Source organism: Enterobacter sp. C3_dUdeg (genome assembly GCF_057536195.1).
Genome location: NZ_BAAKFX010000005.1, coordinates 1 through 229011 on the forward strand (window position 1 = coordinate 1; position 229011 = coordinate 229011).

A 229011-nucleotide genomic window follows, 5' to 3' on the forward strand; every position below is an offset into this window, starting at 1 on the left:
TCAATTTAAGTTTGATGCTCGTGAATTAAACTTCGTAATGAATTACGTATGTTCACTCAGAGACTTGGTATTCATTTATTGTCCGAAGACATTAAGAATCCATGTCACTTTGAGTGCCCACACAGATTGTCTGATAAATTGTTAAAGAGCAGTTGCAACGCGGCGTTAAGCTCACCGTTGCGAGGTGGCGTATATTACGCTTTCCTCTTTCAGAGTCAACCCGTTATTTCAGAATTTTTCTCTTCAACCGACCGCGTTGTCTGTGAAGTGATTCACATCCGCCGTGTCGATGGAGGCGCATTATAGGGATCCCATTTTTTAGCACAAGTATTTTTTAGATCTTTTTTTCCGACTGCTGATTTTCCGCGCTTTTCGCTGAAATCCCGCCCGATCTGCTTAAATATTGACGTATTTTGCCTTGCCGCGATCCATTAATATGATCAAAGTCTTCTGTATAGCGCTCATTGTTAGAGGTAGATATGCCCGCAGTATTACGTCCTTATAAAGATCTGTTCCCCCAAAAAGGCGATCGCGTGATGATCGATGCCAGCAGCGTGGTGATCGGCGATGTCCGAATGGCCGATGATGTCAGCATCTGGCCCCTCGTCGCCATCAGGGGAGATGTTAACTATGTGTCGATTGGCGCCCGTACCAATATTCAGGACGGCAGCGTTCTGCATGTCACGCACAAATCCTCCTATAACCCGGACGGTAATCCCCTCATCATTGGAGAAGAGGTTACCGTCGGCCATAAAGTGATGCTTCACGGCTGCACTATCGGGAATCGCGTACTTGTTGGCATGGGGTCGATTTTGCTGGATGGCGTCATAGTAGAAGATGACGTAATGATTGGTGCCGGCAGCCTGGTCCCGCAGAACAAACGGCTGGAGAGTGGCTATCTCTATCTGGGAAGCCCGGTAAAACAGATCCGCCCCCTGAAGGAGGCGGAGATCGAAGGATTAAAATACTCGGCGAACAACTACGTTAACTGGAAGAATGACTATTTGGATCAGGACAACCAAACCCAGCCCTGATCGTCTTCCTGCTGTTCGCGGATTAAATCGCTGGCTTCCTCTTCCAGATCCCAGCGATTTTCACAAAATATCGCTATCGGGTCTGAACCGCCAAAACGGCGCAACAGCGTCTCCCCATGAATGGCACAGGTAAGTTGCATCCCCTGCACCAGCACCGGAAAACAGACCGCTTGTTTAGTCTCATCCCAGTTCTCTCTGTCCGGGAAATGGATAGCCTGGTTCACGCCGAAAGCCCCTGCTTTAACTTTTCAATGACAGGTTCGACCGCAGGCAACACGCCATGCCAGAGCAGCACCGCATGCGCGGCCTGACCCACCAGCATTCCCAGTCCATCGGCTAACTGCTTCGCGCCGTGTTGTTCACACCAGTTAAGGAAAGGCGTTTTCCCTTTCTGATAAAACATGTCATAGAAGTACATATGCGCGCTGACCAGAGAAGCAGGAATTAACGGGATCTCGCCATTGATGCCGCTGGACGTGGCATTGATGACAAGATCGAACTCACGATCGGCAAGATCGTCAAGCGCTACCGCGCTCACGCTGCCGGTATGCTCAAACAACGCCGCCAGCGCTTCCGCGCGGGAAAAGGTTCTGTTGGTAATGGTCACCGCACAGTCCAGTGAAAGCAGAGGCAACAGTACTCCCCGCGATGCGCCACCCGCACCAATCAGCAGGACCCGAAACCCGGGCTTAATAAACGACAGTCGTTCCAGATCGCTAAGTAAACCAATTCCGTCGGTGTTGTCACCCAAAAGGCGCCCATCCTCAAGCCGTTTTAGGGTATTGACTGCACCAGCCAGTGAAGCGCGCTCGGTCAGTTCATCCGCACGTTCAAAGGCTTCCTCTTTAAAAGGAACCGTCACATTCGCGCCTTTACCGCCCGCGGCGAAAAAAGCCTCCAGCGTTGGAATAAATGCATCCACCGGGGCCAGTACGCGACCATAGGGATGATTTATCTGCAGCTGCTTCGCAAATTGCTGATGGATCAACGGTGACTTGCTGTGTGCAATCGGATTACCAAAAACAGCATAGGTTTCCATGAGATTACCCCTGGCGAAAACGTTCGCCGGTCAAGGCGTCGCGAATTTCAGACGGATTCAGGCGCCCTCCCGTTTCACCGACAGCGACTGGGAAGTCATTCCCGAACTGCGCCAATACTTCTTCGGTTGTCCGACAAGGTGGCAATCCGGTCAGGTTGGCGCTGGTTGAGACCAGCGGTTTACCAAATGCCAGGCAAAGTTCAACCACCAGCGGATGGTCAGTTACGCGAACGGCGAGGGAATCAAAACGTCCGGTTAACCAGCGAGGCGTAGTCGGCTGCGCCGGGAAAACGAAGGTCACCGGGCCAGGCCACGCGGAGAAGATCGTCTCGCGCTGCGCCGGCGTCAGCATGGAGTCATCGATATAGGGTTTAAGCTGCTCATAATTCGCAGCGATCAAAATCAGCCCTTTCTCGACGGGTCTTTGTTTTAAGGCAAGCAGTCGGCTTACGGCCGTCTCGCTGTCAGGATCGCAACCGACTCCAAAAACAGCTTCAGTTGGATAGGCGATGACTTCTTCTTTTTTCAGTACGTCCACAGCATGCGCAATGGAGCCTGATGGCAGGTTATTATTCACTATTTTGATCCGCCGTAACCGGCTTTCCACATTGTTTACTGGCGCAGAAGCGTTTCATGCCTTGCGCGGTTTTCTTCTCTATAAGTAGCGGATAATTGCAATGAGGGCAGGTTCCCGCTACCGGTTTAAAATTGATAACGAACTGGCATTCAGGGTAGCGATCGCACGAATGGAAAGTCTTACCATAACGGGAACGGCGCTGTACCAACTGACCGCGCTGACACTGAGGGCACGCAATTGCCGTTTCATCAGGCTTATCAATTTGTTCCGTATGCTCACATTCCGGGTAGCGGCTACATCCAATAAACATGCCGAATCGCCCCTGCCGCAGGGCTAATTCACCACCGCAGAGTGGGCAATACTGACCCTCCAGAATTTTAACGATATGTCCATCCGCCTGGCTTTTCAGGGGACGGACATAATCACATTCCGGATAGTGTGAACAACCGAGAAACGGGCCGTGTTTCCCGGACCGAATAACAAGTTCAGCCCCGCACTGCGGGCAGGGCTCGTTTTTATGCACCGTGAATAGTGCTGATTTGGCCATAACAACTCTTGGTGCTGCACATTGAATTAGTGCAGCATACCTTCATTCACTTCAAAGAGTAATTCTTCCATTTGCTGATAGGCGTTTTCACAGCCCGGGATATTAAACAGAACCATCAGGATCACCCATTTGAGGTCTTCCAGTTCAAATTCTGCTGTATCCAGCGCCATGACGCGCTCTATCACCATTTCTCTCGTTTCGAGGTTCAGCACCTGAATCTGCTCAAGGAATAAGATGAACCCCCGGCAGCTGGCGTCCAGCCTTTCACACTCTTCCGCTGTATAAATGCGTACTGACAATGGGTCAGAAGCAAGCTGCATCGGTTCGGCGAGGCCTTCCTGATAATCAGCCAGTTTTTCCAGCCACATCAACGCATTATAGATATCTTCCCGCTCAAACCCCGCATCGGTAAGATCCTGTGTCAATTTGTCCTGATCCACTCGCATTTCTGCTTCGTTATGGATGTAAGTCTCAAACAAATACATCAGTACGTCGAACATGGCATGCCCTCCTTAATCGGACATAGCCGCCGGGTACAGCTGCGATCCACCCTGCTAACTCCAGTTCGAGTAGCTGTGCTACCGTTACTGGCACAGGTTGGCCGGCACGTTCAGCGACAACGTCAACAGGTGTTACCTCATCTCCTACGTTAGCCAGGAGCTTGGGAAATGGCAATGCCACCTTTCCCTGATCTGATGAATATTGTCGCTTTTCGGGATCTTCCTGCAGCCATTGCAACCCATATTGCAAATTTTCAAGAATATCTCCTACTTCCGTTACCGGCGTTGCCCCTTGCTTAATCAGCCAGTGGGGCCCCTCGCATCCGGGATTACCTATCGGTCCAGGCAAGGCGAAGACTTCTCTCCCCTGTTCGAGCGCGCATCGCGCCGTGACCAGCGAACCGCTTCGGCGCGCCGCTTCAACCACCAGCACGCCTTTGCTAAGCCCGCTGATAATCCGATTCCGACGCGGAAAGTTTGCCGGCCTGGGCTGTGCGGAAAGCGGAAACTCAGACACTATCGCGCCGTCAGATTCAATAAGCCGCATCGCCAGTGCCTGATGCCGGCGCGGATAAATGCTAAAAAGACCGTTCCCCAGCACCGCTACACTTCGTCCCTTAACTGACAGCGCCGCGCTGTGGGCTACGCCGTCAATACCGCAGGCCAGCCCGCTGGTGATCGTGAAACCGCTTTGAGAAAGTTGTTCGCACAGGATTTTCCCCCATCGCTCGCCGTACCATGACGGCGCACGACTACCTACCACCGCCAGCTGAATGGTATTAAGCGCCTCAGGATTACCTTTTATGAATAACGCCCCGGGATAATCAGGGATCGTGCGGAGCAAAGGGGGATATAGGGGATGGTTGGGCGTTAATAAATGATGTCCCGGCTGCTCAAGCCACACAAGGCTACGTTCCAGCTCGCTCTCATCGAGTGCAAAGAACCGTTCAGCCTGCTTTGCTGTCAGCCCGGCCTCTCTGGCGACGAGCACGTTGAGGTGTTCCAGCTTCTGCAGTCGCGCAGCCGCTTCCAGCATTACATCACCACACAGAGACCCAGTGTGTACTAGCCGTAGCCATATCTCGGTAGACGTCATCCTTTCCCCTGCCATAAGCGGCCTCCGCAATCATTGCGATTGGTCACTGATGCTGTCAATCGATGGGGGATTTGTCTAGAATAGAGAGAGTATTCTTATCAACTCCTGAACACGACTCTGGAAATTTATGGCAGTTTTGCAAGTGTTACATATTCCGGACGAGCGCCTTCGCATCGTCGCTGAACCGGTCAAAGAAGTGAATGCAGAAATCCAGCGTATCGTTGATGATATGTTCGATACCATGTACGCCGAAGAAGGCATTGGCCTGGCGGCGACGCAGGTGGACATTCATAAGCGTATTATCGTGATTGATGTTTCCGAAAATCGCGATGAGCGTCTGGTGCTGATCAACCCTGAGCTGCTCGAAAAAAGTGGCGAAACCGGTATTGAGGAAGGCTGTCTGTCCATTCCTGAACAGCGCGCTTTAGTACCGCGTGCCGAAAAGGTGAAAATTCGCGCGCTGGATCGTGACGGTAATCCGTTCGAACTGGAAGCAGACGACCTGCTGGCAATTTGTATTCAGCATGAGATGGATCACCTGGTCGGTAAACTGTTTATCGATTATCTCTCGCCGCTCAAGCAGCAGCGTATTCGTCAAAAAGTAGAGAAACTGGATCGTTTGCGTTCTCGCGCATAACGTCCCCCCGGATACAAGGATCATCGTGTCTAAAACACTACGTATTATCTTCGCGGGAACCCCTGATTTTGCAGCGCGTCATCTTGACGCGCTGTTATCGTCTGGTCACCAGGTTGTTGGCGTCTTTACCCAGCCGGACCGTCCGGCAGGTCGCGGCAAAAAACTGATGCCGAGCCCGGTAAAGGTGCTGGCAGAAGAACATGGGCTACCCGTATTCCAGCCCGCATCGTTGCGCCCACAGGAAAATCAGCAGCTGGTTGCTGACCTGAATGCCGACGTAATGGTAGTGGTGGCTTATGGTTTAATTCTGCCAAAAGCCGTGCTTGATATGCCCCACCTGGGTTGCATCAACGTGCATGGGTCTCTGCTCCCGCGCTGGCGTGGTGCTGCACCAATCCAGCGCTCGCTGTGGGCTGGTGATGCCGAAACGGGCGTTACTATCATGAAGATGGACGTAGGTTTAGACACAGGCGATATGCTGTATAAACTGGCGTGCCCCATAACGTCAGACGATACCAGCGCTACGCTGTATGACAAACTGGCAGACCTTGGCCCACAAGGGCTTATCGAGACGCTCCAGCAGCTTGCAGACAATACGGCGAAACCGGAAGTTCAGGATGACGCGCTGGTGACTTATGCCGAAAAACTGAGCAAAGAAGAAGCGCGTATCGACTGGTCCCTGTCAGCCGCGCAGCTTGAACGCTGCATTCGCGCTTTTAATCCGTGGCCGATGAGCTGGATGGAGATTGATGAGCAGCCGGTGAAAGTCTGGAAAGCCTCCGTCATTAGCGGTACTACCACGGCTGAACCCGGTACGATTATTGACGCCAACAAGAACGGAATTCAGGTGGCGACTGGGCAAGGGATCCTCAATCTTGAATCGCTACAACCGGCCGGTAAGAAGGCCATGAGCGCTCAGGATCTGTTAAATTCCCGTCGCGAATGGTTTATTCCGGGCAATCGTCTTGCCTGAGCAAATCTATCCTTAAGGCCCGGTGTTTCCGGGCATTTTTATTTTTACGGTTATGAAAAAACAAAATCTACGCAGTATGGCGGCTCAGGCCGTTGAGCAGGTTATCGAGCAGGGCCAGTCACTAAGTAACGTCCTGCCTCCTCTGCAACAAAAAGTCTCTGATAAAGACAAAGCCCTGCTTCAGGAGCTCTGCTTTGGCGTTCTGCGCACGCTTTCTCAGCTTGAGTGGCTGATTAACAAGCTGATGTCACGCCCAATGACAGGCAAGCAGCGCACCGTACACTATTTGATTATGGTGGGTTTTTATCAGCTTCTTCATACCCGCATCCCACCTCATGCTGCGCTGGCTGAGACGGTGGAAGGCGCCGTTGCGATTAAACGCCCTCAGCTGAAAGGGCTGATCAACGGCGTACTGCGTCAGTTCCAGAGACAGCAGGAAGAGCTTCTGGCTGAATTTGCCCAAAGCGAAGCACGTTTCCTGCACCCGGACTGGCTGTTGAAGCGCCTGAAAAAAGCTTATCCACAGCAGTGGCAGGAGATTGCCGATGCCAACAATCAGCGTCCGCCAATGTGGTTACGCGTAAATCGTAATCACCACAGCCGTGACGCATGGCTGAGCTTGCTCGAACAAGCTGGAATGAGTGGATTCCCGCATGAAGCCTATCCGGATGCCGTACGCTTAGCCTCACCTGCACCGGTACATGCATTACCCGGTTTTGATGAAGGTTGGGTAACCGTACAGGATGCCTCGGCGCAGGGTTGCATGACCTGGCTTGAACCCCAAAATGGTGAGCAGATCCTCGATCTTTGCGCCGCACCTGGGGGCAAAACGACGCATATTCTGGAAGTAGCTCCGCAGGCCAGCGTGATGGCAGTGGACGTCGATGAACAGCGTCTCTCACGCGTCTACGACAACCTCAAGCGTCTCGGCATGAAGGCTCAGGTTAAGCAGGGCGATGGACGCAAACCCGCAGAATGGTGTGGTGAAACCCAGTTCGATCGCATTTTGCTGGATGCTCCCTGCTCTGCAACCGGTGTTATTCGTCGTCATCCTGACATCAAGTGGCTACGCCGCGATCGTGATATTAAGGAACTTGCCCAACTGCAATCCGACATTCTCGACGCCATTTGGCCGCATCTTAAGCCTGGTGGAACGCTGGTCTATGCAACCTGCTCCGTGCTGCTGGAAGAAAACAGCCAGCAAATCACGGCCTTCCTTAAACGTACGCCGGACGCCGCGCTGCGCGATACGGGAACGCCTGAATCCCCGGGTCTGCAGAACCTGCCGGGTGCTGAAGAGGGTGATGGCTTCTTTTACGCTAAGCTAATCAAAGAGTGATGTTGAGAACAGGTCACGAGATATGAAGATTATCATTCTGGGTGCAGGACAGGTGGGCGGAACGCTGGCGGAAAACCTGGTTGGCGAAAACAACGACATCACAATTGTTGATACCAACGGCGATCGTCTGCGTGTCTTACAGGACAAGTTTGACCTGCGCGTGGTGCAGGGTCATGGTTCGCACCCACGCGTTCTTCGTGAGGCGGGCGCCGACGATGCCGACATGCTGGTTGCGGTAACCAGTTCTGACGAAACCAATATGGTGGCCTGTCAGGTGGCCTACTCGCTTTTCAACACGCCAAACCGAATTGCGCGTATTCGCTCTCCGGACTATGTTCGCGATGCTGAAAAACTGTTTAATTCCGAAGCGGTCCCTATTGACCACCTCATCGCGCCAGAACAGCTGGTTATCGACAATATCTATCGCCTGATCGAATATCCGGGCGCCCTGCAGGTGGTGAACTTTGCCGAGGGCAAAGTGAGCCTGGCAGTGGTTAAGGCCTATTACGGCGGACCATTGATCGGCAATGCGCTTTCCACCATGCGCGAGCACATGCCGCATATCGATACGCGCGTCGCAGCCATTTTCCGTCACGACAGGCCAATTCGCCCGCAAGGCTCCACGATTGTCGAAGCCGGTGATGAGGTCTTCTTTATTGCGGCCTCACAGCATATTCGTGCGGTGATGAGTGAACTTCAGCGTCTCGAAAAACCCTATAAGCGCATTATGCTGGTCGGCGGTGGCAATATCGGTGCCGGCCTGGCACATCGGCTGGAAAAAGATTACAGCGTGAAGTTGATCGAGCGCGATCAACAGCGTGCTGCTGAACTAGCGGAAAAACTGCAAAATACGATCGTATTTTATGGTGATGCGTCGGATCAGGAGCTACTGGCTGAAGAGCATATTGATCAGGTTGATCTCTTTATTGCCGTCACCAACGACGACGAGGCGAATATAATGTCCGCCATGCTCGCGAAGCGCATGGGGGCTAAAAAAGTCATGGTGCTTATCCAGCGTAAGGCGTATGTCGATCTGGTTCAAGGCAGCGTTATTGATATTGCCATTTCCCCTCAGCAGGCGACAATTTCCGCGCTCCTGAGCCATGTTCGTAAAGCGGATATTGTCGGTGTGTCATCGCTTCGCCGTGGCGTAGCGGAAGCTATTGAAGCCGTTGCTCATGGAGATGAAACGACGTCGCGGGTCGTCGGCCGTTCGATCGACGAAATTAAACTGCCGCCAGGCACGATAATCGGCGCCGTTGTGCGCGGGAATGATGTCATGATTGCCAATGATAATTTACGAATTGAGCAAGGCGATCACGTTATTATGTTCCTTACCGATAAAAAGTTTATTACCGACGTCGAACGTTTATTCCAGCCAAGTCCATTCTTCCTTTAAAGAATTGGGTGCTCGAGTAAGAGCACCCTTACTTTATCCTTTTCATTTCTGTGCCTTTTATTTTTCATAATGTTTAATTATCCCGAATGGCAATTGGCTAATCATTTGTTAAACTTAAACTCGTCAGCTGGCACAAGGAGAGAAAAATGAGTTTTATTAAAGAATTTCGCGAATTTGCGATGCGCGGGAATGTGGTAGATTTGGCAGTGGGTGTCATTATTGGTGCGGCATTCGGCAAGATTGTTTCATCATTAGTGGCCGACATTATCATGCCACCTTTAGGGTTGTTAATCGGCGGCATTGATTTCAAACAGTTCGCTTTCACGCTGCGTGAAGCGCAGGGTGATGTTCCGGCAGTAGTGATGCACTACGGCGTATTTATTCAGAACGTATTTGATTTTGTGATTGTCGCGTTTGCCATATTTATGGCCATCAAGCTGATCAACAGGCTCAACCGTAAAAAAGAAGAGCCGGCTGCAGCACCTGCGCCAACGAAAGAAGAAGTGCTGTTGAGTGAGATCCGCGATCTGTTAAAAGAGCAAAATAACCGCGTCTAATCAACAGATAAAAGCAGGAAGGCCAGTGGTAAATAAGCGATTCGCTTGCTTGCCACTGGCCTCCCAGTTACCCCGTTTTTCATGTTTGTCTTTACGCAGATAACTTCCTTTCCCTTTTTTATTCTTCTCAACGCGCTGCCTGAATAACGGGTCGTGAAGTAACGCCTCAATGGCATTGTCCTTAATTTGTCCTTTCGTGTGCTGATAGCGGCTCATAATGTCTCCAGAGCAGGGTTTATGACGACGGGAGTCTAGACCCGGTTGAACTAAAAATCAACAGCCCTGCGTTTCTCCACTCGCTCCCTGTTCAAGGGCTTCGAGAATTGAACAGTAAATGCTGCTGTGGGCCGTACCGCAGCAGGCATCATTCAGCCTTTGCAGAGAGCGCTGCATGGTTTGCAGTTCCTGTATACGCGCTTCAACTTCATCCAGCCGGGCCTGCACGATGCTTTTAGATTCCTGGCAGGTGTGATGTTCCGGATCGATACGGATCGATAATAACTCGCGGATCGAATCCAGTGTAAAACCGAGCTGCCGCGCATAACGAATAAACCGCAGGCGCTGCAGATCGTTATCGGTATAAAGGCGAAAGCCTCCTTCAGTACGTACTTCATGATCGATCATCTGCTGCTTTTCGTAATATCGGATGGTATCCGGCGTAACGTTCGCAAGCTTCGCAAGTTCACCGATGCGGTACATAACTACTCCTCGCTTATTTTCTGCATCAATCTTTCACCGTATTCACCGTGCAGAAAATCAGTGTTCATCCCAGACTGGCGTAGCTTGAGTTCAAGCAGGGCGAGGCGGCGGCTAAGTTCAGAATGTCGTGGATCGTCATGGCGGATCCCTTTGAGAAGATCGGCCAGTTCAACAGCCTCTCTGCGCTGTTCGAGCTCCGGGGGGAGACAGCCCGCATTTTTCAGCAAACGGTATCCAGCCCGTAATTCCGGTGCGATGTGCGAGTCATCGTCAAGCGCAAGGCGTTCGCCGCTCCCGGGGAGATCGTCGAATTCACCTTTTTTTTGGGCATCGCGAATATGGCGTTCTGCCCACTGGTCGAGCAACCACATTACCAGCTCCAGGAGATGAACAGAATTGATACAGACATTGTAGAGAAGTGGGGATATCGCGGATATAAAAAAACCCGCCGGAGCGGGTTTTTTTACGTTACTGCAGATTACTCTGCAGCAGCTTCTGCTTTCTCTGAACGATCAACCAGCTCGATGTAAGCCATCGGCGCGTTGTCGCCTGCACGGAAACCACACTTCAGAATGCGAGTGTAACCACCGGCACGGCTCGCGAAACGCGGGCCCAGTTCGTTAAACAGTTTTGCCACGATCTCGTTATCACGAGTACGGGCGAATGCCAGACGACGATTAGCAACGCTGTCAGTCTTGGCAAGAGTAATCAGCGGCTCAACTACGCGACGCAGCTCTTTCGCTTTAGGCAGGGTCGTCTTGATGATCTCATGACGAACCAGTGAACCTGCCATGTTGCGGAACATAGCCTGGCGATGGCTGCTGTTGCGGTTCAGTTGACGACCACTCTTACGATGGCGCATGACCTTATCCTTCTCAGTAAAACCTTAACCTGTGATCCGGTTACTCGTCAGCAATGCTTGCTGGTGGCCAGTTTTCCAGGCGCATGCCCAGAGACAGACCACGTGAAGCCAGCACGTCTTTAATCTCGGTAAGAGATTTTTTACCCAGGTTCGGCGTTTTCAGCAACTCAACCTCGGTACGCTGTACCAGATCACCGATATAGTGGATAGCTTCTGCCTTGAGGCAGTTAGCAGAGCGGACAGTCAATTCGAGATCGTCAACAGGGCGCAGCAGGATCGGATCGAATTCTGGTTTCTCTTCTTTCACTTCCGGCTGACGTACATCACGTAAGTCAACGAAAGCTTCCAGTTGTTCTGCCAGGATGGTCGCCGCACGACGAATCGCCTCTTCAGGATCGATTGTGCCATTGGTTTCCATTTCGATGACCAGCTTGTCCAGGTCGGTACGCTGTTCTACACGCGCTGCTTCAACATTGTAGGCAATACGCTCTACAGGGCTGTAGCATGCGTCGACCAGCAGACGGCCGATTGGGCGCTCATCTTCTTCCGAATGAATTCGGGCAGAAGCCGGCACATAACCACGACCGCGCTGAACTTTGATACGCATGCTAATAGCTGCGTTCTCATCGGTCAGGTGGCAGATCACGTGCTGCGGCTTGACGATTTCAACATCACCGTCGTGGGTGATGTCGGCTGCAGTCACAGGGCCAATGCCAGATTTATTCAGAGTAAGAATAACTTCATCTTTACCCTGAACTCTCACCGCCAGCCCTTTCAGGTTGAGCAGGATTTCAAGGATATCTTCCTGAACGCCTTCTTTGGTGCTGTACTCATGAAGTACACCATCAATCTCAACCTCGGTCACCGCGCAACCCGGCATCGATGAGAGCAGAATACGGCGCAGTGCGTTACCCAGAGTATGGCCAAAGCCACGCTCTAAAGGCTCAAGGGTCACCTTGGCGTGCGTCGAACTCACTTGCTCGATATCTACCAGGCGCGGTTTTAGAAACTCTGTCACAGAACCCTGCATTGTGTCCTCTCTTTGGTACTAAGCTTTACTTGGAGTAAAGCTCGACGATCAGGTGTTCGTTAATGTCCGCAGACAGATCAGAACGTTCTGGCTGACGCTTGAACGTACCTTCCATCTTGCCAGCATCAACTTCCAGCCAGGTTGGCTTTTCACGCTGCTCAGCCAGCTCCAGAGCGGCCTTCACGCGAGATTGCTTTTTCGCTTTCTCACGAATGCTAACAACGTCATTCGCTTTAACCTGATAAGAAGCGATGTTAACAACACGACCGTTTACCATGATTGCTTTGTGGCTAACCAGCTGACGTGATTCAGCACGAGTAGCGCCGAAGCCCATACGGTATACAACGTTGTCCAGACGACCTTCCAGCAGAGCCAGCAGGTTTTCACCTGTGTTGCCTTTCAGACGTGCTGCTTCTTTATAGTAGTTACGGAACTGACGCTCCAGCACACCGTACATACGGCGAACTTTTTGCTTTTCACGCAACTGCACACCATAGTCAGACAGACGCGGTTTACGCGCACCGTGCTGGCCAGGAGCTTGTTCAATTTTACACTTGGTATCGATCGCGCGAACGCCAGACTTAAGGAATAAGTCGGTGCCCTCACGACGGCTCAGCTTGAGCTTAGGACCCAAATATCTTGCCATTTTCTATCTCCAACTAACCTAAAAAACGGAGCGTTATACGCGACGTTTTTTCGGCGGACGACAACCGTTATGAGGGATCGGAGTCACATCAGTAATATTCGTGATGCGGAAACCAGCGGCGTTCAGAGCGCGAACAGTAGATTCACGACCCGGACCCGGACCTTTAACCATAACTTCCAGATTCTTGATGCCGTATTCTTTTACGGCTTCTGCGCAACGCTCTGCTGCAACCTGAGCTGCAAACGGAGTGGATTTGCGAGAACCACGGAAACCGGAACCACCGGCTGTTGCCCAACCCAATGCGTTACCCTGACGATCAGTAATAGTAACGATGGTGTTGTTGAAAGAAGCATGGATATGAGCCACGCCGTCAGAGACTTGTTTTCTTACACGTTTACGTGCACGAACTGGTGCCTTTGCCATTATTCAATCACCCCGATTATTTCTTGATCGGTTTGCGCGGACCCTTACGGGTACGTGCGTTGGTCTTAGTACGCTGACCGCGCACTGGCAGACCACGACGATGACGCAAACCGCGATAGCAACCAAGATCCATCAGGCGCTTGATGCTCATGCTGATTTCACGGCGCAGATCACCTTCAACGACAAATTTGGCAACTTCGTCACGCAGCGTGTCGATTTGTTCTTCAGACAGCTCACTGATCTTAACATCTTCAGCGATACCCGCTGCAGCCAGAATGGCTTTAGAACGGGTCTTGCCGACGCCGTAGATCGAAGTTAATGCGATCACAGCATGTTTCTGATCAGGAATGTTAATGCCTGCTATACGGGCCACTATGCACTCCTACTATTTAATATGTACGCACCATGCTGAAAAGCCCGTTTTCAGGATACTCAAATGGAAACGTACAGACATACAAAAGATTGGCTGGCTAATCTAGCCAGCTCAACCCAACTTTGCAAGAAAAATATGCGAAATAATCAGCCTTGGCGCTGTTTATGCTTCGGCTCGGCACTGCAAATCACACGGATGACACCATCACGCTTAACGATTTTGCAGTTACGGCATAATTTCTTGACGGAAGCACGAACTTTCATTTTTACTCTCCGTAACTTCTCAGGCGACCATTTAGCGGCCGTAGCCTTTCAGGTTCGCCTTCTTCAATGCAGACTCGTACTGACTGGACATCATCAGAGTTTGCACTTGAGCCATAAAGTCCATAATCACGACAACAACGATAAGCAGTGAGGTCCCACCGAAGTAGAACGGTACTTTCATTGCATCACGCATGAACTCCGGGATCAGGCAGATAAAAGTAATATAAAGCGCACCAACCAAAGTCAGGCGAGTCATTACTTTATCGATATACTTCGCCGTTTGCTCTCCCGGACGAATTCCTGGTACAAATGCACCGGACTTCTTCAGGTTATCTGCTGTTTCACGCGGGTTGAAGACCAACGCCGTGTAGAAGAAACAGAAGAAGATGATCGCAGACGCATAGAGTAACACATAAAGTGGTTGCCCAGGCTGCAAATACAGCGAAATTGTTGTCAGCCAGTTCCAACCAGTACCGCCCCCGAACCATGACGCGATGGTCGCCGGGAACAGAATAATACTGGAAGCGAAGATAGCCGGGATAACCCCCGCCATGTTCACTTTCAGCGGTAAATGTGTGCTCTGTGCAGCATAGACACGACGACCCTGCTGACGTTTAGCGTAGTTCACCACAATGCGGCGTTGACCACGTTCAACGAAGACAACAAAGAACGTCACTGCAAATACTAATACTGCAACCAACAGCAACAGGAGGAAGTGCAGGTCGCCTTGACGCGCTTGCTCGATAGTATGGGCGATGGCTGGCGGGAGGCCCGCAACAATACCGGCGAAGATAATGATAGAGATACCGTTACCGATACCACGCTCAGTAATCTGTTCGCCGAGCCACATCAGGAACATAGTCCCTGTGACCAGACTTACAACAGCGGTGAAATAGAATGCAAAGCCCGGGTTTAACACCAGGCCCTGCATACCAGGCATATTCGGCAGACCGGTAGCAATACCGATCGACTGGAATATTGCCAGCACCAGAGTACCGTAACGGGTGTACTGACTAATCTTACGACGTCCAGACTCCCCTTCTTTCTTCAACTCTGCCAGGGCCGGATGAACGACCGTCAGCAGCTGGATAATAATAGATGCCGAAATGTACGGCATAATACCCAATGCAAAGATAGAAGCACGGCTGAGAGCACCACCAGAGAACATGTTGAACATTTCAATGATGGTGCCTCGCTGTTGCTCAAGCAGTTTGGCAAGTACAGCGGCATCGATACCAGGGATCGGAATAAAAGAGCCAATACGGAACACAATCAGCGCGCCGATAACAAACAGCAGTCTGCGTTTCAGCTCGCCAAATCCACCTTTGGCACTTTGAAAATCTAATCCCGGTTGCTTAGCCATCTGCTACTTATTCCTCAATTTTACCGCCAGCAGCTTCGATAGCAGCACGAGCACCTTTAGTAACACGCAGGCCACGAACAGTTACCGGAGTAGAAACTTCACCAGCCAGGATCACTTTCGCGAACTCGATCTGGATACCGATAATGTTTGCTGCTTTCAGCGTGTTCAGGTCTACAACGCCGCCTTCAACTTTCGCCAGGTCAGACAGACGGATTTCCGCTGTGATCGCTGCTTTGCGAGAGGTGAAGCCGAACTTCGGCAGACGACGGTACAGTGGCATCTGGCCACCCTCGAAACCGCGACGTACGCCACCGCCAGAACGAGAGTTCTGACCTTTGTGACCACGACCACCGGTTTTGCCGAGGCCAGAACCGATACCACGACCCAGGCGTTTACCCGCCTTTTTAGAGCCTTCGGCCGGAGACAGAGTATTTAAACGCATCTCTTACTCCTCAACTTTAACCATGAAGTAAACCGCGTTGACCATACCACGAACAGCGGGAGTATCCTCGCGCTCAACGGTATGACCAATACGACGCAGACCCAGGCCAAGCAGCGTTGCCTTGTGTTTCGGCAGACGACCGATTGCACTGCGGGTTTGAGTGATTTTAATAGTCTTTGCCATGGTCAATTACCCCAGAATTTCTTCAACGGATTTACCACGCTTGGCAGCGACCATTTCTGGAGAATTCATATTTTCCAGGCCATCAATAGTTGCACGAACCACGTTGATCGGGTTGGTGGAACCATATGCTTTGGCCAGAACGTTATGAACCCCAGCAACTTCCAGAACGGCGCGCATTGCACCACCGGCGATGATACCGGTACCTTCTGAAGCTGGCTGCATGAATACACGAGAACCCGTGTGAACACCTTTAACTGGGTGTTGCAGGGTACCGTTGTTCAGCGCGACGTTAATCATATTGCGACGGGCTTTTTCCATCGCTTTCTGGATCGCTGCTGGAACTTCACGCGCTTTACCGTAACCAAAACCAACGCGACCGTTACCATCGCCTACTACAGTCAGAGCTGTGAAGGAGAAAATACGACCACCTTTAACGGTTTTAGATACGCGGTTTACCGCGATCAGCTTTTCCTGCAGTTCGCCAGCCTGTTTTTCGATGTGAGCCATCTTACACCTCTACCTTAGAACTGAAGGCCAGCTTCACGGGCAGCATCTGCCAGTGCCTGGACACGACCATGATATTGGAACCCGGAACGGTCAAAGGAAACATTACTGATGCCTTTTTCCAGAGCGCGTTCAGCAACAGCTTTACCTACAGCTGCAGCGGCGTCTTTGTTACCGGTGTACTTCAATTGTTCTGAGATAGCTTTTTCTACAGTAGAAGCAGCTACCAGAACTTCAGAACCGTTCGGTGCAATTACCTGTGCGTAAATATGACGCGGGGTACGATGTACCACCAGGCGAGTTGCACCCAGCTCTTTGAGCTTGCGGCGTGCGCGGGTCGCACGACGGATACGAGCAGATTTCTTATCCATAGTGTTACCTTACTTCTTCTTAGCCTCTTTGGTACGCACGACTTCGTCGGCGTAACGAACACCCTTGCCTTTGTAAGGCTCAGGACGACGGTAGGCGCGCAGATCTGCTGCAACCTGACCGATCAGCTGTTTATCAGCGCCTTTCAGCACGATTTCAGTTTGAGTCGGACATTCTGCAGTGATACCGGCCGGCAGCGGATGCTCAACAGGGTGTGAGAAGCCCAGAGACAGGCCTACTGCATTCCCTTTGATAGCTGCACGATAACCTACACCAACCAGCTGAAGCTTTTTAGTGAAGCCTTCGGTAACACCAACAACCATTGAGTTCAGCAGGGCACGCGCGGTACCAGCCTGAGCCCATCCATCCACGAAACCATCACGTGGACCGAAGGTCAGAGCGTTATCTGCATGTTTAACTTCAACAGCTTTGTTGAGGGTACGAGTCAGCTCGCCGTTTTTACCTTTGATCGTAATAACCTGACCGTCGATTTTTACATCAACGCCGGCAGGAATAACGACCGGTGCTTTAGCAACACGAGACATTCTTTCCTCCGATTAGGCTACGTAGCAGATAATTTCGCCACCAAGACCAGCCTGGCGCGCTGCACGATCAGTCATAACACCTTTAGAGGTAGAAACAACTGCGATACCAAGACCAGCCATAACTTTTGGCAGCTCATCTTTTTTCTTATAGATGCGCAGGCCTGGGCGGCTGACACGCTGAATGCTTTCTACAACAGCTTTACCCTGGAAATACTTAAGAGTAAGTTCCAGTTCCGGCTTGGTGTCGCCTTCAACTTTAAAATCTTCGATAAAACCTTCTTCCTTCAGCACGTTGGCAATTGCCACTTTCAGCTTGGCGGAAGGCATGGTGACCGCAACTTTGTTCGCGGCCTGACCGTTACGGATACGGGTCAGCATATCCGCGATCGGATCTTGCATGCTCATCTGTCTTTACTCCCGTGATTCAATTGGTAATTACCAGCTAGCCTTTTTCAAGCCTGGCACTTCACCGCGCATGGCGGCTTCACGCAGTTTGATACGGCTCAACCCAAACTTGCCCACATAACCATGTGGACGACCTGTTTGACGACAGCGGTTACGCTGACGAGACGGGCTGGAATCACGCGGCAGAGACTGCAGCTTGAGAACCGCATTCCAACGATCTTCGTCGGAAGCGTTCACATCAGAAATGATCGCTTTCAGTTCAGCGCGTTTAGCGAAGAATTTATCAGCTAAAGCTACGCGCTTTACTTCGCGTGCTTTCATTGATTGCTTAGCCATTCAGTAACCCTACCTTACTTGCGGAACGGGAAGTCAAAGGCAGCCAGCAGAGCACGGCCTTCTTCGTCAGATTTCGCAGTAGTGGTAATGGTAATATCCAAACCACGCACGCGGTCGACTTTATCGTAGTCGATTTCTGGGAAGATGATCTGCTCACGGACACCCATGCTGTAGTTACCACGACCGTCGAAAGACTTAGCGGACAAGCCACGGAAGTCACGGATACGTGGAACAGCAATAGTGATCAGGCGCTCAAAGAACTCCCACATGCGTTCGCCACGCAGAGTTACTTTACAGCCGATCGGATAGCCCTGACGGATTTTGAAGCCTGCAACAGATTTGCGTGCTTTGGTGATCAGCGGTTTTTGACCGGAGATTGCTGTCAGGTCAGCTGCTGCGTTATCCAGCAGTTTCTTGTCAGCGATCGCTTCACCAACACCCATGTTCAGGGTGATCTTCTCGACCCGAGGGACTTGCATGACAGAATTGTAGTTAAACTCAGTCATGAGTTTGTTAACTACTTCGTCTTTGTAGTAATCATGCAGTTTCGCCATCGTACTACTCCAAATTACTTGATAGTTTCGCTGTTAGACTTGAAGAAACGGACTTTTTTGCCGTCTTCGAATCTAAAGCCTACACGGTCAGCCTTGCCGGTAGCCGCATTGAAGATTGCAACGTTAGAAACCTGAATAGCAGCTTCTTTTTCAACGATGCCACCTGGTTGGTTCAGGGCCGGAACCGGCTTCTGATGTTTCTTAACCAGGTTGATACCTTCAACGACAAGTTTGCCGGAAGACAGAACATTTTTTACTTTACCGCGTTTACCTTTATCTTTACCGGTTAACACGATAACTTCGTCATCACGACGGATTTTCGCTGCCATGATTCGCTCCTTAGAGTACTTCTGGTGCCAGAGAGATAATTTTCATGAACTTCTCAGTACGAAGTTCACGAGTTACCGGCCCAAAGATACGCGTGCCGATAGGCTGCTCGCTGTTATTGTTTAAAATAACGCATGCATTACCATCGAAGCGAATGACAGAACCGTCAGGGCGACGAACACCCTTCTTGGTGCGCACCACTACCGCCTTCAGCACATCACCTTTTTTGACCTTACCACGTGGAATTGCTTCCTTGATGGTGATCTTGATGATGTCGCCTACGCCTGCGTAGCGACGGTGCGAGCCACCCAGAACCTTGATACACATTACGCGACGTGCACCGGAGTTGTCGGCGACGTTCAGCATAGTCTGTTCTTGGATCATTTTAGTGCTCCGCTAATGTCAACTACTACCTGAGACTCTAAAATCAGAGCCGTTAAAAAGCCCCATATCGAGGGCGCGGCATTATAACACCGCTTCTGCAATATGGGTAGAAAAAATAAACGGCTCATCGCTGAGCCGTTTATTCGTATTGAGAAGGCGTACTGTATTACAGAACCGCTTTCTCTACAACGCGAACCAGCGTCCAGGACTTAGTCTTGGACAGTGGACGGCATTCACGGATTTCAACCTTGTCGCCGATACCACATTCGTTGTTCTCGTCATGTACGTGCAGTTTGGTCGTACGCTTGATGAATTTACCGTAGATCGGGTGTTTCACAATACGTTCGATAGCTACAACAATGGATTTCTCCATTTTGTCGCTAACAACACGACCTTGCAGAGTACGGATTTTATCGGTCATTACGCACCCGCCTTCTGAGTCAGTAAAGTCTTAACGCGTGCAACATTGCGACGCACTTGCTTCAGCAGGTGAGTCTGTTGCAGCTGGCCACTTGCAGCCTGCATACGCAGGTTGAACTGCTCACGCAGCAGGTTCAGCAGCTCAGCGTTCAGCTCTTCAACGCTTTTTTCACGCAGCTCTTTTGCTTTCATTACATCACCGTCTTAGTTACAAAGGTGGTTTTGATAGGCAGTTTCGCTGCTGCCAGGCCGAAGGCTTCACGGGCCAGCTCTTCCGGAACACCGTCCATTTCATAAAGGACTTTGCCCGGTTGGATCAAGGCAACCCAGTACTCCACGTTACCTTTACCTTTACCCATACGAACTTCCAGTGGCTTCTCGGTGATCGGTTTGTCCGGGAATACACGGATCCAGATCTTACCTTGACGCTTAACTGCACGGGTCATTGCACGACGTGCTGCTTCGATCTGACGTGCAGTCAGACGACCACGGCCAACAGCTTTCAGACCGAAAGTGCCGAAGCTAACATCCGTACCCTGCGCCAGACCACGGTTGCGGCCTTTGTGCACTTTACGGAATTTTGTACGCTTTGGTTGTAACATCAGCGACGCTCCTTATTTACGGCCTTTACGCTGCTGCTTTTTAGGTTGAGCAGCCGGTTTTTCCGGTTGTTCAACAGCAGCCATACCACCCAGGATCTCACCTTTGAAGATCCATACCTTAACGCCGATTACACCGTAAGTGGTGTGCGCTTCAGAGGTGTTGTAGTCGATGTCAGCACGCAGAGTGTGCAGCGGTACGCGACCTTCGCGGTACCATTCGGTACGTGCGATTTCCGCGCCGCCCAGACGGCCGCTAACTTCAACTTTGATACCTTTAGCGCCCAGACGCATTGCGTTCTGTACAGCACGCTTCATAGCACGACGGAACATAACGCGACGTTCCAGCTGTGAAGTGATGCTGTCAGCAACCAATTTAGCGTCCAGTTCAGGCTTACGAACTTCAGCGATATTGATCTGTGCAGGAACGCCAGCGATATCCGCTACGACCTTGCGCAGTTTTTCTACGTCTTCGCCTTTCTTACCGATAACGATGCCAGGACGAGCAGTGTGAATAGTCACACGGATGCTCTTCGCTGGACGCTCGATAACGATACGAGATACAGACGCTTTAGCCAGTTCCTTAGTCAGGTACTGACGTACTTTAAAATCGCTGTCCAGGTTGTCAGCGAATTCTTTGGTGTTCGCAAACCAGGTAGAGTTCCATGGTTTTACAATACCCAGGCGAATACCATTAGGATGTACTTTCTGACCCATTGCTAGTCTCCAGAGTCTCAGCGATCGGACACAACCACAGTAATGTGGCTGGTGCGCTTCAGGATGCGATCTGCACGACCTTTCGCACGCGGCATAATGCGCTTCATGCTTGGGCCTTCATCTACGAAAATTTTCGCGACTTTCAGATCGTCGATGTCAGCGCCATCGTTGTGTTCAGCGTTAGCAATGGCAGATTCCAGTACTTTCTTGACCAATACCGCAGCTTTCTTGTTGGTATAGGTCAGGATGTCCAGGGCCTGCGACACTTTCTTACCGCGAATCAGGTCAGCAACAAGGCGAACCTTCTGAGCAGAAGAACGAGCATGGCGATGTTGAGCTAAAGTTTCCATCTCTTCCTCCTACCTTATTTCTTCTTCGCTTTTTTATCAGCAGCGTGGCCGCGATAAGTACGAGTCGGTGCGAATTCACCCAGTTTGTGACCAACCATTTCGTCGGTAACAAAGACTGGAACGTGCTGACGACCATTATGGACAGCGATGGTCAAACCGATCATGTTAGGAAAGATCGTTGAACGACGGGACCAAGTGCGCAGGGGCTTCTTGTCTCCGCTTTCCACCGCTTTCTCTACCTTCTTCAGCAAGTGCAGGTCAATAAAAGGACCTTTCTTGAGAGAACGTGGCATGGCTTATCCTCTAAAATTATTTGCTACGGCGACGTACGATAAATTTATCAGTACGCTTGTTGCTGCGGGTCTTCTTACCTTTGGTCTGAACGCCCCACGGAGTTACCGGGTGCTTACCAAAGTTACGACCTTCACCACCACCATGTGGGTGGTCGACTGGGTTCATCGCAGTACCGCGAACGGTAGGACGAACACCACGCCAGCGTGCAGCACCTGCTTTACCCAGAACGCGCAGCATATGCTCAGCATTGCCAACTTCGCCCAGAGTAGCGCGGCAGTCTGCTTCGACTTTACGCATTTCACCAGAACGCAGACGCAGGGTGACATACGCACCATCACGAGCAACGATCTGAACGTAAGTACCAGCGGAACGTGCCAGCTGACCGCCTTTACCTGGTTTCATTTCTACGTTATGAACGGTAGAACCAACCGGGATATTGCGCATCGGCAGGGTGTTGCCTGCTTTGATTGCAGCATCAACGCCAGACTGAATCTGGTCGCCAGCTTTCAGGCCTTTAGGGGCCAGGATGTAACGGCGTTCGCCGTCTTTGTACAGAACCAGCGCGATATTCGCGGAACGGTTCGGATCGTACTCAAGACGTTCAACAACTGCTGGGATACCGTCTTTGTTGCGTTTGAAGTCAACAATACGATAAGCCTGCTTGTGGCCACCACCGATGTGACGAGTGGTGATACGGCCATTGTTGTTACGACCACCGGATTTGCTGTTTTTTTCCAGCAACGGAGCAAAAGGTTTGCCCTTGTGCAGCTCAGGGTTAACCACTTTAACTACGTGGCGACGACCCGGAGATGTCGGTTTACATTTAACAACTGCCATTGTATTACTCCTCCGACTTACTCAGCGCCGCCAACGAAGTCCAGATTCTGGCCTTCTTTCAGGGTGACGTAAGCTTTTTTCCAGTCGCTACGACGACCGATACGCTGTCCGTGACGTTTAACTTTCCCTTTAACTACCAGGGTGTTAACGACTTCGACTTCGACTTCAAACAGTTTCTGCACAGCAGCTTTGATCTCTGCTTTGGTCGCGTCTTTAGCAACTTTGAGAACGATGGTGTTTGTTTTTTCCATCGCAGTAGACGCTTTTTCAGAAACGTGCGGTGCGCGAAGCACCTTCAGCAGACGTTCTTCACGAATCATGCCAGCATCTCCTCAACTTGCTTAACAGCATCAGCAGTCATTACGACTTTGTCGAAGGCGATCAGGCTAACCGGGTCGATACCAGTCGCATCGCGTACGTCAACCTTGTGCAGGTTACGTGCGGCCAGGAACAGGTTCTCGTCCAGCTCACCGGTGATGATCAGCACATCTTCCAGAGCCATGTCTTTCAGTTTCTGTGCCAGCAGCTTAGTTTTAGGCGCTTCAACAGAGAACTTCTCGACAACGATCAGACGATCCTGACGTACCAGTTCGGACAGGATGCTTTTCAGCGCGCCGCGGTACATCTTTTTGTTAACTTTTTGACTGTGGTCCTGTGGACGCGCAGCGAAGGTCACGCCACCTGAACGCCAGATCGGGCTCTTGATAGAACCTGAACGCGCACGGCCGGTACCTTTCTGGCGCCATGGCTTTTTGCCAGAACCAGTTACTTCAGCACGAGTCTTCTGAGCACGAGTACCCTGACGAGCACCAGCTGCATAAGCAACAACAACCTGGTGAACCAGCGCTTCGTTGAAATCACGACCGAAGGTAGTTTCGGAAACAGTCAGCGCGCTCTGCGCGTCTTTCAATACTAATTCCATTGCTATCCCCTTACGCCTTCACAGCTGGTTTAACGATCAGGTCGCTACCGGTTGCACCCGGAACTGCACCTTTAACCAGCAGCAGGTTGCGCTCAGCGTCAACACGTACTACGTCCAGGCTCTGAACGGTCACACGTTCGTTACCCAGCTGACCTGCCATTTTCTTGCCTTTGAACACTTTTCCCGGAGTCTGGTTCTGACCGATAGAACCCGGAACGCGGTGAGACAAGGAGTTACCGTGGGTAGCGTCCTGGGTACGGAAGTTCCAGCGCTTAACGGTACCAGCAAAACCTTTACCTTTAGAGGTACCGGTTACGTCAACTTTTTTAACGTCAGCAAACAGCTCAACGCTAATGTCCTGACCTACGGTGAACTCTTCGCCTTCAGCAAGACGGAATTCCCACAGACCACGGCCAGCTTCTACGCCAGCTTTAGCGAAGTGACCCGCTTCTGGTTTGGTTACACGGTTAGCTTTTTTAGCACCAGTGGTCACCTGAACAGCGCGGTAGCCATCGTTAGCCAGATCTTTAACCTGGGTAACGCGGTTTGCTTCAACTTCGATTACGGTTACTGGGATTGAAACGCCATCTTCAGTGAAGATGCGGGTCATGCCCACTTTTTTACCGACTAAACCAATCATTGTATCAACCTCTCAATCGCTCGATGACCTGATTAACCCAGGCTGATCTGCACGTCTACACCGGCAGCCAGATCCAGACGCATCAGAGCATCAACGGTTTTCTCAGTTGGCTCAACGATGTCAACCAGACGCTTGTGAGTGCGGATTTCGTACTGATCACGCGCGTCTTTGTTGACGTGCGGAGAGATCAGAACGGTGAAGCGCTCTTTGCGGGTCGGCAGCGGTATCGGACCACGGACTTGCGCACCAGTGCGCTTAGCAGTCTCGACGATTTCCGCGGTTGATTGATCGATCAGACGATGATCAAACGCTTTAAGGCGGATACGGATTCTTTGGTTCTGCATGAGACCAGAGCTCCAATTATTTTATAAACGAAAATGATTACTCCTCAAACCCATTACGATTGATGGGAGAGTGTAACCGTTCTTACGTAGCTCCCCAATTGGGAGCATTGTTGAGTAACAAAATGAGCTACTCTGGTTCTGATTGAACCCGCCGTCAATTACGACAAGCCCGCGCATTATACGTAAATCTGGACAAGACGCAAGTGCCGTTTAGAAATTAAGCGCCAGAGGCGCAGTATGCGTAAGGGCGCGCAACTTTTTACGCAATGTATCCCTTCTCAAGGCTTTGTCTCGAGCCCCTACGCAAGTGTCGTTTTTATAGATTGCCGCCCAGGCCGATTATAGCGAGGATGCGCTCAAACCCCTTTGAGGCCTTTTCCATGTTAACCACCCTCCCCTTTTTGCTGGTCTATTTTTCGCTGACTGCCTTTCTCGTCCGTGCAGATATTCGCTACGGACTGCTTCCGGATAAGTTTCTCTGCCCGCTGCTCTGGGCGGGCCTGCTCTTTCAGCTCTGCGTCCAACCTGATTTTCTGCCAAGTGCAGTGGTGGGAGCGATGGCTGGATATGTCGGCTTTGCCGTTATTTACTGGGGATATCGGTTTATCTGCCGGCGTGAAGGGATGGGATACGGCGATGTAAAATACCTGGCGGCGCTTGGTGCGTGGCATGGCTGGTGCATGCTGCCTACGCTGGCGTTACTCGCTGCGCTTATGGCGCTACTTAGCATTCTTGTGTTTTCGTTACTCACCGGCGATAAGGGAGCATTAAAAAACCCACTGCCTTTTGGGCCATTTCTGGCAGCAGCGGGTTTATGCGTAGGCTGGAAGACGGTGGTTACTCTTCCACTTTAATCTGCGACTGAAGGTAGTTCTGCAGACCGATTTTAGCAATCAGATCCAGCTCCGTTTCCAGCCAGTCAATATGGCCTTCTTCATCGGCCAGGATCTGGATCATCATATCGCGACTGACGTAGTCATGTACGCTGTCAGCATAGGCAATGGCTTCACGGAGATCTTTGGCACCTTCAAGTTCCAGCCTGAGGTCGGAACGCAGCATCTCTTCGACATCTTCTCCGATGCCCAGCTTTCCGAGGTCCTGCAGGTTTGGAATGCCTTCAAGGAATAAAATACGCTCGATATATTTATCGGCGTGCTTCATTTCATCGATCGATTCATGGTACTCAACGTCGTTCAGACGCTTAAGCCCCCAGTTTTTGAACATTCTCGCGTGAAGAAAGTACTGGTTAATTGCGACAAGCTCATTTCCCAATAATTTATTGAGATAACTTATGATTTTAACATCACCTTTCATTATATAGTCCCTCCGCTTCCACTCATTGAAGCGTAGATCGGGCTACAGGGATGTCAAAAAAAAGATGGGCGCTTACGCGATCTCTTTGTATTCCGGGATCTGCATCAATTCGTCCTGCATGATCTCTCGCGCAGCACGTACACATTTACCGCATTGATTTCCCACCGGAACAAATTTGCGTAGCTGCTGAAATGACTGAGGCTGAAACTGGCGAACGGCCTGACGTATTTTTTTGTCGCTTACACCATTACATAAACAAACGTACATAGAGACTCCCGTTCAAATTATGCGCAAAGTGTAAGTGAGAATGGTTATGATTACAATAGCACAAACGCCACAATACGGGGCGGGAGCAGGCAAAAAATGCGTAATTTTGTGACAGTAACTGAGCGGCAGAAAACAAAAAAGGACGCCGAAGCGTCCTTTTTTTATTCGGGGATAATTAATTAGCCCAGAACTTTAGCAACAACGCCCGCGCCAACGGTACGGCCGCCTTCACGGATTGCGAAACGCAGACCGTCGTCCATCGCGATTGGGTGGATCAGAGTCACAACCATCTTGATGTTGTCGCCTGGCATTACCATCTCAACGCCTTCTGGCAGTTCGATGGTACCGGTCACGTCAGTTGTACGGAAGTAGAACTGTGGACGGTAGCCTTTGAAGAACGGAGTATGACGGCCGCCTTCGTCTTTAGACAGGATGTACACTTCAGATTCGAACTTGGTGTGTGGCTTGATTGAGCCTGGCTTCGCCAGAACCTGACCACGTTCGATTTCTTCACGTTTGATACCACGCAGCAGAACACCAACGTTCTCACCAGCACGGCCTTCGTCCAGCAGTTTGCGGAACATTTCAACGCCAGTACAGGTAGACTTCGCAGTCTCTTTGATACCAACGATTTCAACTTCTTCACCAACTTTGATGATACCGCGCTCTACACGACCGGTAACAACGGTACCACGACCGGAGATGGAGAATACGTCTTCGATTGGCAGCAGGAATGGCTTGTCAATCGCACGCTCTGGTTCTGGGATGTAAGAATCCAGGAAGCCAGCCAGTTCGATGATTTTAGCTTCCCACTCAGCTTCGCCTTCCAGCGCTTTCAGAGCAGAACCACGAACGATTGGAGTGTCGTCGCCCGGGAAATCGTACTGAGACAGCAGTTCACGAACTTCCATCTCTACCAGTTCCAGCAGCTCTTCGTCATCAACCATGTCGCATTTGTTCAGGAACACGATGATGAAAGGAACGCCTACCTGACGACCCAGCAGGATGTGCTCACGAGTCTGAGGCATTGGGCCGTCAGTCGCAGCAACAACCAGGATCGCGCCGTCCATCTGCGCAGCACCGGTGATCATGTTTTTAACATAGTCGGCGTGGCCTGGGCAGTCTACGTGTGCGTAGTGGCGAGTCGGGGTGTCATATTCAACGTGGGAAGTGTTGATGGTGATACCACGTGCTTTTTCTTCTGGTGCGTTATCGATCTGGTCGAATGCACGAGCAGAACCACCGTAGGTTTTAGCCAGAACGGTAGTGATTGCAGCAGTCAGGGTAGTTTTACCATGGTCAACGTGGCCGATAGTACCAACGTTGACGTGCGGTTTTGTACGTTCAAATTTTTCTTTAGACACGGCTATATTCCTTACTATAGTGCTCTCCCCTGTGGAGAGAGCACGGGACTTAGGTTTTAATCCTGTGGATTACTTACCACGGGCTTCAATAACGGCCTGAGCAACGTTGTTAGGCGCATCATCATACTTCAGGAATTCCATGGTGTATGATGCACGACCTTTGGTCAGAGAACGCAGCTGAGTTGCATATCCGAACATTTCAGACAGCGGAACTTCAGCGTGGATCTTAACGCCAGTTACTTCGGATTCCTGACCACGCAGCATACCGCGACGACGGCTCAAGTCACCGATAACGTCACCGGTGTTCTCTTCAGGAGTTTCTACTTCAACCTTCATGATTGGCTCAAGCAGAACTGGTTTTGCTTTCTTAAAGCCTTCTTTAAAGGCAATAGACGCAGCCAGTTTAAACGCCAGTTCAGAGGAGTCAACGTCGTGGTAAGAACCGAAGTGCAGACGAACACCCATGTCAACAACCGGATAGCCAGCCAGAGGGCCCGCTTTCAGCTGTTCCTGGATGCCTTTATCAACGGCTGGGATGTATTCGCCAGGAATTACACCACCTTTGATGTCGTTGATGAACTCGTAACCTTTCGGGTTAGAGCCCGGCTCCAGTGGGTACATGTCGATCACAACGTGACCGTACTGACCGCGACCACCAGACTGCTTAGCGTGTTTACCTTCAACATCGGTAACTTTCGCGCGAATCGCTTCGCGGTAAGCAACCTGAGGTTTACCCACGTTCGCTTCAACGTTGAATTCACGCTTCATACGGTCAACGATGATGTCCAGGTGCAGTTCACCCATACCAGCGATGATGGTCTGGTTAGATTCTTCATCAGTCCATACGCGGAATGATGGGTCTTCTTTCGCCAGACGGCCCAGAGCCAGACCCATTTTTTCCTGGTCAGCTTTGGTTTTTGGTTCAACTGCGATGGAGATTACCGGCTCAGGGAATTCCATACGCTCCAGAATGATCGGGTGATCCGGGTCACACAGGGTGTCACCAGTGGTCACGTCTTTCAGACCGATAGCTGCAGCGATGTCGCCCGCACGAACTTCTTTGATCTCTTCACGTTTGTTAGCGTGCATCTGTACGATACGGCCAAAACGTTCACGCGCCGCTTTCACGGAGTTCAGGATGGTGTCACCGGAGTTAACCACACCAGAGTAAACGCGGAAGAAGGTCAGGTTACCCACGAATGGGTCGGTAGCAATTTTGAACGCCAGTGCAGAGAATGGCTCTTCGTCGCTTGCGTGACGCTCAGCCGGAGTATCTTTACCGTCGTCCAGGATGCCGTTGATCGCAGGAACGTCAACTGGGGATGGCAGGTAGTCAACTACCGCATCCAGCATCGCCTGAACACCTTTGTTCTTGAACGCAGAACCACAGGTTACCAGGATGATTTCGTTGTTCAGAACGCGCTGACGCAGAGCTTTTTTGATCTCTTCTTCAGTCAGTTCTTCACCACCCAGGTATTTCTCCATCAGCTCTTCAGAAGCTTCAGCAGCGGATTCGATCAGGTTCTGGTGCCATTCGTCAGCCAGGTCCTGCATTGCAGCTGGGATATCTTCGTATTCGAAGGTAACGCCCTGGTCTGCATCGTTCCAGTTGATGGCTTTCATTTTCACCAGGTCGATAACGCCGGTGAAGCCTTCTTCAGCACCAATTGCCAGCTGCAGCGGAACAGGGTTCGCGCCCAGACGGGTTTTGATCTGGCCAACAACTTTCAGGAAGTTAGCACCCATACGGTCCATTTTGTTAACGAACGCGATGCGTGGAACTTTATATTTGTTCGCCTGACGCCATACGGTTTCAGACTGTGGCTGAACACCACCAACTGCGCAATAAACCATTACCGCGCCGTCAAGAACACGCATGGAACGTTCTACTTCGATGGTGAAGTCAACGTGCCCTGGGGTGTCGATGATGTTTACGCGATGCGGTTCGTACTGCTTAGCCATACCTGACCAGAATGCAGTAGTCGCTGCGGAGGTGATAGTGATACCACGCTCCTGCTCCTGTTCCATCCAGTCCATGGTGGCTGCGCCGTCATGAACTTCACCGATTTTATGGTTTACACCGGTGTAGAACAGAATACGTTCGGTAGTAGTGGTTTTACCGGCGTCGATGTGCGCACTGATACCGATGTTACGGTAGCGTGCGATGGGTGTTGTACGAGCCATTTGATTCCTCGTTTATATCTTTAGGCGTTCAGTTAAGTTACCCAGAGCGGGCGGCTTCTCTGAAGCGCCCGCCTGGTGACTAATACTCCGAAGGGATTACCAACGGTAGTGTGCGAACGCCTTGTTGGCTTCTGCCATACGGTGAACGTCTTCACGTTTCTTAACTGCAGTACCTTTGTTGTCTGCAGCATCAGAAAGTTCGTTCGCCAGACGCAGAGCCATGGATTTATCACCGCGTTTACGAGCAGCTTCAACGATCCAACGCATTGCCAGAGCATTACGACGAACCGGACGAACTTCAACTGGAACCTGATAAGTAGAACCACCAACGCGGCGGGACTTAACTTCTACGGTTGGGCGAACGTTGTCGAGAGCGACTTCGAAAGCTTCCAGTTCATTTTTACCAGAACGCTGAGCCAGGGTCTCAAGCGCGCTGTATACGATTGCTTCTGCAGTAGATTTTTTACCATCTACCATCAGGATATTTACAAATTTTGCCAGCAGTTCTGATCCGAATTTCGGATCTGGAAGAATTTTACGCTGACCAATGACGCGACGACGTGGCATGGGAATACTCCGTTGTTAATTCAGGATTGTCCAAAACTCAAAGAGTTTAGTTTGACATTAAGATAAATCAGTTTGGCCTTACTTAACGGAGAACCATTAAGCCTTAGGACGCTTCACGCCGTACTTGGAGCGAGCCTGCTTACGGTCTTTAACACCTGAGCAGTCGAGCGCACCACGAACGGTGTGGTAACGAACACCCGGAAGGTCTTTAACACGACCGCCACGGATCAGGATCACGGAGTGTTCCTGCAGGTTGTGACCTTCACCACCGATGTAGGAAGTCACTTCGAAACCGTTAGTCAAACGCACACGGCATACTTTACGCAGTGCGGAGTTTGGTTTTTTAGGAGTGGTGGTATATACACGAGTACATACGCCACGTTTCTGCGGGCAGGCTTCCAGCGCAGGCACGTTGCTCTTTGCAACTTTGCGTGCGCGTGGTTTGCGTACCAGCTGGTTAACTGTTGCCATTAAATAGCTCCTGGTTTTAGCTTTTGCTTCGTAAACACGTAATAAAACGACCTCATACAATATGAGGACGCGAAATTTTAGGGCTACGTCGAAAAGGTGTCAAGAAATATACAGCGATCTCAAATCACCAGTTCATTTGACTGGCGTGCGTCACAGTAAGATTGACGAAATCAGTATAGCCAACCACGTCAATTTTGGCTGAAATTTGACCAGAAAGACCCCGCGCATCCAGATCGTCCTTCAGCGCAGAGACTGTTATGGGGGCATTCGTGAGAATTTCAACGAAACGACTGCCGTCCAGTGCGGCAAGCACACCATCCTGAATCAGCAGCAGGTCATCACCTTCGCGCAGCATGCTCAGTAACGCATCGATATCACATTGCCACGGTGAATGGCTCAGAGTATGGAGCATGTCAGCCTCAGAAAGTCAGAACGGTGTCGTAGTGGGAAAGGTGTTCGCGCAGTGCAGCAGAAGACAGGACTGTCACATCCAGCACGAAAGGCGTTGCCTCGTTTAAACCGCGCGCGGCCAGGGAGTCGGCACAGACATAGAAGGTTTCGATATCGTAAAGCGGTAACACTTTGAACGTCGTGATGTAATCACGCGCCAGAATGGCCTGAGGCTGCTGCCCCGCCAGAAGCTGAAATACGCCGTCGCCCAAAAAGAAGACACCGATATCTTCGGTCAATGCTGAGGTCGCGAGCAGCGCATCCAGCCCTTCTCTGCCGGACGCATTGCCGTGCGGTGCGGAGGAAAAAACAAACGCGACACGCTTCATCAGAATTGCACCACTCTGTCGCAGGTTAATGCCGCCTGTGCCAGTGCACCCAGGCCACTCAACGAAAAGCCGGGCTGCAGGTTAGAACCCGATAAACCAAGACGTGCGGCTTCGGTTGCATCGGTCACCCCGCGGCGCAGTGCCGCCGCCACGCAGATGTGCAGTTCTACGCCCTGCTTTTCGTTTAATGCCTGCCAGGCGCGCACCAGATCGAATTCGTCGCTCGCCGGTGACGTAAACTGATTCGCGTTATACACCCCTTCCCGATAGAAGAAAACGCTCGCCAGCTCATGTCCGGCCGCCAGTAGCGCATGCGCAAACTGCAGCGCGCTGCTGGCCTGCTGAGTGCCGTACGCCGGGCCTGTCACCATTAACGCAAAACGCATTACTTGTCTTGTCCCTGGAAATCGCCGCTTTTGAACTGGCGAATATAGAGGTAGACCGTGTGCTTGGAGATGTTCAGACGATCGGCCACCTGATTAATGGCGTCTTTAATATCAAAAATCCCTTTTTCGTAGAGATTGAGCACGATCTGGCGATTCTTGGCGTTGTTCGAGACGTTGCGATCGGCATTCACCTCTTCAATCGTAAACTCAAGCGTCTGCGTCACCAGATCTTCAACGGAGGAGGCAAAGTTAACAGAAGAGCCAACGTCCGGCGTTTCTGGTGGAATAAAGGTGCTCATGATTTGCGAGAATGGCACATCAAGGTTCATGTTGATGCACAGCAGCCCAATAACACGATGCTCGCGGTTTCGAATCGCGATGGTTTCTGATTTCATCAGCACGCCGCTTTTGGCGCGGGTGAAATAGCATTTGGAGACGCTGCTGTCCGCGCCGGTCATGTCATGCAGCATACGCAATGCAAGGTCGGTAATTGGCGAACCAATTTTACGGCCAGTATGTTCACCATTCGCAATGCGGATGGCGGAACACTTCAGATCTTGCAGGGAGTGCAATACGATTTCGCAGTGGGAGCCAATGAGCATCGCTAACCCGTCCACTACCGCTTCGTAGGATTTCAGAATATCGAAGTCGGTCTGATCGAAAGGACGTTGATCCAGCAAATCAAGTTCACTGGTTTCGTTGGTTAAAAGCGACCTGGACATGAAAAAAACACTCCTTTTCAGGAGCCTGTCGTTAGGTTTTCAGGGCAGGCTCATTATCTACACGGACAACTAAATTAATACAGCGTGCGTAGCGCTTTCCAGTGTTAATTATATCTGCCCCACAATAAAAAAACCGCCGCCTGAAAGGCGGCGGTTTTTTTTCAACATTACTTCTTAGCAGCAGCGGCTTTATCGTCAGCCGGTGCGTCTGCTTTCGCATCCGCTTTCGGTGCCGGTTTGATATCCAGCAGCTCTACGTCAAAGACCAGCGTAGAGTTAGCAGGGATACCCGGAACGCCGGTTTTGCCATAGGCCAGATCCGGTGGGATAACCATCTTGATCTTGCCGCCTTTCTTGATGTTTTTCAGGCCTTCAGTCCAGCCAGGGATCACACCATCCAGACGGAAGGAGAGCGGCTCACCGCGGGTGTAAGAGTTATCGAACTCTTTACCGTCGATCAGCGTACCTTTGTAGTTCACAACAACGGTGTCGCTGTCTTTAGGCGCATCGCCGGTGCCTTCTTTCTCAACTTTGTACACCAGGCCGGTAGAAGAGGTTTTCACACCTTTCTCTTTGGCAAAGGTATCGCGGTAGGCTTTGCCTTTCGCTTCGTTGTCTTTAGCGTCCGCGTCCATCTTGGTCTGAGCGGCACCCTTCACGCGCGCTTCGAACGCCTGCAGAGTCTGTTCAATTTCCTGGTCAGACAGCTTGCTCTTATCTGCAAATGCGTCCTGAACGCCCGCGATCAGCTGAGCTTTATCCAGTTTGATGCCCAGTTTCTCTTGTTCTTTCAGAGAGTTTTCCATGTAGCGACCCAGAGATGCGCCCAGTGCGTAGGCGGATTTCTGGTCGTCATTTTTGAACGCCGCTTTGCTGTCTGCAGTGGCAGCAGGCTTCGCAGCAGTATCAGCAGCGAATGACAGCGGCGCGTTCAGCGCAACAGCCATCGTCGTCGCCAGCAGCGTTACTTTAAACAGTGATTTCATCCATATCTCCAGGGCCTGGGGACTCTCACCCCAGCGTTAAACGTAAATGAGTTACGTACTATAAAACGTTGCGGAAGAAATCTACAGACAGACACTTCCAATTCTCGCCACTTTTCAGACTATTTTTGTTTAAATAAGTTTCCTGCCAAAGGGATGCAGACTGTACTTAAGGATAAACTCAGTTAAACTGCGCCGCCGCAGGGCCATTATGGCGAATCTGAAATAAACGAGGTGAATGATGAAGGATACAGCAATAGAAGCGAGAATGGCTGAGCTGGAAAGCCGCCTGGCTTTTCAGGACATCACCATCGAAGAGCTAAACCAGACCGTGACCGCACATGAGCTCGAAATGGCAAAACTGCGGGATCATATGCGCCTGCTGACGGAAAAGCTGAAGGCTACACAGCCGTCAAACATTGCCTCTCAGTCAGAAGAGACGCCACCTCCTCATTATTGAGGCGTAAAAAAAGCGGGATTATCCCGCTTTTTTTGTGCCCGGTGGCGCGAAGCTTACCGGGCCAACATACCAAATACCCTATGGATTTCGAGTCGCAGGAAGGCGGCAAGCTTGAAAATCCCCGGGAGCATAGATAACTATGTGACCGGGGTTTGAAAGCGCAGCCAACGCACCTGCGGCTTGAAAGACGACGGGTATTAGTGGCAACCGCAGCCGCCGTTACCGCAACCACCTTTACCGTGGTCGTGACCATGGTCGTGATCGTGGCCGTGACCACCGCAGCAGCCGTCGTGGCCGTGATCGTGGTCATGGTCGTGACCATGCGCACCGTGAACGTGGCCATGAGCCAGCTCTTCTTCGGTCGCTTCACGGATCGCAACAACTTCTACGTTGAACTTCAGGTTCTGGCCAGCCAGCATGTGGTTACCGTCAACCACGACGTGGTCATCTTCCACTTCGGTGATTTCAACAGGAACCGGGCCCTGGTCAGTTTCAGCCAGGAAGCGCATGCCAACCTGCAGTTCGTCAACGCCCATGAACACGTCTTTAGGAACGCGCTGAACCAGGTTGTCGTCATACTGACCGTAAGCGTCGTTCGCGCCTACAGCAACGTCAAATTTGTCGCCAACTTCATGACCTTCCAGCGCGTTTTCCAGGCCGGAAATCAGGGAACCGTGACCATGCAGGTAGTCAAGCGGCGCACTCACCGGAGACTCATCAACCAACACACCGTCTTCTGTACGTACCTGATAGGCCAGGCTGACCACCAGGTCTTTTGCTACTTTCATGATATCTCCTGAGCGTGGGAAAATTGCTGGCGCAGATTGTAGCGGAAATCTGCACCCGTGTACCCTTTAGCTTAAAAAAACTCAGGGCATATCGCTAGTCCGGATGAAAAATCCCGATAACTTGCTCTTCTTTGCGAACGTGATCGCGGGCCTCTTTATCGGCCTCACGCATCTGGTGACCGCACTTAACACACTCAACAACATCAACATTATTTTCCCGCCACATCGCCAGGGTATCTTGCGCCTGACAGGTCGGGCATTTTGCACCCGCGATAAAGCGTTTACGTACAGCCATCTTTCGTTACCCTTTATTCAAATTCATCCCAGCCATCAAGCTGGCGTCGTTCCTGTTGCATCTCTCGCTGGAAGATCTCCTCCAGCTCGCGACGCGCTTCCCGCACGCGGGAGATCTGCGCCGTATCGGTATGTACCGGCATCAGCTCGCGCAGCATCCGCATATCCAGCCGGCGGAAGTGCATCTGGGCGCGCTGCGCCTGATGCGGATGCATGCCGAGCGAGATCAGCGCCTTACGACCCAGCTCCAGCGCACTGGAGAACGTCTCACGGGAGAAGTGTTTCACACCCGCCTGCAACAATTCGTGAGCTTCAACACGTCCCCGCGCACGCGCCAGAATATGCAGATGCGGGAAATGCTGCTGGCACAGATCCACCAGCTTCATTGTGTCTTCCGGATCGTTACAGGTAATTACGATGGACTCTGCCGCTTCCGCCCCCGCCGAGCGCAGCAGCTCAAGCTGGGTCGCGTCGCCGTAGTAAACCTTATAGCCATATTTACGCATCAGGTTGACCGCGCTGATATCACGCTCCAGTACCGTAATGCGCATTTTGTTCGCCATCAGCAAACGCCCGATAACCTGTCCGAAACGGCCAAAACCCACCACAATCACCTGCGGCTTATCGTCTTCTACCCACGGGGCTTCGTCTTCATCGTCCGTCGGGTTCAGGCGGCGCGACAGCAGTTTATCCACCAGCTTCATCAGCAGCGGCGTGGTCATCATAGACAGCGTGACCGTCACCAGCAAAAGCGCCATCTGATCGTCTTTAAACAGCTTCTGGGAGGATGCGGTCGAGAAAAGCACAAACGCGAACTCGCCTCCCTGGCTTAACACGCTGGCAAACTGCATGCGTTCCGAACTGCGCAGCCCGTAGATACGCGCTATGACGTACAGTACCAGCATCTTCACCGCCACCAGAATGGCGACGCTCACTATCACCCACAGCAGATGGGTATAGAGCACACCGAGGTTAAGCGCCATCCCCACAGAAATAAAGAACAGGCCTAACAGCAGCCCTTTGAAGGGATCGATGGCAATTTCCAGCTCGTGCCGATACTCGCTCTCCGCCAGCAGCACCCCGGCGATAAAGGTCCCGAGCGCCATCGACAGCCCCAGCGCGTCCATAAACAACGCCGATCCCAGCACCAGCAGCAGCGTCGCGGCGGTAAACACCTCGCGAACGCCCGACGCGGCAATAAAGCGGAACACGGGACGTAACAGGAAACGACCGCCAATCAGCATGCCCGCGAAGGCCAGCACCTTCATGGCGATTTTAGCCCAGTCGAAGTGATCGTCCCCGGACCCCGCCAGCAGCGGCACCAGCGCCAGCGCCGGGATCACCGCCAAATCCTGGAACAGCAGCACCGAAAAGCCCAGCTGACCGGCTTCGTTACGGTTCATCCCTTTGTCGCGCATCAGCTGTAGCGCCATCGCCGTCGACGACATCGCAAGGCCTATCCCTCCAATCACCGCCGCCTGCCATGAAAAGTGGGTCAGCATTAACAGGCCGCCCAGGATCGCGGCGCTGAATAACACCTGCGCGGCGCCCACGCCAAAGATAGAGCGTCGGAGCTGCCACAATTTCGAAGGATTCAGCTCCAGGCCGATGATGAACATCAGGAACACCACGCCCAGCTCGGAGAAATGGAGGATCTCATCGACATCGCTGATGAATCCCAGCCCCCAGGGACCAATCGCGATCCCCGCCAGCAGATACCCCAGCACCGCACCGATACCAATACGGGCTGCAAGCGGCACCGCGACGACGGCCGCAAATAAAAACAGCACCCCGGCGAGGAGTAAATTCGATCCTTCCATTAACGACCTCCTGCCGGAATAGGTGACGCCAGCCATTCACCGTAGGCTCTGGCGTGGCTTGCCAGCTCTTTCGGATCCTGACGCCGCGCCCAGTAGACAATAATCGGGCTCATCCAGTGCATACGGCACATCGCCGCCGTCAGCTCGAATGGCCTGAGGATATCGCTCATCGGATAGCGGTTCAGCCCGTCGTGGCGGTAAGCGCTTTCGGGTTCACCGGTCGTAATCACACTACGCCAGTACTTTCCCGCCAGCTGGTTGCCCCCCACCCCGCTGGAGAAGCCCCGGCTCAGCACGCGGTCCAGCCACTCTTTCAGCAGCGCCGGACAGCTGTAGGTATAAAGCGGATGCTGGAACACAATCACGTCATGCTGACGCAGCAGCTCCTGCTCGTAAGGGATATCAATAAAGAAATCAGGATAGTGCGCGTAGAGATCGTGCACCGTTACGTTACTAAGCTGTGTGGCCGGCTTAAGCAGCACCCGGTTTGCCACCGAGTCCTGAGATTCCGGATGGGCATACAGCAGCAGCACTTTTGCTGTCTGAGACATCATTCCCCTCCCGGTCTTGTTTCTGTTTTTGTGTATCGTCGCTGTTTTGGGCTACCATGGCGGCCCGGTGCGGAAAATGGCCCACACCTTACATTATCATAATGACAAATTAACATAGTCGGAACATACGGCGCTTCTATGATTGTTTTCTCCTCGTTACAAATTCGTCGCGGCGTGCGCGTCCTGCTGGATAACGCCACTGCTACCATCAACCCGGGCCAAAAAGTGGGTCTGGTCGGCAAAAACGGCTGCGGTAAATCCACCCTGCTGGCGCTGCTGAAAAACGAGATTAGCGCGGATGGCGGTAACTTTACCTTCCCGGGAAACTGGCAGCTCGCCTGGGTAAACCAGGAGACGCCTGCGCTGAGCGAACCGGCACTCGACTATGTTATCGACGGCGACCGTGAATACCGTAAGCTCGAAGCGGAACTTCATTCTGCTAACGAGCGCAACGACGGTCACGCCATCGCCACCGTTCATGGCAAGCTGGACGCCATCGACGCGTGGACCATTCGCTCCCGCGCCTCCAGCCTGCTGCACGGCCTGGGCTTCAGCAACGAACAGCTGGAACGCCCGGTCAGCGACTTCTCCGGCGGCTGGCGTATGCGCCTCAACCTGGCGCAGGCGCTGATCTGCCGCTCTGACCTGCTGTTGCTCGACGAACCGACCAACCACCTCGATCTCGATGCGGTTATTTGGCTGGAGAAGTGGCTCAAGAGCTATCAGGGCACTCTGATTCTGATCTCCCACGACCGCGACTTCCTTGACCCGGTGGTGGATAAAATTATTCATATCGAACAGCAAACGATGTTCGAGTACACCGGCAACTACAGCTCCTTCGAGCGCCAGCGCGCGACGCGTCTCGCCCAGCAGCAGTCCATGTATGAAAGCCAGCAGCAGCGCGTGGCGCACCTGCAGAGCTTTGTGGATCGCTTTAAGGCCAAAGCCTCAAAAGCCAAGCAGGCCCAGAGCCGCATCAAGATGCTGGAACGCATGGAGATGATTGCCCCGGCGCACGTGGATAACCCGTTCCACTTCAGCTTCCGCGAGCCGGAAAGCCTGCCGAACCCGCTGCTGAAGATGGAGAAGGTCAGCGCGGGCTATGCCGACCGCATTATTCTCGACTCCATCAAGCTCAACCTGGTGCCGGGTTCCCGCATTGGCCTGCTGGGGCGTAACGGCGCCGGTAAATCGACGCTGATCAAACTGCTGGCGGGCGAGCTTAACCCGGTCAGCGGCGAAATCGGCCTGGCGAAGGGCATCAAACTGGGTTACTTCGCCCAGCATCAGCTGGAATTTTTACGCGCGGATGAATCGCCGATTCAGCACCTCGCGCGTCTTGCGCCGCAGGAGATGGAGCAGAAGCTGCGCGACTATCTCGGCGGCTTCGGCTTCCAGGGCGATAAGGTGACTGAAAACACCGAGCGTTTCTCCGGCGGCGAAAAGGCCCGTCTGGTGCTGGCGCTGATCGTCTGGCAGCGTCCGAACCTGCTGCTGCTCGATGAACCGACCAACCACCTGGATCTCGACATGCGTCAGGCGCTGACCGAAGCGCTGATTGAGTTCGAAGGCGCGCTGGTGGTGGTTTCGCACGACCGTCACCTGATCCGCTCCACCACGGACGATCTCTATTTAGTGCACGGCGGCAAAGTCGAACCGTTCGACGGCGATCTGGAAGACTATCAGCAGTGGCTGACGGACGTGCAGAAGCAGGAAAACCAGCCGGAAGAGTCAGCGAAAGACAACGCCAACAGCGCGCAGGCGCGTAAAGATCAGAAGCGCCGTGAAGCGGAGCTGCGCACCCAGACGCAGCCCCTGCGTAAAGAGATTACCCGTCTCGAAAAAGAGATGGAAAAACTCAACGCCACGCTGGCTATCGTTGAAGAGAAGCTCGGCGATAGCGGCCTGTATGACCAGAGCCGCAAGGCTGAGCTGACCGACTGCCTGCAAACCCAGGCGAAGACCAAATCCAGTCTCGAAGAGTGCGAGATGGCGTGGCTCGACGCGCAGGAACAGCTGGAAGCGATGCTGCAGGCTGACTGACTTATTTACCCCGTTTGAAGAGCAGAATCCGTACCGGGTTCGGAAATCCAGCTTAAACGGGGTACAATTCGGAAAGTATCGTAAATTTCCGACAAGAATCAGCATCGCGCTTATGACCCAAATCATTCCATCAGACTTCGACATTGCGGCCGAAGACAGCACTGAGTTCGTGCCTATGCGCGGCGTGGCCAATCCGCATTTGCAGACCATGCTGCCGCGACTGATCCGCCGCAAGGTTCAGTTCACCCCGCACTGGCAACGGCTTGACCTGCCAGACGGTGACTTTCTGGATCTCGCCTGGAGCGAAGCGCCTGAACAGGCTCGCCATAAGCCGCGTCTGGTGGTTTTCCACGGTCTGGAAGGCAGCCTGCACAGCCCGTATGCGCATGGGCTAATTGAGGCGGCAAAAGCGCGCGGCTGGCTCGGCGTGGTGATGCATTTTCGCGGCTGCAGCGGTGAACCGAATCGTCAGAAACGCATTTATCACTCGGGTGAAACCGAAGACGGAACGTGTTTTTTACACTGGCTGCGGGAAAATTATGGCACCGTGCCAACGGCCGCCGTGGGCTACTCGCTGGGCGGCAATATGCTGGCCTGTCTGCTGGCCAAAGAGGGTGAAAGCGTACCGCTGGATGCCGCCGTCATTGTCTCCGCGCCGTTTATGCTTGAGCAGTGTAGCTACCACATGGATAAAGGCTTTTCCCGCGTCTATCAGCGCTACCTGCTCAACCTGCTGAAGGCCAACGCGGCGCGTAAGCTGAAGGCCTACCCGGATACCCTGCCGGTAAGCCTGCGCCAGCTGAAAAAGGTGCGTCGTATCCGCGAGTTCGACGACCTGATCACCGCGAAAATCCACGGCTTCGCCGATGCGATTGACTATTATCGTCAGTGCAGCGCCATGCCGCTGCTCAGCAAGATCACGCAGCCAACGCTGATTATTCATGCCAAAGATGACCCATTTATGGATCATCACTCGATCCCCGCTCAGGAATTCCTGCCCGACAACGTTCACTATCAGTTGACCGAGCATGGCGGCCACGTCGGGTTTATCGGCGGCACGCTGCGCCGCCCGAAAATGTGGCTTGAGGCGCGAATTCCTGACTGGCTGACCCCTTATCTGGACGGTGCAAAATGATTATTCCCTGGCAGGATCTGGCTCCCGAAACGCTCGATAATCTGATTGAAAGCTTTGTATTACGCGAAGGCACCGATTATGGTGAACAGGAACGCTCGCTTGAGCAAAAGGTCAACGATGTTAAGCGCCAGCTGAAAAGCGGCGACGTGGTGCTGGTGTGGTCAGAACTGCATGAGACGGTCAATATCATGCCCCGCAACGCGTTTCACGGCTGATCTTCCACCCTTTTCAGTCAGGGAGTTGCTATGTCTGCCAGACACCCGGTTATTGCCGTTACGGGGTCGAGTGGTGCGGGAACCACCACCACCAGCCTCGCATTTCGCAAGATTTTCGCCCAGCTGAATCTCCGTGCGGCGGAGGTCGAAGGCGACAGCTTTCACCGCTACACGCGTCCGGAGATGGACATGGCCATTCGTAAGGCGCGCGATTCGGGTAAACACATCAGCTACTTCGGCCCGGAGGCCAATGACTTCGGCCTGCTGGAACAAACCTTTATAGAGTACGGTAAGAGCGGCAAAGGGCAGTCCCGCAAGTATCTGCACACCTATGATGAAGCCGTACCCTGGAATCAGGTGCCGGGAACCTTTACCCCGTGGCAGCCGCTGCCGGAACCCACCGACGTCCTCTTTTACGAAGGATTGCACGGCGGCGTGGTCACGCCTCAACACGACGTGGCGCGCCACGTGGATCTGCTGGTCGGCGTGGTCCCTATCGTTAACCTGGAGTGGATCCAGAAGCTGACGCGCGACATGAGCGAGCGCGGCCATTCGCGAGAGGCGGTGATGGACTCCGTGGTGCGCTCCATGGAGGATTACATTAACTTCCTGACGCCGCAGTTCTCCCGCACCCATATCAACTTCCAGCGCGTGCCGACGGTGGATACCTCGAATCCGTTTGCCGCTAAAAGCATCCCGTCGCTGGACGAGAGCTTTGTGGTGATCCATTTCCGCAATCTCGAAGGCATTGATTACCCCTGGCTGCTGGCAATGCTGCAGGGCTCGTTTATTTCACACATGAATACGTTAGTCGTGCCGGGCGGAAAAATGGGGCTGGCGATGGAGCTCATCATGACGCCGCTGGTGGAGCGACTGATGGAAGGGAAGCAGATCGCGTGAGCATGTTCCCTCTCCCTGTGGGAGAGGGTTAGGGTGAGGGCATCAACACGCACGATGCCCCATCAATCACGCCTCGATCACTTCATACGAATGCGTGATTTTTACCGCTTTCTCCAGCATTAACGCCACCGAGCAGTACTTCTCCGCAGACAGGTCCACCGCACGCGAGACCGCCGCGTCTTTCAGCTCTTTACCGGTGACCACAAAGTGCAGGTTAATATGGGTGAACAGGCGTGGCGCCTCTTCGCGACGCTCTGACGTGAGTTTAACCTCACAATCCGTCACGTCATGACGTCCTTTTTGCAGAATCGACACCACATCAATTGCGCTGCATCCGCCTGCCGCCATCAGCACCATTTCCATTGGGCTGGGTGCTTTATCGCCGGAGTTACCGTCCATCAAAATCTGGTGTCCTGACGCGGACTCGCCCAGGAACGTTAAACCTTCAACCCATTTCACGCGCGCTTGCATATTCATTAACTCCAACGTTGCATTTTTGGTGACAGATTACGCGTGCGTTACATTTATCGCAATGGAAGGCGACCTGCATCATGCTGAAGCGAGACACCAGGAGACACGCGGCGAAAGCTATGCTAAAACACTCAGGATGCTACAGTAATACATTGACGTTACACGTGTATGCAGAGGACATCAAACTTTACTGGCTGCGAAACGTTACGGTAGCCGACTTCCCAGGGTATGGGTAAGAATTCGATTGCAACCCCAGAGTCCGGATGCATCTGATGACTCTGGTGACAGCTTATAACAGAGGATAACAGCGCATGGTGCTTGGCAAACCGCAAACAGACCCGACTCTCGAATGGTTCTTGTCTCATTGCCACATTCATAAGTACCCATCGAAGAGCACGCTGATTCACCAGGGTGAAAAAGCGGAAACGTTGTATTACATCGTTAAAGGCTCGGTGGCAGTGCTGATCAAAGATGAAGAAGGGAAAGAGATGATCCTTTCTTATCTGAACCAGGGCGATTTCATCGGTGAACTGGGCCTGTTTGAAGAGGGCCAGGAACGTAGCGCCTGGGTTCGAGCAAAGACAGCATGTGAAGTGGCTGAAATTTCTTACAAGAAGTTCCGTCAGCTGATTCAGGTTAACCCTGACATCCTGATGCGTCTTTCTTCCCAGATGGCGCGCCGTCTGCAGGTCACGTCAGAGAAAGTGGGTAACCTCGCCTTCCTGGACGTTACCGGCCGTATCGCACAAACCCTGTTGAACCTGGCGAAACAGCCAGACGCCATGACCCACCCGGACGGCATGCAAATTAAAATTACCCGTCAGGAAATTGGTCAGATCGTCGGCTGCTCCCGTGAAACAGTGGGCCGTATCCTGAAAATGCTGGAAGATCAAAACCTGATCTCCGCCCACGGTAAAACCATCGTGGTCTACGGAACGCGTTAATTCCGCTTAAACGGCGTGCCATCGCAAGGTGTCACGCCGTTTTTGTCTCTACTCCCCATGTGGCGCAGGCTGATCTATCACCCGGAAGTTAACTACGCACTGCGACAAACGCTGGTGTTGTGTCTTCCTGTGGCCATAGGCCTGATCCTCGGACATCTTCAACAAGGCCTGCTGTTTTCCCTCGTGCCCGCCTGCTGCAACATCGCCGGTCTGGACACGCCGCATAAGCGTTTTTTCAAACGCCTGATCGTTGGTGGCTGCCTGTTTGCGGGCTGTAGCCTCGCCGTACAACTCCTGCTTGCCCGGGATATCCCGCTGCCGCTGATCCTGACCGTACTTGCGATGACCCTTGGCGTCACGGCGGAAATCAGTTCGCTGCACGCTCGCCTGCTTCCCGCCTCGCTGATTGCGGCCATTTTCACGCTGAGCCTCGCCGGGAACATGCCGGTGTGGGAGCCGCTGCTGATCTACGCCTTGGGGACATTATGGTACTGGCTGTTTAACTGGTTTTGGTTCTGGCTGTGGCGTGAGCAGCCGCTGCGTGAATCCCTGAGCCTGCTCTATGTGCAGCTTGCGGATTACTGCGAAGCCAAATACACCCTGCTCACCCAGCATACCGACCCGGAAAAATCCTTACCGCCGCTGCTGACGCGCCAGCAGAAGGTGGTGGATCTCATAAGCCAGTGCTATCAGCAGCTGCATATGCTCGCCGCCAACAAGAACCACGAGTACAAGCGGCTGCTGCGCACCTTCCAGGTCGGGCTGGATCTACAGGAGCATATCTCCGTAAGCCTTCACCACCCGCAGGAGGTGCAAAAGCTGGTCGAGCGCAGCCACGCCGAAGCGGTGATCCGCTGGAACGCGCAGACCGTCTCGGCACGCCTGCGCGTGCTGGCCGATGATATTCTCTATCACCGTTACCCGACGCGCTTTAACATGGACAAGCAGCTGGGCGCGCTGGAGAAAATCGCCCGCCAGCATCCCGATAACCCGGTCGGCCAGTTTGCCGCCTGGCACTTCAGCCGCATCGCCCGCGTGTTGCGCACGCAGCGCCCGCTTTATCCCCGCGACCTGATGGCGGATAAGCAAAAACGGCTTCCGCTATTGCCCGCGCTCAAAAGCTATCTTTCTCTTAAATCGTCCGCTCTGCGCAACGCCGCAAGGATCAGCGTGATGCTCAGTACCGCCAGCCTGATGGGTATGGCGCTGCACCTGCCGAAACCCTACTGGATCTTAATGACCGTGCTGTTTGTCACCCAGAACGGCTACGGCGCCACGCGGGTGCGTATTCTGCATCGGGCTGGCGGAACGCTGGCCGGGCTGATCATTGCAGGCGTGACGCTGCACTTCCACGTGCCGGAAGGCTATACCCTGGCAGGGATGCTGGCGATTACGCTGGTGAGCTACCTGATTATCCGCAAAAACTACGGCTGGGCGATGGTGGGCTTTACGGTGACGGCGGTATATACGCTGCAGTTGCTCACGCTCAATGGCGAACAGTTTATTGTCGCCAGACTGATTGATACCCTGATCGGCTGCCTGATTGCCTTTGGCGGCATGGTCTGGCTGTGGCCGCAGTGGCAGAGCGGGCTGCTGAGGCAGAACGCCCACGACGCGCTGGAAGCCGACCAGCAGGCTATTCGCCTGATCCTGAGCGACGATCCGCAGCCCTCCCCGCTGGCCTATCAGCGGATGAAGGTCAACCAGGCGCACAACGCCCTGTTTAACTCGCTCAACCAGGCGATGCAGGAGCCGGGCTTTAACTCGCACTATCTGGCAGACATGAAGCTCTGGGTGACGCACAGCCAGTTTATCGTCGAGCACATTAACGCCATGACCACGCTGGCGCGCGAGCACACGATGCTGACGCCGGATCTGGCGCAGCGCTATTTGCAGTCGTGTGAAATTGCGTTGCAGAGGTGCCAGCAGCGTCTGGAGTATGACGCGCCGGGCGAGTCGGGCGACTCAAACATTCTGGAAGCGCCGGAGACGTTGACCCACGGGCCAATGAGCACCCTGGAGCAGCATTTACAGCGCGTTCTGGGGCATCTGAACACCATGCACACCATTTCGTCGGTGGCATGGCGTCAGCGTCCGCATCACGGCATTTGGTTAACGCGCCGGCTAAAGCGAACCGAGTATTAGCCTTTTACGATCTTCTCGACCGCTGCGGCAAAGCGGGTTAAACCGTCTTCGATGTCTTTGTCTTCTACCACCAGCGACGGCGCAAAGCGCATCACGTCAGGCCCGGCATTAAGCACCATCACCCCTTCGTGGGCGGCGGCGTGCAGGAAGTCGCGCGCCCGGCCTTTGTACTGCGGCTTCAGCTCGGCGCCAATCAACAGCCCCATCCCGCGAATTTCGCTGAACACATCGTACTGTTCATCAATCTTTTGCAGGTGTTTTACGAACAGCTCGCGCTTCGCGCTCACGGCGTTCAACACCTCCGGCGTGTTGATAATGTCGAATGCGGCACCCGCCACGGCACTCGCCAGCGGGTTACCGCCGTAGGTGGAACCGTGAGAACCGACGTGGAACGCGGAGGCGATCTCCTGCGTCGTCAGTACCGCACTCACCGGGAAACCGCCGCCGAGCGCTTTGGCGCTGGTCAGGATGTCCGGCGTCACGCCGTAATGCATATAAGCGAACAGATCGCCGGTACGCCCCATCCCGCACTGCACTTCATCAAAGACCAGCAGCGCCTGATGCTCGTCGCACAGCGCGCGCAGCCCTTTCAGGAATTCCGGAGTTGCCGCCGTCACGCCGCCTTCCCCCTGGATCGGCTCGACAACAACGGCGCAGGTATGGTCGTCCATGACCGCTTTCACCGCGTGCAGATCGTTAAACGGCACGTGGACAATGTCGGCCGGTTTCGGGCCAAACCCGTCGGAATACTTCGGCTGGCCGCCAACGGAGACGGTAAAGAAGGAGCGTCCGTGGAAGGCATTGTGGAAGGCGATGATTTTGGTTTTGTACGGGCTGTGGCGCGTTGTCGCGTAGTAGCGCGCCAGCTTAAACGCAGTTTCGTTGGCTTCAGTGCCGGAGTTCATAAACAGCACGCGCTCGGCAAAGGTCGCATCGATGATCTTGCGGCCCAGGCGCAGCGCCGGTTCGTTGGTGAACACGTTGCTGGTATGCCACAGGGTTTCGCCCTGGGTTTTCAGCGCCTCAACCAGCGCGGGATGGCAATGACCCAGCGCAGTGACCGCAATACCGCCCGCGAAATCCACATACTCTTTACCCTGCTGATCCCAGACGCGGCTGCCTTTTCCCTTCACCGGGATAAACTCAGCCGGTGCATAAATCGGCAGGATCACTTCATCAAATGTCGCGCGGGTAATTGCTGGTTGTTCAGTTGCCATGTCATGACCATCCATTTTTATGTCACAGTGATTGTGAAAATATAATCACAAAATATGCATAAAAAATCACAGCAAGGCAACAGATATTCAGCGATTGAGGAAATTTGCCAGCAGCGCGTGCCCCTGCTCGCTGAGGATGCTTTCCGGGTGGAACTGCACGCCTTCGAGGTCCCATTCGCGGTGGCGAATCCCCATGATCTCCTGCGTATCGCTCCAGGCGGTCACCTCAAAGCAGTCGGGCAGTGTAGACGGGTCAATCACCAGGGAATGGTAGCGCGTCACGGTTAACGGGTTATTGAGCCCCGTGAATACCCCGGTGCCGGCGTGGGTGACCGGAGAGGTTTTACCGTGCATCACTTTCGCGGCGCGCACGATGGTGGCACCAAACGCCTGAGCAATCGCCTGATGGCCCAGGCAGACACCCAGTATCGGCAGCTTGCCGGCAAAGTGCTGGATCACATCCAGAGAAATACCCGATTCCGACGGCGTACACGGCCCCGGAGAAATCACGATTTTCTGCGGAGCCAGCGTCCCGATATCGGCCAGTCCGATCTCGTCGTTGCGGCGGACAACCACCTCTGCACCCAGTTCACAAAAATACTGGTAAAGGTTCCAGGTGAAGGAATCGTAGTTATCAATCAGCAGAATCATGGCGGCCCCCGAAAAAAATGCCGCCCTATTCTACTCAGATTCCCGCGCTTCGCTCACTACTTTGGCAAAGATAGCGTTCAGCGCGGTTAAATCCCCCGTTGCGCCGCTTCGGTTAGCCGCCACCCACTGGTCGGGATCGATATCGCGCCAGTCCAATGCGTAGCCCGCGTGGAGCGCCAGCTGCTCGAAGAAAACGCGTTGGGCAATACCGTTGCCGCGCATAAACGGATGCAGCATGTTGATTTCGCAGTAATAGTGGCTAACCCGATCAACAAACGCCGCTTTCTCAAGACCCACGAGATACTTTTCGCTTTCCAGCGCCGCCATCAGCTCATTACCCATCTTCTCGATGTATTCGAAATGGCAGAAAGGAATGTCACCCTTAAAAATATCGTCAGTGCGTAACTCGCCTGCCCGCTTCATCTCGCTGCGGTACAAATGACGATGAATAAGGCACAGATGGGGCAACCCGGGCGCGGAAGGCCCAAGCTCCAGCGTCTCAATATGGGGCTCTGAGGGACCATTACCTTTTTCAAGGAGACAACTGGCCTGTAAATTGACGTTACGCTGCTGTTCCCAGAGACGGGATTTTTGCTTGTCGGTGAGCTTTTTCACTTAACGCCTCCCTGAATAGTCCGTTTGCCACAAGTATAAGCAGCAAAACGCGCTTTCGCAGGGAGGGTCATATAACGCGGGCAGAAGAAGCCCGCGTTCAGAAGAATTACGGCAGAACTTTTGCGGAGAGGATAACCACCGGTTTTGACGGCACATTCTGGTACGGACCGACGTCGTGAGTAGGCACCTGAGAAATCTTATCGGCCACGTCCATGCCTTTCACAATCTTACCGAAAACGGCATAGCCAAAGTCGCGCTGACCGTGGTCGAGGAAGGCGTTATCCGCCACGTTCAGGAAGAACTGGCTGGTCGCGCTATCTTTGTCTGCGGTACGCGCCATGGAGATGGTGCCGCGCTTGTTCAGCAGGCCGTTGTCCGCTTCGTTTTTGATTGGCGGGTTAGGCTGCTTCTGCTGCATCTGCTCGTTGAAGCCGCCGCCCTGCACCATGAAGCCTGGGATCACGCGGTGGAAAGTGGTGTTGTTATAGAAACCACTGTTCACATAGTCGAGGAAGTTTTTCACGGAAACAGGGGCTTTCTGGCTATTCAGTTCCAGCTCAATATTCCCGGCGGAGGTGGTCAGCAGAACGTGAGGGTCCCCTTTGGCTGCCAGCGCAGCAGGGGAAACGGCAGAAAGAGCAAACACAGCTGCGACAGCCGCCAGTGTTGATTTGAGCATGAGAATTCCTTAACAAAGCGCAGTATAAAAAGCGAATGGCTTGATTCTAAAGAGCAGTATGAACGGAGACCAGCCTTTTACCTAATTTTACGAAATTGAAACAATTATTACCGCGCAAACGATTGGTTACGCCGTCAATTAATGTGATTTAGATCACACTAAAACCTGCAATGACGTAATCATTACCCTTAAAAGATAGGAATAGATCACTTTAGCGACTAAAATCTGCCCGCTCTCAGCGCCCCCCGGGCGCTTTTCTTTTTCTGAACAGGCCAGACATGACTAACAGCAATCGCATCAAGCTCACATGGATCAGCTTCTTCTCCTACGCCCTGACCGGCGCGTTGGTGATCGTCACCGGGATGGTGATGGGGAATATCGCAGACTACTTCCAGCTGCCCGTTTCCAGCATGAGTAACACCTTTACCTTCCTCAACGCGGGGATCCTGATCTCTATCTTCCTGAATGCCTGGCTGATGGAAATCGTCCCGCTGAAAACCCAGCTGCGCTTTGGCTTTGTGCTGATGGTTGCCGCCGTGGCGGGCCTGATGCTGAGCCACAGCATCGCCCTGTTCTCCGCCGCCATGTTCGTGCTCGGTCTGGTGAGCGGGATCACCATGTCGATCGGTACGTTCCTGATTACCCACATGTATGAAGGCCGCCAGCGCGGCGCGCGTCTGCTGTTTACCGACTCCTTCTTCAGCATGGCCGGAATGATTTTTCCGATGCTCGCGGCGGTTCTGCTGGCGCGCAGCATTGAGTGGTACTGGGTCTATGCCTGCATCGGCCTGGTCTACGTGGCGATCTTTATTCTGACCTTCGGCTGCAAGTTCCCGGTGCTGGGCAAGAAAGCGCAAACCACCGCAGAGCCTGTTGCGAAAGAAAAGTGGGGCATCGGCGTGCTGTTCCTCTCCATCGCCGCGCTGTGCTACATCCTGGGCCAGCTGGGCTTTATCTCCTGGGTACCGGAGTATGCCAAAGGTCTGGGCATGAGCCTGAACGACGCGGGTAAACTGGTGAGCGATTTCTGGATGTCTTACATGTTCGGCATGTGGGCGTTTAGCTTCATCCTGCGCTTCTTCGACCTGCAGCGCATTCTGACCGTGCTGGCGGGGCTGGCGACCGTGCTGATGTACCTGTTCATCAACGGTTCACCGGAGCATATGCCGTGGTTCATTCTGACCCTGGGCTTCTTCTCCAGCGCCATTTATACCTCTATCATCACCCTGGGCTCCCTGCAGACCAAAGTGGCCTCGCCGAAGCTGGTTAACTTCGTCCTGACCTGCGGCACCATCGGCACCATGCTGACCTTCGTGGTCACTGGCCCGATCGTCGCCCACAGCGGTCCGCTGGCGGCGCTGCACACCGCAAACGGCCTGTATGCCGTGGTGTTTATCATGTGCTTCGTTCTGGGCTTCGTGACCCGCCACCGCCAGCACAACGCGGCGGCAGCGTCTCACTAACCCCTACGCCCCTTTGCGCTCGGCAGAGGGGCTGTTTCTGGCAAAACTTACCTCTTCTCCTCCGATATCCATCTGGATCCACGTCTGCGCCAGCTGCGTCGTGGCGATCACCCGTCCCTGACGAATCGACCAGCGCACAGGCACCTGACAGCGCACCGCTTCAAACCCGCTCTCGGCAGGCAGAATAATCAGGTTCGCCGGGTTCCCCGTGGCAATACCGTAATCGCTCAGGCCGAAGGTACGGGCGCTGTTATGGGTGATGAGATTCAGGCCGCTGTCGATTTGCGGATAGCCCATCATCTGACAGACGTGCAGCCCCATGTGCAGCACCTGCAGCATGTTGCCGGTGCCGAGCGGGTACCACGGGTCGAAGACGTCGTCATGACCGAAGCAGACGTTAATGCCCGCTTCCTGTAGCTCTCTCACCCGGGTGATGCCGCGGCGCTTCGGATAGTCATCAAAGCGCCCCTGAAGATGAATATTGACCAGCGGGTTAGCGACGAAGTTAATTCCCGACATTTTCAGCAGACGGAAGAGCCGCGAGGTGTAAGCGCCGTTGTAGGAATGCATGGCGGTGGTGTGGCTGGCCGTCACGCGCGGGCCGATGCCTGCCTCATACGCCAGCGTTGCCACCGTCTCGACAAACCGCGACTGCTCGTCGTCGATTTCATCGCAGTGGATATCCAGCGGACGGTCATACTTCTTCGCCAGTTCAAAAGCGATATGCAGCGACTGCACGCCATACTCGCGGGTGAACTCGAAGTGCGGGATCGCCCCCACCACGTCGGCCCCCAGCCTTAACGCCTCTTCCAGCAGCGCCGCGCCGTTCGGGTAAGAGAGAATACCTTCCTGCGGGAACGCGACGATTTGCAGCGTCACCCACGGGGCAACCTCCTGCTTCACCTCCAGCATCGCCTTCAGGGCGGTGAGCGTCGGGTCGGAGACATCCACATGGGTACGGACAAACTGGATGCCGTTGGCAATTTGCCACTTCAGCGTTTTCCAGGCGCGCGCTTTAACATCCTGATGGCTGAGCAACGCCTTGCGTTCCGCCCAGCGCTCAATGCCTTCGAATAGCGTGCCGGACTGGTTCCAGTTCGGCTCACCCGCGGTCTGGGTCGTATCAAGATGAATATGCGGCTCAATGAACGGCGGGATCGCAAGCCCGCCGCGCGCGTTCAATACTTCATAACTTTCGGCGTGGGTGTCGTCCATCGGGGTGATGTCACCAAATCGCCCGTTCTCAATGGCGAGCTGCCACAGCCCTTCCCGACCCGGTAAACGAACATTCTGAACAAGCCATAACGGTGCTGTAGACATACCCTTCCCCTAAAAAACGCCGCTGATATTCAGGCGTATCGATTTTGGCAAAACCGCCCCTGATTTGTACACAAATTCAACGAGCACGAAAAGCCTGCGATTTCCGCCACTTATAAAAATCCTGACAAATCAGTTATATACCACCTAAGGAGTAGGCGAAGACGTATTTGATTTGCATCAATAAGCGCCCCTGCTGAATCGTTAAGGTAGGCAATAATAGAAAAGAAATCGAGGCAATAATGAGCAAAGTCAGACTCGCTATCATCGGTAACGGCATGGTCGGCCACCGCTTTATTGAGGATCTTCTCGATAAGGCCGATGCTGAGCAGTTCGATATTACCGTGTTCTGTGAAGAACCCCGCAAGGCGTACGACCGTGTGCACCTGTCTTCCTACTTCTCCCATCATACCGCCGAAGAGCTCTCTCTGGTGCGCGAAGGTTTCTACGAGAAGCATGGCGTAAAAGTGCTGGTGGGCGAACGCGCTATCACCATCAACCGTCAGGAAAAAGTGATCCACTCCAGCGCCGGGCGTACGGTTTTTTACGACAAGCTGATCATGGCGACGGGCTCCTATCCGTGGATCCCGCCGATCAAAGGCTCGGAAACTCAGGATTGCTTCGTCTACCGTACCATTGAAGACCTCAACGCCATCGAATCCTGCGCCCGTCGCAGCCGTCGCGGCGCGGTCGTCGGCGGCGGCCTGCTGGGTCTGGAAGCGGCAGGCGCGCTGAAAAACCTCGGCGTTGAAACCCACGTCATCGAATTTGCCCCGATGCTGATGGCCGAACAGCTCGACCACATGGGCGGTGACCAGCTGCGTCGTAAAATCGAAAGCATGGGCGTGAAGGTTCACACCAGCAAAAACACCAAAGAGATCGTTCAGGAAGGGACTGAAGCGCGCAAAACCATGCGCTTTGCCGACGGCAGCGAGCTGGAAGTGGACTTCATCGTCTTCTCCACCGGTATTCGTCCGCGCGACAAGCTGGCGACCCAGTGCGGGCTGGCCGTGGCGCAGCGCGGCGGGATCATGATCAACGACGCCTGCCAGACCTCCGATCCGGATATCTACGCCATCGGCGAATGCGCCAGCTGGAATAACCGCGTATACGGTCTGGTGGCGCCGGGCTACAAAATGGCGCAGGTTGCCGTGGACCATATCCTCGGCAGCGAAAACGCGTTTACCGGTGCAGACATGAGCGCCAAGCTGAAGCTACTGGGCGTGGACGTGGGCGGTATTGGCGATGCGCATGGCCGCACCCCGAATTCCCGCAGCTATGTCTATCTCGACGAAAGCAAAGAAGTCTACAAACGCCTCATCGTCAGCCAGGACAACAAAACCCTGCTCGGCGCGGTGCTGGTGGGCGACACCAGCGACTTCGGCAACCTGCTCCAGCTGGTGCTGAACGCCATCGAGCTGCCGGAAAACCCGGACGCGCTGATCCTCCCGGCGCACGCGTCCAGCGGCAAGCCGTCTATCGGCGTGGATAAACTGCCGGACAGCGCGCAGATTTGCTCCTGCTTCGACGTCACCAAAGGCATGCTAATCTCCGCCATCAACAAAGGCTGCCACACAGTTGCGGCGCTGAAAGCGGAAACCAAAGCCGGTGCCGGCTGCGGCGGCTGTATTCCGCTGGTCACTCAGGTGCTGAACGCCGAACTGGCGAAACAGGGCATCGAAGTGAACAACAACCTGTGCGAGCACTTCGCGTATTCTCGCCAGGAGCTGTATCATCTGATCCGCGTGGAAGGCATCAAGTCCTTCGACGAACTGCTGGCGAAACACGGCCAGGGCTACGGCTGCGAAGTGTGTAAACCGACCGTCGGCTCCCTGCTGGCCTCCTGCTGGAACGAGTACGTACTCAAGCCGGAACACACGCCGCTGCAGGACACCAACGACAACTTTCTGGCGAACATCCAGAAAGACGGCACCTACTCCGTTATTCCACGCTCAGCCGGGGGTGAAATCACGCCGGAAGGGCTGGTCGCCGTGGGCCGTATTGCTCGTGAATTTAACCTCTACACCAAAATCACCGGCTCCCAGCGTATCGGCCTGTTTGGCGCGCAGAAAGACGATCTGCCGGAAATCTGGCGTCAGCTGATTGAAGCGGGCTTCGAAACCGGTCACGCGTACGCCAAAGCGCTGCGCATGGCGAAAACCTGCGTGGGAAGCACCTGGTGCCGCTACGGCGTCGGCGACAGCGTGGGCTTCGGCGTGGAGCTGGAAAACCGCTACAAAGGCATCCGCACCCCGCACAAGATGAAGTTTGGCGTCTCCGGCTGTACCCGCGAATGTGCGGAAGCGCAGGGTAAAGACGTAGGTATTATCGCCACCGAAAAAGGCTGGAACCTGTACGTCTGCGGCAACGGCGGGATGAAGCCACGCCACGCGGACCTGCTGGCGGCGGATCTCGATCGCGACACGCTGATTCAGTATCTCGACCGCTTCATGATGTTCTATATCCGCACCGCCGATAAGCTGACCCGTACCGCCTCCTGGCTCGATAACCTGGAAGGCGGCATCGACTACCTGAAAGCGGTGATCATCGACGACAAGCTGGGGCTGAACGAGCATCTGGAAGCCGAGATGGCGCGCCTGCGCGAGGCGGTGATCTGCGAGTGGACGGAAACCGTCAACACCCCGGCGGCGCAGACGCGCTTCAAACACTTTATCAACAGCACCCAGCGCGACCCGAACGTACAGGTTGTACCGGAGCGTGAACAGCATCGTCCGGCGACACCGTATGAACGTATTCCGGTCACGCTGGTGGAGGAAAACGCATGAGCCAGTGGATAAACATTTGCGATATTAACGACATCATCCCGGCCACCGGCGTATGCGCGCTGCTGGGCAGCGAGCAGGTTGCGATTTTCCGCCCTCGCCACGATGAACAGGTTTTTGCCATCAGCAATATCGACCCGTTCTTCGAGGCCAGCGTGCTCTCCCGCGGACTGATTGCCGAGCATCAGGGCGAACTGTGGGTCGCCAGCCCGCTGAAAAAGCAGCGTTTCCGCTTAAGCGACGGCTACTGCATGGAAGATGAGAGTCATTCAGTGAAGCACTATGACGTTCGCGTGAAGGACGGCAAGGTGCAGCTGAAAGGCTGATCCCCCGCCTTTTCAATACGAAAAGCTTATGACCCCTTATGGGTAACGGCAGGAAAAACCGTATGTTTTGTACGATTCCTGCTGTTATCCTGACGTCAATTCTTACCCCCTCCATGAAAGCTGCGAGGTAACGTCGTGGATCACCTGCCGATTTTTTGTCAATTACGCAACCGCGACTGCCTGCTCGTGGGCGGCGGCGACGTGGCTGAACGCAAAGCGCGCCTGCTGTTAGAGGCTGGCGCCCGGCTCACCGTCAACGCCCTCGCCTTCGCCCCACAGTTTGAGGTCTGGGCCCAGGAAGGGATGCTCACGCTGGAACAGGGTGAGTTTAATGAATCCCTGCTCGATACCTGCTGGCTGACGATTGCCGCAACGGACGACGATGAAGTGAACCAGCGCGTCAGCGACGCCTGCGAAGCGCGCCGAATCTTCTGCAACGTGGTGGATGCGCCGAAAGAGGCCAGCTTTATTATGCCGTCGATTATCGACCGCTCGCCGCTGATGATTGCGGTGTCGTCCGGCGGACGCTCGCCGGTTCTCGCCCGCCTGCTGCGGGAAAAGCTGGAAGCCGTGCTGCCGCAGCACCTTGGTCAGATTGCGCATTACGCCGGGCAGCTCCGCTCCCGCGTGAAGCAAACCTTCTCGACCGTGGGCGAGCGCCGTCGCTTCTGGGAAAAATTCTTTGTGAACGACAGGCTGGCGCAGTCGCTGGCGAATCAGGACACCAAAGCCGTTGAAGAGACGACCGAACAGCTGCTCAGCGAGCCGCTGGACCATCGCGGCGAAGTGGTGCTGGTGGGCGCAGGCCCCGGCGATGCGGGCTTGCTGACGCTGAAAGGGCTACAGCAGATCCAGCAGGCCGATACCGTGGTTTACGATCGCCTGGTCTCCGATGACATCATGAACCTGGTACGCCGCGATGCCGACCGCGTATTCGTTGGAAAACGGGCGGGCTATCACTGCGTGCCGCAGGAGGAGATTAACCAGATCCTGCTGCGCGAGGCGCAGAAAGGTAAGCGCGTGGTGCGCCTTAAGGGTGGCGATCCGTTTATCTTTGGGCGTGGCGGCGAGGAGCTGGAAACCCTGTGTGACGCGGGCATTCCGTTCTCCGTGGTGCCGGGCATTACGGCGGCATCCGGCTGCTCAGCTTACTCTGGCATTCCGCTGACCCACCGCGACTATGCCCAGAGCGTGCGTCTGGTGACGGGCCATCTGAAAACCGGCAGCGAGCTGGACTGGCATAACCTGGCCGCTGAAAAGCAAACGCTGGTCTTCTACATGGGGCTGAACCAGGCCGCGACGATTCAGGCGAAGCTGCTGGAGCACGGCATGGAGGCTGATATGCCGGTTGCGTTGGTGGAAAACGGTACGTCCATCAAGCAACGCGTAGTGGATGGCGTACTGACGCAGCTCGGTGAACTGGCGCAGCAGGTCGAAAGCCCGGCGCTGATTGTGGTGGGTCGCGTGGTTGAACTGCGCGATAAGCTGAACTGGTTCTCAAATCACTAACGCATATTCTTCCTTTGCGGAGTAGTCCTTATGCGGACTACTCCCCTCTTACCGCTGTCGATAACATACCGCCCCGAAGTGGAATTTCTCCCTTTATTCCCCTGAGTTACATCCAACTTTCGTTTTTAAGACAAGGAATGCGTATGTTCAAACTGGCAAAAGCCGCCGTTCTGGTTGGCCTGTTATCGACTCTGACTGCCTGTACCGGTCATGTACAGAACACCAAAAATAACTGCAGCTACGATTACCTGCTGCACCCGGCGATCTCCATTTCTAAGATCATCGGCGGTTGCGGCCCGGCGGCGGATCAGTAAGCGTTTTTCAGGCGTAAAAAAACCGGGATATCCCGGTTTTTGGTTGGCGTAGAGCATTTTTTTTATCGGGTGGCGGCTCCGCCTTACCCGACCTACACCTGATATTGTTTTAACTTGGATTTATATAAGGCGTCTTCTTGTTTCTTGTTACTTGATCTTGGCGGCTTTTCAACAAAGCCAATAGCTTTATATACTGCTTTCAGTGTCTTAGACGCACGTTTACTAGCTTTTTTCGCGCCGTCTTTCATCACTCTCTGCAGGAAATCTTCGTCGTTACGGTAGCGGTGATAACGCTCCTGCAGCTCGGTCAGCATGCCGGAAACGGCGTCTGCCACTTCACCTTTCAGGTGGCCGTACATCTTGCCTTCGAAGTGTTTTTCCAGTTCAGGAATGCTCTGGCCGGTCACGCCGGAGAGAATATCCAGCAGGTTGGAGACGCCCGCTTTGTTCTGCACGTCGTAGCGCACTACAGGCGGCTCGTCGGAGTCGGTGACCGCGCGCTTGAGCTTTTTGACGACGGATTTCGGATCTTCCAGCAGGCCGATAACGTTGTTGCGGTTATCGTCAGACTTGGACATCTTCTTGGTCGGCTCCAGCAGCGACATCACGCGCGCGCCGGACTTCGGAATAAACGGCTCTGGCACTTTAAACACATCGCCGTAAATCGCGTTAAAGCGCTGGGCGATATCGCGGCTCAGCTCCAGGTGCTGCTTCTGGTCTTCACCTACCGGTACCTGGTTGGTTTGATACAGCAGGATGTCCGCCGCCATCAGCACCGGATAGTCGAACAGACCGGCGTTGATGTTTTCAGAGTAGCGCGCGGATTTATCCTTGAACTGGGTCATACGGCTCAGCTCGCCGAAATAGGTGTAGCAGTTCAGCGCCCAGCCCAGCTGCGCGTGCTCCGGCACGTGCGACTGAACGAAAATGGTGCTCTTCTCAGGATCGATGCCGCAGGCCAGGTACAGCGCCAGGGTGTCCAGGGTGGCTTTACGCAGCTTCTCAGGATCCTGACGCGCGGTAATCGCATGGAGATCGACGATGCAGTAAATGCAATGGTACTCATCCTGCATGCTGACCCACTGACGTAACGCACCCATGTAGTTACCAATGGTCAATTCACCTGAAGGCTGTGCGCCACTAAAAACGATGGGCTTAGTCATTATTCAATTCCTGATGTTCACTGTGCGAAAGCCCGAGTGCGGGCAACAAATCTTTGAAGTGGTCGAAGACCACATCCGGCTCACTTAATGTGATGGCTTCACCGTAGTTGTAGCCATAGGTTAATCCGACGGAAGGACACCCAGCCGCTCGGGCAGCCAGAATATCATTGCGCGAATCCCCGACAAAGAGCAGCTCCGCAGGCGTTAAGGATAATTTTCCTGCCACCAGCAACAGCGGTTCCGGATGCGGCTTTTTGTTCTGTACGTCGTCGCCGCCCACAATCACGGAGAAATACTTCGCGATATCGAGCGCTTCCAGCAGCGGTGCAACAAACGGCGTCGGTTTGTTGGTCACCAGCCCCAGCGGAATGCCCTTCGCGTGCAGCGCGCTCAGCGTTTCCTGAACGTCCGGGAACAGGAAACTGCCCTCCTCGACGGTCTCTTCATAGAAACGATCGAACAGTTTGCGCAGAATCCGCAGCTGTTCATCCTTAGGGATGTCAGCGTGGTCAACGCTCGGTTTACCCTGCGCGGAACGCTGCGACGCGCGCTCCTGACGCGCCCACGTCAACGCGCGCTCCATCAGGACATCGGCGCCGTTGCCAATCCACGTTACCACGCGCTCTTCCCCCGCAACGGGGAGTTCAAGGGCGTACAGCGCCTGGTCTACGGCGCTCGTTAAGCCCGGCGCGCTGTCGACCAGCGTGCCGTCGAGGTCAAATGCGATACCCCGAATTGCCTGCAATTTATCCATGACTTACCTTCGCCAGCTCACGGCGCATTTCATCAATGACTTTTTTGTAATCCGGTTGGTCGAAAATTGCCGAACCTGCAACGAACATATCCGCGCCGGCTGCCGCAATTTCACCAATGTTATTCACTTTCACACCGCCGTCCACTTCCAGGCGAATATCGTAACCTGACTCATCAATACGACGGCGCACTTCACGCAGCTTATCCAGCGTGTGGGGAATGAACGACTGACCGCCAAAGCCCGGGTTAACGGACATCAGCAGAATCACGTCCAGCTTGTCCATGACATAGTCGAGATAGCTCAGCGGCGTGGCCGGGTTAAACACCAGGCCCGCCTTACAGCCGTTCTCTTTGATCAGCTGCAGCGTGCGGTCCACGTGTTCAGAGGCTTCCGGATGGAAAGTGATGATGCTGGCACCCGCTGCGGCGAAGTCAGGCACGATGCGATCAACAGGCTTAACCATCAGGTGAACGTCGATCGGCGCGGTAATGCCATAGTTACGTAATGCCTTGAGCACCATTGGGCCAATGGTCAGGTTAGGGACGTAGTGGTTGTCCATAACGTCGAAATGGACGACATCTGCGCCAGCCGCGAGAGCTTTGGCGGTGTCTTCACCCAGGCGGGCAAAATCGGCCGACAGAATTGAGGGAGCAATCAAAAACTGTTTCATCCGCTTCTCCTTGAAATGTGTTTACCGGCGGGCAAAACGGCTCAGGGGCGATAAAGAGCCAGAAGTTCGTCCACCTTTTTACGTGTGCCGCCGTTGCTGCTAATGCTACGCCGCACTTTGACCTGAAAATGCTTCGCGGCTTTATACCATTCGCGCGTATCAGGCGTGTCGTGATTCGAAATTAACACCGGAATTCTTTTGCTGACCAGCTTTTCTGCCATCTCCGCCAGACGGGCCTGTTCGGCCGGGCTGAAGCTGTTGGTGTGATAAGCGGTGAAATTCGCCGTTGCAGACAGTGGTGCGTAAGGCGGGTCACAGTAAACCACCGAGTTTACGCCTGCCAGCTCCATACACTCTTCATAGGAGAGGCAATGAAACTCTGCGTTCTGCGCTTTTTCGGCAAAGTGGTACAGCTCGTCCTGCGGGAAATACGGGCGCTTATAGCGACCAAACGGCACGTTAAACTCCCCGCGCAGGTTATAGCGGCACAGGCCGTTGTAACCATGACGGTTGAGATAGAGGAACAGCAGCGCCCGACGGAACGGATCCTGACTCTGATTAAACTCAGTGCGGAACTGGTAGTAAACGTCCGGCTGATTATTCTCCGGCGTAAACAGTTTGCGCGCCTCTGCGACATACTCTTCGGTACGCAGCTTAACAATGTTATAGAGGCTGATGAGGTCGTTGTTGATATCCGCCAGGATATAACGAGAAAAATCAGTGTTCAGGAACACCGATCCTGCGCCCACGAAAGGCTCGATTAGACACTCGCCTTTTGGCAGGTGCTTTTTAATATCATCGAGCAGGGGGTATTTCCCCCCTGCCCATTTCAGAAAAGCGCGATTTTTTTTCATGCTGACTAACTGATTACACCTTCTCCGGCTGTGGAGAAAGCTCCGACAGCATCCTGCGCTTTAAACATTACTTCAGATCGGCCTGAACCTGATGAATCGGCTTCGCCCAGGGATTTTTTGCCTGAACATCCGCTGGCAGTGCCGCTACGGCACGTTTCGCTTCATCTTTGGACGAATAAACGCCGCTGACCAGCACATACCACGGCTGACCGTTACGGGTCGTCTGATAAACAACATAGTCTTTCAGATTTGATTTCTTCGCCCAGCTGTTGAGGTTGTCATAGTTAGACGAACTGCTCAGCTGCAGCGTGTAGTTGCTGGATGGCGCAGACTTCATCGAGCCAACGTTACCTGCAGTTTTGCCTGCGGCGCTGCTGGAGGCTGTTGCCGTGGCTGCCGGAGCCGTTGCTGCAGGTGCAGCTGTGGTTGCCGTTGCTTTCGGCGCAGTCTGCGTGACTGGCGCTTTAGCAGGCTCGCTCACCGCAGCCGTTTCGGTGCGTTTCGGCTGTGCCGGTACCGCTTTCACTTCAGGCGCTTTTACGACTGCCTGAGGTTTGGTTTCACGCTTAGGCTCAATCACCGCCTGCTTACGTTCAGGACGCGTCGCAGTTTGCGTCTGGCGCGGTTTGGTTTCCGTCGCAGCCGTTTGTGGCTGAGCGTTACCACCGCGAATCGGGGCAACGGTTGCCGGCTCAGTTGGCAGCGTAGAGTTAACCACGACGTTATCAACCTGCTGCTGGTTCTGCGGCTGCGTCAGCGCATTGTTCAGATCTCCCTGAACTTCTACGCGCTGCTGGCCTTCAGGCGTAGCAGGTGCCTGACCCTGAGCAGGGGTTGAAGAAACGGGCGGCAGAGAAACATCCTGCGGCGCTGTGGTGTTACCTGCGGTCTGCTCTGCGGAAGTCGCACCCGGTGCAGGCTGTGCGCCATTCGCCTGATTGGTCGCATCGTTACCGGACAGGTTGATGCTCTTCTCAGCGGAAGCAGTTTGCTCGGTTGAGTTCGTTGACGGTGCTTTAAGCGCGGAGCCAATGCCGACAATCAGCAGCACAAGCACCAGAACGCCCAGGCCCATCATGATGTACTGGCGGGAAGCCGGTTTCGGCGCAGCGGCTTTTTTACGTTTACGCGGGCGACGCTCTACAGGCTGTTCGTCCATTGAATCTTCTTCGGACTCATAATCCTCTTCTGCTCGCTCTTCGTGCGCGTTGCGGCTGCGCGAAGGGCGACGATCGTCTGCATCCAGATCAACATCGTCAAAGTTGATCTGCGGCTCGTTATCACGTTCTGAAGATTGACGAGAACGACCAGTACGACGATCGCTGGGATCGGGTTTCAGCTCGTCTTCTGGTTTGAATTCATCCATTTAACACCCCACTCAAAGGCTTATGCTAACGACTTTGCATTTCACCTGAAGCTAAACGACCACCTGCGACAGTGGCCTGACCTTTCTAGTTGTTACGCCTGCTGACAATCAGCGATAGCGCCAAGAACGACATCGTGCGGCACTCCGCCGCGCACTTCACTCTTCCCTATTGCAAGCGGGAGTACAAGACGCATCTCACCTGCCAATACTTTTTTATCGCGCATCATGTGGGGTAAATACGCTTGCGCCGACATCTCCTGCGGCCCGGTTACCGGCAAACCTGCACGCTCAAGCAGCGCAATGATGCGTGCCGTCTCTTCAGGTTTAAACTGCCCCAGACGTTCAGAGGTGCGCGCTGCCATGACCATACCGGCCGCGACGGCTTCACCGTGCAGCCAGTTGCCGTAACCCATCTCGGCTTCAATGGCGTGGCCAAACGTATGCCCAAGATTCAGTAAAGCACGTAAGCCCGTTTCACGCTCGTCTGCAGCGACAACTTCTGCTTTCAGTTCACAACAACGACGAATGCAGTATGCCAGTGTAGCCTCATCCAGGCACAGCAGCGCATCCATATTCTCTTCAAGCCAGCTAAAGAACTCGCCATCGAGAATAATGCCGTATTTGATCACTTCTGCCAGACCCGAAGCCAGTTCGCGCTTCGGCAGGGTTTTCAGACAGTCGAGATCCACCACCACCGATGCGGGCTGGTAGAACGCGCCAATCATGTTTTTGCCGAGCGGATGGTTAACTGCCGTTTTGCCACCCACAGAGGAGTCGACCTGGGACAGCAACGTGGTCGGGATTTGAATAAAACGGACACCACGTTGATAGCTTGCGGCCGCAAATCCGGTCAGATCGCCCACAACACCGCCGCCCAGGGCAAGCAGTGTTGTATCGCGACCGTGCGGTTTTTGCAGCAATGCGGTAAAGACGGTATCCAGTACCGTCAGGCTTTTATACTGCTCGCCATCGGGGAGAACCACACTGTCGACTTTTACGCCCGCCTGCTCAAGCAGGTGGCGTACGCGGTCGAGATAAAGCGGAGCCAGCGTCTCATTGGTGACCAGCATCGCCTGATCACCCGCTTTCAGTGGTAAAAAGGAAGCTGGGTCGTTAAACAAACCAGCCGCGATGGTGATAGGGTAACTACGTTCCCCGAGAGTAACTGTAATCCTCTCCATGACGCGACATCCACCTTTAATGCTTTTACCCGCAGGCGAGTGTATATAAAGCCAGAATCAGTTGCTTTCCAGCATATGAATAATCTGGTTTGCAACCACTTTAGCGCTCTGGTCGTCAGTACGAATGGTCACGTCGGCAATCTCTTCATACAGCGGATTGCGTTCATCGGCCAACGCTTCCAGAACTTCGCGTGGTGGCGTTTCAACCTGCAGCAGCGGGCGCTTTTTATCGCGCTGCGTACGTGCCAGCTGTTTCTCAATGGTCGTCTCAAGATAGACCACTACGCCACGGGCGGAGAGACGGTTACGGGTTTCGCGAGATTTCACAGAACCGCCGCCTGTTGCCAGAACGATGCCCTGTTTTTCCGTGAGTTCGTTGATCACTTTTTCTTCTCGGTCACGGAAACCTTCTTCGCCTTCTACATCGAAAACCCAGCCCACATCAGCTCCGGTTCGTTTCTCAATCTCTTGATCAGAATCGTAAAATTCCATATTGAGTTGTTGAGCTAACTGACGCCCAATAGTGCTTTTGCCGGCACCCATAGGCCCAACCAGAAAGATATTGCGTTTCTCTGCCATTTTATCGGTACTACTAAGACTATTCGTTAATGGTAATTCCCGCTTCGCAGACACCCAGCGTAGCAGGACATGAACTGAAACCTCATATGCAATAGAGCGAGAGTCAGACTAAAAATTATCTCAATACTCCGGCTTGTTTGGCAACTGATTAAATCACCGCGCCGGGCGCATAAGGTAATAAGACGTAAGTCCAACTCAAATCGGTACTCCTTGTATGCTAATTCATGCCCCACGTCAAACATCTGCAACAAACTGAATGCAAAATCATTGCGGGGATCGTTACCCGTCAGCGAATACCGACCAGACGTGGTGTAATAAACACCACTAGCTCGCGCCGTTCATTATCCTTCCCATCGTGGCGAAAAAGCTGCCCAAGCCAGGGGATTTTCCCCAGCCCCGGCACGCTGTCGCTGCCAGTTTTGTTCTTCTGCGAAAAAATTCCCCCCAACGCCAGCGTTTCTCCACTTTTTACCTCCACCTGGGTTTCTATCTCCTGTTTGTCGATCGCCAGCGTTTCGCCGTCAGCCTGCTGCAGGACTTGTCCCGGCATATTTTCACTGATGTGCAATTTCAGGCGCACGCGCCCTCCCGGTAAGACCACCGGCGTGACCTCCATCCCTAATACCGCCTCTTTAAACTCAACGGAGGTTGCGCCACTTTCGCCGCTTGAGACCTGATACGGAATTTCACTCCCCTGCTTGATGCTGGCCGGTTGCATATGCGAGGCCAGCAGCCGCGGGCTGGCGATGATATCGACCTGCTGTTTTTGCTCCAGCGCAGAAAGCTCCAGATCCAGCAGCCGACCATTGATCCGTCCGATGTTAAAACCCACGTGGCTGGTGGCGCTGGCGACGGAAAGATCGCTGCCAAGCGTGGTGAGCTGGCCAACCTTTCCCGCGTCGGCGGCGTCGGCGAGATTCCATTTCACTCCCAGCTCACGCAGGCTTTTTTCATTAATGGTCACAATATGCGCCGCCAGCTCGACCTGTTCGACAGGAATATCCATCTGAGCGGCCCAGCGCTGCAGCGTCTCCACCACCGTCTGGTTATCGCGAATCAGCAGCCGGTTGGTGCGTTTGTCGAGAGACAAACTTCCCTTTGGGCTCAGGAGTTTTTCAGCGTCTTTTTGCAGCTCTCCGGCATCGGCATAGGAGAAAGCGAGGCTGTGAGAAACCAGCGGTGCCTCAAGCTGTCGACGCGTTCGCTCCTGTTCTGAGCGCTCCTGCTGTTCACGCTGCCAGGCCGCGGTATGCACATAAAAAATACCGCCCTCCTCTCGCAAAACGAGGCCAGCGCTGGTGACAACCGTCTGTAACGCTTGCCGCCAGGGGACGCGCGTCAGGTTGAGCGAAAGCGTGCCGCCGACGTCAGGCGATATCACCAGATTTCGGTTCTCCTGTGCGACCAGGCTCTGCAGCACCTGGACTACAGGCACGTCATCCACCACCAGCGTGACCGGTTTTGGCGCGGCGGCCCACAGCGGATGGCTGAACGCCAGCAGCCACAGCATTATCCGTAAATTCATTCTTATCCGTTCCTTCTCGTTGCCACGTCCATGTTCCTGGTTCACATGTGTCACCCACATCAACAACCAGTTCCGTTTCATTGATGGCTGTTATCGTCCAGCCCGCCGGGAAGCGTTCATGCGTTTTCAGCCGGTACCAGCGCTTTTGCCCATCCTGTAAAATGCCGATAGCCTGCTGTCCTACCACCATGCCGCGATAGCGCCACTGCGCCAGCTCGCCAATGGCACAGGGATCGTCCGGCGGGCGAAACGGATCGCGCATGCCGGTCAATAGCAGCGCTGAGCAAACCAGCAAATATCGCGCGCTATTTCGCATGTTCCAGCTCCAGCCGCAGGCGCAACGCTGTACCTTGTGGTGCAATCGCGAAAGCGGCGATCTGCACATCCCGCTGCGCCAGCCGGGAAAAAAGCGCCGGGAGAGCCTGCCACTCCACCTCCAGCATCAGTTCCCCTCCGTTTTGCAGCGGCTTCCAGTGAACCAGCGTCGCGTTATCACCCTGAAAATCGAGCGGGGAAAACGGCGTCAGCTCGCGTACTTCCGTTGTTTCCGTACGAAACGGCACCTTTCTGACGGCAGGCCATAACGCCGCGTTCGTCCTCGCGTCCTGAATCAGCTGTCGCTGTCGTTCAGCACACTGCCTGTCCAGCGGTCTGAGCAAGGTGCCCCATGCGGCCAGTCCTGCCAGGAGACTCCCCAGACACCAAAAAAGCACCCGATACCAGGGACGGCTTTCGCACCAGCGTTCTAACAGGGTATCCATGCGTTACCCCTCGCTTTTAAGATGGAGGGTGAACATCCAGCGCCCCTGGCTGTCCTGCCGAAGCTCACCCGCCGTTCCGGGCGTAAAACCCGCTATTTGGCCCAGCGCATCGCGCAGAGCAGACAGGGCTGGCAGGGTTATGGCATACCCGGTCAACATCAGAGCAGGAGGCTGATAGCGAAGCTCTGTCAGCCAGACCTGTGAAGGAGTGGCGCGGGAAAGGGATTCCAGCACCGGTTGCCATGCGCGTTGCTGACGTGTCTGCGCTGGCTTCTGCGCCTGTGAGGCGAGTTTCTGCCGGGAGGCAAGCGCGTGCTGCACGGTCTGCATTCCCGTCAGCTCCGTTTGCAGCGCGTGCAGCCTCATAACAGGGTTTATCCGCAGGCAGAAAATGACCGCGAACATCAACAGCACGGTGCCGACACACATTGCCCCCCAGAAACGCAGGCATCGTGCGCGCCGCTGCTGTCGCCAGGGCAGAAAGTTCATGAGGCTCATCCGGGCACCTCGCTCATGGCCAGCGCCAGCGCAACGGTATAATCAGCGCCGCAGTCCGGTAGCGGGGCATGGCAGCGTTCCAGGATTTCCCACGGGTCACGTCGGTTATCAAACAGCGCGATGTCATCCGGACCAAGCGCCAGCAGCGCCGCCAGCTCGGCCACGCTTTCGGCTTCTGTGGTAAAGCGGCGTCCCCACTGGTGGCGCATCGCCCACAGCCACTGCCGGTCGTCGCGCCAGGCGACGCACGTCGCTGGCGCCACCGCAGGAAGAAGATTCGCCAGCGCGCTGGCATCCGGCGTAATGGCCACCAGCCGCAAACGCAGCGTTTTCGCCAGCGCCAGTAGGGTGTCGATCTCGTTGTTTTGCGCGGCGGTCACGTGAAAGGTATTGCTGAAAGTATCCTGCGCGTAATCGAAACAGAGCGTATCGGCAGACATCTCCAGTTCACGCGCGAGCGCCGCGCCAAGCCATGAGAGCTGCTCGCTGTCACGCAGCGCAACGGTCGGGCGGGGGAGCGACCGTTGCAGGGTGCGTGCTGCCGGGAAAGAGAGGAACACCCGATGGTAGTGCGGCAGCGTTTTGCGCCAGTCGCGTAACGCATCAACCAGCTGTTCTGGCTGACAAATTTTGCCGTCACGAATGATGCCCTCGTCCAGAGGAATCGCCCACCAGCGGCGCAAGCACCAGCCCGACTTCTCCCGGGCCAAGGCGACGATCTGCACCCTATCCTGTTGAATATGAACGCCCGTTTGCCATGTTTTGAAAGCCATGCTTCACGATCTCCTTATCGCCCGTCGTCTTGACGGCTATATCAATGAATCAGGCTTGCCTTTATACTACCGCGCGATTGTTTAGAAACTGCCCAAGTGAAACCAAATGGGAAATCTCCGGTGAAGTTCGTAAAGTATTTATTCATCCTTGCAGTCTGTTGCATTCTGCTGGGAGCAGGCTCGATTTACGGTTTGTACAAATATATTGAGCCACAGCTACCTGATGTCGCCACGCTTCGCGATGTGCGCCTCCAGATCCCGATGCAAGTCTATAGCGCCGATGGCGAGCTGATGGCGCAGTATGGCGAGAAGCGTCGTATTCCGCTGACCTTAAACCAAATCCCCCCCGTGATGGTGAAAGCCTTTATCGCCACGGAGGACAGCCGTTTTTACGAGCACCACGGTGTCGATCCGGTGGGGATTTTCCGTGCCGCGAGCATTGCGTTGTTCTCTGGTCACGCCTCTCAGGGGGCGAGTACCATTACGCAGCAGCTGGCGCGTAACTTCTTCCTCAGCCCTGAAAAGACGCTGATACGCAAGATCAAAGAGGTGTTCCTCGCGATCCGTATTGAGCAGCTGCTGAGCAAAGACGAAATCCTTGAGCTGTACCTCAACAAAATCTACCTGGGTTACCGCGCCTATGGCGTGGGGGCTGCCGCACAGGTGTACTTCGGTAAGCCCGTTGAGCAGCTCACCTTAAGCGAAATGGCAACCATCGCCGGTCTGCCGAAAGCGCCGTCCACGTTTAACCCGCTCTACTCGCTCGATCGCGCCACCGCGCGCCGTAACGTCGTTTTGTCACGTATGCTGAGCGAAGGCTACATCAGCCAGAGCGAGTACGACCAGGCGCGTAACGATGTCATTGACGCTAACTACCACGCCCCTGAGATCGCCTTCGCGTCCCCTTACCTGACCGAAATGGTTCGCCAGGAGATGGTGAATCGCTATGGTGACAAGGCCTACGAAGATGGCTATCGCGTGTACACCACCGTCACCCGTAAAGTCCAGCAGGCGGCTCAGGAAGCGGTGCGGAACAACGTGATGGACTACGATATGCGTCACGGCTATCGCGGCCCGTCAAACGTGCTCTGGAAAGTGGGCGAAAGCGCGTGGGACAGTAAAAAAATCACCAGTACGCTGAAGGCGCTGCCAACCTATGGTCCGCTCCTTCCTGCCGTGGTGACGCAGGCCGATCCTCAGGAAGCCGTTGCGACGCTCGCGGACGGTACGTCCGTCTCCCTGCGTATGGACGGTATCCGCTGGGCGCGTCCTTACCGCTCGGATACGCTGCAGGGCGCAACGCCGCGTAAAGTGACCGATGCCGTCCAGACCGGGCAGCAAATCTGGGTGCGGAAAGTAGGCGAATCCTGGTGGCTGGCACAGGTGCCGGACGTCAACTCGGCCCTGGTCTCTATCAATCCACAGAACGGTGCCATCCTGGCCCTGGTCGGCGGGTTTGATTTCAACCAGAGCAAATTTAACCGCGCCACTCAGGCGCTGCGTCAGGTCGGTTCCAATATCAAACCGTTCCTCTACACGGCAGCGATGGATAAGGGCTTGACCCTCGCCAGCATCCTTAACGACGTCCCAATCTCCCGCTGGGATGCCGGTGCCGGTTCCGACTGGCAGCCGAAGAACTCCCCTGCGGAGTATGCCGGTCCTATTCGTCTCCGTCAGGGCCTGGGACAGTCGAAAAACGTGGTGATGGTGCGCGCCATGCGCGCAATGGGCGTCGACTATGCCGCAGAGTATCTGCAGCGCTTCGGTTTCCCGGCGCAGAACATTGTTCGCACCGAGTCGCTGGCGTTAGGCTCCGCCTCGTTTACGCCGCTTCAGGTCGCACGCGGGTACTCGGTGATGGCCAACGGCGGCTTCCTGATTGACCCGTACTTCATCAGCAAGATCGAGAACGATCAGGGCGGCGTGCTCTTCGAAGCGAAGCCGAAAATTGCCTGCCCTGACTGCGATATTCCGGTGATTTATGGCAATACGCCGAAATCCGAGGTGCTTGAAAACAAGGACATGGAAGACCCTGCCGTGTCTCAGGAGCAGCAGAGCGGCGTCGTGCCGCAGCCGCAGCTTGAGCAGGCTAACCAGTCGCTGGTGGCACAGACCGGCGCGCCGGAGTATGCCCCGCACGTGATCAACACGCCGCTGTCGTTCCTGATCAAAAGCGCGCTGAACACCAACATCTTCGGTGAACCGGGCTGGCAGGGCACAGGCTGGCGCGCAGGGCGCGATTTGCAGCGCCATGATATCGGCGGTAAAACGGGGACAACCAACAGCTCGAAAGACGCGTGGTTCTCCGGCTACGGTCCGGGCGTGGTGACGTCGGTCTGGATCGGTTTCGACGATCACCGCCGTGACTTAGGCCGTACAACGGCCTCCGGCGCGATTAAGGATCAGATTTCCGGCTACGAAGGCGGTGCGAAGAGCGCGCAGCCGGCCTGGGACGCCTACATGAAGTCCGTTCTTGAAGGCGTGCCGGAGCAGCCGTTAACGCCACCGCCAGGCGTGGTGACGGTTAATATCGACCGCAGCACCGGTCAACTCGCCAACGGCGGTAATAGTCGCGAAGAGTATTTCATCGAGGGCACGCAGCCAACCACGCAGGCGGTGCACGAGGTGGGGACAGAGATTATTGATAACGGCGAGACGCACGAGCTGTTCTGACAACAAAGCAAAACGGCAACCTCTGGTTGCCGTTTTTGTGTTTGCTCTCTCTCCCGTGGGAGAGGGTTGGGGTGAGGGCATCAGGCCACTACAGTCGCCCCTGCCCCTTCAACCACTCCCGTACCAGGAACAGCGCGCTCACGTTGCGAGCCTCATTAAAGTCAGGGTCTTCAAGCAGATCCATCAGGTGCGCTAGCGGCCAGCGAACCTGCGGCAGCGGCTCCGGCTCATCCCCTTCCAGCGATTCAGGATAGAGATCTTCAGCCACCACGATATTCATTTTGCTGGAAAAATAGGACGGCGCCATGCTTAGCTTTTTCAGGAATGAAAGCTCATTCGCACCGAAGCCGACCTCTTCTTTCAGCTCGCGGTTTGCCGCTTCAAAGACGGTTTCACCCGGGTCGATAAGCCCTTTCGAGAACCCAAGCTCGTAAGATTCCGTTCCCACAGCGTATTCGCGGATCAAAATCAGATGATCGTCGACAATGGGAACAATCATCACCGCTTCGCGCGAAGAGGGGCGCATACGTTCATAAACGCGACGCACACCGTTGCTGAACTCCAGGTCCACACTTTCGACATTAAACAGGCGCGATTTGGCGACAGTTTCAACATTCAGAATGGTGGGTTTTTGTAATGGTTTGCTCATCTTGATGGGTCTTAGCAGTGAGAACTGGCGTTATTGTGCGATATGCCGCACGGTTTCGGCAATGTCAATCGTTCTTTATTTACATTTGTGCAACGTATCAGGGATCAATCCTCAATTCAAAACAAATGTCAAGAGGTTGAAATGTTTCCAGGAATTTGCTGATATCGCGCCATAACAGGCTTTGCTATCATCACCGGTCACTGGGATGCGCTTCAGAATGCTCAAGTTCGACTCCATACTTGCCGATAGCCAGCCACAGACTCTCATTCAATGTAAAGGTGCTACTGACTACACCTGTAAGAAGATAAGTAAGATGGGGAAAGCATGAGCACCATTTTGATTGTTCTCGCTGCTATGCTGGCCGGCGCGTTGGTTGCAGGGTGGTTGTACAGGCGCCGCGTACAGCGCCGTTATCGTCTGCCTTTTTTAAACGCATTTGCGGGTGCGAGCACGCGTAAACTCACGCAGGACGAGCGCGATGCGGTTGAAAACTATCTCGAAATCCTGAACCGTACTCAGTTAACGCCTGGGCCAACGGGAGCCACCGCTGCGCCCGTCGCGCTAAAGCTGAATGCGCAAAGTGATACCGTGCTGTGCGTGACGCGCTCCATCACGCGCTATGGCATCACCACTGATGACCCCAACAAATGGCGCTATTACCTTGATTCCGTCGAAGTGCATCTGCCCCCGTCCTGGGAGCAATACATTAATGACGAAAACAGCGTTGAGCTGATTCACACCGATTCGTTGCCTCTGGTAATCACGCTTAACGGCCATACGCTGAATGAATACCTTCAGGAAGCCCCGCGTTTTGCGCTGGAGCGCGCGAGTTCAACGCAGGCGTCCATTCGTGGCGAAGAGACAGAGCAGATCGAACTGCTGAACATTCGCCAGGAAACGCATGAAGAGTACGCCCTGAGCCGCCCGGACGGCATCCGTGAAGCCATTCTGATCGTTGCTGCTTTCCTGCTCTTTTTTATCTGCCTGCTGACGCCGGATGTGTTTGTCCCCTGGCTGGCAGGCGGCGCGGTGCTGCTGCTGGCCGGCGGGCTTTGGGGTCTCTTTGCTCCACCGGCTAAAACCTCGTTGCGCGAGATCCACTGCCTGCGCGGGACGCCAAAGCGCTGGGGCCTGTTCGGTGAAAACGATCAGGAGCATCTCAACAATATTTCGCTCGGTATTATCGACCTGATCTACCCGCGCCACTGGCAGCCGTGGATCGCGCAGGACCTAGGGCAGAAAACCGATATTGATATCTACCTTGACCGCCACGTTGTGCGTCAGGGGCGCTTCTTATCCCTGCATGATGAAGTGAAAAATTTCCCGCTTCAGCACTGGCTGCGCAGTACGGTCATTGCCGGCGGCGCCGCGCTGGTCTTAGCCATGCTGCTGCTTTTCGTGCCGCTGGATATGCCCATTAAATTCACCCTGTCGTGGATCAAAGGGGCGCAAACCATTGAAGCGACAAGCGTCAACAAACTGGATGAAGCCGGTGTACGCGTGGGGGACACGCTGCGCCTGAAGGGAACCGGGATGTGTAATATTCACACCCCGGGGGCGTGGAACACGCGTCAGAGCTCGCCGTTCATGCCGTTCGACTGTTCGCAAATTATCTGGAACGACGCGCCGCCGCTGCCGCTGCCGGAATCCGAAGTGGTGAACAAGGCCACGGCTCTTACCCAGACGGTTAACCGCCAGCTGCATCCGAAACCGGACGATGATTCGCGCGTCAGCCCCGCGCTGCGCTCGGCCATTCAGAAATCAGGCATGGTTCTGCTGGATGATTTTGGTGACATCGTCCTGAAAACGCAGGATTTATGCTCCTCTCAGGATGAGTGCATACGCCTTAAAAACGCCCTGGTAAACCTGGGGAACAGCAAAGACTGGGACTCGCTGGTAAAACGCGCCGAAGCGGGACGACTGGATGGCGTTAACGTGCTGCTGCGTCCGGTGAGCGCGGAATCGCTGGATAACCTGGTCGCCACCTCGACGTCGCCGTTCATGATGCGCGAGACCACCCGTGCGGCTCAGGCGCTGAACAGCCCGGCGCCGGGTGGCTTTGTGATAGCAAGCGATGAAGGCAGCGATCTGGTCGATCAGCCCTACCCGCAGGTTGCGCTTTATGACTACCCGGCACAGGAGCAGTGGAGCCAGTTCCAGCGCCTGGCGCAGATGCTGATGCAAACGCCGTTCAGCGCCGAAGGGATTGTCACGAGTATTTATACCGACGCCAACGGCACTCGCCATATCGGCCTGCACCGGATGCCGGATAGCGCAGGCTTGTGGCGTTACATCGGCACCTCTTTGCTGATGACCGCGATGCTGATCGCCATTTTCTGGAACGGCTTTATGGCCCTGCGCCGCTACCAGCGCTCGCGCACCCGGCTTGCCGACATTCAGCAGTATTATGAAAACTGCCTCAATCCAAAGCTGATCCCCTCGTCTGAGAGCCTGATCTGATAACGTCGTTGCGCGACAAGATGTGCTACCCTGTCGCGCACGTTTCTTCTGGCTGGAGTTCCCCCTAATGCATCTTGATATCGCCTGGCAGGAGGTAGATACCGTTCTGCTGGATATGGACGGCACGCTGCTCGATCTCGCCTTTGATAACTATTTCTGGCAAACGCTGGTTCCAGAAACCTATGGCGAGCAGCAGGGGATCTCCCCGGCAGAAGCGCAGGCATTCATTCGTTCGCAATATAGTGCGGTGCAACATACGCTAAACTGGTACTGTCTTGACTACTGGAGCGAGCGCCTCGGTCTGGGTATTTGTGCCATGACCACCGCCCAGGGCCCGCGCGCCGTTCTGCGCGAGGATACCGTGCCCTTTCTGGATGCGCTGAAAGCGAGCGGCAAGCGCCGTATTTTGTTGACCAACGCGCATCCACATAATCTGGCGGTGAAGCTGGAGCATACCGGTCTGGCGTCGCACCTTGATTTATTACTTTCCACCCACACATTTGGTTATCCGAAAGAGGATCAGCGGTTGTGGCATGCGGTGAGGGAAGAGACGGGTTTGCAGCCAGAACGTACGTTGTTCATTGATGACAGCGAGCCCATTCTGGATTCCGCGGCAAGGTTTGGCATTCGCTACTGTCTGGGCGTGACCAATCCTGACTCTGGCCTGGCTGAAAAAAGCTATCTGCGCCACCCTGGGCTGAACGACTATCGCCAGATGATCCCCTCACTGACCGTGAAGGAGACGCCATGAAAGAAAAACCCTCTGACGGGGTAAGACTGGATAAATGGCTGTGGGCAGCGCGTTTTTATAAAACACGCGCCCTCGCCCGCGAGATGGTTGACGGCGGAAAAGTGCATTACAACGGCCAGCGCAGCAAACCGAGCAAGCTGGTTGAGCTGAATGCGACCTTAACGCTGCGTCAGGGCAACGATGAACGTACGGTGGTGATTAAAGCCATTACCGAACAGCGTCGACCTGCAGCGGAAGCCGTACTGCTTTATGAAGAGACAGCGGAGAGCATTGAAAAGCGCGAGAAGACCGCGCTGGCGCGCAAAATGAATGCGCTGACGATGCCCCACCCGGACCGGCGACCGGATAAAAAAGAGCGTCGCGATCTGATGAAATTTAAACACGGTGAGACTGATTAACCTCACCCGCACGAGAGATGAAAATGGCCCAACACGACCAATTACACCGCTATCTGTTTGAACAATTCGCCGTGCGCGGCGAGCTGGTCACCGTATCCGAAACCTGGAAACAGATTCTGGAAAACCACAACTACCCGCTGCCGGTGAAGACCCTGTTGGGCGAACTGCTGGTTGCCACCAGCCTGCTGACGGCGACGCTGAAGTTTGCCGGTGATATCACCGTGCAGCTGCAGGGCGACGGCCCGATGACGCTGGCGGTGATCAACGGCAATAACCAGCAGCAGATGCGCGGCGTGGCGCGCGTTCAGGGCGACGTGCCTGAAAATGCAGACCTCAAAACGCTGGTGGGTAATGGCTACCTGGTGATCACCATCTCCCCTGAGGAAGGTGAGCGCTATCAGGGCGTGGTGGGTCTGGAAGGCGATACCCTGGCAGCCTGCCTGGAAGATTACTTCATGCGTTCTGAACAGCTGCCGACGCGTCTCTTCATCCGCACCGGTGAAGTGGACGGTCAGCCTGCTGCGGGCGGTATGCTGCTGCAGGTTCTGCCTGCGCAGGACGCACAGACCAATGACTTTGAGCACCTGGCGACGCTGACCGAAACCATCAAAGCGGAAGAGCTGTTCAACCTGTCGGCGACCGACGTGCTGTGGCGTCTGTACCACGAAGAAGAAGTGACGGTTTACGATCCGCAGTCCGTGGAATTTAAGTGCACCTGCTCACGCGAGCGCTGTGCTGGCGCGCTGAAAACCCTGCCGGATGAAGAGATCGACAGCATCATGGCGGAAGACGGCGAAATTGATATGCACTGTGACTACTGCGGTACGCACTACGTGTTCAATTCGATGGATATCGCTGAGATCCGCAATAACGCCTCCCCGGCGGATCCGCAGGTTCACTAAACCTCTTTCCCCTCACCCTAACCCTCTCCCCAAAGGGGAGAGGGCTGGGGTGAGGGGTAAAAAACTCCCCCCAAGCTGAATCGTTTTCCTTATGTAACTCTTACGTAATTTTCTTACGTGTATGCGATTACATTCACATTCTTTCCGATAAAATCACCACTCTTTAACCTTTTCGGAACATTTTCCCCAACCAAAAAGCGATTCCTGCGATAATCCGCCTGCGCTGTGACTGGAGTCGCAGCGTTTTCCGTTAGTAAGGGTTTTGTCCAGATGCGTAAATCTATGAGCCCCGTCGCGGTTAACAACCTCAGAAAAACCCTACAATTTCAGGCAGTACATATTGGCTAAGGAGCAGTGATATGCGTGTTACTGGTTTAACCCCGCAAGATCTCAAGGCTTATGGTATTCACGACGTCCAGGAAATCGTCTACAACCCCGACTACGATATGCTGTATCAGGAAGAGCTCAATCCAGCACTGGAAGGATACGAGCGTGGTGTGTTGACGAATCTTGGTGCTATCGCCGTCGATACCGGTATTTTTACCGGTCGTTCGCCGAAAGATAAGTATATCGTCCGAGACGAAACCACCCGCGATACGCTGTGGTGGGCTGACAAGGGCAAAGGGAAGAACGACAACAAACCGCTCTCCCCGGAAACCTGGCAGCACCTGAAAGGGCTCGTCACCCATCAACTTTCCGGCAAGCGTCTGTTCATTGTCGACGCTTTCTGCGGCGCTAACGCCGATACCCGTCTCTCCGTGCGTTTTATCACTGAAGTGGCCTGGCAGGCGCATTTCGTGAAAAACATGTTTATTCGTCCAACCGACGAAGAGCTGCAGGATTTCACCCCGGATTTCATCGTGATGAACGGAGCGAAATGCACTAACCCACAGTGGAAAGAGCAGGGTCTGAACTCCGAAAACTTTGTGGCCTTCAACCTGACCGAACGTATCCAGCTGATCGGCGGTACCTGGTACGGCGGCGAAATGAAGAAAGGGATGTTCTCGGTCATGAACTACCTGCTGCCGCTGCGGGGCATCGCCTCCATGCACTGCTCGGCTAACGTCGGTGAAAAAGGCGACGTGGCGGTATTCTTCGGCCTGTCCGGCACCGGGAAAACCACCCTGTCCACCGATCCAAAACGTCGCCTGATTGGCGATGACGAACACGGCTGGGATGACGACGGCGTATTCAACTTTGAAGGCGGCTGCTACGCGAAGACCATTCGCCTGTCTGAAGAGGCCGAGCCGGATATTTTCCACGCGATCCGTCGCGATGCGCTGCTGGAAAACGTCACCGTGCGTGCCGACGGCTCCATCGACTTCGACGATGCGTCGAAAACGGAAAACACCCGCGTCTCTTACCCGATCTACCACATCGACAATATCGTGAAGCCGGTGTCAAAAGCGGGTCATGCCACGAAGGTCATTTTCCTGACCGCGGATGCGTTCGGCGTGCTGCCTCCGGTGTCTCGCCTGACGGCCAGCCAGACGCAGTATCACTTCCTCTCCGGTTTTACCGCCAAGCTGGCGGGTACCGAGCGTGGCGTGACGGAGCCAACCCCAACCTTCTCCGCCTGCTTCGGCGCGGCCTTCCTGTCGCTGCACCCGACGCAGTACGCTGAAGTGCTGGTGAAACGCATGCAGGCATCCGGCGCGCAGGCATACCTGGTGAACACCGGCTGGAACGGTACCGGCAAACGTATCTCCATCAAAGATACCCGCGCGATTATAGACGCCATTCTGGATGGTTCTCTGGACGACGCCGAAACCTTTACGCTGCCGATGTTTGACCTGGCGATCCCAACGTCGCTGCCGGGTGTGGATACGCATATCCTCGACCCGCGCAACACGTACGGTTCTCCGGAGCAGTGGCGCGAGAAAGCGGAATCGCTGGCGAAGCTGTTTATCGAGAACTTCGAGAAGTACACCGATACCCCGGCGGGTGCTGCGCTGGTGAGCGCGGGTCCGAAGCTGTAGGTAAAAGCAAAAAGGCAACGAAAGTTGCCTTTTTTAATGTTTTCTCCCTCTCCCCGTGGGAGAGGGTCGGGGTGAGGGCATCAGGCCGCACCTTTTTTTAACCCTCTTTCACCTGCCCCCGCGTCACCGGTACCGGCAGCCAGGCGCGAATGCTCAACCCACCCCGCTCGCTGGTGCCAATCTCCAGCAGTCCGTTGTGGTTATCGATAATACGCTGAACAATCGCCAGGCCTAAGCCCGTGCCGCTGGTGCTGCGAGCGCTGTCGCCGCGCACAAACGGCTGGAACAGATGCTTACGCTGCTCGGGCTTGATGCCCGGACCGTCGTCTTCCACCTGGAACCAGGCGCGGTTGAGTTCAGACCCGCTGCTGACTTTAATCCAGCCATTGCCGTAGCGCGCCGCGTTGACCACCATATTCGCCACTGCACGTTTGATGGAGAGCGGGTGCATGCGTACCTGAATTTCACCCGCCTGCAGGTCGGTATCAATCTCGCGCTCGTAGCCGCTTTCCGCCGCCACCACTTCGCCCAGCACCGCGTTCAGATCCGCCATCTCCATCGGCATCTCCTGCCCGGTGCGCAGGTAGTCGATGAACTGCTCGATGATGGCGTTACACTCTTCGATGTCTTTGTTGATGGACTCGGCGAGATAACCGTCCTCTTCCCCCATCATCTCCGTCGCCAGACGAATACGCGTCAGCGGCGTGCGCAGGTCATGGCTGACGCCCGCCATCAGCAGCGTACGGTCATCCGCCAGCTGCTTCACGCCTGCCGCCATATGGTTAAACGCGCGCGTCACCGAACGGACTTCCGAGGCGCCATACTCGCGCAGCGGAGGTGGAATAATCCCTTTACCGACCTGCAGCGCAGCGTGCTCCAGGTCGACCAGCGGTCGGTTCTGTATACGGATAAATAGCCACGCGCCGCCTATCGCCAGCAGCATAATCGCCAGGGTGTAGCGGAACAGCGGCGAGAAGTCGCCCTGATGGATTTCGGTCAGCGGAACGCGCACCCAGATATTGGGTGACAGCCAGGTTTTCAGCCAGACGACGGGCGAACTTTTGTTGACCTCAACGCGCACTTCCGTTGGGCCGCCCAGCTGCTGCGCCATCTGCTGGCTGAGGAATTCGTAGTGCTGCGCCCAGCGCAGGCCAGCGTCTTCCGCCGCTTCGTTGGAGTAGAGCGAAATGCCCAGCTCACGGTAGATTTCACGGCGAAACGCCGGGGGAACGACGAGCTGCGTGCCGTCCTCCAGCTGCAGTTTGTCGGTCATCAGCATACGGACTTCGTAGGCCAGGACCTTATTAAACTGCTGGAGGCTCGGCAGGATCGCAAAGTTCAGCACCACCAGATAGGTCGTCACCAGGCTGACGAACAGCAGGGTGACGATCAGCAACAGGGTGCGGGCAAACGAGCTACGCGGCGAGAAGCGCATTCGCCTCATGCTTTAGAGCCGTCCGGGACGAACACGTAGCCCAGACCCCATACGGTCTGAATATAACGAGGATGCGCAGGATCTTCTTCCACCATGCGGCGCAGGCGGGAGATCTGCACGTCAATGGAGCGTTCCATTGCGGAGTATTCGCGACCGCGCGCCAGGTTCATCAGCTTGTCACGGGAAAGCGGTTCACGCGGGTGGCTGACCAGCGCTTTCAGAACCGCAAACTCGCCGCTGGTGAGCGGCATTGGCTCGTCTTCACGGAACATCTCGCGCGTGCCGAGGTTCAGCTTGAACTTGCCGAAGGCGATGACGGCTTCTTCCTGCGACGGTGCGCCAGGCAGTTCGTTCGCCTGACGGCGGAGAACAGCGCGAATACGCGCCAGCAGTTCACGCGGGTTAAACGGTTTTGGAATGTAGTCATCCGCGCCAATTTCGAGGCCGACGATACGGTCAACTTCCTCACCCTTCGCCGTCACCATGATGATCGGCATCGGGTTGCTCTGGCTGCGCAGACGGCGGCAAATAGAAAGCCCGTCTTCGCCAGGCAGCATCAGGTCGAGAACCATCAGGTGGAAAGATTCACGGGTCAGCAGACGGTCCATCTGCTCAGCGTTCGCGACGCTACGAACCTGGAAGCCCTGCTCGGTCAGATAACGTTCCAGCAGCGCGCGCAGGCGCATGTCGTCATCCACGACCAGAATTTTGTAGTTCTCTTGCATTGTGTGTACTCCCAAAGGTTCGGATAGTCTTTGTAACAGCGTATTCTAAAAAAGTGCACGTATTCGACCAGTTAATTCTGGTATAAATTCTAGTCGAAATTGTTACAAAGCATATTTAACAGCAGCTTATCTGCTCATTTCATCACATAAATCATTTTTAATCCTGTCTGTTACACTGTGCGGTACGTATTGTGCGCAAGACAGTTAACCGGCAGGCAGCAAAGGCTTTACCATGAAAACGCCCCTGATCACCCGCGAAGGGTACGAAAAGCTCAAAAAAGAGATGGATTACCTCTGGCGCGAAGAGCGTCCTGAAGTAACCAAAAAGGTGACCTGGGCGGCAAGCCTGGGCGATCGCAGCGAAAACGCTGACTACCAGTACAACAAAAAGCGGCTGCGCGAAATTGACCGCCGGGTTCGCTACCTGACGAAGTGTCTCGAGAATCTCAAAATTGTCGATTACTCCCCGCAGCAGGAGGGCAAAGTGTTCTTCGGCGCGTGGGTGGAAATTGAAAACGACGATGGCGACACTCTGCGTTTTCGCATTGTCGGCTACGATGAAATTTTTGGTCGTAAGGACTACATCTCCATCGACTCCCCGATGGCTCGCGCGCTGCTGAAAAAGGAAGTGGGCGATCTGGCCGTCGTTCAGACTCCAGCCGGTGAAGCCAGCTGGTACGTCAATGAGATCGTCTACGTAAAATAGTCCGAGAGCGCCCTCCCCGGCTGGCATTTTGCCGTGTCAGCCCGTATAACTATCCCCTGATTTTTCGACTCAACAGATGATAAAGCCATGATGAAAGATTCGCTCTGCCGCATTATTGCGGGTGATATTCAGGCCAGAGCCGAACAGGTAGAAGCTGCCGTTCGCCTGCTTGATGAAGGGAACACCGTGCCGTTTATTGCACGCTATCGTAAGGAAGTCACCGGCGGTCTGGATGACACGCAGCTGCGTAACCTGGAGACCCGTCTGGGCTATCTGCGCGAGCTGGAAGAACGTCGTCAGGCGATCCTCAAATCCATCGGCGAACAGGGCAAGCTGAGCAGCGAGCTTGAAAGCGCCATCAACGGCACCCTGAGCAAAACCGAACTCGAAGATCTCTATCTGCCGTACAAACCGAAGCGCCGCACGCGCGGGCAGATTGCGATTGAAGCGGGTCTTGAGCCGCTGGCCGACCTGCTGTGGAACGAGCCGTCCCACGATCCGGAAACCGAAGCCGCCAAATTCATCGACGCCGACAAAGGCGTAGCGGACACCAAGGCCGCCCTTGACGGCGCGCGCTACATTCTGATGGAGCGCTTCGCCGAAGACGCCGCCCTGCTCGCTAAAGTGCGTGATTACCTGTGGAAGAATGCCCACATCGTCTCTACCGTCGTCGCGGGTAAAGAGGAAGAAGGCGCGAAATTCCGCGACTACTTCGATCACCACGAACCGATCTCTACCGCCCCTTCACACCGCGCGCTGGCAATGTTCCGCGGCCGCAACGAAGGCGTGCTCCAGCTCTCCCTGAACGCCGACCCGCAGTTCGACGAGCCGCCGAAAGAGAGCCACTGCGAGCAGATCATTATCGACCATCTCGGCCTGCGCCTGAACAACGCCCCGGCGGACAGCTGGCGCAAAGGCGTGGTGAGCTGGACCTGGCGCATCAAGGTGCTGATGCACCTCGAAACCGAGCTGATGGGCACCGTGCGCGAGCGCGCCGAAGACGAAGCGATTAACGTCTTCGCCCGTAACCTGCACGACCTGCTGATGGCCGCCCCTGCCGGCCTGCGCGCGACCATGGGTCTCGATCCGGGCCTGCGTACCGGCGTGAAGGTCGCTGTGGTTGACGGCACCGGCAAGCTGGTGGCGACCGATACCATCTATCCGCACACCGGCCAGGCAGCGAAAGCGGCCGTCGTGGTAGCGGCGCTGTGCGAAAAATACAACGTGGAGCTGGTTGCTATCGGCAACGGTACGGCCTCACGCGAAACCGAGCGTTTCTACCTCGACGTGCAGAAGCAGTTCCCGAAAGTGACGGCGCAGAAAGTGATCGTCAGCGAAGCGGGAGCATCCGTCTATTCCGCGTCCGAGCTGGCGGCCCAGGAGTTCCCGGACCTGGACGTTTCCCTGCGCGGTGCGGTCTCTATCGCACGCCGCCTGCAGGATCCGCTGGCGGAGCTGGTGAAGATCGACCCGAAATCCATCGGCGTGGGCCAGTATCAGCACGACGTGAGCCAGACTCAGCTGGCGCGCAAGCTGGATGCGGTGGTGGAAGACTGCGTAAACGCCGTCGGCGTTGACCTGAACACCGCTTCCGTTCCCCTGCTGACCCGCGTGGCGGGCTTAACCTGCATGATGGCGCAGAACATCGTCGCCTGGCGTGATGAGAACGGCCAGTTCCAGAACCGTCAGCAGCTGCTGAAGGTGAGCCGTCTGGGGCCAAAAGCTTTTGAGCAGTGTGCGGGCTTCCTGCGCATCAACCATGGCGATAACCCGCTGGATGCCTCCACCGTGCACCCGGAGGCGTACCCGGTTGTGGAGCGCATTCTGGCCGCCACCCAGCAGGCGCTGAAAGATCTTATGGGTGACAGCAGCGCCCTGCGCAACCTGAAAGCCGTTGATTTCACCGACGACAAATTTGGTGTTCCCACCGTTACCGACATCATCAAAGAGCTGGAAAAGCCGGGCCGCGATCCGCGCCCTGAGTTCAAAACGGCGACCTTTGCTGACGGCGTGGAAACCATGAACGACCTGCTGCCCGGCATGGTGCTGGAAGGCGCGGTGACCAACGTCACCAACTTTGGCGCGTTTGTGGATATCGGCGTGCATCAGGACGGTCTGGTGCATATCTCTTCCCTTGCCGACAAGTTCGTTGAAGACCCGCACACCGTGGTCAAAGCGGGCGACATCGTGAAGGTGAAAGTGCTGGAAGTCGATCTGCAGCGCAAGCGTATCGCGCTGACCATGCGTCTGGACGAGCAGCCGGGCGACACCAGCGCGCGCCGCGGCGGCAATGGCGGTGGCCGCGAGCAGCAGCGCCCGGCCGCAAAAGCGGCAAAACCGCGCGGACGTGATGCTCAGCCTGCAGGCAACAGCGCGATGATGGATGCGCTGGCGGCAGCGATGGGTAAGAAACGCTAAGGTTACAATGCCCCTCACCCTAACCCTCTCCTCAAAGGGGAGAGGGGATCGCACGGTGCGGTCTTTCCCCCTCGTCCTCATGGGTGGGGGAATAAAATCATATCGAAATATATGAAACCGATTGCATAGCCATATTTAAACCACGAATTATCACCCCGTTAACAAATACTCCCCTTTTCGTTTTCCTGGCAATTCAGCAAATATTGAGCCAGGTCAAACAGGCCGTAAATTAATACCGTAAACAACATTCCGTCACAGTTTTAATATTGCTGATAAAAACTATTCTCATTATCATCCCATAGTAGATAATTTAACCTTTCGTGGAATCAGGCGTTATGCAATTCACTCCAGACAGTGCATGGAAGATTACCGGTTTTACCCGCGAAATTAGCCCGGCCTATCGGCAAAAGCTGCTGTCGCTGGGCATGCTGCCCGGCTCGTCATTCCAGGTCGTGCGCGTGGCGCCGCTGGGCGATCCGGTTCATATCGAAACCCGCCGCGTGAATCTGGTGCTGCGTAAGAAAGACCTCGCGTTAATAGAAGTCGAAGCCTTATCCCGATAACAAGCCAGCGGTTTCAGTGAGTCTAAAAAAATGAAAAAGTTAACTATTGGCTTAATTGGCAATCCTAATTCCGGCAAGACGACGCTTTTTAACCAGCTAACCGGAGCCCGCCAGCGCGTGGGCAACTGGGCGGGCGTGACGGTTGAGCGTAAAGAGGGCCAGTTCACGACAACGGACAACCAGGTGACGCTGGTTGACCTTCCCGGCACCTACTCCTTAACCACCATTTCGTCGCAAACCTCGCTCGATGAGCAGATTGCCTGCCACTATATTCTTGGCGGCGACGCGGACCTGCTGATCAACGTGGTCGACGCTTCCAATCTCGAACGTAACCTTTATCTGACGCTGCAGCTGCTGGAGCTGGGCATCCCCTGCATCGTGGCGCTCAACATGCTCGACATTGCGGAGAAACAAAAGCTTCGTATCGACGTCGATGCCCTCTCCGCGCGCCTGGGTTGCCCGGTCGTTCCGCTGGTCTCGACGCGCGCTCGCGGTATTGATGCGCTGAAGCTGGCCATTGACCGTCACCAGGGAAATCATGACATTGAGCTGGTGCATTACGCGCAGCCTCTCCTGCGCGAAGCCAATGTGCTGGCGCAGGAGATGGACAAAAGCATGCCTGCGAAACAGCGCCTGTGGCTCGGCCTGCAGATGCTGGAAGGGGATATCTACAGCCGCGCTTACGCCGGGCATGCGGCTGATAAGCTGGACGCGACGGTGGCCCGTCTTAGCGACGAGCTGGACGACCCGGCGCTGCACATCGCCGATGCGCGTTACCAGGCCATCGCCTCGATTTGCGACGTTGTCAGTAACGCGCTGACGGCAGAGCCCAGCCGCTTTACGGCAGCGGTGGATAAGGTCGTGCTTAACCGCTTCCTCGGTTTGCCCATCTTCCTGCTGGTGATGTACGTGATGTTCCTGCTCGCCATTAACATCGGCGGCGCACTCCAGCCTATTTTCGACGCCGGTTCCGTCGCGGTCTTCGTCCACGGAATTCAGTGGGTGGGTTACACTCTGCACTTCCCGGAATGGTTAACCATCTTCCTTGCACAGGGGATCGGCGGCGGTATCAACACCGTTCTGCCTCTGGTGCCGCAGATCGGCATGATGTATCTGTTCCTCTCGTTCCTGGAAGATTCCGGCTACATGGCGCGCGCCGCGTTCGTGATGGATCGTCTGATGCAGGCGCTGGGTCTGCCGGGTAAATCCTTCGTCCCGCTGATTGTCGGCTTCGGCTGTAACGTACCGTCGGTGATGGGCGCACGCACCCTGGATGCGCCACGTGAACGTCTGATGACCATCATGATGGCGCCGTTTATGTCCTGCGGTGCCCGTCTGGCCATCTTTGCGGTCTTTGCCGCAGCCTTCTTTGGTCAGCAGGGCGCGCTGGCGGTCTTCTCGCTGTATGTGCTGGGCATCGTGATGGCTATTCTTACCGGTTTAATGCTGAAGCACACCATCATGCGCGGTGAAGCGTCGCCGTTTGTGATGGAGCTGCCGGTGTATCACGTGCCGCATCTGAAAAGCCTGGCGATCCAGACCTGGCAGCGCCTGAAGGGCTTTGTGCTGCGCGCCGGTAAGGTGATTGTCATCGTCAGCATTTTCCTGAGCGCGCTGAACAGCTTCACCCTCAGCGGGCAGGCGGCAGATAACATCAACGACTCTGCCCTCGCCTCCGTCAGCCGCGTCATCACGCCGGTCTTCAAACCGATTGGCGTGCATGAGGATAACTGGCAGGCAACCGTCGGGCTATTCACCGGCGCGATGGCGAAAGAGGTGGTTGTCGGCACCCTGAACACGCTTTACACCGCCGAGAACATTCAGGAACAGGAATTTAATCCGGCAGAGTTTCATCTCGGTCATGAACTGCTGGGTGCCGTAGAGGAAACCTGGCAGAGCCTGAAAGACACCTTCAGCCTGAGCGTGCTGGCGAACCCTATTGAGGCCAGCAAAGGCGACGGCGAAATGGCAACAGGTGCCATGGGCGTGATGGGCGAGAAATTTGGCAGCGCGTCCGCGGCCTACAGCTACCTCATCTTTGTTCTGCTCTACATTCCGTGCATCTCCGTGATGGGGGCGATTGCCCGCGAGTCCAGCCGCGGCTGGATGGGCTTCTCCATCCTGTGGGGGTTAAACATTGCGTACTCGCTGTCGACGCTCTTTTATCAAACCGTTAATTTCAGCCAGCATCCGCGCTACAGCCTGGTCTGCATTCTCGCGGTTGTGCTGTTTAACGTGATAGTGCTCGGTTTACTGCGGCGTGCGCGCAGCCGCGTCGACATCGACCTGCTGGCAAACCGTAAAACCGCCGCGACCTGCTGCAGCAGCCCGGCGGGCGACTGTCACTAAGGAGTAAACCATGGCATCGTTGATTCAGGTTCGTGACCTGCTGGCACTGCAAGGGCGAATGGAGGCGAAACAGCTGAGCCTCAGCCTGCATACGCCGCAGCCGATGATCGATGCCATGCTGGAAAGACTGGAAGCCATGGGGAAAGCCGTGCGGATTCAGGAAGAAGCGGACGGTTGTCTCTCCGGCAGTTGTAAAAGCTGTCCGGAAGGAAAGGCCTGCCTCAGGGAGTGGTGGACGCTGCGTTAACAAAGCCGGGCATCGCTGCCCGGCTTTATCGTATTACTTGTAGACGTCCGCCGTTGCGCGTACGTTTTTGGTCTGTTTTTCTGCACTGGTGACGACGTAGTACGTTCCGCCCAGCTCATCCGCTTTCTTCGACAGCTCTCTGCGAGCATCCATCGGCGCGGTGGTGTCAGACGTAGAAATCTCACCAATTTTCGTCAGATTCATGCCGGCAACTTTATCTTTTTCCAGCTCTTTTGCCGCAAAGACGCCAAATGACAGTGACCCAATAACCAGAGAAGTGACAATACCTGTAACAAGTTTCATAGCCTGACTCTCCATAGGATTGTTGTTTTGATTATCGTAGGCAGAACAACCGCAACGACATCTGGAGTATGGTTGCGGTGTGTTACTTTTTCCAGGCAGGATAGAAAATAATCAGTCGAAACGTTGACTTAACGCAATCAGCGCTGAACAAAATTCCGTCGGATGAGAGATAAACGGGGCATGTGCGGCTTTGGCAATAATCTGCGATTCACTCTCCGGCCAGAGTGAATCCAGCAGCGGAACCACTTTGCGCGGCACAATCCCGTCGAGGTAACCATAGATACGCAGGTGCGGTACCGTCAGCGCGGCCAGCGGCTCGCGCAGGTCAACCGTTTTCAGGAGCTCAAGTCCGCCGTTTAGCACCTCAACCTCCGGCATCGGCAGCGAAAGCACGGTCTGCTTCAGCGTTCGGGCATCCTTACGCGCGGTGTCAGTGCCCATTGTCTGCAATGCCAGGAACCGCTCTACGGTCCGCTGGAAATCTTCGCTCAGCTGCTGCTGGAAGCCCGCCAGCACGTCAGGCTTGATCCCCGGCCACTCTTCCTGCGCGCTAAAACAGGGCGATGACGCCACCGTCACCAGCGCTTTTACGCGTTCAGGCCGCGACAGCGCAATCTGGCTCGCCACCAGCCCGCCCAGGCTCCAGCCCAGCCAGACCGCGTTTTGCGGCGCAGCGTCCAGAACCTGCTGCGCCATTTCATCAAGCGACAACGCGCCATACCCGCGGCTGCGGCCAAAGCCGGGTAAATCCACCAGATGCAGCGTGAAATGCGAGGCAAGTTCCTCACGTATGCAATGCCATATCTCCGCATTCAGGCCCCATCCGTGCAGCAGCACAAGATGGCAATTTCCTGTCCCTACGGTCTGCCACCACAGCGTCTTCATCAGTTACTGTTCTCTTTTTTCACATGGAGGTTGCACATGCTAACAGTACCCGGCTTGTGCTGGCTATGCCAAATGCCGCTGTCGCTCAGCGGGTGGGGCGTCTGCTCCGTCTGCACGCGATCGCTGCAATGGCGTATCGGGATCTGTCCACAATGTGGTTTACCGGCCACGAACCCCTCGTTGCCCTGTGGCCGCTGCCTGAAAAAATCCCCGCCGTGGAGCGCGCTGGTGGCAGTGGATGATTATGTTCCGCCGCTGAACAGGCTGATCCACGCGCTGAAGTTTTCCGGGCAGAGCTCGCTGGCACAGCCCCTTGCCCGCCTGCTGTTGCTGGCGGTTTTGCAGGCGAGACGTCACCGGGCACTGCCGAAAATTGACATGGTGGTGAATGTCCCTTTATACCGACATCGGCACTGGCGGCGCGGCTATAACCAGAGTGATCTGCTCTGCCGTCCCCTCGCACGGTGGCTCGGCTGCCGGTATGAGGCCCGCGCGCTGACACGCGTTCATGCCACCGCCATCCAGCATCAGCTCAGCGCACGGCTTCGCAAAAGAAACCTCAAAAATGCCTTTCGCCTTGAATTGCCGGTTGACGGTCTCCATATCGCGATTGTGGATGATGTCGTCACCACGGGCAGTACCGTTGCTGAACTTTCCCGACTGCTTTTGCGAAGCGGCGCCGCGTCGGTTCAGGTATGGTGTCTGTGCCGTACCTTGTAGCCCTTCTTCAATGGGCGTATGATTATACCCAGGTAATTTAGTCAACTATTAGGCCAAAGCTATGATCCGTATTTCCGATTCTGCACAAGCGCACTTTGCCAAACTGCTGGCAAATCAGGAAGAAGGGACGCAGATCCGCGTGTTTGTGATTAATCCAGGCACTCCGAATGCAGAATGTGGTGTTTCTTATTGTCCTCCGGATGCTGTGGAAGCGACTGACACTGCCCTTAAATTTGAACAGCTCACCGCCTACGTTGATGAGCTGAGCGCACCGTATCTTGAAGATGCGGAGATCGACTTCGTCACCGATCAGCTGGGTTCTCAGCTGACCCTGAAAGCGCCGAACGCGAAAATGCGTAAAGTGTCTGACGATGCCCCGTTGATGGAGCGCGTTGAGTATCTGCTGCAATCCCAGATCAACCCACAGCTGGCGGGCCACGGCGGTCGTGTTTCCCTGATGGAAATCACCGACGAAGGTTTTGCCATTCTGCAGTTTGGCGGCGGCTGTAACGGCTGCTCAATGGTCGATGTAACGCTGAAAGAAGGGATCGAGAAGCAGCTGCTGAACGAGTTCCCGGAACTGAAAGGCGTGCGTGACCTGACCGAGCACCAGCGCGGCGAGCACTCTTACTACTAATTCAGTATCCGTCTGTATCGCCCGGTGGCGCTGCGCTTACCGGGCCTACAGAAATAGTGAGGTCTGATGCCCTCACCCCCGGCCCTCTCCCACGGGAGAGGGTGAAAACATTAAAAACGGTAACCTCATGGTTACCGTTTTGCGTTTACCTCCCATATGTTGACCTGCGTCTCATAATTCAAATTTAGCCTCCCAGGGTGATTCTCAATCGAGCCATGTTACCCGTATCATTCTCGTGGGCACTCAGCATCCTTATAACAGCCGACTAAACTTAATGGTTTCGAAGGCATCAGTATGAGTGCCGTTAACACTCTGTTCCCAGTTGGGACAATCGGAATTTGTCGTTGAAACAATGACGTTACCCATAACAATTCAAAGGCCAGGTAAATCATGCCATTAGTCATCGTTGCTATCGGTGTTGTGTTATTACTGCTCTTGATGATCCGTTTCAAAATGAACGGATTTATCGCTCTGGTTCTGGTGGCACTTGCAGTCGGTCTGATGCAGGGTATGCCGCTGGTTAAAGTTATCAGTTCCATCAAAGCCGGCGTCGGCGGCACGCTCGGCAGCCTGGCGCTGATCATGGGCTTCGGCGCCATGCTCGGCAAAATGCTGGCAGACTGCGGGGGCGCGCAGCGTATCGCCACCACGCTGATTGCCAAATTTGGCAAGAAGAACATCCAGTGGGCGGTGGTATTAACCGGTTTTACCGTCGGCTTCGCGCTGTTCTATGAAGTGGGCTTCGTGCTGATGCTGCCGCTGGTGTTCACCATCGCGGCTGCGGCAAACATCCCGCTGCTGTATGTCGGTGTGCCAATGGCTGCGGCGCTGTCCGTGACTCACGGCTTCCTGCCGCCGCACCCGGGTCCAACCGCTATCGCAACCATCTTCCACGCGGATATGGGTAAAACCCTGCTGTTCGGTACGATTCTGGCGATCCCAACCGTGATTCTGGCGGGCCCGGTTTATGCCCGCTTCCTGAAAGGCATTGATAAGCCGATTCCGGAAGGTCTGTACAGCGCCAAAACCTTCACCGAAGAAGAGATGCCGGGCTTTGGCGTCAGCGTCTGGACCTCTCTGGTACCGGTGATCCTGATGGCGATGCGTGCCGTGGCGGAGATGATTCTGCCGAAAGGTCATCCGTTCCTGTCCGTTGCAGAATTCCTCGGTGACCCGGTCATGGCAACGCTGATTGCGGTGCTGATCGCGATGTTCACCTTCGGCCTGAACCGCGGCCGTTCTATGGATCAGATCAACGACACGCTGACCTCTTCCATCAAAATCATTGCCATGATGCTTCTGATCATCGGCGGTGGCGGTGCATTCAAGCAGGTTCTGGTCGACAGCGGCGTGGATAAATACATCGCTGCCATGATGCATGAAACCAACGTATCGCCGCTCCTGATGGCCTGGTCTATTGCCGCGGTTCTGCGTATTGCGCTGGGTTCTGCGACCGTTGCAGCGATCACCGCGGGCGGTATCGTTGCCCCGCTGATTGCGACCACGGGTGTTAGCCCTGAGCTGATGGTTATCGCCGTCGGTTCCGGTAGCGTGATTTTCTCTCACGTTAACGACCCTGGCTTCTGGCTGTTCAAGGAGTACTTCAACCTGACGATCGGTGAAACCATCAAGTCCTGGTCCGCGCTGGAAACCATTATTTCGGTGTGCGGTCTGGTCGGGGTACTGCTGTTGAATATGGTGGTTTGATGTAAAAAAGCCGGGTGGCGCTGACGCTTACCCGGCCTACATTCTATTCCCTCTCCCAGAGGGAGAGGGTTAGGGTGAAACTACCGCTTCTTGCCCACCGCTCTTCTGCGCTTGTCTAAATCCTTAATCAGCTTGTTCACCCCGTCATCAGCAAACATCTTCTCAAGCGTTGTGGACAGCTTGCGACGCCAGTTCTTGTACTGATAGCTGGTGCCCGGAATGTTCACCGGCTCCGCCATATCAATCCAGTCTTCCGGCTGCAGGCCCAGCAGGGCGCTGTTGCTGTCGGCAATATAGCGCTGCAAGCCGCGATTGAGGGTAGCGGTCATCGACATCAATGACGCCTTATGTCCGGCACGTTTCGGCAGACAGCCCTGCTTGTGCAGCGCATCCAGCAGCCCCTGTTTGGAGAGCTCGCGATCCTGATACAGGCCGCGCAAAACCTCTTCATCTGGATACAGTCCCAGCGTTTTGCCGAGCGTCAGATCGCCGCTTTCCCAATAGCCACGAAGCGTAGGAAGGTCATGCGTCGTCGCGACTGCCATTGACTGTTCAGGGTACGCTTTCGGCGCGCGGAAGGTTTTCTCATGGTCGTTTTCAAAATAGAGCACTTTATAGGAGTAGACGCCGCTGTCGCGGAGCTTGCTGACAATTTCCACCGGCACGGTACCGAGATCTTCACCGATCACCATGCACTGGTGACGTTTACTTTCCAGGGCCAGGATCGACAGCAGATCGTCAACCGGATACTGCACGTACGCCCCGTGATCGGCCGTTTCACCGTACGGGATCCACCACAGACGCAGCACGGACATCACGTGGTCGATACGCAGCGCGCCGCAGTTCTGCATGTTCGCGCGCAGCAGGTCGATGAACGGCTCGTAGGCGCGCGACGCCATGACGTGCGGATCCATCGGCGGCAACCCCCAGTTCTGACCGAGCGGCCCAAGAATATCCGGCGGCGCGCCGACGGAAGCTTTCAGACAGTAAAGCTCACGGTCGCACCAGGTTTCCGCGCCGCCCTCTGCCACGCCGACGGCCAGATCGCGATACAGGCCGATCGGCATCTTATAGCCCTGGCTCACCTGCCAGCAGGCGGCAAACTGGCTGTACGCCAGCCACTGCAGCCACAGGTAGAAGTCCACTTCATCGGCATATTTTTTACAGAACGCTTTTACTTCAGGCGTGTCGACGGACTGATACGCTTCCGGCCAGACCGGCCAGCCCCAGCGCATTTCGTCCTCCTTCACCTGATACGCGTGCAGCGCATCAAACGCCGCCTGCCAGTACAGGCTCTCGCCCTCCTGCGTTACAAACTGGCGGAACGCGGCCATCTGCTCGTCATCGCGCTGCGAAAAGCCTTTCCACGCCAGACGCAGCGCGGCCATTTTCAGCGCCGTGACGGTGGAATAGTCCACCCAGTCCGCGTCGCGCGCCTGCTTCAGGGCCTGCTGCGTGGTGCTGAGTTTCCACCACGCCTGCGCCTCTTTGCTGTTTTTGAAATCATCTAACGCGTTAACGTCGATATAAATCACGTTCAGCCAGCGACGGGACGACGGGCTGTACGGGCTGGCGCTCTCCGGGTTGGCCGGATAGAGCGCGTGGATCGGGTTGAGCCCGATAAACGCGCCGCCGCGCTCGCCCACATCCACCAGCATCTTTTTCAGATCGCCAAAATCACCGATGCCCCAGTTGCTGTCGGAGCGCAGCGTATAGAGCTGCACGCAGGCGCCCCACAGCTTTTTACCCTCGAGCAACGCCTGCGGCTCGTAGCAGCGTTTTGGCGCGACGATCACCCGGCAGTGGAAACGACGATCGTCCTGGGTGAGCGTTAAGGTGTGATACCCCTCCGGCAGCTTCGCCGGAAGGTTTAACGTTTTGCCGCCGGTGGCGTGGCCTTTGTGCTGATGCCCCTCTTCGGTGGTAAGCAGCCAGCTAAACTCGCCGCGCCCCTCCACCGCCAGCGGCATCTTTTTGCCTGCGGTGAACACCTTCACGTTCGGCACCGGCGCAACCGACGCTTTCGCGTCGGCTTTGTGCATGGCATCCAGCAAACGTCTTTTGGTGTCGGCGCCAATAGACTGCGGTTTGCCGTGCGCATTAATGTAACTGAGGCTGATCCCCGCCGCCTGCGCGGCGCTGTCCAGACGTTTACTCTCCATCGCGCTTCCTTAGCGTTTTGCCTGCCAGATACGGGCCTGATAATCACGGATTGAACGGTCAGAGCTGAACATACCGCAGCGGGCGGTGTTCAGAATGCACGCGCGGGTCCATGCTTCCTGGTCGCGATACAGCACGTCGACCTGCTTTTGCGCTTCAACGTAGGCCGTGAAGTCCGCCATCACCAGATACGGGTCACCGCCGTGTTTGTCCATGCTGTGCAGCATCTGGTCAAACGCGTGCTTGTCGCCGTCGCTGTATTTACCGCTTTCCAGCTCCTTCAGCACCGCATCAAGCACTTTGTCTTTCTTACGCCATTTCACCGGGTCATAGCCTTTGGCCTTGATGGCCTTCACCTCTTCCACGGTATGGCCGAAGATAAAGATATTCTCTTCACCGACCTTCTCGGCGATTTCGACGTTTGCCCCGTCGAGCGTACCGACGGTCAGCGCGCCGTTCAGCGCCAGCTTCATGTTGCCGGTACCGGACGCTTCTTTACCTGCCGTCGAGATCTGCTCGGAAATATCCGCCGCCGGGATCAGCATTTCAGCCGCCGAGACGCAGTAGTCCGGCAGGAACACCACCTTCAGCTTGTCGCCCACTTTCGGATCGCTGTTGATCGCCGCCGCCACTTTATTGATGGCGAGGATAATGTTTTTCGCCAGGTAGTAGCCCGGCGCCGCTTTCGCACCGAACAGGAACACGCGCGGCACGCGGTCGGCCTGCGGGTTCTCGCGGATCTCTTTGTACAGCGCCAGAATGTGCAGCAGGTTCAGGTGCTGGCGTTTGTACTCGTGCAGGCGTTTGATCTGGATATCGAAAATGGCATTCGGGTTGATCTCAATCCCGGTACGCACTTTCACAAACTCCGCCAGGCGAACCTTGTTCTCCAGCTTGATCGCGCGGTACTGCTCGCGGAACTTCGCGTCGTCAGCCTGTTTTTCCAGGTTGATGAGCTGGTCCAGATCGTTGGCCCACTCTTTCTTCAGGGTCTTGTCCAGCAGACCGGCCAGCAGCGGGTTGCACTGCTTGATCCAGCGACGCGGCGTGATGCCGTTGGTCACGTTGTGGAATTTGGTCGGCCAAAGCTGGTGGTATTCCGGGAAGAGATCTTTGACCACCAGATCCGAGTGCAGCGCCGCCACGCCGTTCACCGCAAAGCCGCTGACCACGCACATGTTCGCCATGCGCACCTGCTTGTCATGCACAACCGCCAGCTTCGCCCAGACCGCTTTGTTGCCTGGCCAGGTTTTATCCACCAGGGTTTTAAACTGGTCGTTAATCTTGTTGATGATCTGCATGTGGCGCGGCAGCAGCGTTTTCACCAGCTTCTCATCCCAGCACTCGAGCGCTTCTGGCATCAGGGTGTGGTTGGTGTAGGCAAAGGTACGGCTGGTGATGGCCCAGGCGTCATCCCAGCTCAGCTGGTGCTCGTCGATCAGCACGCGCAGCAGTTCCGGGATCGCAATCGTCGGGTGCGTGTCGTTGAGCTGAATCACTTCGAAGTCCGGCAGCTGCGCCAGCTTGCGGCCCGCCAGATGATGGCGACGCAGAATGTCCGCCACGGAGCAGGCGCACTGGAAGTACTGCTGCATCAGGCGCAGCTTTTTACCGGCCAGGTGGTTGTCGTTCGGGTAGAGGACTTTGGTCAGCTTCTCGGCGTCGATGCCCTGCTGCTCGGCGCGCAGGAAATCGCCGTCGTTGAATTTGGTCAGGTTAAACGGATGCGCGTGCTTCGCCTGCCACAGACGCAGCGGCTGCGCCACGCCGTTACGGTAGCCGAGCACCGGCAGATCCCAGGCTTCACCGGTAATGGTGAACGCCGGTTCCCAGAGCCCCTGCTTTGTCACTTTCCCGCCAATGCCGACCTGCACATCCAGCTGCGCGTTGTGGCGGAACCACGGATAGGTATTGCGATGCCAGTCGTCCGGCGCTTCCATCTGATGGCCATCGGCAAACGACTGACGGAACAAGCCATACTGATAGTTCAGGCCATAGCCAATCGCCGACTGGCCGACGGTCGCCATGGAGTCGAGGAAACAGGCCGCCAGACGTCCCAGACCGCCGTTGCCCAGCGCCGGGTCAATCTCTTCTTCCAGCAGGTCGGTCAGGTTAATGTCGTGTTCTTTAAGGACGTCACCAACGTCCTGATACCAGCCGAGGTTCAACAGGTTGTTGCCCGTCAGGCGGCCAATCAGGAATTCCATTGAAATGTAGTTTACATGGCGCTGGTTCTTCACCGGCTTTGCCAAAGGTTGAGCATCCAGCTGTTCTGCGAGCGCACCGCTCACGGCCTGCCACCACTGGTGAGGCGTCATCTCGTTTGCAGCATGAAGGCCAAAACGCTGCCACTGACGCGTCAGGGCAGCCTGGAATTGAGCTTTGTTGAAGGTAGGCTGTGACATAGGGGATCGGCATCCTTTAGAAAGAAAACACAAGTTGGCGCTAGTGTGCCTGGCTCATTTCCCCTCTTCCTCCTCCTGTGGGGGATTAGACAGGGAGGAGTAGCGGGGATGAGCATAAAAGTGTGATCGAGGCCACTCTCAGAGCATAGTTCGAGTGTGCCCGGAAGATAAAAAAGTAACCGGGGAGAATGTCAAAGAAATGAAATGCAGTTTCGGGTGAAATTAATCCGTTCTGAAATGATTACTTACGTAGAATAATAATTTAGCCATCGGGACAGATCTCAAAAGACTATTACTCTCACTCAACTTTACCCGCACTTTATTAAATTTGACGTCATTATACCTTTCTGAAACCAGTTTCAGCGCAGCGGCAATGTATACAGACAAACCAGCAGTGACGCGGCGTTACGGCCCTTTCGAGAAAGTTCCAACATTTGCCTGAATGTTTTGTGACAGAGTGCAAATTCAGAACCACAAAACCCAGACATAACTTGCAATAGTTCTCTTTCTGTTCGACCTTATATCGTATTAATTACGAAGCGCAAAAAAAATAAAATCTCTCGTTCCCCACAGTGAAGTGAAACCTATGTTGATTCCGTCTAAATTAAGTCGCCCGGTTCGTCTTGACCATACAGTGGTCCGCGAGCGTCTGTTGGCTAAACTTTCCGGCGCGCATAATTTCCGACTGGCGCTGGTTACGAGCCCTGCAGGCTATGGAAAAACAACGCTCATTTCGCAATGGGCCGCGGGTAAAAGCGATCTTGGCTGGTACTCCCTCGACGAGGGCGATAACCAGCAGGAGCGTTTTGCCAGCTATCTGATTGCCGCCATACAGCAAGCCACCCATGGACACTGCGTCGCCAGTGAGGTGATGGTGCAAAAGCGCCAGTACGCCAGCCTGTCCTCCCTTTTCTCTCAGCTGTTTATCGAACTGGCCGAATGGCATCGCCCGCTCTACGTGGTGATTGATGATTACCATCTCATCACGAATCCGGTGATTCATGAATCGATGCGTTTCTTCCTGCGCCATCAGCCGGAAAACCTGACTTTAGTGGTGCTGTCACGCAACCTGCCGCAGTTGGGTATTGCCAACCTGCGCGTGCGCGATCAGCTTCTGGAAGTGGGCAGCCAGCAGCTGGCCTTTACCCACCAGGAAGCGAAACAGTTCTTTGACTGCCGCCTGACATCACCGATTGAGGCCGCCGAGAGCAGCCGTCTGTGTGATGACGTTGCCGGCTGGGCCACGGCGCTGCAGCTCATCGCGCTCTCTGCCCGACAAAACAACAGTCCGGCGCATCAGTCTGCGCGGCGTCTGGCGGGCATCAATGCCAGTCACCTTTCCGACTATCTGGTGGATGAGGTACTGGACAGCGTCGATCCCTCGACGCGTAATTTCCTGCTGAAAAGCTCGCTGCTGCGTTCCATGAACGATGCGCTCATCGTACGCGTAACGGGCTGTGAAAACGGTCAGCTGCAGCTCGAAGAGATTGAACGTCAGGGCCTTTTCCTGACGCGCATGGACGATCCCGGCGAGTGGTTTAGCTATCACCCGCTGTTTGGCAGCTTCCTGCGCCAGCGCTGTCAGTGGGAACTGGCGGTTGAACTGCCGGAGATCCACCGCGCCGCTGCCGAAAGCTGGATGGCGCAAGGCTTCCCGAGCGAGGCCATCCACCACGCGCTGGCCGCCGGTGATGCCAGCATGCTGCGCGATATCCTCCTCAACCATGCGTGGGGCCTGTTTAACCACAGCGAACTGACCCTGCTGGAAGAGTCCCTCAAAGCCCTGCCGTGGGAAAGCCTGCTGGAGAACCCGCGTCTGGTGCTGCTACAGGCCTGGCTGATGCAGAGCCAGCACCGCTACAGCGAAGTGAACACCCTGCTGGCGCGCGCCGAGCAGGAGATGGAAAGCGAAATGGATACCACCCTGCACGGCGAGTTCAACGCGCTGCGCGCTCAGGTGGCCATTAACGACGGCGACCCGGACGAAGCTGAACGGCTGGCGATGGTCGCGCTGGATGAACTGCCGCTGGCTAACTTCTACAGCCGCATCGTGGCGACCTCTGTGCACGGTGAAGTGCTGCACTGCAAAGGCGACCTCACCCGTTCCCTTTCACTGATGCAGCAAACCGAACAGATGGCGCGTCGACATGATGTCTGGCATTACGCGCTGTGGAGCCTGATCCAACAGAGCGAGATTTTATTCGCGCAGGGGTTCCTGCAGGCCGCCTGGGAAAACCAGGAAAAAGCGTTCCAGCTGATTCGTGAACAGCACCTGGAACAGCTGCCGATGCACGAGTTCCTGTTGCGTATTCGCGCTCAGCTGCTGTGGGCATGGTCGCGTCTGGATGAAGCAGAAAGCTGCGCCCGCCAGGGTGTGGATGTCCTTTCCAGCTTCCAGCCTCAGCAGCAGCTGCAGTGTCTGGCGCTGCTGGTACAGTGCTCGCTGGCGCGCGGCGATCTCGATAACGCCCGCAACCATCTGAACCGCCTGGAGAACCTGCTCGGCAACGGTCAGTATCACAGCGACTGGGTCTCAAACGCCGATAAGGTCCGGGTGATTTACTGGCAGATGACCGGCGATAAAAAATCCGCCGCCAACTGGCTGCGTCAGACGCCAAAACCCGAATTTGCGAACAACCACTTCCTGCAGAGCCAGTGGCGCAACATTGCCCGCGCGCAGATCCTGCTCGGTGAATTAGAGCCCGCAGAGATTGTGCTGGAAGAGCTGAACGAGAACGCGCGCAGCCTGCGTCTGATGAGCGACCTGAACCGCAACCTGCTGCTGCTGAACCAGCTTTACTGGCAGGCGGGTCGTAAAAACGATGCCCAGCGCGTGCTGCTGGAAGCGCTGCAGCTGGCTAACCGCACCGGCTTTATCAGCCACTTTGTGATTGAAGGTGAAGTGATGGCGCAGCAGCTGCGTCAGCTTATTCAGCTCAACACGCTGCCGGAGCTGGACCAGCATCGCGCCCAGCGCATTCTGCGCGAGATTAACCAGCATCATCGACACAAGTTCGCGCATTTTGATGAGAACTTCGTTGAACGTCTGCTGAACCACCCGGAAGTGCCGGAGCTTATCCGCACCAGTCCGCTCACCCAGCGCGAATGGCAGGTTCTGGGTCTGATCTATTCAGGCTACAGCAACGAGCAGATTGCCGGTGAGCTTGCGGTGGCGGCGACCACCATCAAAACGCATATCCGCAATCTGTATCAGAAGTTGGGCGTGGCGCATCGTCAGGATGCGGTGCAGCATGCGCAGCAGCTGTTGAAGATGATGGGGTATGGCGTGTAGGACCTCTGCGGTCTGATGCCCTCACCCCGGCCCTCTCCCACAGGGAGAGGGAGAACGGCTTTTCAACACAACTCTAACTGCAAATTATTATCTTTAATCACCTGCATCACGCCCGCCGGCGGCATCACGTCGGTATAAACAGCATCCACCATGCTGATGCTGCCCATGTTTACCATCGCATTTCGGCCAAACTTCGAATGGTCTACCACCAGCATCACGTGACGTGAGTTCTCAATAATCGCGCGCTTGGTGCGCACCTCGTGATAATCAAACTCCAGCAGCGAGCCGTCGCTGTCGATGCCGCTGATCCCGAGAATGCCGAAGTCGAGGCGGAACTGAGAGATAAAATCGAGGGTCGCTTCGCCGATAATCCCGCCGTCGCGGCTGCGCAGTTCGCCGCCCGCGAGGATGATGCGGAAGTCATCTTTCTGCATCAGGGTATTGGCCACGTTCAGGTTGTTCGTGACCACGCGCAGGTTCTCGTGATCCAGCAGCGCATGGGCGACCGCTTCCGGCGTGGTGCCGATATCAATAAACAGCGTCGCCCCGTTCGGGATCTGGCTGGCGACCTTGCGGGCAATGCGCTCTTTCTCTGCCGTCTGCGTGGCTTTACGGTCATGCCAGGAGGTATTGACCGAACTGGACGGTAGCGCCGCCCCGCCGTGGTGGCGAAGAATGCGGTTCTGATCGGCCAGGTCGTTCAGGTCACGACGGATGGTTTGCGGGCTGACGGCAAACTGCTCCACCAGCTCTTCGGTGCTGACGTATCCCTGTTTTTTTACCAGTTCGATAATAGCGTCATGACGTTGTGTTTGTTTCATCAATTATCCCTGAGAATTATGTTCGTTTTCGCGCATGGAGCGTGTCGGCAAAGGCCATCGCCAGCCCCACGGCCAGCCCGGCGACGTGTGCACCGTTGGCGATAGACATACCAAACAGATCAAACCATCCGGCAATTAGCCATATTAACGCAAAGGTTATTAATCCGCGCTGCAGATAGATGCCGCTTTCCGGATCGCGCTCCCCGCGAAGCCAGACATAGCCCATCAGGGCATACACGACGCCCGACAGCCCGCCGAACCAAGGCCCGCTGAACTTGTGCTGCACATAGCCGCTCAGCAGGGCGCTGATAAGGGTGATAACGATCAGCTTGCCGCTGCCCAGACGCTTTTCAACAGCGCCGCCGAGATACCACCACCAGAGCAGGTTGAAGAGGATATGCATCACCGAGAAGTGCATCAGCGCGTGGCTAAAGTAGCGCCAGACGTCAAACTCAAGAGACGGGTCATAGGGCCAGGCCAGGGCAATCATCACGCTCTGGTCGCCCACCACGTTCATGATAATGAAGACGATAATGCAGGCCGCCATCAGCAGCAGCGTAAACGGGCCCGCGCGTTCGCGGATGGTGGTAAGGAAGGGAAAACGGCTGTAGTGCAGTCCGCTGTCGGTCTGCCCGGACTGCCAGCTGGCCGCCAGATAGCGCGGGTCGCCGGGGTTCTCAAGAAAACGCGCCAGCTCTTCGTTTACGCGCGCGGCCTGGCTCTCGTCGGCCAGCCAGACGTCGGTCTGCGTATGTTGCTGAATGGTCAGAATAACGCCCTGCGTCGCCATATAGTCGACAAACGCCTGGGCGACGCGCGGGTTGGTAAAAGAAGTGATCATCAACATGGGCAGCGGTCGCTTATTTCCACACAAAAGGGGACAGTATAGCGGGATCAGCGCTCAAAAGCGTATTCCACTTCTGCCGGGAAATGACGATGCCAGGCATCGAAACCGCCGTCGACGCTGTATACCGCGTCGTAGCCCTGCTGAAGCAGATACTGCGCCGCGCCTTTGCTGCTGTTGCCGTGGTAGCACATGACCATCACCGGCGTCTCGAAGTCGTTATCGCGCATAAACGCGCCCAGCGTGTCGTTAGTGAGATGAAACGCGCCCGGCGTGTGGCCCATCGCAAAACTCTGCGGATCGCGGATGTCCACCAGCACCGCTTTTCCCTGGTGCATCTTCTGGTGGGCTTCTTCTACGTTAATACATTCAAACTGATCCATGGTGTTCTCATCTTATATTCAGGTGTGGTGCGTTTTTCCCCTCACCCTACCCTCTCCCGGAGGGAGAGGAAAACGGATCCCCTTCTCCCCGTGGGAGAGGGCTGGGGTGAGGGCATCAGACCGCACTATTTTACCCCGTAGTGTACGTCCTGGCGGCGGGTAAACGCCATTATGTTATCCATATCACTCTAAATTGTTTTTTTGATGTTACCAAAAGCGCGTTCCTTTGCTATTATGAGCGATATCGAACATTTCTGAGCTTTAACGAAAGTGCATGAGGGTGTTATGGAAACCAAAGATCTGATTGTGATAGGCGGTGGCATCAACGGTGCCGGTATTGCGGTCGATGCCGCAGGACGCGGTTTATCCGTACTGATGCTGGAAGCTAACGACCTCGCCTGCGCGACGTCGTCCGCCAGCTCCAAACTGATTCACGGTGGCCTGCGCTACCTGGAACACTACGAATTCCGCCTGGTCAGTGAAGCACTGGCCGAACGTGAAGTGCTGTTGAAAATGGCCCCGCATCTGGCGATTCCGATGCGCTTCCGCCTGCCCCATCGCCCGCATCTGCGTCCGGCGTGGATGATCCGAATCGGTCTGTTTATGTACGATCATCTGGGTAAACGCACCAGCCTCCCGGGTTCGACAGGTTTGCGTTTTGGCTCAGAATCGGTCCTTAAGCCTGAAATCGTGCGCGGTTTCGAATATTCCGACTGCTGGGTGGACGATGCGCGTCTGGTGCTGGCGAATGCCCAGATGGTCGAGAAGAAAGGTGGCGAGGTGAAAACCCGTACCCGCGCGACCGCTGCCCGTCGTGAAAACGGCCTGTGGATTGTGGAAGCGGAAGATATCGATACCGGCGAGAAATTCAGCTGGAAAGCGCGCGGCCTGGTGAACGCTACCGGCCCGTGGGTGAAGCAGTTCTTCGACGACGGCATGCATCTGCCTTCGCCGTACGGCATTCGCCTGATCAAGGGCAGCCACATTGTGGTACCGCGCGTGCATACCCAGAAGCAGGCCTACATTCTGCAGAACGAAGACAAGCGCATCGTGTTTGTGATCCCGTGGATGGACGAATTCTCGATCATCGGTACCACCGACGTGGAGTACAAAGGCGATCCGAAGAACGTCGAGATCGACGAGAGCGAAGTGAACTACCTGCTCAAAGTGTATAACGCGCACTTCAGGAAGCAGCTGTCACGCGACGACGTGGTCTGGACCTACTCCGGCGTGCGTCCGCTATGTGATGATGAGTCTGACTCACCGCAGGCGATTACCCGCGACTACACGCTCGATATTCACGACGTTGACGGTCAGGCGCCGCTGCTTTCCGTGTTTGGCGGCAAGCTGACCACCTACCGCAAGCTGGCCGAGCACGCGCTGGAAAAACTGGCGCCGTACTATAAAGGCATTGGCCCGGCATGGACCAAAGGCGCGGTACTGCCCGGCGGTGATATCGGCGACAATCGCGATGATTACGCCGCGAAGCTGCGCCGTCGCTTCCCGTTCATCACTGAAGGGATGGCGCGCCACTATGCCCGCACCTACGGCAGCAATACCGAGCTGTTCCTGGCCGACGCGAAGGACATTGCGGATCTGGGCGAACATTTCGGCCACGAGCTGTACGAAGCCGAGCTGCGCTACCTGGTTGAGCACGAGTGGGTTCGTCGTCTGGATGATGCTATCTGGCGTCGTACCAAAGAAGGGATGTGGCTCAACGCCGAGCAACAGTCTCGCGTGGCGCAGTGGTTACAGCAAAATGCGGGGAAGCGTGAGCTGTCGCTGGCGTCGTAATACGATCGGTGCGGGCTGATGCCCTCACCCTGACCCTCTCCCACAGGGAGAGGGAACAAACACTAAAAACGGCAACCGAGGTTGCCGTTTTGCTTTTACAACCTCACCGGATCAATATGCCAGATCGTCTCGGCATACTCCTTGATGGTCCTGTCGGACGAGAAATAGCCCATATTGGCGATGTTATACATCGCGGCGCTGGTCCACTTCTCCTGCTGACGGTACAGCTCGTCAACCTTATCCTGACAGTCCACGTAGCTGCGATAGTCCGCCAGCACCTGGTAGTGATCGCCAAAGTTAATCAGCGAATCGACCAGATCGCGATAGCGGCTCGGTTCATCCGGGCTAAACACGCCGGTCGCGATCTGCGTCAGCACCTGACGTAACTCTTCATCCTCTTCGTAATATTGACGCGGCGAGTAGCCTTTCCTGCGCAGCGCCTCCACCTCTTCCGTCGTATTACCGAAGATAAAGATATTTTCTTCGCCCACGTGCTCCAGCATCTCGACGTTCGCCCCGTCAAGCGTACCAATGGTCAGCGCGCCGTTGAGGGCAAACTTCATGTTACTGGTGCCGGATGCTTCCGTACCCGCCGTGGAAATCTGCTCAGAGAGATCCGCCGCCGGGATGATCATCTGCGCCAGGCTCACGCTGTAGTTTGGAATGAATACCACCTTCAGCTTGTCGCCAATATCCGGATCCTGGTTAACCACCTTCGCCACATCGTTGATGAGATGAATGATGTGCTTGGCCATGTAGTAGGCGGAGGCCGCCTTACCGGCGAAGATCTTCACGCGCGGCACCCATTCGGCCGTTGGATCGGCCTTGATGCGGTTGTAATGGGTGATCACGTGCAGCACGTTCATCAGCTGACGCTTGTATTCGTGGATGCGTTTGATCTGAACGTCAAACAGCGCTTTCGGGTTTGCCACCACGTTGAGGTGCATCGCCAGCCAGACCGCCAGACGCTTTTTGTTCAGCAGCTTGGCTTCGCGCACGGCTTTGTTCACCGTCGGGAAATCAATATGCTGTTCCAGCTCGCTCAGCTGGCTCAAATCGGTACGCCAGGTACGGCCGATATTCTCGTCCAGCACCTCAGAGAGCGGCTGGTTGGCCAGCGCCAGCCAGCGGCGCGGCGTGACGCCGTTGGTCACGTTGCAGAACCGCGTCGGGAAGATTTTCGCGAAGTCCGCAAAAAGCGACTGCACCATCAGGTTCGAGTGGAGCTCGGACACGCCGTTGACCTTGTGGCTGATGACGACCGCCAGCCAGGCCATGCGCACGCGGCGCCCGTTCGATTCATCAATGATGGATGCGCGGCTCAGCAGCCCGGTATCGTTCGGGTATTGCTCCTGCAGGGTCTTGAGGAAGTAGTCGTTAATCTCAAAGATAATCTGCAGATGGCGCGGCAGGATTTTGCCGAGCATGTCTACCGGCCACGTTTCCAGCGCTTCGCTCATCAGCGTGTGGTTGGTGTAGGAGAATACCTGACAGGTCACTTCAAACGCGTCATCCCAGCTGAACTTATGCTCGTCGATCAGCAGACGCATCAGCTCCGGAATGGAGAGCACCGGGTGGGTGTCGTTAAGGTGGATCGCGGTTTTCTCCGCCAGGTTGGCGTAGGTTTTGTGCAGCTGATGGTGGCGGCTGAGGATGTCCTGAATCGTCGAGGAGACGAGGAAATACTCCTGACGCAGGCGCAGCTCGCGGCCGGAGTAGGTCGAGTCATCCGGGTACAGCACGCGGGACACGTTCTCGGAGTGGTTTTTGTCTTCTACCGCCGCAAAGTAGTCCCCCTGGTTGAATTTACCGAGGTTGATTTCGCTACTGGCCTGGGCGCTCCACAGGCGCAGCGTGTTGGTGGCATCGGTGTCATAGCCGGGGATAATCTGGTCGTAGGCCACGGCCAGGATCTCTTCCGTTTCTACCCAGCGGGATTTTTTGCCTTCCTGCTGAATACGTCCGCCAAAGCGCACCTTGTAGCGCGTATTGTGGCGCTTAAACTCCCACGGGTTGCCGTACTCCAGCCAGTAGTCCGGCGACTCTTTCTGGCGTCCGTCGACGATGTTCTGTTTGAACATACCGTAGTCGTAGCGAATACCGTAGCCGCGGCCCGGCAGCGCCAGCGTCGCCAGCGAGTCGAGGAAGCAGGCGGCGAGACGCCCCAGGCCGCCGTTGCCGAGGCCCGGGTCGTTCTCTTCGTCGATCAGTTCTTCTAAATCTAACCCCATCTCTTCCAGTGCGGTTTTGACGTCGTCATAAATACCGAGCGACAACAGCGCGTTGGACAGCGTGCGGCCAATCAAAAATTCCATCGACAGGTAGTAAACCTGACGCGTTTCCTGCGAGAGCTGGGCGCGGTTTGAGCGCAGCCAGCGTTCAACTAAGCGGTCACGCACCGCAAACAGGGTGGCGTTCAGCCACTCGTGCTTGTTGGCGATAACCGGATCTTTCCCGATGGTGAACATCAGCTTGTAGGCGATGGAGTGCTTTAACGCCTCAACGCTGAGCGTGGGTGAAGAGTAGCTAAATGGAGCGTTCATATCAGTAACTTCGCCTCGTTACATCAAGCGTTGATAGAGATCGCGGTATGACTGCGCCGCAACATGCCAGCTAAAGTCCATGGACATCGCCTGACGCTGAACGTAACGCCAGAGCGATGGACGGGACCACAAGACGAAAGCACGCCGAATCGCCCGAAGCAGCGACCAGGCATTACTGTCCTCAAAGACAAACCCGCTGGCGATACCGTCCGCCAGGTTTTCCAGAGAGCTATCGGATACGGTATCCGCCAGTCCGCCCGTGCGGCGCACCAGCGGCAGCGTGCCGTATTTCAGGCCGTAAAGCTGCGTCAGGCCGCAGGGTTCGAAACGGCTCGGCACCAGGATGACGTCCGCGCCTCCCATGATGCGGTGCGAGAACGCTTCGTGATAGCCAATCTGCACGCCCACCTGCCCCGGATGTTCCGCCGCAGCGGCAAGGAAGCCTTCCTGCAGCACCGGGTCGCCCGCGCCGAGCAGCGCCAGCTGTCCGCCCTGCTCCAGTAAACCGGGCAACGCCTCCAGCACCAGATCCAGCCCTTTCTGGCTGGTCAGGCGGCTGACCACCGCGAACAGCGGCACTTTATCGTTAACCTTCAGGCCCATTGCAATCTGCAGCTGGCGTTTGTTCTCCGCTTTGTCTTCCACGGAATCACGGCCATAGCGCGCCGCCAGCAGGAGATCGGTTTCCGGGCTCCAGATCTGTTCATCCACGCCGTTCAGAATGCCCGACAGGCGGCCTTCGCGGTGGCGCTGTTGCAGCAACCCTTCCATGCCGTAGCCAAACTCCGGCTGGGTGATCTCACGCGCGTAGGTTGGGCTCACGGCGGTAATATGATCGGCGTAATACAGCCCGGCTTTCAGGAACGAGATCTGCCCGTTAAATTCCAGCCCGTGCATGTTATAGAACGATAATGGCAGATCGATTTCACTCATGTGATGGGCATAGTACATCCCCTGATACGCCAGGTTATGCACGGTAAAGACCGATTTCGCCGGGTGGCCGCGCGCCGCGAGATACGCCGGGGCAAGCCCGGCGTGCCAGTCGTGCGCGTGCACCACATCCGGGCGCCAGAACGGATCCAGCCCCGTCGCCATTTCTGCCCCGACCCAGCCGAGTAGCGCAAAGCGCAGCACGTTATCGGTGTAGGCGAACAGGTTCGTATCGTGATACGGGCTGCCCGGTCGATCGTATAAGTGCGGCGCGTCGATCAGGTAAATCCCTACGCCATTGTAATGTCCAAACAGCAGGGTGATGCGTCCGGCGAAGGTCTCACGGCGGGTCACCACTTTTGCATCGGGAATTCCACGCCGGATATCCGGAAAGGCGGGCAGCAGGACTCGGGTATCCACGCCTCCGGCGATTTGCGCCGCCGGTAATGCACCCAGAACATCTGCCAGACCGCCCGTTTTTAACAACGGGAACATCTCAGAACATACATGTAAAACCTGCATCATCGCTCCTGTTTGATCTGCAGCTTCCGCAACATTTCCCGTGTGACTAACACGATCCCCTCTTCCGAACGATAGAAACGACGCGCGTCTTCTTCCGCGTTCTCACCAATCACCATCCCTTCTGGAATGACGCAGGCACGATCGATAACACAGCGACGCAGACGGCACGAGCGCCCTACCCAGACATCAGGCAGTAAGACTGCCGAATCGATATTACAGAATGAATTTATCCGCACGCGGGGGAACAGCACCGACTGCACCACCACCGAGCCTGAAATAATGCACCCGCCGGACACCAGCGAGTTCAGCGTCATACCGTGGCTGCCGGAGCGGTCCTGCACGAATTTGGCCGGCGGCAGCGATTCCATATGGGTACGAATCGGCCAGTTCTGGTCGTACATATCCAGCTCAGGCGTGACCGACGCCAGGTCGAGGTTCGCTTTCCAGTACGCTTCCAGAGTTCCCACATCGCGCCAGTAAGGTTCCGCATTGGGGTCGGACTGCACGCAGGACAGCGGGAAAGGATGTGCATAGGCCATGCCAGCTTTCGTGATTTTCGGAATGATGTCTTTACCGAAGTCGTGGCTGGAGTTTTCGTCTTTGTCGTCTTCTTCCAGCAGCTCATAAAGATAATCTGCATCAAAGACATAAATCCCCATGCTGGCGAGCGATTTGGTGTCATCGCCCGGCATGGTTGGCGGGTTCGCCGGCTTTTCAACAAAGTCGATAATTTTGTCGTCGGCATCCACGTGCATCACGCCAAACGCCGTCGCTTCAGCAACGGGCACAGGCAGACACGCTACGGTGCAGCGCGCCCCTTTTTCGACGTGGTCGATGAGCATGTGGGAGTAATCTTGCTTGTAGATATGGTCCCCGGCGAGGATCACGATGTATTCCGCGTTATAGCGGCGAATGATGTCGAGGTTCTGCGTCACTGCATCCGCCGTTCCGCGGTACCAGTTCTCACCGTGGACGCGTTGCTGAGCGGGAAGGAGATCGACAAACTCGTTCATCTCTTCGCTGAAGAATGACCAGCCGCGCTGGATATGCTGAACCAGCGTGTGCGACTGATACTGCGTAATGACGCCAATACGGCGAATGCCCGAGTTAAGGCAGTTGGAGAGCGCAAAGTCGATGATACGGAACTTACCACCAAAGTGAACGGCCGGTTTCGCGCGCTTGATGGTCAAATCTTTCAGACGGGTACCACGTCCACCCGCAAGTATCAGGGCAACCGTTTTTAATGGTAGCTGGCGCGCCAACATTAAGGGATCGTTCTTCTCTAATCTAACCATGACTAACTCCTTTTTTATCATCTTTGGAATACGCACACTCCGTGCGCAGGCCCGTGCCAGACAGCCATTACTACCGGATTATCCGCTCCGGCAAAGGGGGGAACAGCTCGCCATTCCCCTTCAGGTAAAACAATCTCTGCGACGTCATCCGTCGCGTTCAGCGTGACCAGCCATTTATCCGACAGCAGGATTTGCAGGCGTGGTACGCCGTGTTGCCACTCTTGCGCGCTTAACGGTTGCGCGTCTTGATTCAACCAGCGAACGTTGCCGTCACCCTCTTCCCACCAGCGGTCGGCGGTCAGCGCGGGGATCTGCTGGCGAAGATGGATCAGCGCAGCGGTAAAATGAATCAGCCCGCTGTTGGCTTCACCCCAGTCGAGCCAGGTTAACGTGTTGTCCTGGCAATACGCATTGTTGTTACCGTGCTGGCTATGGCCGTGTTCATCGCCTGCCAGCAGCATCGGCGTGCCCTGCGACAATAAAAGCGTTGTCAGCAAAGCGTGAACGCTGGCGCGTCGCCGCTCGATGACGTCCAGGCTACCGCCTAACCCTTCTATACCATGATTAAAGCTATGGTTATTGTTAGTACCATCGCGATTCTCTTCGCCGTTTGCCTCATTGTGTTTCTGATTGAAACAAACGCAGTCCCTGAGCGTAAAACCGTCGTGTGCCGTCAACAGATTGACGGTGGCCGACGGGCGTTTGCCGTCGCGCTTAAAGAGATCGCTTGAAGCGGCAAAGCGTCCGGCGAACTCCCCCAGCGACAGATTCCGTTCCAGCCAGAAGCGGCGTGCGGCATCGCGGTAGTGATCGTTCCACTCGGCAAACAGCGGCGGGAAATTCCCGACCTGATAACCGCCTTCCCCGATGTCCCACGGCTCGGCAATGAGCTTCACCTGCGAGAGCACCGGACAGTTTTTTATCGCCTCAAACAGCGGCGCCTGCTGGCTGAACGCTGGCGTGCGCCCCATCACTGGCGCCAGATCGAAACGAAAACCGTCGACGTGGAACGTCTCCACCCAGTATTTCAGGCATTCATAAGCAAAATGCGTGACCGCCGGATGGCTGAGGTTGAGCGTGTTACCGCAGCCGGTCCAGTTCTCATAATCGCCATCCTGCCTGATCCAATAATAGCTACGGTTATCAATTCCGCGCATGGAGAGCGTCGGACCGTCGAGATCGCTTTCGGCACTGTGGTTCAGCACGACGTCCAGAATGACCTCAATGCCCGCCGTATGAAGCGCCCTCACCGCATCGCGAAACTCGTCACGCGCCTTTTCCGGATGGGCGGCATAGCGTGGCTCAAGCGCGAACATCGCCAGCGGGTTGTAGCCCCAGTAGTTGCTTAGCCCCAGCCGCTGCAGGCGCGGCTCGCTGGCAAAGTGGGCGACGGGCAACAGTTCCAGCGCGGTGATGCCGAGGTGTTTCAGGTAGGCAATCATGGTGGGATGCCCGAGCGCCTTATAGGTGCCGCGCATCTCTTTGGGGATCGACGGGTGCAGGTACGTCAGCCCTTTGACGTGGGCTTCATAAATGACGGTATTGCCCCACGGCGTCTGCGGCGGGGCATCGTCTTCCCAGTCATAAAGATCGTTCACCACCACGCTTTTTGGCGCGACGGGCGCACTGTCGCGGTGGTCGGGCTCGCCGTAGCCCACGTGGAAGAGCGGGTCGTCTTTAAATTCGCCGTCCACACGGTGCGCGCACGGGTCGATCAGCAGCTTCGCCGGGTTAAACCAGTGGCCCTGCGCCGGATCCCACGGACCGTGTACGCGAAAGCCATAGTGCATGCCTGGCCGTCCTCCGGCCAGGTAGCCGTGCCAGGTATCCCCCGTGCGCGCGGGTAAATCGTAACGGTGCTCGTTACCTTCCCCATCAAACACGCACAGTTCTACCCGCTCAGCGTGAGCGGAAAAGAGGGTGAAATTGACACCCTTTCCGTCAAAACGCGCGCCGAGCGGTTCGGGTTTACCTGCCGTAAGCTGCGTCATTCGCCCTCCCGCATCAGCCAGATGGTGCCAAGCGGCGGCAGCGTCAGGCTCAGGGAGTTGGGTCGCCCGTGGCTTTCGATGGCGTCGCTCTGGACCAGCCCGCCGTTACCGGCGTTGCTGCCGTGATAGTGCATCGAGTCGGTATTCAAGATCTCGCGCCATTTGCCCGGTTGGTTAATGCCGAAGCGGTAATGTTCGCGCGGCACCGGCGTGAAGTTGCTGGCGACGACGATCTCGTTACCCGCTTTGTCACGACGCACAAAGACAAACACCGAGCGCTCGTGGTCGTCCACCACCAGCCACTCAAAGCCGTACGGATCGAAGTCGAGCTCGTGCAGCGCTTTGTGGTGGCGGTAGGTCAGGTTCAGGTCGCGCACCAGACGCTGCACCCCGTGGTGCCAGTTGTCGCCGCCTTCCAGCAGGTGCCAGTCGAGACTGGCGTCGTGGTTCCACTCGCGTCCCTGGGCGAACTCATTGCCCATAAACAGCAGTTTCTTGCCCGGGAAGGCAAACATCCAGCCGTAGTAGGCGCGCAGGTTGGCAAACTTCTGCCACGCGTCGCCCGGCATGCGGTCGAGAATGGATTTTTTGCCGTGCACCACTTCATCGTGCGACAGCGGCAGCATGAAGTTTTCGGTGTAGTTGTAGAGCATCCCGAACGTCAGCTTATCGTGATGATACTTACGGTGAACCGGATCCAGCTTCATGTAGTCGAGCGTGTCGTGCATCCAGCCCAGGTTCCACTTGTACCAGAACCCCAGGCCGCCTAATGACGGCGGACGGGAGACGCCCGCAAAGTCGGTCGACTCTTCCGCCATGGTCACGGCACCGTCCACCTGTTCGCCGATAATGCGGTTGGTATTGCGCAGGAATTCAATCGCTTCCAGGTTTTCACGGCCGCCAAACTCGTTCGGGATCCACTCACCCTCTTTGCGGCTGTAGTCGCGGTAGATCATCGACGCCACCGCATCGACGCGCAGGGCATCAATGCCAAACCGCTCGATCCAGTACAGGGCATTCCCGACCAGGTAGTTTGCGACCTCACGGCGACCATAGTTGTAGATCAGCGTGTTCCAGTCCTGGTGATAGCCTTCGCGCGGGTCGCTGTGCTCGTACAGCTTCGTGCCGTCAAACTCTGCCAGCGCGAAATCATCCGCAGGGAAATGGCCCGGCACCCAGTCGAGGATGACGTTCAGCCCGGCGGCGTGCGCGGCATCAATGAAATAGCGGAAGTCATCGCGGGTGCCAAAGCGGCGCGTTGGCGCATACAGCCCGGTAGGCTGATAGCCCCAGCTGCCGTCGAACGGGTGCTCGTTGACCGGCAGCAGCTCAAGGTGGGTAAAGCCCATCCATTTGGCATAGGGCACCAGCTGGTCGGCAAGCTCACGATAGCTGAGCCAGAAGTTGTTATCGGTGTGGCGACGCCAGGAGCCAAGGTGTACCTCATAGACGGAGATGGGCGCGTCAAAACGGTTGGCCTGTTTACGCTCCTCCGTCTGGACGACCTTCTCCGGCAGGCCGCAAATCAGCGACGCGGTATCCGGGCGCATCTGCGCTTCGAAGGCATACGGGTCAGCTTTAATGCGCAGCTTGCCGTTGGCGTCGATCATCTCGAATTTATAAAGCTGCCCGGGGTGCGCTCCGGGGATAAACAGCTCCCAGATGCCGGTTTCCCGGCGCAGGCGCATCGGGTGGCGGCGACCGTCCCAGTAGTTGAACTGGCCGACAACGGAGACGCGCTGGGCGTTAGGCGCCCACACGGAGAATCGCGTGCCGGTAATGCCGTCCATGGTATCGGCATGGGCACCCAGGGTTTCATAAGGGCGAAGATGCGTTCCTTCGGAGAGCAACCAGGCATCCATCTCTTTAAGCAGAGGGCCAAAGCTGTAAGGATCGTCAATCAGGTTTTGCTGACCGTGCCAGAGAACGGCGAGCTGATAGCGAAAAGGGTTTTTACGGCGGGGCATCACGCCGGAGAAGAAGCCACGGGAATCGAGGCATTCAAGATTACCGACCTTGCGGCCGGTTTTGGGTTCAATCACCCAGACTTCTGTGGCATCCGGTAACAGTGCCCGAACTTCAAGGCCATCCTCAGTTTGATGCATCCCAAGCACAGAAAAGGGGTCAGCAAAATGACCCGCAATAAGCGCATTAATCACGTCTCTATCCACACGATCGGACATGGTATTCATCCTGTTTTTTATGTCGTCCTTTTTAAGCGCTCCGGGACGACTTTTAATGTGACCTGAACGGGACAGCACAAAAATGTGCATCCATTCTGCTCCGTTCGAACCTCAGGTAAGAAATGACTCTTCCTTAAAGCATAGCCAACGCTCTAGATCACTCCTGATAAAAAATAAGACATACGCGTGTTACTCCATGTAGTACGCAAAAAAAGGGGGTGAAAATCACCCCCGGTAGTAAACAAATTATTACGCCAGCTGGCGCAGCATGCGGCGCAGCGGCTCGGCGGCGCCCCACAGGAGCTGGTCGCCGACGGTGAACGCGGAGAGATACTCCGGCCCCATGTTCAGCTTGCGCAGACGGCCAACCGGCGTGGTCAGCGTGCCGGTAACGGCAGCCGGGGTCAGCTCGCGCATGGTGATATCGCGATCGTTTGGCACCACTTTCGCCCACGGGTTGTGCGCGGCCAGCAGCTCTTCCACGGTCGGAATAGACACATCTTTTTTCAGTTTAATGGTGAAGGCCTGGCTGTGGCAGCGCAGCGCGCCGATACGCACGCACAGACCGTCAACCGGAATGGTGTTCGCGGTCGCGAGGATTTTATTGGTCTCAGCCTGGCCCTTCCACTCTTCGCGGGTCTGGCCGTTATCCAGCTGTTTGTCGATCCATGGGATCAGACCACCGGCCAGCGGTACGCCGAAGTTATCCACCGGCAGCTCGCCGCTGCGGGTCAGCTGAGTGACCTTACGTTCGATATCGAGGATCGCGGACGCCGGGTTTGCCAGCTCGGTTGCGACGCTTTGGTGCAGCTGGCCCATCTGGGTCAGCAGCTCGCGCATGTGGCGCGCGCCGCCGCCGGACGCCGCCTGGTAGGTCGCCACGGAGACCCACTCCACCAGATCCTGCGCGAACAGGCCGCCGAGGGACATCAGCATCAGGCTGACGGTGCAGTTACCGCCGACAAAGGTTTTCACGCCGTTGTTCAGGCCGTCGGTGATGACGCCCTGGTTCACCGGGTCGAGAATGATGATGGCATCGTCTTTCATGCGCAGCGAAGAAGCCGCGTCAATCCAGTAGCCCTGCCAGCCGCTTTCACGCAGCTTTGGATAGATTTCGTTGGTATAATCGCCGCCCTGGCACGTCACAATAATGTCGAGTGCCTTCAGCGCTTCCAGATCGTAAGCATCCTGCAACGTGCCTGTGGTACCACCAAAGGACGGAGCAGCCTGGCCGAGCTGGGAAGTGGAGAAGAAGACCGGGCGGATAGCGTCGAAATCGCGCTCTTCAACCATGCGTTGCATGAGTACAGAGCCGACCATACCGCGCCAGCCGATAAAACCAACGTTTTTCATAGCATTTTTTTCCTGCTGAGGGTGTGTGCTGATTGTGCAAGCCAGTATTGAACTGGGATATGCTTCACATTACAAAATGCTGCCAAAGTCGCAAGCGAAATTAATCGATGATTGCCCAGCAATCAGAAAAAGCGCTAATCATCGGAATAACACTACTAAGTATCAGGGATAATTTAAAGATGAGTGAAATCATTTCCGCGGCGGTTTTATTGATCCTGATTATGGATCCACTGGGAAACCTGCCTATCTTCATGTCGGTGCTGAAGCACACCGAGCCGAAGCGCCGCCGGGCGATCATGATCCGCGAGCTGCTTATCGCCCTGCTGGTGATGTTTATCTTCCTGTTTGCCGGTGAAAAAATTCTCGCGTTCCTGAACCTGCGCGCCGAAACCGTGTCGATTTCCGGCGGGATTATTCTGTTCCTGATTGCCATTAAGATGATTTTCCCAAGCGCGGAAGGCAGCAGCAGCGGCCTGCCCGCGGGTGAAGAGCCGTTTATCGTGCCGCTGGCGATTCCACTCGTCGCCGGGCCGACCATTCTGGCCACGCTGATGCTGCTGTCGCATCAGTATCCGAACCAGATGAGCCATCTGGTGATTGCCCTGCTGATCGCCTGGGGCGGGACGTTTATCATCCTGCTGCAGTCGTCGCTGTTCCTGCGCCTGCTGGGTGAGAAAGGAGTGAACGCACTGGAGCGCCTGATGGGGCTGATTCTGGTGATGATGGCAACGCAGATGTTCCTGGACGGGATCCGCGCGTGGATGAAAGGCTAGGTAAACGCAAAACGGCAATCAAAGATTGCCGTTTTTAGTGTTTGCCCCCTCTCCCCGTGGGAGAGGGGCGGGGTGAGGGCATCAGGCCGCAGAGGACAGCCCATCTAACCCTTACGAATCAAATACCGGTACGGCAGCGCCTCGGTCTGCTGTGCCACCAGCTCATGCTCCATAAAGGTACAAAAGCCGGGAATATCGCGGGTCGTGGCCGGGTCGTCGGCAATAATCAACAGCGTTTCACCGGTCTGCATGTTGCGCACGGTTTTGCGTACCATCATTACCGGTTCCGGGCAGCGAAGGCCCTGGGCATCAAGAGTGTGGTCTGGGCTGGAAAACAGGTCGGTCATGGTCTTCTCGGTCTGGTAAAAACGGCTGTAGTTTACGCCCGGTTGCGATCAATGCAAACCAGGTTAACGATTGCGTAAAAACTAACCATTGCAATGTCCTGCCAAAGCAGTATCATGCTGCGGTTTTTATTGGGTTCCCTCACCCCAACGTATAAAAAGGTCACAATATGACGTCGTTTTCTGAATCACAGCGCGTAAAAGCGTTGTTCTGGCTTTCGCTTTTCCATTTGCTGGTGATCACCTCCAGCAACTATCTGGTGCAGCTCCCGATCTCCATCTTTGGTTTTCATACCACCTGGGGCGCATTCAGCTTCCCGTTTATTTTCCTCGCGACGGATTTGACCGTGCGTATCTTTGGCGCACCGCTGGCTCGCCGTATTATTTTTTCGGTCATGCTCCCGGCGCTGTTCATCTCGTACGTGGTTTCGTCACTGTTTTATATGGGAAGCTGGCAGGGCTTTGAGGCATTAACCCACTTCAACCTGTTTGTTGCCCGTATCGCCGCGGCAAGCTTTATGGCCTACGCGCTGGGGCAGATCCTCGACGTGCATGTATTCAACCGCCTGCGTCAGAATCATCGCTGGTGGATGGCGCCAACCGCCTCCACGCTGTTTGGTAACGTGAGCGATACGCTGGCCTTCTTCTTCATCGCCTTCTGGCGCAGCCCGGATGCGTTCATGGCCGAACACTGGATGGAAATCGCGCTGGTGGACTACTGCTTCAAGGTCCTTATCAGCATTGTGTTCTTCCTGCCGATGTACGGCGTGCTGCTCAATATGCTGCTGAAAAGGCTGGCAGATAAATCTGAAATCACGGCATTGCAGGCTGGTTAAGGGTTCGCTTTATCAGTTGTGATAAGATGAGCGAATGAGCCGTTATGGCCGTTTATCGAAAGGAAGAAGTCAATGCGCAATCTGGTTAAATATGTCGGGATTGGCCTGCTGGTTGTGGGTCTTGCAGCCTGTGATAACAGCGACACGAAAACGCCTGCTCAGGGCGCATCCGCAGAGAGCAACGCGACCGGCCAGCCGGTGAATCTGATGGATGGCAAACTCAGCTTCTCTCTGCCAGCCGATATGACCGATCAGAGCGGCAAGCTGGGCACCCAGGCGAATAACATGCACGTTTACTCCGACGCAACCGGGCAGAAAGCGGTCATTGTGATTGTGGGCGACGACACCAGCGAAGACCTGGCCGTCCTGTCCAAACGTCTGGAAGATCAGCAGCGCGGCCGCGATCCGCAGCTGCAGGTCGTGACCAATAAATCCATCGAGCTGAAAGGCCACACGCTGCAACAGCTCGACAGCATCATCTCTGCAAAAGGCCAGACCGCTTACTCTTCTGTGGTGCTGGGCAAGGTTGATAACAAACTGCTGACCCTGCAGATCACCCTGCCAGCCGAAGATCAGCAGAAAGCGCAGACGGCTGCTGAAAACATCATTAACACCATCGTGATCCAGTAACGCTTCACGACGATGACGTGGCCTCCGGTGCCTGCACCGGGGGCCATTTTTTTAGCCGCCACGTCAGCAGCAGCGCAATCACCACCAGGCCCGCCGCCGCAAGATAGATCACCGGAACCCCTGCCCAGGCCATCACCAGCCCCGCCAGCGGGCCGGTAATGCCTAAAGACATATCCATAAACACCGTATAGGTCGCCAGCGCCGCCCCCTGATTCTGCTGCGGCACGGCTTTTACCGCCACCACGCCCAGCGCCGGGAAGACCAGGGAAAAGCCTGCCCCCGCGAGGAACACGCCCACTTTCGCGACCCAGGGCACCATCGCAATTCCGGTCAGCAGCAGCCCGACAATCTCTATCGCAAAGCAGATCATCGCCACATTCAGCCCGCCAAGACGGTTGATGCCGTTAGGGAAAAGCAGGCGGGCGCCAACAAACGCACAGCTAAACAGGGTTAACGCAAAGGCTGCGCCGTCCCAGCCTTTGGCGTCGTAGAACAGGGTAATGAAGGTCGCAATCACGCCGAAGCCGGTGGTCGCCAGCGCCAGGGCCATGCCGTACGGCCAGACGCGCCCCAGCACCGCCCGAAACGGCAGCGGCTTGCCTTTGCTGGCCTTCACTTTCGGACGTGGCAGCGCAAAGAGGATTGCCAGCAGCGCGACCGCCATAATGGTGATGGAAAGCCCATACAGCCCGCCAAGCGCATAGCAGGCCACGCCGAGCGGCGCTCCGAGCGCCATCGCACCGTAGGTGACAATCCCGTTCCAGGAGATCACCCGGCCAATGTGCGGCGCGCCTACCACCCCCACGCCCCACAGCGTCGAGCCGGTTCCCGCCAGACTTTGCCCGATGCCAAGAATAACGCGGCCCAGGCAGAGCAGCGCCAGGCTGACCAGCGGCCAGTGGCCGGTGGTGGCAGCCAGCAGGTAGCTCAGGCCACTGAGGAAACAGCCGCACAATCCCACCACCACGATGCTTTTTGGACCGAACGCGTCCGCGTAGCGCCCGGCATGCGGGCGGCTGAGGAGCGTGGCGAAATATTGCAGGCTAATCACCAGCCCCGCCCAGAAGGCGCTGAAGCCCATCACGTCATGGACATAGCCCGGCAGGACCGCCAGCGGCAGGCCGATGGTCAGATAGCTGGCAAAGTTGAAAATCACAACGGAAACGATGCGCAGATTGAGGCGCAGTCCGCTCAGTGCCGGTTCAGCGGCAGGTTCGGGCATGGGGTTCTACCTGGATTTTTTACAACAGTGTTTCACTATTACCACGGCGCAATAAGAAAATCAGCCCCGACTTTCAGATTAACGGTGCCAGACGAAGCGAAGCCCGGGCACTACACTTATCGGGTCATCATATTAAGGAACACGCATGATCGCTAACCCGTCCGACAAAGCAGGACTCCACATCTTATTAAAACTCGCCTGTCTGGTGGTTATCCTTGCGGGTATCCATGCTGCCGCTGACATTATTGTTCAGCTCCTGCTGGCGCTCTTTTTTGCCATCGTGCTTAATCCTCTGGTCACCTGGTTTTTACGCCGGGGCGTCAGCCGTCCGGTAGCCATCACCATCGTGGTTATTGTCATGCTGATTGGCCTGACGGCGCTCTTCGGCGTGCTGGCGGCATCGCTGAGCGAATTCTCCACCATGCTGCCGCAGTACAACAAAGAGCTGACGCGTAAAATTGTCGCGCTGCAGGAGATGGTGCCCTTCCTTAATCTGCATATCTCACCCGAACGGATGCTGCGCAGGATGGACTCCGAGAAGGTCATGACCTACGCCACCACCTTGATGACGGGGCTTTCCGGCGCGATGGCCAGCATTCTGCTGCTGGTCATGACCGTTGTGTTTATGCTGTTCGAAGTCCGCCACGTCCCCTATAAGCTGCGCTTTGCGCTGAACAATCCGCAAATTCACATTGCCGGGTTACACCGGGCCCTGAAGGGCGTCTCCAAATATCTGGCGCTGAAAACGCTCCTGAGCGTCTGGACCGGGGTGATTGTCTGGCTGGGGCTGATGCTGATGGACGTGCAGTTCGCGCTGATGTGGGGCGTGCTGGCCTTTCTGCTGAACTACGTGCCCAATATTGGCGCGGTGCTTTCCGCCGTGCCGCCGATGATTCAGGCGTTTCTGTTTAACGGCTTCTACGAATGCATGCTGGTCGGCGCGCTGTTCCTCGTCGTGCATATGGTGCTGGGCAATATTCTTGAACCGCGCATGATGGGACACCGTCTGGGCATGTCGACGCTGGTGGTGTTTTTATCCTTACTGGTTTGGGGATGGCTGCTGGGCCCGGTCGGTATGCTGCTGTCGGTCCCCCTGACCAGCGTATGTAAAATCTGGATGGAAACCACCAAAGGCGGCAGCAAGCTGGCGATCCTGCTCGGGCCGGGGAGGCCGAAAAGCCGATTACCCGGGTAACCGACCTACCTGTACAGGTAGGTTTAAACCGTCAGTAATACACCGTAAATTACCGCGTCCCTAATCCGTCGCGGTATTTTTATTTGCGTTAAGGCGATACTCATTCTGTTTTTAATTACGCCGCGCGCATTACGTTCAAACGCAATTCATGATTTAACGCAAATTATAAAAAATGAAATTCTTATTTATTTTCCATGTTATTATGCCCGTCTTCGCGTCAACGTAATGTAAACATTAATATTGATTAAAAAATACACCCAGCGATAACAAAAAGCCGGATGAATATTATTTGTAAAAAACACTACCTTTAATTGTTATTATTGATATGGAGTTGTTGATGAAAAAGATCGTTAAATGGTGTGCTGCTGCCGTATTCGTTGGCGCACTGGCAGGCTGTGCGCGCACCGCCCCAATTGCTCAGGTTCACTCTATTGTAAGCGCGGGCCATACTGCCGATCAGGTAAAAACGGCAATTTTGAAAGCAGGCCAAAAACGCGACTGGATCATGACGGAAACCGGCCCGGGAATGATTAAGGGGCGTCTGCAGTCACGCGATCACTCCGTCCAGGTAAGTATTCCGTACACGGCCACAAGCTATTCAATCAACTATGAAAACAGCCTTAACCTGAAAGCGGCAGACGGTAAAATTCACAAAAATTATAACCGTTGGGTAAATAACCTCGACCACGATATTCAGCTGAACCTCTCCGCTGGCGCCGCGCTGTAATATTTTTCTAAAGTCGGGCCGCGTATGGCCCGATAACCTCTCTTTATTAGCTTCAAAGGTTACGCAGGAATGTACGAAAAGGACACACTCAGCGCACTGGATGCCATTACCGAAGCGCAACGCATCGCCTTTGCCCCGATGTTATTCCAGACTGCGCTTTGTCTGCGTAACTCAGGCGTTCTCGCCTGGCTCGATAAACAAGGTAAAAAAGGGGCAAGCCTCGAGGAAATAACCGAACACAGCACGCTCGGCAGCTATGGCGTCAGCGTACTGCTGGATATGGGATTAAGCGGTCGAATCGTTACCCAACAGAATGGACGTTATTTCCTGGCGAAAGTGGGCCATTTTTTACTGCACGACGAAATGACCCGCGTAAATATGGATTTCACCCAGGACGTTTGTTATCAGGGGCTATTTCACCTGGCGGACGCCCTGCAGGAGGAAAAACCTGCCGGATTAGCCGTGTTTGGCAACTGGCCAACCATCTACCCGGCGTTATCCCAATTACCTGCTCCGGCGAAAGAGAGCTGGTTCGCCTTCGATCATTACTATTCTGACGCCGCTTTTGACGCTGCGTTGCCATATATATTCGCAAGCTCGCCGACAAAATTGTACGATGTGGGCGGAAATACGGGTAAATGGTCGTTACGCTGCTGCCGCTATGACGAAAATGTTGCCGTGACGATCCTCGATCTGCCGCAGCAGATAGCGCTGGCGCAGGAAAACATCGCAAAAGCAGGTTTTTCTCATCGTATTGCATTCCATGCTGTCGATATGCTTAGCCCAGCAACATTGCCGGGTGACGCCGACGTCTGGTGGATGAGCCAGTTCCTGGATTGTTTCTCTCCGGATCAGATTGTCGCCATGCTGACGCGCGTCGCACAGGCCATGAAGCCAGGCGCACGTTTGTGCATCATGGAGCTTTTCTGGGATGCTCAGAAATTTGAAGCTGCCTCTTTCAGCCTGAATGCCACCTCGCTCTATTTCACCTGTATGGCGAATGGCAATAGCCGGTTTTACAGCGTAGAGAAGTTCTATCGCTACCTGGAGAGCGCAGGTTTCAGCGTTGAACAGCGGCTGGACAACCTTGGGGTCGGTCATACCCTGCTGATATGCACCAAACGTGAACAATAGAGCAGCTTAGCTGCCGGGTGGCCCAGTCTGCCCTTTGAATACGGTTTTTTTCGCGGACGCGCGTAGATGAAATTTTCACTGAACATTATCGACTGGCAGGCGAGAGCGCCAGGACTCAGCGATGCCACAGAGTGGCAGGCATGGTCGCGCCTGCAGTTGGCCGTTGACCCAGCGGCCCCGCTTCCCCGCCTGACCGCTTTACCCATGATGACCGCGCGCCGCCTCAATTCAGGCAGTAAGCTGGCGGTGGATATTGGTCTTGCCATGCTGCAAAACCACGCCATTGATGCCGTCGTCTATTCCAGCCGCCACGGCGAGCTGGAGCGCAACTACCGTATTCTGCATGCTCTGGCGACCGGGCAGTCCGTTTCACCCACCGACTTCGCGATGTCCGTGCACAATTCCGCGGTGGGCAATCTCACGATCACCGCACGACAGGCCATCGTCTCGTCATCCATTTCTGCCGGGCTGGACACCTTCCAGCAGGCTTTATGCGAAGTGCTGAGCCTGCTGCATGCGGGCTATTCCCGCGTCCTGCTGGTCGATTTTGACGGCGTGCTGCCGGAATTTTACCATCCGGCGCTACCGCCGCAGATGCCCACCTGGCCCTACGCGCTGGCGCTGGTGATTGAATCCGGCAACGGATTGCAGTGTGAAACCCGCAGCGGCAGCACGGGTGAAGAACCCGCCCTGCCGCAAAGCCTGATGTTCCTGCAGCGCTATCTCAGCGAGGAACGTCAGTTTGTGGTGCCCGGCGAACGTTTGCTGTGGCAATGGACGCGCGCATGAACCGCCTGGCTGCACGTATCAACTGGTTATGGCGTCTGGTGATGACCGGCTTCTGCTTCGCGCTGTTTGGCGTGGGCGGGCTGCTGCTGTCGCTGGTCTGGTTCAACCTGCTGCTGATCGTCCAGCGCGACTGCGCCAGCCGTCGCCGCCTGGCGCGTCGCAGCATTGCGGCCAGCTTCCGCTTCTTCCTGACCGTGGCGCGCGGCCTCGGCGTACTGGACTATCGCATTCACAATCTTGACGCGCTGCGCAGCGATCGGGGTTGTCTGGTGGTGGCTAACCACCCCACGTTAATAGACTACGTGATTCTGGCGTCGGTGATGCCCGAAACCGACTGCCTGGTGAAAAGCGCGCTGCTGCGCAACCCCTTTGTCAGCGGCGTTATCCGCGCGGCGGATTATCTGATTAACAGCGAAGCCGAGCCCCTGCTCGCGGCCAGCCAGCAGCGTCTGGCTCAGGGCGACACGCTGTTAATCTTCCCGGAAGGCACGCGTACCCGGTTTGGCGAGGCTATCTCCCTCCAGCGCGGCGCGGCAAATATCGCCGTGCGCTGTAACAGCGATCTGCGGGTGGTGCTGATCCACTGTAGCGAACACCTGCTGGATAAAAAAAGCCACTGGTATGATGTACCGCCAGAAAAACCTGTTTTCACCGTGGATGTCCGCGACCGCGTGAACATCGACGAATTTTACGATGCAAATGAACAAGAACCGGCGCTGGCGGCAAGGCAGTTAAACCGGCATCTGCAGCATCGATTAACATCAGGCCTTCAATCTTTGTCAGGAATTAATGATGCAAGCGCTTTATCTTGAAATTAAGAATCTCATAATCACCACGCTGAATCTGGACGAGCTTACCGCAGAGGATATTGATACCGATGCCGCGCTGTTTGGCGATGGGCTGGGTCTGGACTCCATTGACGCGCTGGAACTGGGTCTGGCGGTAAAAAACCAGTATGGCGTGGTGCTTTCTGCCGAAAGCGAAGAGATGCGCCAGCACTTCTTTTCCGTCGCCACGCTGGCGTCCTTTATCAACGCTCAACGCGCCTGAGATGTGAACGATGACTGAACAAGAAACCATTTATCAGGAAGTCTGCGGCCTTCTGACCAAGCTCTTTGAAATCGACCCGCAGGACATTACGCCCGAAGCCCGTCTTTACGAAGACCTGGAGCTGGACAGCATTGACGCGGTGGACATGATTGTTCATCTGCAGAAGAAAACGGGCAAGAAAATCAAGCCGGAAACCTTCAAGTCGGTTCGTACCGTTCAGGATGTGGTAGACGCCGTCGAACAGCTTCTGCGCGAAGAGTAAGACGTCGTGCGTGGTGGACGGACGTTCCCGGTCATCCCACTGCTGACGGGGCTGATGCTGCTGGCGTGGCCTTTCCTGATTGGATTTGGGCTGACGCACAACAGCCTGCAGTGGCTGTTGCCGGTGATGGCGCTGGTATTGCTGCTGCGGCTGCGCCAGGCGCGGCGGAACGCTGGCCCGATGCGGTATGTGGTGCAGTGCGTGGCGCTCGCGGGCATTGCGCTCTGCGCGGCAAGCTACCTGCTGAAAACCCACCAGTGGCTGCTGTTCTACCCGGTGGTCGTCAACCTTGTGATGCTGGCCGTGTTCGGCGGTTCACTGTGGACCGCGATGCCGCTGGTCGAACGGCTGGCGCGCCTGCGCGAGCCAAACCTGCCCCCGGAGGGCGTGCGCTATACCCGCAAGGTGACCCTCGTCTGGTGCGGCTTTTTCATCGGAAACGGCGCGATGGCGCTGTTCACCGTGCTCCACGGCGACATGCATCTGTGGACGCTGTGGAACGGTATGGTGGCCTACATCCTGATGGGAACGCTGATGGCGACCGAGTGGCTGGTGCGCCAGCGGGTGATAAAAAAAGAGATGCACAATGACTAACCCCCTTCCGCTGGGCCAGTGGTTAAACGCGCCCCGCCCTGACGACATGCCCGTTGCCTGGCTTGACGATCGCACCTGGACGCTTGGCCAGCTGCGCCACGACGTGACCCTGCTGGTCGACACTCTGCATCAGCAGGAAGGCGAGCGCTGGGCGCTGTGCTTTGAAAACAGCTACCTGTTTATCGTTGCGCTGCTGGCCTCGCTGCACGCCGGTAAAACGCCGGTCATCCCCGGCCATAGCCGCGTCTCGCAGCTTGAAGAACAGCATGCGTTGTTTAGCGGCGTTCTGAGCGATCGGACTCTCGATTTCCATGGCAAGCTGATAGTGGTGGCCTCCAGCCATCAGACCACTCGCCGCTGGGCGCCCCTGCCGGCCATTGACGAAAGCCGCTTCGTTGAACTGTTCACCTCCGGCTCAACGGGTACCCCGCGCCGGGTGATTAAGCACATCGTCAGCCTGGATCGCGAAGCCCGTCTGCTGGCTGACCGCTTCGGCGAGCGGCTGACCGGCTGTAGCGTTGTCGCCTCGGTCGTACCGCAACATCTGTACGGGCTGACCTTCCGCATCGTATTGCCGATGGCGCTGGGCCTCCCGCTGCATGCCGCGATGCTCTACTACGCCGAGCAGCTGGCCGCCCTTCCTCATGACCGGCATTATCTGTTCATTAGCAGCCCGGCGTTCCTGAAGCGCCTGGATACGGAACTGCCCGCGCCGCCCGTCAGAATGCTGATTTCAGCAGGCGGAATGCTGCCCTGGTGTGACGTCGCCACCACCGCGGGCTGGCTTAACATCTGCCCGGATGAAATTTATGGCAGCACCGAAACCGGCATCCTCGCCTGGCGCCATCGCCAGCAGGATAACGTCCCGTGGCTTGCCTTCCCCGGCGTTATCTTCCATCAGGAAGATGAAGCCTGTCGCGTCACGTCGCCACTGATCCACGAGGCTGAAGGACTCCAGCTGGACGATATCCTGCACTTCGACAGCGAGGGGCTGTTCAGCATCGCCGGTCGTCGCGGGCGGGTGGTCAAAATTGAAGAAAAGCGCATCTCGCTTAACGAGATCGAACGTCGCCTGCTGGAGCTCGACGGCATTTGCGAAGCGGCGGCACTACCGGTCACGCGCGGAGGCCGTCAGGGGATTGGCGCACTGCTGGTGCTGGACGAAGCGGTTCGCCAGCGCGGCTATATGCAGGATAAAAAAGCGCAGGAGTTCGCCTGGCGTCGCGCCCTGCTGCCGTGGCTTGAGCCGGTCGCCGTTCCGCGCTACTGGCGCATTGTCGATGAAATGCCGGTAAACAGTATGAACAAGCGTGTCTATGCGCAGCTAGAGGAGTTATTTCATGAAAATTCATGAACTTGAGCGCCACCAGACACAGCCGGAGAAGCTGGAAATCATTTTGCATCTCGACGCGGCGCTGTTCTGGTTTCAGGGCCATTTTGCCGTACAGCCGCTGCTGCCCGGCGTTGCGCAGCTTGACTGGGTGATGCACTACGCCACGACGTTACTGGCGCCGGGCTACCGCTTTCACAGCATTCAAAACGTGAAGTTCCAGGCGCCTCTGCTGCCGGAAACCACGGTGACGCTGGTGCTTGAGTGGCATGCCGAACGTCAGATGCTGACCTTCAGCTACCAGCGTCACGCCGGGGCGGAGCGCCATACCGCCAGCAGCGGGAAAATTCGGCTATGTCAGTAACCTTCCGCCCCTGCGTGCTGATCCCGTGCTACAACCACGGCGCCATGATCGCCCGCGTGCTGTCGCGTCTCGCGCCGTTCGGCCTGCCGTGCCTGGTGGTGGATGACGGCAGCGAAGCGAGCACCCGTCAGGAGCTCGAGCGCCTGGCGGCGGAGCAGCCGCAGGTAACGCTGGTCCGCCTGGCGCAAAACGCCGGAAAAGGTGCCGCGGTCATCAGGGGGCTGGAGGAGTGCGCGCGCGCGGGCTATACCCACGCCGTGCAGGTGGACGCGGACGGTCAGCACGCCATCGAAGATATCCCCAAACTGCTGGCGCTGGCGGAGCGCCACCCGGACGCGCTGATTTCCGGCCAGCCCATTTACGATGATTCCATTCCGCGCTCGCGGCTCTACGGACGCTGGGTAACCCACGTATGGGTGTGGATTGAGACCTTATCCCTGCAGCTTAAAGACAGCATGTGCGGCTTTCGGGTCTATCCGGTCTCGCCCACGCTGCGCCTGGCAGCGCGTGAAACGCTCGGCAAACGGATGGACTTTGACACCGAAGTGATGGTCCGTCTTTACTGGCAGGGTAACACCAGCGTCTTTCTGCCGACCCGCGTCACCTACCCGCAGGACGGGTTGTCCCACTTCGACGCGTTAAAAGATAACGTGCGGATCTCCCTGATGCATACCCGGCTGTTCTTCGGCATGCTGCCCCGCATGCCCGGCCTGCTTTTCCGTCGACGCCGCCAGCACTGGGCGCAGCAGGACGAGGTCAAGGGCCTGTGGGGCATGCGCCTGATGCTGCGCGTCTGGAAGCTGATGGGCCGCCGGGCCTTTACCGTGCTGCTGTGGCCGGTGATCGGCGTGTACTGGCTTATCGCACGTCCGGCGCGGCAGGCCTCGCGGCAGTGGATTGAGAGAGTGAAGCAAGAACTGCGTCAGCGGAACATGCCCGTTCCCCCGCGTCTCAACAGCTTTTTCCATTTCATGCGCTTCGGCAACGCGATGCTGGATAAAGTCGCCAGCTGGCGCGGTGAGCTGAAGTTTGATCGCGACGTGGTCTTTGCCCCCGGCGCGAGCGAAACGCTTAATATCGCGGCACCGCAGGGCAAGCTGCTGCTGGCCTCGCATCTTGGCGACGTTGAGGCCTGCCGGGCGCTGGCCCAGCTGGACGGCAGCAAAACTATCACCGCCCTGGTCTTCAGCGAAAACGCCCGGCGCTTTAAGCAAATCATGAGCGAAATGGCGCCCCAGGCGGGCGTGAATTTGATGTCGGTTACCGACATCGGCCCGGACACCGCGATTGCCATCAAAGAGAAGCTTGAGCGGGGAGAATGGGTCGCGATTGTGGGCGACCGCATCGCGGTGAATCCGCAGCGTGGCGGCGAGTGGCGGGTGATCTGGAGCCCGTTTATGGGCCAGCCAGCGCCATTCCCACAGGGGCCGTTTATCCTGGCCTCCATCCTGCGCTGCCCGGTGGTGCTGATTTTTGCCCTGCGCCAGCAGGGTAAGCTCGTCCTGCACAGCGAACCGTTTGCCGACCCGCTGCGCCTGCCGCGCGGCGAACGCCAGCAGGCGTTGCAGGAGACCGTCGATCGCTACGCGCAGCGGCTGGAGCATTACGCCCTCATGTCGCCGCTCGACTGGTTTAATTTTTTCGATTTCTGGCATCTGCCAGAGTCCAGAGAGAAGGAGTAAAGGGTGCTGACCGATCCCCGCTTTACGACTGAAGTTGAGATCACCGTTCCGTTCCACGACGTCGATATGATGGGCGTGGTCTGGCACGGTAACTATTTCCGCTACTTTGAGATCGCCCGCGAGGCGCTGCTCAATCAGTTTGACTATGGCTATCGCCAGATGAAGGCCTCCGGCTACGTCTGGCCCGTCGTCGATACCCGGGTGAAATACCGCGATGCGGTGACCTTTGAGCAGCGTATTCGCGTCCGCGCGCACGTTGAAGAGTATGAAAACCGCCTGCGCATTGCCTATCAAATTTTCGATGCGCAGACCGGCAAACGCACCACGACCGGCTACACCATCCAGGTAGCGGTGGAAGAAGCCACCCGCGAAATGTGCTTTGTGAGCCCGGCAATACTGTTTGAACGAATGGGAGTGACGCCATGAAATGGTGGCCTTTGCTGGCGCTTCTCGTCAGCCCGCTGGTCAGCGCCGTGACGCTGGATGAACTGCAGCAGCGCTTCACCGGGCAGCCCGTCGTGCGCGCGCACTTCGAACAGGTTCGCACCATAAAAGATATGCCGCAGCCGCTGCGCTCGCAGGGCGAGATGCTGATCGCCCGCGACAGCGGCCTGCTGTGGGATCAAAAAGCGCCGTTTCCGATGACGCTCCTGCTGGACGACAAGCGGATGGTTCAGGCCATTAACGGCCAGCCGCCGCAGACCGTCACCGCCGACAATAATCCGCAGATGTTCCAGTTCAACCATCTTCTGCGGGCCCTGTTCCAGGCCGACCGCAGGGTGCTTGAAGAGAACTTCCGCATCGATTTTAAAGACCTGGGAGCGGGCCGCTGGTCGCTGGTGCTTACGCCAAAAACGACGCCGCTGGACAAGATTTTCGCCACCCTCGATCTGGGCGGCGCGACCTATCTGGAGACGATTCGTCTCAACGACAAACAGGGCGACCGTACCGATATCGCCCTTTCACGCCACCAACTGACGCCCGCCAGCCTGACCGATGACGAACGCCAACGCTTTGCCGCACCGTAAATCCCTGCGCCCGGCGCTGCTGTGGGCCACGCTATGCCTGATTCTGCTGGGCGTGCTGTTGTCGCTGCTGCCCGGCGCGCGTCTGAACAGCAGCGTGCTGGCCATGCTGCCGAAGCAGACGCTGGGGGCGATCCCGCCGGCGCTCAACGACGGGTTTATGCAGCGTCTCGACCGCCAGCTGGTCTGGCTGGTCAGCCCTGGCAAAGAGCCCGATCCGCGCGTGGCGCAGCAGTGGCTGGCGCTGCTGCAAAGCAGCGATTCGCTCAGCGAGGTCAAAGGCCCGATGGACGCCGCCGGGCAAAAAGCCTGGGGAGAGTTCTTCTGGCAGCACCGAAATGGCCTGATCGATCCCGCCACCCGCGCCCGCCTGCAAAACGGCGGAGAAGCGCAGGCGCAGTGGATTTTATCTCAGCTCTATTCGGCCTTTTCCGGCGTCAGCGGCAAAGAGCTGCAAAACGATCCCCTGATGCTGATGCGCGGCTCGCAGCTCGCTCTGGCGCAAAACGGCCAGAAGCTGCGGCTGATGGACGGCTGGCTGGTCACACAGGATGAGGCGGGAAACTACTGGTATCTGCTGCACGGCGAGCTGGCGGGCTCGTCATTTGATATGCAGCAGACCCACCGGCTGGTGACGACGCTTAACGCGCTGCAGGAGACGCTAAAAGCCCGTTTCCCGCAGGCGCAGCTGCTTTCGCGCGGGACCGTGTTCTACAGCGATTACGCCAGCCAGCAGGCCAAACGCGACGTCTCGACGCTGGGCATCGCCACCCTGCTTGGCGTGTTCCTGCTCATCGTGGCGGTGTTCCGCTCTCTGCGCCCGCTGCTGCTGAGCGTGCTCTCCATTGCCATCGGCGCGCTGGCGGGTACGGTGGTGACGCTGCTGCTCTTTGGCGAACTGCACCTGATGACGCTGGTGATGAGCATGAGCATCATCGGTATTTCAGCCGACTACACGCTCTACTACCTGACCGAACGGATGGTGCACGGCGCGGAGCACTCCCCCTGGCAAAGCCTGGCCAAAGTACGCAATGCGCTGCTGCTGGCGCTGCTGACGACCGTCGCCGCCTACCTGATTATGATGCTGGCCCCCTTCCCCGGGATCCGCCAGATGGCGGTGTTCGCCGCCGTGGGGCTGAGCGCCTCCTGCCTGACGGTGATTTTCTGGCATCCGTGGCTGTGCCGGGGTTTACCGGTGCGCCCGGTTCCGCTGATGGTTATCATGCTGCGCTGGCTGGCCGCGTGGCGACGCAATAAAAAATTGTCCGTGGGTTTGCCCGTCGCGCTGGCGCTGCTCTCCGCCGTGGGGATGAGCACCCTGAGGGTGGACGACGACATCGCACAGCTGCAGGCGCTGCCGAAAAATATTCTGGCCCAGGAGAAGGCCATTACCGCCCTGACCGGACAGAGCGTCGATCAGAAATGGTTTGTGGTTCATGGCGCCTCGCCTCAGCAAACGCTGGAGCGGCTGGAAGCCTTTACACCGGCGCTGGCACAGGCGCAGAAAGCCGGAGAGATTGCCCGCTGGCGTACGCTGCCGCTGAACTCGCTGGCCCGCCAGAAAAGCGATCTTACGCTGCTGCGCGAGGCTGCCCCTGCGGTAACTAACGTGCTGAAAAGCGCCGGGCTCAACGCCGTATCCCCGAATCTCGACGCCATGCCGGTCAGCGTGGACGCGTGGCTTAAAAGCCCGGCCAGCGAAGGCTGGCGTCTGCTCTGGCTGACCCTGCCCAACGGGGAAAGCGGCGTGCTGGTGCCGGTGGACGGCGCGAAAAACAGCGCTTACCTCGGTGAACTGGCCGCGCGCCATGACGGCGTCGTCTGGGTCGATCGCAAAGCCAGCTTTGACAGCCTGTTTGCCCTCTACCGCACGCTGCTGACGGGGCTACTCTTTGCCGCGCTGGCAGTCATTGCCTGCGGGGCGATGCTGCGCCTCGGCTGGCGTAAAGGGCTGATAAGCCTGGTGCCGTCCGTGCTGTCGCTGAGCTGCGGCCTGGCGGTGCTGGCCGCAACGGGCCACCCGGTGAATCTGTTCTCACTGCTGGCGCTGGTACTGGTGCTCGGCATTGGCATTAACTACACGCTGTTTTTCAGCAACCCGCGCGGTACGCCGCTGACCTCGATGCTGGCGATTACGCTGGCCATGATGACCACGCTGCTGACGCTGGGCATGCTCGTCTTCAGCGCCACCCAGGCCATCAGCAGCTTTGGCATCGTGCTGGTGAGCGGTATTTTTACCGCCTTCCTGCTGGCTCCGCTGGCGATGCCGGATAAGAAAGAGAGAAAACGTAAATGAACGCTTTTTATCGCGCCGTTGCGCTGGCCGCGGCGCTGCTGCTGGCAGGCTGCAGCCATTCGACCGATACCAAAGAGACGCGGCCTCAGGCCTGGCTCCAGCCGGGCACCAGAGTGACGCTGCCGCCGCCCGGCATCAGCCCGGCGGTAAGCTCCCAGCAGCTGCTGACCGGCAGCTTTAACGGACAGACACAGTCCCTGCTGGTGATGCTCAACGCGGATGCGCATAAGGTCACGCTGGCCGGGCTCTCTTCCGTGGGCATTCGTCTGTTCCTGGCAACGTACGATGAGACCGGTATTCATACCGAGCAGTCGATCGTCGTGCCGCAGCTGCCGCCCGCCAGCCAGGTGCTGGCCGACGTGATGCTCAGCCACTGGCCGATTAGCGCCTGGCAGCCGCAGTTGCCGAAGGGCTGGACGTTAACGGACAATGGCGATCGGCGCGAGCTGCGTAACGCCAGCGGCAAGCTGGTGACGGAGATTGTCTACCTGCAGCGCAAAGGCAAGCGCGAGCCGATCAGCATCGAGCAGCACGTCTTTAAATACCACATCACCATTCAATATCTGGGTGACTGAGATGATTTATATATCCGCTGTTGGCATGGTCAACGCGCTGGGCAACTCGCCTGACGAGATTGCCGCGAACCTGACGGCAGGCGTGGCGCCGGGGATGCACGCCCGGACCGGCTGGTTGCAGGGTTTACCCGAAGCCGTTCTGGGCGGCGTGGAAGGCGAGCTTCCGCCCATCCCGGACGCCTTCGCCGCACACCGCACCCGCAATAACCAGCTGCTGCTGGCCGCGCTGTCGCAGATTCAGCCCGCCGTTGACGAGGCCATCGCCCGCGTCGGTCGTGACCGCGTGGCCGTGGTGCTGGGGACCAGCACCTCCGGGCTGGACGAAGGCGATGAGCACGTGCGCCACATGGCCCATGGCGAAGCGAGCACGCGCTGGCAGTATCCGCAGCAGGAGCTTGGCGATCCGTCCCGCTTCCTCGCCAACTGGCTTCAGCTCGAAGGCCCGGCCTATACGATCTCCACGGCCTGCTCTTCCAGCGCGCGGGCGATGATCGGCGGCAAACGCCTGATTGAAACCGGGCTGGTGGATATCGCCATTGTCGGCGGGGCCGATACCCTGAGCCGAATGCCCGTCAACGGCTTTAACAGCCTTGAATCCTTCTCCCCTACGCTCTGCGAGCCGTTCGGCCGCGACCGCCGGGGGATCACCATTGGTGAAGCCGCCGCGCTGATGGTATTGAGGCGGGAGCCCGCCGACGTGGCGCTGCTCGGAACGGGCGAATCCAGCGATGCGTACCATATTTCCGCCCCGCATCCGCAGGGTGAAGGGGCGATAAGGGCTATCGCGCAGGCGCTTAACGAAGCGGATATGCAGCCGCAGGATATCGGCTACATCAACCTGCACGGCACGGCCACGCCGCTCAACGATCAGATTGAATCGCAGGTGGTTCACGATCTCTTCGGGGAAAGCGTGCCGTGCAGCTCAACCAAACACCTTACCGGCCATACGCTGGGCGCCGCCGGTATTACCGAAGCGGCCCTGAGCTGGCTGATTCTGACGCGCGATCTGCCGTTGCCGCCGCAGGACTTCGCCCGCTACGCGCCGGACGACACGCTAGCGCCGTGCGGCCTGCTGCACCAGCGAGCCGCTCTGAAAAAACCGGTCATTTTGTCTAACTCGTTCGCGTTTGGCGGCAATAACGCCAGCATCCTGCTGGGGAGAGCCTCATGAGCTACTTATCACCCGAAGCCTATTTGCCGCACGAGGCGCCAATGATGCTGCTGGGATCCGTTGAGAACGTTACGGACGACACGGCGGTCTGCCGCGTTGCGGTCAACGGGCAAAGCGTGCTGGCGCCGTTTCTCAATGCCGATGGCGACCTGCCGGGCTGGTACGCGCTCGAGCTGATGGCGCAGACCGTCGGCGTCTGGTCAGGCTGGCATCGCCAGCAGCAGGGGCAGGATCATATCGCGCTGGGCATGGTGCTCGGCGCGCGCGAGCTGGTCTGCGCCAGCGGGCGTTTCGCCGCAGGCCTGACGCTGGACATCACCGTTAAGCTGCTGATGCAGGACGAACGCTTCGGCAGCTTTGAATGCGCGATTTCCGCTAATGAAGAGACGCTGGCCACGGGCCGGGTCAACACCTTCCAGCCGAGCGCAGAAGAATTAACATCGCTTTTTAATCAGGGATCTAACGCATGAGTCGTTCCGTACTGGTCACCGGGGCCAGCAAAGGCATAGGGCGCGCCATCGCTCGTCAGCTTGCCGCCGACGGGTTTACCGTAGGCGTGCATTACCATCGTGATGCCGCAGGCGCGCAGGATACGCTGGACGCCATCACGCAGGCGGGTGGCAACGGTCGTTTACTCGCCTTTGATGTGGGCAACCGCGAACAGTGCCGCGAGGTGCTGGAGCAGGAGATTGAAGCCCATGGCGCATGGTATGGCGTGGTCAGCAACGCCGGAATTACGCGCGACGGCGCCTTTCCGGCGCTGAGCGAAGACGACTGGGACAGCGTGATCCACACCAATCTCGACAGTTTTTATAACGTCATTCACCCCTGCATTATGCCGATGATTGGCACCCGTAAAGGGGGGCGCATTATCACCTTATCGTCCGTGTCCGGCGTGATGGGCAACCGCGGTCAGGTGAACTACAGCGCGGCCAAAGCGGGCATTATCGGCGCCACCAAAGCGCTGGCGATTGAGCTGGCAAAACGCAAAATCACCGTCAACTGCATTGCCCCGGGGCTGATTGATACCGGCATGATTGAGATGGAAGAGGCCGCGCTGAAGGAAGCCATGTCCATCATCCCAATGAAACGGATGGGCCAGGCTGAAGAGGTCGCCGGGCTGGCAAGCTATCTGATGTCGGATATTGCGGGCTACGTTACCCGCCAGGTCATTTCCATTAACGGAGGCATGCTATGACGCGTCGCGTGGTGATTACGGGCATGGGCGGCGTGACCGCCTTTGGCGAAACCTGGCAATCCGTTTCCAGCAGGCTGCTGGCGTATGAAAACGCGGTGCGTAAAATGCCGGAATGGCAGGTGTACGATGGCCTGCATACCCTGCTGGGCGCGCCGATCGACGATTTCACGCTGCCGGAACACTATACCCGCAAGCGTATTCGCGCCATGGGCCGCGTGTCGCTGATGTCGACCCGCGCCACCGAGCTGGCGCTGGAGCAGGCGGGGCTGATTGGCGAAGCGGTGCTCACCAACGGCCAAACCGGTATCGCCTACGGTTCTTCGACAGGCAGCACCGGTCCGGTCAGCGAATTCGCGACCATGCTCACCGAAAAGCACACCAATAACATCACCGGGACAACCTACGTCCAGATGATGCCGCACACTACGGCGGTGAATACCGGCCTGTTCTTTGGGTTGCGCGGCCGCGTGATCCCGACGTCGAGCGCCTGTACCTCCGGCAGCCAGGCGATTGGCTACGCCTGGGAGGCGATTCGCCACGGGTATCAGACCGTGATGGTCGCGGGGGGCGCGGAAGAATTGTGTCCGTCTGAAGCGGCGGTGTTTGACACGCTGTTTGCCACCAGTCAGCGTAACGACGAACCCAAAACCACCCCTTCACCGTTCGATACGCAGCGCGATGGTCTGGTCATTGGGGAAGGCGCAGGCACCCTGATTCTGGAAGAGCTGGAGCACGCCAGAGCGCGCGGGGCGACAATCTACGGAGAGATCGTGGGCTTTGCCACCAACTGTGACGCGGCCCATATCACCCAGCCTCAGCGTGACACCATGCAGATTTGCATGGAGCAGTCGCTGGCCATGGCGGGATTAAGCGCCCGGGATATGGGGTATATCTCCGCGCACGGTACCGCCACCGATCGCGGCGATATCGCCGAAAGTCAGGCCACTGCCGCCATCTACGGTGACAGCGTGCCGGTGTCCTCGCTGAAGAGCTATTTTGGCCATACGCTGGGTGCCTGCGGCGCGCTGGAAGCGTGGATGAGCCTGCAGATGATGCGTGAAGGCTGGTTTGCCCCGACGCTCAATTTAACGCAGCCGGATGAGCAATGCGGTGCTTTAGATTATATTATGGGGGAAGCCCGTCAGATTGACTGCGAGTATCTGCAGAGCAATAACTTCGCGTTTGGCGGCATCAACACCTCGATTATCATTAAACGCTGGGCGTAACTATGTACCAGTTTGTACTGGGAAAAATCTCCACCCTTTGCGCGGACCCGCTGGCGTCAGCGCTCGCAGACAGGGCGCCTCAGGGTGCCCGACAGGCCTCCTGGCTGGCCGGGAGGACGCTGCTCGCCAGAACGTTATCCCCTCACCCGCTCCCCGACATCATTTACGGCGAGCAGGGCAAACCGGCCTTTGCGAAGGGTCATCCGCTGTGGTTCAACCTGAGCCACAGCGGTGACGATATCGCCCTGCTGATGAGCGATGAAGGTGAAGTCGGCTGCGATATCGAAGTGATTCGCCCGAGGAAGAACTGGCAGGCGCTGGCTAATGCGGTATTCAGCATGACGGAGCATGACGAGCTGGAGCGTGAAGCGCCCGAGGAACGGCTTTCCGCCTTCTGGCGTATCTGGACGCGGAAAGAAGCGATTGTGAAACAGCGTGGCGGCAGCGCCTGGCAGATTGTCAGCATCGACAGCACGGCGCAGACGCACGCGGTCAGCCAGCTACAGGTCGGCTCGCTGAGCCTTGCCGTCTGCACATCGACCCCTTACACCCTGAACCACGAATCGATTATTCACGTTGGGACGTTCGGGGCAGAAAAATCACTAACACACCCAGAATAATAAATCCGACGCCCACCAGCCCGTGCCAGGAGAAGCGTTCTCCCCAGCCGGGCAGCAGGATCGCGGCGGCCCACACCAGAATATAGCTGAGGCTCAGCAGGGCATACGCTTTGCTGAGCGCCATGCGATGCAGCGCCAGATACCAGCAGCCCATCGAGGCCACGTACCCCGTCAACCCCAGCAGCAGCGCGCCCGTGCCGGACGAGAAGTGCCACAGCGCGGAAACAAACGCCAGGATCTCACTGACCGGTGGCAATGCCTGCATGGCATTGCGCAGCAACAGCTGCGCCGCGCTGACTAACAGCACGCTGCATAAGGCCCAGAACGCTCCTTTCACAGGCTCCCTCCCAGGATAACAATCCCAATGATGATGAACCCTACTCCCAGCCAGTGATGCGCAGCAACGTGCTCACGCCAGAACGCCTTCGCCGCCAGCGTCACCCAGACAAAATTGAGGCTCAGCATAGGATACGCGATGCCGACAGGCAGGCGTTGCAGCACCACCAGCCAGACCAGCATCCCGCAGCCCAGCGCCAGCAGTGCCAGGCCAAGCCACAGCGCGATGTGCGCCCCGCGCCGCCCGGCTTTCGCCGGACGGGTAGCCTGTTTCTGACACAGCTGCCCCGCGCAGCTGAGCAGGCTTGCCAGTATCAGCCAGATCCAGGTCATCACTTCGGCAGGTACTCCAGCAAGGCCAGACGCCCCTGGATATAGAGATTGTCCGGCTGCGGTAAATTCGCCCGTGAAATATCGTCGCGTTTTGACAGCAGCATGACCAGCGACACGCCCCCCTGCTGACGATGCGCTGCCAGCCACTGCGCGAAGTCGTCCTCACTGACAAAACGATCTTTCACATCGGGATAATCCAGCCCGTAGCGCAGTTCGCCGCTCTGACCAAACAGCGTGATGTCATTACGCTTCAGCTCCCACGCCAGGCCCGCGGCCACGCCCACGTTATTGGCCAGCACGAATCGGCTTTCCTGAAGCGGCTCGCGCACGGTATCGACCAGCGACTGCGGCTGTTTGGAATCCACCACCAGGTTAGGAATGGCAAAACCAATCAGCAGCGCCAGCCCTGCGGGGCACAGTGCCGCCAGCCACCAGCGCTGCTGGCTCTGTCTGAAGGTAAACCAGCCTACCGCGGCCCAGATGAGGAACGCCACCACCGCACAGAAGACTTTATACAGTTCGACCGACGTCCAGACCGGATGCTTAGACAGTCCCCACGGCGAGACCACCAGCGCCGCCACCACGCCGATAACGCCAAACGCCAGGTTAATCCCGCCGTTAATGCGTAACGCTCTGGCACCTTTTTCCGCCGCGAGGCAGGCATAGCGCGCCATCAGGATAGCCAGCGGGGCAAAGCACGGCAGGATATAGGTCGGCAGCTTGCCTTTGGCGATGCTGAAGAACAACAGCGGCATCACCACCCAACCCAGCAGATAGAACCCGCCACCCGCGTTTTGTCGGTCATTCCAGCCGAGACGAATCGCACCGGGCAAAAGCGCAAGCCACGGCAGGCTGCCCGCGATCAGGAACGGTATGTAGTACCAGAACGGGGCTTTGTGTTGCGCGTCGCTCTGGGCAAAACGCTGAATATGCTCAACCCAGAAGAAATAACGCCAGAAGTCAGGTTCACGCTGCGCAATAGCCAGCCCCCACGGCAGAACAATCAGCACACAGCTCAGGATCGCGAGCCAGCCAAAAATCAGCACCTCTTTCCAGCGCTTATGGGCGATCACCCACGGCAGCACGCCAATCACCGGTACCGCCAGCGCCAGGAAGCCTTTGGTCATCACCCCCATCCCGCAGGCCAGCCCAAGCAGCACATAGCCGCCCGCTTTTCCGGCAACGGTTTGGGCCTGTGAGGCCAGCCAGAAGCTGCACATCGCCGCCACCAGCCACAGGGTGATGATAGGATCCAGCACCGCATACGTGCCGATGCCATACACCAGGAACAGGGTCAGGAAGATAAGACCGGAGAAAATGGCGGTCCGCTTATCTCGCCAGAGACGCCATGCCATCCAGATGACCAGCAGCGCCGCTAACCCGGTGGAGAATATAGAACCGGCGCGCACGGCGAGGTTGGTGTGCCCGAACAGCAGCTGCCCGATGCTGTTGATCCAGTAGCCAGCAATCGGTTTTTCAAAGTAACGCAGCCCCAGAAAATGCGGGACTACCCAGTCTCCGGATGCCAGCATTTCGCGGCTGATTTCCGCATAGCGCGTTTCATCAGGCTGCCAGAGCAGACGAATATCGACCGGAATGAGGTAGTAAACGATAAACAGTGCGAGAAGCGCTAAGCCATAACGGGCTGTTTTCATGGGACCGGACTCACGGTTTGTTGATAGCCAAGCCAGCCTTCCCGGCCAGCCATTTCATTACGGACGACTTTGCCCACGGGCAGGGTGCTGAGATCGTCCGGCAGCAGCTCGCTCAACGGACAAAATTCAATGCCCTCCTGAGCGGCCATCGTCAGCAGTTCGTCGAAATCATGCTGATACGCAATCCCTTCCACTTCGGCATGGATGGTATACACCGGCGTGCCGGCGTCACGATGGATGCGGTCCAGAATGTAGCGATTGAACTCATCCGCCTTCACCTCGCGCCCGACCACTTCATCCCAGGTGGGAAGCGTAACCGGAATTTGCACCGTTCCGTAGCGATTTTCGCCTAACAGCGGCAAAAAGGGCCCGGTTCCGCGACAGTCGCTGTTGTAGCGAAACGCAAAGGCTTCTTTGGCCTTCACGACGCGCTGATCCGCACGCCATCCCGCCACGGCGGAGCAACGCACGGGCTGACCGGTAATGGCCTCCAGCTCCAGCATCCCACGCTCGACCTCACGGGACAGGCGCGGGATATCCCAGACGCCCGCCCAGGCTTGCCAGGCATGGTGGTCCCAGGCGTGCAGACCCACCTCATGATGCTGCGCCGCCTCACGGATAACGGCTTCATTACCCGCGCCGATACGTCTGCCGGGCCAGGCGGTGCCGGCCAGCAAAATATCCCAGCCGTAGAGGGATGCTGCGCGCGAACGCAGCATTTTGAACAGAAATGCCGGTTTAATCAGACGCCATAAATGGCGTCCCATGTTGTCAGGCCCCACGCTGAAGAAAATGCTGGAACGCACATCGTGTTTGTTCAGCAGTTCCAGCAGTTTGGGTACGCCGTCACGCGTTCCCCTGAAGGTGTCGACATCAATGCGTAAACCGACTTTTTTCATGAGACCTGTTCCGACAGCTCCACGGTACGCAGGAAGAAATCGAGCGTTTCGTCAATGGTCTGCTCCATCTTCACCGTCGGCGTCCAGTTCAGGCAGCGCTTCGCGTTGCGAATGCTTGGCTTACGGTGCTCAACGTCCTGATACCCTTTGCCGTAGTAGCTGCTGCTTTCCACTTCGCGGAAGCCGGCAAACGGCGGGAACTTGTCGCGCAGCGGATGGCGCTCAAAGCTGGCCAGCAGCATCTCTGCCAGCTCGCGAATGCTCGCTTCGTTGTCCGGGTTACCGATGTTGATGATTTCACCGTTGCAGCGGTTATCTTTGTTTTCGATGATGCGGAACAGCGCTTCGATACCGTCGCTGATGTCCGTAAAGCAGCGTTTCTGTTTCCCGCCTTCGATAAGCTTAATTGGCGAGCCTTCTACCAGGTTCAGGATCAGCTGGGTGATCGCACGGGAGCTACCAATACGCGCCGCGTTGAGGTTATCCAGACGCGGGCCCATCCAGTTGAACGGACGGAACAGGGTAAAGCGCAGGCCCTCTTTCTCGCCGTAGGCCCAAATCACGCGGTCCAGCAGCTGTTTGGAGACGGAGTAAATCCAGCGCTGTTTGTTGATCGGCCCGACCACCAGATTGGAGGTGTCTTCATCGAAGTTCTTATCGGTACACATGCCGTACACTTCAGACGTGGACGGGAAGATGATGCGCTTATCGTATTTCACGCAGTCGCGGATGATCTTCAGGTTCTCTTCGAAGTCCAGCTCGAACACGCGCAGCGGGTTACGGGTGTACTCGATTGGCGTGGCAATGGCGACCAGCGGCAGCACCACGTCGCATTTTTTAATGTGGTATTCAATCCACTCGGAATGGATGCTGATGTCCCCTTCCACGAAGTGGAAACGCGGGTTATCGAGGAAACGGCTGATGGCGTCAGAGCCGATATCCAGACCGTAGATTTCGTAGTTATCGTCTTTGAGCAGACGTTCCGTCAGGTGGTTACCGATAAAGCCGTTCACGCCGAGGATCAGCACGCGGGTACGGCGCTTGATGGCAACAACCGGTGCGCTGGTGATCAGCGCCCCGGCCACCAGACCCAGAGACTGCGCCAGCTGCGTGCCCTGAACGTACAGGCCGTTGTCGGTTTGTCCGGTGACGATCTCGAGCGCCTGCTCGCCGCAGCTCACAATCAGCGGAGAGACAGAGACGACGGTGCCCGGTTTGGCAGCCGGAATATCGTCACGCACGCGGGATTTCCAGACGATAAATTTGCTTACGCCCGCAAAGCTGTACGCGCCCGGCCACGGGTCGGTCACGGCGCGCACCAGGTTGTGCAGCTGGCGGGCAGGCTTGTTCCAGTCCAGACGACCATCTTCCGGCGCGCGGCGGCCAAAGATGCTTGCCTTGCTCTCATCCTGCGCGGTCTCGCTGAAGGTGCCATTGAGGATGCCTGGAAGTGCATCACGCAGCAGCGTCTGTGCCGTTGCATTCAGCTTTTGATGCAGCTGCAGCGCAGTTTCGTCCGCATCAATAGCGACCTTCTGCTGTGCCACGATAGCGCCCGCATCAGCACGGCGCACCATGCGGTGCAGCGTCACGCCCGTTTCCGTTTCACCGTTCACCAGCACCCAGTTCAGCGGAGCGCGGCCGCGGTAGGCGGGCAGCAGAGAACCGTGAAGATTAAAGGCGCCTTTTGCGGCCAGACCTAAGATCTCGTCAGAGAGCAGGTTGCGATAGTAGAACGAGAAGATTACGTCAGGCGCGAGCGCGCGGATGCGATCCACCCACAGCGGGTGGTTGACGTCGTCCGGTGCATAAACCGGGATCCCACGCTCGGCGGCGATACGCGCCACGGAGCCGAAAAAGTTGTTTTCTCCAGCCGTGTCCGGATGGGTAAAGATTGCCGCAATGTCATAGCCCGCTTCCAGCAGGGCCAGCGTGCCCGTGCACCCCATATCGTGATAGGCAAATACAACAGCTTTCATGGGTGAATTTCCTCTTGAGATGCTTTGTGTTCCTGACGGACAACACGTTGAATAAAGTAGCGCGGACGCGCGCGAACATCGTTATAGATACGGCCAATGTATTCACCGAGAAGGCCCATCCCGACAAACTGGGCGCCGATGAACATAAACAGCACGGCAAAGAGCATGAAGACCCCTTCCGCCGCCCACTGCGGGCCAAAGACCAGGCGCAGCACCACCAGCAGAACGGACAGCGCAAACCCGGCCACGGCGATGATGCTGCCGAACACGCTCAGCAGACGCAGCGGCGTGGTGGTCAGACAGGTGATGAGGTCATACATCAGGTTGATGAGACGCATAAAGCTGTACTTCGATTCCCCGTGCTCGCGCTCGGCGTGCAGAACCGGAATTTCCGTTGCCTTGCGGGCAAAGGTGTTGGCGAGGATCGGAATAAAGGTGCTGCGCTCATGGCAGTGCAGCATCGCGTCGACAATATGGCGGCGGTAGGCGCGCAGCATGCAGCCGTAATCGCCCATCGCTTTACCGGTCGTGCGCTGGATAAGACGGTTGATGGTGCGTGAGGCCAGCTTGCGAAACAGACTGTCCTGACGGTTCTGACGTACCGTGCCGACCACGTCATAGCCTTCATCGGCTTTGGCGACCAGGCGCGGGATCTCTTCCGGCGGGTTTTGCAGGTCAGCGTCCAGGGTGATGATCAGATCGCCCGTGACGTGGCTAAACCCCGCCATAATCGCCGAGTGCTGGCCGTAGTTGCGGTTGAGCAGCACGGCAACAATATGGCTGCCTTCGGCCTGCGCGGCCTCGGTCAGCATCAGCGCGGAATTATCGCTACTGCCATCATCTACCAGCAGAATTTCATAAGCCTTGCCCATCGTATCGCAGGCGGCGGTTGTACGACGGATCAGTTCGGGCAGGCTCTCCTGCTCGTTATAAACCGGGATTACCACGGAAACTTTTTGTACAGGCGGTGCACTGAACATATCAATGTCCTGCAAGCTGATGGAGTGCGGTAATGACGCGGGTTGTGTCGTCATGAGTCATGTCCGGGAAAAGAGGGAGAGAACAAATACGCGCGCTATTCCATTCAGAATTCGGGAGCGATACATCAGGAAAACGCTCGCGGTAGTATTTTTGGGTGTGTGCCGCGCGGAAGTGGAGGCCGGTACCGATGCCTTTCTCTTTCAGCGCCGCCATCAGGTTGTCGCGTGAGATCCCGCAGCGCGCTTCGTCAACGCGAATAATAAACAGGTGCCAGGCGTGCACGTGCGGCCATGACGGAATGGTGAGCGGCTGGAACGGCGTATCGGCAAGCTCACGCAGGTAGCGTTCAGCAATTTCCTGGCGGCGTCTGTTGGCCTCTTTCAGCTTGCCTAACTGCACCAGCGCCAGCGCGGCGTTGATGTCCGCCAGGTTGTATTTATAGCCCGGCGCGATCACTTCCGCCTGCGGCGCGCGGCCGTGCGTCTGGCGGTCATAGGCATCTACGCCCAGGCCATGGAATTTCAGGCTGCGGATCCGCTGTGCCAGCTGGGCATTATCCGTGACGACTAAGCCGCCTTCCGCGCAGGTCATATTTTTAATGGCGTGGAAGGAAAAAATCGCGGTCCCTTTCCATCCCACATGACGGTTCTTGTAGTAGGTTCCGGCGGCATGGGCCGCATCTTCAATAACCGGAATACCGTGACGTTCACCGATGGCATGAATGGCGTCGATTTCACACGGCGCGCCGGCATAATGAACGGGAATAATGGCTTTGGTACGCGGGGTAATGGCGGCTTCAACGGCTTCTGGCGTCACCATTAATGTATCTTTGTCCACATCAATCATAACCGGTGTGGCACCCAGCAACACGATCATATTCAGCGTGGAGACCCAGGTCTGGGAAGGGGTAATGACTTCATCGCCCGGGCCAATATCCAGCGCCATCAGCGTGACGTGCATACCCGCGGTGGCTGAACAGACGGCAATCGCATGCTGATTCCCGGTAAGCTGACAGAATGCCTCTTCAAGTTCCTGATTCTTTGGCCCAGTGGTGATCCAGCCCGACATCAAAACGTCCTGAAGCGCCGCAATTTCCTCAGCGCCCATCGACGGCCGCGAAAAAGGCAGAAAATCACTCATTATTAATTTCCTTGCAATAAAAATGGCATGTTTTTGATATTAACCAAATGCCAGCCCGTTTATTTCAACGAACCATAAACTTATATCAAAGTAGCTCTCTTTCCTTAGGGAAAAATTAAGACAACGTTTGCAACGTTATAAGACAACTAGCAGCTAGTTGAAAAACAACAAGTTAAATTAATATTAAATATTTTTAATGTGATTTTTCGCAACATTTTGAAATGGATTCATTTAAACCAATCATCAACAAACAAAAAAAATCCCGGCCATTTCAAAATAATATGAAATAGCCGGGAACTTTTCTTTTTAGTTAATTGTCGCGCTTATTAGAGATTATCTGGAAAGTTTTTCGGTAATTCACTGGCCGCACAGGCAATAACGCTTTCATTATTGGCACCGCAGTCGCGCACAAAGGTGATCGTAGCAAATTCATCAATCACTTCCGTTGGATACGCCGGACCCGCATCGCGATAGCTGTTCATCAGCGGAATATGGTCGTTCTGGAAGCAGACGGTTTTTTCCGGATTGTTCATGACCCAGCGTGGGAAGAAGATGGTGCCGTGGAACAGCTTGTCGCCCAGGTTCACGATCAGGCTGACGTCGGTACCGGTTGGTTCGGTCCAGGAAATTTTATAGATGCTCTCGCCTACCCGCACGATATAAGCCTGCTGATCTTTCACCCAACGGTTGGCCACAAGACCGCTGTGAATACGGTAATCAAGCGTGGTCTCATTTTTTACGTAAATCTCGTAGTTCCAGCCGTTATCGTAGGTATATACAAGATGTTTACCAACAAAGCCGCTTAAGTCGTGTTTGTCGAAGGTGTTCATAAGATGTCTCCTTTGTTTTGATGAGACGATCGTACCCCTTCAAAAAATGAATGAATAACGCTATGTTTTAATCAAATTCATCCAAATTTTAGATAAATTATGCATAAGACGACGCTGGAACAATGGGCTTTACTGGAAAGAGTGGTGGAAGCGGGCAGCTTTGCCAAAGCCGCGGAAGAAACCCACCGCAGCCAGTCCTCGGTGAGCTATAACCTGTCGCTGCTGCAGGAGAGGCTCGGCGTGGCGCTGCTGGTCCCGGAGGGGCGACGGGCGGTGTTAACTCCGGCCGGAGAACTTCTTCTCAACCAGGTTAAACCGCTGCTGAAAGCGTTTTCGTACGTTGAGACGCGCGCAGCGACCCTTCGCAACGGGATGCGAACGCGGTTAGATCTGGTGGTGGACTCCATTTTCCCGCGCCGCCGCCTGTTCGCTATTCTTCGTCAGTTCCAGCAGCAGTATCCGCAGACTCAGGTACGTCTGACCGAGGTGCTGGAAAATACCCGCGCCGATGCCATTAACGACGAAGCCGATGTGATGGTCTTAACCCGCCGCCAGGACATTACCGGGCTCGGAGAATGGCTGATGAATATCGACTTTGTTGCCGTGGCCCATTCCCGGCACCCCTTGTTTCACCTCGACGCGCCGCTAAATGATGAGATGCTGCGCCCGTGGCCGCTTATCCAGATTGCGGACAGCCAGCCCGCCGCGCGTGCTGCCGGCGAGTCGTGGACCTTCTCCACCATCGATGCCGCGATTGAAGCCGTCGTCTCTCAGGTCGGCTACGGCTGGCTGCCAGAGGAACGCATCCAGACCCAGCTGGATCAGGGTGTACTAAAACGGCTGCCGCTGAGCCACGGCGCGCGCAGGGCAACGCCGCTTCACCTGATTGTTAAACGTTCCCTCGCCCCGCTTGATGAACAGGTTGAGACGCTGTTGCGCCTTTTTAGCCAGGAGCCGTCATCCTCACCTGCTACGCTTTAAGGTCCGAACGTTAAAACGAGAAGGAGCAGATGATGAAAATCGACTTTGCGGGGAAAGTGGCGCTGGTGACCGCCTCAACCGGCGGGATCGGGTTCGCCATTGCCAGAGATCTGGCAGAAAGCGGTGCGGAAGTGATCGTCAATGGCCGCAGCACGGAATCGGTGAATAAAGGCATTCAGCAGCTCCAGCAGGTGGTGCCGGGCGTACAGGTGCGCGCCGCGATTGCCGATCTCAGCACGGCGGAAGGGGTCGAGTCGCTTCTGAAGGTGGCGAATAACGTCGATATCCTGGTCAACAACGCCGGGATTTACGGCCCGCAGGATTTCTATGCCACCGACGATGAGACCTGGGAGCGTTACTGGCAGACCAACGTGATGTCCGGCGTGCGTCTGTCCCGCGCCCTGCTGCCGGGTATGGTGCAGAAAGGCTGGGGACGCGTGGTGTTTATCTCGTCAGAGTCGGCCTGCAATATTCCGGCGGATATGATCCACTACGGCGTGACCAAAACGGCGCAGCTCTCGCTGGCGCGCGGACTGGCGAAGTTTGTGGCGGGGAGCGGCGTGACGGTGAACAGCGTCCTGCCGGGCCCGACGATGTCTGACGGTTTCGCAGAGATGATGAAAGATGAAATCGAAAAAACCGGTAAATCGCTGGAGCAGCTGGCGAAAGAGTTTGTGATGGCCAACCGCCCCAGCTCGGTTATCCAGCGCGCGGCAACGGTTGAAGAGGTGGCCAATATGGTGATTTATGTCTGTTCGACCCAGGCCTCCGCCACCTCGGGCGCGGCGCTGCGCGTCGACGGTGGCGTCGTGGATGACATCATCTGACGCTGTCAGGCCGCGCTGCCTGCAATGCGACGAGCGGTAATGTAGTGTGCCTGCCAGTAATCATCCGTCAGGGTTGAAACCGTTACGCCCTGACTGGTTGAGGCATGAATAAACTGGTTTTCGCCAATATAAACGCCAACGTGCTTGCGGTTCGGGCCCGTCTGGAAGAAGACCAGATCGCCGGCTCTCAGGCGGTATTGCGCCACCTGCACGCCGCGATGGATCTGTTCACTCGTCGTGCGCGGCAAATTAAGATGCGCCGCATCGGTGAACAGGTGCTGCATCAGTGCGGAGCAATCCACCCCGCGATGCGTGGTTCCGCCCCACCGGTACTGGGTGCCTTTCCATTTCTGGTATTGATCGAGAATACGCGAGCGCAGCGGACCTGTTTCCTGATGCACCAGCGCAGATTTCGCCGGTGATGCCGCCAGCTCGCTGTTCATCGATAACATCGACGCTGGAAGTTGAAAGCTGAACGCAGAAAACGAAGCAAAACTTAACGTGAGGATTGAAATAAGCGATCTAAGAGTCATATCAAGAAAGAAGTAGTGAGTGAGTTTTTCCTTACCTGTGGGGGCCAATGGTTCCCCTAAATATCTTGCGATGTGGCGATAATATAGACAGCTCGTTTTTTCACCAATTGTTATCGAGGCCAAAAATGGACTCACTTTGAGATCGCAAGATCGAGAAAAAAAGAGTGGTGATATAAGGACTGTCCAGCCAAAGCAGGTAAACTGATCCGCAGAATGTGTATTTCAGCTAAGACGTATTTATGACCAATATGATTGCCGACGAGACGGTGGCTAAATCCAGCGTGCTCTCTGTCTTCGACTTTGACGGGACATTAACGCACCACGACAGCTTTATTCCTTTCCTGCGTTTTGCCTTCGGCAAACGTTACTTCGCGGGCCGCCTGGTGCGCATGGCGCTGCCCACGCTCCACTGCGTGCGTCGCAAGCTGACGCGCGATGAGCTGAAGGAAGTGCTGATTAAAACCTTCCTGACGGGCGTGGATGAACACTGGTTACGCCAGCAGGCGGAAGCCTTTTGCGAAAAATACTGGAACAAGCTGATGCGCCCCGAAGGGGTTCTGGCGGTGGCGGCTGAGGTGAATTCCGGTGCGGAAGTGACCATCTGTTCCGCGTCCCCGGCGCTGGTGCTCCAGCCGTGGGCTGACAAACTGGGCATTAAGCTGATTGGCACGCAGCTGGAAGTGAAAGACGGCAAGCTGACGGGGCGCATCACGGGCAATAACTGCCGCTGCGCCCAGAAGGTGGCAAGGCTGGAAAAAGTGTATGGCGATCTGAACGCCTATCACCTGCGCGCCTGGGGAGACACCCGCGGCGACCACGAACTGCTGGCGGCGGCGCAGGATCCGCACTGGCGGCACTTCCATCACCCGCGAAAGCGTCGGAATTCACCGATTAAGGGTTAGGTGCGGTCCGGTGCCCTCACCCCGGCCCTCTCCCACAGGGAGAGGGAGAAAGGCGGTACATCAGGCCTCACGTTTCCCCGGGAACATCACGCTCGCAATAATCCCCAGCGCCAGCACGCCTAATACCACAAACAGACTGGCCGTGGCGCCAATGCTGTAACCGTGATGCCAGAAGTGATCGGTGGCATTTAACCCCAGCTTGAACGCCACGAAGAACAGCAGCAGAACCACGGCTTTCTCGAGGTGCACCAGATACTGCTTCAGCGCTTCCAGCACGAAGTAAAGCGTACGCAGGCCGAGAATGGCGAACATCATGGCGCTGTAGATAATCAGCGGCTCGCGGCTCACGGCAATAATGGCCGGCACGGAGTCAAACGCGAACATGACGTCAGAGAGCTCGACGACGGCTACGCAAAGCAGCAGCGGCGTCGCATAGCGCTTCGCCTTCTTCACGCGGCCAACCATCACGTCCTGGTTTTCCGGCTTTTCAAGCTCCGCATCCACCTCTTTCTGGGTCAGAATAAAGGCGTTGCTGCTGATTTTCGGCCAGACCGGATAGAAGCGCTTCACCAGGCGATAGGCGAGATGACCCGAGTAATCTTCCACTTCGTCGCTCTCTTCATTGCGCCTGAGCATCATCACCGCCGTCCAGCCGACGACCAGCGCGAAGATCACCTCAACGTACGGCCCCAGGCTTAACAGGCTGGTGCCGATAGCCACAAAGATGCCGCGGAAGACTATCGCCCCCAGCACGCCCCAGTAGAGCACGCGGTGACGGTACTTATCCGGCACGCCGAACCAGGCGAAGATTGCCATCATCACAAACAGGTTATCGACGGAGAGCACCTCTTCCAGCGCGTAGCCGGTGAGGAACAGGCTCGCCATCTCGGCGCCGTGGTGAACATACAGGAATCCGGCGAAGGCCATCGCCATCATGACCCAGAAAATGGACCACATCGCCGCGCTTTTCAGCGAGACGGGTTTATCGTGACGGTGCATAAAGAGGTCGATAAACATCGCCCCTACGGCCATCACCACAAAGACAACAACGGTTTCCGTCGGGAAACCGAGATGAGCAGCAGACATACAAAACCCTTTTGGCAGACAAAACACAACACCATGCAAACTGGCGTAAACCAGGAACAGAAAAGGGCGGGCCGTTAATCAGCCTCTTCGCCCTCAAAGTCGCGGCCTTCCGGCCACGCAAGGAGGAGTACTTTACCTTACCAGGCGGGGATCGCGCATCTGCCGTTTAGGCGCTCATGCCGCGCAAACGCTGCAGCACCGCCACCAGAACCGCGACAGACCAGCCCACCATCAACGCGCCCACCAGCCCTTCCACCCCGCCGATGAGCCGCCAGTGCTGGGGTAACGTGACGTCGCCGTATCCCACGGTAGCGTAGCTGACCAGTGAAAAATAGAAGCTGGTGTTCCAGTCATTAAACGCGTCGATGACAAAATAAAACGCAGCAAACAGTCCGGCCTCAAGGAGGTGGGCGAAGATCATGGAGATCACGATACCGACATTGCGTAAAACGATGCGTACCGCCGAATCGACTTCTAATTTGATGAACTTTAAAACGCCAAACATCCACAGCGAATGGATCACCACGGTAAGGGTAAGCAAAATAATAATACTGAGTAGCTGCATGATGCGTGCTCGACCAAAAGGAATCTGGCCCCGCGAACGAGGCGGGGCACCTGGTCGAAGCTTAGTTGAATGACGAGGAAAAGTTGGTGCAATAATTGCGTTGCGTGATTATCTCCCTTGCAGCGTGCCCTCTTTGCGGCTGGTTCGACTGCTGTGAGCGATATATCTGCAGCGCACTATCTGTGAGTCACCTCTTATTTACATCATTTAAACCTTCCATTAACTGGATAAAAATAACGCGCCGTCGCTATAGTGGTTTTGTTTAATAAAACTGAGTTGTACCTAATAAAACAAAGAACAAACCCTGCGAGGACACAATGACAGAACATTTACGTAACGGCGCTACCGCCACCGAGGACATAGAAAGAGAGACGATGCGGAAGGTGATCTGGCGTATTCTCCCGTTTCTGATTGTCAGTTACCTGGTCTCCATTATCGATCGCGGGAATATCGGCATGGCTTCGCTGCAAATGAATGAGGACCTTGGCCTCAGCAAAGCGGCCTTTGGCTTCGCCAGCAGCCTTTACTTCGTGGCCTATTTTTTGTTTGAGGTACCCAGCAACCTGGCCATGCAGAAAGTCGGCGCCCGGCTGTGGATCCCGCGCATTATGATCAGCTGGGGCATCGTCTCCATGTGTATGGCCCTGGTGCAGAACACCACGTCGCTCTATATCGTCCGTTTTCTTCTCGGTGCTGCAGAGGCGGGCTTCTTCCCGGGCGTCGTGCTGTATCTGACCTGGTGGATCCCGTCCCGCTACCGCGCACGCATTATTGCGTCCTTTATGGTCGCCATCCCGCTCGCTAACTTCATCGGCTCCCCGCTTTCCGGGTTGATACTGTCACTGGATGGCTGGCTGGGTCTTCGCGGCTGGCATCTGCTGTTCATTATTGAAGGCTTGCCGGCGGTGCTGCTGGGTATTGCAGCCTGGTTTATTCTCCGGGATCGCCCTCATCAGGCGAGCTGGCTCAGTGATGAACAGAAAAAGTGGCTGGAAACCACGCTTGAGACCGAGCGTAGCCAGCAAAAGAACATTGGACACCAGACGACGTGGCAGTTGCTAAAGCATCGTCAGATCTGGCTGATGGCGCTGATTTACGCGGGTGCATCTTCCGCGGGCACCACCATCAGCGTCTGGTCTCCTCAACTGCTGAAATCCTTCCATCTGGATAACCTTGAGACAGGTCTGTTTAACGCCATTCCTTACGGTCTGGCATCGGTTCTGATGATTGTATGGGGACGGAATTCCGATCGTACCAACGAACGCCGCTGGCATACCGCACTCACGCTGTTCATGATTGCCGCAGGTGTGTTCGCCGCCTTTGTAAGCGTCTCGCTGTCTGCCACGATCGTTATCCTGAGCATTATGCTGATAGGCGCTTATTCAATGAAAGGGCCTTTCTGGGCGCTGGCGTCCGGTTGGATGAGCAGTACCTCAGCGGCGGCGGGACTGGCCGCGATTGGCGCCATCGCAAACCTGATAGGTGGGGCGGTGATGGTAAACGCGTACGGCATTATCAATGAGCGGACAGGCAGCTACACGCTGGCAATGCTTCCGCTGGCCGCGCTGTGCGTGGCCGGGGGTATCGCGGTGCTCATTATGGGGCGGCAGGCCCGCCGCGCTCAGCTACACGAAAAACAGGTCACGCATTAACGATGACAGAAGCGGGACATTTGTCCCGCTTCTGCGTTTAAAGATTTTCTTCCGCCGCGTCGCTCGTTTCACCAAAGAACTGCTGACAGAAGGGCTTGCTGGCGCCCATTTTCTGCGACAGACGGCTTGCAGCCGCCTTCATCAACTGCCCTATTTCCTTCTCACGACGATCTTCCGTCAGCCGCGAGATGGGGCCGGTCAGGGCTAACGCCGCAACCAGCTTGTCGTGAACGCCGAAGACAGGCATCGCAAACGCAGCGGTATGGGGGTCGCGCGCGCCTGACGTGTAGAATGGGAGTTCAGCGTCTCCCTCCGGCAGGCTTTCATTGAGCCCCCAATGGCGTAATACCTTACTGATGGCCGAATTATCGAGCGGGAACTGGCTGCCGGGAAGATTGCTGTGTCGCAGGCCATGCGACGCTTCAGCGCGAAACAGGCAAAGCCGCTGCCCTCCCTCCAGCACATACCAGCTGGCACTCTCCTGAGACGCCAGGGATAAGGCCTGAAGCTCTGGCTGAACCACCCGGGAAAGATGGAAAGATTGTTCATACAGCTTGCCGAGGTAAAGCAGACGTGGGCCCAGCGCATAATTGCCGTCTTCATGCCTGACGACGTAATTCATCCGTTCAAGAGAATTCATCAAGCGGTAAACCGTGGTTTTGTGATAACCCGACAGCTGTGCCAGCGCGGTCAGCGTCAGGCTCTCATCTCCAGGACGGAAGCAATCCAGTAAAGCCAGCGCTTTTTCAACCGCTACAACGCCTTCATTCCCCATCATTATCTCCTTTTTAGCCCGGCAGTGAGTGTACCTCAAATTTTGTGAGTCACTTCGTGTTTACATCACAAACGCCACCTCGGGTCTGGCTAAAAGGAAAGCAACACCGCTATAGTTGTTTTGTTCTGTACACCTGCATTGTACTCAGTAAAACAATATGGAGGCATTTATGTCCGTTAATGAAAAAAAACCGATTAATCGCCATTTCGAGCGCGTTTCTGCCGAGGACGTTCGTCGGGCTGCCGAGTATCAGGCAGCTATTCTGGCCGACGTGGCCGGTCGCCGCGGTACGCTTCATGGCCGCATCAAACCGCTGGCCCCACACATGTCCGTTGCGGGTCCGGCCATCACCGTTGAAGTCCGTCCGGGTGATAATCTGGCGATTCATGCCGCGATGGCGGTGGCGCAGCCCGGCGATGTCCTGGTCGTCGATGGCAAAGGCGACCTGAGCTGCGCGCTGCTTGGCGAAATCATGGCCACTCAGGCTCAGGCGAGCGGCATTGCGGGCATTATTATTGATGGCGCTGTACGTGACGCCGACACCCTGAGCAAAGGTCACTACCCCGTCTTTTCTGCCGGTTTGAACCCCTGCGGCCCGACAAAGTTAATTTCTGGCCGGGTTAATCATCCCATTTCAGTCGCCGGGGCGACGGTTCAGGCCGGGGATCTTGTTGTCGCGGATATCGACGGCGTGGTCGTTATCCCGCGAGATGAGGTTCAGGAGGTTATCGCTCTGGCAAAAGAAAAGCTGGAGATGGAGACCCGGCGTCTTGCTGCCATCCGTGAAGGCGATTTACGTCCACACTGGCTTGATGACGCGCTTCGTAAGGCAGGTATGTTGAGCGACGAGGAGACGCTGTGATGGGGGGCAAAGACGTAGTGCTGGTTACCGGAAGCGACCTGGCGGAGCAGGCCATGGTGATGTTACAGGGCTTTGAGGTGGTGTTTGCGGGCCGCCAGCCCACAGAAGATGACCTGATCGCGCTGTGTAAACGACACAATCCTGTGGCGATCCTGGTACGTTACGGCAGGATCACCGAGAAAGTTATGGATGCCGCCCCGGCTTTGCAGGTTATTTCCAAGCACGGAAGCGGGATCGATGTGATAGACCAGACGGCAGCGGCCGAGCGCAACATCGCCGTCCGGTCTGCGCCAGGTGCAAACGCGGCGGCAGTGGCTGAACATACCTGGGCGCTGATCCTCGCCTGCGCAAAGTCAGTGGTGCCTCTGGACAAGCGGCTGCGAGACGGGCACTGGGATAAGGCGACGCATAAATCCATTGAACTGGAGGGCTTAACGTTAGGGCTAATTGGGTTGGGTGCTATCGGCTCGCGCGTGGCGACTATTGGTCACGCTTTCGGCATGAAGGTGCTGGCTTACGATCCCTATGCTAAGACTATGCCTGCCCTGTGCGAACGCGCAGAAACGCTGAACGGACTTCTTTCCCGTTCCGATGTCATCTCTTTGCACTGTCCGCTGAACGATGAGAATCGGGGGATGATCAATAGCGAAACGCTCGCACACTGCAAGCGGAACGCAATTCTGGTCAATACGGCACGCGGTGGGCTGATCCACGATGAGTCGTTACTGGCGGCGCTCAGGGATGGCACGCTGCACAGCGCCGCGCTGGACAGCTTTACCCACGAGCCGCTGACCGCGCCGCACCTCTGGCAGTCCGTAGAAAACGTGGTTATTTCACCACATATTGGCGGCGTTACCGCAGCGTCATATATCAGGATGGGGACCGTGGCCGCGAGCAATATTCTTGCTGTGACAGACGTCACCACCGTCAGCTCGTAAAGCCAACCGTGACGAGTGGCTGTGCTCTTATGTCACTTGTCTTCTGCTGTACACAGACATTAAAGTTGTCTCCTTTAACATGAAAAAGACTTTAAAGTTGTCTACTTCTTCAGATAGACCTACTTAACAGGATACTAAGTAGGTCATCTCCTTTCTCGCGTAGCATCTCTCGACGTTCACAGCAGAGGACACGTTTCAAAATGTCATCCAAAATTTTTTTCCATTATCTGACGTTGGGTGATTTTGATGGTCAGCGAGTAGAGGCTTTAACAATGTGGGTTGCCCTGAGCAAAGTAAGGGAAGTAGATGTACCAGAAATGTACGCGTTGCCTTGCATGAAGGGGGGCATCTTAAAGCTCATTGATTAAACAAACTCACTATGCCGCTACAAACAGCCCAAAACCGTCACTTGATAACGTGTTATTTAGATAAATTAATGCTCAGGGCTTTTAGCCAAACTGTCACTTGATGTAAGAATCCAGAACCTTCAGCACAACGTCCAGGTCTTCTTCTCGTTTCTGTTCTTCACTTTCATGAACAATATGTTCAGTCAAATGTCCTTTAATCACTTCACGCAATAAACCATTCACGGCACCACGTATGGCGGCTATTTGTTGCAGTACAGCGGCACATTCGTGAGGTTCATCAAGCATTTTTTTCAGCGCAGCAACCTGCCCCTGGATCTTGCTTGTACGTGCTTTCAGTTTTTGTTTATCGCGGATGGTATGTGACATGTGGGCTCTCACTCTCCTGGATATTTTATGTAACTATACCAGCGTTATTCTACTGGGGGGTAGTATATTTTACTGGGGGGGAGTAGAATCCGGCCTACACTTAATAACCAAGAATGATTCTCATGAACGAATTTACGACACTTCTTCAGCAAGGCAACGCATGGTTTTTCATCCCCAGCGCCATTCTGCTTGGCGCGCTTCATGGACTGGAGCCCGGGCACTCCAAAACAATGATGGCAGCATTCATCATTGCTATAAAAGGCACCGTACGTCAGGCCGTGATGCTGGGTGTCGCGGCAACATTGTCGCACACTGCAGTCGTATGGCTGATTGCTTTTAGAGGGATGTATATCAGTAATAAATTTACCGCAGAATCAGCCGAACCCTGGCTACAGATGGTCTCTTCAGTGATCATCCTTGGTACGGCTTTTTGGATGTTCTGGCGAACCTGGAGCGGTGAGAAAAACTGGCTGGAGGGAATGCAGGAGAATGAACATCATCACCATGACGAAACAAGGTTGATCGATACTGGCCATGGAAAAGTTGAACTGTCCATTTTTGAAGAAGGACAACTTCCCCACTGGCGGCTACGCACTCTTAGTGGCCAAAGATGGGCTTCTGAAGATATCTCATTAACCACACTTCGGGAAAACAGTACGATCTCTCAGACTTTTGAATTTGTTGATCATGGTGATTATCTGGAGTCAACATCTCCCATCCCTGAGCCTCACAGTTTCAACGTACGTCTGTCTCTGGGACATCGTGGTCATGTCCATGACTATGATGTGGCGTTCGCTGAACACGACCATGACCATGACCACTCTGAGCTTGATGGGCTGGATGTGAATTCGAAAGAGTATCAGGACGCTCACGAACTGGCTCATGCCAATGACATAAAACGCCGCTTCGACGGGAAAGAAGTAACCAACGGGCAAATCCTGATATTTGGACTGACAGGAGGGCTTATCCCTTGCCCGGCAGCTATAACTGTATTGTTGATCTGCCTTCAGCTTAAAGCGCTTACGCTGGGTGCCACACTGGTTGTTTGTTTCAGTATCGGCCTGGCATTGACCCTCGTAACGGTTGGAGTGGGTGCGGCGATCAGCGTTCGTCAGGTCGCCAAACGCTGGAGTGGCTTCAATACCATCGCCAGAAGAGCCCCCTATATTTCAAGCGCCCTGATTGCTGCTGTTGGGATTTACATGGGTATACATGGCTGGAATGGGCTGGTGCATTAACACCGGTACTGATGACACACACTCTGGGTACTTACAAAGTACATCCTAAGCGCCACCGTTGAGGTTATGAGCAGAAAAACCCGGAATATAAAGCTGCTCTTTCCGGGACTTGTTGCTGAGGCAGGGATTAAGTAACTGATTAAATCCATTCCCATAAGACTCAATGATAAATGAAAGAATAAAAAAAACGCTCCCGAATGGGAGCGTAAGCCAGTGACTTCGGCGTCAAATGAGGGTCTAACAAGTGGAGCTGCGGGTTAATTCTGGGTGATCTGGCTGCGATGCTTTTCAGCCTGCTGCTGATGAATAACGGAAGACTGACCATTATTCGCCTTCTCGTGCACAACAGCGGCTTTTTCATGCTCGTTCATTTCTGAAAATGACGTTGCTGATTCGTTGGTGGCCCCTGGTTTGCCTTTCATCATTTTTTTATGCATCTCCGCCATGTCCTGGTGGGCAGAAGCGTTGCCGTTTTGCATCATTTCATGGGACATTGCAGCCTGATCGTGTCCGCTCATATCCATCATTGTCATACTGTCTCCCTGAACAGCGCTTTTTTCAGAGGTTGACTGCATCTGATGGGCGGGTGCCTGGGCATTATTTACCTGGTCATGCATGTTCATTGTCTCTGCAGCCATGGCGGATGAAGCGACAGCCATAATGGCAACAAATGATACAAGGATCTTTTTCATGGTTGGGTCTCCGGTGTTTTCATACCCAAACAATCAACGGCTTATAACAGAGAAAGCATTTGATCTCAGGGCGGGTTATTCATCACTCCAGGAACCAGGCGATTGCGTTATCACTCTGCTCCTGATTTATGTATGATTATAAAAAACCGCCTCTGTTTATCGCGTGACTGAATGATGACAATTTTGTCACCTTCCGGGTTTCTCCTGAAGAACGGGATTAATCCATTAACAGGCGCACTTTGAACACAATTTCCCGCCCCTGCTGTTCTGCTGACAGCTCGCCGCCGTGAGCATGAATGATCGACCTTGTAATTGATAATCCCAGCCCCGCGCCTTCCGTGTTGTAGAACCTTGATGAGTCTGCGCGATAGAACCGGTCAAACAAACGTTCCAGATTAGCGGGAACCTGGCCGGACATCGTATTCGTAATCATCACGTTCACACAGTCACTGTCACGCTCAAGGTGTATCGCTGTACAGGTGTTATCGGGAGAATACTTGATTGCATTGGAAAGCAGGTTACTGAAAGCACGTCGGAGCATATCGCTGTCTCCGGCAACAACGCCCTCTCCTTCAACCGTGATTGTCTTTCCTGTTTCGTCTGCCAGGGGCTCGAACAACTCACGTAATTCATTCAGTTCGGCGGCCAGATCCACATCATGTTTATCCAGCCGCAGCAGACCATGCTCTGAACGTGCCAGAAAAAGCATGTCACTGGTCATTCGTGACAACCTTTTCAGTTCTTCCAGGTTAGCGAATAAAATTTCGCGGTAATGCGAAACATCCCTTTCCTTAGCCAGTGCAAACTGCGTCTGCATCATCAGATTACTGACTGGTGTGCGCAGCTCATGCGCGATGTCAGACGAGAAATCTGACAGTTTCCGGAATGCCCCCTCCAGGCGATCAAACATATTATTGAACTCCTGCATGGTCTCAGAGATTTCCGGCGGAGCCAGATCGGGATTTAGACGCTGATCCAGGCTGTGTACAGTCATGGAGGAAGCCAGACTGGTCATTTCCCGTAACGGTTTCAGACCAATACGTGTGGTCAGCCAGCCCAGAAAAACAGAAATAAAGACCAGACCGATATTGAACCAGAACAGCCAGGTACTGAGTTTGTCCATAAACAGGGTGTGATACCCGGTATCCGTGGCAACCGTAATGATGACATGTTTGCTTTTACCCTGTTCCGGCGTCACGGCAACCCGCCGCGAGATACTGCGGTACACGGTGTTATTTTCTTCCGTCTGGATCATATAGTCGAGAATATCACCCGACTTATTAAGCAGGACCGCTGGAACAACAGAATTTTTGGCATAGAGTTCAACAATTTTTTCATTTTCCATGTTTTTTATAGAAATGAATAAACCATTGTGCCCTACCATCGCATCGTTTATTTTTTCTGATAATGACTTAATATCCGTTTTGTTCCGGAACGTCTCTGTTTTAAGAAACTCTTCGGTGAGCTGAAGTTTACCTGTCAGAAAATCGCGGTCCTGATTATCGAAATAGCCATTAAGGGTGCTAATCAGGATAAAACTTGATAACCACCATACCGTAAGCATCACCGCAGAAAAAATCAGGCTCAGGCGTGTGGTCAGGGAAATTTTGAACCTCACTCTTCTCTGATCTCCAGGACATATCCGGCACCGCGAACGGTATGGATCAGTTTTGGCTCAAAGTCATCATCAATTTTACTTCTCAGACGTCTCACGGCGACATCAATCACATTCGTATCACTGTCAAAATTCATGTTCCAGACCAGGGACGAGATAAGACTCCTGGGTAACACTTCTCCGGTGCGTTGCAGCAGCAACTCAAGCAGAACGTATTCTTTACCGGTGAGATGGATCTTCTTCCCCGAACGGATCACGGTCCGGCGCACCATATCAACGGTCATATCGGCGATGGTGCAGACTGTTGCGGCCTGCGAGCGTGCCCGGCGCAGTAGGGTTCTTACACGTGCAACCAGCTCCGTAAAATCAAAGGGCTTAATCAGGTAGTCATCTGCGCCAAGCTCCAGTCCTTTCACTTTGTCCCGCACGTTGTCCTTTGCGGTTAAAAACAGGACCGGTTCTTCGTGCCCGGACTCCCTCAGTGCGCTGATGATTTGCCACCCGTCGAGGAAAGGCAGCATCACGTCCAGTATTATCAAATCATACTGTCCCTTCGACGCGGCCCCGAGACCATCGCGGCCATTATTAAAGAGATCGGCCTGATAGCCTTCCTCAACCAGTCCCTGCTGCAGGTAACGACCTGTTTTTTGTTCGTCTTCAACGATTAAAATACGCTGCATGGTCAACTCGCTGATATGAAAGTAAAAATCTCACGCATGAGCTTTGGCTGTCCCCTAGCTGACCTGAGACGGAGCAAGCATTCCGAGCCACGCTACGGCGCCCAGAATGATAATCGCAACAACGAATTCTGTCAGGATGCTGTTTCGCATCAGGGCAACGCTGCGATCATAATTCCCTTCCCTGACCATAACTTCAAGCCGGGGACCCAGGTGAAACCGGTTTGCTGCAGCCAGAAGAAGCATCAGAACAAACAGAGCCGTCTTGGCAAGCAATATCCTCCCCCAGGAACTGTTGAATAAGGGAGTTAAGCTACCCTCAGCAATATACAGATAGTTGACCAGCGCACTCAGGATCAGGGCTACAACAATCACCGTTCCTGCCGTGGCAAATTTTGCCAGGGAGTCAGATATCACAATGACGCTCTGTGCATTATGCTCGTTTCTGCGCATCAGCAGGATAGCAAATGCAACCAGAGCACCTGTCCAGGCACCTGCAGCACCGAGATGGGTCAGATCGCTCAGTAAATGGAGATAGTAATGCAGACCGTCATGCATAACGGCGTGTCCTCCCCAGGCAAGTGTAGCCAGCGCCACGCCCCCACTCATCGTCATCAGCAGGCAGGACAATACTCTCTTATTAGTGTAAAGGAACAAAGCACCGAGTGTGGTAAACAGGGCACAGAGCCTGACAATCCAGCTAATACCCACATCAGTTTCTTCTATCACCATCTCGATAACATGGATGGATAATTCTCTGAGGTCAGTTACTCCACTCATGGCATTAGATACCAGGAGCATATTAATGCCAGTAAGAATGATGCCTGTAACAACAGCAAAGGTTATAAACGACCTGAAATTAGTCAGGTTATAGGTTTCATGTCTGACACCGCTTATTCCATATATCTGAAAAAATGGCAATCCAAATATTACCATCAAATCCAGATAAAGAAGAAAACGAATAACAATCATAATCAGGTCGTTCATAATATTACTTCACTGTAAAGGTGTAATTACCGGTAATAGGGTGCGTATCTGAAGAAACCGCGCGCCAGTCAACACGATAAGTGCCAGCGGGTAAAGGCTCTCGCGGAATAATGACCATCGATTTAGGGTCAGCGCCTGGCGCCACTTTTGCCGCGACCGGCATCGGAGAATGTGATGACATGCCTTTCATACCCGTCATCGTTAATTTTGCACCTGAGAATTTCACGGTCAGATTTTCCGAGAAATTAAGCTGAATCTTTTCCGGGGCCGCTACGGCTGAATCAGCCTGTGGCACAGAGCTTTTTAATTCCGGATGGGCCATAGCAGAGAAAGCAACGCCCATAACGAGGCCACCTGTAAGAATGGCTTTATTTAAAATCGACATTTTATTTACCTGTTTAGTTGAGTGTTTTATATCAGTGCGTTAAAACCAGATTCTGGCTCCCGCCAGGAATACTACCTGATGGTCTTTCTCACCTTCTCTTTTCGCCATATCGGATGTTTTCCCGTAAAGTTGATTCCAGGAAACGCCTATATAGGGTGCAAACTCACGGCGTATTTCATAGCGCAGCCGGAGCCCCAGCTCTGTGTCAGTCAGTCCCCTGCCGCGACCCCGCGATTCATCATCCTGACTGTAGAAATTCACCTCATAGGATGGCTGGAGTATGAGCCGGTTAGTCAGTAAAACGTCGTATTCTCCTCCCAGACGAAGGGCTGCTTTTCCGCCATTACTGACAAAACCCGTAATTTCAGACTCAAAATTATAGAGTGCCAGCCCCTGAAAACCGACAGCAGCCCAGGTCCGGGCAGAAGCAGGTCTGAAATCCTGCCTGACACCCGCAACCAAATCCCACCATGGGCCAACCGCATGTCCCCAGAGTAACTGCGCTTCAGCCGCCTCCGTTTCCCCATTGCTTCGTTCACCTTCACTCTTTAGCCAAATCCGATCTGTGTCGCCTCCAATCCAGCTGTTAACACTCCAGCTGAAATTGTTGGTGTTATCCGACCGTTGCCATTCCAGTTGATCCAGCAGAACCAGATAATTAATCGCACTGTCGTGAATCGCATGCCCCTGTAAATTGCCGAATGCAGCCTTCCGGTCGGCATCGGTAACAGGCGGAATTGGCGTTCTGCTCTCAGTTACAATGGGCTCCATTGACGTCATCTCAGTGAAATTCTCATCTGCTGGCATCTGCATGGCAGACATGTCGTGCCCGGCGTGGGGATCTGCAGAGACGGAGCCCGCCGCAATAGAAAGCTGTGAGGTAAACAAACCGGCGACCAGAACAGGTATGGCCTTCAAATTTCTCTTCATTCGCATCATTCCTCCACCCGGACTTCACGAAACATTCCCATTTCCATGTGATAGAGCAAATGGCAGTGATACGCCCAGCGGCCAAGCGCATCTGCTGTCACTCTGTAACTGCGTTTTGTACCAGGGGGAACATCTATTGTGTGTTTACGAACCATGAAATTACCGTTTTCATCTTCCAGATCGCTCCACATACCATGCAGGTGAATGGGGTGAGTCATCATGGTATCGTTGATCAGCGTGATCCTGAGCCGCTCACCGTATTTCAGCAGCACCGGTGCGGCATCTGAAAACTTGATTCCGTTAAATGACCAGGCAAACTTTTCCATGTGGCCGGTTAAATGCAGTTCTATGGTACGGCCAGGTTCACGTCCGTCAGGATCCTCAAAGCGGCTTTTCAAATCCGCGTACGTGAGAACCTTTCTTCCGTTATTTCGAAGACCAATACCCGGATCATTTAATTTCGGAGAGACGCTCATCGCCTGCATATCAACCAGTGGGTTATCCGTTTCTGACGCAGGATGACTTTGCATACCCGGCATTCCGGCCATCCGGGAATGATCCATACCGGCCATGCTGCTGTGATCCATGGGCGCGGAGGATGTCCCGCTATCCGGAAGGTCAGCACCGTCCATAGACATCATCTCTCCGCTGTTATCCATGCCTCCCATCTGGCTGTGGTCCATTCCTGCCATATCATGTCCCATTCCCCCCATACCCATATCTTCCATGGTCAACAGAGGACGGGGATCGAGGGGGGGAACGGCAGCACTTAACCCCTCTCTCGTGGCCAGTGTCCCTCGAGCGTAACCGGTCCTGTCCATGGATTGTGCGAAGATGGTATAGGCCTCACCCTGAGGCTCCACAATGACATCATAGGTTTCGGCAACGGCAATCCTGAATTCGTCAACGGTAACCGGGTTTACATACTGGCCATCTGCAGCCACGACCGTCATTTTCAGCCCGGGGATACGGATATCGAAATAGGTCATTGCCGAGCCGTTGATAAACCGTAAGCGTATCTTTTCACCGGGACGGAACAGTCCGGTCCAGTTTTTCAGCGGGGCCTGCCCGTTCATGAGATAGGTGTAGGTGTAGCCACTGACATCCGCGAGGTCAGTCGGATTCATTTTCATTTCAGCCCACATTTTCCGATCGGCAATGGTGGCTGACAGCCCCCTGGTATTCACGTCGCGGAAAAAAGAGCCAACGGTTGGTTTATTGAAATTGTAGTAATCCGACTGTTTTTTTAATTTTTTCAGCAGGCTGTGAGGATTTTCATCGGTCCAGTCAGACAACATGACCACATGCTCACGATCGTAAGCAAACGGTTCTGGCTCCCTGGCATCGATGATAATGGCACCGTATACCCCCTCCTGTTCCTGCAGACCGGAATGGCTGTGGTACCAGTAAGTCCCGTTCTGCTTAACCTTAAAGGTGTAAACGTAGGTATCATCAGGCTCTATGCCCATAAAACTCAGCCCCGGAACACCATCCATATTGGCCGGAAGAATAATGCCGTGCCAGTGAATGGACGTCTGTTCATTAAGACGGTTTTTGACCTTCAGGGTAATGGTGTCACCTTCTTTCCAGCGAAGAACGGGCCCCGGCAGGCCTCCATTGATTGTTTTGGCCTGACGCTCACTGCCCGTGATATTGACGGCCGTTTCACCAATGGTCAGGTCAAACTGAGTACCCTGCAGGGATGCGGCAACTGGCAGGCTCAGACTGGAACGCGCATTGAAACTCCATACGCCAAGACTTCCGGCTACGCCAGAGAGGGTTAACCCCTTCAGGAAAGTTCGTCGAGACGTTTTCAACAGCATGCGCATTCCCTTATTTAAAGTATGGTTACTGACAGAATTCGAGAACCGATTTAAATTAAATTACTGGTTCATCCACTTACAATGAAATGAATCTAGCACACCTTAAGAAACAAATTCATTACAATCGTGTAATGTACATAGCTGTATTACATTTACGTCATCTTCCCCACAGGTTGATTATTTTTATATATGATCATAAGGACATCTTTTATGTACCTCAGAAGGTAATTACACATGAATATATTAATCACGACCACTGCGTTTACAGCTTTATTTTGTGGGGCAGCTTTTGCTCAGTCCAGTGATATTGCCCATGAAGCACATCGATTTGTTAATAATGCCTCAGCCGTCAGTCATGTGAATTCCTCGACGCATGAAAACTTACCGGACAGGGTTAATAAAAACAACACGCCCTCATTCTCTGAAATGAATGAACATGAAAGGGCCATTGTTGCTCATTCATTTATGAACAACAGCGCGTCCTATGCGCATCAGAAAATGATTGAGGAACATAAAAAAATGCTGTCCGGCAGTGATGCAAATTCAAAGACCTCGTCTTCTTCTTTTAACGAACTGAATGCCGGAGAAAAAGCCGCTCTCGTGCATGAGCAGGTCAATAATGCCGGTGCGGAAGCACATCAGACGCAGGCAAGAAAGCTTCGCGGGCTGTATTCGACCAGGTAACTGCAGGCGGGTTAGTGCTTAGCGTCAGGTGCGCAGCAGGGCTTTACTGACGGGTTACGTAGCAGGACATGAGCCCCATATTGCTCTGCCGTAACCTGTTTCAGTCCCGTTAATCATCACCGTCGGGCTGGTCATACAGTTCCCAGAGCTTCAGGAGCAAACGGGAAACAAGATATGTTACAAAAATGACGACCATCAACGGTGCTCCCGATTAACTGACAGATGACACGCCTCCTGAAAACCCCTAGCATACGCCGCAGTGTTCATGCTAACGGCGAATTCCAGTAAATGTATTCTACCGATGTCGTAAAAGAAAATGCCTACCTTTCAGCCACCCGCTCGGGGCTGGAATCGAACGAGATCGCTACTCTTCAGCGCTCCTTGCCTTCCCGGTTTAATCTGCGGCATTTGAAAAAAAATGAATCATTAAAACTCGTACTGCAAAAGAAAGCGGGAAAATCACGTGTCGTGGCCTATAAATTTACGTCCGGTTCATTTAATTACACGGCGTATCGTATATCAGATAAAAAGTTCTATAACCTTTCCGATACTTCCGGGAAAGGCAGTCTCGATTATCCGTTACCGGCCACAGCAAGACTCAGTTCGCCTTTCAATCCTGCAAGACTTAACCCGGTATCGGGAAAAGTGAGTCCCCATAATGGCATTGATTATTCCATGCCCATGAACACGAAAATAGTCAGCGTCATCGACGGAAAAATCACCCGGGCCGAATACAACAGTACCATGGGATATTTTGTTGAAGTAACGGGAAAAGCCGGTGTTAAAACTCGCTATCTCCACCTCAATAAAATACTCGTTACTAAAGGGGCCAGGGTTACCCGGGGAGACGCTATTGCGTTATCCGGTAACAGCGGACGTTCATCCGGTCCTCATCTGCATTACGAGCTGGTCATCAATAACAATCCTGTTAACTCACTGGCGTTCCGGGCAGCGGCACCCGCTGATAACAAACTTGAACAGCATGCCTTTGCGCATGCCAGAGACTACGAACGATACCTGGACTGATAACGGGGCCGCGACGCGGCCCCGTCTGCCGGATTAATTTTTTTTATCGTTTTCACTTCCTTGATGTTGATGATCTCCATGCCCTCCGTGGCCGTGGAAAAGATGCATTAGCGGGCAGACCAGCAATAACAGATATGGCCAGTAACCTGCCACATGTGACCAGTGTTCGCGCAGGAGGGCAAATGCCGCGATCGCGGCGACAGCAATAAGCGCATAGGTGGTACTTTTCATACTGGACTCCTTCTGTTCGTAACAGCCCCTTCACTCAGTGTTATTTCCCGAGCCTGACACTTTTCAGACGCAACGCATTCACAATGACGCTGACGGAGGAAAGAGCCATGGCCGCCGCCGCAATAACTGGCGACAGCAGTATTCCATACACAGGATAAAGCAGACCTGCAGCCACAGGCACGCCAAGTGCGTTGTAGATAAATGCAAAAAACAGATTCTGTCGGATATTTTTCATGGTGATTTCTGACAGATGACGGGCCCTGTTCAGTATCATCAAGTCGCCTTTGAGAAGGGTGACTCCGGCACTTTCAATTGCCACATCTGTACCCGTTCCCATGGCTATACCCACGTCAGCCGCTGCCAGCGCCGGGGCATCATTCACACCGTCTCCGGCCATCGCAACCACATGGCCAGACGCTTTCAGTCGGGTTATCACTGCTTTTTTGCCATCCGGCAGAATTCCGGCTTCAACCTCATCTATTCCCAGTTTCCGTGCGACTGCTTCAGCAGTAAGCTGGTTATCCCCGGTGAGCATAACAATGCGGATCCCCGCCTGACGCAAAGCTTTAAGCGCATCCGGCGTGGTTGTTTTCACGGGATCCGAGATAGCTATCAGGCCTGCAAGGTCCCCGTCTGTGGCCACATAGATAACGGTAGCGCCTTCCATCCGCAACGTATCCGCAACGGCCTTTTGATTATCAATAACGATACTGTTTTCCTGCATAGCCAGTTCATTACCAATAACAACCCGTTGACCTTCGACATCGCCTGAGACACCTTTACCCGACGGTGCATCGAAATGAGTGACTGCGGGTATTGCGATCCCCTTTTCCTGTGCTGCTTTAACTACTGCCATACCCAGCGGATGCTGCGAGCCTTTTTCCACTGCGGCTGTTACACGCAAAAGAGATGTTTCCCCACCCGGATTGAGACTGATAATCCCTGTCACCGTAGGCGAACCTTCCGTGAGCGTGCCTGTTTTGTCGACAACCAGCGTGTCCACTTTTTCAAGACGCTCAAGGGCTTCGGCATTCCTGATTAACACCCCGGCCTGGGCTCCTTTGCCCACCCCCACCATTATCGACATCGGCGTGGCCAGCCCCAGCGCGCAGGGACAGGCAATAATCAGGACCGACACAGCCGCAATGAGACCGTGCGCCATCCTGGGCTCGGGCCCCCAGACAGACCAGATCACGAAAGCAACAACCGCGATAAGTATCACCAGAGGAACAAACCAGCCTGAAACGCTGTCAGCCATTCTCTGGATGGGGGCACGCGAACGCTGTGCATCAGCGACCATCTGAACAATTCGTGAGAGCATTGTTTCATCACCGACTTTCTCTGCACGGATGATGAGACTACCTGTCTGATTAATGGTCCCCCCGATGACAGGGTCACCCTCCGTTTTGGTAACCGGCATAGATTCCCCGGTCACCATCGATTCATCAACGGTTGTTTTGCCTTCGATCACAATACCGTCGACCGGAATACTCTCTCCTGGTCTGATGCGGAGCTTATCGCCAGGCAGAACATCTTCCGCATTAATATCCGTTTCATGACCGTCATGATCCAGCCGCCTGGCGGTTTTGGGGGCAAGATTCAGTAGTGCAGTAATGGCACCTGAGGTTTGTTCCCGTGCCCGCAGCTCAAGAACCTGTCCCAGCAGAACAAGCACCGTAATAACTGCAGCGGCTTCAAAATAAACGGCCACCAGGCCATCCATGTTTCTGAACGATGCAGGAAACCAGGAGGGGAAGACGGTTGCAATGACGCTGTACACCCAGGCTACGCCGGTGCCCATTGCAACAAGGGTAAACATATTCAGGGAGCGGTTACGTAACGACATTCCGGCCCGGGCGAAGAATGGCCAGCCACACCACAACACGACAGGGGAGGCCAGAAGCAGCTGCAGCCATGTGTTGTACTGTGGCGGTACTGTATTCCTCAAGTCGGGAAACAGATGAGATCCCATTTCGAGTACCAGAACCGGAAACGCCAGCAACAACCCCAGCCAGAAGCGTCTTGTCATGTCGCGAAGTTCATCACTCGTCCCCGTGGATGCCGTAGCTACGAGCGGCTCCAGTGCCATTCCACAGACAGGACAGCTTCCGGGACCACTACGGCGTATCTCCGGATGCATCGGACATGTCCACACACCTTCAGAAATCTCTTTCTCCGCCTGGCGGTGAGACTGTTTTATCTTATCAGGGCTGACTTCATGGTGGTCGTGGTGATGGTGATGTTCACTGGCATCTTCGGTAAAATAATGATCGGGATGGGCTTTAAATTTGCTCTCACAGCTGGCGGAGCAGAAATAAAGCTGATGGTCCTGGTATCGAATGCTGCTGTGCGCCTTGTCAGGCAGGATGACCATCCCGCACACGGGATCTCTCACCTTATGCAATGCGTGACTCTCGTCCGGGGATGATGTCTGCTCAGAAGCAGTCTGGTTGTTATGTTCCACTGCATTGTCATTTTTCACAGTAACTCTCCTTATGCATATCTGAAGCATTTTCTGTCTTCAGGATATGTCATGGATGCGATTACCACGAATGCCGCCGGCATAAGAGTGCCTGCTGCCGGCGTCCCGTTATCAGCCGTTCCGCTGACTATTCGATTCGCTGGAAGACTTTTTTACTGCCCTCCGGTGAGAATGCGATAACATCGTAAGCCTCTTTTCGGGCCCCCATCTCCATTCCCGGACTTCCTGCTGGCATACCGGGGGTGGCGAGACCGTATATACCCGAACCAGACTGCATGGCCTTATGTATCGTTGCCGCAGGCACATGGCCTTCAATGATCAAATTACCTACAACCGCGGTATGACAACTTCGTAGTCCAGCAGGAACAGCATGCTTTTCTTTCAGGGCTGACAGCGCCTGATCATTCATGACGTGAGTTCGCACTTCGAACCCGTCTTTTTCCATCGCTTTGCCCCACAGGGAACAACAGCCACAGTTTTCAGATTTGTACATATCAATGACTTTTTCACTCGCCATTGCAGGCAGTGACAGGCCGAGAGCCAGGGCCATTAGAACCACTTTTTTCATACTCACCTCTGTATATTATCGATATAAACCCTGACGTCAGGGTGAATCAGTGCAGAAGGACGCCCACTGGGGGCGCCCTTTCAGGGTTATGACACGCTTTTTTTATGTCTGCGCAGCCAGATTAATTTGTAGGCGGCAGGAATAATGAACAGGGACAGCAGCGGAGCCGTGATCATCCCACCAATCATTGGCGCAGCAATACGGCTCATGACTTCTGAACCTGCGCCGGTTCCCCAGAGTATTGGCAGCAGACCCGCTATGATCACCGCCACGGTCATGGCTTTCGGCCGGACACGCAGTACGGCACCATGATAGAGGGCTTCATCAAGACCTTCCGGTGTGAACGTCTCTTTACGGGACAATTCCGGGTGCGCTTCAATGGCATGACGCAGATACATCAGCATGACCACGCCAAACTCTGCTGCCACCCCGGCCAGGGCGATAAACCCGGTTCCGGTCGCCACTGACATATGGAAGCCCTGCCAGTACAGGAACCATATTCCGCCAACCAGGGCGAACGGCAGGCTCATCAGGATCAGCAGGGCTTCGTCAACCCGGCGGAATGCCAGATACAACAGGATGAAAATGATCATCACCGTCATCGGCACCATCAGCTTCAGTTTCTTGTTGGCATGCTCAAGCAGTTCAAACTGTCCGGAGAATGCCACACTGGTTCCCGGTCTCAGTTTCACTTTCTCGCTGATGGCCGTCTTAATGTCGTTAACCACCGACACCATGTCCCTGCCGCGGGCATCAACATAAATCCAGCTGGCTGGCCGGGCATTTTCGGTTTTCAGCATGGTTGGTCCAGAAACGACTTTAATATCGGCAACATCGCCCAGTGTGATCTGCTGCTTCATCGGGGTCAGGATCGGCATCTGTTTCAGCGCCTGCGGACTGTTGCGGTAATCCTGTGGGTAACGAATGTTAATAGGGTACCGGGCCACGCCTTCCACCGTTTCCCCTACCGTCGCACCGCCGATGGCTGATGAGACGAACAGCTGCACATCGCCCACCGTCATTCCGTAGCGGGAGGCTTTTTCCCGGTTGATATCCACATCAATGTAGCGCCCGCCTTCCAGTCGCTCTGCGAGAGCAGACACTACGCCGGGTACGGTTTTGGCGACCGCTTCGATACTCTGCGCCGTTGCATCGATATCGGACAGAACCGTTCCGGACACCTTGATACCTATCGGGCTTTTGATCCCGGTTGAGAGCATATCAATACGGTTACGGATTGGCGGCACCCAGAGGTTTGCCAGCCCCGGTAAACGGACGGTCCTGTCGAGTTCTTCAATAATCTTGTCAATCGTCATGCCTGGACGCCACTGATCCTCAGGTTTGAGCTGGATCGTGGTTTCAACCATTTCGAGCGGTGCGGAATCCGTGGCGGTCTCTGCTTTACCGGTCTTGCCAAATACAGAGGCCACTTCAGGAACGCTTTTGATTAACTTGTCCGTCGTCTGCAGGAGCGCTGCAGCTTCAGCCGGAGAGACACCCGGCAGGGTCGACGGCATATACAACAGGTCGCCCTCGTTAATCTTCGGCAGAAACTCACCGCCCACCTGGCTCAGCGGCCAGATAACGGTGAAAATGGACAAGGCCGCAACCAGCAGGGTTGTTTTTGGCCAGTGGAGAACCCGCAACAGCAATGGATGATACGCTTTGATCAGTACCCGGTTCAGGGGGTTACTGGTCTCTGCAGGAATTTTCCCCCGGATCCAGAATCCCATCAGAATCGGAATGACGATGATGGCCAGCGCGGCCGCGCCCGCCATGGAGTACGTTTTCGTGAATGCCAGCGGGCCAAACAGACGTCCTTCCTGACCTTCCAGGGTAAAGATAGGAATAAAGGACAGGGTGATGATCAGCAGGCTGATAAACAGTGCGGGTCCCACTTCAACGGAGGCATCGGTAATCACCTTCCAGCGGGTGGCGTTGTCAATCTGCTCACCAGGATGCTGATGATCCCACTCCTCAAGCCGCTTATGCGCATTCTCAATCATCACAATGGCGGCATCCACCATCGCACCGACGGCAATCGCTATCCCTCCCAGCGACATGATATTGGCGTTCAGTCCCTGGAAGTGCATGACGATAAAGGCGATACACAGACCAAGCGGCAGAGAGATAATCGCCACCAGGGCAGAACGTACGTGCCACAGGAACAGGGCACAGACGATGGCCACCACGATAAACTCTTCCAGAAGTTTGGAACTGAGGTTATCAATCGCCCGGTCGATGAGCTGGCTGCGATCGTAGGTGGTCACGATTTCAACGCCTTCCGGCAGGCTGGCCTTCAGCGTCTCAAGTTTATCCCTCACTGCCGTGATAACGTCGCGTGCATTTTTACCCGACCGCAGGATCACCACGCCGCCAGCGACTTCGCCCTGGCCGTTCAGCTCGGCAATACCACGCCGCATTTCAGGCCCGGTCTGCACGCGGGCAACATCCCGCAGATAAACCGGCACGCCGTTCTCGCCTGTTTTCAGGACGATGTTATTAAAATCATCAATGCTCTGAAGATAACCGCTGGCACGGACCATATACTCAGCTTCGGCCATTTCAACGGATGAGCCACCGGCCTCCTGGTTAGACGATTCAAGGGCCTGTTTCACTTCGGGCAGGCTGATACCATACTGAGACAGTTTTACCGGATTGACCTGAATCTGGTACTGTTTCACCACGCCGCCAACCGAAGCGACCTCAGCCACGTTCGGGATGGTTTTCAGCTCAAATTTCAGGAACCAGTCCTGCAGAGAACGCAGTTCTGAAAGGTCGTGTTTTCCGCTGCGATCGACAAGGGCATATTCAAATATCCAGCCCACCCCCGTGGCGTCCGGACCGATTTCAGAACTCACACCGGCGGGCAGTTTTCCCTGTACCTGGTTCAGGTACTCCAGCACGCGGGAACGGGCCCAGTACAGATCGGTGCCGTCTTCAAAAATGACATACACATACGAATCACCGAACTGTGAAAAACCACGCACGGTTTTTGCGCCAGGCACGGACAGCATGGTGGTGGTAAGTGGATAGGTGACCTGGTTTTCTACAATCTGCGGGGCCTGGCCGGGATAGCTGGTTTTGATAATGACCTGCACATCTGACAGGTCAGGCAAGGCATCGACAGGCGTGTTAATAATCGTCCATGTGCCCCAGATGCTGAGAAACAGGGCCCCCATCATGACCAGGAAACGGTTGGCGACAGAGCGCCGGATAATCCATTCAATCATCGTCGTCTCCTCAGTGCCCTGAATGCATATTTACAGGCTGGTCAGACATTGCTGGCATACTGCTTTCTGTTTTTTCAGGGTGGCGCATACGTTCCAGTGCGCCCGTAATATTGGCTTCAGAGTCAATGAGGAACAGGCCACTGACCACCACGGTATCGCCTTCATTCAGGCCGGAGCCGATGCCGGACTGTTGCTGTGACTCATGCAGAACGTGGATCTGTTTCGGCACAAACTTGCCTTCATCATCAACAGTAATCACGCGCTGTTCTTTGCCGGTATCGATAACGGCCTGGCTTGGTATCAGCAGCATCTCCTGGCTCCTGGTATTCAGTTTCAGATAGGCATTCATGCCCGGCTTGAGAAACTCATCCTTATTAGAAACCTGGAGACGGACCTGAAGCGTACGGGTTGTCTGATCCACGCTGGGAAGAATATTCCATTTTTCGACATGGAATGTTTTATCCGGATAAGCCGGTACCGAAATTTCAAACTGCGACGTATCTTTCAGCAGATAGGCGATAGATTCTGGCACTGCAGCGCTGATCCAGACCGGGTCCATTCCCTGAATCTGAGCCACCACCTTATCTTTCGAAATATTCATGCCGGTGCGCAGGTCAAATGCAGTAATGACACCATCAATAGGTGCTTTAATGGTAAAACGGGTCTGAATGCTCCGGGTAGAACGCAGTCTCTGAATATCCTCTTCCGGCATACCTGCCAGGCGAAGCCGTTCCAGAACGCCTTTAATTTGCGTGGAAGTACCACCGGTGCTGGATAACAGAAGGAATTCACTCTGTGCTTCCACCCAGTCCGGAATGGTAATATCGATAAGTGGCGTCCCCTTCTTCACATGATCGCCAATCGTCATGGGGTAGACTTTTTCGACAAACCCGTCAGAACGCGCCTGCACAATAACAAACTGATACTCGTTATAGCTGACATTAGCCGGGATTGTCTGAGAATAATTCAGCATTCCTCGCGTGACTTTTTGCGTTTTTAATCCCAGATTCTGAACCTGGGTTGGGTCGATACGGATCCCGCCACTGCTTTTATCGCCACTGTCATCAGCATATTTTGGCACCAGGTCCATATCCATAAAGGGCGATTTTCCGGGTTTATCAAATTTGGTATCCGGTTTCATTGGGTCATACCAGAAAAGCACCTTTCGTTCCGGTGCCTTTTGTTCTGTTTTTTCTGTCTTTTGTGCTGAGTTTACATACTGCCAGGCAGTAACCGATATCAGCCCCCCTGCTATGAGGCTGCTGATAATTATTGCAGCATATTTTATCTTTAAAGAAGCCATACAATTTTCCGCTAAAAAATCAAAACACCTGGCATATGCGCCTGACGGTTAACTCACACATATACCTATGTGAATGTACAGGCGCACAGGATGTAATCGCTCCGGACAGCCAATCAGGACTGCGTCACGTTAATGCTTTTGAGTAAGGAGATATTGCCCTGCTGAATAAACGAGAAATCGACATGGTTGCCTGTTTTCAGGGCATTAATAGCATCGTCTGCATTAACAAAAGTAAAGCGCATGGTCATTGCAGGCCAGCCCACCGCTGGAATTGCTTCATGCGAAATGGTGATTTTCTTAGTATTCATATCAATGTCTTTAACGACACCGGTGCCCTTGATAACTTGCTGTACCGAAGCATCACTGGCAGTATTCATATCGCCATGCTGATGTGTTTCAGCATGAAGACCGGCAGAAAACATGACAGAGAAGGCACCAAATAAAACGGCTTTAAGTGAATTACGCATTTTAATTTCCTGATTAATTAAATAAATTTACTCTACCCAACCGCCACCCAGCGCGGTAAACAGATTAATTTCGTTAACCTGCCGGGAATAGGTAAGATCGAGAATGGTTTGCTGGGTAGCGAAGAGGGAACGTTCTGCATCCAGCACTTCGATGTAACTGACAGCACCACTTGCATACAATCCTCTGGCACGCTGGAGAGTTATCTGAAGTGAATCAAGATAACGCTGCTGTGACTCAAGTTGCTGGCTAAGGCTGTCGCGCAGCGCAAGCGTGTCGGAAACATCCTTAAAGGCTGACTGAATTTTTTGTTCGTAATTAACCACCGACTGTTGCTGGCGAATTTCAGCCAGCTTCAGATTGGCTTTATTCCTGCCAGCATTAAATATAGGAATTTCAATTTTAGGGATAAAATTCCACATTCCACTTCCTGACGTAAACAGGCTGGACAGCTCCGTACTGCTTGCGGAAAGACCACTGGTCAGGGTAATTGAGGGGAAAAAGGCCGCTCGCGCTGCGCCAATATTGGCATCAGCCGCTTTCAGCTGATATTCCGCTTCCATAATATCCGGTCGCTGCAGCAAAATTTGTGAAGACAGATTTGGTGGCAATTTTACTGGGGCTATCTCCCCGCCTTTCATCCCTTTTTCTGACGGAAGTGCGCGGTACGTTCCCAGCACCAGTTGCAGGGCATTGTTTGCCTGAGCCAGATCGCCTTCTCGTTTGGCTATTTCGGCGCGGGTACTTTCGATTTGTCCTCGCGCCTGTTCAAGTGCCAGAACGTTCGTACTCCCGGTCACGAGCTGCTGCTCAACGAAAGCATAGGACTGTTGATAATTTTTCAGCGTTTCCCGCGCAATACGAAGTTGTTCGTACGCCAGTTGCTGGCTGAAATAGCTTTGTGAAACGTTGGATACCAGCAGGATGTGTACGGCCCGACGGGCTTCTTCGCTGGCAAAGTAGTTCTGGCGATCAGCATCACTCATGTTCTTAAGTTTGCCGAAAAAATCGAGCTCATAACTGAACTCCAGACCTGCGTCGTACTCCTGTGTGGTCGGCTTGTCACCTTTCAGACCACCGCTGTATGTGATCCCGGATGAGGCATTCAGCTGGGGATAACGATCTGCATCCGTGACGTTGAACTGGGCCCGGGCCTCTTCAACCTTCAGTGCAGCCATTCTCAAATCACGGTTATTAGTCAGGGCTTCAGTAATCAGCCGGGTGACCTGGGGATCGACAAAAAAGTTACGCCAGCCCGTATCCTGATAGCCATTCACCGCTGGCGTCAGGCTGTTACGGGACAGTGAAAACTGCTGGGGTACCGGTGCTGCCGGACGCTGATATTCAGGCGCCAGAGAGACACAACCAGCCAGAATGAAGATTGTGCTGATGCTGAGTAGTTTTAATTTGAACATATTGCTTCTCGTCCAGGCAGACCTGGTAAATGGTTCAAATGAAGTCCAGAGTATTGATAGGGGTACTTTACCTAACGCTCTCTGTTTGCCGAGTGACAGGATAATGACAATGTTGTCATTTTTGCTGTAATCCGTTGATAACGATCGTGGGCGCAATAGAATGACATTAGCAGCCAGCCGGGGAGCAAGATGAAAATATTGATCGTCGAAGACGAAATTAAAACAGGTGAATATCTCAGCAAAGGGCTTACAGAGGCAGGGTTCGTAGTGGATCACGCTGATAATGGTCTTACCGGATATCATCTCGCCATGACAGCCGAGTATGATTTAGTCATTCTGGATATCATGCTACCTGATGTGAACGGCTGGGATATCATCCGCATGCTGCGCACTGCCGGAAAGGGTATGCCGGTCTTACTGCTGACAGCCCTCGGCACGATCGAACATAGGGTCAAAGGACTGGAACTGGGTGCGGACGATTATCTGGTTAAACCCTTTGCGTTTGCCGAACTGCTCGCCCGGGTGAGAACCCTTCTGAGGCGGGGAAACACGATGATCACGGAAAGCCAGTTTAAGGTGGCTGACCTCTCGATTGATCTCGTATCCAGAAAAGTCAGTCGCGCCGGAAACCGCATTGTGCTCACCAGTAAAGAGTTCAGCCTGCTGGAATTCTTCATTCGCCATCAGGGAGAGGTTCTTCCCCGCTCCCTGATTGCCTCTCAGGTCTGGGACATGAATTTTGACAGCGACACTAATGCGATCGATGTCGCAGTAAAGCGACTCCGCGCTAAAATAGACAACGATTACGGGACAAAGCTGATCCAGACAGTCCGGGGCGTGGGCTACATGCTGGAGGTCCCGGATGCATAGCAAACCTTCCAGACGCCCTTTCTCACTCGCTCTGCGGCTGACCTTTTTTATCAGCCTGTCCACGATACTGGCTTTTATCGCCTTCACCTGGTTTATGCTGCATTCTGTTGAAAATCATTTTGCCGAGCAGGATGTCAGCGATCTTCAACAAATCAGCACCACACTGAACCGTATACTGCAGTCCCCGGTGGATCCGGATGATAAAAAAATAAGCAAAATAAAGGAATCAATTGCCAGCTACCGCAACGTTGCCCTTTTGCTCCTCAATCCCAGGGGTGAAGTGCTCTTTAGCTCAGCTCAGGGGGCGGCACTACGCCCGGCAGTGAATTCAGCAGATTTTAGCGAGCACAGCCGCGCACGGGATGTCTTTCTCTGGACGGTGGAGGATCCTGCGGGACCGATGGATACCGGGTCCGAAATGAAGATGGAAACATACAGGATTATCGCCTCCTCTGGTCAGGCGATATTTCAGGGCAAACAGCAGAACTATGTCATGCTGACTGGCCTATCCATTAATTTCCATCTCCATTACCTCGATGCGCTGAAAAAGAACCTGATTGCGATTGCCGTCGTGATAAGCCTGTTGATTGTTCTGATCATTCGAATCGCTGTCCGTCAGGGGCACCTGCCCCTTCGTAATGTCAGCAATGCCATTAAAAACATCACCTCCGAGAATCTTGATGCGCGACTGGAACCGACACGCGTTCCCATTGAGCTGGAGCAACTGGTTATCTCGTTCAATCATATGATTGGAAAGATTGAGGATGTCTTTACCCGCCAGGCCAATTTCTCTGCCGATATCGCGCATGAGATCAGAACGCCCATCACCAATCTGGTGACGCAGACTGAAATCGCACTGAGTCAGGATCGAACACAGAGGGAACTTGAGGATGTCCTCTATTCCAGTCTTGAAGAGTATAACCGGATGACCAAAATGGTCAGCGACATGCTGTTCCTGGCACAGGCAGATAATAATCAGCTGATACCTGACAGGGTCATGTTTGACCTCAGAGCGGAAGTCATGAAAGTCTTCGAGTTTTTCGAAGCCTGGGCCGAAGAACGCAATATCACGCTCAAATTTAACGGGATGCCCTGTCTGGTCGAGGGAGATCCACAAATGTTCAGAAGAGCGATCAATAATCTGTTATCCAATGCCCTGCGTTATACCCCTGAGGGACAGGCAATCACCGTCTCAATAAGAAAACAGGGGAGCTTTTTTGACCTTGTGATTGAAAATCCGGGGAAACCAATCCCTGAAGAGCATTTATCAAGGCTGTTTGACCGTTTTTATCGGGTGGATCCGTCCAGACAACGAAAAGGAGAAGGCAGCGGCATCGGTCTTGCGATTGTGAAGTCAATCGTGGAAGCACATCACGGAAGAGTGCATGTGGAATCGGATATACGCTCGACACGTTTTATTTTATCCGTACCCAGACTGGAGAAAATGATTCCGGATCCCCAACACTGAGAATAAAGATTTAAATGACAAAGATGTCATTAGCCTGTCATGCAGCAAACAGAAGCCATTTGATATAATTAGTGCAACTTATCAGGAAGGCTGGATTGCTTCATCAATACCCGGCGTCAGAGTACGCCAGGAATGAATATCCAGCCATCTCCCGGAGAAATAATAACTGCCTAACCTGTTTAAGTTATGAAACTGAAAACACCGGTTGTACTTCCCCGGACATCACTAATTCAGAAATGGAGAGTTATCATGAAAAATATCGTATTAGCATCTTTGCTGGGCTTTGGTTTAATTTCATCGGCCTGGGCCACTGAAACCGTGAATATCCATGATCGCGTCAACAATGCACAGGCTCCTGCTCACCAGATGCAGTCTGCTGCGGCTCCTGTCGGGATCCAGGGGACTGCTCCTCGTATGACCGGTATGGACCAGCATGAACAGGCCATTATTGCTCATGAAACCATGACGAACGGCTCGGCGGATGCGCACCAGAAAATGGTGGAAAGTCATCAGAAGATGATGGGAAATAACACGGTATCCACGACCGTCCCGTCAACGTCTTACGCGGCGATGAATGAGCATGAAAGAGCAGCGGTTGCCCATGAATTCATGAATAACGGGCAATCCGGCCCACATCAGGCCATGGCCGAAGCGCACCGCCGCATGATCAATGCAGGCTGAATGCGACGGTAGTATCCGTGCTGTTACCTTTTCCCTGATAGATTTTCCTGAAACAACGTTGCTACATTTTTGCCCCCCGTCAGGGGGCTTTTTTGTCTGACTCAGCTACACTTAACCGGTACCTGTCTGAAAGGAATTATTATATGAAAATCAAAAACACCCTTTTTGTAATATTAATGTTATCCCTGCCAGCCATTTCTGCTGAACATTCGGAAATGAAAATGTCAGATATGCACTCATCGGCATCATCACAGGAATATATGGCTGGCATGAAAAATATGCATGAAAAAATGATGGCCGCCGTTAATGAATCCAATCCCGATAAGGCCTTTGCAAAAGGTATGATCGCACACCATGAAGGGGCAATCGCAATGGCTGAGACCGAGCTCAAATACGGAAAAGATCCCGAAATGAGAAAGCTTGCGCAGGACATCATTAAAGCTCAGAAAGGTGAAATCGAGCAGATGAATAAATGGCTTGGCAGTCAAAAATAAAGATTGCAAAAAAGCCATAATAAGCGTAATTTTAATTCACTCCCGGGCACGGGAGCCTGTTAAACGTTAAATAATTAAAACCCGATTAATTTCGGGTTTTTTATATACTATACTCCGGTCCTTTGCTGTGGACCGGAATATATGCAGCTGCGATAATTTTTACACATTATCTCGTCATGGCAACAATATCGCTCAGGATCTCAACCAGCTCAATCCTTTCCTGCATTCCGTCATGATAGGTTGATCTTGAGATGATTCTTTCCGCTGTCATCCGGGGCCAGAATTTATCAAGCACATTATCGGGTTTCATTCCCACCGCCCGGCCAATTATTTTTTTAGCATCACAGGTGTCCGTAAACGTGACGGCTACACCGGTCATTTCTTCAATCAGATCCGGGCAGAGATAGTTCTCTATTTCACGTTTGCGCGTGGCGAAGAATACCTTACCGGCATCCTCCACTTCTTTTTTACGTTTCTGAATGGACAGAACCTGTGCAGGGTCTCCCCCAATATCGGAGTCCAGAAATACGCACCAGGGAAGCCCCAGATCGTTGGCCAGATTCAATGTCACCCAGTGTTTGACGCTGCCACACCCTCCTATGAGGACTGGCACTATTTTCACGTCCTCCAGAGAGGCTGGCAACATACCTGACTGTTTTAATGAACTGGCCGCATGCCTCAGGAAAGTGACATCCGACTTTCCCTCTACCAGAACTATCCCCTGCGCCCTTTCCATACCGGTCTCTGGCAGCACCCCCAGGCTTTCAGTGGCTTCCTTCAGCACAGCGTCATCCGGCATTTTTACTACGGGTTCACCCGCCTCATTTTGGGTGACATAACGTACGCCTTCGACAGGGATCAATCCGGCCAGCGCCGGGACATGGGTGGTGACGATAATCTGACGGTGCGGCTGGCCTGCCAGTGCCAGTAACGCTTTCATCAGCATCATCTGATAGTTCGGATGCTGTGACGTTTCAGGCTCCTCTATGGCATAAATCACATTTCTGGGCGTCCCCGCGACATGCTTCTCGGCCTCAGCCCGGAAAAAATTCAACAGGATAAGCCTCCTTATCCCGCTGCCGCGCTTATTGATGGGGATGCCATTTTCCCCGTCCAGGGTGAAACTGAAGGTCCACTTGGGTTTCTCCTTAAATCGTGGAGTCAGTTCACTGGCGAGTTCGGGGGCCATTTCACGTAATTTATCCAGCGTTCTCTGTGCGACATCCAGTACGCTGTCCTGGATCTCATTTTCCAGCGCTGTAATTTTGTCCTGCAGCGCAGCCTGAGCGTCTTTTACGGCCTGCTGTAAGGGGTTTTTAGCTTCTGAATCCCCGTCGCTGCTTTCCCTGTCGGCTTTGAAAATCGCATACGTGGGCAGCAAATCGAGGATCTTACCCCATAATGATTTTGTGTCGGTTCCAAACTCTTTATCGACATCCAGCAACATTTCAGAACAGGTATAGGGAGCGGCGGCTTCCCTGATGGCCTGACGCCATAACGATGCAGTGCGTTTATCCGCCACATTTTTTTCAGCTTCTTTTCCCACCGCCCTGAGCTCGGAAATTTTCATTGCCAGTAAGTTTCTCAGGGGCTCCTCTTCGGGATGGATGCAGCGGATGCAGGTCTGCTCCGGTTTTCCTGAGGTCGTTGCTTTAAACGTTTTGACGATTTCAAAATTGCCGTCTTCATTCAGCAGATGTTCTGAGGCGAGCGTGGTCTGCACCCTGTCGTCGATCATGATAAAATCGGGCAGGTCATCAAATTCACAGGCTATTTCAAAACGGCCGTCCCCTTCTCTTAGGCTGAAACAGTTCATGTCATTCTTGTCAGCCTTCATTCCTTCTGTTTCAAAAAAAATAGCCAGCGCTTCCAGAATCGTTGACTTCCCAAAGTCATTACGACCGACAATACCCGTCATGCTTTCATCAATAATGATTTCAGTAGAGTTTCTGTAGCCTCTGAAGTTTTTCAGTTTTAATTTTCTGAGCCGCATATGAAGTCCTGTGTGTAAGAAAGCGTTTTGCTGCAACCTGAATACAAAATATATTTTCAAATGCCTGCCAACATGCAGGGATAACCGTTATTCAGAATATCTTAACGACATTTCTGGATTATGATCTGGTCGCGCTTTCTGAACTTTACTGCTCCTCAAAACACCGGAAGCCAACTTGTGGTTCGATACATGGCTAAGTTAAAACTCCAGAATGATGGGTAATAATTTCAATGCTCATTATATTTTTTGGAACTGACTCATGGCTTTTATGACTTAAATGATAATAATACACATTCTTTGATATTAATTATGTCGTACGGACATTGATAAATTTAAAGGTAGATAGATTTTCATTTACGGATTATTTCCTAAATTCATCGATAATGTGATCGACATAAAATTTTCATTTAAGAGTGAAGAGATAATTTATGGTTGTCCGAAACAGCTCAAACTGGTGTATTTAACATAACAGAAGAAACGAAAGGCTTCATAGCAACCTGATACTTCAGGCCGCTAAGGGGTTAATATTGCTGCAGACAATTAGACCGGGAAGCGCATGGCGTCACCATTTCTCCCGCCTGGCTGGAAGTGAAGAATCATTGTGCAAAGCTCCGTATTCGGGCTTTGCATCTGACAATGGTTCCCTGGATGAAAGTACGATCTCCACTCCAAGGACGCTGAACACTCTAAACAAACGCTCAAAACCCACACTTGCAGGGTTGGCCTCCAGTCGGGCATAAGTTTGCTGTGTTACACCCAAACGTTCAGAAACATCTCTTTGCGTCAGTCCATTGGCTTTGCGAAAGCCGATTAAAACAGGACGCAACTGATTCAAGGTCTTCAAAGCGTATTGAGTGTTCATAAGTGATCTTCCGTATCGACGGGTTAACAAGCACAACGAATGGATTTACAGCAGATAAGCTGTAATACTCATTAACAGACTATAGGCTGTAATACGCCTCTTGCCAAGATTCGGCATCTTTCAAAAACAAGGCCGTGTTGAGTAAGCAGTACTGGTATCTAGCACCCCTGACCACTTTGCTTGAGAGTGACCCAGTGACATTTATCGTGATCGTAGGTCTTTTAGACGTTGTTGCTAACCGGCATCATACTCAGGTGGTAACCCCCAGGGATACTCGGGAAGTGATAATTTATTCCCGCCCTAATCAAAATATATAACCCTATCTTATTAGCTTTCTTAGTAGTTTATAAATGAAGTAAAAATTAGCGAAGAAGCTTTACATTAAAAAGTGAGCAAAAATTTTTACCATTGAACCGGCAAAATTTGCAATCTGCGGCTTTTAGCCTGAGAAAATCCACATTAACAGAATAATCATCAAGTCCAACAGAGGCATAACTTACGTCCTCGAATAAATCGGTAATAAATGAGTTGAAATTACAAAAATTAACCTCACTCAATATCCTGAACACCGCAGAAATATAACTACTATGCATTATCCTGACTTCAATAACCTTTAATAAACTAGAATGCGATTTACTTTTAAAGAGGTCAAAGAGAAAGTAAACCAGCTCATTTTTATTGTCAGAAATCCATTTTAAAATTTTATCCCTGGCACATGGCAATAAATACACTGGAGTTTTGAAAGGATTTGAAATGTCAACCACAAGGGAACAATAACCATGAGGATTTATTCCACTTATAATTAAGTCACTAAGTCCTTTCACTGCATCCAAATAGTTGTCAAAACAAACCTCATATAAACAGGTACTATGAGCTGCACATTTAGATTCAAACAACCATCTATGACGAAGATAACCAATGCCTTTAGAGTGTATATCTTCAATAATACATTTATGGCAGTAACGAATCTTTGAGATGTTTACCAATGGATATGAATTAGTTATGTGTAAATTATTTCGACAGGCATCTTCAACAGCGTTGAAATACCCGTAAACACCAGAAGATAACGACACTATATTGGAAGTTAGTATATAACCATTTCTTGTGGCAAGAATGTCATATATATCCTGCAAACTATGCAATTTGTACATATCAATCAGTTCGAGCCGAGGAAAGGCATCGTACCTTAGTTCACCATGCTTAGATATTATGTTCCTGCAATTGGATAAGTTATACATTATCTGTGAACGCAGAAGAAAACTGTGCCACAATTCATTTTCGTAAACCATATCACTCCCTCTTATTTAATTAGATTCTTTTTCCTGAGAAGTGTCATTGTCATTGGTAGTTTATCTCTGTATTTCAAAAGCCAGTTATGCCCCCCCAGTAAAGCATCCAGGCTTGTAAGTGACATCGGGTATTGCCCCTGAGATAAAACAACATTTATTAATGATGATGAGATTATATCTCTCTCGCTCCAGTCTACTCTTTTATTTCTATAACATCGTACTGCTTTAGGAAGACAGGAATTAAGCCAGCCATTTTCATGTTTATTTAGCCAAAAGAAACTAGCATAACAACTTTCCTTGACTAACTTTCGCGTTACAGAAATGGATTGATTATGTATAAATCTTAATATTTTCTGCTTATGACGCCGTCTTAAAGAATCTTTTTTACATTTTTTACGCCATGAGCATAAACCGTAACAAGATGAAATTACAGAGGATACAGTTCCTTCCGATAATGAGTTTTTCTCAGCTATGGATGCCAGACTAAACCCCCTTACAGCCATAGACTTGATAAGCAATTCAGTGAATATATTAATTTTTGTGTTTCGCTTAAACGCCCTCAGGTATTTTTTATAAATAAGTGTTTTAATGTAACATCTGCTGCGATTAAATTCTCTCCCAAGGTTGCTAACACTAGTATTATTTTCAGCCATATGAAAGCTGTATTCCTTATGACTTTTAAAGATTTCTTTCTTTTTATTAGGACGACTTCCTGCATACGTTGGCCAGCAAGTATTTAACAAACAATAACAAAGCAAAAGGTGCTTTGTGGGATGCTGACAACATTTATCTTTGAGTATAGGCTCCCAGTAGTGATAATCAGTAAGGGATGTCGGTAGAAGCTCCGATGAACCCTCCCCAAATAACTGGCACTTAGCATAAACATGTGCGTAAAATACATTTTTCTTCAGATTCCCGTCCAATGATAATAAATTTAACTTTTTAAGTACATCCATGTAATTTGGGTGACAAATTTCTTTTCTTCTGATTATATTTATGGACTCATAACAAAATTTAGCAAAATCGAAGTCTGTCTCATTGCTGAGTTGTTCTGTATACGAAACAGGAGGCATCAGTCCAATACGTATGTGCGGTGCAGAAGGGACATTGATGCTTTCAAGCACTACCTGGTGCCGATGGCAGGTTGTAACCCCATGAAGTTGATGCGCCAGATGCCAATAAGTAACACCATAATGAAAAGTATCTTCACGAGCGCAAACCGGGCAAAACTTCAATAGTGTCCGCTGTCCTAGTGAAAAATTACTAAGGCGGCACAATCGATTAAGCCTGGCAGGGGTCGTGTTGAAATCCATAATTTCATTACGACTGATTGGTAGTGCCCAGGCAAACAGAGGGAGTAAAGTCTGTTCATGCCAGAGCTGGTCTGCACTTTCGGATGTATGAAGAGAAATAGCCTTTAATCCTGAATTGAGAATTGGATGGACGCTCATATCAGGTTTGTGGAAAATGATCGTTAACAGAGAAGATGGGGACATACCGTACACGGTAGCTGTCCGACAAAACCGACTGAACAAGGATTCATCAGGTAAAACAGACAACATTCTCATTTACCCCACCTCTCTTTGACCGTTACGAACTGATGACCTCATTACAATTTATTAAGTGGATCTGTATTTATAAGCCCGCAACGCTGAAGAGCATCGTAGGTATTTTTCTTTTCAGCTGTTCTGGTGATAACAAGATCATGGTCAAGAGACAGTATTTTCTCGTCGAAATTGCGCATAACCTCGTCTATTTTTCTTACGAATTCCTTGTGCTGTGGCCTGTCTATATCTCCAGGGATCAAAGCTTTTAAGGGCTTCTCTGACATGAACTTAGCCGAAGCATCACTTTCATTAGATGCAGAGAGCCATTTGGCTTCCTCGTCTTCAGTCGCTGCCCCCGGGAGTAAAGTATCCTTATATTCCTCCGTATGGCTTACGAGTACCGGTACAGAGGCCGACAAGACTGCACCAGTTATGATTTCATTACCGCTACCGATAACCTTTAATTGTGCCCCCCGATAAATCATCTGAGCCAATCCAATGTTGCCTTTAGATAAAATGAATAATTTTTCGTTTAACTCATCATTTAATGGTGTTTCAACATTTGTCCATTGTAATGGCCATAAATAATGAATAAACGATTGCCAGTCTTGTGAGTCGTATCTGACATTTGAAATTTTCATATAACCACCAGACTCTGCCCGCCTGGCAATTCTCATTTTCTTTGTCAGAGTCTCGTCAAAAGGATGATTTCCACAAAAAACCATAGATACCCCCATCGAATCTACAATTTCATGTAAAAAATCAATCAACTTACTCTCACCTCCAGTTCTTGAAAATTTTAGCCTCTGCATTTCATCAATAACAAGGATACCTAAAAATGATGATTTTATTCTTTGCGCAATCTGGCGAGCCAGAGCACCATTTCTAATCTCTGGTGTAGTTCGTTCAATACCAATTGCATCATCTAATTTTTGTAAAATCTCTTCACAAAGGTCTCTCACACTTGAGTTGTATGGACAATTAATCTTTACCCATACGATTTGCTTACTGAAGCCGGGAAAAACTCCTTTATAGCTGCTGTGTTCTATAATCTGAGGGAAATGATCCATGACTTGCTCGATCATGGTAGTTTTTCCAGAACCACTCATTCCAACTATCGTAATGGTTTCAGCCTGGGATTTAAAATATCCACTTTCGGGTTCAATATCAGGACGCTCAGTCCCATAGTAATGAAGATATTGAATAGTTCCGCTTTTTAAAGGATTACGGGCTGCATAGCTTTCCCTAAGTGCCCGTAAAATCATTTTATAAGCCTGGATAAGATTGGTTTGAGGGCAACGGAATTTCTTTATACGTTCGACATACTGCTCTCTAACATTCGCCGGGGCAGTCCAGCGGATTTTTTCGTCAATTTCGGGAAAATAACTCATTTCCAGAAGTACTTCATCTTCCGTAAGCGCTTCAGGAAGTGCTTCAATTAAGGGGTTGCCACGATACTCAGGTAACTCCTGTTCTTTATATATCGCTGAAACGCTCCGTATAAGGTTCATTATTCTGCGTCCTCAGTCTTCTTCTTACCTTTTAACCATCTTTGTTTCTCCTCCCGGCCAGGCAAAAGCAGAACCTTACTGGATGACGGAAGTAGGGGTTCAGGTCTTCCATTAGCAACATCAGTTCGCCCTAATGAATCAAGTTCATTTTTCCTGTTCTTTTTAATATCTTTACCATGTACCCGTCGAGATTCGTATATTTCATTTAATCTTTCGTTACCTTTCTTGTTAAAATCATCTTTATTATTGATATTGCTGAGTGAATCCAGAGTAAATAAATTAATTTCTTTTTGAGTATCTACCCAATCAGCCATTACATCTGTATCAAGATGAGCTTTACCTTTAAATATATCTCTTTTCTTAAGCAGGTAATGCTTTTTGAAAATGCTATTTTTGTCAAATCTTACATATATATAATCTACGCAATTGTCATCTATTCTTGCTTCACAAGTGGTTCTTCCAAATACTCTGGCACCTGATGCAATGTCTGGATCACATTCATAAAAAAGATTATTGTACTGAATCCCACCGGCGGTAATGTTAGCGTTCACAGGGATCAACAATCGTGCGATCACTTCGTCGGCCCCAACGGCTCTTGCGCTGAATCTCCCGTGCTTTAAGCTTATCATCCAACTATTTTTTGGTGATATTACGAGATCATTTTCAATCAGTAAGGGATTGATATAAGCCAGTTCTTCATATGTTCTCTGATTATGTGCAAGTATCTCCCGAATCAGTAAAGACGTGACCTCCTGAATCGTTAAACAAGCCCTGGATTGCGGTGTTGGCTCTCCTTTAACAATCTTACCCCTTCGTGTTGTTCCAATAAGCCTATGAATAACTTCATCATTTAGAATACCGAAACAGCGTTCAACAATGCTTTTTCTGTCGCCTCTACCGACTGGCGCAAACTCAAGTTTTGTCAGGGGGGTCATCTTTTCCTGAGGTTTAAGACCAATCATCTCCCCGTTGTCACACATCAATGTTAATGGAATATGAGAACAAGGCCAATCATCATTAGTAATAGAGATTCCAAATAATCTACAATATTCTTTTTTTGGCATAAAGCAATTTGCTAACGCTTGTCGGGCAGCTCGCCATGAAGCATGGTATAAAGAAACATGAAGGCCAACAATCATTCTTGTTGCGCGATCCACCACTGTATAAATAGTTGGGCGCCCAATGACTTTTCGTCTGTTTAAACTCGAAATAAGATGTACATCAGCGACAGTTGAGTCTATTTCGAAAACATCACCCGGTAAAACAGTTGTATTAGCCGCACTACCTAAAAGCGCCCGCATTTTGAGGTCTATTTCTTTTTTCGTGTTCTTCTTCTTTATCGAGAAATCTTTAGTGAAGAGTTTTTTATTCCAGTATGAAAATTGTTTTAAAGAAGGAACATATGGAGCTCTATTTTCTAAGTTCGCTGTTTTAATTTCATCCCTAAAATACAAATCAATATGTCTCTCTAATGTTTTCTTTATCGTATCTCCGTTAACTTTATAATGATACATAATGAGAGATTTTCTAATATTATTTATATCTCTTTCATTAAGAATGAAAACACGTGAACGTTCATTAGGTAATGCTCTGTTTTTCTTGGAATTCCCAAGTTTAATTTCATGTTTGATTCTACTTTTCCCAGCGGCACCACAGTTCGAGAATGCGGGTAGTAATGCATAAACATCCTGCCCATGTCGCCAGTACAACGCCAGAAGCGTTCTGATAGTATATTGTGATATTTTTTTATTTCTGGAGTAGTCCATTAAAAGGTGAGACTTTTTATGTAATGCATAGTCGAACAGAAACATTCTGTCATCTACAAGATCTTTAATGATATTGTAATTTTCATCTCGCCTTCCCCTGTCTTCATCTGTTATTTCTTTCTCATCTACTAACATATATGAAGGGTATATATAATCTTTACAAGTTATGCTATTTGATTCAATATAATATTTAAACAATGAAAATGAGAAAGGAATTGGCTTACCCGTTCTTTCTGATTTTATTTTAAACAAAATTAACAAATCAACCTTTTTGTCAAAATCCAAAACACGATAAAGCCCCTCTGCAAGCAAATCAGTGCCTTGAGAGAGCCAGACTGAATTTCTAATAATATCCATTTGCGTTCAGTCCTATATAGTGGCCATTGGATATTATCTTTATCAGACCGGTTTCGAGTATTGGATATGATAAATCAATTTTTATCATTTTTAATCCAATCATTGCCTGCAATAACATCATCGCTTCTTGTGCATCTACCCCAATGATTGATGAAATCATTGCACGTAGTCCCACTATGGGATAAACATCTGGTTTAAGCTTCCATAGGATTTTATCAAGAGGATATTTATCATAAAATACAGAACCATCTCTTAATACAGAAGTAACCCAACAAATATTTTTACCGACGACGTTATTGAGTTCCGAGCCAACATAAATTTGAAACTCAACATCAATCAACTGCCAAAACATCCTCTCTATTTCAAGTTTTTGGGCTTCGCGTTCAGGTATGCTCTCGTTTTGTTTTACTGCTACAGCTTTGTATCGAAGTCCGCCTTCAGGAGTTCTCAAGGTCAGTAAAAAATCGGTTGTCATAACATTCAGAACTTCGACAGGTACTCCTCTTACTCCCCTCACCATAGGATGTTGAAAATGTAGATGATTTGCTATTTGTTGGGTAAGCCGGAGAGGAAAGAGTGGGAATTGTTCCCGGATATCAATCACCGAGTCATTAAACTCAGCCAGATAGAAAAAGTTACTTTCGACAGAAGAAAGGAGATGATGGTTTCGAAACGTCTTAAGGCCAAAGACTATCGAACGGTTTCCACGGGATTTAACGTCCTGAGCTCTAAGCCAGGGCTGATAACTTTGGCCATAGCCCACTCCTATGCCGTCACCTAGCGCATTTTCATAATCCAAATAGGATTTGAGACGCCTACCCCTACCCATGATCGTACCCAAAAAACGACATTGATACGTACCTATATGTGCATTTTATAGTCTCCAACCCTATAACCACACATTCAGTAAGTATACAACATTAGCGTCGTTTTTTGAGAATGGTTACAACTTTAGTGCTTTGTGTACAACTTTATTGTCTTCGGACATCTGCCAGCGCCTGAGCGCACGCCCAGGCACTTGCCCATGCCCACTGGAAGTTGTACCCGCCGAGCCAGCCGGTGACGTCCATCACTTCGCCAATAAAATAGAGCCCCGGCACGTTGCGCGCTTCCATGGTGCGGGACGAGAGCTCATTCGTATCGACGCCACCCAGCGTCACTTCTGCGGTGCGGTAGCCTTCGGTGCCGTTTGGCTGAACGCGCCAGGCTGTCAGGGTCTCGACCAGCGTTTCCTGCTCGCGGCTGTTAAGCTGCTTGAGCGACACGTCCGGGATCTGCCCCAGCGCCTGCAAACATTCCACCAGACGTTTTGGCAGCTGCATTGCCAGGGTGTTTTTCAGGCTTTGATTCGGGTGCGCGGTACGCTGCTCGTTAAGGAACGCGTCGAGATCGCAGTCGGGAAGCAGGTTAACCGTGACAAACTCCCCAGGCTGCCAGTAGCTGGAGATTTGCAGTACCGCCGGGCCGGAAAGGCCGCGATGGGTAAAGAGCAGATTTTCGCGGAACACCGTCCCGTCTTCGGCGGTAATGACCGAGGGAACGGACACGCCGGACAGCGTCTGAAGCTGTTCGAGAAGCGGTTTATGCAGCGTAAACGGCACCAGCCCGGCGCGCGTGGGCAAGACTTTCAGGCCAAACTGTTCGGCAATCTTATAGCCGAACGGGGAGGCGCCCAGCCCCGGCATAGACAGGCCGCCGCTGGCGATCACCAGGCTATCCGCACTGACGGTTTCACCGTTCAGCTGCAGCGTATAGCCCTGGTCGTCGCGGGCGACCTCCAGCACTTCCGTGCGCAGGCGCATGACGACGCCGCCCTTCTCGCACTCGGCCACCAGCATATCGACAATCTGCTGCGCGGAGTCGTCGCAGAACAGCTGTCCCAGCGTCTTTTCATGCCACGCGATGCCGTGCTTACCCACCAGGTCGATAAAATCCCATTGGGTGTAGCGCGCCAGCGCAGATTTACAAAAATGACGGTTTTGGCTCAAATAGGCCGCGGGTTCAACATACAGATTAGTAAAGTTGCAGCGCCCGCCGCCGGACATCAGGATCTTACGGCCGGGCTTTTTACCGTTATCCAGCAGCAGCACGCGACGACCCGCCTGTCCGGCCATTGCCGCACAAAACATACCCGCCGCACCGGCGCCAATTACCACGGCATCAAACCTTTCCACGTCAAAACCCTCTTTGTTAACTGCCGCGGATTGTAAAGTTTCCTCTGTGGTCACACCAGCGTAAAAAGATATTACAAAGCCATTCCATTGAAATTTAAAGAATATCCTTTCTGGCTCTTTTCTCAAATCAGGTGGTATGTCAAAAAAAGTCTATATTTCACTTTGCCCGCCGCGCATTTGTCCTGGATAATGCGCCGCGTTCATGTCCTCAAAATGGCGTAACGTCCTATGCTACATTTGTTTGCCGGCCTGGATTTACATACCGGGCTTTTATTATTGCTTGCTCTGGTTTTTGTACTGTTTTACGAAGCGATCAACGGCTTCCACGACACTGCAAACGCAGTAGCGACGGTTATCTACACTCGCGCAATGCGATCGCAGCTTGCGGTTGTTATGGCGGCGGTATTTAACTTTTTTGGTGTTCTCCTGGGCGGGCTGAGCGTTGCGTATGCCATTGTGCATATGCTGCCAACGGATCTGCTGCTTAACGTTAGTTCTGGCCATGGCCTCGCTATGGTGTTCTCAATGCTGCTTGCTGCAATTATCTGGAACCTCGGTACCTGGTATTTTGGCCTGCCTGCATCCAGTTCTCACACCCTCATCGGCGCGATTATCGGTATCGGGTTAACCAACGCCCTGATGACCGGGACATCGGTTGTTGATGCGCTGAACCTGCCTAAAGTATTGGGCATTTTCGGCTCCCTGATCATCTCCCCTATCGTGGGTCTGGTAGTCGCGGGGGGATTGATTTTCATCCTGCGTCGCTACTGGAGTAACACGAAAAAACGTGCGCGTATCCACCTGACGCCAGCAGAGCGTGAGAAGAAAGACGGCAAGAAAAAGCCGCCGTTCTGGACGCGTATCGCCCTGATCATTTCTGCTATCGGCGTGGCCTTCTCTCACGGCGCGAACGACGGGCAGAAAGGCATTGGTCTGGTGATGCTGGTTCTGATCGGCGTCGCACCGGCAGGCTTCGTGGTGAACATGAACGCCTCGGGTTACGAAATCACCCGTACCCGCGATGCGGTCAACAACGTTGAAACCTATTTCCAGCAGCATCCTGATCTGCTGAAAAAAGCGACCGGCGTTGATCAATTGATCCCTTCTCCGGAAGCCGGTGCAACCACCGCGCCTGGCGAGTTCCACTGCCATCCGGCAAACGCGATTAACGCGCTGGAACGTGCGAAAGGCATGCTGGGCGATATCGAAAGCTACGACAAACTGGCTGTAGAACAGCGTGGTCAGCTTCGTCGTATCATGCTCTGTATCTCTGATGTGACCGATAAAGTCGCGAAGCTGCCAGAGGTGAATGGTGACGACAAACGTCTGCTGAAGAAACTGAAAAGCGATATGCTCAACACCATTGAGTACGCGCCAATCTGGATCATAATGGCCGTCGCGCTGGCGCTTGGTATCGGTACGATGATTGGCTGGCGTCGTGTGGCGACCACCATCGGCGAGAAGATCGGTAAGAAAGGCATGACCTATGCGCAGGGTATGTCCGCGCAGATGACGGCGGCAGTGTCTATCGGTCTGGCGAGCTACACCGGTATGCCGGTATCCACCACCCACGTACTCTCTTCATCCGTGGCAGGTACCATGATTGTTGACGGTGGCGGTCTACAGCGCAAAACCGTGACCAACATTCTGATGGCCTGGGTGTTCACCCTTCCGGCCTCAATCCTGCTGTCTGGCGGTTTGTACTGGATTTCGCTGAAGCTGATTTAATCGGTTGAAGGCGACAAATAAGCGGGTCAGGAAACTGACCCGCTTTTTTTATGGCTGTTGTTTTTACTCAACCCAGTGCTGTAATCAGGACAATCTGAACACTATCTGTTCAGATTTTTACTGCACAAATAACTATTATCCTCGCGAATGTTCTCAGTCCAAACAACACCCATGACGGAATAGACTATGCCATTCAAAACGGCTACTAAATGGATTCACTCCCTTGTGACGCTTTCGCTTCTGACTCTGGTCATTGGGTTTTTCTGGTTAAACCACCAGCCTAATCCGCGAAATAACGATGAACTACAGCGCGTTTATAAATTATCCGATAGCGTCTGGCTCTATATGACCGTGAACAATCAGGGCGGTGCAACCGTGCCCACAATCTACCGTTACTATCTCTCAGGGGAGATAGCAGGGAAAGATATCGACATTATCCATCAGTTGGCCATGAAGAATCCCGTCATTGAAGGTACAGGTACGATTACCGCGGCCAGCCTTGATACAAACGGAGAAGTCAAAATCACCTATAGCGGGAAAGTTATTTCGATTGAGAGCAATATCTCCGATCTCCGGTTCTCAGTTAAGCCGTGAGCCAGAGGAAAGAAGGCGGGGCTGACCCCGCCTGTTGCGGTGCTCAGTGCCAAATCATCAATGCAATCATACTGACTACGACCAGCCCGCACAGGGCACTGGTCAAAATGAACTGACGACGCAGGCGCTCGCAGCGACGAATAAACTCTTCATCGTGATGATCGCGGTAGCGCTGGTAGTAGATGTACCCCACTAGACGCATCTGCTTGCTGGGCTGTCCATGCGAGGTGAAGAACCCTCCACCGTCCACATACTGATAAAGCAACGGATCGCAACCACGAAGTACCACTAACAGCGCACGTAACGATGAGAAGTAGCGCGCCATATTCACTATGCAAACCACGCATAACGCCCAAAACAATGCGACGGTGCTAATCATACATCCTCCCCGGCGTCCGCCCACGAAGCAAGGCTCCTGAGCTACCGCACCCCAATGCCCTGACAGACAGTTCAGTGAAAGAATGACCAAAATCGATCCGGTTCGCGTTTTAATATCCGAACGGCTCATTTAACAGTGTAGGAGATCCGTTAATTTTTTTGCCACAAGGTTAATCGTTATCAACACCAAAGCTTGAAAAATATGTTTAACTGGGCCGTAATGAAAGTATCAGACGACGGCATTCTCACTTAGTCATCGATAACTTAAGGAAGGAGTAACACTATGGCTTACAAACACATTCTCATCGCGGTTGACCTCTCTCCGGAGAGCAAAGTGCTGGTTGATAAAGCGGTATCCATGGCACGTCCCTACAACGCGAAAGTTTCGCTGATTCACGTTGACGTGAATTACTCCGACCTCTACACCGGTCTGATCGACGTGAATCTTGGCGATATGCAGAAACGCATCTCCGAAGAGACTCACCATGCCCTGAGCGAACTCTCCACCAACGCGGGCTATCCGATTACCGAAACCCTGAGCGGCAGCGGCGACCTGGGCCAGGTGCTGGTTGATGCGATTAAGAAATACGATATGGACCTGGTGGTTTGCGGTCATCATCAGGACTTCTGGAGCAAACTGATGTCTTCAGCGCGCCAGCTGATTAACACCGTTCACGTGGATATGCTGATTGTTCCACTGCGTGACGAAGAAGACGAGTAAGTGCGTTAAACTCCCCTCACCCTAACCCTCTCCCAAAGGGAGAGGGGATAGATCGAGGACACAGGCCGGGTAAGGCAAAGCCGCCACCCGGCTTTTTTTATTCCGGCGTCCCCGGATAAATATCAAACCGGTGCCCTTTGGTGGTCACCGCGTTAGTGGTCGCAACGTCCGCCAGCGGCGGTGCATAGTCCGGGCGCTTTACCACCACCCGCTTCGTGGCAAGCTGACGAGCCGGCTCCAGCAGGCCATCGGCATCCAAATCCGGCCCCACCAGCGACTGAAACACCCGCATCTCTTTCTTCACCAGCGCGCTTTTCTGCTTATGCGGGAACATAGGGTCGAGGTAGACCACCTGCGGGCGCGGGGTGATGTCCGTTAATGCCGTCAGGCTGGAGGCGTGGATCAGCTGCAAACGATCCTGCAGCCAGGGGCCGATTTCCGGGTCCGCGTAGCCTCGCGCCAGCCCGTCGTCGAGCAGCGCAGCGACCACCGGGTTACGCTCCAGCATCCGCACGCGACAGCCGACGGACGCCAGCACAAACGCATCGCGCCCCAGCCCCGCCGTGGCATCGACCACGTCCGGGAGGTAGCTCCCTTTGATGCCGACCGCTTTGGCCACCGCTTCGCCGCGACCGCCTCCGAACTTGCGCCGGTGCGCCATCGCGCCGCCGACAAAATCGACGAAAATCCCGCCGAGCTTCGGTTCGTCGCGCTTGCGTAATTCGAGATGTTCCGGCGTCATCACCAGCGCCATCAGGTTTTCTTCATCGTGCTCCAGCCCCCAGCGGGCCGCCAGAACAGATAAGGCGCCGTCTCCGGCGCCTGTTTCATCTACTAAGCAGATCTTCACGTAACAATCAGCCTTTGATCCCGTAATGCTCAAGCATCGCATCCAGCTGCGGCTCGCGGCCGCGGAAGCGTTTGAACAGCACCATTGGCTCTTCAGACCCGCCGCGGGTCAGGATGTTATCGAGGAACGACTGGCCGGTTTCGCGGTTGAAGATCCCCTCTTCTTCGAAGCGGGAGAAGGCATCCGCGGCCAGCACGTCGGCCCACAGGTAGCTGTAGTAGCCCGCCGCGTAGCCGCCGGCGAAGATATGGCTGAAGGCATGCGGGAAGCGGCCCCAGGTTGGCCCTGGAATAACGGCAACCTGCTTTTTAATCTCGGCCAGGGTCTCAAGGATTTTCGCACCCTGCTCCGGGCTAAACTCGGCGTGCAGGCGGAAATCGAACAGGCCGAACTCCAGCTGGCGCAGAATGAACATCGCCGCCTGGTAGTTTTTCGCCGCCAGCATTTTGTCCAGCAGCGCTTTCGGCAGCGGCTCGCCGGTCTCATAGTGACCGGAGATAAACGCCAGCGCGTCCGGCTCCCAGCACCAGTTTTCCATAAACTGGCTTGGCAGCTCGACCGCATCCCACGGCACGCCGCTGATACCGGCTACGCCTGCGGTTTCGATGCGGGTCAGCATGTGGTGCAGACCATGACCGAACTCGTGGAAAAGGGTGATCACTTCGTCGTGGGTGAACAGCGCCGGTTTGCCGCTTACCGGACGGTTGAAGTTACAGGTCAGGTAGGCGACCGGTTTTTGCAGGGAACCGTCGGCTTTACGCATCTGGCCCACGCAGTCGTCCATCCACGCCCCGCCGCGCTTGTTCTCACGCGCGTAGAGATCGAGGTAGAAGCTGCCGCGCAGCTCGTTTTTCTCATCATACAGCTCGAAGAAGCGCACGTCCGGGTGCCAGACGTCGATATCGGTACGCTCTTTGGCGGTGATGCCATAGATGCGCTTTACCACTTCGAACAGGCCGTTAACGGCTTTGTTTTCCGGGAAGTACGGGCGCAGCTGCTCGTCGCTGATGCTGTAGAGGTGCTGCTTCTGTTTTTCGCTGTAGTACGCGATATCCCACGGCTGCAGCTCGTCCACGCCGAACTCGCCTTTCGCGAAGGCGCGCAGCTGGGCCAGCTCTTTCTCACCCTGCGGACGGGCGCGTTTCGCCAGATCGGTCAGGAAGTCGAGCACCTGCTGCGGGTTCTCCGCCATTTTGGTGGCGAGGGATTTATCGGCGTAGTTTTCGAAGCCCAGCAGCTGCGCCAGCTCGTGACGCAGGGCGAGGATTTCCGCCATTACCGGGCTGTTGTCCCACTTACCGGCATTCGGCCCCTGATCGGAGGCGCGGGTGCTGTACGCGCGGTACATCTCTTCGCGCAGGGCCTGGTTGTCGCAGTAGGTCATCACCGGCAGATAGCTCGGGATATCAAGCGTCAACAGGAAGCCTTCCTGCTCTTTCGCTTCGGCCTGGGCTTTTGCCGCCGCCAGCGCGCTTTCCGGCATACCGGCCAGCTCAGCTTCGTCGGTAATCAGCTTCGTCCAGCCCATGGTTGCGTCGAGCACGTTGTTGCTGTACTGGTTGCCCAGCTCGGACAGACGCGCGGCAATTTCGCCGTAGCGGGTCTGCTTCTCTTTTGGCAGGCCAATCCCGGACAGCTCAAAATCACGCAGGGCGTTATCGACCGATTTTTTCTGCGCCGTGTTCAGTTCGGCATAGTGGTCGCCGTCGCGCAGGTCGCGGTAGGCTTTGTACAGCCCTTCGTGCTGCCCGACCCAAGTGCTGTACTCAGAGAGCAGCGGCAGGGTCTGCTCGTAGGCTTCGCGCAGTTCCGGGCTGTTTTTTACCGAGTTTAGGTGGCTCACCGGGGAGAAGATACGCCCCAGCACGTCGTCCACTTCGGCCAGCGGCTGACACAGATTTTCCCAGGTGTACGGCGCGCCCTGCGCTACCACGCTTTCTACCGCCGCGCGGCAGTTGTCCAGCGATTGCGTAACGGCTGGAACAACATGCTCAGGGAGGATTTTAGAAAACGGCGGCAACGAAAAAGGCGTCAGTAATGGATTGGTCATAAACGCTGTCCTGTTGAAATAGGTGAATGAAGCGCGCATCCGGCGCTGTGCATATGAGATCTAGAATGGGGTTAAGTGTAGAGGATTTCAATGCCGGGCGTTGCGCTTTCGCGGCGGTGGAAACTTTTCTGTATACTGTGGCGATACGCTCTATTTTTGCCCGATGGCGTTACGCTTATCGGGCCTACGTTTACTACCTGGAACACATTCATCCATGCTCAGTTATCGCCACAGCTTCCACGCAGGCAACCACGCCGACGTCCTTAAACACACCGTTCAGAGCCTGATCATCGAATCGCTCAAAGAGAAAGAGAAGCCGTTTCTCTATCTGGACACGCACGCGGGCGCGGGCCGTTATCAGCTGAGCGGCGAGCATGCCGAGCGTACCGGTGAATATCTGGAAGGGATTGCCCGCATCTGGCAGCAGGACGACCTGCCTGCCGAGCTGGAGCCTTACATCGGCGTGGTGAATCACTTCAACCGCAACGGCCAGCTGCGCTACTACCCTGGCTCACCGCTGATTGCACGCCAGCTGCTGCGCGAGCAGGACAGCCTTCAGTTGACCGAACTGCATCCGAGCGACTTCCCGCTGCTGCGTTCCGAATTCCAGAAAGACAGCCGCGCCCGCGTGGAAAAAGCCGACGGTTACCAGCAGCTGAAGGCCAAACTGCCGCCGGTTTCCCGTCGTGGCCTGGTGCTGATCGACCCGCCGTACGAAATCAAAACCGACTATCAGGCGGTGGTAACCGGCATCCACGAAGGCTACAAACGCTTTGCTACCGGCACCTATGCCCTGTGGTACCCGGTGGTGCTGCGCGCGCAAATCAAACGCATGATCAAAGACCTGGAAGCGACCGGCATCCGCAAGATCCTGCAGATCGAGCTGGCGGTACGCCCTGACAGCGATCAGCGCGGCATGACCGCCTCCGGCATGATTGTGATCAACCCGCCGTGGAAGCTCGAAGCGCAGATGAACAACGTGCTGCCGTGGCTGCATAAAACGCTGGTGCCCGCCGGTACAGGCCACGCCACCGTCAGTTGGATCGTGCCGGAGTAATCGCAGTCATCGGTGGAAACTATTGATTTCAGGTATACAATCGCGGCAATTCACGATTAAGGACAAAAGCAATGACTAAGCATTATGACTACATCGCAATCGGCGGCGGCAGCGGCGGCATCGCCTCCATCAACCGTGCGGCCATGTACGGCCAGAAGTGCGCGCTGATTGAAGCCAAAGCGCTGGGCGGCACCTGCGTGAACGTGGGTTGTGTACCGAAGAAAGTAATGTGGCATGCGGCGCAGATCCGTGAAGCTATCCATATGTATGGCCCGGACTACGGCTTTGACACCACCATCAACCGCTTCGACTGGGACAAACTGATCGCCAGCCGTACCGCCTACATCGACCGCATTCACACCTCGTACGACAACGTGCTGGGTAAAAATAACGTCGATGTTATCCACGGTTTCGCCCGCTTTGTGGACGCGAAAACGATCGAAGTGAACGGCGAGACGATCACCGCCGATCACATCCTGATCGCCACCGGCGGTCGTCCGAGCCACCCGAACATCCCGGGCGTGGAATACGGCATCGACTCCGACGGTTTCTTCGAGCTGCCTGCCCTGCCAAAACGCGTTGCCGTTGTTGGCGCGGGCTATATCGCGGTGGAACTGGCTGGCGTGATTAACGGCCTGGGCGCGGAAGCGCACCTGTTCGTACGTAAACACGCGCCGCTGCGCAGCTTTGACCCGCTGATTGTCGATACGCTGGTTGAAGTGATGAACACCGAAGGCCCGACCCTGCACACCAACGCCGTGCCAAAAGCGGTGGTGAAAAACGCGGATGGTAGCCTGACGCTTGAGCTGGAAGATGGCCGCAGCCAGACCGTCGATTGCCTGATCTGGGCGATTGGCCGTGAACCTGCGAACGATAACTTCAACCTGGGCGTGACGGGCGTGAAAACCGACGAAAAAGGCTATATCGTCGTCGATAAATTCCAGAACACCAGCGTACCGGGCATTTATGCGGTCGGCGATAACACCGGCGCGGTTGAGCTGACGCCGGTCGCCGTTGCGGCGGGTCGTCGTCTCTCCGAGCGCCTGTTCAACAACAAGCCGGACGAGCATCTGGACTACAGCAACATCCCGACCGTGGTCTTCAGCCACCCGCCAATCGGCACCGTCGGCTTAACCGAGCCGCAGGCGCGCGAACAGTACGGCGACGACCAGGTGAAAGTGTATAAATCGGCGTTTACCGCCATGTACACCGCCGTCACCTCTCACCGTCAGCCGTGCCGCATGAAGCTGGTCTGCGTGGGCCCGGAAGAGAAGATTGTCGGCATCCACGGCATCGGCTTCGGTATGGACGAGATCCTGCAGGGCTTCGCCGTGGCGCTGAAGATGGGCGCAACCAAGAAAGACTTCGACAACACCGTGGCAATCCACCCGACGGCCGCGGAAGAGTTTGTGACCATGCGTTAATCCTGATGCCCCTCACCCGAGGGGCATTTTTTTAACATTCATAAATCGTTGCAAAACGAATGCTCCGAAAATAGTGATCTACCGCACATATCCCTCCCCATCTACCGAAGCGAATGTCTACGCTTATAAGACGCCCGGATAAACCTGTCTTTTGAACACACAACCGGAGGTCCCTATCACCATGTTCAACCAGAAACTACAGGCTACCGAGAACATCGAGTTCGAGATTGCAGAAGAGCTGCGCTACGAGACCGATCCCTGCGAGTTGAAACTGGATGAAATGATTGAGGCGGAGCCGGAACCCGAAATGATCGAGGGGCTACCTGCCTCCGATGCGTTGACGCCCGCAGACCGCTATCTTGAACTGTTCGAGCATGTGCAGTCGACGCGGCTGTTTGCGGACAGTAAAACTTTCCCCGACTGCGCGCCGAAGATGGATCCGCTGGATATCCTGATCCGCTACCGCAAGGTCAGACGCCACCGGGATTTCGACCTGCGCCAGTTTGTGGAGAACCACTTCTGGATGCCGGAAACGTACGGCACAGAATATGTCTCCGACCCGGGACTCTCCCTGAAAGAGCATATTGATAACCTGTGGCCGGTGCTGACGCGCGAGCCGCAGGATCATATTCCCTGGTCTTCCCTGCTGGCCCTGCCGCAGGCCTATATCGTCCCCGGCGGGCGATTCAGCGAGACCTACTACTGGGATTCCTATTTCTCCATGCTGGGGCTGGCGGAGAGCGGCCGTAACGATCTGCTCAAATGTATGGCGGACAACTTCGCCTGGCTGATTGAACGCTACGGGCATATCCCCAACGGCAACCGCACCTATTACCTCAGCCGCTCGCAGCCGCCGGTCTTTGCCCTGATGGTGGAGCTGTTCGAGGAGGACGGCGTGCGCGGTGCGAAACGCTATCTGGATCACCTCAAAATGGAATACGCCTTCTGGATGGACGGCGCGGAGTCGCTGCTGCTTAACCAGGCTTACCGCAGTGCTGTGCGCATGCCGGACGGTTCACTGCTCAACCGCTACTGGGACGACCGTGATACCCCGCGCGACGAATCGTGGATTGAGGACGTGGAAACTGCCCGCCACTCGGGTCGTCCGCCCAATGAGGTATATCGCGACCTGCGCGCGGGTGCGGCGTCCGGCTGGGATTATTCGTCCCGCTGGCTGCGCGATCCGTCGCGGCTCGCCAGCATCCGCACGACGCAGTTTATCCCCATCGATCTGAACGCCTTCCTGTTCAAGCTGGAAAGCGCTATCGCCAACATCTCGGCGTCGAAAGGGGATAAAGAGACGGCAGAGGCGTTCCGCCAGAAAGCCAACGATCGCCGCGCGGCGGTGAACCGCTATCTGTGGGACGAGGAGAGCGGCTGCTACCGCGATTACGACTGGCGACGCGAAGAGCTGGCGCTGTTTTCTGCCGCCAGCATTGTGCCGCTGTATGTTGGAATGGCGACGCACGAGCAGGCAGAACGTTTGTCGGATGCGGTCAAAGCGCGTCTGCTGACGCCGGGCGGAATTCTGGCGACCGAGTACGAAACCGGAGAGCAGTGGGATAAACCCAACGGCTGGGCGCCGCTGCAGTGGATGGCGATTCAGGGGTTCAAGCAGTACGGCAACGACTCGCTGGGCGATGAGATCGCCTGGAGCTGGCTGCATACGGTGAACCATTTTTATAAGACGCATCACAAGCTGATTGAGAAGTACCACATCGCCAGCAGCACGCCGCGCGAAGGTGGCGGGGGTGAGTATCCGCTGCAGGACGGTTTTGGCTGGACGAACGGCGTGGTGCGGCGGCTGATTGGGTTGTATGGGGAGCCTTAAGCGGGGTGCGGTCTGGTGCCCTCACCCCTCACCCTAACCCTCTCCCCAGAGGGGAGAGGGGACTGCACGGTGCGCTCTTCATCTCCCTCGCCCCTATGGGGAGAGGGCTGGGGTGAGGGGAAAAATTTTAGCGAATCACCTCATAAATGGCAGTCTGAATGGACTGCCATTTTTTCGTGGTGGCATCCGGCTGCGACTGCGCGCGGCGAGTGGCCATGTCGAGATCGTGCTGCTGGCGTTTCACCACGGCAGGCACGGTGCAGAACACTTTGAGATACTCTTTACGAACCGAGGTCAGAGACTCGCCGTTCGACATGGCGTGGCTGAGCGTGTTGATGAAGCGACGGCACGGCTTCTCTTCCACCATGTTCTGGCGGTAGCGTAGCATCAGCTCCAGCACATCGTCATAGCCTGCCGACATCGCCTCTTCGGTCCAGGAGAGCTTCCAGTCCATACCGCCCTGCAAAAATAGCAGGGTCACGCGGGTATCGTTGCGGTTAATGGCCGAGCGGAAATTATTCTCGTCCCAGGTGACCCCCATGCGCGTGAGCGTTTCGCGCGAAGAAGGCGTCTCGCGCATTTCCTGCGGAGGAGCCGCTTCAGCCGCGCTGGCGGTTGCAGGCTGCGGTTTGCTGCTGGTCACCAGCCAGAAGCCCCCCGCCACGATGGCAATCACCATGACGCCGACCGCCCCCCATAGCGCACCGGAAATGAGCTGCTCACGTTGTTCAGGGGTACGCGGCGCGCGCTGGGTCGGCTTTTCAATGGTGTCACGGACTTCAAACAGATCCCCCCCAGTGACCCGATCCATTTTCTGCGCCTTTTCCCAGAAGGTATGCAATTCGCTGGCATCTACCGCCATGAATCCGGCCGGATTGACGCGCGTTCTCCCCTCTTCAAACGCGCGCTGAACGGGCCGCGCGATCTGCGCGTAGTAGCTATCCAGCAGCTGAATTTGCGCCGAGCTTAGCGTTTTCTGAACGGTGATGCTGTTGCGGATTTGCCGGATGTCATCGAGGAAGGTTTGCAGCGTTTTGCGCGGTTCTACCAGCAGCGTCAGCATGGACGGGTCGCTGAACAGCGAAGCGTAATAGCGGCTGAACTCTTTTTTATCCACCAGCATCTGCGCCAGTTCACTGAACATCATGCCGCTGAGGACATCGTTGATCTCGCCAAGCTTCAGCCAGCGCCGCACGCGGTCAGCGTTAAACAGGGTCTTAAGATGGTTGTTCAGCCGTACCTGATCGGGCCAGGCCTGCTGGATGAGCCCTTTGATCATCAGCTCAATCGCGCGTACCTGCTTGTGCGCCTGCTGCTGCTGGAGTTCGCTTCCCGGTGCCAGGTCGGTGCTGTAGGTCAACAGCGGCTGCTGCAGGCGAAGATGTTCCAGCGCGGTCACAAACCGCATCGCCGCAATAAGCTGGTTTTCACTCACATCCTGTCCGCTTTCATACTGCGGAACGCGCTGCTGCAGCAGGCGCAGCTGGAGCGTAAATTCCGACATCTCGGCATCATTGAGGTTGAGTTTTTTCGCAACGGCTCCCCAGCCGCCCAGAGCTAATCGCGCGCTGTCGAGTTGTTCCAGAAACCAGCGTGGATCTTTTCCCTCAGAAGCATGTACATTCAGAAGGAGTAAAATTTCCACCGACGCATGGCGAATGACCGCCAGACAGTGTTCAAACTGTTCGCGAATATGATGTGATGTGCTGAGAGTCATTGTTTTCCTTAAGCGACAACGAAGACATCCGGAATGGGCACGAAATGCCCTTTATTCTTTTTATTTATACGCGGTTAACCATACCTGACTTTCTGTTGAAATAAAGTGACAACCCTAAAATGATTTAAAATGTTTCAGGAGAATCTGAATGCCGGTTTTAATTACCTCTCGCCTGACCTGTTCGCCCCTGCAGGAGCAAGACTGGCCCTTTTTTCTGGCGCTACAGCAGCACCAGGACGTGATGCGCTTTGTGGCGGAAGGCCGCCCCGTCGCGGCGATCCGCGAGGCGTTTGATTCGCGCCTGGCCCCATGGGCACCGGGCAGCGCGCACTGGCTTTGTCTCGTCGTGCGTGACATCGCCTCACAGGCCCCGCTGGGCGTTACCGGGTATATTCATCGGGAGGAAGACTGCGCCGAAGTGGGCTTCCTTTTCGCACCCGAGGCGCAGGGGAAAGGTTACGGCTTTGAATCCCTGAAAGCGCTTTGCGATTACGCTTTTGATCAGGGCGGTATACGGCGGCTCACCGCCACCGTCACCGCGGGAAATGTCGCGTCAAGACGCCTGCTGGAAAAAGCCCGCTTTCGTCTGGAAGGTGAATTACGCGAGAGCTATTACCTTGCGGGGCGCTGGCAAAATGACTGGCTATTTGGTTTATTACAGCAGGAATACCTGAATAATAATTCCTGACCAACCGCTTTTTAGCAGATATTTCCCGGACGTCGTTTCCTCTTTAGTGTCGCTATTAAGAGGAAACGAATATCAAACGTCATTCTCTGAAAATATTTTCTGCCGCCATTCCGTTAATAAATAAACATCAGGGTCTTTCTCTGGAGAAATATCGTGATGAAAAGGGGTTATCGGCTATGGCTGCCTGCGTTCTTTATCACTGTCAGTATGCAGACACATCCATACTAAGGGTTTCATTAAGGGGTTCCTTCCCCTTAAGCCCGTGCATCACAGGAACATACCGCCTGATACTTCAATACGTTGCGCATTCATCCAGCCCAATTTATCGCTGAGCAGTGCCGCAATGGCATCGCCAATATCGTCCGGCAGCCCCACCCGGCCCAGCGCCGTCTGCGAGGCCAGAAGTTGATTCAGCTCCGCATTGTCGCGCACGCGTCCGCCGCCAAAGTCGGTTTCAATCGCGCCCGGCGCAATGATATTGACGGAAATTCCGCGCGCGCCCAGCTCTTTCGCCTGATAACGCGTCAGCACTTCCATCGCTCCCTTCATGGCCGCGTAGGTCCCAGAGCCCGGCTGGGTAAAACGGGCCAGCCCGCTGGAGACGTTGAGGATACGTCCCCCGTCGTTAAGCAGCGGCAGCAGGCGCTGGGTCAGGAAGAAAGGTCCTTTGAAATGAATGTTCAGCGCTTCATCAAACTGGGCTTCCGTCGTGTCGGCATAGGGCGCATATAAACCCGTTCCGGCATTGTTCAATAAATAGTCAAAGGTTTCGCGCTGCCAGACGGTCTTAAGGGTTTCCTGAAGCTGTCGGGCAAAATGATCAAAACTCGTGATATCCCCGACGTTGAGCTGTAATGCCGCTGCGTTGACGCCTTTTTGCTGAATTTCATGCACAACATCCAGCGCTTCCTGCTGGCTACGGTTGTATGTCAGGACAATTCCCGTTCCGTCTGCCGCCAGCTTTAACGCAGCGTTTTTACCCAGACCACGGCTACCACCCGTCACTAATGCGATACGTTCACTCATCATAAACCTCGTTTTGGCTGTTAAGGAGATTGAGAAAGAGCTTATTAGGTGATAGAAAATCAATAAAGATGGGTTAAAACGCTTCACTGTTTCAGCAGAAACAACAATGAGCTTCCTCTATGGATAAAATTCACGCAATGCAGTTGTTCGTCCGCGTCGCGGAACTGGAGAGTTTTTCCCGCGCGGCCGAAACATTAACCCTGCCGAAAGGCAGCGTCTCGCGGCAAATTCAGGCCCTGGAAAACCGGCTTGGCACCCAGCTATTGCACCGCACCACGCGCCGCGTCAGCCTGACGCAGGATGGCATGGTCTATTACGAACGGGCAAAAGATCTGCTGGCAAACCTTGATGAACTCGACGGTATGTTTCAGCACGATCCCTCCAGCATCAGCGGTCGGCTCCGCGTGGATATGCCCGTCGGCGTTGCTCGAAATTTAGTCATCCCCAAACTGCCTGCTTTTCTGCAGCACTATCCGGGCATTGAACTCGAGCTCAGCAGCAGCGATCGTCTGGTGGATGTGATCCGCGAAGGGTTTGATTGCGTGGTGCGCGTCGGCACATTGAAGGATTCAGGGCTGATTGCCCGTCCGCTGGGCAAGCTGTCGGTGATTAACTGCGCCAGCCCGGATTATCTGGCGCGATTTGGCTACCCGGAAACGCTCGACGATTTAGGCTCGCACGCCGTTATCCACTACGCCGCGATGCTGGGAACCCGCCCGCAGGGCTTTGAGTTTTATAACGGCAGTGCGACGCAGTGGATAAAAACGGGCGGGGTGTTAACCGTCAACAGCACGGAAACTTACCAGGCTGCCTGTCTCGCCGGGCTGGGCATTATTCAGGTTCCGCGGGTTGGGGTGCGCGATTTACTGCGCGCGAAGAAACTGATTGAGATCCTCCCGCAATACCGGGCCGAACCGATGCCTGTCTCCCTGATTTACCCTCACCGCCGCAACCTCTCCCGCCGGGTCCATCTGTTCATGGAGTGGCTTACCGAACTCACAAAAGCTTACGTGGACTAGCCGCAAGCTATAATTCAAAAACACATCCAGCTCAACGAAAAGGAAAATGCGCGTGACGCCGGAAAACAACCCGCAACGACCCACCCAACATTTAGAGTATGAGCCCATCAAAAAGATGGAAACCGAGCCTGAAGCGCCCGCAACGCCGGGAACAGCCAGCAAAGCGCTGGGTACGGTTACCAGCATGGCAGAAAAGATCCAGCAGCTTCCCATGATTGCGCACCTGATACGCGCCACAGAACGGTTTAATGACCGCATGGGGAACCAGTTTGGTGCCGCCATCACCTATTTTTCCTTCCTGTCGATGATTCCCATCCTGATGGTGTCGTTTGCGGCAGCCGGTTTTGTGCTCGCGTCGCACCCGACGCTGCTGCAGGATATCTTCAGTAAGATCCTGAATAACGTCAGTGACCCAACCCTTGCCAGCACGCTCAAGAGCACCATCAATACCGCCGTTCAGCAGCGTACCACCGTCGGCATCGTCGGTTTGCTGATTGCCCTTTACTCCGGCGTTAACTGGATGGGCAACCTGCGCGAGGCCATTCGCGCCCAGTCGCGCGACGTCTGGGAGCGTAAGCCGCAGGACCAGGAGAAAATCTGGGTGAAGTATCTCCGCGATTTTGTTTCGCTGATTGGCCTGCTTGTCGCGCTGATCGTGACGCTTTCCATTACCTCCGTGGCGGGCTCGGCGCAGCAGATGATCATCTCCGCGCTTTACCTTGATTACATCGAATGGCTCAAGCCCGCCTGGCGCGGCATTGGGCTGGCCATTTCCATCTTCGCCAACTACCTGCTGTTCTTCTGGATATTCTGGCGCTTGCCCCGCCATCGTCCGCGCAAGAAGGCGCTGATTCGCGGCACGTTGATTGCGGCAATCGGCTTTGAGGTGATCAAAATCGTGATGACCTACACGCTGCCGTCGCTGGTGAAATCCCCCTCCGGCGCGGCGTTTGGCTCGGTGCTGGGACTGATGGCCTTCTTCTACTTCTTCGCCCGCCTGACCCTGTTCTGCGCGGCATGGATTGCCACCGCCGAGTACAAAGGCGACACGCGAATGCCCGGTAAAACGCACGGCTAGCCCCGCTCTCGGGCTGAAATTTCAGCCCGATTCATCATTTCAGCATATAAATCCAGTCCGTAACTTTTATTTAACTGAAAACCAGTTTAATTGACTGATATTTAAAATCTGTGAAGCATTTCATAGACGTGTTTTCGCTGGCCTGAAAATTATCCGCTTTTTGTTGCTTTTATCACCAGCGCGCGGCTTTGTTACAGATTGAAATGTCGCTTTTGCTGTGCGTAATATGGCCTTTCGTTCGACAAAAATAAGAAAATATTATGCAAGCAACAGCCACCACACTCGACTCAGGAACGGAAAACGTTCCGGTAAACTCGCGCAATAAAGTTGTCGTCGCCTCGCTGATTGGCACCGCCATTGAGTTCTTCGACTTTTATATTTATGCCACCGCCGCGGTCATCGTCTTCCCGCATATTTTCTTCCCGCAGGGCGATCCGACGGCGGCCACGCTGCAGTCTCTGGCCACCTTTGCCATCGCGTTTGTTGCGCGTCCGATTGGATCTGCGCTGTTTGGACACTTTGGCGATCGCATTGGCCGAAAAGTTACCCTGGTGGCCTCGCTGCTGACGATGGGCATCTCCACCGTGGCCATCGGTCTGCTGCCGACCTATGAAACCATCGGCATTCTGGCGCCGGTCCTGCTGGCGCTGGCGCGTTTCGGTCAGGGTCTGGGGCTGGGCGGTGAATGGGGCGGCGCGGCGCTGCTGGCCACCGAGAACGCCCCGGCGCGCAAGCGCGCGCTGTACGGTTCATTCCCGCAGCTGGGCGCGCCGATTGGCTTCTTCTTTGCCAACGGGACGTTCCTGCTGCTCTCCTGGCTGCTGACGGATGAACAGTTCATGAGCTGGGGCTGGCGTCTCCCGTTTATCTTCTCAGCCGTGCTGGTGCTGATTGGCCTGTATGTGCGTGTTTCGCTGCATGAGACTCCTGTTTTTGCGAAAGTGGCCGCGGCGAACAAGCAGGTGAAAGTGCCGCTGGGTACGCTGCTGACCAAACACGTCCGCGTGACCGTGCTGGGCACGTTTATCATGCTGGCAACCTATACGCTGTTCTACATCATGACCGTCTACTCCATGACGTTCAGTACCGCCGCCGCGCCGGTTGGCCTGGGCCTGCCGCGTAACGAAGTGCTGTGGATGCTGATGATGGCGGTGATCGGGTTTGGCGTGATGGTACCGATTGCGGGCCTGCTGGCGGACAAATTTGGTCGTCGTGCGAGCATGATTACGATCACCACGCTGATTATTCTGTTCGCGCTGTTCGTCTTCCCGCCGCTGCTGGGTTCAGGTAGCCCGGCGCTGGTGATGGCCTATCTGCTGATTGGCCTGAGCCTGATGGGGCTGACCTTCGGCCCGATGGGCGCGCTGCTGCCTGAGCTGTTCCCGACGGAAGTGCGTTATACCGGCGCGTCGTTCTCCTACAACGTTGCCTCTATTCTGGGCGCGTCCGTTGCGCCGTATATCGCCACCTGGCTGCAGGCGAACTATGGTCTGTTCTATGTGGGGGTCTATCTGGCGGCCATGGCGGCGCTGACGCTGATTGCGCTGCTGCTGACGCACGAGACGAAGCACCAGGCTCTGTAATTCACTGCGGCCTGATGCCCTCACCCCGCCCCTCTCCCACAGGGAGAGGGAGAAAGTCCCGTAGGCCGGGTAAGCGCAGCGCCACCCGGCAAAAACGGGCCGCACTTTACTTCTTCATCTGCGACAAAATAGTCCGGCACTGATTGGCCTCGCCTTCTGACGGCGAAATCAACGCCAGCAGCGCTGCGGCCGGGGTGACCAGCGTCGCCAGGGCCGCAGCCACCGCACCGCGCGCAATCAGCGGTCCGGGCTTCACGCCCGCCTGAGGGTTTTTGAAGGTCCCGCGCACGTAAAGCGGCGAGCGCAGGGTGATGATGCGGATCCCCTTACTTTCCGGGTCAATCGTCAAATCAAGCTGCTCCGAGGCCATGCTGGCGGTCCCGGTCACGTTAATCACCGCGTTTTCCGTGTCGAAGGCAAATATCTGCGGACGCGCCACGCCGTTAAGCAGATCCAGATTGGCCGCTGCGCAGTTCACCCGCACCTCGTCATCACCAAAAATTTGCCCGATGACGTAGTTACCGACGTTCAGCCCCAGGATCTCCATCAGGTTGCGGCTGACCAGCCCGTCGTTCATCAGCAGCTTCAGGTTACCATTGCCGCTGCCCAGCAGCGCCGCCACCGAGTTCCCCACGCCGCGAATGTCGGCATCACCGTTCATTTCCCCGAGGGTTTTCTGCATCAGCTCTACGTTCGGCATCAGCTCTTTCAGCTTCAATCGACGCGCCTGGATCTCCGCCCGTCCCTGCATCGGCTTCTTATCGCCTTCCAGATGAATGTTCGAAGAAATTGTCCCGCCCGCCATGCCGAACTTCAGCGGCTGCAGGCGCAGATCGGCATTTTTGAGGAGGATATGGGTCGAAAGATTGCTGATTGGAAGCATACTGCCATGTTCAATTTTTCCGCCTTTGAAGCGCACATCCGCATCCATCACGTTCCATTTGTCGGTTTCGAAGCGATCGTATGGCAGCACTTTGCCCGCAGGCTGAACATCCTTTTTGACCTCTTTCGACCTGGTACCTTTACCCGAATCCACGCCAATCAGCGGACCAAGATCGGCCAGACGCAGCTGACGGGACTCAACATCCCCTTCCAGTTTCGGGCGCGGTTTTCCGGTGGTGTAGGTCAGCGCGCCGTGGATGTCGCTGTCGCCGATACGGCCGTTGAAGTCCCGGTAGTCAAAAACGGACGATTTTTCGGTATCGATTTTGGCAACCAGATGCCCGTCCGTTTCGAACGGCGGGGTATCCGGCAGCAGCACGCCGGTCAGTTCATACAGTTCGCCCAGCGAATCGCCGGCAAATTTAAGCTGAAGATCGACGCCCCCCATATTCATCGGGTCGTTGACCGTGCCAACGAACGCCACGCGGGTGTTACCGGAACGGAAGTCCGCCTGCACCGGGAACGGCGTGCCTTCGCTCCGCAGCGCCAGCATGCCGCCTATTTTCCCTTTACCGCTGAGAGGCCGATCGTTGTAGCGTCCTTTTGCCGTCAGGCCGAAGACATAGTCACCCACGCTTGCCGCGTCGCCTTTTGCTTTCGTGCCCGTGACCTCGCTAAACGGCAGCGGTTTGCCCAGCGGATCGACGAGGATCTCCACATCCGCCTTGCTGACCTTATCGTCGATGGCGATCCGTCCGCGATCGAAAAGAATATTGTCGAGACGGAATGACCAGGAGGAAGGCCGGGCATTCGGATCTTTTTCGCTGTCGCTGGCAAGGTTAAACGTCCAGTTGTTGTTTTTTTCTGAGAGTCGGATCAGGCGCGCATTGGGCTGCTGAAGTTTGATCCACGGCAGATAGACCGTTTTGGTGAGGAGCGCCAGCGGAGCCAGCGTGGCCTCAACGCGCGGCAGGTGGATCATGGTGACGTCCGGGATATCCGGCGGGTTGCCGAGAATGATGTCGTCGGCATGGACGTGTGGCCAGGGGATCCAGCTGCGCCAGCCGGGCTCCTCTTTCTGACGCTCCCACACCACCCCTAAATCACCGCGTATGGCGAAGGGGCGGTTCAGTTCGGTTGAGACTTTCTGGTTGATGGTCGGCTTGAGACGGTTCCAGTCAAACGTCGCAATAATGATGGCGACGACCACGATCAACAACAAGAAAATCCCTGCTGTCCAGGAGATTACCCTGGTTGTTCTCGTCATTTTTATCCCCTTTCCTGATGACCTGTCCTGTAAAACTATAGTCCAGACAAAGGGAAGCGGGCTTATCAGAGGGTCGTTATCACGCTATCGAGGCGATCCATGGGTACCGGGCGGGAGAGATAATAGCCTTGCGCCGCCGCCGCGGGAGAGTTTTGCACATCACGCCACTCTTCCAGTGTTTCTACACCTTCAACAATCACGCCCTGGCAATAGCGGTTCATCAGCTGTAATAACAGCGTAAACAGATTCCGCCCTTCCGGGGTCTGACGCAGCATAATGAACAGGTCGCGGGCCACTTTGATGTAGTCGTAGCGCACCTCACTCAGGGCGGAGAAGTTCGCCATGCCGGTGCCAAAGTCATCCAGCCACAGCGGGCCGTATTCGCATATCGACGCAAACGAGGAATCCTGCGGCAGGCGGACATGCTCCACCAGCTCAAAGCGCATCCACGGCAGGGTGGCGATCAGCTCCTGCAATTTTGCGTTCTGACGCAGCGCCAGCAGGGTTGGACCATCGACGTTCACCGAGGCGAGGATATCGTGCCGTTCGAAAAAGGACTGCTTCGTCGCCAGCATGCGAAGCTGCTCTTCCAGCACGTCCAGACGCTGGCGAACGGCAACTTCGGCAAAATAGCGATCCGGCGCGATGCGCTGAGTAGGGTTTGAGGGATGCGTAACGACGGTCAAAATTTCAATTGCCATCAGTCGACCATCTGTTCGGTAGATCGGCTGATAGGTGTACGCACGCTCACATTGCAGCCAGTAGCGATGCTCCTGCAAGTTCTCAATACTTGCCTCAGGCGTAGTGCTCAGCCGCTGGATAACCTGCTCTGACTTCATTTCAGATGTCCTGTTGTTGGGATAGCCTTTCTGGACTCGTCACAGGATTATCGGCGCGACAATTGAGAACTTTATGTTCAATTCACCGGGAAAATGAAATTAAGATGACAGAAATGCGCGGGAACACGCGCTGGCTCAAATAAAATAATGGAACGTTGTTTTAATATAGTTGACCGGTTAATTCACTCAGCGCACACTGCTGATAATTCTTCTGTTCAGGTTCACGACTATGTCCAAAAAAATTGCCGTGATTGGCGAATGCATGATTGAGCTGTCACAAAAAGGCGCGGAAGTCAGCCGCGGATTTGGTGGCGATACGTTAAACACGTCCGTTTATATTGCCCGTCAGGTCGCGCCTGAGGCGCTCACCGTGAACTACGTGACCGCCCTGGGTACGGACAGCTTCAGCCAGCAAATGCTGGAGGCCTGGCAGAGTGAACATGTCGAAACGTCGCTGATTCAGCGTATGGAGAACCGCCTCCCAGGGCTTTATTACATCGAAACCGACAGCACCGGCGAACGCACGTTTTATTACTGGCGTAACGAAGCCGCGGCCAAATTCTGGCTGGAGAGCGACGCGGCCGCGGCCATCTGCGAAGAGCTGGCGACCTTTGATTACCTCTATCTGAGCGGGATTAGCCTGGCGATCCTGAGCCCTACCAGCCGTGAAAAGCTGCTCTCGCTGCTGCGCGAATGCCGTGCAAACGGCGGCAAGGTTATTTTCGATAACAACTACCGCCCGCGCCTGTGGGCCAGCCGCGAAGAGACGCAGCAGGTCTATCAGCAGATGCTGCAGTGCACCGACATCGCCTTCCTCACGCTCGACGATGAAGACGCTCTGTGGGGTGAGAAACCGGTAGAGGACGTGATTGCACGCACGCAGGCGGCTGGCGTGAGCGAAGTGGTGATTAAGCGCGGGGCGGATTCGTGCCTGGTCGCGGTGGCGGGCGAAGCGCTGGTTGACGTTCCGGCGGTGAAGCTTGCCAGAGAGAAAGTGATTGATACCACGGCGGCCGGTGATTCATTCAGCGCGGGCTATCTGGCGGTACGTCTGACGGGTGGAACGCCGGAAGCGGCGGCACAGCGTGGTCACCTGACGGCCAGCACGGTGATTCAGTATCGCGGGGCGATTATTCCGCGTGAGGCGATGCCTGTTTAAGGAGGGTGCGGGCTGATGCCCTCCCCCTAACCCTCTCCCACAGGCCTGAGGGTTCCCCACAAAATAATGCCAGCACGGACTACCCCCTCTCCCTTGAGGGAGAGGGCTGGGGTGAGGGGGAACATACGGCTCTGGTGGTCATTCCGTTCACTTTATGTTCCTTGCTACTCTGTAACGACATGACCGGTGAACGTGCCATGGTGGCTCAGTCGCCACCACCCGGGCAACCCGGGCTCCCGGCGGTAAATCGCCGCTTCGCGGTGCCCTCGGCTTATTCCTTCTGGCTTATCGGGTACGGGCAGAGGCAACGTCCCTGTAAAGCCCGCCCTCTCGGCGCATCCATGCGCCTCGCCCCGGCCGGAAGGCAAACGCCTCAGCGATTTACAGCCGGACCAGGGCATCGCTGTAAGTCATTCATTTACCTGAAGCAACATTCATCGCTTCAGGTAAAAAATTACTGGTAATTACTCTCCCCACAGGGAGAGTGGACGATGAACACCCCCTCCCTGTGGGAGAGGGAATGTTTAAGCATTACTGCCCTTGCGGAATATCCGTCGCGTCCGGATGTAAATCATCAGCCGTGGCGGCCTGCGCTGGCTGCGGCGCGGTAGCCATAATGGAATCCCAGGTCTTCTGAAGTTCCTTCATGTCATATTCCGGCTCGCCCTTCGGTTGCAGGAGGATCAACGCCATCTCCTGCGACAGCTGCTGACGAAGGTCCTGATTGAGCATCTCGACGGTCAGACCGTTCAGGAAGTCCTGACGCAGTTTCTGGTACTGTTCCGGCGCAATGTCCACCACCTGATTCTGCAGGGAGCGAATACGCTGGCTGATCAGAATGTCGGTATCGGCGCGAGCGTAGGTCGCAAACAGCTTCTGCAGCTCGAGTTTTTTCTGCGCCACGAGAGCGTTGAATTCCTCTTCGGAAAGCCCCTCTTTACGCACTTTTGCCAGCTCTTTTGCGACCACGCCCAGATTGGCATTCAGCTTATCGCCCGGCGACTCAACGTTGATGGCACACTGCGCACGCTGGAACAGCACGCGGCAGTCAAAGCCAAGACCGATATTCTTCACGTTGTTCTTGCTCAGCGTCTGCTGAACGTGCCAGAACAGCGCTTCACGCGCGAGATCGGCACGCCAGTAGCGCAACATCGCTGCGGACTCGCGGATTGGCTGCCAGGCGTTATCCCACATGACGGAGAGGCGATCCTGACGCACGGCGTCCGTCATAATGCTGACAGGCTCTGCACGCAGCGGAGAGAGCGTCGGGACAGGGGCTGGCGTTTCACGCTTGCCTTTCAAATCACCAAACGCTTTGTTGATCTGCTCCACCACCGCGCGGCTGTCCACGTTACCCACCACGATCAGCGTCATCGCATCCGGGGTGTACCACTTCTGGTAGAACGATTTTACCTGTTCGGCGTCCACCGGCTGTTTCAGCGGTTCGGCCGGGTCATGTCCCAGCAGCGTCGAGCCCTTCAGGCGGTAACGCCACCAGCCCTCTTTGGTATCCCCGGGCCAGGTTGCCACCATGTCGCTGTTGCTCAGCGCATAGTTGACGGTGTCCGGCGTAATCGCCAGATTGCCAGAGGCATCGGAGAGATACGTAAGCGCTTCTTTAAGGAGGTCGTTACGGTTATTAGGCAGGCTCAGGTTAAACATGGTGTAGTCATACGAGACCACAGCCGGAGGGAGCGGGCGTTTCGGATCGATGGCCTGCTGCCAAAGCGAACGCACCTGAACCGCTTGCAGGCTGCCGCTCTGCGTGAGCGCCAGCCGGGGAATAAAATGGCTAAAACCGGTTTGCTGAGTGCTTTCCGCGAGGGAACCGGTATTAATGGACAGACGGATTTCTACACGGTCACTGGGACGTTGCGGAGTGGCTAAAACCTGCCACTGAAAACCGTTCGCTAATGTCCCTTGTTGCCAGGCCGGGTCTGGCTGGAGCGCATCTGCCTGCACATAACTGGCTGCTGCCATCATCAGCAAACCGCCGGTTAAGAGTCGAATTTTTGTGCCCTGCATGTGAACCCCTGATCAACATTCCTGGTTAAAAAAGAGTGTTTCGCGACGCGCTTCACTCTTAAAGATGACGATGAAAACACGTCGATTAGACCGCGCGTTCGGCAAAACGTCACGGTCAGAAGTGAAATATACCCAAAAAAAATCTTGTCGAATTATGACAGGTACGAACAGTTATTATGCGCAGGAGCCCGCATCCCGACAAGGGAATACGGGCATTTGTGACAAGATTAAGAGGTTAAGCCAGGATTTTTGCTGTCAGTTGAACGGTTATTCAGAGTATCGTCGAGCTTTTTGTGATCCAGCTCTTTCACCCATTTCGCCACCACCACCGTTGCCACGCCGTTACCCACCAGGTTGGTTAACGCACGCGCCTCTGACATGAAGCGGTCGATACCGAGAATCAACGCCAGACCCGCCACCGGCAGGTGACCCACAGCGGAAATAGTAGCAGCCAGCACGATAAAGCCACTGCCCGTCACGCCTGCCGCGCCTTTAGAGGAGAGCAGGAGCACCACCAGCAGGGTAATCTGATGGAAAATATCCATATGGCTGTTGGTCGCCTGAGCGATAAACACGGCCGCCATCGTCAGGTATATCGAGGTGCCGTCAAGGTTGAAGGAGTAGCCCGTCGGGATCACCAGCCCGACCACCGATTTACGGCACCCCAGCTTTTCCATCTTGTCGAGCATACGCGGCAGCGCCGATTCTGAAGAGGAAGTCCCCAGAACGATCAGCAGCTCTTCGCGTATATAACGGATAAATTTGAAGATGTTGAAACCCGTCGCGCGCGCGATGGAGCCCAGCACCACGACCACGAAAAGGATACAGGTGATATAGAAGCAGATAATCAGCTGACCCAGCTGCACCAGCGTACCGACGCCATATTTACCGATGGTGAAGGCCATCGCACCGAAAGCACCGATCGGCGCCAGGCGCATGATCATATTGATGATGCCGAAGATCACCTGCGAGAAGCTTTCGATCACATTAAAGATAAGCTGGCCTTTGCTGCCCAGACGGTGCAGAGCAAAGCCAAACATCACGGCAAACAGCAGAACCTGCAGGATGTTTCCGCTGGCGAACGCGCCAATGACGCTGCCCGGAATCACGTCCAGCAGGAAGGCCACCACACCCTGATCCTTCGCCTGCTCGGCATATACCGCGACCGCTTTGGCATCCAGCGTTGACGGGTCTACGTTCATCCCCGCGCCCGGCTGCACCACGTTGACGATGATCAGACCGATAATCAGCGCAAGGGTACTGACCACTTCAAAATAGAGAAGCGCCACTGCACCGGTACGGCCGACCGCCTTCATGCTTTCCATGCCAGCGATGCCCGTTACTACCGTACAGAAGATCACCGGCGCGATGACCATTTTGATGAGCTTAACGAACGCGTCGCCAAGCGGTTTCATTTGCGCGCCCAGCTCAGGGTAATAGTGACCCAGCAGAATACCGATGGCGATGGCTGTCAGGACCTGGAAATAAAGACTTTTGAAGAGTGAGGTTTTCATAAGGTGTCCTTGGGAAGAAAAACCACAGGCTTTGTAAGGTTATGGTTAACCTGCGGCTTTAAAATAACACCCACATAACAGGACAGAAATAAACTCAGTTCAAATTTGAAACACAAATGTTAAGAACTTTGAGCTGGCTCGCACAAGCCAGCAACAAAATTACACTTTTGCGTTATTGTCAGCACCAGAAAGGTATCGTTCTTCAAAGACATCCGAAGGAACAGCAGGGGCAAAAAGGAAGCCTTGTCCGCTCTCCACGCCCGCCTCTGCCAGCCAGGCGCGTTGCGCTTCGGTTTCAATTCCCTCGGCAATAAGATGCAAATTGAGGCTGCGCGCCATCTGGATAATCGCCTGCACCATGCTGCTGTCGCCCGGCAGACCGTCGACAAACGCTTTGTCAATTTTGAGCACATCCACCGGAAGGGTTTTCATGTGCTGAAGCTGACGCAGCCCGGCGTATCCCATGCCGAAATCGTCCAGCGCAATGCGAATGCCGGCATTACGCAGCGGTTTCAGGATCGCGACCGCCTGATTAGGGTCGTCGATGCGTCGGCTCTCCGTCACTTCCAGAGTTAACGTATCAGGCTTGATTCGGTAACGATGGATCAGCTCCAGCATCTCTGAAACCATGGTTGGGTGCATCAGCTGTACGGCTGACAAATTGACCGACAGCGGCAGCGTCACGCCGCGCTCCTGCCAGGCGGCAAGCTGACGGCAGGACTCCTCCAGCACCCAGTAGCCGACGGTAACCATCAGGCCACAGGACTCAATGCGCTCAATCAGCCCTTCCGGCAGCTCCCATGAACCATCCGGCTGCTGCACGCGCAGCAGTGCCTCGGCGCTTTTCACTTCTCCCGTCAGCAAATTCACCTGCGGCTGTAGCCAGAGGGCAAACTGGCGGTTATCCAGCGCGGTCAGGATGTCGCTCTCTTCCGTCAGGCGCTGCTGCGCCTTTTCCATCTCTTCCGGCGCGAAGAACTGGATCTGATTTTTCCCTTTGCGCCGGGCGGTGAACGCCGCCGAGAACGCGCGATGATAAAGCTGCTCTGCCGTTAAATCGCCATAGTACATCGCAATACCGATACTGGCGCTTGGACGAAGCTGGATACCCTGAATGGGCAACCGCTCATTAATGACAGTGAGTACTTGCTGACCTAAAGTGATCGCATGCCAGGGCTCTTTTACGCCGTTGGCAATCACCACAAGGTCGTAACCGCTGACCTGGGTCAGCACCATGCGCGGGGCAAGGACAGACTTCACTTTTTCCACCAGGGTCAGCAGCAGCATTTCGCGCTGGCTCTCCCTGAGCACGCCAGCCGTATCCTGCAGGGTTTCACAGGCGATAACCATCAGCGCCGTGGTTTGCTGACGGGCAACGGTCTGCTCCAGCATCGCCATCAGGAAGGCTTTATTGGGAAGCTCCGACACCGGGAAGCGCGTGGCGCTGCTGTTTAACTCATCCTGCTGGCGCTGAATGCGCTGCTGGTTGAGGTTGTAGCTGCGCACCAGCATGCCTATCTCATCGTCATGATGCAGACGCGGCAGCTCAAGCTGATGCCCCATCTGATCCTGCGGCGCAAGCGTATTCAGCTCGCGGGCGATACGGCGCAGCGGATGAACAATCAGCCGGTTAATGCACCAGGTGAGCGCCACGCTGAGAATAAGCGTCATAAGTAAGCAAGTGGTCACTAACGTAACCACCCAGCTCATGACGAATTTATACATGCGGTAGGAATCCGCCTGTAATACCAGGTAGGCCAGCGGCTGCGGATTGGCAGGGCGTTCAAGCGAATAAACGGGCAGCGAAATCTGCACCGGCAGTTCAAACAGGCGCATCACCATCATCGGGACGGGACGCTCCGGGATAAAGCTCATCCGCAGCGCCTGAAACTGATTGGGCAAGACCACATCGGCGCGGCTAACGACGCCGGCAGGCTGAATGCGTTTTAAAATGGTTTCCGCTTCGGGAATATCCCCTTTCAGGATAGCGGCAGAGAGCGGGCCGCGCACCGATCGCGCGATACTTTCTAACTGCGAAGCCGTGTTATAGCGATTCTGCTGTACGGAATGAAACAGCAAAATTACGCAGAAGAGCAGTACAAACAGCATGGTGACGGCAGAAACCATCGCCATCTGTTTGATTGTTAAGGAACGGCTGACACGCAAAATGACTCTCCACAAAACTCGAAGCGCAGGGCGCGCCAGGGTGTAAACCTGGCGCGCCTGAGTATACCCGATTGCCGCGCTATTAAGAGAGACTTACAAATGGATTAAGGATAATCCGATTACCAGTCCGCGTAAGGGATGAGCGGCTGCGGCGGTAAGTCCATATCGCCCTGCCAGCCTGCAGCAGAGTAACGCACATAGATCAGCGCATGGCTTGGGGTATAGTCTTTCGCTTCCTGAATATCCACGCCCATGCCCACAAACCAGTTGGACGTTACGCGGCGTTCGATAATGGCCCGCGCGGTATAACCCGTGCCAGAGGAACTGCTGCCGGTTTCCATCACGCCCCGGTCGGTATAGCGGTCTGGCTCATCGGTCGGGATCAGATTCTGGATCGGGTAGCGCAGTTCGTCTTTGGTTTTCGAGTGAGACCAGGACACCGAGCCGCCCAGCTCCCAGGACCAATTCTCCGTGCGTTTACGCCAGGTCACCGGCAGCGCGAAGGAGACATACTCCTGCGGGCTGTAGTAGCCGCCCTGACCCAGGGTATAACCGCTCAGGTCTTTGTCATAGTGCCAGAGCATATTGGAGACGCCGACCGTCAGGCGCTCGTTGTTTTTATTAATGAGCTTGTAGTAGTAACCCGTCATCCAGCGGACGCGCCAGTTATCTTCCACATTTTTACCCGTCAGCGTTTCCGCGTTCAGGCTTGACCAGACGCCGTTCGCTTCTCCTTTGTCATAGCTCATGCTTACGCCGCCACCGGTGGCACGTACGCCGCCCCAGGTGGTGCCGGTGTTGGTATCTTTTTGTCCGGCGAACGCCAGTAGAGAGCTGGAGATTGGGCGGCGATGGGCGTTAACGGTATAGCCGATGGGGCCCAGATCGCTGCTGTAGCTGATGCCGCCCACCACGTCGACGACGTCAAAGCCCATTGGCGTAGTGCCAATATCCATCGCCCAGGTTTTATTCTGCCAGCCGACGGCGACGCTTGCGCCATTGTCGGACTGATGGGTGTTGCCGCTACACGGCGTTTCGTAACAGGTCCCCCATTTTGGATCGTAGGTCCCGTTATTGTTATCAAATGAACCGGCGTCCATGTTGACCAGATCGCTTCTGAAGAACATGCGCCCGTCAGACAGCGGAGCATCCACCTGCAGCATGGTAGTGTGCGCTTTCAGGTCAGAATAGCCGCCCGTGCCGCTGGAGCCCCAGTAGTCGTGCTGCAGCGTGACGTTAACATCCTGCTGACGGTACAAGTCACCGGCATCGCTGCGCACGCCGCGCTTCAGCCAGTCGTCTTTTTCATCGTTACGCGTCAGACGGGTGAAACTGTCGTTGTCCGCCGGACGCGTCGTGGTGATACCCGTCGACACCATCGCGTCTTTATAGGTTTCCAGCGCCTGCTGAGGCTGACCGTTTTGCGCCTGGAAACGCGCGGCATCACGTAACACCAGCGCGTTTTCCATGGAGCCGGGCTGCGATTTAGCCTGCGGAATGATTTTGTTGAAGGTCTGTTCTGCGGCAGCGGAATCGCCCAGACCTGCCTGCGCCATCGCGATCCGGCGCTGCATGTTGAGCGACAGCGGCTGGCCGTTTTGCGCGGCGGGCAGTTTCGCCAACTCTGCGCGCGCGGCATCTTTGTCGCCCTGCGCGCTGTAAATCTCGGTCAGGCCGAGGATCGCGTCTTCGTTCTGCGGTTCACGCTGCAGAACGGCGTTATACGTCGTTTTCGCCGACGCCAGATCGCCACGCTGCTGCGCCCAGTCCGCCAGCGTCAGGTCGATGCGGGTGGAGGTCGGCTGCTGACGCAGAAGGTTTTCCGCCTCCTGCTCTTTTCCGCTGTCGCGCAGACGGTTGGCGGTTTCCAGCACCTGATTGCTTTGCAGGCGGTCGGCAAGCTCCTGAATATTGCCGTTCCACTGGCTGCGCGGCAGCGTGTCCAGATGCGCCAGCGCGGCGCGGTCCTGATCGTTGCCGGAAAGATAGAGCCCGCTGGCGTACACCTGATCCGGATCGGTCGGTTTCTGGCTGGCAAGCTGACGCATAAGGGTATCCGCCTGGCTGCGCTGACCCGCGCTGTAGAGATCGCGCGAGAGACGATAGGTTATCCAAACGTCGCCGGGAGAGAGCGCCAGACGACGGCGCTGAATCTCTGCCGCCTGGGCGTATTTTCCCTGATTTTCTAGCTGTTCTGCCTGAGCGGAGAGCTGCTCGTTGGTCAGGCTACGTTCAATATCATCAATGCTTCGGCGCTGGCTGGCGGAGAGAGACTGGATAAACTGCGAGGCCTTCTCCGGGGACTGCGCGCGGTAAATATTAGCCAGGCCGCGGACCGCATTGCTGTTGCCGCTGTCCATACGCAGCGCCTGGCGATAGTAACGTTCCGCCGCGTCATTATCTTTACGCGCCGCGGCGGCATCGCCCAACCCCAGCACGGCATAACTGTCGGTATTGTCGATACCGCGTGCCTGCTGATAGTAACGCTCCGCCTGCGCAGGGTTATTCGCCTTCAGGGCCGCATCGCCCTGCTGGATCAGCAGCCAGTAGCGGTTGACCTTCAGCAGACTGTCCCATTTACCCCGGTTATCGCTCTGGGGATCGAGGGCAATCGCCTTTTCAAACTGCGCCACCGCGCGGGCGCGGTCGCCTTTCTGGGAATAGGCCTGGCCAAGGGCACCCACCGCTTCACTGTCGGCATGGTTGGCGCTGACGGCTTTTTGCAGCTCAGCCACCGCCTTACTTCCCTGCCCGGCATCCACCGCCGCCAGCCCTTCCGCTTTCGCGCGGAACGCCGGGTCAGCGAGCTGTTTTTGCTGTTCTTCGAGCTGGGCACGCGCCGCCGCGACGCTATCGCCGTCACTGAATACGCTCAGGTATTTTTGCAGCGCGCTGACGCTGGCGCTGCTGGCAGGCTGGCCTTTGATTTGGTCATACCACATATCAGACGCCTGGCTGCGCCCGTTGGTCGATTTAGCCATCTCCTGCAATACCGCAAAGCCTTCATCACGGCGTCCGCTCTGGAACAAAAGCTGGGACAGCGTCGCCTGCAGCTGTGTATTTCCAGGGCTGCTGGTGTTGATTTTCTTGAGCTGGTTAATGGCCGCATTCCGGCGAGCGGGGTCTTTCGCCACGACGTTCCAGTATTCCGTCGCCACGTCGCCGCCCGGCGGGTTGCCGTCAAACAGCTTGTCATAGGCTGCAATCGCCTCCTGCGTGTGTCCCGTGGTGGCGAGCAAACGCGCCTGCTGGAGCTGCTGGCGGCCATCCGGCGTGGACAGCAGCATCGTGTTGCGTGATGACTGGTATGCACTCGAGCCCGGCGCGATCCCTTTCAGACGATCCAGCTCTTTTTGCGCACCGGCGTTATCGCCCTGGCGCAGCAGGTAGCGAAAGCGTGCGGCAATGACGTCAGGGTTGTTCGGGTCAATCAGCTCAAGACGGTAAAGCGACTGACGAACCAAATCCTCACGCTGTGTCGATTCGCCCAGCCGAACCTGTTCCAGCAGCTGTTTCTGCTGCGGAGAGTTGGCGGCCTCAGCCATCGGCATCAGTGCCAGGCCAAGCGATAAAGTGAGTAGATTTACTGTGAACTTGCGCATTCCTGGCCCCAATCCGGTATTAATTCACCTTTTGCGGTGAAGCGAAAACGATGCTGATCCCATCCTTGCCCAAAGAGAGTCAGCACGTAGCTGTAATAGGCATTGTTATCGGGAAAATGGTCCGCAACGCGCTGGCGCTGAACCGCCTGGGCATCACGTTGTTGTAAAAACGGCAGCATGGCGGCAGAGAACCCGACCGGGCCATTCCCGGTGCGTTTACCCGTCGCCACATCCACTTTCTCCGGCGGCACACCCCGTTTCATTGTCTTTGCCGCCATCGGCTGGAAGCGCGTCAGCAGCCGGGCTTTCTGAGGATCTTTATCACTCATCATTCCCACCCAGAGATAAACGCGGATGGCGTCGTAGCCGCCCACCAGCGATTTATCCTGCTGTAACCGCCAGCCTTTGTTTTTCTGATACTGAACCCAGTCCGGCGAAAACCCTTTCGGCGCGCTCTCCAGCAGCAGACGCTGATTGGTTTCACGAAGCTGGGTCCACGGGGGACCAAAGCGCGTGAAATAACTCGCTAACTGCGGAGGAAGATAGCTGGGGTTAAAACGCCAGACGTTTTCATCGGCAAAACCGACTTTACCGGGAAGCAGCATTGCGCCGAGCCCCGGCACTTTCACCACTTCCTCACTGATAATGCGTTTCAGCAGCGCCTTACCCGTGCGGGTATAGTCCGGATGTTTCCACAACCGGCCCGCTTCGAGCAGAGACCAGGCGATCCAGACATCGGCGTCAGAGGCGGAGTTGGTATCAATCACCGCCCACGTCTCTTTATCTTTCTGGCCCCATAGCCAGGCGGGCAGATGGTCGTTGAGATTGCCGCTGGCAAGATTATCGCGCGTCCAGGTCAGCAGCTGGTCAAACGCGCTGCGATCGTTCGCCGCAAGGGCAAAGAACAAGGCGTAGCTTTGCCCTTCAGATGTCGTAATTTTGCGCGTGTCGCTGGGATCAACGACACGCCCGCCCTCACTGATGTAATCCTTTTTAAACTGCTCCCAGGCAGGCCAGGTACAGGCGGCGCGAAGAGGAAGCGCCGCCAGCATCAACGCTGCTAATGCACACCAGCGAAAGGCTTTCATCACATCTTACTCATCCGGGTTCAGGCGACGACGGCTGATGATACGCAGCAGACGCCACAGCACCCATGCCAGCAAGACCACGCTGACCGCCGCCAGGATGGCGAGCAGAACCGGATGGTTAGCCAGCGCATACCACAGGCGTTCGAACCACGGCAGATGGCCCACGTAGTACACGTCGCCCACGCGCAGGCTATTGACGCCGGACTCACGGATCACCGACACGGATCCAAACATCGCGGCACGTTTACCGCTGTCGTTCATGGCCGTATTGAGCAGTTCATACCCGCGCGGGCTGTCCGCCAGGAGAGCCACCACGCTACGCTGTTCGTTGTAAGGTGACTGGAAGCCCACCACCGCGGCCATTGCCCCCTGAGACGTTACCGTCGTCTGCGTGCTGGCCTGACGGTCGTTCATATCCGGCATAATGCTCGGGAACTCGGTCTGACGCAGCGGCGTGTTAACCCAGGACTGGGCCGCTTTCACCAGCAGATCGATACGTTTGTCATCCTTCAGCTTATCCGGAATGGTACCGATCACCATGATGTCAGCATCTTTGTTCTGGATCTGGCTGCCATCGTCCGTCAACGTGACGTTAATCGCCGGTAATCCCGTCTGTCCCCCAACGGTCGCCATGGTATCCAGCAGGGTCGTGACCTGCCCTTCGCTTGGCGCTTTTGGCATCACAACGATGGACTCAGAGAGATCGGCCATGCGGCTGAACGGGAAACCTGCGTTAGCAAAGGCGCGCAGATCCGGCATCGCCAGGAAGTGATAGTACTTCGAGAAGTCGATGGTCGACTCATCGCCAATCACGACGTGGTTCTGTACGGGCTGGAAGGTGATGCAGTTTTCCGCCGAACCGCCAGGCGTCGGGTTCATGTACTGGAAGTCAAAGCGCAGCTGGTTTATCGCGCCCAGCTTCAGTGCCGGAATGGAGACATCCGTTTTACCGTCCAGCAGCCCCTGCAACACCGGCAGGCGAAGCATCAGGCGGTTAGTATCCTGCGTGCTTTGCAGGCTGAACGATTGCAGGAACTGGTTATTCAGGCTGATATCCATGCGCGAGCTGTCTTTGGTCGCTGGCGCGGTATAACGGTAGTTCAGATTGATATCAATGCCGTTGGTACGCAGCAGATACAGATCCGGCGGCAGATTCAGTGACAGGCTAATCGGCGCTGGCTCAAGCCCCGTCGCCTGCAGCTGTTCTTCATAGGTTTTCAGTTCGCCAAATGTCACCGCACGGTCGGTACGCACCCAGTTTGGCGCATCATAAGGTTTACGCGCCAGCAGCGGTTTGACCTCATCCACTACAACGCTGTTGCCACGGAAAAGGACGTTGCCCTGGGCAATCGCTTTTGCTGCCTGCACCAGATCTTTATCATCACGGCCAAACACCACCAGCAGCTTCACGTACGGGTTTTCCGGGTGGCTTATCATCTCAACGGTCGGCGCTTTGACGTCCGGATGATCGCGCAGGAAGGCCGGGCGTTTCGCGTTGGTCGCAAACACAATGGCATTTCTGTCCGGCAGTTTGTCATACATCGCCGGGAAGCTCTGTCCACGCCAGCCAGCACGTGAACCAAACCAGGACGCCACAATGGTGGCCGCCAGCTGCTCGGTCACGTCCGGGGATGATGCAAACACCATCGGCAGCGTGAGCGGACGGTTATCACGCGGATCGAAGAACGGAACCGGGAATGCCGAGAGATCGTTTTTCAGCGCCAGCGACTGGTAGGTCATCTGCAGCGAGGAGTTACGCCCGACGTCCATCCACAGCGTGTTGCTGGCCGGGTTTTCGCAGACATCGCGATAGTGGCCGACAAATTCCAGACGGATACGGTTAAAGTCGGTGATGAACAGCGGGTTTATCGGCACCTGCGCCTGGGTTTTCTTGCCCAGCTGCTCTTTGGTGACCGGCAGTACGTCCATCAGCTCATCATTCAGGTAGACCTTCAGCTGAGACTGCGTCGGCAGCAGAGACGGCGACGGCGTGTATTCCAGGTTCAGCACCGCATTAGAAACGACCTCATCGCTACGCATGCCAAACTCAATGCCGCCGTTAGGGTTGATGCCGCGCAGCACCATACTGCCCGGAGGCGGTGCAATTTGCGCGAAGGTCAGCTTCACGTCCCGCGACGGCGCATTGTCCGCAACGACAGGCGCATTCGCCCCCCGGACGCCCGGCATCACCTGCCCGATGACCTGGCCGTCTGCCGGCAGGGTGTTCCCCTCCGTTGGCTGGTTCGGCATGATATTTTCTGTTTGACCAGGTGCCGCGGTGACAACCGGATCGGTTGCTTGCGCGACGACAGGTACCGTTGGCGCAGGGGTTGCCGCTGCGTTACCAGGAGCTGCGTTAGCCATTGTTGCGGGGAGGACATTCATCCCCATTGCCACTGCACATAACCAGGAAAGTTTTGTTTTCATCGCGTTATCATCATTGTTGAGCCATAACCGGGTCCGCCTGCTTCGCCTCATCCCGCTCAGGACGACGAGGAATGAACGACACGACCCAGGAAACCAGCGAAGTAAGTGACCGGAAAATTAATTTCACCGACGACGGGGCGAATTCTGCAAGGTGACGATAGCCACGGAACCCCAGCTTCAGAATATCCAGCAGGCTTTCCAGAGGTTTATCTTCCGGGAAGCTGTCCTGCCAGAGAGCCCACGTATCCGCGCGGGCAAACGTACACTGCACAAAATCGATATGTTGCTTTTTGGTCAACGGCATCAGCTGCAAACCGACTTCATTGCCCGCCACGCGCACAACCTGCGTCGGGAAGACATACTCCTGCTGACCGCGCTTAAGCAGCAGGTTAACTTTCTGGCCTTCCAGCACCTTCGCCTGGCCGTTGATTTTGATTCCCAGGCCACCGTCAGAGAAGTCGTGCACGGTACAGGAGAAGAGATGGCCATCTTCACGGGCGATCGCCGCAGGCATGCAGATTTCAACGCGATGCGCACGACGAACCTGCTTGCTCTCCACCGACACCGCCACCGCGCCGCCGAGGATAATCAGGTTGTAGAAGACCCAGGCCATACTCACAAAGACGGTCAGAATTTCGTTTTCCGGGCCGTAGAAGTAACGCCAGATACCGGCGATGACGCCAACGATATTCAGCAATACCAGGAAGATATACGGACGGGAGATCACCCAGTCGACGTACTCTTCTTCCACCAGGCCGCCCTTGGCGGTGACGTTAAATTTCCCTTTGTGCGGGTTAATCAGCGCCACCATCGTCGGCGGTGCGATATACCAGGCCAGCACCGTTTCGTAGATTTCACTCCAGAAGGAATGGCGGTATTTACCCTGTATCTTCGAGTTCGTCAGGCTCGCGTGGATCATGTGCGGCAGAACAAACAGCGCAATCATCAGCGCCGGGGCGTAAATGATATAAGCGTGAAGGAGCAGGAACGCCAGCGGCGCGGTCAGGAAGATCAGCCGCGGGATACCGGATAAGAAGTGGAACATGGCGTTGACGTAGCAGAGACGTTGCGCCAGCTTGAGCCCTTTACCAATCAGTGGGTTATCGAGACGGAAGATCTGCACCATGCCGCGCGCCCAGCGAATACGCTGACCAATGTGCGCCGACAGTGACTCCGTTGCCAGACCGGCAGCCTGCGGAATACGCATATACGCAGAGGTATAGCCACGACGGTGCAGGCGCAGAGAGGTGTGCGCATCTTCAGTGACCGTTTCGACGGCGATACCGCCAATTTCATCCAGCGGCTTACGGCGGATAACCGCACAGGAGCCGCAGAAGAAGGTGGCATCCCACATGTCGTTTCCGTCCTGCACCAGGCCATAGAATAGCGTGCCTTCGTTCGGGGTTTTGCGGAAGCGGCCAAGGTTACGTTCAAACGGATCCGGCGAGAAGAAGTGGTGCGGCGTCTGCATCATCGCCAGCTCTTTCTCCTTCAGGAACCAGCCCATGGTCATCTGCAGGAACGAGCGCGTCGGCACGTGGTCGCAGTCAAAGATCGAGACAAACTCCCCTGTGGCATACTTCAACGCGTTGTTGATGTTCCCGGCTTTCGCATGCTCGTGAGTCGGACGGGCGATGTACTCGACGCCGACCTCCTCTGCGAACTGGCGGAACGCCGGACGGTTGCCGTCATCCAGGATCCAGACCTTGAGCTTGTCTTTCGGCCAGTCGATGCCCAGCGCGGCATAAATGGTGTTTTTCACCACGCTCAGATCTTCGTTATAGGTCGGTACAAAGAGATCAACAGACGGCCACTGCGCGGTGTCTTTAGGCAGCGGAACCGGCTGGCGGTTGAGCGGCCAAATGACCTGGAAATAGCCCAGCACCAGCACGATCCAGGCGTAGGTTTCGGCAAACAGCAGCACCAGGCCGCACACCAGGCTGACCGGGTCGTCCCAGTTCAGGGTTGAGGTATAACGCCACCAGATATAGCGACAGGAGACGGTCAACGACAGCACAATCAGCATCAGCGCCGAGAAGCGGCCCGGAATACGGCGGACCAGCAGCGCCACGCCCCACAGCAGGATCAGGAAGGTGAACTGCGCCAGAGGGTTGAAAGGTTGCGTAATACAGACCAGCGCCAGAATGAGTGAGAACACGACGATCACGCCGAGGATAAAACGCCGGAGGCCCGGGTGAAGATGCCCGAGCTCTTTATGGTTATCCAGATGGCTGGTCTTATCGCTTACGCTGTTGGGCAGTTTATCCAGCCACTGGTGGTAGCGCTCACGTAACTGCTGGACGCGGGAGAAGCTGCGCCAGTGCGGCGTTATTTTCTCTGAGCGGGATGACGTGACCACCAGCCAGATGGCCTGAATGAGATATCGCGCCGGATCCAAAGGACGCGGCCGGTTGGGATTAATGTGCGGATATAGCTCACTGTGCCGGGCACGTATGCGCTGCCAGCGCGGGTGTTCGAGTGGAATAAACATCCAAGCCAGAATCATCCAGAAACAACCGAGCGCGGCGCTAAATGCCGAAGCACCGTGCCGGCGGAAATGCCGGTAATGTTCGCTCAAACGCGAACTGACCGGTGGGATGAGTAACCAGCTGGCGAGACGACTCATACAGAACTCCCTGCATGCTCCGCCCTGTTGGCGAAGTTCAGCAGACACCAGTTAGCCAGCGTCAGGATCTCTTCTGCCGCCAGTGAATCGCTGCGGTATTCGCCGAGCGGTTGCTTAGACGCAAGGCATTCCGCCATCCCCTCATCACGATGGATGACAATGGGAAGCAGACGGCGCTGGCTTTGCAGCCAGACCTGATACAGATCGTCCTGGATCTGGCTGCCAATGCGCAAATCGTTAATCAGAAGGTGAGCGTTCTGAGGCAATCCCTGCTGATGCAGGCGGATATGGCAGTTCGCATCGACGTTGACGATGGAAAGTATATGATCGCATTGGGCGATTAGCTGTCGGGTCAGCGTGCCGGCGCCGTGCGGCAGATCCAGCAAGATCCACTTGTAGTGCCCCTTTTCTTTCAGGGTTTGCAGCGCCAGCGTGAACTGCGAAAACAGGCGCTGATACGCGGCTTCATTCTCGCGTTCCGTGGTGCTTAGTTGTCCAAACGGCAGCAGATCGAGCTGGGAGGTATAGCGCATCCCTGCATCCTGCCAGTCTTTATCATCAAGCAGCGCGCGGGCCCAGCCCTCTTCACGAGAAAAGTCGACGTTAAACGACATACGCAACAAATTATCGGCGCAGGCGTCAATAACCAGCACCGATTCACCTAAAAGCTGTAATGACCACGCCAGCGCCGCGGTAACTGATGTGGTACCCACACCGCCACGGACACCCTGTAATCCGAGTATGGCCATCAATGGCTCCCTTATTGTTGATGGGCGAATTCAGCTAATAACGGCCAGCGTTTAATAGCCGCGGCCAACTGTTCCCGCTGGGAAATATCGGTGTAATCTATTTCAGGTAAAGAAAAGGCCTGCGTCAGCGCCAGAAAATCGTTTTGGAATGTGTAACCCAGAGTCGAGTCGACTGGGGTTCCAGGTTCGTTATTATCCATTCTTTTTCCATCCCTTTAAGGAAAATCGCACGCTAAAGAAGTTGCGGGGCTTCCTGCCCTGACAAATTTCATTTACATGCTAAATCTGATGTTCTTTAATTTCAATGTTAGGTTTATTTCTACGCTTTCGCTAGTAAACTGAGATACAGATAAATTAGACGAAAAGAGGGACACCGTGGACTCCATATTTTCTATTGGCATCCAGTCATTATGGGACGAATTGAGCCACATGCCAGTCGGAGGAGTCTGGTGGATTAATACGGACCGTAATGAAGATGCTATCAGTCTGGTAAACCAGACAATTGCTGCTCAGGATAAGGATTCCCGCGTGGCCGTCATTAGCATGGGCGAAGATCCGAAGAAAATTATTACGCTTGAAAGTGGTCGCGGCCCCCAGACGGTGCGATTATTTTCCATGACATCGGAAGCCGATAGTCTATACTTTTTGTCCCGCGACGTTCAGTGCTCTATTGATCCGGATCACTATTTAGTGATTCTGAAATGCGCAAATAACGTCCTGCAAAATATGCCCGCTGAAAAACTGCTGCCCTGGCTGGAAAAAATCAATAAATGGGCAAAATTTCAAAATTGCACGCTATTGATAGTCAATCCCGGCAGTAATAATGACAAGCTGTTCTCACTTTTAATGGGCGAATATCGCTCCCTGTTCGGTCTGGCAAGCGTTCGTGACCAGGCAGGCAGCTATCTCTACGATATTGCATTCTGGTGTAATGAAAAAGGCGTGAGCGCCAGGCAACAGCTTACGCTGAAACATATTGAGGGCGAGTGGCACCTGGCGCAGCAGGAAGAAACCGTGGTGCAGCCGCGCAGTGATGAAAAACGCATCCTGAGCCATATCGCGGTTTTAGAGGGGGCACCCGCCCTGTCGGAAAACTGGACGCTGTTTGAATCTAACGAAGCCCTTTTCCATGAAGCCCGCACAACCCAGGCGGCAACCCTTATTTTCTCGCTGATGCAGAATAACCAGATTGAGACGCTGGCACGACAAATCCACACCTTACGCCGCCAGCGCGGAAGTGCGTTGAAAATCATCGTGCGCGAAAATAATACCAGCCTGCGCGCCACCGATGAGCGCCTGCTTCTGGGCTGCGGCGCCAATATGGTTATTCCATGGAATGCGCCGTTGTCACGCTGCCTGACGCTTATCGAAAGCGTTCAGGGCCAGCAGTTTAGCCGCCACGTACCGGAAGATATTTCCACGCTGCTCTCCATGACGCAGCCGATGAAGCTGCGTGGGTACCAAAAATGGGATACCTTCTGCGACGCCGTGGGCAACATGATGAGCAACACGCTTCTTCCTGCAGACGGAAAAGGGGTCATGGTTGCCCTGCGTCCTGTACCGGGTATTCGCGTTGAACAGGCTCTCACCTTATGTCGCCCGAACCGTACAGGGGACATCATGACCATTGGCGACAATCGCCTGGTGCTGTTTTTGTCCTTCTGCCGGGTAAACGATCTCGATACGGCGCTTAACCACATCTTCCCTCTGCCTACAGGGGATATTTTCTCGAACCGTATGATTTGGTTCGAAGATAATACGATTAGCGCGGAGCTGGTGCAGATGCGTGCGCTCCAGCCTGAACAATGGGTTAAGCCGCTCGCTATCAAGAGCGATGCCAAACCGATCCTCAATGCCAGGCATGATGGACACGTCTGGCGTCGGGTTCCGGAACCCCTTCGCTTATTAACAGACAACGCGGAGAACGCATCATCATGAACATCAGCGATATCATTCAACTGGTTATATTCTGTGCGCTGATCTTTTTCCCGCTTGGCTACTATGCGCGCCATTCCATCCGCCGTATCCGTGATACGGCCAGAGTGCTGTTTATTAAACCTCGCTATGTAAAACCAGCCGGAACACTGACACGGGCATCACACGTCAAGGCAGACCGAAAACATGACTAATTCTACCTATACCGCTTCGTCACCCTCGCCGCTCTGGCAATACTGGCGCGGCCTTTCCGGCTGGAACTTCTACTTTCTGGTGAAGTTTGGCCTGCTGTGGGCAGGCTATCTGAATTTCCATCCCCTTCTAAACCTCGTGTTTATGGCCTTCCTGCTGATGCCGCTGCCGAATATCAGGTTACATCGCTTGCGCCACTGGGTCGCTATACCTGTCGGCTTTGCGCTGTTCTGGCATGATACCTGGCTACCGGGGCCGGACAGCATTATGAGCCAGGGGTCGCAGGTGGCGGGCTTTAGCGCCAGCTATGTCCTCGATCTGACCGAGCGTTTTATTAACTGGCAGATGATTGGCGCGGTATTTGTGCTGCTGGTTGCCTGGCTGTTCCTGTCACAGTGGATCCGCGTCACGGTGTTTGTCGTCGCGATTATGATCTGGCTTAACGTGCTGACGCTGGCTGGGCCGAACTTTTCGCTGTGGCCTGCTGGTCAACCGACCACCACGGTGACCACCACAGGGGGAAGCGCGGCGGCAACCGTCACAACGGCAGGCGATACGCCTGTGGTGGGCGATATCCCAACCCAGACCGCACCGCCTACTTCTACAAACCTGAACGCCTGGCTCTCCAGTTTCTATACCGCGGAAGACAAGCGACAGACTAAATTCCCGGATGCGCTGCCGGCGGATGCTCAGCCGTTTGAACTGCTGGTGATCAACATCTGCTCTCTCTCCTGGGCCGACGTGGACGCCGCCGGTTTGATGTCTCATCCGCTGTGGTCACACTTCGATATTCAGTTTAAAGATTTCAACTCTGCCACCTCGTACAGCGGCCCGGCGGCGATCCGCCTGCTGCGTGCAAGCTGTGGTCAGACATCGCATAAAAACCTGTATCAACCCGCCGGCAACCAGTGTTATCTGTTCGATAACCTCGCAAAACTGGGCTTTACGCAGCACCTGATGCTGGGGCATAACGGCCAGTTCGGTAACTTCCTGAAAGAGGTGCGCGAACAGGGCGGCATGCAGGCACCGTTAATGGATCAAACCGGTCTTCCCGTCTCTCTGCTGGGCTTCGACGGCTCGCCCGTTTATGACGATACTGCCGTCCTGCAGCGCTGGCTGCAGACCATCGAAAAAGACAGCAATCCACGCAGCGCGACGTTCTTTAACACCCTGCCGCTCCACGACGGTAACCATTTCCCGGGCGTGAGCAAAACGGCTGATTATAAAGTGCGTGCGCAGAAGTTCTTTGACGAGCTGGACGCGTTCTTCACGGAGCTGGAAAAATCGGGCCGTAAAGTGATGGTGGTTGTGGTACCTGAGCACGGTGGTGCGCTGAAAGGTGACAGAATGCAGGTCTCGGGTCTACGTGATATCCCAAGCCCGTCCATCACTAACGTGCCTGCCGGCATTAAATTCTTTGGGATGAAGGCACCGCATCAGGGCGCACCGATTGAGATTACACAGCCAACCAGCTATCTGGCGATCTCAGAGCTGGTTGCCCGCGCCGTTGACGGGAAGCTGTTTGTGGAGGATAGCGTGAACTGGGATCAGCTCACCAGCAACCTGCCGCAAACCGCAGAAGTCTCAGAAAACGCTAACGCAGTCGTCATTCAATATCAAAACAAACCTTACGTTCGCCTGAACGGCGGGGATTGGGTACCATATCCGCAGTAACACGGTATGACGTCCCTCTCCTCATCGGGGAGAGGGATAATGTCGACATTATTGCTGGGCGATCCACACCAGCATTTTCAGACTTGCCGAATAATAGTCGTCTTTAGAGGTGATTTCGGGTTCACCGGAAGACTGCCCCATAGTGAAATCACGTACAGCCAGCAGGCCGCCTTCCATCATGTAGGGCGCATATTCGTTGGTCGTCACGTTAACCCAGGCGGGCGTTTGTTCCCGGGGAAACTGTCCGAACCAGGCCTTCCACGGCGTCAGCAGCGGGCTTTGCTTATCAGACCAGGCAACGTACAGCGGAACACGAATCGCGTCATAGCTCATTCGCGGCGGCCAGCCTTTTGCGGGAGCCAGCTTTCCACCTGATGCCAGTGAAACCCAGTCAGTGGGCAGATTCGCTTTACCCGAGCCCATTTTCCCCAGCAGGCGTTTCCCGTCCTTAATCAAATCGCGCCAGACCGGCAAATGACTGCGTCTGGAGAAGGCCTGCCAGGCCGGAAACACGAAATAGGAAGGATTAAGGACCACTTCACCCTCAAGCTTAAACCCCTGGACGCCGGGCAGCATTACGCGGTAACCGGCATAGCGGATCACGCTGTGGTCAATCAGTGCTTTGGTAATTGCATCCGATGCAGCGCTGTAGCGCTTGTCATGCCAGCGGGCGTCGGCTTTCAGCAACGCCCAGGCAATCAGCACGTCGCCATCTGCAGCGTTGTTTTTGTCGGCGACCGGGTTGGACTCTGCGGGGTTATAGCGCCAGTAAAACAGACCATTTTCTTTGTTCTTCAGCTGACTGTCTGTCCATTGCCAGAGCTTATCGAACGTGGCTTTATCGTCGTTAGCCACCGCCATCAGCATGGCAAAACCCTGACCTTCCGTATGCGACACGCCGCCATTACCGGTATCAACAATGCGGCCTTCCGGTTTGAAAAAGCGGGCCTTGTAACTCTCCCAGGCCCGATCCGCATGAGAGAGAGGCGAAAACAGCACACTCATCATGACGGCCAGCGTTGCGCAGACGGGTTTTCGCATAATTAACTCGATCCGGTTATTCGGCACTTCGCAGTGAAATCTCACCGCCCATCCAGGGTTTGATCACGCCATCCTGCTCCAGGAGCAGCGCGCCCTGTGCGTCAATACCGCGCGAAGTTCCGTAGATCTCTTTATCACCAATCAGCAATTTCACCGGGCGGTTGATGAAGTTATCCAGCTTTTCCCAACGAGACAGGAACGATGCCAGCCCTTCCTGCTCAAAAAGCGTGAGTGAACTGCGCAACTCTTTAATCATACGCACGGCAAGGGTGTTGCGATCGATGACGATCCCCGCCTCCTGGAGGTTAGTCCAGGCCTGATTCACCACATCATTTTGTACATTGCGCATTACCATGTTGAGGCCTGCGCCGATGACGATTTGCGCCGCATCGCCCGTTTTTCCAGTCAGTTCGACCAGAATACCGGCAAGTTTACGATCGTTGAGGTAGAGGTCATTAGGCCATTTAACGCGTACTTTATCCGCCCCCAGATCGTGCAGCACTTCCGCCATGACGATGCCGATGACCAGACTCAGACCAATGGCAGCGGCCGGGCCCTGCTCGAGTCGCCAGTACATGGACAGATAGAGGTTAGCGCCAAATGGCGAAAACCATTTGCGACCGCGACGGCCGCGACCGGCCTGTTGATATTCAGCAACGCAGGCATCGCCGGATTTCAGCTCAGCCAGACGATCCAGAAGATACTGGTTCGTCGAATCAATCACCGGCAGCACCGCAACATTGCCGTGTCCGATCTGACTGCGGATCGCTTCTTCATTCAGCAATTGAATCGGCTCCGGCAGGCTGTAGCCCTTTCCGGGAACCGTGAACACATCAACACCCCAGTCGCGAAGCGTCTGGATATGTTTATTGATAGCAGCACGGCTCATGCCAAGCTGTTCACCCAGCTGC

225 protein-coding genes and 2 pseudogenes (1 of these 227 only partly in view) are annotated in these 229011 nt (G+C 54.8%); 86 read left to right on the plus strand and 141 right to left on the minus strand.

All coding sequences use genetic code 11. The features are described from left to right. Positions 1–479: 479 nt before the first annotated feature. Positions 480–1034 carry a gamma carbonic anhydrase family protein gene (locus AC27FC_RS13710; RefSeq protein WP_058841964.1) on the plus strand — a complete coding sequence of 185 codons (555 nt, stop codon included), beginning with the start codon at positions 480–482 and terminating at the stop codon, positions 1032–1034. Here AC27FC_RS13710 and AC27FC_RS13715 read toward each other — a convergent pair. From AC27FC_RS13715 to dprA, 6 genes are read right to left on the minus strand one after another with little or no spacing between them, the layout of a single operon-like run. Beyond that, a complete protein-coding gene (locus tag AC27FC_RS13715; RefSeq protein ID WP_033146779.1) occupies positions 1010–1258 on the minus strand; it encodes a DUF1488 family protein in 249 nt (82 codons plus the stop codon). The two genes, AC27FC_RS13710 and AC27FC_RS13715, sit on opposite strands and share 25 nt — an antisense overlap. After that, a complete protein-coding gene (gene aroE, locus AC27FC_RS13720; RefSeq protein WP_094935730.1) occupies positions 1255–2073 on the minus strand; it encodes a shikimate dehydrogenase in 819 nt (272 codons plus the stop codon). The genes AC27FC_RS13715 and aroE overlap by 4 nt, the downstream gene beginning before the upstream one ends. 4 nt (positions 2074–2077) lie before the next feature. Then, positions 2078–2650, minus strand: coding sequence for an L-threonylcarbamoyladenylate synthase type 1 TsaC (tsaC, locus tag AC27FC_RS13725; RefSeq protein ID WP_033146781.1), 573 nt, complete (start codon positions 2648–2650; stop codon positions 2078–2080). Continuing rightward, entirely contained in the window at positions 2643–3197 is a 555-nt protein-coding gene (locus AC27FC_RS13730; protein ID WP_023309445.1) for a DNA topoisomerase family protein, read from the minus strand. Before AC27FC_RS13730 ends, tsaC begins: the two co-directional genes overlap by 8 nt. Before the next feature lie 26 nt (positions 3198–3223). Then, entirely contained in the window at positions 3224–3697 is a 474-nt protein-coding gene (gene smg / locus AC27FC_RS13735; protein WP_008503477.1) for a DUF494 family protein Smg, read from the minus strand. Continuing rightward, on the minus strand, positions 3669–4793 hold the full coding sequence (gene dprA, locus AC27FC_RS13740; RefSeq protein WP_094935732.1) for a DNA-protecting protein DprA: 1125 nt from the start codon (positions 4791–4793) through the stop codon (positions 3669–3671). Before dprA ends, smg begins: the two co-directional genes overlap by 29 nt. 127 nt (positions 4794–4920) lie before the next feature. Here dprA and def point away from each other — a divergent pair, with 127 nt between their 5' ends. The 5 genes from def (at position 4921) to mscL (ending at position 9698) form a co-directional block, all read left to right on the plus strand. Continuing rightward, the gene (gene def, locus AC27FC_RS13745; RefSeq protein WP_006812188.1) at positions 4921–5430 is read left to right on the plus strand and encodes a peptide deformylase; all 510 of its coding nucleotides are present in this window, start codon (positions 4921–4923) and stop codon (positions 5428–5430) included. 25 nt (positions 5431–5455) lie between these two features. Beyond that, positions 5456–6403, plus strand: coding sequence for a methionyl-tRNA formyltransferase (fmt, locus tag AC27FC_RS13750; RefSeq protein WP_112778408.1), 948 nt, complete (start codon positions 5456–5458; stop codon positions 6401–6403). Between the two features lie 52 nt (positions 6404–6455). Further along, a complete protein-coding gene (rsmB, locus tag AC27FC_RS13755; RefSeq protein WP_094935731.1) occupies positions 6456–7742 on the plus strand; it encodes a 16S rRNA (cytosine(967)-C(5))-methyltransferase RsmB in 1287 nt (428 codons plus the stop codon). A gap of 22 nt (positions 7743–7764) precedes the next feature. After that, entirely contained in the window at positions 7765–9141 is a 1377-nt protein-coding gene (trkA, locus tag AC27FC_RS13760) for a Trk system potassium transporter TrkA (protein ID WP_008503482.1), read from the plus strand. Between the two features lie 146 nt (positions 9142–9287). Beyond that, on the plus strand, positions 9288–9698 hold the full coding sequence (gene mscL / locus AC27FC_RS13765) for a large-conductance mechanosensitive channel protein MscL (RefSeq protein WP_023309449.1): 411 nt from the start codon (positions 9288–9290) through the stop codon (positions 9696–9698). On the opposite strand, the gene AC27FC_RS13770 is transcribed toward mscL, so the two are convergent. The 31 genes from AC27FC_RS13770 to rpsJ all read right to left on the minus strand — a co-directional run bounded on the left by AC27FC_RS13770 (position 9699) and on the right by rpsJ (position 24529). Then, positions 9699–9914, minus strand: a complete 216-nt coding sequence (locus tag AC27FC_RS13770) for an alternative ribosome-rescue factor A (RefSeq protein WP_023333665.1) — start codon at positions 9912–9914, stop codon at positions 9699–9701. Between the two features lie 57 nt (positions 9915–9971). Next, entirely contained in the window at positions 9972–10397 is a 426-nt protein-coding gene (gene zntR / locus AC27FC_RS13775) for a Zn(2+)-responsive transcriptional regulator (RefSeq protein ID WP_029740638.1), read from the minus strand. Between the two features lie 2 nt (positions 10398–10399). Beyond that, positions 10400–10768 carry a DnaJ family domain-containing protein gene (locus AC27FC_RS13780; protein ID WP_112778407.1) on the minus strand — a complete coding sequence of 123 codons (369 nt, stop codon included), beginning with the start codon at positions 10766–10768 and terminating at the stop codon, positions 10400–10402. A gap of 107 nt (positions 10769–10875) precedes the next feature. Next, positions 10876–11259: a 50S ribosomal protein L17 gene (rplQ, locus tag AC27FC_RS13785; RefSeq protein ID WP_001216368.1), complete on the minus strand. Its 384-nt coding sequence runs from the start codon at positions 11257–11259 to the stop codon at positions 10876–10878. 40 nt (positions 11260–11299) lie between these two features. Further along, the gene (locus tag AC27FC_RS13790; protein WP_002919219.1) at positions 11300–12289 is read right to left on the minus strand and encodes a DNA-directed RNA polymerase subunit alpha; all 990 of its coding nucleotides are present in this window, start codon (positions 12287–12289) and stop codon (positions 11300–11302) included. A gap of 25 nt (positions 12290–12314) precedes the next feature. Next, the gene (rpsD, locus tag AC27FC_RS13795; protein ID WP_004868345.1) at positions 12315–12935 is read right to left on the minus strand and encodes a 30S ribosomal protein S4; all 621 of its coding nucleotides are present in this window, start codon (positions 12933–12935) and stop codon (positions 12315–12317) included. Between the two features lie 33 nt (positions 12936–12968). Continuing rightward, a complete protein-coding gene (rpsK, locus tag AC27FC_RS13800; RefSeq protein ID WP_003863312.1) occupies positions 12969–13358 on the minus strand; it encodes a 30S ribosomal protein S11 in 390 nt (129 codons plus the stop codon). Positions 13359–13374: 16 nt separating this feature from the next. Continuing rightward, positions 13375–13731 carry a 30S ribosomal protein S13 gene (rpsM, locus tag AC27FC_RS13805; protein ID WP_003863308.1) on the minus strand — a complete coding sequence of 119 codons (357 nt, stop codon included), beginning with the start codon at positions 13729–13731 and terminating at the stop codon, positions 13375–13377. 146 nt (positions 13732–13877) lie between these two features. Then, positions 13878–13994, minus strand: a complete 117-nt coding sequence (rpmJ, locus tag AC27FC_RS13810; RefSeq protein ID WP_000868187.1) for a 50S ribosomal protein L36 — start codon at positions 13992–13994, stop codon at positions 13878–13880. A 31-nt stretch (positions 13995–14025) separates the two neighbouring features. Next, on the minus strand, positions 14026–15357 hold the full coding sequence (gene secY / locus AC27FC_RS13815) for a preprotein translocase subunit SecY (protein WP_003863305.1): 1332 nt from the start codon (positions 15355–15357) through the stop codon (positions 14026–14028). A gap of 7 nt (positions 15358–15364) precedes the next feature. Continuing rightward, the gene (gene rplO / locus AC27FC_RS13820) at positions 15365–15799 is read right to left on the minus strand and encodes a 50S ribosomal protein L15 (protein WP_003863304.1); all 435 of its coding nucleotides are present in this window, start codon (positions 15797–15799) and stop codon (positions 15365–15367) included. A 3-nt stretch (positions 15800–15802) separates the two neighbouring features. Next, positions 15803–15982, minus strand: a complete 180-nt coding sequence (rpmD, locus tag AC27FC_RS13825) for a 50S ribosomal protein L30 (protein ID WP_003863301.1) — start codon at positions 15980–15982, stop codon at positions 15803–15805. 6 nt (positions 15983–15988) lie between these two features. Beyond that, positions 15989–16489: a 30S ribosomal protein S5 gene (gene rpsE / locus AC27FC_RS13830; protein WP_003863299.1), complete on the minus strand. Its 501-nt coding sequence runs from the start codon at positions 16487–16489 to the stop codon at positions 15989–15991. A gap of 14 nt (positions 16490–16503) precedes the next feature. Next, positions 16504–16857 carry a 50S ribosomal protein L18 gene (gene rplR, locus AC27FC_RS13835; protein ID WP_003863297.1) on the minus strand — a complete coding sequence of 118 codons (354 nt, stop codon included), beginning with the start codon at positions 16855–16857 and terminating at the stop codon, positions 16504–16506. A 9-nt stretch (positions 16858–16866) separates the two neighbouring features. Then, the gene (gene rplF, locus AC27FC_RS13840; RefSeq protein ID WP_003863296.1) at positions 16867–17400 is read right to left on the minus strand and encodes a 50S ribosomal protein L6; all 534 of its coding nucleotides are present in this window, start codon (positions 17398–17400) and stop codon (positions 16867–16869) included. Between the two features lie 12 nt (positions 17401–17412). After that, positions 17413–17805: a 30S ribosomal protein S8 gene (gene rpsH, locus AC27FC_RS13845; RefSeq protein ID WP_006178918.1), complete on the minus strand. Its 393-nt coding sequence runs from the start codon at positions 17803–17805 to the stop codon at positions 17413–17415. Positions 17806–17835: 30 nt separating this feature from the next. After that, positions 17836–18141: a 30S ribosomal protein S14 gene (gene rpsN / locus AC27FC_RS13850; protein WP_003863291.1), complete on the minus strand. Its 306-nt coding sequence runs from the start codon at positions 18139–18141 to the stop codon at positions 17836–17838. 14 nt (positions 18142–18155) lie between these two features. Continuing rightward, positions 18156–18695 carry a 50S ribosomal protein L5 gene (gene rplE, locus AC27FC_RS13855; protein WP_001096206.1) on the minus strand — a complete coding sequence of 180 codons (540 nt, stop codon included), beginning with the start codon at positions 18693–18695 and terminating at the stop codon, positions 18156–18158. Positions 18696–18709: 14 nt separating this feature from the next. Continuing rightward, positions 18710–19024 (minus strand): 50S ribosomal protein L24, encoded by a 315-nt coding sequence (rplX, locus tag AC27FC_RS13860; RefSeq protein WP_003863287.1) that lies wholly within the window; start codon positions 19022–19024, stop codon positions 18710–18712. Between the two features lie 10 nt (positions 19025–19034). After that, the gene (rplN, locus tag AC27FC_RS13865) at positions 19035–19406 is read right to left on the minus strand and encodes a 50S ribosomal protein L14 (RefSeq protein ID WP_002919748.1); all 372 of its coding nucleotides are present in this window, start codon (positions 19404–19406) and stop codon (positions 19035–19037) included. 166 nt (positions 19407–19572) lie between these two features. After that, complete coding sequence (gene rpsQ / locus AC27FC_RS13870; protein WP_008503489.1) at positions 19573–19827, minus strand: 30S ribosomal protein S17; 255 nt, start codon at positions 19825–19827, stop codon at positions 19573–19575. Continuing rightward, positions 19827–20018 (minus strand): 50S ribosomal protein L29, encoded by a 192-nt coding sequence (gene rpmC / locus AC27FC_RS13875; RefSeq protein WP_003863282.1) that lies wholly within the window; start codon positions 20016–20018, stop codon positions 19827–19829. The genes rpsQ and rpmC overlap by 1 nt, the downstream gene beginning before the upstream one ends. Continuing rightward, positions 20018–20428 carry a 50S ribosomal protein L16 gene (gene rplP / locus AC27FC_RS13880; RefSeq protein WP_002919759.1) on the minus strand — a complete coding sequence of 137 codons (411 nt, stop codon included), beginning with the start codon at positions 20426–20428 and terminating at the stop codon, positions 20018–20020. The genes rpmC and rplP overlap by 1 nt, the downstream gene beginning before the upstream one ends. A 12-nt stretch (positions 20429–20440) precedes the next feature. After that, entirely contained in the window at positions 20441–21142 is a 702-nt protein-coding gene (rpsC, locus tag AC27FC_RS13885; protein WP_000529945.1) for a 30S ribosomal protein S3, read from the minus strand. 17 nt (positions 21143–21159) lie between these two features. Further along, entirely contained in the window at positions 21160–21492 is a 333-nt protein-coding gene (gene rplV / locus AC27FC_RS13890; protein WP_002919773.1) for a 50S ribosomal protein L22, read from the minus strand. Between the two features lie 14 nt (positions 21493–21506). Then, positions 21507–21785: a 30S ribosomal protein S19 gene (rpsS, locus tag AC27FC_RS13895; RefSeq protein WP_001138117.1), complete on the minus strand. Its 279-nt coding sequence runs from the start codon at positions 21783–21785 to the stop codon at positions 21507–21509. Positions 21786–21801: 16 nt separating this feature from the next. Beyond that, positions 21802–22623 (minus strand): 50S ribosomal protein L2, encoded by an 822-nt coding sequence (gene rplB, locus AC27FC_RS13900; RefSeq protein WP_000301859.1) that lies wholly within the window; start codon positions 22621–22623, stop codon positions 21802–21804. Positions 22624–22640: 17 nt separating this feature from the next. After that, positions 22641–22943, minus strand: a complete 303-nt coding sequence (gene rplW, locus AC27FC_RS13905) for a 50S ribosomal protein L23 (RefSeq protein ID WP_000617546.1) — start codon at positions 22941–22943, stop codon at positions 22641–22643. Then, positions 22940–23545, minus strand: a complete 606-nt coding sequence (gene rplD, locus AC27FC_RS13910; protein ID WP_000424395.1) for a 50S ribosomal protein L4 — start codon at positions 23543–23545, stop codon at positions 22940–22942. The genes rplW and rplD overlap by 4 nt, the downstream gene beginning before the upstream one ends. 10 nt (positions 23546–23555) lie before the next feature. Further along, positions 23556–24185: a 50S ribosomal protein L3 gene (gene rplC, locus AC27FC_RS13915; RefSeq protein ID WP_006178923.1), complete on the minus strand. Its 630-nt coding sequence runs from the start codon at positions 24183–24185 to the stop codon at positions 23556–23558. A 32-nt stretch (positions 24186–24217) separates the two neighbouring features. Then, positions 24218–24529 carry a 30S ribosomal protein S10 gene (rpsJ, locus tag AC27FC_RS13920; protein WP_001181005.1) on the minus strand — a complete coding sequence of 104 codons (312 nt, stop codon included), beginning with the start codon at positions 24527–24529 and terminating at the stop codon, positions 24218–24220. Positions 24530–24909: 380 nt separating this feature from the next. Here rpsJ and AC27FC_RS13925 point away from each other — a divergent pair, with 380 nt between their 5' ends. Then, entirely contained in the window at positions 24910–25383 is a 474-nt protein-coding gene (locus AC27FC_RS13925) for a prepilin peptidase (RefSeq protein WP_064673113.1), read from the plus strand. Here the strand turns inward: AC27FC_RS13925 and bfr are convergent. The 11 genes from bfr to fkpA all read right to left on the minus strand — a co-directional run bounded on the left by bfr (position 25367) and on the right by fkpA (position 33569). After that, a complete protein-coding gene (gene bfr / locus AC27FC_RS13930; protein WP_008503492.1) occupies positions 25367–25843 on the minus strand; it encodes a bacterioferritin in 477 nt (158 codons plus the stop codon). The two genes, AC27FC_RS13925 and bfr, sit on opposite strands and share 17 nt — an antisense overlap. A 72-nt stretch (positions 25844–25915) precedes the next feature. Beyond that, on the minus strand, positions 25916–26110 hold the full coding sequence (gene bfd, locus AC27FC_RS13935; protein ID WP_008503493.1) for a bacterioferritin-associated ferredoxin: 195 nt from the start codon (positions 26108–26110) through the stop codon (positions 25916–25918). 179 nt (positions 26111–26289) lie between these two features. After that, positions 26290–27474 (minus strand): elongation factor Tu, encoded by a 1185-nt coding sequence (gene tuf, locus AC27FC_RS13940; protein ID WP_014068448.1) that lies wholly within the window; start codon positions 27472–27474, stop codon positions 26290–26292. Between the two features lie 69 nt (positions 27475–27543). Then, the gene (gene fusA / locus AC27FC_RS13945; RefSeq protein WP_033146789.1) at positions 27544–29658 is read right to left on the minus strand and encodes an elongation factor G; all 2115 of its coding nucleotides are present in this window, start codon (positions 29656–29658) and stop codon (positions 27544–27546) included. A gap of 96 nt (positions 29659–29754) precedes the next feature. Next, positions 29755–30225: a 30S ribosomal protein S7 gene (gene rpsG / locus AC27FC_RS13950; RefSeq protein ID WP_004106370.1), complete on the minus strand. Its 471-nt coding sequence runs from the start codon at positions 30223–30225 to the stop codon at positions 29755–29757. A 96-nt stretch (positions 30226–30321) separates the two neighbouring features. After that, positions 30322–30696, minus strand: a complete 375-nt coding sequence (rpsL, locus tag AC27FC_RS13955) for a 30S ribosomal protein S12 (RefSeq protein ID WP_000246815.1) — start codon at positions 30694–30696, stop codon at positions 30322–30324. A 124-nt stretch (positions 30697–30820) separates the two neighbouring features. Further along, on the minus strand, positions 30821–31108 hold the full coding sequence (gene tusB, locus AC27FC_RS13960; RefSeq protein WP_033146790.1) for a sulfurtransferase complex subunit TusB: 288 nt from the start codon (positions 31106–31108) through the stop codon (positions 30821–30823). Between the two features lie 7 nt (positions 31109–31115). After that, positions 31116–31475, minus strand: a complete 360-nt coding sequence (gene tusC, locus AC27FC_RS13965) for a sulfurtransferase complex subunit TusC (protein ID WP_094934898.1) — start codon at positions 31473–31475, stop codon at positions 31116–31118. Next, the gene (tusD, locus tag AC27FC_RS13970; protein ID WP_033146792.1) at positions 31475–31861 is read right to left on the minus strand and encodes a sulfurtransferase complex subunit TusD; all 387 of its coding nucleotides are present in this window, start codon (positions 31859–31861) and stop codon (positions 31475–31477) included. The genes tusC and tusD overlap by 1 nt, the downstream gene beginning before the upstream one ends. Next, the gene (locus AC27FC_RS13975) at positions 31861–32583 is read right to left on the minus strand and encodes a helix-turn-helix transcriptional regulator (protein WP_014171909.1); all 723 of its coding nucleotides are present in this window, start codon (positions 32581–32583) and stop codon (positions 31861–31863) included. The genes tusD and AC27FC_RS13975 overlap by 1 nt, the downstream gene beginning before the upstream one ends. 167 nt (positions 32584–32750) lie before the next feature. Further along, positions 32751–33569 (minus strand): FKBP-type peptidyl-prolyl cis-trans isomerase, encoded by an 819-nt coding sequence (fkpA, locus tag AC27FC_RS13980; protein WP_023309460.1) that lies wholly within the window; start codon positions 33567–33569, stop codon positions 32751–32753. 238 nt (positions 33570–33807) lie between these two features. On the opposite strand from fkpA, the gene AC27FC_RS13985 reads away from it, so the two are divergent. Further along, on the plus strand, positions 33808–34026 hold the full coding sequence (locus tag AC27FC_RS13985; protein ID WP_023309461.1) for a protein SlyX: 219 nt from the start codon (positions 33808–33810) through the stop codon (positions 34024–34026). 197 nt (positions 34027–34223) lie between these two features. Here AC27FC_RS13985 and slyD read toward each other — a convergent pair whose 3' ends face one another. The 4 genes from slyD to kefG all read right to left on the minus strand — a co-directional run bounded on the left by slyD (position 34224) and on the right by kefG (position 37479). Beyond that, positions 34224–34814 carry a peptidylprolyl isomerase gene (slyD, locus tag AC27FC_RS13990; protein WP_014833521.1) on the minus strand — a complete coding sequence of 197 codons (591 nt, stop codon included), beginning with the start codon at positions 34812–34814 and terminating at the stop codon, positions 34224–34226. 94 nt (positions 34815–34908) lie between these two features. Then, positions 34909–35109: a YheV family putative zinc ribbon protein gene (locus AC27FC_RS13995; protein WP_033146793.1), complete on the minus strand. Its 201-nt coding sequence runs from the start codon at positions 35107–35109 to the stop codon at positions 34909–34911. 13 nt (positions 35110–35122) lie between these two features. Then, positions 35123–36928 carry a glutathione-regulated potassium-efflux system protein KefB gene (kefB, locus tag AC27FC_RS14000; protein WP_196355119.1) on the minus strand — a complete coding sequence of 602 codons (1806 nt, stop codon included), beginning with the start codon at positions 36926–36928 and terminating at the stop codon, positions 35123–35125. Further along, on the minus strand, positions 36928–37479 hold the full coding sequence (kefG, locus tag AC27FC_RS14005; RefSeq protein WP_014885493.1) for a glutathione-regulated potassium-efflux system ancillary protein KefG: 552 nt from the start codon (positions 37477–37479) through the stop codon (positions 36928–36930). Before kefG ends, kefB begins: the two co-directional genes overlap by 1 nt. Before the next feature lie 138 nt (positions 37480–37617). Here kefG and AC27FC_RS14010 point away from each other — a divergent pair, with 138 nt between their 5' ends. From AC27FC_RS14010 to AC27FC_RS14025, 4 genes are all read left to right on the plus strand, one after another. Further along, complete coding sequence (locus tag AC27FC_RS14010; protein ID WP_033146795.1) at positions 37618–39522, plus strand: ABC transporter ATP-binding protein; 1905 nt, start codon at positions 37618–37620, stop codon at positions 39520–39522. Positions 39523–39634: 112 nt separating this feature from the next. Beyond that, positions 39635–40657 carry a hydrolase gene (locus tag AC27FC_RS14015; RefSeq protein WP_087823617.1) on the plus strand — a complete coding sequence of 341 codons (1023 nt, stop codon included), beginning with the start codon at positions 39635–39637 and terminating at the stop codon, positions 40655–40657. Continuing rightward, entirely contained in the window at positions 40654–40872 is a 219-nt protein-coding gene (locus AC27FC_RS14020; RefSeq protein ID WP_008503016.1) for a YheU family protein, read from the plus strand. The genes AC27FC_RS14015 and AC27FC_RS14020 overlap by 4 nt, the downstream gene beginning before the upstream one ends. A gap of 30 nt (positions 40873–40902) precedes the next feature. After that, positions 40903–41772, plus strand: coding sequence for a phosphoribulokinase (locus AC27FC_RS14025; protein ID WP_023309465.1), 870 nt, complete (start codon positions 40903–40905; stop codon positions 41770–41772). A 66-nt stretch (positions 41773–41838) separates the two neighbouring features. On the opposite strand, the gene AC27FC_RS14030 is transcribed toward AC27FC_RS14025, so the two are convergent. After that, positions 41839–42243, minus strand: coding sequence for an OsmC family protein (locus AC27FC_RS14030; protein ID WP_008503018.1), 405 nt, complete (start codon positions 42241–42243; stop codon positions 41839–41841). A 311-nt stretch (positions 42244–42554) separates the two neighbouring features. Here AC27FC_RS14030 and crp point away from each other — a divergent pair, with 311 nt between their 5' ends. After that, a complete protein-coding gene (crp, locus tag AC27FC_RS14035; RefSeq protein WP_000242758.1) occupies positions 42555–43187 on the plus strand; it encodes a cAMP-activated global transcriptional regulator CRP in 633 nt (210 codons plus the stop codon). Positions 43188–43244: 57 nt separating this feature from the next. Then, a complete protein-coding gene (locus AC27FC_RS14040) occupies positions 43245–45332 on the plus strand; it encodes a YccS/YhfK family putative transporter (RefSeq protein WP_487160235.1) in 2088 nt (695 codons plus the stop codon). On the opposite strand, the gene argD is transcribed toward AC27FC_RS14040, so the two are convergent. The 4 genes from argD to ppiA form a co-directional block, all read right to left on the minus strand. After that, complete coding sequence (gene argD / locus AC27FC_RS14045) at positions 45329–46549, minus strand: bifunctional acetylornithine/succinyldiaminopimelate transaminase (protein ID WP_172421409.1); 1221 nt, start codon at positions 46547–46549, stop codon at positions 45329–45331. The two genes, AC27FC_RS14040 and argD, sit on opposite strands and share 4 nt — an antisense overlap. Before the next feature lie 87 nt (positions 46550–46636). Then, positions 46637–47200 carry an aminodeoxychorismate synthase component 2 gene (pabA, locus tag AC27FC_RS14050; protein WP_087823619.1) on the minus strand — a complete coding sequence of 188 codons (564 nt, stop codon included), beginning with the start codon at positions 47198–47200 and terminating at the stop codon, positions 46637–46639. Between the two features lie 30 nt (positions 47201–47230). Next, positions 47231–47815 (minus strand): putative adenosine monophosphate-protein transferase Fic, encoded by a 585-nt coding sequence (locus tag AC27FC_RS14055; RefSeq protein WP_039263091.1) that lies wholly within the window; start codon positions 47813–47815, stop codon positions 47231–47233. A gap of 106 nt (positions 47816–47921) precedes the next feature. Continuing rightward, entirely contained in the window at positions 47922–48494 is a 573-nt protein-coding gene (gene ppiA, locus AC27FC_RS14060; protein WP_023309471.1) for a peptidylprolyl isomerase A, read from the minus strand. 278 nt (positions 48495–48772) lie between these two features. Between ppiA and tsgA the strand changes: the two genes are divergently transcribed. Beyond that, complete coding sequence (tsgA, locus tag AC27FC_RS14065) at positions 48773–49957, plus strand: MFS transporter TsgA (RefSeq protein WP_033146801.1); 1185 nt, start codon at positions 48773–48775, stop codon at positions 49955–49957. A gap of 3 nt (positions 49958–49960) precedes the next feature. Here the strand turns inward: tsgA and AC27FC_RS14070 are convergent, their stop codons facing one another. Further along, positions 49961–51277 (minus strand): cytosine deaminase, encoded by a 1317-nt coding sequence (locus AC27FC_RS14070; protein WP_196355118.1) that lies wholly within the window; start codon positions 51275–51277, stop codon positions 49961–49963. A 239-nt stretch (positions 51278–51516) separates the two neighbouring features. Between AC27FC_RS14070 and nirB the strand changes: the two genes are divergently transcribed. The 4 genes from nirB (at position 51517) to AC27FC_RS14090 (ending at position 56206) form a co-directional block, all read left to right on the plus strand. Continuing rightward, positions 51517–54060, plus strand: coding sequence for a nitrite reductase large subunit NirB (gene nirB / locus AC27FC_RS14075; RefSeq protein WP_248175816.1), 2544 nt, complete (start codon positions 51517–51519; stop codon positions 54058–54060). After that, a complete protein-coding gene (gene nirD, locus AC27FC_RS14080) occupies positions 54057–54383 on the plus strand; it encodes a nitrite reductase small subunit NirD (RefSeq protein WP_023309475.1) in 327 nt (108 codons plus the stop codon). Before nirB ends, nirD begins: the two co-directional genes overlap by 4 nt. A gap of 135 nt (positions 54384–54518) precedes the next feature. After that, on the plus strand, positions 54519–55892 hold the full coding sequence (cysG, locus tag AC27FC_RS14085) for a siroheme synthase CysG (protein ID WP_196355116.1): 1374 nt from the start codon (positions 54519–54521) through the stop codon (positions 55890–55892). A gap of 143 nt (positions 55893–56035) precedes the next feature. Beyond that, on the plus strand, positions 56036–56206 hold the full coding sequence (locus AC27FC_RS14090; protein WP_033146806.1) for a YhfL family protein: 171 nt from the start codon (positions 56036–56038) through the stop codon (positions 56204–56206). Between the two features lie 161 nt (positions 56207–56367). Here AC27FC_RS14090 and trpS read toward each other — a convergent pair. The 12 genes and pseudogenes from trpS to AC27FC_RS14150 form a co-directional block, all read right to left on the minus strand. Next, a pseudogene (gene trpS / locus AC27FC_RS14095) lies at positions 56368–57369 on the minus strand (tryptophan--tRNA ligase); the annotation flags it as partial. After that, positions 57362–58123, minus strand: coding sequence for a phosphoglycolate phosphatase (gph, locus tag AC27FC_RS14100; protein ID WP_033146807.1), 762 nt, complete (start codon positions 58121–58123; stop codon positions 57362–57364). The pseudogene trpS and the gene gph, both read right to left, overlap by 8 nt. Then, positions 58116–58793 (minus strand): ribulose-phosphate 3-epimerase, encoded by a 678-nt coding sequence (gene rpe, locus AC27FC_RS14105; RefSeq protein WP_024907923.1) that lies wholly within the window; start codon positions 58791–58793, stop codon positions 58116–58118. Before rpe ends, gph begins: the two co-directional genes overlap by 8 nt. A 41-nt stretch (positions 58794–58834) precedes the next feature. Continuing rightward, the gene (dam, locus tag AC27FC_RS14110) at positions 58835–59647 is read right to left on the minus strand and encodes an adenine-specific DNA-methyltransferase (protein ID WP_033146808.1); all 813 of its coding nucleotides are present in this window, start codon (positions 59645–59647) and stop codon (positions 58835–58837) included. Positions 59648–59714: 67 nt separating this feature from the next. Then, positions 59715–61013 (minus strand): cell division protein DamX, encoded by a 1299-nt coding sequence (gene damX, locus AC27FC_RS14115; RefSeq protein ID WP_033146809.1) that lies wholly within the window; start codon positions 61011–61013, stop codon positions 59715–59717. A gap of 92 nt (positions 61014–61105) precedes the next feature. Then, on the minus strand, positions 61106–62194 hold the full coding sequence (aroB, locus tag AC27FC_RS14120) for a 3-dehydroquinate synthase (RefSeq protein ID WP_196355114.1): 1089 nt from the start codon (positions 62192–62194) through the stop codon (positions 61106–61108). A gap of 57 nt (positions 62195–62251) precedes the next feature. Beyond that, the gene (gene aroK / locus AC27FC_RS14125; protein ID WP_003861630.1) at positions 62252–62773 is read right to left on the minus strand and encodes a shikimate kinase AroK; all 522 of its coding nucleotides are present in this window, start codon (positions 62771–62773) and stop codon (positions 62252–62254) included. Positions 62774–63059: 286 nt separating this feature from the next. Next, positions 63060–64283 (minus strand): DNA uptake porin HofQ, encoded by a 1224-nt coding sequence (gene hofQ / locus AC27FC_RS14130; RefSeq protein ID WP_224435150.1) that lies wholly within the window; start codon positions 64281–64283, stop codon positions 63060–63062. After that, positions 64210–64614 (minus strand): HofP DNA utilization family protein, encoded by a 405-nt coding sequence (locus AC27FC_RS14135; RefSeq protein WP_063441756.1) that lies wholly within the window; start codon positions 64612–64614, stop codon positions 64210–64212. Before AC27FC_RS14135 ends, hofQ begins: the two co-directional genes overlap by 74 nt. Further along, positions 64604–65059 carry a HofO family protein gene (locus AC27FC_RS14140; protein WP_094934891.1) on the minus strand — a complete coding sequence of 152 codons (456 nt, stop codon included), beginning with the start codon at positions 65057–65059 and terminating at the stop codon, positions 64604–64606. Before AC27FC_RS14140 ends, AC27FC_RS14135 begins: the two co-directional genes overlap by 11 nt. Before the next feature lie 3 nt (positions 65060–65062). Then, positions 65063–65557 (minus strand): PilN domain-containing protein, encoded by a 495-nt coding sequence (locus AC27FC_RS14145; protein ID WP_033146814.1) that lies wholly within the window; start codon positions 65555–65557, stop codon positions 65063–65065. Next, positions 65554–66330, minus strand: coding sequence for a type IV pilus biogenesis protein PilM (locus tag AC27FC_RS14150; RefSeq protein WP_112778196.1), 777 nt, complete (start codon positions 66328–66330; stop codon positions 65554–65556). The genes AC27FC_RS14145 and AC27FC_RS14150 overlap by 4 nt, the downstream gene beginning before the upstream one ends. 120 nt (positions 66331–66450) lie before the next feature. Here AC27FC_RS14150 and mrcA point away from each other — a divergent pair, with 120 nt between their 5' ends. Then, the gene (mrcA, locus tag AC27FC_RS14155) at positions 66451–69003 is read left to right on the plus strand and encodes a peptidoglycan glycosyltransferase/peptidoglycan DD-transpeptidase MrcA (RefSeq protein ID WP_094934889.1); all 2553 of its coding nucleotides are present in this window, start codon (positions 66451–66453) and stop codon (positions 69001–69003) included. Positions 69004–69091: 88 nt separating this feature from the next. On the opposite strand, the gene nudE is transcribed toward mrcA, so the two are convergent. Further along, entirely contained in the window at positions 69092–69652 is a 561-nt protein-coding gene (gene nudE, locus AC27FC_RS14160; protein ID WP_008503041.1) for an ADP compounds hydrolase NudE, read from the minus strand. A gap of 324 nt (positions 69653–69976) precedes the next feature. Here nudE and AC27FC_RS14165 point away from each other — a divergent pair, with 324 nt between their 5' ends. From AC27FC_RS14165 to pckA, 5 genes are all read left to right on the plus strand, one after another. Continuing rightward, a complete protein-coding gene (locus tag AC27FC_RS14165) occupies positions 69977–72112 on the plus strand; it encodes an intracellular growth attenuator family protein (RefSeq protein WP_033146817.1) in 2136 nt (711 codons plus the stop codon). A 67-nt stretch (positions 72113–72179) separates the two neighbouring features. Further along, positions 72180–72863: a GMP/IMP nucleotidase gene (gene yrfG / locus AC27FC_RS14170; RefSeq protein WP_196355113.1), complete on the plus strand. Its 684-nt coding sequence runs from the start codon at positions 72180–72182 to the stop codon at positions 72861–72863. Then, positions 72860–73261 (plus strand): ribosome-associated heat shock protein Hsp15, encoded by a 402-nt coding sequence (gene hslR / locus AC27FC_RS14175; RefSeq protein ID WP_029740483.1) that lies wholly within the window; start codon positions 72860–72862, stop codon positions 73259–73261. The genes yrfG and hslR overlap by 4 nt, the downstream gene beginning before the upstream one ends. Positions 73262–73278: 17 nt before the next feature. Further along, positions 73279–74163 (plus strand): Hsp33 family molecular chaperone HslO, encoded by an 885-nt coding sequence (hslO, locus tag AC27FC_RS14180; protein ID WP_161495995.1) that lies wholly within the window; start codon positions 73279–73281, stop codon positions 74161–74163. A gap of 359 nt (positions 74164–74522) precedes the next feature. After that, the gene (gene pckA / locus AC27FC_RS14185) at positions 74523–76142 is read left to right on the plus strand and encodes a phosphoenolpyruvate carboxykinase (ATP) (protein ID WP_196355112.1); all 1620 of its coding nucleotides are present in this window, start codon (positions 74523–74525) and stop codon (positions 76140–76142) included. Positions 76143–76239: 97 nt separating this feature from the next. Here pckA and envZ read toward each other — a convergent pair whose 3' ends face one another. Next, the gene (envZ, locus tag AC27FC_RS14190; RefSeq protein WP_010436407.1) at positions 76240–77586 is read right to left on the minus strand and encodes a two-component system sensor histidine kinase EnvZ; all 1347 of its coding nucleotides are present in this window, start codon (positions 77584–77586) and stop codon (positions 76240–76242) included. Then, positions 77583–78302 (minus strand): osmolarity response regulator transcription factor OmpR, encoded by a 720-nt coding sequence (ompR, locus tag AC27FC_RS14195; protein ID WP_001157751.1) that lies wholly within the window; start codon positions 78300–78302, stop codon positions 77583–77585. Before ompR ends, envZ begins: the two co-directional genes overlap by 4 nt. 232 nt (positions 78303–78534) lie before the next feature. On the opposite strand from ompR, the gene greB reads away from it, so the two are divergent. From greB to feoC, 5 genes are all read left to right on the plus strand, one after another. Continuing rightward, on the plus strand, positions 78535–79008 hold the full coding sequence (gene greB / locus AC27FC_RS14200; RefSeq protein ID WP_014885539.1) for a transcription elongation factor GreB: 474 nt from the start codon (positions 78535–78537) through the stop codon (positions 79006–79008). Positions 79009–79095: 87 nt separating this feature from the next. Beyond that, positions 79096–81426: a Tex family protein gene (locus AC27FC_RS14205; RefSeq protein WP_487160232.1), complete on the plus strand. Its 2331-nt coding sequence runs from the start codon at positions 79096–79098 to the stop codon at positions 81424–81426. A gap of 335 nt (positions 81427–81761) precedes the next feature. Next, entirely contained in the window at positions 81762–81989 is a 228-nt protein-coding gene (gene feoA / locus AC27FC_RS14210) for a ferrous iron transporter A (protein WP_008503050.1), read from the plus strand. A 30-nt stretch (positions 81990–82019) separates the two neighbouring features. Further along, entirely contained in the window at positions 82020–84338 is a 2319-nt protein-coding gene (feoB, locus tag AC27FC_RS14215) for a Fe(2+) transporter permease subunit FeoB (RefSeq protein ID WP_033146822.1), read from the plus strand. Between the two features lie 10 nt (positions 84339–84348). Continuing rightward, on the plus strand, positions 84349–84585 hold the full coding sequence (feoC, locus tag AC27FC_RS14220) for a [Fe-S]-dependent transcriptional repressor FeoC (RefSeq protein WP_048976275.1): 237 nt from the start codon (positions 84349–84351) through the stop codon (positions 84583–84585). 33 nt (positions 84586–84618) lie between these two features. Here the strand turns inward: feoC and AC27FC_RS14225 are convergent, their stop codons facing one another. Beyond that, entirely contained in the window at positions 84619–84888 is a 270-nt protein-coding gene (locus tag AC27FC_RS14225) for a YdgH/BhsA/McbA-like domain containing protein (RefSeq protein WP_033146824.1), read from the minus strand. 111 nt (positions 84889–84999) lie between these two features. Beyond that, on the minus strand, positions 85000–85773 hold the full coding sequence (gene bioH, locus AC27FC_RS14230) for a pimeloyl-ACP methyl ester esterase BioH (protein ID WP_045888430.1): 774 nt from the start codon (positions 85771–85773) through the stop codon (positions 85000–85002). Positions 85774–85809: 36 nt separating this feature from the next. Between bioH and gntX the strand changes: the two genes are divergently transcribed. From gntX to gntT, 3 genes are all read left to right on the plus strand, one after another. Next, the gene (gene gntX, locus AC27FC_RS14235; RefSeq protein WP_094934886.1) at positions 85810–86493 is read left to right on the plus strand and encodes a DNA utilization protein GntX; all 684 of its coding nucleotides are present in this window, start codon (positions 85810–85812) and stop codon (positions 86491–86493) included. Positions 86494–86554: 61 nt separating this feature from the next. Then, positions 86555–87130, plus strand: a complete 576-nt coding sequence (gene nfuA / locus AC27FC_RS14240; protein WP_008503055.1) for a Fe-S biogenesis protein NfuA — start codon at positions 86555–86557, stop codon at positions 87128–87130. Positions 87131–87520: 390 nt separating this feature from the next. Then, a complete protein-coding gene (gene gntT / locus AC27FC_RS14245) occupies positions 87521–88837 on the plus strand; it encodes a gluconate transporter (protein WP_039263070.1) in 1317 nt (438 codons plus the stop codon). Between the two features lie 80 nt (positions 88838–88917). Here the strand turns inward: gntT and malQ are convergent, their stop codons facing one another. Continuing rightward, complete coding sequence (gene malQ, locus AC27FC_RS14250) at positions 88918–90999, minus strand: 4-alpha-glucanotransferase (RefSeq protein WP_094934885.1); 2082 nt, start codon at positions 90997–90999, stop codon at positions 88918–88920. A 9-nt stretch (positions 91000–91008) separates the two neighbouring features. Continuing rightward, positions 91009–93402, minus strand: a complete 2394-nt coding sequence (gene malP / locus AC27FC_RS14255; protein ID WP_033146829.1) for a maltodextrin phosphorylase — start codon at positions 93400–93402, stop codon at positions 91009–91011. A gap of 586 nt (positions 93403–93988) precedes the next feature. On the opposite strand from malP, the gene malT reads away from it, so the two are divergent. Further along, positions 93989–96694: an HTH-type transcriptional regulator MalT gene (gene malT, locus AC27FC_RS14260; protein WP_029742188.1), complete on the plus strand. Its 2706-nt coding sequence runs from the start codon at positions 93989–93991 to the stop codon at positions 96692–96694. A gap of 62 nt (positions 96695–96756) precedes the next feature. Here malT and AC27FC_RS14265 read toward each other — a convergent pair whose 3' ends face one another. Genes AC27FC_RS14265 through glpE form a run of 3 tightly spaced genes read right to left on the minus strand, consistent with a single transcriptional unit; the run spans position 96757 to position 98742 of the window. Further along, on the minus strand, positions 96757–97515 hold the full coding sequence (locus AC27FC_RS14265; protein ID WP_008503060.1) for a DeoR/GlpR family transcriptional regulator: 759 nt from the start codon (positions 97513–97515) through the stop codon (positions 96757–96759). A 16-nt stretch (positions 97516–97531) separates the two neighbouring features. Continuing rightward, positions 97532–98362: a rhomboid family intramembrane serine protease GlpG gene (gene glpG / locus AC27FC_RS14270; RefSeq protein WP_087823634.1), complete on the minus strand. Its 831-nt coding sequence runs from the start codon at positions 98360–98362 to the stop codon at positions 97532–97534. A 47-nt stretch (positions 98363–98409) separates the two neighbouring features. Continuing rightward, complete coding sequence (gene glpE, locus AC27FC_RS14275) at positions 98410–98742, minus strand: thiosulfate sulfurtransferase GlpE (RefSeq protein WP_006177908.1); 333 nt, start codon at positions 98740–98742, stop codon at positions 98410–98412. A gap of 285 nt (positions 98743–99027) precedes the next feature. On the opposite strand from glpE, the gene glpD reads away from it, so the two are divergent. Further along, positions 99028–100536, plus strand: coding sequence for a glycerol-3-phosphate dehydrogenase (glpD, locus tag AC27FC_RS14280; RefSeq protein WP_094934884.1), 1509 nt, complete (start codon positions 99028–99030; stop codon positions 100534–100536). Positions 100537–100631: 95 nt separating this feature from the next. Here glpD and glgP read toward each other — a convergent pair whose 3' ends face one another. The 6 genes from glgP to asd all read right to left on the minus strand — a co-directional run bounded on the left by glgP (position 100632) and on the right by asd (position 111353). After that, positions 100632–103079, minus strand: a complete 2448-nt coding sequence (gene glgP / locus AC27FC_RS14285) for a glycogen phosphorylase (RefSeq protein ID WP_029740650.1) — start codon at positions 103077–103079, stop codon at positions 100632–100634. Positions 103080–103097: 18 nt separating this feature from the next. Next, positions 103098–104531 (minus strand): glycogen synthase GlgA, encoded by a 1434-nt coding sequence (glgA, locus tag AC27FC_RS14290; protein ID WP_023309509.1) that lies wholly within the window; start codon positions 104529–104531, stop codon positions 103098–103100. Further along, positions 104531–105826 (minus strand): glucose-1-phosphate adenylyltransferase, encoded by a 1296-nt coding sequence (gene glgC / locus AC27FC_RS14295; RefSeq protein ID WP_008503066.1) that lies wholly within the window; start codon positions 105824–105826, stop codon positions 104531–104533. The genes glgA and glgC overlap by 1 nt, the downstream gene beginning before the upstream one ends. A gap of 17 nt (positions 105827–105843) precedes the next feature. Then, a complete protein-coding gene (gene glgX / locus AC27FC_RS14300) occupies positions 105844–107817 on the minus strand; it encodes a glycogen debranching protein GlgX (RefSeq protein WP_094934881.1) in 1974 nt (657 codons plus the stop codon). Then, positions 107814–110000, minus strand: coding sequence for a 1,4-alpha-glucan branching enzyme (gene glgB, locus AC27FC_RS14305; RefSeq protein ID WP_196355110.1), 2187 nt, complete (start codon positions 109998–110000; stop codon positions 107814–107816). The genes glgX and glgB overlap by 4 nt, the downstream gene beginning before the upstream one ends. Positions 110001–110249: 249 nt before the next feature. Further along, on the minus strand, positions 110250–111353 hold the full coding sequence (gene asd, locus AC27FC_RS14310; protein ID WP_033146834.1) for an aspartate-semialdehyde dehydrogenase: 1104 nt from the start codon (positions 111351–111353) through the stop codon (positions 110250–110252). A gap of 179 nt (positions 111354–111532) precedes the next feature. Between asd and yhgN the strand changes: the two genes are divergently transcribed. Beyond that, positions 111533–112126 (plus strand): NAAT family transporter YhgN, encoded by a 594-nt coding sequence (gene yhgN, locus AC27FC_RS14315; protein ID WP_003861574.1) that lies wholly within the window; start codon positions 111533–111535, stop codon positions 112124–112126. Between the two features lie 104 nt (positions 112127–112230). On the opposite strand, the gene tusA is transcribed toward yhgN, so the two are convergent. Continuing rightward, positions 112231–112473, minus strand: a complete 243-nt coding sequence (gene tusA / locus AC27FC_RS14320; protein ID WP_008503071.1) for a sulfurtransferase TusA — start codon at positions 112471–112473, stop codon at positions 112231–112233. A 167-nt stretch (positions 112474–112640) separates the two neighbouring features. Here tusA and AC27FC_RS14325 point away from each other — a divergent pair, with 167 nt between their 5' ends. After that, a complete protein-coding gene (locus tag AC27FC_RS14325) occupies positions 112641–113306 on the plus strand; it encodes a 7-cyano-7-deazaguanine/7-aminomethyl-7-deazaguanine transporter (protein WP_023309514.1) in 666 nt (221 codons plus the stop codon). A gap of 72 nt (positions 113307–113378) precedes the next feature. Continuing rightward, positions 113379–113936, plus strand: coding sequence for a DcrB family lipoprotein (locus tag AC27FC_RS14330; protein WP_023309515.1), 558 nt, complete (start codon positions 113379–113381; stop codon positions 113934–113936). Positions 113937–113940: 4 nt separating this feature from the next. On the opposite strand, the gene AC27FC_RS14335 is transcribed toward AC27FC_RS14330, so the two are convergent. After that, complete coding sequence (locus tag AC27FC_RS14335; RefSeq protein ID WP_064673694.1) at positions 113941–115158, minus strand: MFS transporter; 1218 nt, start codon at positions 115156–115158, stop codon at positions 113941–113943. Between the two features lie 145 nt (positions 115159–115303). Here AC27FC_RS14335 and AC27FC_RS14340 point away from each other — a divergent pair, with 145 nt between their 5' ends. The 20 genes from AC27FC_RS14340 (at position 115304) to acpT (ending at position 132396) form a co-directional block, all read left to right on the plus strand. Continuing rightward, positions 115304–116353, plus strand: coding sequence for an AI-2E family transporter (locus AC27FC_RS14340; protein WP_032662225.1), 1050 nt, complete (start codon positions 115304–115306; stop codon positions 116351–116353). A gap of 337 nt (positions 116354–116690) precedes the next feature. Continuing rightward, on the plus strand, positions 116691–117080 hold the full coding sequence (locus AC27FC_RS14345) for a lipoprotein (RefSeq protein ID WP_023309518.1): 390 nt from the start codon (positions 116691–116693) through the stop codon (positions 117078–117080). Between the two features lie 69 nt (positions 117081–117149). Beyond that, on the plus strand, positions 117150–118214 hold the full coding sequence (locus AC27FC_RS14350; RefSeq protein ID WP_094934879.1) for a methyltransferase: 1065 nt from the start codon (positions 117150–117152) through the stop codon (positions 118212–118214). A gap of 66 nt (positions 118215–118280) precedes the next feature. After that, on the plus strand, positions 118281–119003 hold the full coding sequence (locus AC27FC_RS14355; protein WP_094934878.1) for a beta-ketoacyl synthase chain length factor: 723 nt from the start codon (positions 118281–118283) through the stop codon (positions 119001–119003). Next, a complete protein-coding gene (locus AC27FC_RS14360) occupies positions 119000–119815 on the plus strand; it encodes a lysophospholipid acyltransferase family protein (protein ID WP_094934877.1) in 816 nt (271 codons plus the stop codon). Before AC27FC_RS14355 ends, AC27FC_RS14360 begins: the two co-directional genes overlap by 4 nt. Next, complete coding sequence (locus AC27FC_RS14365; RefSeq protein WP_008503081.1) at positions 119796–120053, plus strand: phosphopantetheine-binding protein; 258 nt, start codon at positions 119796–119798, stop codon at positions 120051–120053. The genes AC27FC_RS14360 and AC27FC_RS14365 overlap by 20 nt, the downstream gene beginning before the upstream one ends. Before the next feature lie 10 nt (positions 120054–120063). Beyond that, a complete protein-coding gene (locus AC27FC_RS14370) occupies positions 120064–120315 on the plus strand; it encodes an acyl carrier protein (RefSeq protein ID WP_024908875.1) in 252 nt (83 codons plus the stop codon). Positions 120316–120321: 6 nt separating this feature from the next. After that, positions 120322–120909: a COG4648 family protein gene (locus AC27FC_RS14375; RefSeq protein ID WP_029740658.1), complete on the plus strand. Its 588-nt coding sequence runs from the start codon at positions 120322–120324 to the stop codon at positions 120907–120909. Continuing rightward, on the plus strand, positions 120902–122263 hold the full coding sequence (locus AC27FC_RS14380; RefSeq protein WP_112778205.1) for an AMP-binding protein: 1362 nt from the start codon (positions 120902–120904) through the stop codon (positions 122261–122263). Before AC27FC_RS14375 ends, AC27FC_RS14380 begins: the two co-directional genes overlap by 8 nt. Then, the gene (locus AC27FC_RS14385) at positions 122250–122603 is read left to right on the plus strand and encodes an ApeI family dehydratase (protein ID WP_039263058.1); all 354 of its coding nucleotides are present in this window, start codon (positions 122250–122252) and stop codon (positions 122601–122603) included. Before AC27FC_RS14380 ends, AC27FC_RS14385 begins: the two co-directional genes overlap by 14 nt. Next, positions 122594–124285: a glycosyltransferase family 2 protein gene (locus AC27FC_RS14390; protein WP_094934874.1), complete on the plus strand. Its 1692-nt coding sequence runs from the start codon at positions 122594–122596 to the stop codon at positions 124283–124285. The genes AC27FC_RS14385 and AC27FC_RS14390 overlap by 10 nt, the downstream gene beginning before the upstream one ends. Positions 124286–124288: 3 nt before the next feature. Continuing rightward, complete coding sequence (locus AC27FC_RS14395; protein WP_023309526.1) at positions 124289–124711, plus strand: acyl-CoA thioesterase; 423 nt, start codon at positions 124289–124291, stop codon at positions 124709–124711. Next, a complete protein-coding gene (locus tag AC27FC_RS14400) occupies positions 124708–125313 on the plus strand; it encodes an outer membrane lipoprotein carrier protein LolA (RefSeq protein WP_094934873.1) in 606 nt (201 codons plus the stop codon). Before AC27FC_RS14395 ends, AC27FC_RS14400 begins: the two co-directional genes overlap by 4 nt. Next, the gene (locus tag AC27FC_RS14405; protein WP_094934872.1) at positions 125282–127606 is read left to right on the plus strand and encodes an MMPL family transporter; all 2325 of its coding nucleotides are present in this window, start codon (positions 125282–125284) and stop codon (positions 127604–127606) included. Before AC27FC_RS14400 ends, AC27FC_RS14405 begins: the two co-directional genes overlap by 32 nt. Further along, positions 127603–128181, plus strand: a complete 579-nt coding sequence (locus AC27FC_RS14410; RefSeq protein WP_033146845.1) for a DUF3261 domain-containing protein — start codon at positions 127603–127605, stop codon at positions 128179–128181. Before AC27FC_RS14405 ends, AC27FC_RS14410 begins: the two co-directional genes overlap by 4 nt. A gap of 1 nt (position 128182) precedes the next feature. After that, positions 128183–129352, plus strand: coding sequence for a beta-ketoacyl-[acyl-carrier-protein] synthase family protein (locus tag AC27FC_RS14415; RefSeq protein WP_094934870.1), 1170 nt, complete (start codon positions 128183–128185; stop codon positions 129350–129352). After that, a complete protein-coding gene (locus AC27FC_RS14420) occupies positions 129349–129822 on the plus strand; it encodes a hotdog family protein (protein WP_047059877.1) in 474 nt (157 codons plus the stop codon). Before AC27FC_RS14415 ends, AC27FC_RS14420 begins: the two co-directional genes overlap by 4 nt. Then, entirely contained in the window at positions 129819–130550 is a 732-nt protein-coding gene (locus AC27FC_RS14425) for a 3-ketoacyl-ACP reductase FabG2 (protein ID WP_048981450.1), read from the plus strand. The genes AC27FC_RS14420 and AC27FC_RS14425 overlap by 4 nt, the downstream gene beginning before the upstream one ends. Then, the gene (locus tag AC27FC_RS14430; RefSeq protein WP_048981451.1) at positions 130547–131776 is read left to right on the plus strand and encodes a beta-ketoacyl-ACP synthase; all 1230 of its coding nucleotides are present in this window, start codon (positions 130547–130549) and stop codon (positions 131774–131776) included. The genes AC27FC_RS14425 and AC27FC_RS14430 overlap by 4 nt, the downstream gene beginning before the upstream one ends. A gap of 2 nt (positions 131777–131778) precedes the next feature. After that, complete coding sequence (gene acpT / locus AC27FC_RS14435; RefSeq protein WP_196355109.1) at positions 131779–132396, plus strand: 4'-phosphopantetheinyl transferase AcpT; 618 nt, start codon at positions 131779–131781, stop codon at positions 132394–132396. Here the strand turns inward: acpT and arnF are convergent. The 8 genes from arnF to AC27FC_RS14475 all read right to left on the minus strand — a co-directional run bounded on the left by arnF (position 132344) and on the right by AC27FC_RS14475 (position 140549). Next, positions 132344–132733 carry a 4-amino-4-deoxy-L-arabinose-phosphoundecaprenol flippase subunit ArnF gene (arnF, locus tag AC27FC_RS14440; RefSeq protein WP_047059881.1) on the minus strand — a complete coding sequence of 130 codons (390 nt, stop codon included), beginning with the start codon at positions 132731–132733 and terminating at the stop codon, positions 132344–132346. The genes acpT and arnF overlap by 53 nt on opposite strands. Beyond that, complete coding sequence (gene arnE / locus AC27FC_RS14445) at positions 132730–133068, minus strand: 4-amino-4-deoxy-L-arabinose-phosphoundecaprenol flippase subunit ArnE (protein WP_071995995.1); 339 nt, start codon at positions 133066–133068, stop codon at positions 132730–132732. The genes arnF and arnE overlap by 4 nt, the downstream gene beginning before the upstream one ends. Beyond that, on the minus strand, positions 133065–134720 hold the full coding sequence (arnT, locus tag AC27FC_RS14450; RefSeq protein ID WP_196355108.1) for a lipid IV(A) 4-amino-4-deoxy-L-arabinosyltransferase: 1656 nt from the start codon (positions 134718–134720) through the stop codon (positions 133065–133067). The genes arnE and arnT overlap by 4 nt, the downstream gene beginning before the upstream one ends. Then, entirely contained in the window at positions 134717–135619 is a 903-nt protein-coding gene (gene arnD / locus AC27FC_RS14455; RefSeq protein WP_023309538.1) for a 4-deoxy-4-formamido-L-arabinose-phosphoundecaprenol deformylase, read from the minus strand. Before arnD ends, arnT begins: the two co-directional genes overlap by 4 nt. Next, positions 135616–137598, minus strand: coding sequence for a bifunctional UDP-4-amino-4-deoxy-L-arabinose formyltransferase/UDP-glucuronic acid oxidase ArnA (arnA, locus tag AC27FC_RS14460; protein WP_196355107.1), 1983 nt, complete (start codon positions 137596–137598; stop codon positions 135616–135618). The genes arnD and arnA overlap by 4 nt, the downstream gene beginning before the upstream one ends. Further along, entirely contained in the window at positions 137595–138578 is a 984-nt protein-coding gene (gene arnC, locus AC27FC_RS14465; RefSeq protein WP_023333737.1) for an undecaprenyl-phosphate 4-deoxy-4-formamido-L-arabinose transferase, read from the minus strand. The genes arnA and arnC overlap by 4 nt, the downstream gene beginning before the upstream one ends. Position 138579: 1 nt before the next feature. Continuing rightward, on the minus strand, positions 138580–139719 hold the full coding sequence (gene arnB / locus AC27FC_RS14470) for a UDP-4-amino-4-deoxy-L-arabinose aminotransferase (RefSeq protein ID WP_023309541.1): 1140 nt from the start codon (positions 139717–139719) through the stop codon (positions 138580–138582). Between the two features lie 326 nt (positions 139720–140045). Then, positions 140046–140549, minus strand: coding sequence for a phenolic acid decarboxylase (locus AC27FC_RS14475; RefSeq protein WP_008503103.1), 504 nt, complete (start codon positions 140547–140549; stop codon positions 140046–140048). A gap of 99 nt (positions 140550–140648) precedes the next feature. Here AC27FC_RS14475 and AC27FC_RS14480 point away from each other — a divergent pair, with 99 nt between their 5' ends. Next, complete coding sequence (locus AC27FC_RS14480; RefSeq protein ID WP_032662157.1) at positions 140649–141530, plus strand: LysR family transcriptional regulator; 882 nt, start codon at positions 140649–140651, stop codon at positions 141528–141530. Positions 141531–141562: 32 nt separating this feature from the next. After that, complete coding sequence (locus AC27FC_RS14485; protein ID WP_487160236.1) at positions 141563–142357, plus strand: SDR family NAD(P)-dependent oxidoreductase; 795 nt, start codon at positions 141563–141565, stop codon at positions 142355–142357. Positions 142358–142362: 5 nt separating this feature from the next. Here the strand turns inward: AC27FC_RS14485 and AC27FC_RS14490 are convergent, their stop codons facing one another. Continuing rightward, positions 142363–142890: an NlpC/P60 family protein gene (locus AC27FC_RS14490; RefSeq protein ID WP_032667969.1), complete on the minus strand. Its 528-nt coding sequence runs from the start codon at positions 142888–142890 to the stop codon at positions 142363–142365. Between the two features lie 239 nt (positions 142891–143129). Here AC27FC_RS14490 and AC27FC_RS14495 point away from each other — a divergent pair, with 239 nt between their 5' ends. Next, positions 143130–143792, plus strand: a complete 663-nt coding sequence (locus AC27FC_RS14495; RefSeq protein WP_014885577.1) for an HAD family hydrolase — start codon at positions 143130–143132, stop codon at positions 143790–143792. A 60-nt stretch (positions 143793–143852) separates the two neighbouring features. Here AC27FC_RS14495 and AC27FC_RS14500 read toward each other — a convergent pair whose 3' ends face one another. Both AC27FC_RS14500 and AC27FC_RS14505 read right to left on the minus strand, forming a co-directional pair. Further along, positions 143853–144878: a TerC/Alx family metal homeostasis membrane protein gene (locus tag AC27FC_RS14500; protein ID WP_024908851.1), complete on the minus strand. Its 1026-nt coding sequence runs from the start codon at positions 144876–144878 to the stop codon at positions 143853–143855. A gap of 166 nt (positions 144879–145044) precedes the next feature. Further along, entirely contained in the window at positions 145045–145443 is a 399-nt protein-coding gene (locus AC27FC_RS14505; RefSeq protein WP_023309546.1) for a potassium channel family protein, read from the minus strand. Between the two features lie 317 nt (positions 145444–145760). Between AC27FC_RS14505 and AC27FC_RS14510 the strand changes: the two genes are divergently transcribed. Then, positions 145761–147095 (plus strand): MFS transporter, encoded by a 1335-nt coding sequence (locus tag AC27FC_RS14510; RefSeq protein ID WP_033146856.1) that lies wholly within the window; start codon positions 145761–145763, stop codon positions 147093–147095. 37 nt (positions 147096–147132) lie between these two features. Here AC27FC_RS14510 and AC27FC_RS14515 read toward each other — a convergent pair whose 3' ends face one another. After that, positions 147133–147870, minus strand: coding sequence for an IclR family transcriptional regulator (locus tag AC27FC_RS14515; protein WP_033146857.1), 738 nt, complete (start codon positions 147868–147870; stop codon positions 147133–147135). Positions 147871–148039: 169 nt separating this feature from the next. Between AC27FC_RS14515 and AC27FC_RS14520 the strand changes: the two genes are divergently transcribed. Both AC27FC_RS14520 and AC27FC_RS14525 read left to right on the plus strand, forming a co-directional pair. Then, positions 148040–148732, plus strand: a complete 693-nt coding sequence (locus tag AC27FC_RS14520) for an RraA family protein (RefSeq protein ID WP_196355106.1) — start codon at positions 148040–148042, stop codon at positions 148730–148732. Next, complete coding sequence (locus AC27FC_RS14525; RefSeq protein WP_196355122.1) at positions 148732–149670, plus strand: NAD(P)-dependent oxidoreductase; 939 nt, start codon at positions 148732–148734, stop codon at positions 149668–149670. Before AC27FC_RS14520 ends, AC27FC_RS14525 begins: the two co-directional genes overlap by 1 nt. Positions 149671–150131: 461 nt before the next feature. Here AC27FC_RS14525 and rcnR read toward each other — a convergent pair whose 3' ends face one another. Beyond that, on the minus strand, positions 150132–150404 hold the full coding sequence (rcnR, locus tag AC27FC_RS14530; protein ID WP_000019951.1) for a Ni(II)/Co(II)-binding transcriptional repressor RcnR: 273 nt from the start codon (positions 150402–150404) through the stop codon (positions 150132–150134). Between the two features lie 122 nt (positions 150405–150526). Between rcnR and AC27FC_RS14535 the strand changes: the two genes are divergently transcribed. Next, on the plus strand, positions 150527–151642 hold the full coding sequence (locus tag AC27FC_RS14535) for a nickel/cobalt efflux protein RcnA (RefSeq protein WP_326974114.1): 1116 nt from the start codon (positions 150527–150529) through the stop codon (positions 151640–151642). Between the two features lie 257 nt (positions 151643–151899). Here AC27FC_RS14535 and AC27FC_RS14540 read toward each other — a convergent pair whose 3' ends face one another. From AC27FC_RS14540 to pcoA, 7 genes are all read right to left on the minus strand, one after another. Continuing rightward, positions 151900–152334, minus strand: a complete 435-nt coding sequence (locus AC27FC_RS14540; protein ID WP_000723070.1) for a hypothetical protein — start codon at positions 152332–152334, stop codon at positions 151900–151902. Between the two features lie 217 nt (positions 152335–152551). Further along, positions 152552–153952 (minus strand): copper resistance membrane spanning protein PcoS, encoded by a 1401-nt coding sequence (gene pcoS, locus AC27FC_RS14545; RefSeq protein ID WP_001211180.1) that lies wholly within the window; start codon positions 153950–153952, stop codon positions 152552–152554. After that, the gene (gene pcoR, locus AC27FC_RS14550) at positions 153949–154629 is read right to left on the minus strand and encodes a copper response regulator transcription factor PcoR (protein ID WP_001188930.1); all 681 of its coding nucleotides are present in this window, start codon (positions 154627–154629) and stop codon (positions 153949–153951) included. The genes pcoS and pcoR overlap by 4 nt, the downstream gene beginning before the upstream one ends. 54 nt (positions 154630–154683) lie before the next feature. Continuing rightward, on the minus strand, positions 154684–155562 hold the full coding sequence (pcoD, locus tag AC27FC_RS14555; protein WP_487160233.1) for a copper resistance inner membrane protein PcoD: 879 nt from the start codon (positions 155560–155562) through the stop codon (positions 154684–154686). Between the two features lie 55 nt (positions 155563–155617). Further along, on the minus strand, positions 155618–155998 hold the full coding sequence (gene pcoC, locus AC27FC_RS14560) for a copper resistance system metallochaperone PcoC (protein ID WP_000025662.1): 381 nt from the start codon (positions 155996–155998) through the stop codon (positions 155618–155620). 39 nt (positions 155999–156037) lie between these two features. Then, on the minus strand, positions 156038–156928 hold the full coding sequence (pcoB, locus tag AC27FC_RS14565) for a copper resistance outer membrane transporter PcoB (RefSeq protein ID WP_001378118.1): 891 nt from the start codon (positions 156926–156928) through the stop codon (positions 156038–156040). Positions 156929–156933: 5 nt separating this feature from the next. Continuing rightward, positions 156934–158751, minus strand: a complete 1818-nt coding sequence (pcoA, locus tag AC27FC_RS14570) for a multicopper oxidase PcoA (protein WP_000925242.1) — start codon at positions 158749–158751, stop codon at positions 156934–156936. 234 nt (positions 158752–158985) lie between these two features. Here pcoA and AC27FC_RS14575 point away from each other — a divergent pair, with 234 nt between their 5' ends. Further along, positions 158986–159435: a copper resistance protein gene (locus AC27FC_RS14575; RefSeq protein WP_001023257.1), complete on the plus strand. Its 450-nt coding sequence runs from the start codon at positions 158986–158988 to the stop codon at positions 159433–159435. Positions 159436–159723: 288 nt separating this feature from the next. Then, a complete protein-coding gene (locus AC27FC_RS14580; RefSeq protein WP_004118669.1) occupies positions 159724–160461 on the plus strand; it encodes a peptidoglycan DD-metalloendopeptidase family protein in 738 nt (245 codons plus the stop codon). Positions 160462–160494: 33 nt separating this feature from the next. On the opposite strand, the gene AC27FC_RS14585 is transcribed toward AC27FC_RS14580, so the two are convergent. The 7 genes from AC27FC_RS14585 to silC all read right to left on the minus strand — a co-directional run bounded on the left by AC27FC_RS14585 (position 160495) and on the right by silC (position 170158). Continuing rightward, positions 160495–160692 (minus strand): DUF2933 domain-containing protein, encoded by a 198-nt coding sequence (locus AC27FC_RS14585; protein ID WP_000843497.1) that lies wholly within the window; start codon positions 160690–160692, stop codon positions 160495–160497. A gap of 40 nt (positions 160693–160732) precedes the next feature. After that, complete coding sequence (gene silP, locus AC27FC_RS14590) at positions 160733–163204, minus strand: Ag(+)-translocating P-type ATPase SilP (RefSeq protein ID WP_326974103.1); 2472 nt, start codon at positions 163202–163204, stop codon at positions 160733–160735. Between the two features lie 97 nt (positions 163205–163301). Further along, on the minus strand, positions 163302–163742 hold the full coding sequence (locus AC27FC_RS14595) for a DUF411 domain-containing protein (RefSeq protein ID WP_002436620.1): 441 nt from the start codon (positions 163740–163742) through the stop codon (positions 163302–163304). A gap of 86 nt (positions 163743–163828) precedes the next feature. Further along, positions 163829–166975 carry a Cu(+)/Ag(+) efflux RND transporter permease subunit SilA gene (gene silA / locus AC27FC_RS14600; protein WP_326974102.1) on the minus strand — a complete coding sequence of 1049 codons (3147 nt, stop codon included), beginning with the start codon at positions 166973–166975 and terminating at the stop codon, positions 163829–163831. Positions 166976–166985: 10 nt separating this feature from the next. After that, entirely contained in the window at positions 166986–168278 is a 1293-nt protein-coding gene (silB, locus tag AC27FC_RS14605) for a Cu(+)/Ag(+) efflux RND transporter periplasmic adaptor subunit SilB (protein WP_000157620.1), read from the minus strand. A 113-nt stretch (positions 168279–168391) separates the two neighbouring features. Continuing rightward, positions 168392–168745: a cation efflux system protein CusF gene (cusF, locus tag AC27FC_RS14610; RefSeq protein WP_001246155.1), complete on the minus strand. Its 354-nt coding sequence runs from the start codon at positions 168743–168745 to the stop codon at positions 168392–168394. A 27-nt stretch (positions 168746–168772) separates the two neighbouring features. Continuing rightward, complete coding sequence (gene silC / locus AC27FC_RS14615) at positions 168773–170158, minus strand: Cu(+)/Ag(+) efflux RND transporter outer membrane channel SilC (protein ID WP_000475511.1); 1386 nt, start codon at positions 170156–170158, stop codon at positions 168773–168775. A gap of 189 nt (positions 170159–170347) precedes the next feature. On the opposite strand from silC, the gene silR reads away from it, so the two are divergent. The 4 genes from silR (at position 170348) to copM (ending at position 173671) form a co-directional block, all read left to right on the plus strand. Continuing rightward, positions 170348–171028 carry a copper/silver response regulator transcription factor SilR gene (gene silR / locus AC27FC_RS14620; protein ID WP_000697969.1) on the plus strand — a complete coding sequence of 227 codons (681 nt, stop codon included), beginning with the start codon at positions 170348–170350 and terminating at the stop codon, positions 171026–171028. Then, positions 171021–172496, plus strand: coding sequence for a copper/silver sensor histidine kinase SilS (silS, locus tag AC27FC_RS14625; protein ID WP_000555738.1), 1476 nt, complete (start codon positions 171021–171023; stop codon positions 172494–172496). The genes silR and silS overlap by 8 nt, the downstream gene beginning before the upstream one ends. A gap of 249 nt (positions 172497–172745) precedes the next feature. Further along, entirely contained in the window at positions 172746–173177 is a 432-nt protein-coding gene (gene silE, locus AC27FC_RS14630) for a silver-binding protein SilE (RefSeq protein ID WP_000790483.1), read from the plus strand. A 143-nt stretch (positions 173178–173320) separates the two neighbouring features. Continuing rightward, positions 173321–173671, plus strand: coding sequence for a CopM family metallochaperone (copM, locus tag AC27FC_RS14635; RefSeq protein ID WP_000694954.1), 351 nt, complete (start codon positions 173321–173323; stop codon positions 173669–173671). 166 nt (positions 173672–173837) lie between these two features. Here copM and AC27FC_RS14640 read toward each other — a convergent pair whose 3' ends face one another. The 8 genes from AC27FC_RS14640 to AC27FC_RS14675 all read right to left on the minus strand — a co-directional run bounded on the left by AC27FC_RS14640 (position 173838) and on the right by AC27FC_RS14675 (position 185170). Then, a complete protein-coding gene (locus tag AC27FC_RS14640; protein ID WP_326974098.1) occupies positions 173838–175664 on the minus strand; it encodes an AAA family ATPase in 1827 nt (608 codons plus the stop codon). A gap of 562 nt (positions 175665–176226) precedes the next feature. Continuing rightward, positions 176227–176526 carry a helix-turn-helix domain-containing protein gene (locus AC27FC_RS14645; RefSeq protein WP_001097217.1) on the minus strand — a complete coding sequence of 100 codons (300 nt, stop codon included), beginning with the start codon at positions 176524–176526 and terminating at the stop codon, positions 176227–176229. A gap of 362 nt (positions 176527–176888) precedes the next feature. Further along, positions 176889–177815 carry a hypothetical protein gene (locus AC27FC_RS14650; RefSeq protein WP_000262426.1) on the minus strand — a complete coding sequence of 309 codons (927 nt, stop codon included), beginning with the start codon at positions 177813–177815 and terminating at the stop codon, positions 176889–176891. An 11-nt stretch (positions 177816–177826) separates the two neighbouring features. Continuing rightward, positions 177827–179383, minus strand: a complete 1557-nt coding sequence (locus tag AC27FC_RS14655; RefSeq protein ID WP_024143025.1) for a TnsD family Tn7-like transposition protein — start codon at positions 179381–179383, stop codon at positions 177827–177829. Positions 179384–179424: 41 nt separating this feature from the next. Continuing rightward, positions 179425–180873, minus strand: coding sequence for an ATP-binding protein (locus tag AC27FC_RS14660; RefSeq protein ID WP_001049182.1), 1449 nt, complete (start codon positions 180871–180873; stop codon positions 179425–179427). Continuing rightward, a complete protein-coding gene (locus AC27FC_RS14665) occupies positions 180873–182996 on the minus strand; it encodes a transposase (protein ID WP_000351431.1) in 2124 nt (707 codons plus the stop codon). The genes AC27FC_RS14660 and AC27FC_RS14665 overlap by 1 nt, the downstream gene beginning before the upstream one ends. Next, on the minus strand, positions 182983–183825 hold the full coding sequence (locus AC27FC_RS14670) for a TnsA endonuclease N-terminal domain-containing protein (protein ID WP_020833813.1): 843 nt from the start codon (positions 183823–183825) through the stop codon (positions 182983–182985). Before AC27FC_RS14670 ends, AC27FC_RS14665 begins: the two co-directional genes overlap by 14 nt. A gap of 142 nt (positions 183826–183967) precedes the next feature. After that, positions 183968–185170, minus strand: coding sequence for a BaiN/RdsA family NAD(P)/FAD-dependent oxidoreductase (locus AC27FC_RS14675; protein ID WP_182931298.1), 1203 nt, complete (start codon positions 185168–185170; stop codon positions 183968–183970). Between the two features lie 228 nt (positions 185171–185398). Between AC27FC_RS14675 and pitA the strand changes: the two genes are divergently transcribed. Further along, the gene (pitA, locus tag AC27FC_RS14680; protein ID WP_023309552.1) at positions 185399–186898 is read left to right on the plus strand and encodes an inorganic phosphate transporter PitA; all 1500 of its coding nucleotides are present in this window, start codon (positions 185399–185401) and stop codon (positions 186896–186898) included. Between the two features lie 186 nt (positions 186899–187084). Further along, a complete protein-coding gene (locus tag AC27FC_RS14685) occupies positions 187085–187492 on the plus strand; it encodes a hypothetical protein (protein WP_167818752.1) in 408 nt (135 codons plus the stop codon). 43 nt (positions 187493–187535) lie between these two features. Here AC27FC_RS14685 and uspB read toward each other — a convergent pair whose 3' ends face one another. Further along, positions 187536–187871: a universal stress protein UspB gene (gene uspB / locus AC27FC_RS14690; RefSeq protein WP_003861224.1), complete on the minus strand. Its 336-nt coding sequence runs from the start codon at positions 187869–187871 to the stop codon at positions 187536–187538. A gap of 282 nt (positions 187872–188153) precedes the next feature. Between uspB and uspA the strand changes: the two genes are divergently transcribed. Continuing rightward, complete coding sequence (uspA, locus tag AC27FC_RS14695) at positions 188154–188591, plus strand: universal stress protein UspA (protein WP_003861223.1); 438 nt, start codon at positions 188154–188156, stop codon at positions 188589–188591. Positions 188592–188688: 97 nt separating this feature from the next. Here the strand turns inward: uspA and rsmJ are convergent, their stop codons facing one another. Beyond that, the gene (gene rsmJ / locus AC27FC_RS14700) at positions 188689–189441 is read right to left on the minus strand and encodes a 16S rRNA (guanine(1516)-N(2))-methyltransferase RsmJ (RefSeq protein ID WP_033146861.1); all 753 of its coding nucleotides are present in this window, start codon (positions 189439–189441) and stop codon (positions 188689–188691) included. Positions 189442–189448: 7 nt separating this feature from the next. Next, entirely contained in the window at positions 189449–191491 is a 2043-nt protein-coding gene (gene prlC / locus AC27FC_RS14705) for an oligopeptidase A (protein WP_487160234.1), read from the minus strand. A 214-nt stretch (positions 191492–191705) separates the two neighbouring features. On the opposite strand from prlC, the gene AC27FC_RS14710 reads away from it, so the two are divergent. The 3 genes from AC27FC_RS14710 to AC27FC_RS14720 all read left to right on the plus strand — a co-directional run bounded on the left by AC27FC_RS14710 (position 191706) and on the right by AC27FC_RS14720 (position 195803). Then, positions 191706–192548 (plus strand): 23S rRNA (adenine(2030)-N(6))-methyltransferase RlmJ, encoded by an 843-nt coding sequence (locus tag AC27FC_RS14710; RefSeq protein WP_032640380.1) that lies wholly within the window; start codon positions 191706–191708, stop codon positions 192546–192548. A 71-nt stretch (positions 192549–192619) separates the two neighbouring features. Next, on the plus strand, positions 192620–193972 hold the full coding sequence (gene gorA / locus AC27FC_RS14715; protein WP_033146863.1) for a glutathione-disulfide reductase: 1353 nt from the start codon (positions 192620–192622) through the stop codon (positions 193970–193972). A gap of 181 nt (positions 193973–194153) precedes the next feature. Further along, entirely contained in the window at positions 194154–195803 is a 1650-nt protein-coding gene (locus AC27FC_RS14720; protein ID WP_033146864.1) for an alpha,alpha-trehalase, read from the plus strand. 127 nt (positions 195804–195930) lie between these two features. Here AC27FC_RS14720 and AC27FC_RS14725 read toward each other — a convergent pair whose 3' ends face one another. Next, the gene (locus AC27FC_RS14725; RefSeq protein ID WP_196355105.1) at positions 195931–197520 is read right to left on the minus strand and encodes an STY4199 family HEPN domain-containing protein; all 1590 of its coding nucleotides are present in this window, start codon (positions 197518–197520) and stop codon (positions 195931–195933) included. Between the two features lie 148 nt (positions 197521–197668). Between AC27FC_RS14725 and AC27FC_RS14730 the strand changes: the two genes are divergently transcribed. Both AC27FC_RS14730 and AC27FC_RS14735 read left to right on the plus strand, forming a co-directional pair. Further along, a complete protein-coding gene (locus AC27FC_RS14730; protein WP_196355104.1) occupies positions 197669–198208 on the plus strand; it encodes a GNAT family N-acetyltransferase in 540 nt (179 codons plus the stop codon). 71 nt (positions 198209–198279) lie between these two features. Further along, positions 198280–198378 (plus strand): annotated as a pseudogene (locus AC27FC_RS14735) (lysozyme); the annotation flags it as partial. A gap of 97 nt (positions 198379–198475) precedes the next feature. Here the strand turns inward: AC27FC_RS14735 and AC27FC_RS14740 are convergent. After that, positions 198476–199234 carry an SDR family NAD(P)-dependent oxidoreductase gene (locus AC27FC_RS14740; protein WP_023309579.1) on the minus strand — a complete coding sequence of 253 codons (759 nt, stop codon included), beginning with the start codon at positions 199232–199234 and terminating at the stop codon, positions 198476–198478. A 119-nt stretch (positions 199235–199353) separates the two neighbouring features. Here AC27FC_RS14740 and AC27FC_RS14745 point away from each other — a divergent pair, with 119 nt between their 5' ends. The 3 genes from AC27FC_RS14745 to AC27FC_RS14755 all read left to right on the plus strand — a co-directional run bounded on the left by AC27FC_RS14745 (position 199354) and on the right by AC27FC_RS14755 (position 202914). Continuing rightward, the gene (locus AC27FC_RS14745; protein WP_045404754.1) at positions 199354–200253 is read left to right on the plus strand and encodes a LysR family transcriptional regulator; all 900 of its coding nucleotides are present in this window, start codon (positions 199354–199356) and stop codon (positions 200251–200253) included. Positions 200254–200305: 52 nt separating this feature from the next. Continuing rightward, the gene (gene yhjD / locus AC27FC_RS14750) at positions 200306–201331 is read left to right on the plus strand and encodes an inner membrane protein YhjD (RefSeq protein WP_196355103.1); all 1026 of its coding nucleotides are present in this window, start codon (positions 200306–200308) and stop codon (positions 201329–201331) included. Between the two features lie 260 nt (positions 201332–201591). Beyond that, entirely contained in the window at positions 201592–202914 is a 1323-nt protein-coding gene (locus AC27FC_RS14755) for an MFS transporter (protein WP_023309582.1), read from the plus strand. 106 nt (positions 202915–203020) lie between these two features. Here the strand turns inward: AC27FC_RS14755 and AC27FC_RS14760 are convergent, their stop codons facing one another. Further along, positions 203021–205063: an AsmA family protein gene (locus tag AC27FC_RS14760; RefSeq protein WP_196355102.1), complete on the minus strand. Its 2043-nt coding sequence runs from the start codon at positions 205061–205063 to the stop codon at positions 203021–203023. A 65-nt stretch (positions 205064–205128) separates the two neighbouring features. Continuing rightward, entirely contained in the window at positions 205129–205902 is a 774-nt protein-coding gene (gene pdeH, locus AC27FC_RS14765) for a cyclic-guanylate-specific phosphodiesterase (protein WP_039263033.1), read from the minus strand. A 229-nt stretch (positions 205903–206131) separates the two neighbouring features. On the opposite strand from pdeH, the gene kdgK reads away from it, so the two are divergent. Continuing rightward, positions 206132–207061 (plus strand): 2-dehydro-3-deoxygluconokinase, encoded by a 930-nt coding sequence (gene kdgK / locus AC27FC_RS14770; RefSeq protein WP_094934857.1) that lies wholly within the window; start codon positions 206132–206134, stop codon positions 207059–207061. A 531-nt stretch (positions 207062–207592) separates the two neighbouring features. On the opposite strand, the gene AC27FC_RS14775 is transcribed toward kdgK, so the two are convergent. From AC27FC_RS14775 to bcsR, 9 genes are all read right to left on the minus strand, one after another. Then, positions 207593–209086, minus strand: a complete 1494-nt coding sequence (locus AC27FC_RS14775) for a M16 family metallopeptidase (protein ID WP_033146870.1) — start codon at positions 209084–209086, stop codon at positions 207593–207595. 227 nt (positions 209087–209313) lie between these two features. After that, positions 209314–210600 carry a dicarboxylate/amino acid:cation symporter gene (locus AC27FC_RS14780; RefSeq protein ID WP_023309587.1) on the minus strand — a complete coding sequence of 429 codons (1287 nt, stop codon included), beginning with the start codon at positions 210598–210600 and terminating at the stop codon, positions 209314–209316. Positions 210601–210759: 159 nt separating this feature from the next. Beyond that, positions 210760–212766, minus strand: coding sequence for a biofilm formation regulator HmsP (gene hmsP / locus AC27FC_RS14785; protein ID WP_033146871.1), 2007 nt, complete (start codon positions 212764–212766; stop codon positions 210760–210762). A 119-nt stretch (positions 212767–212885) separates the two neighbouring features. Next, positions 212886–216368 carry a cellulose synthase complex outer membrane protein BcsC gene (gene bcsC, locus AC27FC_RS14790; protein WP_094934856.1) on the minus strand — a complete coding sequence of 1161 codons (3483 nt, stop codon included), beginning with the start codon at positions 216366–216368 and terminating at the stop codon, positions 212886–212888. Next, complete coding sequence (gene bcsZ, locus AC27FC_RS14795) at positions 216350–217456, minus strand: cellulose synthase complex periplasmic endoglucanase BcsZ (RefSeq protein WP_196355121.1); 1107 nt, start codon at positions 217454–217456, stop codon at positions 216350–216352. Before bcsZ ends, bcsC begins: the two co-directional genes overlap by 19 nt. 6 nt (positions 217457–217462) lie before the next feature. Then, on the minus strand, positions 217463–219883 hold the full coding sequence (gene bcsB, locus AC27FC_RS14800; RefSeq protein WP_094934854.1) for a cellulose biosynthesis cyclic di-GMP-binding regulatory protein BcsB: 2421 nt from the start codon (positions 219881–219883) through the stop codon (positions 217463–217465). 10 nt (positions 219884–219893) lie between these two features. Beyond that, positions 219894–222509: a UDP-forming cellulose synthase catalytic subunit gene (gene bcsA / locus AC27FC_RS14805; protein ID WP_196355101.1), complete on the minus strand. Its 2616-nt coding sequence runs from the start codon at positions 222507–222509 to the stop codon at positions 219894–219896. After that, on the minus strand, positions 222506–223258 hold the full coding sequence (gene bcsQ, locus AC27FC_RS14810; RefSeq protein ID WP_029740463.1) for a cellulose biosynthesis protein BcsQ: 753 nt from the start codon (positions 223256–223258) through the stop codon (positions 222506–222508). Before bcsQ ends, bcsA begins: the two co-directional genes overlap by 4 nt. An 11-nt stretch (positions 223259–223269) precedes the next feature. Further along, the gene (bcsR, locus tag AC27FC_RS14815) at positions 223270–223458 is read right to left on the minus strand and encodes a cellulose biosynthesis protein BcsR (RefSeq protein ID WP_008503237.1); all 189 of its coding nucleotides are present in this window, start codon (positions 223456–223458) and stop codon (positions 223270–223272) included. A 175-nt stretch (positions 223459–223633) separates the two neighbouring features. On the opposite strand from bcsR, the gene bcsE reads away from it, so the two are divergent. The 3 genes from bcsE to bcsG are packed head-to-tail and all read left to right on the plus strand — an operon-like array spanning position 223634 to position 227059. Continuing rightward, the gene (gene bcsE, locus AC27FC_RS14820; protein WP_196355100.1) at positions 223634–225196 is read left to right on the plus strand and encodes a cellulose biosynthesis c-di-GMP-binding protein BcsE; all 1563 of its coding nucleotides are present in this window, start codon (positions 223634–223636) and stop codon (positions 225194–225196) included. Continuing rightward, positions 225190–225387, plus strand: coding sequence for a cellulose biosynthesis protein BcsF (gene bcsF, locus AC27FC_RS14825; RefSeq protein ID WP_024908822.1), 198 nt, complete (start codon positions 225190–225192; stop codon positions 225385–225387). The genes bcsE and bcsF overlap by 7 nt, the downstream gene beginning before the upstream one ends. Continuing rightward, the gene (gene bcsG, locus AC27FC_RS14830; RefSeq protein WP_033146878.1) at positions 225380–227059 is read left to right on the plus strand and encodes a cellulose biosynthesis protein BcsG; all 1680 of its coding nucleotides are present in this window, start codon (positions 225380–225382) and stop codon (positions 227057–227059) included. Before bcsF ends, bcsG begins: the two co-directional genes overlap by 8 nt. 48 nt (positions 227060–227107) lie before the next feature. Here the strand turns inward: bcsG and AC27FC_RS14835 are convergent, their stop codons facing one another. Both AC27FC_RS14835 and birA read right to left on the minus strand, forming a co-directional pair. Then, on the minus strand, positions 227108–228100 hold the full coding sequence (locus tag AC27FC_RS14835) for a family 8 glycosyl hydrolase (protein ID WP_094934852.1): 993 nt from the start codon (positions 228098–228100) through the stop codon (positions 227108–227110). A 16-nt stretch (positions 228101–228116) separates the two neighbouring features. Next, positions 228117–229011 carry the 3' portion of a bifunctional biotin--[acetyl-CoA-carboxylase] ligase/biotin operon repressor BirA gene (gene birA, locus AC27FC_RS14840; RefSeq protein WP_094934851.1) on the minus strand. 68 nt of this gene lie beyond the right edge of the window, so only the last 895 of its 963 coding nucleotides appear in the window; its start codon lies beyond the right edge, outside the window; it ends in the stop codon at positions 228117–228119.

Excerpts from the sequence above, each read along its gene's own strand:
- AC27FC_RS14415 (WP_094934870.1), top strand. The coding sequence starts at position 128,183 with ATGATTTATATATCCGCTGTTGGCATGGTCAACGCGCTGGGCAACTCG.
- AC27FC_RS14835 (WP_094934852.1), bottom strand. The coding sequence starts at position 228,100 with ATGCGAAAACCCGTCTGCGCAACGCTGGCCGTCATGATGAGTGTGCTG.
- rplP (WP_002919759.1), bottom strand. The coding sequence starts at position 20,428 with ATGTTACAACCAAAGCGTACAAAATTCCGTAAAGTGCACAAAGGCCGC.
- silR (WP_000697969.1), top strand. The coding sequence starts at position 170,348 with ATGAAAATATTGATCGTCGAAGACGAAATTAAAACAGGTGAATATCTC.
- bcsZ (WP_196355121.1), bottom strand. The coding sequence starts at position 217,456 with ATGAAAGCCTTTCGCTGGTGTGCATTAGCAGCGTTGATGCTGGCGGCG.
- AC27FC_RS14350 (WP_094934879.1), top strand. The coding sequence starts at position 117,150 with ATGTACGAAAAGGACACACTCAGCGCACTGGATGCCATTACCGAAGCG.
- AC27FC_RS14390 (WP_094934874.1), top strand. The coding sequence starts at position 122,594 with ATGTCAGTAACCTTCCGCCCCTGCGTGCTGATCCCGTGCTACAACCAC.
- AC27FC_RS14145 (WP_033146814.1), bottom strand. The coding sequence starts at position 65,557 with ATGAGCCTCATGAACTTTCTGCCCTGGCGACAGCAGCGGCGCGCACGA.
- arnB (WP_023309541.1), bottom strand. The coding sequence starts at position 139,719 with ATGAGTGATTTTCTGCCTTTTTCGCGGCCGTCGATGGGCGCTGAGGAA.
- uspA (WP_003861223.1), top strand. The coding sequence starts at position 188,154 with ATGGCTTACAAACACATTCTCATCGCGGTTGACCTCTCTCCGGAGAGC.
- silC (WP_000475511.1), bottom strand. The coding sequence starts at position 170,158 with ATGTTCAAATTAAAACTACTCAGCATCAGCACAATCTTCATTCTGGCT.
- rpsJ (WP_001181005.1), bottom strand. The coding sequence starts at position 24,529 with ATGCAGAACCAAAGAATCCGTATCCGCCTTAAAGCGTTTGATCATCGT.
- AC27FC_RS13985 (WP_023309461.1), top strand. The coding sequence starts at position 33,808 with ATGAAGGATACAGCAATAGAAGCGAGAATGGCTGAGCTGGAAAGCCGC.
- dam (WP_033146808.1), bottom strand. The coding sequence starts at position 59,647 with ATGAAAAAAAATCGCGCTTTTCTGAAATGGGCAGGGGGGAAATACCCC.
- AC27FC_RS14335 (WP_064673694.1), bottom strand. The coding sequence starts at position 115,158 with ATGCCCGAACCTGCCGCTGAACCGGCACTGAGCGGACTGCGCCTCAAT.
- aroK (WP_003861630.1), bottom strand. The coding sequence starts at position 62,773 with ATGGCAGAGAAACGCAATATCTTTCTGGTTGGGCCTATGGGTGCCGGC.
- AC27FC_RS14500 (WP_024908851.1), bottom strand. The coding sequence starts at position 144,878 with ATGTCTGCTGCTCATCTCGGTTTCCCGACGGAAACCGTTGTTGTCTTT.
- AC27FC_RS14645 (WP_001097217.1), bottom strand. The coding sequence starts at position 176,526 with ATGAACACTCAATACGCTTTGAAGACCTTGAATCAGTTGCGTCCTGTT.
- yhgN (WP_003861574.1), top strand. The coding sequence starts at position 111,533 with ATGAGTGAAATCATTTCCGCGGCGGTTTTATTGATCCTGATTATGGAT.
- AC27FC_RS14225 (WP_033146824.1), bottom strand. The coding sequence starts at position 84,888 with ATGAAACTTGTTACAGGTATTGTCACTTCTCTGGTTATTGGGTCACTG.
- rplB (WP_000301859.1), bottom strand. The coding sequence starts at position 22,623 with ATGGCAGTTGTTAAATGTAAACCGACATCTCCGGGTCGTCGCCACGTA.
- fkpA (WP_023309460.1), bottom strand. The coding sequence starts at position 33,569 with ATGAAATCACTGTTTAAAGTAACGCTGCTGGCGACGACGATGGCTGTT.
- AC27FC_RS14685 (WP_167818752.1), top strand. The coding sequence starts at position 187,085 with ATGCCATTCAAAACGGCTACTAAATGGATTCACTCCCTTGTGACGCTT.
- AC27FC_RS14505 (WP_023309546.1), bottom strand. The coding sequence starts at position 145,443 with ATGCAGCTACTCAGTATTATTATTTTGCTTACCCTTACCGTGGTGATC.
- glgC (WP_008503066.1), bottom strand. The coding sequence starts at position 105,826 with ATGGTTAGATTAGAGAAGAACGATCCCTTAATGTTGGCGCGCCAGCTA.
- rplC (WP_006178923.1), bottom strand. The coding sequence starts at position 24,185 with ATGATTGGTTTAGTCGGTAAAAAAGTGGGCATGACCCGCATCTTCACT.
- argD (WP_172421409.1), bottom strand. The coding sequence starts at position 46,549 with ATGGCAACTGAACAACCAGCAATTACCCGCGCGACATTTGATGAAGTG.
- AC27FC_RS14775 (WP_033146870.1), bottom strand. The coding sequence starts at position 209,086 with ATGCAGGGCACAAAAATTCGACTCTTAACCGGCGGTTTGCTGATGATG.
- acpT (WP_196355109.1), top strand. The coding sequence starts at position 131,779 with ATGTACCAGTTTGTACTGGGAAAAATCTCCACCCTTTGCGCGGACCCG.
- glgP (WP_029740650.1), bottom strand. The coding sequence starts at position 103,079 with ATGAACGCTCCATTTAGCTACTCTTCACCCACGCTCAGCGTTGAGGCG.
- copM (WP_000694954.1), top strand. The coding sequence starts at position 173,321 with ATGAAAATCAAAAACACCCTTTTTGTAATATTAATGTTATCCCTGCCA.
- rpsQ (WP_008503489.1), bottom strand. The coding sequence starts at position 19,827 with ATGACCGATAAAATCCGTACTCTGCAAGGTCGTGTTGTTAGCGACAAA.
- malP (WP_033146829.1), bottom strand. The coding sequence starts at position 93,402 with ATGTCACAGCCTACCTTCAACAAAGCTCAATTCCAGGCTGCCCTGACG.
- rplF (WP_003863296.1), bottom strand. The coding sequence starts at position 17,400 with ATGTCTCGTGTTGCTAAAGCACCGGTCGTTATTCCTGCCGGCGTTGAT.
- silA (WP_326974102.1), bottom strand. The coding sequence starts at position 166,975 with ATGATTGAATGGATTATCCGGCGCTCTGTCGCCAACCGTTTCCTGGTC.
- fusA (WP_033146789.1), bottom strand. The coding sequence starts at position 29,658 with ATGGCTCGTACAACACCCATCGCACGCTACCGTAACATCGGTATCAGT.
- AC27FC_RS14070 (WP_196355118.1), bottom strand. The coding sequence starts at position 51,277 with ATGTCTACAGCACCGTTATGGCTTGTTCAGAATGTTCGTTTACCGGGT.
- AC27FC_RS14475 (WP_008503103.1), bottom strand. The coding sequence starts at position 140,549 with ATGAACACCTTCGACAAACACGACTTAAGCGGCTTTGTTGGTAAACAT.
- rpmJ (WP_000868187.1), bottom strand. The coding sequence starts at position 13,994 with ATGAAAGTTCGTGCTTCCGTCAAGAAATTATGCCGTAACTGCAAAATC.
- aroB (WP_196355114.1), bottom strand. The coding sequence starts at position 62,194 with ATGGAGAGGATTACAGTTACTCTCGGGGAACGTAGTTACCCTATCACC.
- AC27FC_RS14655 (WP_024143025.1), bottom strand. The coding sequence starts at position 179,383 with ATGAGAATGTTGTCTGTTTTACCTGATGAATCCTTGTTCAGTCGGTTT.
- nfuA (WP_008503055.1), top strand. The coding sequence starts at position 86,555 with ATGATCCGTATTTCCGATTCTGCACAAGCGCACTTTGCCAAACTGCTG.
- yrfG (WP_196355113.1), top strand. The coding sequence starts at position 72,180 with ATGCATCTTGATATCGCCTGGCAGGAGGTAGATACCGTTCTGCTGGAT.
- nudE (WP_008503041.1), bottom strand. The coding sequence starts at position 69,652 with ATGAGCAAACCATTACAAAAACCCACCATTCTGAATGTTGAAACTGTC.
- AC27FC_RS14755 (WP_023309582.1), top strand. The coding sequence starts at position 201,592 with ATGCAAGCAACAGCCACCACACTCGACTCAGGAACGGAAAACGTTCCG.
- gntX (WP_094934886.1), top strand. The coding sequence starts at position 85,810 with ATGCTAACAGTACCCGGCTTGTGCTGGCTATGCCAAATGCCGCTGTCG.
- AC27FC_RS14140 (WP_094934891.1), bottom strand. The coding sequence starts at position 65,059 with ATGGATACCCTGTTAGAACGCTGGTGCGAAAGCCGTCCCTGGTATCGG.
- gntT (WP_039263070.1), top strand. The coding sequence starts at position 87,521 with ATGCCATTAGTCATCGTTGCTATCGGTGTTGTGTTATTACTGCTCTTG.
- AC27FC_RS14385 (WP_039263058.1), top strand. The coding sequence starts at position 122,250 with ATGAAAATTCATGAACTTGAGCGCCACCAGACACAGCCGGAGAAGCTG.
- rplR (WP_003863297.1), bottom strand. The coding sequence starts at position 16,857 with ATGGATAAGAAATCTGCTCGTATCCGTCGTGCGACCCGCGCACGCCGC.
- prlC (WP_487160234.1), bottom strand. The coding sequence starts at position 191,491 with ATGACCAATCCATTACTGACGCCTTTTTCGTTGCCGCCGTTTTCTAAA.
- tsgA (WP_033146801.1), top strand. The coding sequence starts at position 48,773 with ATGACTAACAGCAATCGCATCAAGCTCACATGGATCAGCTTCTTCTCC.
- AC27FC_RS14525 (WP_196355122.1), top strand. The coding sequence starts at position 148,732 with ATGGGGGGCAAAGACGTAGTGCTGGTTACCGGAAGCGACCTGGCGGAG.
- AC27FC_RS14745 (WP_045404754.1), top strand. The coding sequence starts at position 199,354 with ATGGATAAAATTCACGCAATGCAGTTGTTCGTCCGCGTCGCGGAACTG.
- bcsR (WP_008503237.1), bottom strand. The coding sequence starts at position 223,458 with ATGGATAATAACGAACCTGGAACCCCAGTCGACTCGACTCTGGGTTAC.
- AC27FC_RS14425 (WP_048981450.1), top strand. The coding sequence starts at position 129,819 with ATGAGTCGTTCCGTACTGGTCACCGGGGCCAGCAAAGGCATAGGGCGC.
- ompR (WP_001157751.1), bottom strand. The coding sequence starts at position 78,302 with ATGCAAGAGAACTACAAAATTCTGGTCGTGGATGACGACATGCGCCTG.
- rpsL (WP_000246815.1), bottom strand. The coding sequence starts at position 30,696 with ATGGCAACAGTTAACCAGCTGGTACGCAAACCACGCGCACGCAAAGTT.
- silB (WP_000157620.1), bottom strand. The coding sequence starts at position 168,278 with ATGGCTTCTTTAAAGATAAAATATGCTGCAATAATTATCAGCAGCCTC.
- greB (WP_014885539.1), top strand. The coding sequence starts at position 78,535 with ATGAAAACGCCCCTGATCACCCGCGAAGGGTACGAAAAGCTCAAAAAA.
- zntR (WP_029740638.1), bottom strand. The coding sequence starts at position 10,397 with ATGTACCGCATCGGTGAACTTGCGAAGCTTGCGAACGTTACGCCGGAT.
- malT (WP_029742188.1), top strand. The coding sequence starts at position 93,989 with ATGTTGATTCCGTCTAAATTAAGTCGCCCGGTTCGTCTTGACCATACA.
- rplX (WP_003863287.1), bottom strand. The coding sequence starts at position 19,024 with ATGGCAGCGAAAATCCGTCGTGATGACGAAGTTATCGTGTTAACCGGT.
- mscL (WP_023309449.1), top strand. The coding sequence starts at position 9,288 with ATGAGTTTTATTAAAGAATTTCGCGAATTTGCGATGCGCGGGAATGTG.
- rpsH (WP_006178918.1), bottom strand. The coding sequence starts at position 17,805 with ATGAGCATGCAAGATCCGATCGCGGATATGCTGACCCGTATCCGTAAC.
- AC27FC_RS14575 (WP_001023257.1), top strand. The coding sequence starts at position 158,986 with ATGAATATATTAATCACGACCACTGCGTTTACAGCTTTATTTTGTGGG.
- trkA (WP_008503482.1), top strand. The coding sequence starts at position 7,765 with ATGAAGATTATCATTCTGGGTGCAGGACAGGTGGGCGGAACGCTGGCG.
- bcsB (WP_094934854.1), bottom strand. The coding sequence starts at position 219,883 with ATGAAAACAAAACTTTCCTGGTTATGTGCAGTGGCAATGGGGATGAAT.
- rpsN (WP_003863291.1), bottom strand. The coding sequence starts at position 18,141 with ATGGCTAAGCAATCAATGAAAGCACGCGAAGTAAAGCGCGTAGCTTTA.
- rcnR (WP_000019951.1), bottom strand. The coding sequence starts at position 150,404 with ATGTCACATACCATCCGCGATAAACAAAAACTGAAAGCACGTACAAGC.
- pcoA (WP_000925242.1), bottom strand. The coding sequence starts at position 158,751 with ATGCTGTTGAAAACGTCTCGACGAACTTTCCTGAAGGGGTTAACCCTC.
- smg (WP_008503477.1), bottom strand. The coding sequence starts at position 3,697 with ATGTTCGACGTACTGATGTATTTGTTTGAGACTTACATCCATAACGAA.
- slyD (WP_014833521.1), bottom strand. The coding sequence starts at position 34,814 with ATGAAAGTAGCAAAAGACCTGGTGGTCAGCCTGGCCTATCAGGTACGT.
- AC27FC_RS13780 (WP_112778407.1), bottom strand. The coding sequence starts at position 10,768 with ATGTGGTTGCTCGACCAGTGGGCAGAACGCCATATTCGCGATGCCCAA.
- AC27FC_RS14535 (WP_326974114.1), top strand. The coding sequence starts at position 150,527 with ATGAACGAATTTACGACACTTCTTCAGCAAGGCAACGCATGGTTTTTC.
- bfr (WP_008503492.1), bottom strand. The coding sequence starts at position 25,843 with ATGAAAGGTGATGTTAAAATCATAAGTTATCTCAATAAATTATTGGGA.
- hslR (WP_029740483.1), top strand. The coding sequence starts at position 72,860 with ATGAAAGAAAAACCCTCTGACGGGGTAAGACTGGATAAATGGCTGTGG.
- rpmC (WP_003863282.1), bottom strand. The coding sequence starts at position 20,018 with ATGAAAGCAAAAGAGCTGCGTGAAAAAAGCGTTGAAGAGCTGAACGCT.
- feoA (WP_008503050.1), top strand. The coding sequence starts at position 81,762 with ATGCAATTCACTCCAGACAGTGCATGGAAGATTACCGGTTTTACCCGC.
- feoC (WP_048976275.1), top strand. The coding sequence starts at position 84,349 with ATGGCATCGTTGATTCAGGTTCGTGACCTGCTGGCACTGCAAGGGCGA.
- malQ (WP_094934885.1), bottom strand. The coding sequence starts at position 90,999 with ATGGAGAGTAAACGTCTGGACAGCGCCGCGCAGGCGGCGGGGATCAGC.
- rplD (WP_000424395.1), bottom strand. The coding sequence starts at position 23,545 with ATGGAATTAGTATTGAAAGACGCGCAGAGCGCGCTGACTGTTTCCGAA.
- rpsG (WP_004106370.1), bottom strand. The coding sequence starts at position 30,225 with ATGCCACGTCGTCGCGTCATTGGTCAGCGTAAAATTCTTCCAGATCCG.
- pcoC (WP_000025662.1), bottom strand. The coding sequence starts at position 155,998 with ATGTCGATTTTAAATAAAGCCATTCTTACAGGTGGCCTCGTTATGGGC.
- AC27FC_RS14480 (WP_032662157.1), top strand. The coding sequence starts at position 140,649 with ATGCATAAGACGACGCTGGAACAATGGGCTTTACTGGAAAGAGTGGTG.
- aroE (WP_094935730.1), bottom strand. The coding sequence starts at position 2,073 with ATGGAAACCTATGCTGTTTTTGGTAATCCGATTGCACACAGCAAGTCA.
- AC27FC_RS14040 (WP_487160235.1), top strand. The coding sequence starts at position 43,245 with ATGTGGCGCAGGCTGATCTATCACCCGGAAGTTAACTACGCACTGCGA.
- pabA (WP_087823619.1), bottom strand. The coding sequence starts at position 47,200 with ATGATTCTGCTGATTGATAACTACGATTCCTTCACCTGGAACCTTTAC.
- AC27FC_RS14150 (WP_112778196.1), bottom strand. The coding sequence starts at position 66,330 with ATGGCTTTCAAAACATGGCAAACGGGCGTTCATATTCAACAGGATAGG.
- AC27FC_RS14670 (WP_020833813.1), bottom strand. The coding sequence starts at position 183,825 with ATGGGTAGGGGTAGGCGTCTCAAATCCTATTTGGATTATGAAAATGCG.
- cusF (WP_001246155.1), bottom strand. The coding sequence starts at position 168,745 with ATGCGTAATTCACTTAAAGCCGTTTTATTTGGTGCCTTCTCTGTCATG.
- arnT (WP_196355108.1), bottom strand. The coding sequence starts at position 134,720 with ATGAAAACAGCCCGTTATGGCTTAGCGCTTCTCGCACTGTTTATCGTT.
- crp (WP_000242758.1), top strand. The coding sequence starts at position 42,555 with ATGGTGCTTGGCAAACCGCAAACAGACCCGACTCTCGAATGGTTCTTG.
- AC27FC_RS14345 (WP_023309518.1), top strand. The coding sequence starts at position 116,691 with ATGAAAAAGATCGTTAAATGGTGTGCTGCTGCCGTATTCGTTGGCGCA.
- AC27FC_RS13730 (WP_023309445.1), bottom strand. The coding sequence starts at position 3,197 with ATGGCCAAATCAGCACTATTCACGGTGCATAAAAACGAGCCCTGCCCG.
- AC27FC_RS14490 (WP_032667969.1), bottom strand. The coding sequence starts at position 142,890 with ATGACTCTTAGATCGCTTATTTCAATCCTCACGTTAAGTTTTGCTTCG.
- AC27FC_RS14135 (WP_063441756.1), bottom strand. The coding sequence starts at position 64,614 with ATGCGAAATAGCGCGCGATATTTGCTGGTTTGCTCAGCGCTGCTATTG.
- rplQ (WP_001216368.1), bottom strand. The coding sequence starts at position 11,259 with ATGCGCCATCGTAAGAGTGGTCGTCAACTGAACCGCAACAGCAGCCAT.
- AC27FC_RS14340 (WP_032662225.1), top strand. The coding sequence starts at position 115,304 with ATGATCGCTAACCCGTCCGACAAAGCAGGACTCCACATCTTATTAAAA.
- AC27FC_RS14400 (WP_094934873.1), top strand. The coding sequence starts at position 124,708 with ATGAAATGGTGGCCTTTGCTGGCGCTTCTCGTCAGCCCGCTGGTCAGC.
- AC27FC_RS14030 (WP_008503018.1), bottom strand. The coding sequence starts at position 42,243 with ATGCAAGCGCGCGTGAAATGGGTTGAAGGTTTAACGTTCCTGGGCGAG.
- arnC (WP_023333737.1), bottom strand. The coding sequence starts at position 138,578 with ATGTTCAGTGCACCGCCTGTACAAAAAGTTTCCGTGGTAATCCCGGTT.
- rsmB (WP_094935731.1), top strand. The coding sequence starts at position 6,456 with ATGAAAAAACAAAATCTACGCAGTATGGCGGCTCAGGCCGTTGAGCAG.
- ppiA (WP_023309471.1), bottom strand. The coding sequence starts at position 48,494 with ATGCTCAAATCAACACTGGCGGCTGTCGCAGCTGTGTTTGCTCTTTCT.
- rpsE (WP_003863299.1), bottom strand. The coding sequence starts at position 16,489 with ATGGCTCACATCGAAAAACAGGCTGGCGAACTGCAGGAAAAGCTGATC.
- rpe (WP_024907923.1), bottom strand. The coding sequence starts at position 58,793 with ATGAAACAGTTTTTGATTGCTCCCTCAATTCTGTCGGCCGATTTTGCC.
- AC27FC_RS14355 (WP_094934878.1), top strand. The coding sequence starts at position 118,281 with ATGAAATTTTCACTGAACATTATCGACTGGCAGGCGAGAGCGCCAGGA.
- kefG (WP_014885493.1), bottom strand. The coding sequence starts at position 37,479 with ATGTCTCAGACAGCAAAAGTGCTGCTGCTGTATGCCCATCCGGAATCT.
- kefB (WP_196355119.1), bottom strand. The coding sequence starts at position 36,928 with ATGGAAGGATCGAATTTACTCCTCGCCGGGGTGCTGTTTTTATTTGCG.
- AC27FC_RS13790 (WP_002919219.1), bottom strand. The coding sequence starts at position 12,289 with ATGCAGGGTTCTGTGACAGAGTTTCTAAAACCGCGCCTGGTAGATATC.
- uspB (WP_003861224.1), bottom strand. The coding sequence starts at position 187,871 with ATGATTAGCACCGTCGCATTGTTTTGGGCGTTATGCGTGGTTTGCATA.
- AC27FC_RS14430 (WP_048981451.1), top strand. The coding sequence starts at position 130,547 with ATGACGCGTCGCGTGGTGATTACGGGCATGGGCGGCGTGACCGCCTTT.
- bcsQ (WP_029740463.1), bottom strand. The coding sequence starts at position 223,258 with ATGGCCATACTCGGATTACAGGGTGTCCGTGGCGGTGTGGGTACCACA.
- envZ (WP_010436407.1), bottom strand. The coding sequence starts at position 77,586 with ATGAGGCGAATGCGCTTCTCGCCGCGTAGCTCGTTTGCCCGCACCCTG.
- AC27FC_RS14595 (WP_002436620.1), bottom strand. The coding sequence starts at position 163,742 with ATGAAAAAAGTGGTTCTAATGGCCCTGGCTCTCGGCCTGTCACTGCCT.
- AC27FC_RS14520 (WP_196355106.1), top strand. The coding sequence starts at position 148,040 with ATGTCCGTTAATGAAAAAAAACCGATTAATCGCCATTTCGAGCGCGTT.
- AC27FC_RS14325 (WP_023309514.1), top strand. The coding sequence starts at position 112,641 with ATGACGTCGTTTTCTGAATCACAGCGCGTAAAAGCGTTGTTCTGGCTT.
- bcsG (WP_033146878.1), top strand. The coding sequence starts at position 225,380 with ATGACTAATTCTACCTATACCGCTTCGTCACCCTCGCCGCTCTGGCAA.
- tusA (WP_008503071.1), bottom strand. The coding sequence starts at position 112,473 with ATGACCGACCTGTTTTCCAGCCCAGACCACACTCTTGATGCCCAGGGC.
- AC27FC_RS13975 (WP_014171909.1), bottom strand. The coding sequence starts at position 32,583 with ATGTCCAGGTCGCTTTTAACCAACGAAACCAGTGAACTTGATTTGCTG.
- AC27FC_RS14665 (WP_000351431.1), bottom strand. The coding sequence starts at position 182,996 with ATGGATATTATTAGAAATTCAGTCTGGCTCTCTCAAGGCACTGATTTG.
- pdeH (WP_039263033.1), bottom strand. The coding sequence starts at position 205,902 with ATGAAGTCAGAGCAGGTTATCCAGCGGCTGAGCACTACGCCTGAGGCA.
- pckA (WP_196355112.1), top strand. The coding sequence starts at position 74,523 with ATGCGTGTTACTGGTTTAACCCCGCAAGATCTCAAGGCTTATGGTATT.
- def (WP_006812188.1), top strand. The coding sequence starts at position 4,921 with ATGGCAGTTTTGCAAGTGTTACATATTCCGGACGAGCGCCTTCGCATC.
- tusD (WP_033146792.1), bottom strand. The coding sequence starts at position 31,861 with ATGCGTTTTGCGTTAATGGTGACAGGCCCGGCGTACGGCACTCAGCAG.
- dprA (WP_094935732.1), bottom strand. The coding sequence starts at position 4,793 with ATGACGTCTACCGAGATATGGCTACGGCTAGTACACACTGGGTCTCTG.
- damX (WP_033146809.1), bottom strand. The coding sequence starts at position 61,013 with ATGGATGAATTCAAACCAGAAGACGAGCTGAAACCCGATCCCAGCGAT.
- pcoB (WP_001378118.1), bottom strand. The coding sequence starts at position 156,928 with ATGAAGAGAAATTTGAAGGCCATACCTGTTCTGGTCGCCGGTTTGTTT.
- glpE (WP_006177908.1), bottom strand. The coding sequence starts at position 98,742 with ATGGATCAGTTTGAATGTATTAACGTAGAAGAAGCCCACCAGAAGATG.
- AC27FC_RS13995 (WP_033146793.1), bottom strand. The coding sequence starts at position 35,109 with ATGGCTGTACGTAAACGCTTTATCGCGGGTGCAAAATGCCCGACCTGT.
- bfd (WP_008503493.1), bottom strand. The coding sequence starts at position 26,110 with ATGTACGTTTGTTTATGTAATGGTGTAAGCGACAAAAAAATACGTCAG.
- AC27FC_RS14420 (WP_047059877.1), top strand. The coding sequence starts at position 129,349 with ATGAGCTACTTATCACCCGAAGCCTATTTGCCGCACGAGGCGCCAATG.
- AC27FC_RS14510 (WP_033146856.1), top strand. The coding sequence starts at position 145,761 with ATGACAGAACATTTACGTAACGGCGCTACCGCCACCGAGGACATAGAA.
- AC27FC_RS14015 (WP_087823617.1), top strand. The coding sequence starts at position 39,635 with ATGACCCAAATCATTCCATCAGACTTCGACATTGCGGCCGAAGACAGC.
- nirB (WP_248175816.1), top strand. The coding sequence starts at position 51,517 with ATGAGCAAAGTCAGACTCGCTATCATCGGTAACGGCATGGTCGGCCAC.
- silS (WP_000555738.1), top strand. The coding sequence starts at position 171,021 with ATGCATAGCAAACCTTCCAGACGCCCTTTCTCACTCGCTCTGCGGCTG.
- arnD (WP_023309538.1), bottom strand. The coding sequence starts at position 135,619 with ATGAAAAAAGTCGGTTTACGCATTGATGTCGACACCTTCAGGGGAACG.
- AC27FC_RS14515 (WP_033146857.1), bottom strand. The coding sequence starts at position 147,870 with ATGGGGAATGAAGGCGTTGTAGCGGTTGAAAAAGCGCTGGCTTTACTG.
- rplO (WP_003863304.1), bottom strand. The coding sequence starts at position 15,799 with ATGCGTTTAAATACTCTGTCTCCGGCCGAAGGCTCTAAAAAGGCGGGT.
- pcoD (WP_487160233.1), bottom strand. The coding sequence starts at position 155,562 with ATGGTAATATTTGGATTGCCATTTTTTCAGATATATGGAATAAGCGGT.
- AC27FC_RS13925 (WP_064673113.1), top strand. The coding sequence starts at position 24,910 with ATGTTAACCACCCTCCCCTTTTTGCTGGTCTATTTTTCGCTGACTGCC.
- AC27FC_RS13770 (WP_023333665.1), bottom strand. The coding sequence starts at position 9,914 with ATGAGCCGCTATCAGCACACGAAAGGACAAATTAAGGACAATGCCATT.
- AC27FC_RS13710 (WP_058841964.1), top strand. The coding sequence starts at position 480 with ATGCCCGCAGTATTACGTCCTTATAAAGATCTGTTCCCCCAAAAAGGC.
- AC27FC_RS14780 (WP_023309587.1), bottom strand. The coding sequence starts at position 210,600 with ATGAAAACCTCACTCTTCAAAAGTCTTTATTTCCAGGTCCTGACAGCC.
- silP (WP_326974103.1), bottom strand. The coding sequence starts at position 163,204 with ATGCTTCAGATATGCATAAGGAGAGTTACTGTGAAAAATGACAATGCA.
- asd (WP_033146834.1), bottom strand. The coding sequence starts at position 111,353 with ATGAAAAACGTTGGTTTTATCGGCTGGCGCGGTATGGTCGGCTCTGTA.
- tusC (WP_094934898.1), bottom strand. The coding sequence starts at position 31,475 with ATGAAGCGTGTCGCGTTTGTTTTTTCCTCCGCACCGCACGGCAATGCG.
- AC27FC_RS14405 (WP_094934872.1), top strand. The coding sequence starts at position 125,282 with ATGACGAACGCCAACGCTTTGCCGCACCGTAAATCCCTGCGCCCGGCG.
- AC27FC_RS14580 (WP_004118669.1), top strand. The coding sequence starts at position 159,724 with ATGTATTCTACCGATGTCGTAAAAGAAAATGCCTACCTTTCAGCCACC.
- rpsC (WP_000529945.1), bottom strand. The coding sequence starts at position 21,142 with ATGGGTCAGAAAGTACATCCTAATGGTATTCGCCTGGGTATTGTAAAA.
- glgA (WP_023309509.1), bottom strand. The coding sequence starts at position 104,531 with ATGCAGGTTTTACATGTATGTTCTGAGATGTTCCCGTTGTTAAAAACG.
- gph (WP_033146807.1), bottom strand. The coding sequence starts at position 58,123 with ATGGATAAATTGCAGGCAATTCGGGGTATCGCATTTGACCTCGACGGC.
- AC27FC_RS14365 (WP_008503081.1), top strand. The coding sequence starts at position 119,796 with ATGCAAGCGCTTTATCTTGAAATTAAGAATCTCATAATCACCACGCTG.
- glgX (WP_094934881.1), bottom strand. The coding sequence starts at position 107,817 with ATGACGCAGCTTACGGCAGGTAAACCCGAACCGCTCGGCGCGCGTTTT.
- AC27FC_RS14380 (WP_112778205.1), top strand. The coding sequence starts at position 120,902 with ATGACTAACCCCCTTCCGCTGGGCCAGTGGTTAAACGCGCCCCGCCCT.
- bcsC (WP_094934856.1), bottom strand. The coding sequence starts at position 216,368 with ATGCGCAAGTTCACAGTAAATCTACTCACTTTATCGCTTGGCCTGGCA.
- AC27FC_RS14725 (WP_196355105.1), bottom strand. The coding sequence starts at position 197,520 with ATGACTCTCAGCACATCACATCATATTCGCGAACAGTTTGAACACTGT.
- rplW (WP_000617546.1), bottom strand. The coding sequence starts at position 22,943 with ATGATTCGTGAAGAACGTCTGCTGAAGGTGCTTCGCGCACCGCACGTT.
- pitA (WP_023309552.1), top strand. The coding sequence starts at position 185,399 with ATGCTACATTTGTTTGCCGGCCTGGATTTACATACCGGGCTTTTATTA.
- AC27FC_RS14205 (WP_487160232.1), top strand. The coding sequence starts at position 79,096 with ATGATGAAAGATTCGCTCTGCCGCATTATTGCGGGTGATATTCAGGCC.
- AC27FC_RS14410 (WP_033146845.1), top strand. The coding sequence starts at position 127,603 with ATGAACGCTTTTTATCGCGCCGTTGCGCTGGCCGCGGCGCTGCTGCTG.
- pcoR (WP_001188930.1), bottom strand. The coding sequence starts at position 154,629 with ATGCAGCGTATTTTAATCGTTGAAGACGAACAAAAAACAGGTCGTTAC.
- rpsD (WP_004868345.1), bottom strand. The coding sequence starts at position 12,935 with ATGGCAAGATATTTGGGTCCTAAGCTCAAGCTGAGCCGTCGTGAGGGC.
- AC27FC_RS14485 (WP_487160236.1), top strand. The coding sequence starts at position 141,563 with ATGAAAATCGACTTTGCGGGGAAAGTGGCGCTGGTGACCGCCTCAACC.
- feoB (WP_033146822.1), top strand. The coding sequence starts at position 82,020 with ATGAAAAAGTTAACTATTGGCTTAATTGGCAATCCTAATTCCGGCAAG.
- tusB (WP_033146790.1), bottom strand. The coding sequence starts at position 31,108 with ATGCTCCATACTCTGAGCCATTCACCGTGGCAATGTGATATCGATGCG.
- rpsK (WP_003863312.1), bottom strand. The coding sequence starts at position 13,358 with ATGGCAAAGGCACCAGTTCGTGCACGTAAACGTGTAAGAAAACAAGTC.
- arnA (WP_196355107.1), bottom strand. The coding sequence starts at position 137,598 with ATGAAAGCTGTTGTATTTGCCTATCACGATATGGGGTGCACGGGCACG.
- hofQ (WP_224435150.1), bottom strand. The coding sequence starts at position 64,283 with ATGCTGTGGCTGCTGGCGTTCAGCCATCCGCTGTGGGCCGCCGCGCCA.
- AC27FC_RS14730 (WP_196355104.1), top strand. The coding sequence starts at position 197,669 with ATGCCGGTTTTAATTACCTCTCGCCTGACCTGTTCGCCCCTGCAGGAG.
- hslO (WP_161495995.1), top strand. The coding sequence starts at position 73,279 with ATGAAAATGGCCCAACACGACCAATTACACCGCTATCTGTTTGAACAA.
- kdgK (WP_094934857.1), top strand. The coding sequence starts at position 206,132 with ATGTCCAAAAAAATTGCCGTGATTGGCGAATGCATGATTGAGCTGTCA.
- rpmD (WP_003863301.1), bottom strand. The coding sequence starts at position 15,982 with ATGGCAAAGACTATTAAAATCACTCAAACCCGCAGTGCAATCGGTCGT.
- bioH (WP_045888430.1), bottom strand. The coding sequence starts at position 85,773 with ATGAAGACGCTGTGGTGGCAGACCGTAGGGACAGGAAATTGCCATCTT.
- AC27FC_RS14720 (WP_033146864.1), top strand. The coding sequence starts at position 194,154 with ATGTTCAACCAGAAACTACAGGCTACCGAGAACATCGAGTTCGAGATT.
- AC27FC_RS14640 (WP_326974098.1), bottom strand. The coding sequence starts at position 175,664 with ATGCGGCTCAGAAAATTAAAACTGAAAAACTTCAGAGGCTACAGAAAC.
- AC27FC_RS14010 (WP_033146795.1), top strand. The coding sequence starts at position 37,618 with ATGATTGTTTTCTCCTCGTTACAAATTCGTCGCGGCGTGCGCGTCCTG.
- AC27FC_RS14090 (WP_033146806.1), top strand. The coding sequence starts at position 56,036 with ATGTTCAAACTGGCAAAAGCCGCCGTTCTGGTTGGCCTGTTATCGACT.
- AC27FC_RS14710 (WP_032640380.1), top strand. The coding sequence starts at position 191,706 with ATGCTCAGTTATCGCCACAGCTTCCACGCAGGCAACCACGCCGACGTC.
- rplV (WP_002919773.1), bottom strand. The coding sequence starts at position 21,492 with ATGGAAACTTTAGCTCAACATCGCCATGCTCGTTCTTCTGCTCAGAAG.
- nirD (WP_023309475.1), top strand. The coding sequence starts at position 54,057 with ATGAGCCAGTGGATAAACATTTGCGATATTAACGACATCATCCCGGCC.
- AC27FC_RS14165 (WP_033146817.1), top strand. The coding sequence starts at position 69,977 with ATGAGCACCATTTTGATTGTTCTCGCTGCTATGCTGGCCGGCGCGTTG.
- AC27FC_RS14265 (WP_008503060.1), bottom strand. The coding sequence starts at position 97,515 with ATGAAACAAACACAACGTCATGACGCTATTATCGAACTGGTAAAAAAA.
- AC27FC_RS14360 (WP_094934877.1), top strand. The coding sequence starts at position 119,000 with ATGAACCGCCTGGCTGCACGTATCAACTGGTTATGGCGTCTGGTGATG.
- AC27FC_RS14660 (WP_001049182.1), bottom strand. The coding sequence starts at position 180,873 with ATGAACCTTATACGGAGCGTTTCAGCGATATATAAAGAACAGGAGTTA.
- rpsS (WP_001138117.1), bottom strand. The coding sequence starts at position 21,785 with ATGCCACGTTCTCTCAAGAAAGGTCCTTTTATTGACCTGCACTTGCTG.
- rplE (WP_001096206.1), bottom strand. The coding sequence starts at position 18,695 with ATGGCGAAACTGCATGATTACTACAAAGACGAAGTAGTTAACAAACTC.
- glpG (WP_087823634.1), bottom strand. The coding sequence starts at position 98,362 with ATGTTGATGATCACTTCTTTTACCAACCCGCGCGTCGCCCAGGCGTTT.
- AC27FC_RS14020 (WP_008503016.1), top strand. The coding sequence starts at position 40,654 with ATGATTATTCCCTGGCAGGATCTGGCTCCCGAAACGCTCGATAATCTG.
- gorA (WP_033146863.1), top strand. The coding sequence starts at position 192,620 with ATGACTAAGCATTATGACTACATCGCAATCGGCGGCGGCAGCGGCGGC.
- AC27FC_RS14540 (WP_000723070.1), bottom strand. The coding sequence starts at position 152,334 with ATGAAAAAGATCCTTGTATCATTTGTTGCCATTATGGCTGTCGCTTCA.
- AC27FC_RS14370 (WP_024908875.1), top strand. The coding sequence starts at position 120,064 with ATGACTGAACAAGAAACCATTTATCAGGAAGTCTGCGGCCTTCTGACC.
- AC27FC_RS14585 (WP_000843497.1), bottom strand. The coding sequence starts at position 160,692 with ATGAAAAGTACCACCTATGCGCTTATTGCTGTCGCCGCGATCGCGGCA.
- bcsA (WP_196355101.1), bottom strand. The coding sequence starts at position 222,509 with ATGAGTCGTCTCGCCAGCTGGTTACTCATCCCACCGGTCAGTTCGCGT.
- AC27FC_RS14025 (WP_023309465.1), top strand. The coding sequence starts at position 40,903 with ATGTCTGCCAGACACCCGGTTATTGCCGTTACGGGGTCGAGTGGTGCG.
- AC27FC_RS14330 (WP_023309515.1), top strand. The coding sequence starts at position 113,379 with ATGCGCAATCTGGTTAAATATGTCGGGATTGGCCTGCTGGTTGTGGGT.
- AC27FC_RS14740 (WP_023309579.1), bottom strand. The coding sequence starts at position 199,234 with ATGAGTGAACGTATCGCATTAGTGACGGGTGGTAGCCGTGGTCTGGGT.
- AC27FC_RS14650 (WP_000262426.1), bottom strand. The coding sequence starts at position 177,815 with ATGGTTTACGAAAATGAATTGTGGCACAGTTTTCTTCTGCGTTCACAG.
- AC27FC_RS14495 (WP_014885577.1), top strand. The coding sequence starts at position 143,130 with ATGACCAATATGATTGCCGACGAGACGGTGGCTAAATCCAGCGTGCTC.
- secY (WP_003863305.1), bottom strand. The coding sequence starts at position 15,357 with ATGGCTAAGCAACCGGGATTAGATTTTCAAAGTGCCAAAGGTGGATTT.
- glgB (WP_196355110.1), bottom strand. The coding sequence starts at position 110,000 with ATGTCCGATCGTGTGGATAGAGACGTGATTAATGCGCTTATTGCGGGT.
- AC27FC_RS14760 (WP_196355102.1), bottom strand. The coding sequence starts at position 205,063 with ATGACGAGAACAACCAGGGTAATCTCCTGGACAGCAGGGATTTTCTTG.
- rplN (WP_002919748.1), bottom strand. The coding sequence starts at position 19,406 with ATGATCCAAGAACAGACTATGCTGAACGTCGCCGACAACTCCGGTGCA.
- glpD (WP_094934884.1), top strand. The coding sequence starts at position 99,028 with ATGGAAACCAAAGATCTGATTGTGATAGGCGGTGGCATCAACGGTGCC.
- silE (WP_000790483.1), top strand. The coding sequence starts at position 172,746 with ATGAAAAATATCGTATTAGCATCTTTGCTGGGCTTTGGTTTAATTTCA.